Below are 230,686 nucleotides of genomic sequence, written 5' to 3'. Positions count from 1 at the left end.
GTCGCGCCGGCGGAGTCGTCGTCGGAGCCACAGGCCGCCAGGCCGACGGTAAGGGCCAGTGCCGCCGTGGCGGTGACCACGGAAACGCGCAGAGTTCTGGCGGGAAGGAGCATCGTCAGCAACCTTTCGGCTCGGTCGGCGAGCGCGCTCGCCTGGTATGGGTTAGGGCAGGCTAACATGGTCGTTCGGACGTTGATCGCCGCCCAGATGTGATCACCACGAAATCATGTCGGAAGGCGAGAATGGGCCGCGACCGGTAGCGTTGATAGACCGGGACTGGGAGGAGCAGCACATGAGCCCCATCGAGAATTCGGATTCGGCGGCCTGGAGAGAGCTCGAGGCAGTGCGCGCCGAGGCGGCTGCACTCCGAAGGCAACTCGCCGATTCGCCGGATCGCACACGGGAATTGGACGCTCGCATCGATTCGCTGACCATTCGCAACACCAAGCTGATGGACACTCTCAAGGAGGCGCGCCAGCAGCTTGTCGCCCTGCGCGAGGAGGTCGATCGGCTGGGTCAGCCACCGAGCGGATACGGCGTTCTGATCAGTGTGTACGACGATCAGACGGTCGATGTGTTCACTTCGGGGCGCAAGATGCGGTTGACGTGTTCACCGAACATCGAAACCTCGACGCTCGAGTACGGTCAGACCGTCCGCCTCAACGAGGCGCTCACGGTCGTCGAGGCCGGGGTCTACGACGCGGTCGGCGAGATCGGTACCCTGCGGGAGATCCTCGACGACGGTCGTCGCGCCTTGGTAGTCGGCCATGCCGACGAGGAGCGTGTGGTGTGGCTGGCGGGTCCGCTGGCCAAGGTCGCCGAGGTCGATGACCTGGACGACCCCGATTCCCCCATTCGCAAACTACGGCCGGGCGATTCGCTTCTGGTGGACACCAAGGCCGGGTTCGCGTTCGAGCGCATCCCCAAGGCCGAGGTCGAGGACCTCGTGCTGGAGGAGGTGCCCGACGTCGGCTATAGCGATATCGGTGGTCTCGGCCGGCAGATCGAGCAGATCCGCGACGCGGTGGAGCTTCCGTTCCTGCACAAGGATCTCTTCCGCGAGTACGCGCTGCGTCCGCCGAAGGGCGTGCTTCTCTACGGTCCACCCGGGTGTGGTAAGACGCTCATCGCCAAGGCGGTGGCCAACTCACTGGCCAAGAAGATCGCCGAGGCGCGCGGTGAGGATGCCAAGGAAGCGAAGTCTTACTTCCTCAACATCAAGGGTCCCGAGCTGTTGAACAAGTTCGTGGGCGAGACCGAGCGCCACATCCGGATCATCTTCCAGCGGGCCCGTGAGAAGGCGTCCGAGGGCACTCCGGTGATCGTGTTCTTCGACGAGATGGACTCGATCTTCCGCACCCGCGGTTCGGGCGTCTCGTCGGATGTGGAGACCACGGTGGTGCCCCAGCTGCTGTCGGAGATCGACGGTGTCGAGGGCTTGGAGAACGTCATCGTCATCGGTGCCTCCAACCGCGAGGACATGATCGACCCGGCCATCCTGCGGCCAGGCCGCCTCGACGTGAAGATCAAGATCGAGCGTCCGGATGCGGAATCGGCCCAGGACATCTTCTCGAAGTACCTCACCGAGTACCTACCGCTGCACGAAGACGACTTGGCCGAGTTCGGCGGTGACAAGGGGCTGTGCATCCGCGCGATGATCGAACGGGTCGTCGATCGGATGTACGCCGAGAGCGAGGACAATCGCTTCCTGGAGGTCACCTACGCCAACGGTGACAAGGAGGTCTTGTACTTCAAGGACTTCAACTCCGGCGCCATGATCCAGAACATCGTGGACCGCTCCAAGAAGTACGCCATCAAGGCGGTGCTCGACACCGGCAACCCGGGTCTGCGCATCCAGCATCTCTACGATTCGATCGTGGACGAGTTCTCCGAGAACGAGGACCTGCCCAACACCACGAATCCGGATGACTGGGCACGCATCTCGGGTAAGAAGGGCGAGCGGATCGTCTACATCCGCACGCTGGTTACCGGTAAGAACGCCAGTGCCAGCCGCGCCATCGATACCGAGTCGAACACCGGCCAGTACCTGTAAGGTTCCGCCGACCCGGAGGGCCGTGTCTCCACAGGAGACGCGGTCCTCCGGTATTCGGGGGGACCGTGCGGGTCGCCGTCCGTGCGGCCCAGGCGGAGGGAGCGGTCGAGGCCGGGTGGGCAACTGTTGCGGCACTACGGCGAAGGCCGCCCCTGGCCTCCGGGCTGGGTTCGGGGGTCGGCGGTGGTGTGCCGAGCCGGCCGTGCGGTAACGGCTTGCGGCCAGCGCCGTTCGACGGTGGCTTGCGGTGCCATGAGCTAGAAAGCCCAGGGGTGCCCGCGCGTGCTAAAATTTGGCCGTGCGGCCAGAAAAACATCCGACCGGCCAAAGAAAATCGTTCATCGAGGAGGCGCGGAGGCGGCAGATCATCGCCTCGGCGGTGGAGGTGATCTCCGAGGTCGGGTACGGGAACGCGTCATTGGCGCGGATCGCTGAGCATGCGGGGATCTCGAAAGGCGTGATCTCCTACCACTTCGAGGGCAAGGACGACCTGATGACGCAGCTGGTGATCCAGCTGTACGTCTCGGCCGCGGAGTGCATCGCGCCCAGGGTCGCCGCGGCGGTCGGCCCACGCGATCGCCTGGTCGCCTACCTCGAGTCGAACCTGGCCTTCATCGACGCGAACACGAAGTATGTGGCTGCGCTCGTCGACGTGGTGACGAATCTTCGTGACACGGAAGGCCATCCGAGGTTCGCCTCCGCCGACGGCGAGCGCGACATCATCGTTCCCCTCGTCGACATCATGACCGAGGGGCAGCGCATCGGGGAGTTCGGGGAGTTCGATCCGCTGCTGATGGCGAAGTCGATTCGCGACGCCATCGACGGTGCGGCCGCGCGGGCGGTCCGGGAACCAGATTTCGGGATGGACGCGTACTCGGCGCACATCGGCAGGTTGTTCGATCTTGCGACACGAAAGGCGGGGAACAATGACTGAGGTGCGCGACACCGAGACACGGGAGACCGATGCCCGGGAATCCTTGCCGCCCTTCGCCCTCGCCGGTGTGGGCGCGGTGGCGGCGCTCGCGGCGCTCGCACTGCTGGTCTCGATCGGCCGGTATGGATTCTTCGGTGACGAGCTGTATTTCGTCTCCGCCGGGCGCAGGCTTGCGGTCAGTTACGCCGACCAGGGGCCGCTGGTGCCGGCGATCGCTCGTCTGATGGATCTGCTTGCCCCTGGTTCGCTGGTGGCGCAACGGATTCCGGCAGTGCTCATCACCGTGGCCGCAGTGGTGATCACCGCCCAGATCGCCAGGGAGTTCGGTGGAACCAGGGCAGCGCAGGTACTCGCCGCGGCAGCGTACGCCACCTCACCGTTCCTGCTGGTCCAGGGCGATCAGCTGGCCACCAATACGATCGACACGGCACTGTGGGTAGTGGTGAGCTGGTTGGTGATCCGCTGGGTCCGCACGCGCCACGACGGCCTGCTGCTGGGAGCCGCGGTGGTCACCGCGCTGGACATGCAAGTTAAATGGCTGATTCCGTTCTTCTGGATCGCACTCGCGCTCGGTGTGGCGATGTACGGGCCGCGGGAGCTGCTGCGCCGCCCCGCCTTGTGGTGGGGTGCGGCGCTCGTCGTCGTGACAGCGCTGCCCAGTCTGATGTGGCAGGCCACACACGGGTGGCCGCAGCTGGGCCTCGGGGGGTGTGGTCGCCGAGGAACAAGCCACGATCGGCGGCCGCTATACCTGGTTGCCCCTTGCACTCGCCTCGGCCGGGCTGCTCGGCGGGCTGTTGCTGGTCTACGGAGTGTGGACCCTGTGGCGGGCCGACTGCTGGCGGCCCTATCGGTTTCTCGGCCTGCTGCCGCTGGTGCTGGCCGTGGTCTTCGTCGCGACCAACGGACGCCCGTACTACGCGGCGGGCTGCTACGGCGCGTTGATCGCAGTGGGTGCGGTGCGCTGGACGAGCGGCTGGGGCCGCTCGCGCACGATCGTCACCGTCCCGCTGGTCGCGATGTCGGCCGCACTGCTGGTGTACTCGCTGCCCTTGCGCGCGGAGACTGAAATCGAGCCGGTCGACACCCAGGCCAAGGCGGGATTGGAGATCGCGGTCTACGGACGGTTCGGTTGGTCGGAGCTCGCGGCGCAGACGTCGGCGGCCTACCAGGCGCTGCCGAAGCCGGAACGGGCGTCGGCCGTGGTGATCGCCGATTCCTATTGGCAGGCAGCCGCTCTGGATGTGTACCGCGCCGAATACGGTTTGCCCGCCGTCTACAGCCCGAACCGTGGCTTCGGCTACTTCGGCGCCCCGCCGGACACAGCGAGCACGGTCCTGTGGGTCGGCGGCGCCGAGCCGGACGTGCGCGAGTCCTGCGCCGAGGTGACGCCGGTCGGGCGCGTCGATGCCCGGCTCGGGTTCCCTGGCGTCACCCGCCACGTCACCCTATGGCGCTGTGCTCAACCGCGCACGCCGTGGTCTCGCGTATGGCCGGACATGCTGCGCTTGAACTGACCGGACGCCGCCTCACCACCAGCCCAGGATCGGCGACAGCTGCCTGCCCAGTTCCGGTGCCAGCGACCGCGAGTAGCTGGCGGTGAGGTGGTGTTCGTCGTGGTAGATCAGGATGTTGCCCTCGGTGACGGCGCACACGTCCGGCTCACACACCGCGTCGCTCAGGTCCAAAGGGAACACGTTGGCGAACGAGGCGGCGAACTCCAGCGCCGGATTGACCTCGTCCAGCGCGTCCGTGCGCGGCATGCCGCAGCTGATCCGGTCGCCGTTCTGGGCGAGGCAATCGATCGCCCGATAGCGGACGCCGTCGCGGCGCAGCCACGGGGTATCGCGGATGGCCAACACATTGAGCCCCCGCTCGGCCAGGTGCGACCACACGTCCAGATAGTCGGCGGGCGTCTCGTCGCCGAGCTTGTCGCGGGGGCGGGTCGCGGTGGTGAACACCCACTCCGGGCGGTCGACGCCGAGGCGGTCGATCACCTCGGCGGACCAGTCGCGGCAGTCCGGAATAGCTTCGCCCTTGTACATCGGCTCCGCCGCCACGGTCAGCGGGCAGCCCATCTTCAGATAGACATCGACGCGGAAGTTGTGTTCGCGCGCCAGTAAGTCGAGGGCGGGAACCCAGTGTTCGGCATGCGAGCTGCCGACCACTGCCACGGTGTGCTGCGCATCCGCGTTCCCATAAGCGCAGGTGATGACGTCGCGGGTGTCCCAGTCCGCGATACAGCCGTCCTGCGACGGATACGCGTGATCGGCGGGCGCTTCGTACACGGTCGGACGCAGCCGTGCCCGGGGCGTGCTTGCGCCGCCGACCAGCGCCGCCGCCCCCGGATAGTGCACCGGGTCGAGGAAAGCCACCGGCTGCGGCGGGTTCGCCCGCGTCACCACCTGCTCGCCCACCGATATCGCGAGCACGGCGATGCCGAGCACCGCGACCACTTGGCCGGTGCGGCGACGGCGGGCGGGCGTCTCCTGGGCGGACCACGAGGACCGCCGGATCCGCAGCGGCTCCTCGATGAACCTGTTGGTCAGGTAGGCCAGCACCAGCGACCCCGCGAGCACGCCGAGCCCGCGGACGAGTCCGGCCGTGGCGGACCTGGTCTCCGCGAGGACGAAGATGAGGATCGGCCAGTGCCACAGGTACAGCGCGTAGGCCAGTTCGCCCAAGCGCACCGCCGCGGGTGTGCCGAGCAGCCGGTTGGGCAGCGGATGCGCGGCGGCAGGCAGATTGCTCCCCGCCACGATCAGTGCGAGGGCGGCGCCCACCGGCACCAGCGCCGCAGGCCCGGGGAACTCGTCCGCGCCATCGATCAGCCAGCCACACGCCACCACCGCGGCCACGCCCAGCACAGCCAGCGTCACCCGCACGAGACGCGGCGCGGACAGCCATGGCACCACGACCGCGAGCAGTGCGCCGGCCAGCAGCTCCCAGGCGCGCGCGAAGCTGTCGTAGTAGTTCCAGCCCTGATGCACGGAGGTGCCGTGCGCGGCGTAGCGGAACGAGGCCATCGCGATCGCCGCGAGGAGGATCGCCAGGCCTGGCCGCAGCGCGGCAGGGCCCGCGAGGCGCCTGCACAGTCGCACCGCGAGCGCCACACCGAGCAGGGTCACCAGGTAGAACTGCCCCTGCACCGCCATCGACCAGAGATGTTGCAGCGGGCTCACCGAAGGGTCGGCGGCCAGGTAGTCCGACCAGGACAGTGCCAGATACCAGTTCTCGTAGTACAGCAGCGACGCCAGCGTCTGTGCGGCGATCTCGGTCCACTGCGTGAAGGGGCGCAGCAGCACCGTCGCCGTGAACACCGCGGTCAGCACCGTCACCAGGGCCGGAAGTAGCCTGCGGGCGAGCCTGTGGGCGGTGTGACCGATGCGAATCGCGCCGGTGGACTCTGCGCCGCGCAGCAGCGAGCCGGTGAAGAAGAAGCCGGAGAGGACGAGGAAGATGTCCACCCCTCCCGAGACACGGCCGAACCAGATATGGAACGCCACGACCAGTGCGATCGCCGCGCCGCGCAGCCCGTCCAGATCGTGCCGATAACTGTCCACGGCGCCGCGCGGTGGCGCTGCGGCAGCGGCAACCGTGCCCGGCCGCCGCAACCGGTTCACCACTCGGGCGACCGTCACCGAACTCGCATGGCGTCGCCGAATCGACAGTCGAAGGTGACGGCGAAGCGACGGGCTGATGTACGGGACACGTCATTCTCTTACCACGGGCGACAAACTTCGGTCCAACCTGCGCAGCCGGAGTGTCGTGCGGAAATGCCTAGGCGATACGGACAATTCGGGCACCCGTCTGCGGGGGTGTACCGCTGGGTGGCTAGGCTGGAGTCGTGAACGTTGAGGTGACACCCCTGCCCGGTATCGGTGTACGCAAGGACTTTCCGCTGACCAACAGCCGGCGCCGGATAGGGGTGATCGATCATCGCGACGGCACCATGGATCTGATCCTGAGCAAGGCCGACCACCCCGACGAGACCGAGCAGATACCGCTGTCGGGCAAGGAGGCGGCCGTGCTGGCCAACCTGCTCGGCGCACCGCAGCTGGTCGAGCAACTGCGCGAAGAACACCGCCAATTCGCCGGGCTGACCACCCGTCAGCTCTCCGTCCCCGACCGGTCCCGCTACGACGGGCGGATGCTGGGGGAGACCCAGATACGAACACGGACAAAGGCGTCCATCGTCGCGGTGGTGCGCGGCGGGCAGCCGATCCCTTCGCCCGGCCCGGATTTCACGTTCACCGCCGGTGACGTGCTCGTCGTTGTCGGCACCGCGGAGGGCCTCGAGGCCGCCGCCAAGATCCTGCTGGACGGCTGAGCGGGGTGGTAGCTCAGGAGACCGCGCTCGCGCTGATCCAGCTGGGCGCGGTATTTTTCGGCCTCGGTCTGCTCGGCCGAATCGCTGCGCGCATCGGCATGTCACCGATCCCGCTGTATCTGGTCGGCGGACTGGTGTTCGGCTCAGGCGGCCTGGTCGAGCTGCGGCAGGTGGACGACTTCATCCACCTGGCCAGCGAAATCGGCGTCGTCCTTCTGCTGTTGCTGCTCGGCCTGGAATACAGCGCGCCGGAACTGGTCACCGGGCTGCGCCGATCGTGGGCCGCGGGCGTCGTCGACATCGTGCTCAATGCCACCCCCGGCGTGCTGGTCGCCTTCGCGCTCGGCTGGGGCCTCACCGGTGCCATCGCCATGGCCGGAGTCACCTATATCTCGTCCTCGGGCATCGTCGCGAAGGTGCTCAACGACCTGGGCAGGCTCGGCAACCGTGAAACACCGGTGGTCCTGTCCATCCTGGTGTTCGAAGACCTGGTGATGGCCGGCTATCTGCCGGTGCTCACGGCCGTGCTGGCCGGCGTCGGCTTCCTCGCCGGACTGAAGACGCTGGCCATCGCGCTGGTCGCGGTCACGGTCGTGCTTATTGTCGCGCTGCGCTACGGCCGCTATGTCTCCGCGATCGTGGACAGCGAGGACCGGGAGATCTTCCTGCTGAAGTTGCTCGGCTCCGCGCTGCTGGTCGCCGGGGTCGCCTCCGCGGTGCAGGTGTCCGCGGCGGTGGGTGCCTTCCTGCTCGGCATCGCCATCTCGGACTCGACCGCGCACAACGCCACCAAGATCCTGGAGCCGTTGCGTGACCTGTTCGCCGCGCTGTTCTTCGTTCTGTTCGGGCTGAGCACCGATCCGGCCAGCATCCCGCCGGTGCTCGGCTGGGCCTGCCTGCTCGCCGTCGTCACGACGGTGAGCAAGGTCGCGACCGGATGGTGGGCGGCCAAGCGGGCCGGTGCGGGCCACTACGGCCGGGCGCGAGCGGGTACCGCCCTGGTCGCTCACGGCGAGTTCTCGATCGTCATCGCGGGACTGGCGGTCGCCGCGGGCGCGGTCCCCGCCGAGTTCGCCGCACTGGCCACCACCTACGTGCTGCTGATGGCGGTCCTCGGCCCGGTGGCCAGCCGTGTCGTCGAGCCGGTCCTCGCGCTGGTGCCGCGGCGCAGGGCAGGGGTGTCCTGACACACGCCGGGCTGTCGGCAACGAGCGGTGGCGGCGCCGAATCGGCGCCGCCACCGGATGCGGTGTGGACTCAATTGCCTACGGCGGCAACGGAATCGAGCACGACGTCTACGGCGGGCGCGCCGTCGGACGAGCCGTCCTTGACGCCTGCGGCGGCGATGGACGCGAGCACGTCCAAGCCCGCGGTGACCCGACCGAACGGGGTGTAGTTCGGCGGCAGCTGGGTGTCCTGGTAGACGAGGAAGAACTGGCTGCCGTTGGTGTTCGGTCCCGCGTTCGCCATCGCGACCGTTCCCGCCGGATAGGTGGCGCCGGACAGGTTCTCGTCGGGGAAGCTGTAGCCGGGGCCGCCGGTGCCGGTCGCGGTTGGATCCCCGCACTGGAGGACGTAGATGCCCTCGGTGGTGATCCGGTGGCACTTCGTGTGGTCGTAGTACTGCTCATTGGCGAGGAACACGAACGAATTGACCGTGTGCGGCGCGTGGGCAGCATCCAGCGCAATCGTCACCGTGCCGCAGGTGGTTGCCAATGTCGCCGTGTATCCGGCGTTGGCGTCGATCGTCACGGCGGGCTCGACGGTCCACTGTTTGCCGTTCGGCTGACCGACGGCCGGCGCATTGCAGGCGGCAGGCGCCTTCTCCCGTGCGGTTCCCGGATTTGCTGAGACACCGCCCGCAACCGACACCGCCAGCGCTGCGCCGACGGCAAGGACACCGAGAATTCGCAGCGTCCGCCACGGTACGCCCACTCGTCCTCCGCGCCGACCACCGCCGAGTTGCCGCGCCTGCACTTCGCTGCTCACGCTGGAAATCTCCTTCATTCGGGTTGCGCACCGGACGATGCGACGCGAATCATTCCATCTCGCTTCGCCTGGCGTGGGAGTACGGCCCGATTTCCCTGCCGCGCGGTACGGTACGGACGCGTTTTCAGGCCCGGCGCACGCGGCGGTAGGTCGGGGTGGCCGTGGTGGCGGCCGCGAGTTCGGTCGCGAGCCAGTCGACATCGGCGTCGGTGACGGCGGCAATGGTGAGGCGCAGGTGGTCGATGCTCGGACGATCGCCGACCACGAAGGGACCACCGGGGGCCGCTTTGATGCCCGCGGCGGCGAGGGAGATCATGGCCGCGTTCTCGTCGGCGACGGGAAGCCAGAGGTTGATGCCATCGCCGCGGGCAACGGTGACGCCGTGGCGGGCCAGGGCGCGGCGCAGTGCGCTGGAGCGTCTGCGGTATTCGGCGCGCGCGGTGGCGACGGCCTTGCCCGCGGAGTTGTCGTCGAGCATGTTCACCAGCACGCGTTGCAGCAGCCGACTGGTCCAGCCCGGGCCGAGCATGCGGCGCGCGACGACCGGGTCGAGCAATTCGGCCGGCCCGCCCGCGACGGCCAGACGCAGGTCCGCTCCGTGTGACTTGGAGTACGAGCGGATGTGCACGGTGCGGCCCGGTAGCCGGGTGCCGAGCGAACGCGATGCGGCGGAGGCGATTCCGGCGGAGTGGTCATCCTCGATGACCATTGTGCGGGAGCCGTCCAGGACATCGGACAGTTCGCGTACCCGGTGTGCCGTGAACGAGGCGCCGGTCGGGTTCTGCGCCCGCGGTTGCAAGATCACCGCGACCGCAGCATATTTCGTGACCGCACGCGCGAGATCGGCTGGGAGTGGACCGGATTCGTCGAGGCGCAGCGGGACCGGGCGAGCGCCCATCACCGCGAGCAGGTCGAGAAACGGCGGAAAACACGGATCCTCGACGGCGACGGCATCGCCGAGACGGACGTGCACAGCGAGCAGGCGGTCGACCGCGTCGAGCGCTCCGTCGAGCACGGCGAGGCGCTCGGCGCGAAACGGCCAGTCCGCGCGAACCTTCGCGGCGAGGTCGGGGAGCACCGCCTCACCGAGGTAGTCGGCGGCGAGGTCGCCCGCCTGGTCCCTGCTCAGCGCGCGCAGCGCGGCTCCGAGGTCGGGCAACAGCTCGGGGTCGGGGGTGCCGCGGGCGAGGTCGACGCGAAAAGCGCTGTCGGATGGGGGATGCAGTCGTTGGGACCGGCCGACCGGAGTGGCGCTGATCTGTTCGCCGACGAACGTGCCCGCACGTCCGCGCGCGACGATCGCCCCGGTGGCGGCGAGCGCCCGCCAGGCCTGGTTGACCGTGACGGGCGAGACCCGCAACTCCCGCGCCACCTCCCGGACGGTAGGTAGTCGTGAGCCGGGCGAGAGCGTGCCCGAGCGAATCAGTCGGCCGACCGCGGCGGCGATCCCCGCCGGGGTGCGATCGTCGAGATCCGCAATGAACCGCCCGGTCGACTCGTCGGAAGGTGCGCCGTCGGCGGGTGCGCGATCGGCGATCGCGGGCTCGATACTCACAGCGCCATTCTGTGTCGGGCGCCGGGTGGGGACTACGACCGACTCCAAGGTTTACGGCTACGAAACTGTTTCCACAATGTTGTAACACAACCGAATTAGTTCTCGGTGAAGTATAACAAAGCATGGGAATCGTTCGAGCGGCGCTCGTCCAGACGAACTGGACCGGCGACAAAGAGTCCATGATCGAAGCGCACGAGGACTACGCACGTCGGGCCGCCGAGCAGGGCGCGACGGTGGTCTGCTTCCAGGAGCTGTTCTACGGCCCGTATTTCTGCCAATTGCAGGACGCGAAGTTCTACGACTACGCCGAATCCGTGCCGGGGCCGACGACGGAGCGATTCGCCGCGCTGGCACGGGAGTTGGGCCTGGTGATGGTCCTACCGGTGTACGAGCAGGAGCAGCCCGGTCTGCTGTACAACACGGCGGCGGTGATCGACGCCGACGGCAGCTACCTCGGTAAGTACCGCAAGCACCACATCCCGCACGTCAACGGATTCTGGGAGAAGTTCTATTTCCGGCCGGGCAACCTGGGCTGGCCGGTGTTCGACACGGCGGTCGGCAAGGTCGGCGTCTACATCTGCTACGACCGGCACTTCCCGGAGGGGTGGCGCGCGCTGGGCCTGGCCGGCGCCGAGATCGTGTTCAACCCCTCCGCCACCTCGCGCGGCCTGTCCGGCTACCTGTGGAAGCTGGAACAGCCCGCGTCCGCGGTCGCCAACGAGTACTTCATCGGCGCCATCAACCGCGTCGGTGTCGAGGAGTACGGCGACGACGACTTCTACGGCACCAGCTACTTCGTCGACCCGGAGGGAAAGTTCGTCGGCGACGTCGCCTCCGACACCCACCCCGAGTTGGTGATCCGAGATCTGAACATGGACCTGATCAAGGTGGTGCGCGATCGCTGGGCCTTCTACCGCGACCGCCGCCCCGACGCCTATGGGCCGCTGGTGGCCCCCTGAGACAGGTGAGACCGACATGACGCGCACCTTCATCCACGGCGGCACGGTGGTCTCGTCCACCGGATCGCAACCGCTCGACGTACTGGTCGACGGCGAGACCATCGTCGCCGTCCTGCAACCCGGCGCCACCGCGCTCGGCGCGGACCTCACGGAATCGGCCGAGGTCGTGATCGACGCGACCGGCAAGTACGTGATCCCCGGTGGCGTGGACGGCCACACCCACATGCAGATGCCCTTCGGTGGCACCGAGGCATCCGACACCTTCGAAACCGGCACCCGCGCCGCCGCCTGGGGCGGCACCACCACAATCATCGATTTCGTCGTCCAGAAACCGGGCGAGCGGCTGCAGGACACGCTCGGCGCCTGGCACCGGAAGGCGGCGGGACAGTGCGCGGTCGACTACGGCTTCCATCAGATCATCGGTGAGGTCAACGACGAATCCTTGAAGGGGATGAGCGAATTGGTGGCCGAAGGGGTCACCAGCTTCAAACTCTTCATGGCCTACCCCGGTGTCTTCTACTCCACCGACGGCCAGATCCTGCGGGCCATGCAGTCCGCCGGTGACCTCGGGGCGCTGCTCATGATGCACGCCGAGAACGGGATCGCTATCGACGTACTTGTCGAACAGGCGATCGCGCGCGGGGACACCGCTCCGTACTTCCACGGCACGACCAGGCCGTGGCAGATGGAGGAGGAAGCCACCCATCGTGCGATCATGCTGGCCCACCTGACCGGTGCGCCACTGTACGTCGTGCACGTCTCGGCCGAGCAGGCGCTCGCGCAGATCGCCGCCGCGCGCGGCAACGGCCAGAACGTGTTCGGCGAGACCTGCCCGCAGTATCTGTATCTCTCGCTCGAACAGCAGTTGGGCGCACCGGGTTTCGAGGGGGCCAAATGGGTGTGCTCGACGCCGCTGCGGTCCAGGGCCGAAGGACATCAGGACGAGCTGTGGCGCTACCTGCGCACCGGCGACGTCGCCACCGTCAGCACCGACCACTGCCCGTTCTGTATGAAAGACCAGAAGGAGATGGGCCTAGGCGATTTCAGCAAGATCCCGAACGGGATCGGTGGCGTCGAGCACCGGATGGACCTGATGTTCCAGGGCGTCAAGGCCGGACGGATCGCACTGGAACGCTGGGTCGATGTCTGCTGCACCACACCGGCTCGGATGTTCGGCATGTACCCGCGCAAGGGCGTGATCAGCCCGGGCGCGGACGCCGACATCGTGCTCTACGACCCCAACGGTCACACCAGCATCGGGCTCGGCAAGACCCATCACATGAACATGGACTACTCGGCCTATGAGGGCTTCGAGATCGACGGTCATGTCGACACGGTGCTGTCCCGCGGCCGGGTGATCGTCGACGACGGCACGTACCTCGGTAGCGCGGGGCACGGCCGGTTCGTCAAACGTGAACTGTCGCAGAATCTATTCTGATCCTCGAAACGGAGAGTGCCGCATGGACATCGGCGTGGTGCTGCAATGCACACCCCCTCCCTCGCGGGTGGTCGAACTGGCCAGACTGGCGGAGACGCACGGGTTCTCGCACGTCTGGACCTTCGATTCGCATCTGCTCTGGCAAGAGCCCTATGTCATCCACAGCCAGATCCTCGCCGCCACCCGCAAGGTCGTCGTCGGTCCGATGGTGACCAACCCGGCCACCCGGGACTGGACGGTGACGGCGTCGACCTTCGCCACGCTGAACGACATGTTCGGCAACCGCACCGTGTGCGGGATCGGTCGCGGTGACTCGGCTGTGCGGACCCTGGGCGGCAAGCCGACCACCCTGGCCACGCTGCGGGAATCGGTCGAGGTGATCCGGGAACTCGGCAACGGCCGCAGCGCGCGGGTCGGCGACACCGTCGTCCGGTTCCCCTGGGCGGCCGCCTCGCGGCTGGAGGTGTGGGTGGCCGGGTACGGTCCCCGCGCCCTCGATCTGACCGGGGAGGTGGCCGACGGGTTCATCCTCCAACTGGCCGACCCGGACATCACGGCGTGGACCATCGCCCGGGTGCGGGCGGCGGCCGAACGGGTGGGCCGCGACCCGGCGTCGATCCGGATCTGCGTCGCCGCGCCCGCGTACATCACCGACGGATCGGATTCGGCGCTGGCGCACGCACGGGAGCAGTGCCGATGGTTCGGCGGAATGGTCGGCAACCACGTCGCCGACCTCGTCGCGAAATACGGGTCGGGCAGCGACATTCCGGCCGCGCTCACCGAATACATCGCGGGCAGGCAGGGGTACGACTACAACCAGCACGGGCGCGCGGGCAATACGCACGCGGAGTTCGTGCCCGATGCCATTGTGGACCGCTTCTGCCTGCTCGGCACGCCCGACGACCAGCTGGCCCGGCTGCGCGAGCTGGAGAAGCTCGGCGTCCACCAGTTCGCGGTATACCTCCAGCACGACGCCAAGACCGCGACGCTGGAGGCGTACGGCGAATCGGTGCTGCCGCGCCTGGCGCATCCGGTGAACGCTACCGAGGGGGTTGGATGAGCAGGTGGCCGGCCGCGGCGTCCGTCGGCCGAGCGTGGCGTGCGCTATGAGCGCGGTGGGAATCGGCACGTGGTGCGCCGTCGCGGCGGCTGCGGCGTGGCAGCTTGTGTGCGCTGTGAGCGCCCGGCGACACCGACCGTGTGAGGTACTGGTGGAGGCCCGATGAGAGCGGCCTCGACAGCGGCGCCGGCCGGCTACGACATCTGCTGGCTGGCCTTGCTTTTGGCCGATCTGCCGGTGCAGTTGCTGGGCCGGGTCGGTTCCGACCGGGTGTACTGCTTCCGGCAGCGGCGGGCACGCACCGGCCGCCCGCCGCCCCACGGGCCTCTGTTCAACCTTGCCGACCCGGCCACCTACCAGCGCCCTCGGTCACCACCAGCACCGTCACCGCCCGCACCGAGGCATGGTCGCGGCTGCATCCCCGGCTCACCCATTCCGGTCGCTGAGCCACCCACTGCGGTCCGTTGCCGATCATCGAGGGCAGCCTGATCCTGCTGAGCGTGGATCGGCTGCCCGGTTACCGTAACCCGAAACCTTTGTGGCTGTGGGCATCTCGGCCTGCGGGTTTCGCCACCTCCGCCGGAAAACCCCCTTCCGGCCAGCGCGCCGAAACAGTCCAGACCCGGCCCCGGCTGACCGAAAGGCTCCAAGAACCGGCACATCGCACCACACCCCGATGTCGGCAAAACCCGTGTGGCCCCGGCACAGCCGGGGCCACACGGTTAAATCTCAAGTCAGACTTCAGTGCCTGAAAGTGACGACGTAGACGGAGACGCCCGACTGCGGTCCGTCATCGCAGTTCGGTACCGCGCCGCTACCGACGACGGTCACGGTGTCGTTCGCGAAGCGCGTGCTGTCGGCGGACACCTGTCCGGTGGCTGCGAACGCTTTGTTTGCGATGTCCGTGTGTCCGTTGGTCTTGGTGGTGGTACGTGTCCCGTCGGTCCAGTGAGTTGTGACCGTGTCCTCGCATTGCGAACCGGCGGCCGTGCTCGCAATCTCCGATGTTCCCGAGGCCAGAGGCTTCCCCTCACTGTCAGTGCACGAAACTGTGTCCTGCCCCGTGAAGATCCCCGTTTCCGCAATAATGGGAAGTGCGGCCATCTGCGCGACACAAATAGCCTCGATATCGTCGCTTGGCAAGGGGGTGGCGGAGGCGGGGGTGAGGGTCCCTGCACAGCCGAGGAACGCAATTGCCACGCAGACGCTGGCGCGAGCACCGATGCCGGACATGTTCATACGGCGCCTGCTCTCATTATCGAAGATCCTGGAGATCACAGATCGTTCCTTTCCGTTATTCGGGACTGCCCCGAGTTCGGTTGACTCGCTGAGCTGCCCCGGATTTGGCTACCCTGTGGTGTTTGAGGCCGCGAGTGCGGGCTGGCTGGTGAAAAGCGTCCCTCGTCGCCTAGAGCAAGTAGGACACAAAGGGTGCACGCTCTGGAGTGGCCATGACATCCCAGAGCCGCACATGGCGAGGGTCTCGGGCGTGAAGGCGTCCACCCCGATGGACGCCGGAAGCCGAGGTCCCACCAAGCACGATCGCGCCCAGGGTCGACACGTCCATCTCGAGGTCGTGCTCTGCTGTCGTACGTCGGCACACACCCACTCCGCTGTCGACTTCCAGACGGTAGGTCCCCGCTGTATAGCCCCTGGCGTCGTGCACCCGAATCGTGAGTACGCCGTCGGCCGACCACTGACGGGCCTCCAGCGTCCTGGGTACGTCGAGCAGGCGCAGCCAAAGCCCGTCCCGGCGGAGACTCCGAATCCACCGTGCGTCAGTGACCCACCAGCGCAGCGGATCGTCCATCGGCAGCCGCCGCACGTGGATCTCGCCGATCATGTCGATCGAGAACAGATACCGCCACAGCGCACCTGCGGTTTCGCTGTCGGCCGCCAGAAAGTCGATAACCTTCAGCACACCATTGGGTGCCTGCTCCGGTGTCCAACCCGGGGTGATCCGGTACGAGACGAAGCCGCGGTTTTCGATCGCGGCACAATGCCGTGGTCCGCCGCCGGGACCGCTGAGCGACAGTGTCGTCTCCAATGCGGGCGAGGACGGCTCGGTGGAAAGCCGATCCCAGAAGGCCGCGGGGGGAATGACTTCGCCAGGGGTCGCTGCGGCCTGCAGTGCGTACACCCGCTGGGCAGTTTTCCCGGCCTCTTTCCCGATGACTCGCCGCGGCCGGATGCCTGCTCCGGGCACATCGTCGCGCAAACCCGCCCGGCGCACATCGATCTCAGCATATTCGTACCAGACAGCAGGGCCGTGCCCGAATCGCTGGTAGATGGGCCACTCCGAGGGCGAATCCGCGCACAAAGCCTTCTCCTCCTCCGCGGCCCGTCGGTACAGCCGATCCAGCATGATCGTCATCAGCCCCCGTCGAGTAAGTGTCGGGTGGCAGAAACCACCGGTGCACAAGGCCGCCGGCACCGCGGCGCCACCTGGCAGAACCAGGTCGCAGTCCAGCGAAGTGTTCGTCGCGCCGTACCCGTGGTTGTCCTGGATCGCGATGGCTCGCTCGGGCGGATAGACCTGGCGGTGGAAGTCCACAATGGCCGGATCCGGGTCGGTCGGGGTAGCGAGCGTGGTCAACCAGCAGCCCAGCCATTCGGGATAACGATCCTCGGGAATTCCTTCTACGAGACTGAATCCATCAGGCAGGGTGTGGCTCACGGGCAGGCGTCCTCTACAGGTGTACGGACTGGATCACACGAAGACTGTACGGGCAGGTGTACTGGCGAAGTGGTGGATACCCGCAGAACCCCACCGTCGCAAAAGGTCATGCAGTACGCGCCCGTGATCATCAGCCGGTTTCCGGCCTCGAGGTCCACCGGGAGGTGATATGAAGTCGCGGCTCGCATCTCGTCCAAAGGATCGCAGGTTGGTCCGCAAAGGATTACGGGACGGTGCGGGGCGGCCGGGTCGTGGTCCAGGCATCGATGGGTGTGTGGGGACTGTTGGCGCCGTTGGCCGGTAAGAACGGCTGGACCTTGGCGGAAGCGGCTGGCGATATGACGCCGGACGGGACGCAGCGGCTGTTGAACAAGGCTGCGTGGGATGTCGACGGGGTTGTCGGTGCCCGACGAGGTTGCCTTCGCCACCAAAGCAACGTTGGCCAAGCAAATGCTGGCACGGGCGCTGGATGCCGGAGTGCCCGCGCGGTGGGTTACCGCGGAGGAAGCCTACGGCGGTGACTACAAGTTCCGGACCTGGCTGGAAGAGCGGCGGATCGGCTATGTGGTCGCGGTCCCACGCAGCCAAACCATCCCGGTCACCGCGGGCTGCACCCGCGCTGATCACCTTGTTGCACAAGCACCTTCGCAAGCATGGAAACGGCTCAGCTGCGGTGCCGGCGCCAAAGGGCCGCGGATGTTCGACTGGGCGGTGGCTCGCTGCCGACCTACTCGTGGACAACTGGCGAGCTCGAAATCGCCTACTACCGGTGCTGCGCACCCACCGGGACCAGCGATGACGAACTGATCCGGGTCGCTGGCGCCCGCTGGCCGATCGAGGACTGCTTCCAGACCGCCAAAACCGAAGTCGGCCTCGACCATTACCAGGTCCGCCGCTATTGGGACGGTCCGGTGCGCCGGAGTCAACTCGACCGGCGAGGATCCCTCGGCGCCCCGATTCTGTTGCAGTATCACTGAACCGGGATGGCGTGAGAGCCGTCCTCGAGTGTTGCCCATGGCATGCTCGCCACCGCCGCGGGTGCCCTGCTCGCCGTCCCTCACGTTCCACCGCCGCGTACTGCACAGAGACGTGGAATGGACAGCGTGGTGTCCCGCGGCCGAGCTGATCACGCACCGTTGCTGTCCTCGGCTGGATCGAGTATGCGGAGCCGGGAATGTGCCAGTGCTTCGGCCACTGCGGCGCCGGATAGACGGTGAGGTCCAGCGGCTCGTGTCTGCATGCGAAGGCTCGGCCCGTCGCCGTCACCGAAGAATTCGCATACGTGGACGTGCGCGGTGTACACGGAGCCTACGGCGGTTAGGAACGTCTCGTACTCCGCGGGAAACGACCGCAGGACACCCAACGGCAGGGTCTGGAACGCCTGGACCAGGGCGTGGTGGTCGCGGGTTTGCAGGCCGCTGAATCCGGCGGCAACGCGCGGCGGGCTCATCGAGCCGCGAACCGAATGGTAGTCGCAGGCATGGAAATCTGCGGCAAACCGCATGCCGGCGGATGCACTGAGCGCCAGCAGCGTGGCGAGCTGCAGCGCCTCGCGGATGCCGGGCTCGTCTTCGCCTACCACGGCGCTGCTCAGTAGGTTCAACGCCGTGACAAGCGACTGTAGCTGGACGAAGAAGTGCTGATGCCCCAATCGCCAACGCGTCGCAGGACGGTAGCCTCCGCCGCTGACCAAGTATCCGAAATCGGTGCGTGGCCGACCGTGATCGGCATTGCTGCGCATGCCCGCGTACCGGCAGATCGCTGCGTATCCATCGAGCAATTCCCTCACCTGATCGAGAGAAAGGGTAGTCCCCATCTCGGTCAGGTCCGTCAAGATGCGGGCATGGCTCAGGGCAGCGCCGGCGAGCAGCGCGACCTCCGGCTTGGTCGAGACGCGAATGACTGCGAAGAAGGAATCGTGTCCGGTGAAGTCTTCACCGGTCGGCTCTGCGATGTTCGTCGGGTTGTCGGCGAGATCGCCGCAATAGCGAGCAAGGCAGCGTTTCGCCGCGATTGCGAAAGTGCGTGCGTCGTCGTGCATCCTGCCAGGCGCCAAGGACGAATCCATCACCGTCCTGGCGGCGGACTCCAACTCTGAACGCTTCCGTGGCAGGAGCTGCGGGAGTGGAAGGACGAGCAGCTCATCCGGGTCCCTCTCGTTACTGACAGTCCCGTGTGCCATACCCAGCGCCCCTCCATGATCCCGAAGGTCATCCGCAATCGGTGCGATTGTGCGTATCGAATACTCACGGCTTGTGCGGCTGACGGCTGGCCTCGATTACGCATACCGGCCCGTGGGGTCTGATCTGATCAAGCCGGAATCCCGCGGCGCTCAGTAGGTTCTGCCAATCCTGAGCGGTGCGACCGCGTCCGCCCGACATAGCCATCATTGTGAGGTCCAAGAGCCCGACGAGCTGCGGTTCGGAGCTCTCGCCGACGACCATGTCGACAATGACCAAGCGGGTATCAGGAGCTGCGGCCTCGTGGATGCGGGCGAGGGCGTGGGATGCTTGCTCGTCGTTCCATCCCTGCAGCACGCCACAGGCCAGGTAGCAATCCGCATCGGGAGGGACGGCCACAAAGGCGTCGCCAGCTGCGGTGTCGATGCGTTCGCCGACACCCAGTTCCCGCAACACACCAGGCGCGGCAGCTACGACATGAGGCAGGTCGAAGACCGTGCCTCGAAGATGGAGGTGACGGGTCGCGAGGCCTCCGAGCACAGTGCCGTCGGCCCCGCCGATATCCACAACTCTTCGTACTCCGTCGAAGCGCAGCGACGCCAATGCGTCTCGACGCATGACACGCATCAGGTCCGCCATCGCAGCGCTGAAAATGGAGGTCCGTGCGGGGTCGTCACCGAGCCAAGCGTAGAACGGGCGCCCATGCGCGTGTTCGGCCGCCGGCACACCGTCATGCAGGGTGCCCTCCAACTCGGCGAACGCGAGGTAGTGGGTCTGCATCCACATGAGCGCGACGTTGCGGACCGACCCGGGGCTCTCGCTCACTAACGTCGGGCCCAAAAGGCCGAGACCGACGATATCCTCGTCCGCGTCATAGATGAACACCGACTCTGCGGCGAGCGACCGGACCACGCGCCGCAGCATGTCTTCGCGCACACCTGCGAACTCAGCCAGACGAGCTATCGGCACAGGTCCGGCGACGAGCTGGTCCGCAATCGCAGTACGTGCCACGACATACAGTGCCTGCGAAATCTGGAAACCGCCCAGGAGCCGCAGCATGTCAAGAGCTGGCGTAGAGGCCATGAGGGACAATTCTATCCGGAACGCAGCGCAGCTTTTTCATGTTCGTCAACAGTTCTCGGCTGGCTGCGCGGGTCGCGACGAAGTTCTGATCACATTCGCCCAGTCGACTTTTCAGCTCGGCGAGGCGGCGCCCCTTCCAGCATGCCGATCCGGCGTTGGAGTTGGTCGATGTCGGTGCGTGCGTGGTGTCCTGAGTCGTGTCAGCGCGGCGGCTGCCGCACCGGTCCGGCACTCGACCGCCGCCTGGGTACTTCAACCACGTGATGAAGACCCTGAATCGCTTGTGGGCGTGCGCCAATCACGTACCATCCGGCAACAACAGAGAAGGAACAGGCCACAAGCTCGGTGTCCGCCTTAGTCGTCGACTCCGACCGGCCCCGCCCATATCTCGCTGTCGGCAGGCTCTGGTTCGGTGGGGTCGGCGAGGATGATGGCGGTGGTGTAGCCGCCCTGCGATCGGGCCGCCTGCAGCCGTTTGCGCGACCCTGACCCGGCCGTAGACCAGCCCTCCACCCGCCAACTCAGAGTCAACGCCGCCAACCGCGCCAAACACCGCCGCTACGCCGCCAACATCATCGACGCCATCACCAGCCCCGCTCGACGACGATCAAACGCGTTCCGCGGTAACGGATCCGGTCGAGAACCCAGCACATCGCACACCACGGCGGGCGCGGAGGAACTCCCGGATCTCGGTGCGGCGGTCCATCGGTCCACCGTACGACGGAACCCGCTGTTCAGCGTCCCGGAAAGGGTACTGGCAGACCCCGGAACAACCGGGCCTCTTTGGAGGGAACGAGCATTGGCCAGCGCGTGGTCAATTGCGTAACGGGCTGAACACAGTGATCACGGCACTCGCAGGTCGGCCCGCCGGGGCACTCGCCGTGAGCCGCTGCCCGACACTCCAGGCCCGGGATCGCCTGGAAAACTGGAAACCACAGAACGGAGTTTTCTGATGAAGTACGTCTCTTTGCGTGGACTGGATGTCTCCCGGATCGGGCTGGGTGCCATGTCGATGTCCGGCTACTACAACGTCGGGGAGGGTAGCGTCGCCGAGTCGATCCGCACTATCCACCGGGCGTTGGATTTGGGTGTCACGTTCATCGACACCGCCGAGGTCTACGGCCCGTTCATCAACGAGGAACTGGTCGGCCGGGCCATCAACGGCCGTCGTGACCAGGTCGTGCTCGCGATCAAATTTCGGCCTCGTTTCGCCTCTGGAATCCGCGCTTCACCGGCGAGAACTTCCAGCGCAACCTGCGCATCGTCGACGAAGTCCAGGCTGTCGCCACCGAGGCAGGTGCCACCCCAGCGCAGATCGCCCTGGCCTGGCTCCTCGCCCAAGGCGACGACATCGCCCCCATCACCGGCACCAAGCGGGTCGCCCGCGTCGAGGAGAACACCGCCGCCGACGCCATCGAGCTCAGCGCCGAACAGCTCGAACGGCTCAACAACCTCACCCCGCCGCCGGCGAGCGCCACGAGGAAAAGGTCATGGCAACTATCGACCGCTGACCGCCCGCACAGGCAACGATGCTGCGCCGGATTCGCCAGATTGCCGCCGTAGGCACCCGCCTGCGTCAGATCGTGCAGACTGCCGCGTCGGACACCACGGCCAGGACCGACGTCCTCGGTCAGATCGACGCGATCGACCGGGTGCGCGGACCTGACCGCTATCCAGGCCCGCGCAGACGGTGCCGGTGTGCCCGCGAGTTAAGCTGCCGTTGCACGGCGGCTCGGGCACACCGGCCCGCATGGACCGACGAGCAACTGCTCCCGGCACCTCGCCGACACCCGCCAGCTGGCCGACATGGCCGCCATCACCGTCGCACGCGAGCACCTGCTCGCCACCGACAGTGTCACCGTTGAACCGGACCCACTTGCGGCACAAAGACCGGCACGGTCACCGCCAATCACGACGGCCGCGGGGCGTATTTCGATCTCCCCCGATAGCGGGAATCATCGGTTCCGGACGTCTGGGCTGCGCACGTTCGTCGGCATCTGCTTGTGTTGAGTTCTCGTGTGCCCGAGGCCGTTCAGGGGGACTGTCCGTTCACAGATCGCCTGGCCTCTGCTCGAGGCCAGCTGCGCCTGCTACGGTTCTTCCTCAGCATGCCGGGCTTTCCTCATGACCCAGAATCACTCAATTGCCGAAAGATCTTTGATACCGCAGGATACTCGCGGCCCAGAGTGTTGTTTCCGTATTCGGCTCGGGGCAGACGATTCTCCAACGGCGTACGGTCAACTGGATCCCGCAAGCGTTTCCAGAGGATTTCGTATCGCTTGCGTGTTGTCGGCACCGTTGCGATAGCGCAGCAGCCGCTCGTCGGAGCTGCCGCCCCGGATTTCATGATGCCGGAGAAGTGCCCGCATCAAGGTGTGGGAGACCGGTTGCCATCGTTGGCTACCTCCTTTCTCCCGCAACCGGATCAAGCACTGACCCGGGTCGAGATCCAGACGCCGCAATGCCAACGCACCGCAGATCCGGCAGGCCTTCTCGGTGTGGAGGCGCAGCAGCAGAGTGTCGAGCTCCGGATCGTTTCCGGTGCGTCCGGCTACTTGGTTGATTTCGGCCAGAACCAAGCTCGAGATGGCCCGGCGGCTCGATGGCCGACTTCGGGGTCTGGTCAGCTTTCGGGCCGGACTGCGACCGTCCGGAATATGCCCGTCGTTCTCGGCCTTGCGATACAGGCACCGCAACGCGGCGATTGTGTTCTGTGCGGCCACTCGGCCTCCGCGATCGTTGCTGCGGATCAGGCGGAGATTTCTCGAGGTCCCGATCAATTGTTCGCGATCAGTGGTGGTGGGCTCGTCGATCGGCCGGTCGGGCCAGCCAGGGACCTCGAGAATTCTTGTCCAGCAGCTCTTGTATGCCTTCCGTGTCCCTCCCTCGGGTATTGCGGCGAGAAGTTGCGGAAATACGTGGCGAAGGTCGGTCGAGGTGTGCGAGAGGACGAGCCCGCTCGCAGCAGGTCCTCGGGAGTCACGCCGAGTTTGCTCAGTAGGAGGGCCGCAGCCTCGCAGTTCCGTCGGTAGTCGAAGGTAGCCCTTCCGCGTCACCGCGGCGGAGCCGTTCGCGCGGAGGGACAGGACGGCTATTCCGCCGCGGATACGCCAGCCGAGGCGGTCACCCGGCTCCCAGCCCCATGAGCGACCAGCTCACGGTCCATGATCTGTCCATGCGTATCGACCGGACGCAACGAGTACCTGGCCGCGTCCGGGCGATGGCGACGCATGGAGGCGAGCGGCAGCTCGACCATGTCTCGTGCCGTGGCTCCGGGATGCGTGACGGCCTGGCCGAGGCCTTCGGACCTGTGTGGAATCACAGGCGGGACAGTTCTCGTCATAGACCCGCGCCTCCGGCCGCGCAGGAGTCGCAATCGGGCTATGGTGCCAATGTGCTGTTCTATCCAGCTTCGAAGGGGGAATTCGCCCCATGATCGGGTCAGATCACGTCTTCTATCCGTGGAGCGCCCAGGCCGAGCTGAACCCGGTGCCGATCACCGGGGCGTCCGGCTCGTACTTCTGGGACGCCGCAGGCAAACGCTACCTCGACTTCTCCTCCCAGCTCGTCAACGTCAACATCGGCCATCAGCATCCCGACCTCGTCGCCGCGATCGTGGCGCAGGCACAGCGACTCACCACCATCTCGCCGACTGTCGGGAACGAGGCGCGCAGCGAGCTGGCACGCCTGATCGTCGAACGGGCGCCCGGCGAGCTGAACCGGATCCTGTTCACCACCGGCGGCGCGGAAGCCGTCGAGCATGCGGTGCGCCTCGCCCGCAGCTACACCGGGCGCACGAAAATGCTTGCCGCGTATCGCTCTTACCACGGCGGCACCGGCATCGCGATCGGCCTGACCGGTGAACCCCGCCGTTGGGGCGCGGAGCCGACCAACGTCGACGTGGTGCGGTTCTTCGGACCGTATCCGTATCGTTCGCCGTGGGACACCGCCACTCCCGAGGAGGAGACCGCCGCCGCGCTGGCCCATCTGCGGCAGGTGATCGAACTGGAAGGTCCGCAACACATCGCGGGTCTGATCTTGGAGACGGTGGTCGGCACCAACGGCGTGCTCGTACCGCCGCCTGGGTATCTCGCGGGGGTGCGTGCCCTGTGCGACGAATTCGGCATCGTCTACATCGCCGACGAGGTGATGGTCGGGTTTGGCCGGGTGGGCGAGTGGTTCGCGGTGCAGGCGTTCGGGGTCGCGCCGGATCTGATCACGTTCGCCAAGGGCGTGAACTCCGGTTACGTCCCGCTCGGCGGCGTGCTCATGGCGGAACGGATCGCCCAGCGGTATGACCACACGGTGTATCCGGGTGGTCTCACTTACGCCGGACATCCGCTGGCCTGCGCGGCGGGGGTCGCCTCGATCGAGGTGTTCGAGCGAGACGGCATCCTGGACCACGTGCGCTCGGTAGGCGCCGACGTGCTCGGAAAAGGTTTGCGGGAGCTGACCACCCGGCATCCGAGCGTCGGCGAGGTGCGCGGGCTCGGCTTCTTCTGGGCGCTGGAACTGGTGCGCGACCCGCACACCCGGCAGCCGTTGGTCCCGTTCGCCGCCGCGGGCGCGGCCGCCGAACCGATGGCCGCAGTCACCGCGGCGGCCAAGGAACGCGGGCTGTGGCCGTTCAACGCGGGCAACCGTTTCCAGATCGCACCGCCGCTCACCACGACGGCGGACGAACTGCGGTCCGGCCTGGAGATCGTCGACGAGGTGCTCGACGTGGCCGACGGCTACGTCCAGGCGGGCTGATCCGGTTTCAGTGCGGCGTCAGCTCGACCACGACGCCGCCCTGCTGCCAGGTCTGGTAGATGTCGGCTTTCGAGGGCGAACCGTCGGCGGTGCGGCCGATACCGTTGAACTTCGCGTTCTGCCGGTTGTCCCGCGCGATGATCTCGTAGAGCCGCAGCACGTCGACCTCGGCGGTGTGGACCACCGGGTCGAACGTGCGTGGTCTCCCGCCGAACGATGCCTGCACCGGTGCGCCTGCGAGCAAGTTCTTGACCCAGGGGTGCTGGGCCGTGCCGATGAGCAGTGCCTCCCCGTGCCTCGTGTAGGCCAGTGGCACGTCATAGACGGTGCCAGACTTGCGCCCGACAATGTGCAGGATCATCAACCTTTTGCCGACAACGCCGGAGATCCCCGGGACACGGAGCAGCGTCCGCACGACCCCGTTCACCACCCGCTGATACGACGGAATGGGTTCGGGGCCGGACGTGGTCGGTGTGCCGTAAGGGTTTTCGGACCAAGGTTTCTCGGTCATGACTGCGCCTCGCTGACGCGAGGCTCCGTCATGACCGAGCGATGCTCGGCCGTGCTTGTTGTTCGCTCGCTGCGCTCGCTCATGACTCCAGTATCGAACGGCGCGGCCGGGTACGCGGGGCGGTGGCCGAGACTCGCCAGCGCGGTGGCCGATGGTTTCCGCGGCGACCGACTGCCGTCGCGCTGGTGGGCGCTGTGGCCCTCGGTACCCTGCGTGCATGACCTCCCGGCAGACACAGATCTGGCACAACCCGCAATGCACCAAGAGCCGCAACGCGACCGCGTTCCTCGACGAGGCGGGCATCGAGTACTCGGTGCGCAGATACCTCGACGAGCCGCCGACCGCCGCCGAACTGCGTGACGTGCTGCGGCGGCTCGGTGCCGAACCGTGGGACATCACCCGCATCGGCGAGCGGATCGCCAAGGACCTGGGAATGGCGAGCTGGGGGCGCACCGCCGCCGACCGGGACCGGTGGATCGAGGCGCTGGCCGAACACCCGAAGCTGATCCAGCGCCCCATCGTGCTGACCGCGGACGACGGCGCCGTCGTCGCGCGGGACGACGCCGCGCTCGAGGCGATCTCTCGGCCCTGATCCGGCCGACCCTTCCTTCGAAATCAGGCGGTAGGGTCGGCGGACATGAAGGTACAACTGCGCCACAACCCCGCCTCGACCATCGCGCGGTGCTTCCTGTCGGGTGGCGAGCCGATGCGCGTCGAGAGCGGTGCCATGGTCGCCCATTCGGCGGGAGTCACATTGCAGGCCAAGGCCGAAGGCGGCATCCTAGCCGGATTGAAGCGGTCGGTGCTGGCCGGCGAGTCCTTCTTCGTCTCGACGTTCACCGCGCCGTCGCAGGGCGGCTGGGTGGATGTGGCGCCCGCGCTGCCCGGCGATATGCTGAATCTTCAGATCAGTCCGGATCGCCCGTTCTTCATCAGCCGCGGCGGCTGGATCGCCAACTCGCACGGCGTGCAGGTGGAGAGCAAGTGGGGCGGTTTCGCGAACCTGTTCGGTGGCGAGGGCGGGTTCGGTCTGCGCGCGCACGGCGAAGGGGAGATCGTCGTCGGTGTGTTCGGCGCGATCGATGTCATCGATCTGCAACCAGGCGAGCCGATCACCATCGACACCGGTCACGTGGTGGCCTATGACCTGGCGATGAATTTCACTATTCGCCGGGCGGTTTCGGGCCGGTCGATCCAGTCGCTGAAGTCGGGTGAGGGATTCGTGTTCGACTTCACCGGTCCCGGCCGGGTACTGCTGCAAACCCGCAACCCCGGCGCCTTTGCCGCGTGGGCGGGTTCGGTGACCTCGTCCAGCTGATCATCTCGGCGGCCCACCGGAGTCCTTCGGCCGGTGGGCCGTTCCGGTCAGGATGTCCGGTATCAGCAACCGGGTGTCCGGGACGAACGGCCAGTCCGGGTCGGCGAGGTGCGCGCGCAGTTCGGCATCGGTCCACCACCAGCCGTCGGCGATCTCCTCGGGCTGGTGCCGGATCGGTCCCGCGTAGCGCAATTCGTACGCGAACAGGTGGCAACGCATGGGTCTGCCCTGCCAGTCGCCATCCCAGGAGACGCGCGCCAGCGACCGCGGGGCCGCCTCGTGTGGGCCGAGCAGGATGCCCAATTCCTCGGCGAGTTCGCGGATGGCGGTGTCGCGCGGGGCTTCGCCCGGCTCGACCACGCCGCCCGCGAGGCAGTCGTGCATGCCCGCGAAGACCATCTTGGTGTCGGTGCGCCGGTGCACGTAGACCCGATTGCCGTCGCGCGACCGCAACAGCACGCCTGCGCTGGCGTGCCACAGTCCGTCGCGGTAGACCGTGGCCCGTGCCGCGGCGCCGACCGGTTCGCCCGTCGGGTCGTAGACCGCGATCAGCTCGGAGCCGGGTGCGTCGGCGTCCGGTGACTGACGGCAGGGCGGAATCGGCACGGGTCGAGGGTAACGTGAACCGCACGCCGCCCCGAGCGAGGATCGCCCCGAGGGTGCTTCCGTGCGCATCGGCGAATTTCAACCGGTATGTACCAATCCGACCGCGGGCCTTCTCCAGTTCTGGTCACAAACATTCGGCTACCCGCCGAGATCCCGATCGGTCGTACCGATCAGGGCGGAGGGTGGTAGGCCGAAGGTGCGCCTGCAGGTGCGGGTCAGGTGCGCGGTGTCGGAGAAACCCGCGGCATGCGCGGCCGTGGCGAGATCGTCGCCGGCCATTACCCGGGTCGTCGCGATGTGCAGACGCAGCCAGAGGATATAGCGGCGCAACGGGATGCCGACCTGGTCGATGAACAGTTGCGTCAGTCGCGTCGCCGAAACACCCAGCTGGCGTGCGACATCCGAGCCACGCACCGAGCCCTCCCGGACCAGCGCGGGCAGCAGGTGCAGAGCCGCGGTCACAACGGCGTTCCGCTCGACCGTGCCGGTCTCGCCGCCTTCGCGCAGCAGATCGTCGACGACGGTGGTGACATGCTCGGTCAAATCGCCGTGAGCAGGATCGATCCCGGCCATGTCGGCCCAGCCGTGCAGGTGCGCTCTGCGGTCGGCGGCGGCACCGGCGACGGTCTCCGGGTCGAGGTAGACGGCAGTGCCGTGTGCGGCGCCGACATCGATCCGATGCGGCGCGTCGGTCGGAACGATAACGTGGGTGCCGTGCAGGCGGGCGCCGCTTCCGTCCACCACCACTATCGGGCTAGAGGCCGCGACGATCTGCACCGCGTGATGGGCGTGCAACTCCGTCGAGCCGATCGCCCCCTCGAAGGCCAGGATCCCGGGCCGTAGTAGCGCGGTACCCGCACGTGGCGCGGCGGCCCGGGCGTCCGCCGACGTCGAGAAGTCGTTGATGACCAGAGCCTTCATCGGATGCTCCCGGCTGACGCACTCTCGCTGGATCCTCCGACGAGACTAGCCTTTTCGACGCCGCGGCAGTCGCACTTTGCCGATCGCCGCCGCTGATACCCGGGACGAGGTCACCGCGGCCAGGATCCGCCAGGTCCATGCCGATGCGGCGGAACCATGCGGCACCTCGACTCTCATCGGGTTACCGCATCGACTCCATGAATCCAGGACTCTGCTCGGGTCAGCTGTCGGTGACGTCGATGTCGCGCCAAAAGGCGACGTAGTTCTTTATCTGGGCCGCCTCGGGTTTCGGGTCGGGGTAGTACCAGGCGGCGTCCGGGTTGGATTCGCCGTCGACCACCACGGTGTAGTAGCTCGCGGTGCCCTTCCAGGGGCAGACCGTGTTGGTGTCGGAGGACTGGAAGAACTCGGAGTGCACCGAGTCCGGTGGGAAGTAGTGGTTGCCTTCGACGACGAGGGTGTCGTCGCTGGTCGCGAGGACGCGGCCGTGCCAGGTTGCCGTTGCCATACCCCGATTCTGCCCCAGCAGCGGGAATGGTGGGCGGGGCCTGGCGGCGGATCGGGGTTCCAGAGCCGAGCGCCACGCATAGTGCTCGCAGTGATCGCCCGGTATCCGCCGGGTGCTCGTCCGTTCAGAGCCGCCGCCTCCGGGTGCTGCCCACGCAGGAGGTTGTCGACCGCGCCGGCGCCCACACGCCGCCCTGTGGGACGTCTGGTCGCCAGGCACTGCGAGGCGCCGCTATGACACCGGAATCGCCGGAGCGCGAGGCCGCCATGTACCGCGAGGCCGCCATGTACGTAGCCCGACGGCCCCGACGGGTCCGGCGAGGATTCGGCCGGAGCGCTACAGCTTGCGCGCAGAGAGACGTTGCTGAGCGCGCGACCAGGCATCCGGCCTGATCATGGATCTCGGCCCGCGATCAAGCGGGCGGTTCCGGGGCGGATCGTGCTGGTTCGAGCCGGAATCCGGGGCGATGGACTTCGACGGCCAGTGCGACCAGTTCGGTCATGTGGCCGCCGTCCGTGCCTGCGCGACGCATCGCCTCCGCGACCGGGAAAGTCCGAACCTCGAGGATTTGTTCGGCGTCGTCGGGGTTGGTCGGTGCGGAGTCGAGCACCACATCGGCGGCGCACCAGAGCCACGCCTTGTGCGGGTGCGGCTGCCACTCGCGGTACGGTGCCGGGCGATTGCTGGTGGCGTGGTGGGCGCCGAGCCATCGAATCGGGCCGACCGGTCGTGCGCCCGCCTCCTCCCGCAACTCCCTGCCGACGCATTCGTCGACGGACTCGCCGCGCTCCCTGGTGCCACCGGGAACCAGCCAGATGTCGCGATCGTCGCGGCAGAGCACGATCTCGTCGCCGACGAAGCAGACCACATGGACGTTGGTGACCAGTCCGTCGGGCGGGAGCTCGGTGGAGAATCGGGCGTCCAGACCGCCCCATACCCAATGTGTCGGCATGTGCAGCAGAGGGTAGCGGTCGGCGAGTGTCACGAAACGACGGTAGCGGCCCCCCGGGGCTCTCTTCGATGCGACCAATCGGGTGGGTACGGGGGGCGTTGTCGGTTCCGGCACGCGGTGCCGCACCTGGGTATCCGCGCGGAGATCGGCGATCGATTCGGTCATCGGGATTTCATCTCGGATACCGTCGCGTTCAGGCGGCGGAGGAAGAGGTGTCGTCGTTGGGGCATGTCGGTGCTCCTGGATAGAGTGCGTGTGTGGATGAGGTGGTGCGGTACACGTACCGGCTTCGGCCGGGTGCCACCGCCGAAGCGGCGCTTCTGGCCGAGTGGGGGCGGTGTCGGTGGTTGTGGAATGAGGCCGTCCACCAACAGAAATCGGGTGCCAAGCCGACGCTCGCGAAGCTGGGGAAACTGCTCACCGACGCCCGCACGAAACTCCCATGGCTGCGCGAGGGCTCCCAGGTCGTCCAACAACAGGCGCTTCGCGGATACGCGCAATCCTCGGATCACTCGTTCAAGGTGAAGGGACGCCGCAAACCGAGGATCAAGGCCCGGAAGAACACGTTGCCGTCGCTGGAATACACCACTCGGGGATTCGGCATCAAGGACCGACGCCTCGTGCTGCCGAAGGGCGTCACGATTCCGGTGGTCTGGTCGCGTGAGCTTCCGTCCGAGCCGACTTCGGTTCGGGTGTACCGGGATTGCCTGGGCCATTGGTACGCGTCGTTCGTTGTGCGCCGGGCGGTCGAAGCCATGCCCCGCGCTGAGGGTGGTGTCGGGATCGATTGGGGTGTCGCCACGACCGCGACCGCGAGTGATCCGGCGTTCGACCTGCCGTATCTGGGGCATCGGAAGCGGTGTGCCGCCGAGTTGGCGAAGGCGCAACGGAAGATGGCGCGCCGCTACCGCAAGAGTAGGCCGCAGTCCAGGGGTTATGTGGACGCGAAGCGGCAGGCCGCGAGGCTGGCGAAGAAGGCGATGCGTCAAACCCGGCACGATTCGCGGGTGTGGGCGAAGCGGGTTGTGCAGGCTCATGACTTGATCGCGGTCGAGGACTTCACACCAGTGTTCTTGGCGAGGTCGACGATGGCCCGTAAGTCGGCCGATGCCGCTATCGGTGCGGCGAAACGAGAGTTGATCGAACGGGCTCGGCGGGCCGGCCGGAGGGTGGTGTTGGTTCGGCCCGCGTACACGACGATGACGTGTTCGGGTTGTTTCGCGAGAGCCAAGCAGCGACTCGAACTCGGTGAACGAAGGTTCCGGTGCGGGGAATGCGGTCATACCGACACCCGCGACCGTAACGCTGCCCGAGTGATTCTGGCTACGGCAGAACGGGGCCATAACAGTGTCGAGGACATCAGACAAGCGGATCGACCTCCTTCCGGGGATGTCGGTGCGGTTGCAGTCTGAGCTGGAAATCTCCCTACCTTCAGGCAGGAGAACCGTTAAGTACCGACTATCGCGTCGACCTGCGCGAGAGGGGTCCTCCGGAAGTACCACCTGCGGTATGACATTTGGACTCCGCCGGTCGCGACGGGTGCGGCCGGGTGCGTCGCCTAGGCTCGACACCATGCAGCGCATCATCGGAATCGAGGTCGAGTACGGCATCGCGACCCCTACCGAGCCGTCGGCCAACCCGATCCTCACCTCCACGCAGGCGGTTCTCGCGTACGCCGCGGCCGAGGGCGTGCCGCGTGCGAAGCGCACCCGCTGGGACTACGAGGTGGAGTCGCCGCTGCGTGACGCGCGCGGATTCGACCTGAGCCGGATGAATGGGCCCGCGCCCGTGATCGATGCCGATGAGGTCGGCGCGGCCAACATGATTCTCACCAATGGCGCCCGGCTCTACGTCGACCACGCTCACCCCGAATACTCCGCGCCGGAGGTCACCGACCCCTTGGACGCGGTGATCTGGGATAAGGCAGGCGAGCGGGTGATGGAGGCCGCCGCACGGCACGCCTCGAGCGTGCCAGGGGCCCCGCGACTGCAGCTGTACAAGAACAACGTCGACGGCAAGGGCGCCTCTTACGGCACCCACGAGAACTATCTGATGAGCCGCGACACCCCGTTCAACCAGATCATCGTGGGGCTCACCCCGTTCTTCGTGTCCCGCCAGGTGATTTGCGGCTCCGGCCGGGTCGGCATCGGCCAGTCCGGAGACCATGCGGGCTTCCAGCTGTCCCAGCGCTCCGACTACATCGAGGTCGAGGTCGGCCTGGAGACCACGCTCAAGCGCGGCATCATCAACACTCGGGATGAACCGCACGCCGACGCGGACAAGTACCGCAGGCTGCACGTCATCATCGGTGATGCCAACCTGGCCGAGATGTCGACCTACCTCAAGGTCGGCACCACCGCCTTGGTCCTCGACCTGATCGAGGCGGGGGAGGACTTGTCCGACCTGCAGCTTGCCCGCCCGGTCACCGCGGTGCACGCGATCAGCCACGACCCGACCCTGCGGGCCATCGTCGCGCTCGCCGACGGCCGCGAGCTCACCGGTCTCGCGCTGCAGCGCGTCTACCTGGACCGGGTGGTCAAGTTCGTGGATCGCACGGGCAACGACGACAAGCGCGTCCAGGACATCATCGAGAACTGGGCGATGGTCCTCGACCTGCTCGAGCGCGACCCGATGGAGTGCGCGAGCTTGCTCGACTGGCCCGCCAAGCTACGTCTGCTCGAGGGTATGCGCAGCCGGGAGGGCCTCGGCTGGGCGGCGCCCAAGCTGCACCTGATGGACCTGCAGTATTCCGACGTGCGCCTGGACAAGGGCCTCTACAACCGCCTGGTCGCGCGCGGCTCGATGAAGCGGTTGATCAACGAGCAGCAGGTCTTGGACGCCATGACCAACCCGCCCACCGACACCCGCGCATATTTCCGCGGCGAATGCCTGCGCCGTTTCGGCGCCGATATCGCCGCGGCGAGCTGGGACTCGGTGATCTTCGATCTGGGCGGCGACTCACTGGTCCGCATCCCCACGCTCGAGCCGCGTCGCGGCACCAAAGCGCACGTCGGAAAGCTGCTCGACGGTGTCGACACCGCTGCCGACCTGGTAGAACAGCTCACCACATAGGGTTTCGTTCTACCGCCCGCCGCGTCGCAGGCGCGGCCATAAACACAGGGCGTCGCAAATTAGACACAGTGTCGGTGTCGCTGGGTAGTGTTGAAGGACGAGCACGGACATTGCTCATGATCGGAGCCGTGCTCAGATGGGCTCCGGTCATGATGAGGACAGAGGAGGTCGGCTGCGATGGCACAAGAGCAGACCAAGCGCGCCGGGGGCGGCGACGAGGACGAGGGCCCGGATGGTGTCGACGCCGCGGGTCAGGAGCGCCGCGAAAAGCTGGCGGAGGATACCGACGACCTGCTCGACGAGATTGATGACGTACTCGAGGAGAACGCCGAAGACTTCGTTCGTGCGTACGTCCAGAAAGGCGGCCAGTGACCGTAGGTGACCCCTCGCGTCTCCACTTGGGGTACGCCCTCTCTTCCTTCTCCGAACACTTGCGCGCGCATGCTCCGGATCTGTTGCCTTCCAGCAGGTTCGGGCCAGGTGCCGCCGGAATTTCCGGCGGCACTTCCGCGAAGGACATCGCTCCGCACGGCACGACCATCGTCGCAGTCAGCTACCGCGGCGGTGTGCTGATTGCCGGTGACCGGCGCGCCACGCAGGGGAACCTGTTGGCCAGCCGGGACATCGAGAAGGTCTTCATCACCGACAGCTACTCCGCGGCCGGCATCGCCGGTACCGCGGGGATGGCCGTGGAGCTGGTGCGGATCTTCGCGGTGGAGCTGGAGCACTACGAGAAACTCGAGGGCGTGTCGCTGACCTTCGACGGCAAGGCGAACAAGCTGTCGAAGATGGTGCGAGAGAACTTGCCCGCGGCCCTGCAGGGTCTCGCGGTGGTGCCGATGTTGGTCGGCTACGAACTCGACGCCGCCGATCCGGACAAGGCGGGCCGCATCGTGTCATTCGATGTGGTGGGTGGACGCAGTGAGGAGAGGTTCGGCTACGCCGCGGTTGGTTCCGGCTCGGTGTTCGCGAAGTCCGCGCTGAAGAAGTTGTACGCCAAGGGAATCGACCAGGACCGTGCGCTGCGCATCGCCGTCGAGTCGCTGTTCGACGCGGCTGACGACGATACCGCGACGGGCGGTCCGGACCTGCTGCGTGGCATCTTCCCGACGGCGATTGTTGTCGATGACGAGGGCGCGGTCGAGGTGACCGAGTCACGGCTGGCGGAGATCACCCGCGGGATCATCTCCGACCGTGAGGCCGCCGAAGAAGGGAGCGCCTGAGTATGACACTGCCGTACTACGCGTCGGCCGAGCAGATCATGCGCGACAAGACCGAGCTCGCGCGAAAGGGAATCGGTCGAGGTCGCAGTGTCGTGGTGCTGGCCTACGACAAGGGCGTGCTGTTCGTCGCGGAGAATCCGTCCGCGACGCTGCACAAGGTGAGTGAGCTCTATGACCGGGTCGGGTTCGCCGCGGTCGGCAAGTACAACGAGTTCGAGAACCTGCGCAGGGGCGGCATCCTGCAGGCCGACATCCGCGGTTACCAGTACGACCGCCGCGATGTCACCGGCCGCGCCCTGGCCAACGCCTACGCGCAGACCCTGGGCTCGATCTTCACCGACCAGCTCAAGCCTTACGAGGTGGAGATCTGCGTGGCCGAGGTCGGCTATCCGGAACAGGCAGCGCGGTCGGTGCTGTACCGGATCACCTTCGACGGGTCGATCGTGGACGAGCGCGAGTTCGTGGTGATGGGCGGAACGACCGAGCCGATCGTCACCGCACTGAAGGCCTCCTACAAGCCGGGTCTCGACCTGGCCTCCGCGGTCGGTGTCGCGGTGCGCGCGCTGCAGGCGGGCGTGCCGGAGGGCACCGAGAAGGAGAAGCGGGTGCTGGGCGTGAGCTCACTCGAGGTGGCCACGCTGGAGCAGGCGCGGCCGCGCCGGGCGTTCCGGCGGGTCACCGATACCGCGCTCGAGCGGTTGCTGAGCCCGGCGAAGGCGGCAGGTGAGCCGGAGTCGAAGGACGAGGAATCCCCGGCGGAGGACGCTCCGAAGGCGGAGTGAACCGCCCGGCGGCCGAGTTCCACGGTCCGTGAACGACGCGTCGACGGCGCCTTGTTCGCGGGCCGTGCCGTCGTGTCCTGGTCCGTATCCGGGGTGTGCATCCTTCGGTGGAAGTACCGGTTCAACCGTACGAATTCCGACAAAGCGGGCCAAATCGTTGCGAAGACGTATGCATCCGGGTTGTTCGCTGAACCACGCAAGTCCATGACATGGCTGTAATGTCGATAGTGTGCAGCGACGAATCATGGGGATCGAGACCGAGTTCGGTGTGACATGCACCTTCCACGGTCACCGTCGGCTGTCCCCCGACGAGGTGGCCCGGTATCTGTTCCGCCGGGTGGTGTCCTGGGGCCGTAGCTCGAACGTGTTCCTCCGCAACGGTGCTCGGCTCTACCTCGATGTCGGGTCGCACCCGGAGTACGCGACCGCGGAATGCGACAGCCTGGCACAGTTGGTGACCCACGACCGAGCAGGCGAGCGGGTCCTCGAAGAGTTGCTGATCGACGCCGAGCAGCGTCTGGCCGAAGAAGGTATCGGCGGCGACATCTACTTGTTCAAGAACAACACCGACTCGGCAGGCAACTCCTACGGCTGCCACGAGAACTTCCTCGTGGTCCGCGCAGGCGAGTTCTCCCGGATCTCGGACGTGCTGCTGCCGTTCCTGGTCACCCGCCAGCTGATCTGTGGGGCGGGCAAGGTGCTGCAGACGCCGAAGGCCGCCACCTTCTGCCTCTCGCAGCGCGCCGAGCACATCTGGGAGGGCGTCTCCTCGGCGACCACCCGCTCGCGCCCGATCATCAACACGCGTGACGAGCCACACGCGGACGCGGAGAAATACCGCCGCCTGCACGTGATCGTTGGCGACTCCAATATGTCCGAGACCACCACCATGCTCAAGGTCGGCACGGCCGCGCTGGTGCTGGAGATGATCGAGGCGGGCGTCTCGTTCCGCGATTTCGCCCTGGACAACCCGATCCGAGCGATCCGCGAGGTCAGCCACGACCTGACCGGCCGCCGCCCGGTGCGCTTGGCCGGCGGCAGGCAGGCCAGCGCCCTGGACATTCAGCGCGAGTACTACGCCCGCGCGGTGGAGCACCTGCGCAACCGCGACCGCGATCCCCAGATCGATCAGGTGGTCGACCTGTGGGGGCGCACCCTGGACGCGGTGGAGGCACAGGACTTCGCCAAGGTCGACACCGAGATCGACTGGGTGATCAAGCGCAAGCTGTTCCAGCGCTATCAGGACCGTTACGGCATGGAGCTGTCCGATCCGAAGATCGCTCAGTTGGATCTGGCCTACCACGACATCAAGCGCGGACGCGGCGTCTTCGACCTGCTGCAGCGCAAGGGCCTGGCCAAGCGGGTCACCGAGGACGAGGCCGTGGACACCGCAGTGGACACCCCGCCGCAGACCACCAGGGCCAAACTGCGCGGTGACTTCATCACCGCCGCTCAGGAGGCGGGTCGCGACTTCACGGTCGACTGGGTGCATCTGAAGCTGAACGACCAGGCGCAGCGCACTGTGCTGTGCAAGGACCCGTTCCGCTCGGTCGACGAGCGCGTGGACCGCCTCATCGCGTCGATGTGAGAGCTGTGTTGGATTTGCCGCGCCTCCGGGCCGCGAACGGTGCTCGTCAGACTCGCACTCGACGTGGTTGAGAGTGCGGTTACGGTCAGTTCGGGTTTGTGTTCAGGACCATGCAGTCGTTGCCGTGATCTTGGTCTATATCGGCGTCGTGGCTATCGCGAGGGCGCCGAGTCGGCGTTGCGCGACGTCTTGACCAGTGTCTACGTTCGGGCCGTTGTCGGCATCTGGCGAGCGACCCTTGCAGCATTCATCCACCGCGATATCGCCGGAGTTCGTGCGGCGGAGGGCGGGGCTGGGCTGTGCCGACAGGCGGCGAGTTCATGATCGGGTCGGGTGTCCCGCGTCGGAAGCTACTTCTCTGACAGGTACTGCTCGACCTTCTCGACTTTCGCGGTCATAGCATCGGTGACGCCCGGCCGGATGTCGGCCTTCAGCACCAGGCTGCACCGCGGCGCGACCGCGAGGATCGCGTCGGTTGCCTGCTTCACCACACCCATCACCTCGTCCCATTCGCCCTCGACCGTGGTGAACATGGCGTCGGTGCGATTGGGCAGTCCACTGGCGCGCACCACGCGGACCGCTTCGGCGACGGCTCGCCCGACGTCTACGCCGGTGCCGAGCGGAGTTACGGAGAAGGCGATGATCATGTCTTGATGATGCCCGCCTGCACGCTGTGACCGACCGAATTGCGCGCCGCCGCGCGGTGCCGATTACCCTCTATCGGGTGGCGATATCCAAGGTCGAGCGGCTGATGAATCTGGTCATCGCGCTGCTGTCGACCCGGCAGTTCCTGACCGCGGAGCGGATTCGGGACAGTGTCGCGGGATACGAGGACTCCGTCAGCGACGAGGCGTTCAGCCGGATGTTCGAGCGGGACAAGAACGAACTGCGTGATCTGGGCATCCCGCTCGAGGTCGGACCGGTGAGCCGGTACTCGACGATCGAGGGCTACCGGATCAACCGGGACGCCTACGAACTACCCGATATCGACCTGACCGACGAGGAGGCCGCCGCCGTCGCGGTGGCCGTGCAGATGTGGGAATCGCCCGAGCTCGCCGCGGCGGCGGAGGGTGCGCTGCTCAAATTGCGCGCGGCCGGTATCCATGTGGAGACCGACGCCGCGGTGGCTTCGGTGCCAGCTGTCCCGGCTCGCACCCGCGGCTCGGAACCGGTGCTCGGCAAGCTTCTCGCCGCGATCGACGCGGGCCAGGCCGTTCGATTCGAGCACCGTGGCGCGATCAACGCCCCCTACTTGATGCGCGACGTCGAGCCGTGGGGTGTGGTCACCCACCACGGCCGTTGGTATCTCGTCGGGCATGACCGGGATCGAGCTGCGGTGCGCAGCTTCCGGCTGTCCCGGATCGGCGACGACGTGACCGCCGCTGGCCCGCGCAATGCGGTCCGTAAGCCGGATGGTGTCGATCTGCGCGCGATCGTCGACCAGGTCACCAGCACGGCACCGGTTAGTGGCTCGGCCACGGTGTGGGTCGCCGACGGGCGCGGACAGGAGATCCGCAGGCTCGGACAGGTCACCGGCGAGCGCAGCCTCGGGGGTCGCACCGGCGCCGTCGTGCAGCTGCCGGTCCGCTCCCGCGACTGGCTGGCCCGGCTCATCACCGGTCTCGGGCCGGACGCGGTGGTACTCGCGCCCGAGGCGCTCAGGACCGATGTCATCGCCCGGCTGCGTTCGGTGTTCGACCACACGGAGGTCCGGGCATGAGCGAGCGCAGCGAGCGAACAATCGGCACGGCCGAGCATCGCTCGGTCATGACGGAGCCGAGCGCCAGCGAGGTGGAGTCATGAGCGAGCGCAGCGAGCGAACAATGGGCACGGCCGAGTATCGCTCGGTCATGACGGAGCCGAGCGTTGGCGAGGTGGAGTCGATGAGCGAGCGCGGACTCGGCGCGATGTGCGAGGTGGCGTAGTGAGTTCAAGGCTCTCGGTGCGCCTTTCGCGGCTGCTCAATATGATCCCGTACTTCATCGCGCACCCCGGCATCAGCGCAGCAGAGGCCGCCGCCGATCTGGGTGTGACCACCAAACAGCTGATGAGCGATTTGAACCAGCTGTGGATGTGCGGGCTGCCCGGGTACGGCCCCGGTGATCTGATCGACCTGTCGTTCTCCGAGGAGAGCATCGAGGTCACCTTCTCCGCGGGCATCGACCGGCCGTTGCGGCTGACCTCCACCGAGGCCACCGCGCTGCTGGTCGCGCTGCGCTCGATCGTGGACATGCCCGGCATGGTCGACCCGACCGCCGCGCACGCGGCCATAGCCAAGATCGAATCGGCCATCGCAGGCGGATCCGCGGACGCTGCCGAGGCCGAGACCGACGAGTCTCGTACGCCGCCGCGGGAGGCGCCCGCCGTGGCCACCGTGCGGTCGGCGCTGGCGCGCGGGCGCGCGCTGCGCCTGGTCTACTACTCCGCCAGCCGCGATGTGGTGTCCGAACGAGCCGTCGACCCCATTCGCATCGTCCTCGTGGACAACAACAGCTATCTGCAGGCCTGGTGCAGACAAGCCGAGGGAGTGCGGCTGTTCCGTTTCGACCGGATCGAGGACGCGACGGCGCTGGACGAGTCGGCGCGGCCGCCCAAACATGCCACCGAGGCGGCAGCCGGGCTCGACCTGTTCCAGGACGATCCGGCGGTTCCTTTGGCGCGCTTGCGAATTCACGCCCATTACGCTTGGGTACTCGATCAGTACCCGATGCACCGGCTCGCGGTGCACCCCGATGGCAGTCTGGAGGCGACCATGCGGTTCGCCACGCTGGACTGGATGGCGCGCCTGCTGCTCGGCTTCGGCGCGGGCGTCACCGTCCTCGGTCCGCCGGAACTGGTCGCCGCGGTGCGGGAGCGCTCGAACGCAGCCTTGGCCGCCTACGAGGAAGCCGGACACCTGGAGGCCCGATGACGGGACAACCGACAGCGCCGTGTCGAGCCGACGGGGTGGCACAATGCCCGCGGAGGCTCGATGAGGAGCAAGTCGTCCAGCGTTTCGTGGCTCACCGCGTGCGGGTGTCCCGTCGGATGCGAGGGGCTGAATCGGTGTGAAGAGTCGCGTGCTCGTGATTGGTGCGGGCAGTATCGGCACGTTCGTCGGCGGCAAGCTGGGAGTGGCCGGGGCGCAGGTCACGCTGGTCGGCCGCAGGCGGATACTCGACGAGATCACTGCGTCAGGGCTACGGCTCACCGATCTCGACGGTGCCGACGACGCCCTGGCCGCGGACCGGTTCCATGTCGCCACCGAACCGGAGGACCCAGGATCGGCGGATCTGGTGCTGGTCACGGTGAAATCGGCGGCGACCGCGGGCGCGGTGCGCGGGCTCCGCGACGAGATCCGGCCGGGCACCGTGGTACTGAGCCTGCAGAACGGCATCGGCAACGATTCGGTGATCCGGGAGCTTCTGCCGCACTGTGTGGTCCTGGCTGGCATGGTGATGTTCAACGTCGTGCACCATCCCGACGGCCATTTCCACCGCGGCACCGAGGGTGGGCTCGCGGTGCAGGACGACCCGGCGCTCGCGTCGTTCCTCGGCGTCTTCGAGCAGGCGGGACTCGGGTTGCGCCGCTACCGGGACCTGCGCCCGGTGCAGTGGGCGAAGCTGCTGCTCAACCTCAACAACGCGATCAACGCGCTGTCCGGGCGCCCGCTTCGTGAGGAACTCGCCGACCGCGACTACCGTCGCTGCCTCGCGCTGACGCAGCGCGAAGCGCTCACGGCAATGAGCAGGGCGCGAATTCGCCCTGCCCGGTTGACCCCGTTGCCACCGCGGGTGATGGCAGCGCTGCTGACCGTCCCCGACCGCCTGTTCCAGCACGTCGCCGGGCAGGTGCTCACCATTGATCCGACGGCGCGCTCGTCCATGGCGGACGATCTGGCACTCGGCCGTAAAACCGAGATCTCCTGGCTGTGCGGTGAAATCGTCGGGTTGGGTGCGATGGTCGGGGTACCGACGCCGGTCAACCAACGGTTGATCGAACTGATCGTCGCCGCCGAACAGGGCGATCGGCGCGGCTGGACCGGTGGTGAACTGCTCACCCAACTGCGCGCCGCCGCGGCGAGCGGCACGGTCGAACCCCAGGCAAACGGGCAGTGACTGCGGCGTTCGCGCACGTCACGGTCCGGTAGCATCGAAACATCACAGTCTTGGGAGGTAAATCATGGGCAGTCTGAGCATCTGGCACTGGCTGATCATTGCGGTGGTTTTCGTGATGTTCTTCGGCGCGAAGCGGATGCCCGACGCGGCCCGCAGCCTGGGCCGATCATTGCGCATCTTCAAGAGCGAGGTCAGCCAGATGCAGAGCGAGAGCAATACGTCGAATGCCACCGCGTCGACGCAGCAGCCCGCGCAGCAGCTGCCGCCCGCGCAGCCGGTGCCGCCGTCGATCACCGAGCCCCGTACCGAGCAGAAGTCGGTCTGAGCGGAAACGCTCGCGCCGGGGTGAGGAAGAACTCACTCCGGGCATAGCGCTGTTGCCGAGCTGAGCCAGGCACGTCAAACCAGGGGCGATCACCAACCATGCGAATCCCGTTCGATCCGCGCCGCAGCAAGCGCAAGACCAATCCCGACGGCACCATGTCGTTGATCGAGCATCTGCAGGAACTGCGCTACCGCCTGCTGGTCTCGATCGCCGCGGTGCTGGTCACCACGGTGCTCGGATTCCTCTGGTACGCGCATTCGGTCCTCGGCATCGAGAGCCTCGGCGAGATTCTGCGCGGGCCGTACTGTTCGCTGCCCGCGTCGGCGCGCGCGTCGCTGAGCCCGGATGGCGCGTGCCGTCTGCTGGCCACCGCGCCGTTCGAACAGTTCACCTTGCGTTTGAAGGTCGGTATGACCGCCGGTGTCGTGCTCGCCGCGCCGATCTGGCTGTATCAGTTGTGGGCGTTCATTACGCCGGGGCTGTACGCCAAGGAGCGCAAGTACGCGATCGGTTTCGTGTCTTCGGGCACGGTTTTGTTCACCGCCGGTGCGGTGCTGGCCTACGTCGTCATCGCGCACGCGTTGAGCTTCCTGCTCACCATCGGCGACAATGTGCAGATCACGGCGCTGAGCGGTTCGCAGTACTTCGGCTTCATCATCAACCTGCTCATCATCTTCGGCGTCAGCTTCGAAACCCCGTTGCTGATCATCGGACTGAACCTGATCGGGGTGCTGACCTACCAGCGGCTCAAGGCTTGGCGGCGCGGCATCACGTTCGGCTTGTTCGTCTTCGCCGCTATCGTCACCCCGCAAGACCCGTTCTCCATGCTGGCGCTCGCGCTGGCACTGACGGTCCTGTTCGAGGTCGCCATCCAGTTCTCCCGGATCAACGACCTCCGCCGCGCCCGCAAGGAGCGCGAGGGTTGGGGCGCGCTGTCCGACGAGGAAGCCTCCGAGCTGGGCGGGCCCGAACCGATCGATCCCGCGGAGGCGATCACGACGCCGCGGGAGAAATCCGCGCGACCCGTGTCGGACTACTCCGATACCCTCTGACGGTGACATATCACCGGTCGCAGACGGGCGAGTTGGCCGTATTCTCGGCCGAGCTGAAGTTCGAGCTGGATCCGTTTCAGCGGGATGCCTGCGCGGCGCTCGAGGACGGCCACAGCGTGCTGGTCTGCGCCCCGACGGGTGCGGGCAAGACCGTCGTCGGCGAATTCGCGGTACATCTGGCGCTGGCGGCGGGTGGAAAGTGCTTCTACACGACGCCGATCAAAGCGCTGTCCAACCAGAAGTTCGCCGACTTCACCGAACGGTACGGCCGTGACAGCGTCGGCCTGCTGACCGGTGACCAGTCGATCAACCCGGACGCACCGGTGGTCGTGATGACCACCGAGGTGCTGCGCAACATGCTGTACGCGTCCTCCGACGCTCTGCGTGGGCTGTCCTACGTGGTGATGGACGAGGTGCACTATCTCGCCGACCGGTTCCGCGGGGCGGTGTGGGAGGAGGTCATCCTGCACCTGCCGCCGGACGTCCGGCTGGTCAGCCTGTCGGCCACGGTCAGCAACGCCGAGGAATTCGGTGCCTGGATGGAGACCGTGCGCGGCGACACCACCGTGGTGGTCGACGAGACCAGGCCGGTGCCGCTGTGGCAGCACGTCATGGTGGGGCGGAGGATGTTCGACCTGTTCGACACGAAGTCCACCGATCAGAAGGTGCTCGTAGACGAAGACCTGGTGCGATTCATCCGGCACCGTGAGGCCGCCGACCGGATGAACGGCTGGGGCGGTCCGCGCAACGGCCGCGGCGCACCGCGCCGCGATTTCCGTCCGCTGCCGCGACCCGAGGTGCTCGCCAAACTGGACGACGAGGGTCTGCTGCCCGCGATCACGTTCATCTTCAGCCGCGCGGGGTGCGACGGGGCGCTGGCGCAGTGCCTGCGGTCGCGGCTGGACCTGAGCCGCGAGGACGAGCGCGACGAGGTCGACGCGATCATCGAGAAGCACACCGGCGACCTGCCCAAGACCGATCTGGAGGTGCTCGGCTACTGGGAGTGGCGCGAGGCACTGCACCGGGGGCTGGCCGCGCACCATGCGGGCATGTTGCCTGCGTTCCGGCATACCGTCGAGGAACTGTTCGTCAACGGGCTCGTGCGAGCCGTATTCGCCACGGAGACACTGGCGCTCGGCATCAATATGCCCGCGCGCACCGTCGTGCTGGAGCGCCTGGTGAAGTTCAACGGCGAGTCGCACGCGGAGCTCACGCCGGGCGAGTACACCCAGCTGACCGGGCGTGCGGGAAGGCGCGGTATCGACGTCGAAGGCCATGCGGTGGTGCTGTGGCAGCCGGAGGTGGATACCAGTGCGGTCGCGGGCCTGGCGTCCACGCGCACGTATCCACTGCGCAGCTCGTTCCGGCCGGGGTACAACATGTCGATCAACCTCATCGACCGGATGGGCGCCGACGAGTCGCGTGCCCTGCTGGAGCGGTCGTTCGCCCAGTTCCAGGCGGACCGCTCGGTGGTCGGGCTGGTGCGCGGCATCGAGCGCAACGAGGTCGCGCTGCGGAAGCTGCGCGACCAGCTCGGTGGCACCGAGGGCGGGTTCCTGGACTACCTTGCGCTGCGCGAACGGATCAAGCAGCGGGAACGGCAGCTGGCACAGCAGGGCCGGGCCGACCGGCGGGGTGCGGCGGTGGATGCGCTGGTAGCACTGCGCCGCGGCGACGTGGTGGCGATTCCGTCCGGGCGGCGCGCCGGGCTCGCGGTGATCCTGGAGCCGGACATGACGCCAGGGGATCCGCGTCCGTTGGTGCTCACCGAGGACAAGTGGGCGGGCCGGGTGTCGGTCGCCGACTTCCCGGTGCCGGCCGAAGCGCTCGGACACATGCGGTTGCCGCGGCGGGTGGATCACCGCACCGCGCGCATCCGAAGCGATCTGGCGTCGGCGCTGCGCAGCACCGGAATCTCGGCGCCTGGTAGGCCGCGGCGCGGCAAGCGTTCCGCGGCGGCAGACGACCGCGAACTGGCCACATTGCGACGCAGCCTGCGTTCGCATCCGGCGCACACGCGACCCGACCGCGAGCAGATGGCCCGGATCGGCGAGCGCTACAGCCGGCTGCTGCGCGAAACCGAATCGATGCGCCAGAAGGTTGCCGCGACCACCAACTCGTTGGCGCGCACCTTCGATCGAATCCTCGGGCTTTTGGAGGAACGGGCTTTCGTGCACGAGAGCGAGGTAACCGCCGACGGGCGCCGACTGGCCCGCATCTACGCCGAGAGCGACCTGCTGGTCGCCGAATGTCTGCGGCGGGGACTGTGGCGCGGCCTCGGCCCCGCCGAGTTGGCCGGCGTGGTCTCGATCCTGGTGTACGAATCCCGTCAGGAGGGCGGATATCTCGCCGCGAGCGGCCCCACGGAGCCGATCCGGCGGGCGGTCGGCGCGACCATCGGCGTGTGGACCGAGCTGCGTTCCGACGAGGCCAGGCACAAGCTGCCGCCGACCAGGGAACCGGATCTCGGCTTCGTCACCGGCGTCTACAAGTGGGCGCGCGGGGACGGGTTGGCCGACTCGTTGCTCGCCAGCGGTGATCAGGGCGCGCCGCTGTCGGCGGGCGATTTCGTACGCTGGTGCAGGCAGGTGATCGATCTGCTCGATCAGATCCACAGCACCGCCGACGATTCCGAGATCGCTGCCACGGCGGCGAAGGCGGTGCGGGCGATCCGGCGGGGTGTCGTGGCGGTGGACGCTGCCTGAGCGGTGTGGGTGACGGGCCAGGAGGAGGCAGCCTGCGTAACCACGGGACCGCGAACGCCGCCAATCTCAACACAGCTGATTCGATTGTGATTTGATTTCTTTCGCGTACCGACCGTGGCGGAAGAGTCGTGTCATGCGACGAGGCCCACGCGGGGGGCTACCGTGAGTACAACGATGCGAGTGGAGGCAAGCAGATGAGCGGCCCTTTCGGACCGAGCGACCCCGGGGAGGGACGCAACGATCCCACCCAGCAGTGGGGCGGACAGCAGGCACCCGGCGGGGCAGGTCCCACTCAGCAGTGGGGCGGTCAACCGCAGACCCCGGCCTCGGCCCAGCCGACCCAGCACTGGGGTGAGCAACAGCAGCCGCAGCAGTGGGGCCAGCAGCAACCGCAGCAGCCGCAGTGGGGCCAGCAGCAGCCGCAGCAGCCGCAGTGGGGGCAGCAGCCCGCGCAGCAGGGCCAGCCGCAGCAGGGCCAGCCGCAGTGGGGCCAGGCCCAACCTCAGGACTGGGGCCAGCAAGGCCAGCAGCCGCAGTGGGGTCAGCAGCAGCCGCAGTGGGGCGCGCAGCAGCCGCAGCCGCAGGGTGGTAAGGGCAAGGGCCTGATCATCGGCCTTTCCGTGCTCGGTGTCGTGGTGATCGGCGCGATCATCGCCCTCGTGCTGGTGCTGACAGCCAAGGACAAACTGGACCAGGCCGCGGTGCAGGACGGCGTGAAGAAGGTGCTGTCGGACTCCTACGGCATCCAGGACGTCAGCGACGTCTCCTGCCCGTCCGGCGAGGAGGTCAAGGTCGATGCCACCTTCCAGTGCGATCTGAAGGTCAGCGGCGAGGCCAAGAAGGTGACCATCAAGATCACCAAGGAGGACGGTACCTACGAGGTCGGTCGCCCGAACTAGTTCCCGGCCCGCTTGCATCCCGGTGCGGCCCATCCGAGGGTGGGCCGCACCGGTCCGAGTCCGGCGTAGAAATTGCGGTCCCATCGCGAAAATGTGCGCGATGGGATTTTCTGCATGTGGGTCAGGTGTCGCGTGCTGCGCCCATGGCCGTGATCAGGCGGGTGATCGGGCTCTCGGCGTTGTAGGTGGTGGCGAGTTCTCGCAGCCGGACCGGATCGGCGGGCTCGGTGGGGAGGATGTCGGCACGGGAGAGTTCCACGTCGGCGCCACACACCACACGCACGACGGGCGCCGCGGCTTTCAGGTACTCCTCCGCGGTACGGAGTTTGGCGCGCACGCCGTTGGAGAGGTCGGCGTCCGGATCGTCGACGGCCGCGCGCAGGGCGTCGAGCGAACCGAAGCGTGAGATCAGCGTTGACGCGGATTTCTCGCCGATGCCCGCGACACCGGGCAAGCCGTCGGAGGCGTCACCGCGGAGCGTGGCCATGTCGGCGTACGCCGGGCCCGCATTCTGCTGCGGCACACCGTATTTCGCGGAGACCTCGGCGGGGCCGAACAATTCCGCTTTGGCCAGGCCGCGCCCGGCGTACAGCACCCGCACCGGCGGTGCTGGTTCGTCCCGCACGAGCTGGAGCAGGTCGCGGTCGCCGCTGACGACGATCACCGCGTCGGTGCGCTCCCGGGTGGTGAGGGTGCCGAGCACGTCGTCGGCCTCCAGCCCAGCCGCGCCGCCGGTCGCGATGCCGGCCGCGTCGAGCACCTCCAGGATCATCGCCACCTGCGGTGTCAGCGTGTCCGGAACCACCTCGGCGCCGGGAGCGGCATCCGGCGAGGTATCCAGCCGGTGCGCCTTGTACGACGGCACCAGATCCACCCGATACGTGGGTCGCCAGTCCAGATCCAGGCACACCACCAGCCTGCTCGGTGCGTGCTTGGTGATCAGCGATGCCACCATGTCGGTGAAACCGCGCAGCGCGTTCACCGACCGACCGTCCGGTGCGGTGATCTTGTCCGGGATAGCGTGAAAGGCGCGGAACCACAGACTGGCTCCATCCAGCAGCAACAGGGGCGCACCAGCGGCAGAGGTCACGGGCTGAGGCTACTCGCTGAGCCCGGCACGCCCCGGTAGAGCGGGCAGACCCGCTGTCGGGCTTGCCCGTGTCGGCGCCCGTGCCCACTCTCCGGTACCGGGCAGGTAACGTCGGTTGTATGAGCTCGCATACGGATTCCAGGTTCGCGGCGGACGTCTATGGTGCTCGACTCGAGCGTGCGGTGGAGCTGATGCGGGCCGCCCATCTGGACGCCTTGTTGATCACTCCCGGGCCGGATCTGCGCTACCTGATCGGGTCGGCGGCCGAGTCCTTCGAGCGGCTCACCTGCCTGGTGATCCCGGCCGATGGCGCGGCCCCGTCGGTGGTGATCCCGAAGCTGGAGCTCGCGTCGCTGGAGAATTCGGCGGCGGGCGAACTGGGTCTGCAGGTGCTCGACTGGGTCGACGGCACCGACCCGTACGGTGTGGTGAAGTCCGCGCTGCACGTCGGCTCCCGGGTGGGCGTCGCCGATGCCATGCCCGCGCTGCACCTGCTGCCACTCGCGGAGTCGTTCACCGGCCTACCGGTATCCGCCACTCCGGTGTTGCGCGAACTGCGCATGATCAAAGACGCCGCCGAGGTGGACGCGCTGCGCCGCGCGGGCGCCGCGATCGACAGGGTCCACGCGCGGATGGGTGAGTTCCTGCAAGTGGGTCGCACCGAGGCCGCGGTCGGCGCCGACATCGAGGCCGCGATCACGGCGGAGGGGCACACCGCGGCGGCGTTCGTCATCGTCGGCAGCGGTCCACACGGCGCCGACCCGCACCACGGGGTGTCCGAGCGGCGTATCGAGGCCGGGGACGTGGTGGTGATCGATATCGGCGGCCCGGTCGACCCGGGCTACTACTCGGACTCGAGCCGCACCTATGTGCTGGGCGATCCGAACCCGAAGGTTGCTGCGCGGTTCGCCGAACTCGAGCGCGCCCAAGCGGCCGCGGTGGCCGCGGTCCGCCCTGGCGTCACCGCGGCCGCGGTGGATGCCGCCGCACGAAACCCGTTGACAGAGGCTGGTTTCGGCTCCGCCTTCGTCCACCGCACCGGCCACGGCATCGGCCTGTCGGTGCACGAGGAGCCCTACATCGTGGAAGGCAACGACCTCGTCCTCCGGCCGGGCATGGCCTTCAGCGTCGAGCCGGGCATCTACTTCCGCGGCGAGTGGGGTGCTCGTATCGAGGACATCGTCGTCGTCACCGCCGACGGCAGCGAATCCATGAACAATCGACCCCATGGCCTCACGATGCTGTGACGACCGGTGAAACGGGACTATCGCGGAGTATCGAGAGAACTCAGCGGTGCCCGCTCAGCGGTGAGGTGACGTCGCTCGGTGCGATGCCGTTTCTCGGTGACCGACCCGCCTGACCCGAGGATATCGGCGTCGGCCGGTGTTGTGGGGTGCCGGTGCTGCGGCGGCCCGTGGTGCTGGCTGCGGCGAGGTGGTCGTTGTGACCGATGCCCCGGTGGTTGCGACACCACCCCGCACGGTCGATGCACCCTAGGCGGGGGCGCCGTTTTCCGCGGCTTTGCCGTCGGCGGCCGGTGTGACGAGGGTGCTGCTGGAAAGGACGCGCCGGACCTGGATCGCGATCACCACGCGGGTCGGGTTCTCCCGGGGGACGCGGTAGCGGCCTGCGTAGCGCTCCACCGCCTCGGCGACGTCGTCCGGGGCGTCGAGTACGGTCGCCGGGCCCTCCAGGGTGATCCATCGGATTCCGTCGACCTGGCTGACCGCCGCGTACCCGGAGCGGCGCACATTGCGCACCTTCACCGATCCGTCGTTGGTGATCACCCGCGCGATTCCCGCCTCCTCGTCCCAAGTGAACCCCACAGCCACCACATGCGGTGTCCCATCCGCCCGCAATGTCGTCAACGTGGCAAGGTGTCGTTCCGCCACGAACTCCACAGCACCAGGGGACAACTCGGCAATACTCGTCGGCATCCCCCGACCGTAACCCACCCTCCATCAGCCCCGACGAGTGGTACCTCCGGTGGAACCACTCGTCGAGCTGACAGACTGGGCGGATGGGAACGCGAGGGTTGGCCGATGGCGCGGTGCTGCTGCTCGGTGGGCGTAGTGAGATCGGGGTCGAGGTGGCTCGGCGGCTGGCGCCGGGGCGGGTGGTGGTTCTCGCGGCCCGGCGCAGCGGTGAATTGGGTACGCAGAGCGCGAAGATCGCGGCCGCGGGTGCGACCGCCGTGCACACGGTGGAGTTCGACGCCGACGACACTGCAAGTCATCCGGCGATGCTGGCGAAGATCGCCGCCGAGCACGGGCCGATCGGCATCGCGGTGCTCGCGTTCGGTGTGCTCGGCGATCAGGGGCGCGCCGAGCAGGACCCCGCCCACGCGATGGCGATCCTGCACACCGACTTCGTCGCGCAGGCCGGCGTGCTCACCAGCCTGGCGAATCTGCTGCGTGCCCAGGGAGCTGGGCAGATCGTGGTGTTCAGCTCGGTCGCGGGCATCCGCGTCCGCCGCGCCAACTATGTGTACGGATCGGCCAAGGCCGGCCTCGACGGTTTCGCCGGTGGTCTCGCCGACGCGCTGCACGGCAGCGGCGTTCATCTGTTGCTGGTCCGTCCCGGCTTCGTCATCGGCCGGATGACCGATGGCATGTCTCCCGCCCCGTTCTCCAGCACCCCTGACCAGGTCGCCGCCGCCGTGGTCAAGGGGCTGCGCACAAGAGCAGGTCGCGTCTGGGTGCCCCGGATCCTGCGGCCGGTGTTCTTCGCGATGCGCCTTCTTCCTCAACCGATCTGGCGCCGGATGCCACGGTGACCAGCTCGTCTGTGGTGTGGACCGGACCGCCGATCGCGGTCGTCGGGATCGGTGCCGACGGTTGGGACGGTCTCGGCCGCGTCGCGCGGGAAGCTGTCGCAGACGCCGAGGTCCTGTTCGGTTCGGCCCGTCAGCTCGCACTCGTGCCCGGCATGGTGGCGGGCGAGCGGGTGGCTTGGCCTTCGCCGTTGGTCCCCGCACTGCCCGGGTTGCTCGAACAGCATGCCCGGACGCGGCTGTGTGTCTTGGCCAGCGGCGATCCGATGTTCTACGGCATCGGCGTCACGCTGGCCCTGCTGCTCGGACCGCGGGCGCTGCGGGTGTTTCCGCAGCCGTCGTCCGCGTCGCTGGCCTGCGCACGACTCGGGTGGTCGTCGGCCGAAACCCCGGTGGTGAGCGTGGTGGGTCGTGCGCTGGAGACGGTGTTGCCCGAACTGGCCGACCGCAGGCGTCTGTTGGTGCTCAGCGCCGACGAGCACACACCGGCGCGCCTGGCGGAGTTGCTGGTCCGCTACGGTTTCGGTGCGTCGGAGCTGACCGTCCTCGAGCAACTGGGCGGACCGGCCGAACGCATCGGCATCGGTGTCGCGAAGCAGTGGGAGCGACCGCCCGGTGACCCGCTGAACATCGTCGCGGTCTCCTGCGCGGAGGACTCGGCGCACCCGCGCGCCACGCGGCTGCCGGGCCTGCCGGACGAGCTGTTCGGCGGTGACGGGCAGCTCACCAAGCGCGAGGTCCGCGCATTGACGCTGGCGGCGCTGGCCCCCGCCCCTGGCGAACTGCTGTGGGACGTCGGGGGTGGCTCGGGCAGCATCGCGATCGAATGGTGCCGCACGCATCCGGCCAATCGCGCCGTCGCCTTCGAGCGGCTGGAACACCGACGGCGGCAGATCACCGATAATTCCGCCGCCCTCGGGGTCCCGCACATCGTGGTGCGCGGCGAGCTGTGCGCGGAGGTCGGTCACGCCGAAATCGCCGCTCCCGACGCAATTTTCCTCGGTGGCGGGCTCACTCAGGATGGCCTCTTCGAGACATGCTGGGCGCGGCTGCGACACGGCGGCAGGCTTGTCGCGAACGCGGTGACCGCGGAATCGGAATCGCTGCTGCTCGGCTTGGCGGCCGCACAAGGCGGTGAGCTGCGGAAGTTCCAGATCTACCGCGCTGAACCACTGGGATCCTTCACAGCATGGCGGCCACAGCTTCCGGTGGCGCAGTGGTCGGTGGTGAAGAGGGAAAATATCGTCCCGGAATTCCCTGCCGATGGCTGAACGTGTTCTCGGCCGTGGGGGTAGGGTCGGGGCCGAGTTCCGATCATGATCGGAAATCCAGTTCCTGACGGGGAGATAGATGAAATACAAGAAATTTGCCGCCACCGCACTGCTGGCTGTTGCCGCCACCGGCGTCACCGCCGGTACCGCTTACGCCGCGCCGGTGCCCGCGCCACCTGCGGCGCAGGACCAGGCGACCACTTCGCCGACGGTCACGGGTGCGGATCAGGGTGTCGGCTATGCGCTGCAGCTCGCCGACGCGGGTAAGTCCGTAGTCACCAGCGTGACCAATGGCGTGTTCAGCCTCGACACCGACAAGCAGTCGGTCAGCCTGAAGAATGCCGCGGGCGAGACCGTCACCACGGTTCCGCTGGTCGCGACGGCCAAGGGGCAGCAGGTCCAGATCGCCGCGAACATCGCCGACGAGGGCAGGCAGCTGACGCTGACACCGCAGGTCGCGCCGACCGCGAACGCGCCGGTCGCCGCCGAGTTCATCGGTGCGCAGGAGTGGTTCTTCGCCGAGCTGCAGCGCGCCTCCCTCGGTGCTGCGGTCGGTGGCCTGATCGGCGCCGCCATCGGCATCCTCTTCTTCGGTGTCGGCATCCTGCCCGGCGCCGTGCTCGGCGCGATCATCGGTCTCGCCGTCGCGGGTGGGCCGGAGTTGCTGAACGCGGGCATCGCCTACTTCAGCGGCCAGCCCTGAGAATTCTGATTCTGGGCGGCACCCGGGAAGCCAGGGAGCTGGCCCATATCGCTACCGGCGAGCGAGGTTTCGAGATCGTCTCCTCGCTCGCCGGTCGTGTGCGTGCACCCCTGCTGCCGGAGGGCGCGGTCCGGATCGGCGGCTTCGGCGGCGCCGAGGGACTGCGCGACTGGGTCGCGGCCAACGGTATCGAGGCCGTCATCGATGCCACGCATCCGTTCGCGGTTGCCATCAGTGCCAATGCGGCTGTGGCCCTGCATGATTCGGGCGTTCCGCTGGTGCATCTACGGCGGCCGAGCTGGTCGGCGCAGGCGGGGGACCGATGGGTTCGCGTGCCGGATCTCGCCGCCGCAGCGCGCGTCGTCTCCACACTCGGCGAACGCGTCTTTCTGACCATCGGCCGCCAAGGCGTCAACGCCTTCGCGGAACCGGCCGGCCAGTGGTTCCTGATCCGTGCCATAGATCCGCCCGAGGGCCCGTTGCCGCCCAACTGTGAAATGCTGCTCGCTCGAGGGCCTTTCGCGGTTGCGGATGAATCGCGGCTGCTCGCGGAATATCGGATCGACGTGCTCGTCACCAAGGACAGCGGCGGTGACCAGACCGACGCCAAACTGACCGCCGCACGCGCGGCGGGTATTCCGGTTGTCGTGATCGAACGCCCGCCTCTGCCCGAAGGCGCCGTGACGGTGGAAACCGTTGCGCAGGTATGGGATTGGCTACGCGTGGCCCGGGGCGGCATCCGGTCTCGCTGAACACGGGGCGCGAGGTGAACCGATCAACCGCCGAGAAGCTCCGGCAGATGGTCGAACCATTCCAGCACCGCCCTCTCGTAGCGGATGCCGAAATCCAATGTGGCGCGGGCGAAGGCCGACTTCCCCTCGGGACTCTCGGCAAGATACTCGGTCAGCCGCCCCAGATGGATCTCCCGGTTGGCTGCGACGATGCCATCCAGCCGATCGCGATCGAGGTGTTCGCCGAACGAGAGTGTGAGCAGCAGCGGCACTCGAATGGTCTCGCCGCCGGGGTCGCGGCCGATCCATGCCAGGAACGCCTCTCGTCCCGCGTCGGTGATGCGATAGGGCGTCCGTTCGCGAGCGCCGGTCTCGCCCTTCTCGACCAGCCCCGCCGCGTCCATCGCGGCGAGTTCGCGATAGACCTGGCTCTGCGTGATCGTCCAGAAGTCGCCGATGCGGTCTTGCGCCTCGGCCACCAGATCCCATCCCGACATGGGACCTTCGTGCAGAAATCCGAGCAACGACGCTGCCGTGGAGTTCAACGGCTTGCGTGTGGTCGCGGTGTTCGTCAACGACTGCTCCCTTTCGCTCTAATATTCCATAGTGGAATATTACCCGAATGGAACGACTAGGTGCCGCCGGCCGGCCGGTCGAGATCTTACGCGCCGTCGACAGCCGCGTCGCCTGTGTAACCGTAGCGCCGGGAGGTGTAGACGCGGGTGCCCTGGTCGGTCTCCACCGCGGCGGTGGTGGACGCACCGATGATCAGCAGCGTGCGCATGTCCACCTCCGCGGGGTCGAGGTCACCGAGGGTCACCACGCGGACCGACTCGGTGGGTCCGCCCACATCACGGCCGAGCACCACGGGTGTGTCGGGCTTGCGGTGCTCCAGCAGCAGGTCCCGCATCGCGCCCACCTGCCAGGTGCGTTGCGACGATGCGGGATTGTATACCGCGATCGCCATGTCGGCGGCCGCGACGGCGGAAAGGCGTTGTGCGACAACCTCCCAGGGCTTGAGCCGGTCGGAGAGCGAGATCATCGCGTAGTCGTGTCCCAGCGGTGCACCCACCCGGCTGGCGACGGCGTTGGCCGCGGTGAGTCCGGGAAGCACGCGCACCGGAACCCTGCGCCACCGAGGGTCCGCGGATTCCTCCAGCACGGCCGCCGCCATCGCGAACACCCCTGGATCGCCCGAAGAGACGACCACGACCCGCGCGCCGCGCTCGGCCAGGTCCAGGGCCATGGTGGCGCGCTCGGACTCCACTCGATTGTCGCTGGCATGCCTGCGCTGGCCCGGACGCTCCGGCACCCGGTTCAGATAGGTGGTGTAGCCGACCAAATCGGTGGCCTCGTCCAGGGCTGCGCGCACTTCGTCTGTGGTCCACTCCGGTGCGCCGGGACCCAAACCGACCACGACCACTTCGCCGATGGCGTCGGCCGAGTCCGTCTGCGGAAACGAGATCCGCTGAGCCACAGCAAAATTTGCCTCGGCGCGAGGGAGCGGTGTGGTCGGCTCCGGGCCGGGGACGAGAGCGATGGCGAAGTAGGGGACCTCGGTGTCGTCGACCGCGTCGGCGTGCAGGACGCGCTGGTCTGCCGTGCTCGCGCGCTCGACGTAGTACGCGCCGGTGAGGCGTCCGGAATCCGAAAGAGCCTGGCGTACACCAGGATAGGTGCGTCCCAGCTTCATGATCGCGGCGGCGTCGGTGTCGCGCAGCCGCCGGGTGAGCTCGTCGGTGGGCATGGTGCCTGGCAGGACGGTGAGCACCTGCTCACCCTCGACCAGCGGTGTTCCCAACGCGGCCGACGCTGCGCTTACCGACGTGATGCCGGGGATGATCTCGGCCTCGAAGCGGTCGGCGAGGCGCCGGTGCATGTGCATGTACGAGCTGTAGAACAGCGGGTCGCCCGCGGCGAGCAGCGCGACCGAGCGGCCCGCCGCCAAGTGTCCGGCGAGCCGCTCGGCGGCCTGCTCGTAGAACTCGTCGATCGCGCCCTGGTAGCCGCCGGGATGGTCGGTCGTCTCGGTGGTCACCGGATAGATGAGGTGCTCCTCCAGCTGGCCGGGCCGTAGGTACGGCGCGGCGATGCGGCGGGAGATGCTGCGGCCGTGGCGAGCGCTGTGGAACGCGATGACATCGGCCGCGCCGATCACTCTGGCCGCCTTGACCGTAACCAGTTCGGGGTCGCCGGGGCCGAGTCCGACACCCCACAGTTTGCCGGGGCTGTGAGTGCTCATTCCTGTTCGCTCGCAATCGCATTGAGTGCGGACGCGGTGATGGCGCTGCCGCCTCGCCTGCCCCGAACCGTGAGGTACTCGACGACGCCGACATCGATCAGCGCGTCCTTGGACTCGACGGCGCCGACGAACCCGACCGGGATGCCGAGTACGGCGGCGGGTCGGGGCGCTCCCGCTTCGAGCAGGTCGAGCAGATGGAACAGGGCGGTCGGGGCGTTGCCGATGGCGACGACCGCGCCGTCGAGACGGTCGCGCCACAGCTCGAGCGCGGCGGCGGAGCGGGTAGTGCCCAACGTCGCGGCCAGTTCCGGTACGCGGGCATCGCCGAGGGTGCAGATCACTTCGTTCTCGGCGGGTAGTCGCTTGCGGGTCACCCCGGAGGCCACCATGGTCGCGTCACACAGAATCGGCGCGCCCGCGCGCAGCGCCGCCCGTGCGGACACGACGACGCCGGGGGAGAACGCGATGTCCGCCGCCAGATCCACCTGGCCGCAGCCGTGGATCATCCGCACGACCACCTGTGCCACGTCCGGGGGAAACCCGCTCAGATCGGCTTCGGCGCGGATCGTCGCGAACGAGCGCCGGTAGATCTCGGCTCCGTCGGTCAGGTAGCTGGCACGTACTTCGGGCATGCGGTCCACCCTAGGAGGTGGCGTGCGGGCCTGGGCGGCTCGGGGCGCGTCGTGTGCCGCGGCGGGTCCGATCAGGTCCTCGGACGCTCGAGTATCCGTGACATGACGATCGAACTGCGTGTGCGCCCCACGCGCGCGTTCTCACGAATCCGCTCGACGGTGACTTCGATCTCGGCCATGTCGGTGGCCATCACATGCACCAGGGCGTCGGCCTCGCCCGCGATCGTCCACACGCCCACCACCTGCGGGATCGGTTCCAGGCTGCGTTTCAGCTCGACCGGGGAGATGTTGTCGCGGTAATAGACCTCGACGTATGCCTCGGTCTTCCAGCCGAGCGCGGCGGGATTGACCAGGGCGGTGAATCCGGTGATCTGTTTGCTCGCGACCAACCGGTCGACCCGGCGCTTCACCGCGGGCGCGGACAGCCCGACCGAGCTGCCGATCTCCTGGAACGAGGCGCGTGCGTGCTCGAGGAGATGTTCGAGAATCCGGCGATCGAGGTTGTCCACGCACACCTCTCCGTTCTTGCGCAATGATTGACCGTGTCATAGGGAATCTACGCAACGAATCGTTGTTCCCGGCGCAATAGTAGGCGGATTACTGTCGTTGAAGCCGAAAGTTCGCGCCGACCTCGGGAGCCCACGTTGACATCTGTAGCCATCCTCCAGGCCGAGTCCGCCGCACGTCGTCCGTCGCCGCGGCGATTCGTGATGTGCCGCCCCGATCACTTCGACGTCACCTACTCGATCAATCCCTGGATGAACCCCGACGAGCCCGTCGATCGCTGCCTGGCGATCGAGCAGTGGGAGACACTGCGCGCCACCTATGAGGAGTACGGACACAAGGTCGATGTGGTGCCCGGCCTCCCCGGCCTGCCCGACATGGTGTTCGCCGCCAACGGTGGGTTGATCGTGGGGGAACGCGCGATGTCGGCCCGCTTCACCCACCCGGAACGTGCTGCGGAGGGCCCGGCTTATCACCGGCGATTCGCGGAGCTCGGACTCGCCGGTGTGGTCGGCGCCGAGGAACTGAACGAGGGCGAGGGTGATTTCCTCCTGGTCGGCGACCGGTTGTTGGCGGGCATGGGGTTCCGATGCTCACTCGCGGCGCATGAGGAGGTGTCCCGCCACTTCGCTTTGCCCGTGGTGTCCCTGGAACTGGTAGATCCGCGCTTCTATCACCTGGACACAGTCCTGCTGCCGCTGGACTCCCGCACCGTCGCCTACTATCCGCCGGCCTTCAGCAGAGCGGCCCGCGCCATCCTCGCCGACCTCTACCCCGACGCGATCCTGGCCACCGACGCCGACGCGGCGGTACTCGGGTTGAACGGCGTCTGCGACGGTTTCAACGTCTTCCTCAGCAGCAGCGCCACCGAACTGAGCGAAGCTCTCCGTGCCCGCGGCTACAACCCGGTCGGTATCGAGATGTCCGAACTACTGAAGGCGGGTGGCAGCGTCAAATGCTGCACGCTCGAAATCCACTGAGGAGGCCGGGACGCGCGAGTAGTCGGCCACCGGCTCGGCGGTGGACAAAGCGGTCGTGCCGTCGAGCCCCCTCGATCGGGTGTTGGACGCCTCGGTGACCTACAGCGCGGCGCATCCGGTTCGGGCCGGTCGCCGAGCGGCTTAGGGTGCGCGCCGCACGGTGGCAGCCTCTCTCTATTCGACGCGATAGCCCCCGTCGGTCGCGACGACATCGGTGACCGTTCCGCGGGGGCGGCCGCAGCGGCGGTCGCAGCCGGACCAGTGCTGACGTCCGGCCACCGAGACGTCCGCCGGTGCCAGGAGCGGAACATCCGGGACACCTTGTCGCGGAGCGGGTTTCGGTTCTATATGCCCGGTTTCCCATTCGGCTCGGTCGGTTGGCGGAAGCACACGGCCTGCCGTGATCGCCTCCGCCGCATCGGCACGGACATCGGTGTGCGACTTCGCGCAACCTGGCCGTCCCGCGCAAGCGCTGACCAGTAGCCACGGGGAATCGGCGTCGAAGATCAGGCCCATCGGCGCGAGCACGCGCACCACCTGTTCTGCGGCCCATTCCTCCATGTCGGTGACGACCAGGCCGCGCCACGGCGTGACGAAGACCGTTCGTTCGATAGCGGCGAGGAATTCGGCGGTGCGGGCGGGTAGGGAGCCGAGGTGCACACCTGCGCCGAGAGCGACCAAGCCGTCGTCCTGCTCCAGCCAGCCGATCGGAATGTCCCGTCCCGCAGCGAATTCGAGTCGATCGGGGCCGGGTGCGAGACCGAGGAGATCGGCCAGGCGTTCAGCGCCGTGCTCGAGGTCGCGCAACCGCCACCGCCCGGGGTCGTCTCCGCGCAGCTCGAGGAAGCCGTGCGCCGCGGCGAGCATGACGTCGACCGCGTCGGCGGCGGTGATCCGGACGCCGCTGTCGCCTCCGGCCAGCAGTAGCGCGAAGTCGTCCGTGGCGACGGCGTGCACACCGATGTCGGCGCCGAGTCCACTGACATCGCCGCGACCGTCGTCGAGGCTGAACAGCATCCTGCCCGGCAGGTCGGCCAGACGCGGAGCGGCGAGCAGCCCGGCATCGAGTTCGGGAACCAGCGTGTGCACGTCTGTCAGCCCGCCGATCCGACCGGACAGCGGCGAGGCGACGATATTGCGCACCCGCTCATGGGTGCGGCTCGGCAGCAGACCCGCACCGGCCAGCCGTTCCGTCAATGCCTCGGCGTCGTGTACCCGGCGCAGTTGGACGTTGCCGCGCGCGGTGAGCTCGATGTTCCCGTCCCCGAGGTCGCGCGCGGCCTCGGCGAGCACCTGCCACTGCATGGGCCCCAACCGCCCGCCGGGCACTCGAATCCGCGCCAGCGGCCCGTCAGCCGCCTCGTGCAGCCGCAGCACGCCGGGACAGGAATCAGCAACATGTCGCGCCATAGCTTCCTCAGCCTACGTACACCGCGAGGCGCAAGGCTGTGCCAGGCCCGGCGTATCCGCTGGTTTACCATGAGCGGAACTGCGCCGCTCCCGAGCGGGGCGGCACACGGGCAAGCCGGACGCAAGAGGCGGGTAGCATCTGCTTGCTCGGCGGACGACGAGGAAACCGGTGGAAGTCCGGTGCGGTCGCGCCACTGTAGAAAGCCAGACCCTCTCCGGCGAGCAGCGAACCCCCGATGGGCGCGTCACCCGAGGAAGGCTGCCACCCGTGATTTTGTTGCTGTCCACATCCGACACCGATCTGCTGAGCGCCCGCGCCAGCGGCGCCGACTACCGGTGGGGCAACCCTGCTCGCCTGCTGGTCGACGATCTGCCCGGCCTGCTCGACGGCGCCGATCTGGTGATCGTGCGCATCCTCGGCGGCAAGCGGGCGTGGGAGGACGGACTGGCTGCGGTGCGAGCGAGCGGCGTTCCGATGGTGGCGCTCGGCGGTGAGATCGCTCCGGACGCCGAGCTGATGGAGTGCTCGACCGTGCCGGGCGGCGTCGCGGCCGACGCACACAACTACCTCGCCGCAGGCGGCCCTGGGAACCTGCGTCAGCTGCACAACTTCCTGTCCGACACCGTGCTGCTCACCGGGCACGGCTTCGAGCCGCCGGTCCAGCTGCCCAGCTGGGGTGAACTGGACCGTGTCGCGGCGCCGGTCGAGGGGCCCACGGTCGCGGTGATCTATTACCGCGCACAGCATCTCGCGGGCAACACCGCCTACATCGACGCCATCTGCACCGCGCTCGAACACGCGGGAACGCGCCCGCTCCCGCTGTACTGCGCGTCGCTGCGTACTGCCGAACCGGAACTCCTCGCCACCCTGCGGCAGGCCGACGCCCTGGTGGTCACTGTGCTGGCCGCGGGAGGAAGCAAACCCGCCACCGCTTCCGCCGGGGGCGAGGACGAAGCGTGGGACGTCGGCGCGCTCGCCGATCTGGATGTACCCATCCTGCAGGGACTCTGTCTGACCAGCGGCCGCGCCCAGTGGGAGGCGAACGACGACGGCCTGTCGCCACTGGACGTCGCCACACAGGTCGCCGTGCCGGAGTTCGACGGCCGGATCATCACGGTCCCGTTCTCGTTCAAGGAGTTCGACGCCGACGGCCTGTCCACCTACGTTCCCGACCCCGAACGTGCGGCTCGCGTCGCGGGTATCGCGACGCGCTACGCCCGCCTGCGCCACATTCCCGCCGCGCGCAAGCGCGTCGCCGTCATGCTGTCGGCCTACCCGACCAAGCATGCCCGCATCGGCAACGCCGTCGGCTTGGACACCCCGGCCAGCGCGATCCGGCTGCTCACCGAAATGCGATCCGCCGGTTACGATCTCGGCGATCCCGGCGAGATCCCAGGCCTGGACGAACGCGACGGTGACACCCTCATCCACGCCCTCATCGCGGCGGGCGGACAGGATCCGGACTGGCTGACCTCCGAACAGCTGGAGGGCAATCCGATCCGCATCGGCGCGGCGACCTATGCCGCCTGGTTCGACACGCTGCCCGAGGATCTGCGCGAAGCCGTCGTCGAGGCGTGGGGCCCGCCGCCGGGCGCGCTCTACGTCGACCGCTCGTCCGATCCGAATGGTGAGATCGTCATCGCGGCATTGCGTTTCGGCAATGTCGTGCTGATGGTGCAGCCTCCGCGCGGCTTCGGCGAGAATCCGGTCGCCATCTACCACGACCCCGACCTGCCGCCGAGCCATCACTACCTGGCCGCCTACCGCTGGCTCAGCGCGCCTGAGGGTTTCGCCGCCGACGCGATGGTGCATCTCGGCAAACACGGCAATCTGGAGTGGCTGCCCGGCAAAACGCTCGGCATGTCCGCCTCCTGCGGCACCGACGCCGCGCTCGGCGACCTGCCGCTGATCTACCCGTTCCTGGTGAACGACCCCGGCGAGGGTACCCAGGCCAAGCGACGCGCGCACGCCACGCTGGTCGACCACCTGATCCCGCCGATGGCCCGCGCCGAAAGCTACGGCGACATCGCGCGTCTGGAACAGCTGCTCGACGAGCACGCCAACATCTCCGCCCTCGACCCGGCCAAGCTTCCGGCCATCCGCCAGCAGATCTGGACGTTGATGCGCGCCGCCGAGATGGACCACGATCTGGGCCTCACCGAGCGCCCGGATGAGGAATCCTTCGACGACATGCTGCTGCACGTCGACGGCTGGCTGTGCGAGATCAAGGACGTGCAGATTCGCGACGGTTTGCACGTGCTCGGCCAGGCGCCTGCGGGGGAAGCCGAACTCGACCTGGTGCTGGCAATGCTGCGTGCGCGTCAACTCTGGGGCGGCGAGCGTTCGGTGCCCGGCCTCCGTGAAGCGCTCGGTCTCGACGAGTCCGGAACCGAGGCGCGCGAGCGCGTCGACGCCGTTGAAGGCCGGGCCCGAGAACTGGTTTCGGCATTGCAGGCCGCGAACTGGTCGCCGGACGCGGTCGACGACATTACCGACAATGCCGAGGTCCGCCGGGTGCTGCGGTTCGCGGCCACCGAGGTGGTGCCGCGGCTGCGCCAGACCGGCGCGGAGATCGAGCGGGTGCTGCACGCGCTCGACGGCGGGTTCATCCCGGCGGGCCCGAGCGGTTCTCCGCTGCGCGGCCTGATCAACGTGCTGCCGACCGGACGCAATTTCTACTCGGTCGACCCGAAGGCTGTGCCGTCGCGCCTGGCCTGGGAAACCGGTCAGGCCATGGCGGAATCGCTGCTGGACCGGTACAGAGCCGACCACGGCGAGTACCCGCGGTCGGTGGGTTTGTCGGTGTGGGGCACCTCGGCCATGCGCACCTCCGGCGACGATGTCGCCGAAGTCCTTGCGCTGCTGGGTGTCCGACCGGTCTGGGACGAGGCGAGCCGCCGGGTCACCACACTCGAAGTGATCCCGCTCGCGGAACTGGGCCGCCCCCGGGTCGATGTCACCGTGCGCATCAGCGGCTTCTTCCGCGACGCCTTCCCACATGTGCTCGCCATGCTGGACGACGCGGTCCGCCTGGTCGCCGACCTGGATGAGCCCGCCGAATCGAACTATGTGCGTGCGCACACCGAGGCCGACCTCGCCGAGCACGGCGACCGGCGACGCGCGACCACCCGTATCTTCGGCTCCAAGCCCGGCACCTACGGTGCGGGCCTGCTCCAGCTGATCGATTCGAAGAGCTGGCGCACCGACGACGATCTCGCACAGGTGTACACCACCTGGGGCGGCTACGCCTACGGCCGTGATCTCGACGGCGCGCCTGCTGCCGAAGACATGCGCGGCGCGTATCGGCGCATCGCGGTGGCCGCCAAGAACACCGACACCCGCGAGCACGACATCGCCGACTCCGACGACTATTTCCAATTCCACGGCGGTATGGTCGCCACCGTGCGGGCGCTGACCGGCAGGAACCCCGAGGCCTACATCGGTGACAGCACCCGCCCCGACGCGGTGCGCACGCGGACGCTGTCGGAGGAGACCTCGCGAGTGTTCCGTGCCCGCGTGGTGAACCCGCGCTGGCTGGAGGCCATGCGCAGGCACGGCTACAAGGGCGCCTTCGAGATGGCGGCGACCGTCGACTACCTGTTCGGCTATGACGCCACCACCAATGTCGTCGCCGACTGGATGTACGAGAAGCTCTCGGAGAGTTATGTTTTCGACGACGTGAACCGCAAGTTCATGGAGCGGTCCAACCCGTGGGCGCTGCACGGTATTGCGGAGCGGCTGCTGGAGGCGGCCGAGCGCAATCTCTGGGAGCACCCCGAACCGGCCACCCTCGATCGGCTGCGTCAGGTCTATCTGGAGACCGAAGGGGAATTGGAATAGTCCGAAAAATCAACCCCCAGTTCTGGGGATATCTAAATATACGATCTTGCAAGGCAATTCGATTATCCACAGCTCTCGACATAGTCATGTCGAAGGCGCATGATTAGTGATGTTTCGTGGCTAATTCGGGGAGACGTCACACTCGTATCGGCTGGATGATTGGGAAAGTCTCATGAGGATCAGGAAATTGGTAGCGACCACGCTGCTGACCATTGCCGCCACCGGAGTCGCCGCGGCCACCGCCCACGGTCAGGTCGGGGTGTCCGAGCAGGTGATCAGCGGCGTCGACCATGGTGTCGCGTATACGGCGGCCGTCGCCCCCGATCGGTCGAGCGCGACGGTCACGCTGGCCTCCGGCACGTTCGGCTCGACGCCGGACGCGGAGGTGGCCGTCCTCGCGCCGGACGGCGCGGTGGTCGCGACGGTGCCGACCACCCTGCAGACCGTGGCCGGTCAGCAGGTCCGGGTGGTGCCGGAAGTCGACGCGGCCGCGACCACGTTGACGTTGACGCCGGTCGGAGCTGCCGTGCCGGAACCGGGTGCGCCACAGTTCATCGGTGACGCGGGCACGACGGTGGCAGGTGTGTTGATCGGCTGCGCCGTCGGCGCGCTGATCGGTCTCCTCTTCTTCATCGTCGGGTTCCTGCCCGGCTGTGTGATCGGTGGCATCATCGGCGGTATCGCGGGCGCGAACCAGTAGTAGCGCGCTGAGCGAAAGATATCGATGACGAATCGGCCGTGGTCGGTGCGCAATTTCCGGGCACGGCCGGTTCTCTGTGCGGCCGAATTGTGCCGTGTGATTTGTCATCCGAGCCGGGCCGCGCGCCGGAATCGCGCCGCGGTGGCCATCAGGTGTTCGGCGGGCGTGGGCGCGTCCAAGACCGCGGAACCATTGCTTCCGCGGCCAGCCAGCCGCATCGGATCGCTCGCAGGTGCTACCGGGTTTGTGTCATGCACGGCTCGACTGTGAAGTCGAGCCCGAAGTTGTTCAACGTCACCGGCAGCGGAGCGCTCGGGTCCGGCTGCGGTGTGGACCGCAGCCGGAAATCGGCCGCGGTCAGCAAGTGCGCGAGCAGGGTGCTCGTGACGAACAGGACGAGGTTGCGGCCGGGGCAGTCGGCCGGGCCCGCGCTGAACGGCACCAGTTGCGGGTACTGTTCCGCGCGGCCGTCGAGCCAGATGTCCGGAACGAACTCGTCGGCGAAGGGAAGCAGGTCGGGATCCCGATGGAAGGCCGGGACCGCGATCATCAGCGCGGCACCCGCCGTGATGGTGAAGCGCTCGTCGCCGTCGCGCCACTGCGTGTCGGCGGTGATGTCGCGCAGGATCGTCGGCGTGGTCGGCCACAGCCGCACCGACTCGAGCACACAGGCCCGCAGGTAGTTTCGCAGGTCCAGGCGATTAGGATCGGCGGCGTCGGCCAATGCGCGGGCGTGCTGCCGCGGATGGGTGGTCAGCACCGCAAGCGCTCGGCTCAGCGCCATACCCGCGGCATCGAACGCGAACAGCCAATGCGGAATCTGCCCGACGGGGTCTGTGGCGCCCCCCGCGGGGATAGCGGCCAGTGCCCCGGCCAGACTGTCGGGTTGGGCGGACTCGACGTAGCGGTACAGGCGATTGGTGAACAGGTCGCGCTGCCTGCGATGCGCAGGCGCCAGAAACGACCAGTTGCCCGCCGAGCGCAGTCGCCAGAGTTCGTCGGTCAGTGTGCTGTCGTCGCGGCCCCGGTCGCCGAGTACCAGCCGTCGCACCAGGCGCCACCAGTGCACCGTGAACTCCGACGCGTCCAGGTGCCCGTGGTGCAGCGCGGACACGACGATCTCACGCGCCTCGTCCGCGACGACCGCGGCGAAGGGCCCCGCGAGTCGATGCAGCGGCTCGGACGCGTCCAGCGCGGCCTCGTTCAGCGCTCGGCGCTGTGCACGAATCGGGCCGTCGGACAATAGGACACCGTGCGGCTGGAATTGACGCAGCGCGGCCCGCTTCTCCCGATTGGCCGGGTGAAACGGTGTCGGCGATTCGGCGAGCACCCGGCCGACGTCAACTGGGTCGAGTACCACGACGATCCGTCGTCCTGGCACAACGAGTTCTACCGGACCGGAACCGAACTCGCGACGCAGCAGCCGCATGCGCTCGATGGCCCGGGAATCGGCCCTGGTGCGCTCGAGCAATCCCATCACCGGCCGTCGTCGTGCGATCACTCCGGACGCGACCGAGGCGAATCCGAGATCCGCCAATGCCGCCGCCGCGGACACCCCCACCAGTCGGTGTTCGCGGGTCTTCGCCATACGGCCTCCTCCCGGTGTATCGACGTCGACACGGTGCCGACGACTGAGCAAATACCCGGCAATGTGCGCCTGAAACCGCCAGGGTGCGTACACACCGGCTGTCTTCCGTATCTCCGCAGGTCGGAGTCCGGAATGCCGCAGAAAATGTGAGGTGGACGGTGTCCGTAGATCGGGCACGCGCTCCGTCGGTCGACCATCCCCGGCGGGACCGTGCCCGGGCCACCGGCAAGGACGAGTTGCGTATGCTGGCCCGACCGCCTCGATCAGTGTTCTGCAGTTCTGCCGTACTACGGCCGAGAGCATTCGAAGGAGGGGAAGGAGACGGTATTCGATGGCCGACGAGCAGAGCGAGCTGGACACCACGGCAGCCTGGTTCCACCGAGAACCTTCGCTGTTGCTCGTCGAGGACGACGCGGGGGACGCCCTGATCGTCGAGGAACTGGTCGCGGACGCGACGCCAGGCCTGCGGCTGGAGTGGGTCCGTTCGCTGCGCGAGGCGGGGGAGTATCTCGCTGAACAGTTGCCCGACTGCGTACTGCTGGACCTGCGTCTCCCCGATGCCCAGGGACTGGAAGCGCTGGCGCGGGTGCGCGAGTACACCGACGAGGTCGCCGTCGTCGTCCTCACGGGACTTGCCGAGGAGAGCACCGGGCTCGCGGCAGTCGCCGCGGGCGCGCAGGACTACCTGGTCAAAGGTCGAGTCGAGCCGGAACTGTTCGCGCGCGCGGTGCGGTATGCCATCCAGCGCAAACAAGCCGAGCGCGCGACCGCGGCACTGCGGGCGGGGCAGATGCGGGCGCGGGAGAACGCCCGCCTGGAGCGCGGCCTGCTGCCGACGCCGCTGCTGCGTGGGGAACGCCACGCCGACGTCGTCACGCGGTATCGGCCACGCCGGGCACAGGCGTTGCTCGGCGGTGATTTCCACGACGTGGTGCAGCAGGCCGACGGCACCGTGCACGCTGTGATCGGTGATGTGTCCGGGCACGGCCCTGACGAGGCGGCCACCGGTGTGGCTTTGCGATTGGCTTGGCGCACGCTGGTTCTCAGCGGGATCACCGGGCCACGGCAGCTTCGGCTGCTGGAGCAGCTTTTGCTCGCCGAACGCACCGGCGGCCAGACTTTCGCGACGGTCACCAGTCTGGTGCTACTGCCACGGCAGCGAAGCGTCCGGGTGATCCGGGCCGGCCATCCGGGCATGCTGCTGTGCACCGAAGCCGACGTGCGGTGGGTGGAGGTGCCAGGCGGCCCCGCCCTGGGATTCCTACCGGAACAGGCGGATTGGCCGGTCCAGGACCTGTCGTTGCCGACCGGGGCCGGACTGGTGTTGTTCACCGACGGCCTGTTCGAAGGACGCACCGGCCACGAAGGGGAGCGGCTCGGCGAGGACGGCCTTCTACGGCTGGCCCGCACGCTGACCACCCGGGAGCCGGAAGACTTCGTCGACCAGCTCATCGGCGGCGTCGAAGCGTCGGCCAAGGAGGCGGGCGGACTGGACGATGATGTGGCTGTCATGTACCTGCGGTGGAGCCGAGATCAGGAAGAGCGATGACGACAGCAACACCGAACACCGGTCCGGCCGGACGTCTGACCGCGCGCGCCTGGTTGCAGGTGGTGCTGGCGCTGATGATCCTCGTGGTGATCGTCGGCGCGCTCGCTGGTGCGCGCGTGATCGCCGCGACCAACCGGGTCACCGACCGGCTGGTGAACGAGACACAGCCCGCTGCCGCCGAGGCTTACCGGCTGGAGAGCGCGCTAGTCAACCAGGAGACCGGGCTGCGCGGGTACGCCATCGCGGGCGATCCGCGGTTTCTCGCGCCCTACACCGAGGGCAAGCAGGAGGAAGCCAGGTCGGCCGCGCGTATTCGTGAGCTGCTGGCGGACCGTCCCGGTCTGCTCGCCGACCTGGACGGCGTGGAACGCTCCGCACAGCAGTGGCGCGACGGCTACGCCGAACCGCTGGTGGCCGCGGCGACGCCGGCCGGTTCCCGCGCGATCGACGCGGTGCGCGGCAAGGAAGTCTTCGACGAGCTGCGCAGCCGATCGGACAGCCAGAACCGCGATCTCGCCGCGGCCATCGACGGGGATCGCCGCGAGCTCGACCGGATGCGCACCACGCGCAATGTCGTGCTCACCGGCATGGTGGTGGTCTTCCTGCTGGCGGGCGTCGCGTTGACGATCCTGTTGCGTCGCCTCGTCGTCAGGCCACTCGCCTATCTGCAGTCCGCGTCGCTGCGCGTCGGACAGGGCGACTTCGACCATCGCATCAGCGTGCGCGGGCCCGCCGACCTCGCCACCGTCGCGGCAGCGGTCGAGAGCATGCGCCGCCGGATCGTGGACGAACTGGCGTCTGCCCGCGCACAGGAGGCGATGCTCGCCGAGCAGGCCGCGGACCTGGACGCGCAGACGACCGAACTGCGGCGTTCCAATGCCGAGCTGGAGCAGTTTGCCTACGTCGCCTCCCACGACCTGCAGGAGCCGTTGCGCAAGGTGGCCTCGTTCTGTCAGCTGCTGGAGAAGCGGTACGGCGATCGGCTCGACGAGCGCGGCAAGCAGTACATCGACTTCGCCGTAGACGGCGCGAAGCGGATGCAGGTGCTGATCAACGACCTGCTCACCTTCTCCCGCGTCGGACGGGTCACCGACCATGACGAGCCAACCCGCCTCGACCAGACCCTGGACAAGGCCCTGATCAACCTCGCCTCGACCGCCGAGGACACCGGGGCCCGCATCGAGCGCCCCGACGAACTACCCGAGATCACCGGCGACCCGACACTGCTGACGATGCTGTGGCAGAACTTGATCGGCAACGCGATCAAGTTCCGCAGCCCCGATGAGCCTCCGGTGCTGTGCATTACGTGCGAACCACAGGACCCCGCGGGCTGGCTGCTGTCGGTATCGGACAACGGGATCGGGATCGCCCCCGAGTTCGCGGAGAAGGTGTTCGTGATCTTCCAGCGACTGCACAATCGTGACGAATACAGCGGTACCGGAATCGGATTGGCGCTGTGCAAGAAGATCGTCGAATATCACGGTGGGCGGATCTGGATCGATCCCGGCTACACCGAAGGCACGCGATTCTGGTTCACGCTGAACACACCGGCCGACGACGATATCCGCGCGGACGAAGGAGCTTCGTCGACCACGTCGGCGTGATGCGGGAACCGATCGAGGAGTCTTCGCTCAGTTTCGCGACTGTGGCTCGTCGGCCGCCAGTGCCGCGTCCACCGTGTCGAACATGGTGAGCAGCCGATCCAGCGCGGTCACCTCGATCGGCCGTCGCGCCGCGACGCTGGGCACCACCCGCAGCCCACCGGAACCGGTCGCCTCCGACGCGGCGAGCAGGACGCTCAGACCGGCCGAGCCGAGGAATCCGACGTTCGACATATCCACGACGACGGTGGGTGGCGCGTCGCGCAGGACTTTCTCGAGCGCCGACTGCAGGTGCGGGGCGGATGCCATATCGATCTCGCCGTGCACGGTGACGATCACGATGTCGTCCACCGATTGCACCTGGACCTCCAGCGCCCGGGGCGTTCCCTCAGCGCTCACAGTCCACCCCCGTACACGTGGCGCGCTTTCCGGCCACCTGACCGGAAACCGACGACACGCGGGCGGGATGGTCGGTTTTGCTGCCGCCTGTCACGCCGCAATGCGCCACTTCTGCCTCCGCTGCGTTTCGAAACTCTGGCGCACTGTGCACGGCGCAGAGAGTAGGTGTTCTGCGGTCAACTTACCCCATCGTGTCCGGGGCAAGCACACACCGCGATGTCACACTCGCCGAACAGCCCGGGTGATCGCTCGCGGCGAAAGCGCCGTCAGGGTAGCGAAATCGGTCGCTCGCGCCCTCGATTCGTGCTGCGAGCACAGGCACCGCATTCCGAGGCGCCGAGCCGGAGGCGGACCGAGTCGTCGTCGAGACGAGCCGCCTGTGATGGAGGACATCCATGCCGAGCAACAGCGCCTCGGGATCGGGATAGACGTCGGTCCATCCGCCGAACGGATCGGCCCGGCCCCGGCCGGGGCATGGTGACGTTGTCGGGCGGATCAGCGCTTCGTCGAACTGTTCCGGTACCTCGACGCCTGGAGTCCTGCAGTGGTCGAATCGCATCGGGCCGACGCCGCGATGCGGATGAAACCCTTGCCTACCAAGTAGTTCCGTCTGTCGCGCCAACGCGATCGCGAATGCGCACAAGAGCGTCGAGTGGCCCTTCTTCCGGTCGGACGTGCCCCGGCGATCTTCGGTGGCGTGCGGTCCGCGAACCGAGACGATCTGCCTGATCGGTCGTTGCTCGCGCCGCAGGCGGCATCGACCGAACGTTGATGTGTGGAATGTGGCGATAAGCCAATCCGCCGGGTGGCCCGTTGCGAAATCCAATCATGCAGGTTGATCCGGAGTTCTCGCCGATCCGTCTGTGCGCAGGTGCGGGCGAGTCGGCGCGGGGGGTGCGCCCGGTCCGTTCGGAGGGCCGATGTGGTCGCGGCCCGTCGAGTGATCGACCTGGTGGGCGCGTTCGGAGCGGGGGACGAGAACGCGTCGGACGACTTCTGTCGTGCGGTCGCCCACCGGATTTTCCGGCGGCCATACGAACGACCGAACCTGCGGCGAGGTCGCCGACCATCCCTCCACCTACTGTCGAAAGCCGTGTCCGGGACCGGCTGGCACGGCTCCCGATCCCTTGCACTGGAAGTGATCAGCAATGACCGAAACCGGGCAGCCCCAAGCGGACCTGCTCGACCTGGCCTACCCCTACGCGCTGGACGCGGTGGCCGAGATCGAACGCCGCAGCATCGAAAACCGTGTGGCGACGGCCGATTCCGTCACCGCAATAGCGTTCGCCGCCACCGTGCACCGGGTCAGGGAGACACTGACGGCGCTGAGCGTGCCCGCGGCGGTGAATCCGCCGCCGACGCTGGAGTCGAAGGTCCTGCAGGCGCTCGACCAATCGACCGGCCGCGCACGACCCGAACAGCGCGGCAAGGCGGTGGTCGGCCGAGTGCCCCGGCTGGCCCGGCTCGCTGTCGCCGCCGCCGTGGTTGCCGTGGTCGGGGCGGGTGCCGTCGTGATCGCCGAGCGGACCATCGGCGACCATGCCGTGCGGTTTACCGCCGAACAAATACTGGTGCAACCGGATTCGAGATCCCATGTCGCGCAGCTGCCCGGCGGCGGGACGCTCACGGTGAGCACCTCGGCGCGGCTCGGGGCTGTCGCGGTGAGGTTCGAGGCGGTACCCGCACCCCCGTCGGGGCAGGCCTACCAGCTCTGGCTGGTCACCTCCGGCGTTCCGCGCTCGGCAGCAGTGCTGACCACCGTGCCGCAGGCGGGGGTGCTCACCCGATTCGATCCGGCGGACATCCTCGCCCTCACGATCGAGCCCGCGAGTGGTTCCGCGCACCCGACATCTCCGCCGCTCGCTGCGGTCGCTCTCGGCTGACGGGACCAGCGCCACCAGTGCGCCGGGCGGCGGCTACCGGCACCCCTCGAGGGTCGCGCCCGCCACCGCACGGACGACGTCACCCACGTCGTGGCGGGCGCGGAACGCCGCGAGCTGACGGTGCGCACCGTTGCCGCGGGCCAGGACGGCGGCGAGCGCCTCGTCCACGAACGGGCGGTCGCCCGCTTCCTCCAGGGCGGGAGCGGCGTGGTCGATCAGCCTGCCGAGCAGGGCGCGGATGGGCTCCACGTGGCCGTCGTGCGGGTCGACCCCGTCCCCGGCGAGTCCTGAGCGCGCGGCTTTCCAGTACGCCGCCCGCAGTACCTCGGCCGAGACCGCGGGCGCGATCCGACCGGCTGCCAAGGACTTCCGCGCCATCACCACTATCGCGCGCACCAGCGCGGCCAGCAGAGCGGTCTCCTCGACGGTGGCGGGGATATCGCTCACCCGCACTTCGACGGTCGGGAACGAGATCGACGGGCGGACGTCCCAGTAGACCATCTTTCGGTCCAGGATGCTTCCGCTGCTGAGCATCATCTGGACCATGGTGTCGTAGTCGCGCGCGGACGTGAAGTACGGCGGTGGTCCCGCGCTCGGCCATCGTCGCCACAGGATGCTGCGCCAACTGGCGTAGCCGGTATCGACGCCGCGGTAGATCGCCGAGTTGGCCGTGAGCGCCAGCAGCAGCGGCAGCCACGGCCGCAGATAGTTGCCGACCTGCACCGCCGTCTCACGATCCGGGATACCGACGTGGATGTGGCACCCCGACAACCCCTGCTCGTGTGCGAGCATGCCGAAGTTGTCGGCGATGCGCTGATAGCGTGGCGTGTCGGTGACCGGGACCTCGTTCGGCGCTGTCGGCGGGATGCCCGCCGCGAGCAGGCGCGCGTCGTTCTGCTCCGCACAGGCGGCGATGCTGCGCCGCAGCTCGCGCAGCTCCCGGTGGAGCGCGGCGATGTCGGTATGTACCGCGGTGTTGGCCTCCAGTTGGCAGCGGGTCAGCTCGAGTTGCAGGTCGATGCCGATGTCCTTGGCCGTCCGAGCCACTTCGACGTTCTTTGCCACCGGCGCTCCGGTGCCCGGATCCGCCAACAGGAACTCCTCTTCCACACCGACGGTCGCGCACCCAGCGTCCATGCTCGCGGGATACCCAAGGTTTCCGTCGCTAGTCGGGCTGTTGCGGCGCGAGATCGCCGCTCGGATGCTTGCCCGACCCACCCGCGGGGTCCGCCGTGTTGAGTCGGGTTTGAACGGCGTCGTGTGGGCAACTGCGGCCGTATGGGGGCCATACCGATGGGAGGGCATCGCATGTTTCGAATCGCCGTCCGTATCGCCGCGACAGTGGGCTCGGCAGGGGTGCTCGCCGCGACTGGGGCGGGACTCGCCGCTGCGGCGCCGACCCTGTCGGCGGACACCCGAGAAGAGGGGACCATCGAGGTGGGAAGCCAACCGGACGGGGAGAACTGGATGTGTGCGCTGGTCGGCTCCGCCGCGGCGTCGGGTCCGCGCGTCGACATCGCCCGGGTTACCGAGAGCCGCGGTGGGTTCGCGGCGGGGAGCACCGTCATCGCCGCCTGCCTGGGGCCGCAGTCACCGTTTGTGGCGGTGACCAGCGGGGTCACGTCGCTCGACGACGAAGACTAGCGCCGCTGCTCGGGAGTCGCGGCAGCCTCCCACGGACGGTGCTGGGGAAATGCCGCCGCACGGACCCCGACGATAGGTTCGTCGCATGCGGATCGTCATCCTCGGTTCGGGCATCTCGGGTCTTTCCACCGCGGCGGAACTGCTGCGTGACAAGCACGACGTCACGATTGTCAGCGCCGAGCCGATCACCGCGACAACCTCTTTTCTGGCCGCCGCCGTCTGGTTTCCGACCGCAGCGGGCCCGGTCGAGCGCGTTCGAGCGTGGAGCGAAACGACATTTGAGCACTTGGCGGCCTTGGCCGCGACCGGCACGCCAGGCGTGCGGATGTGCGAGTCCACAGCGCTCTACCGCGGCGAGCCCGCGATCCCCGCGTGGTCGCGGTCGGTCCGTTCGTTCCGTGCCGCCGACCAGGCTGAATTGCCGCGGGGCTACTCCTTCGGCTTCCGGTTCGCCGTTCCGCTGGTGGAGATGCCGACCTACCTGCCGTATCTGTGCGACCAGGTGGACGAGGCCGGGGCGCGGTGGGTGGTGCGCTCCATTCACCGGCTCGACGACCTCGACGACCTGTGCCCGGACGTGGTGATCAACTGCGCGGGACTGCGCGCCGCCGAACTCGTCGACGACCCCGAGGTGTATCCGATCCGCGGCCAGATCGTGCGCGTCGCGAACCCGGGACTGTCGATGTCGCTGCGCGACGAGGCCCACCCGCTCGGTCGCGCCTACGTCCACCCGCGCGCGAACGATTGCGTTCTCGGCGGCTCGCTCGACCTCGGAGAGTGGGACACCACTCCGAATGTCGGACTGACTCAATCGATTCTGGCGCGCTGCCGCGATCTGGCTCCGGCCCTGGCCGGCAGTCAGGTTCTGGAAACCCTCGTCGGTCTGCGCCCCGGCCGCAGCGAAGTCCGGCTCGAACTCGACACCTCCGCGCTGCCCGGCGTCCCCGTGATCCACAATTACGGCCACGGCGGTTCCGGCATCACCATCGGCTACGGTTGCGCCCGCGAGAGCGCCGCTCTCGTCGCCGATCTGTGAACGGCGGTCCCGCGGCCAGTTCGCGTAGCTGCGCGACATCACCGACGTCAGCGCTGCGAGGAATTCGCTGATCGCGCTCGATGTAAGCGCTCCAGGCCTACAAATCTCCTGCGCGGAGGAGCGCATCGACGGAGTCTGGTGTCCATCGGAGGTCCGCGCCGGGGCGGGTCGCGAGGTAGGCCGCGGTGGTCGCGGTGCTCCAGTGATGTGCGGCGGACAGGCCGGTGGCGAGGTGCCGGAGGTAGGCGGGGGCGGGCGGGTTGCCGGGCAGGTCGCGGTAGCGCCAAGGGGCGGTGAAGGTCAGGACAGGGTGGCTTTCGTGCGTTCCGGCGCGGACCAAGGTTTCGTACCGGCCGGGACCGAGTGTCATTGTGCCACTTTCGATCACCTTGATCAGGTCCAGGTCGGCACCGGGGGCGCGATACATCTCCTGGGCCACGATGTCGGAGAACTGGGCGGCGGTGACGAGGTGGGCGTGTACAGCGATCTCGCTCCGGCCGGCCGGGTCGTAGAAGGCTCGGCCACCGGTCCAGGTCAGCGATTCGGTGGCGAAGTACATCAGGCCGGGGAGCAGTAGGGGCGCCGAGCGGATCGGATCGGCGCGGTGTCGGCAGCCGGGCAGGGCCAGCGCTCCGCCTTCGGGCCTGCCGCCGCGCAGATAGGTGCGCAACCGCGTCAGGCTCATGTTCGAGCCGTAGGCGGCATACCAGACCAGGTCCGTCCAGGAGCGTGCGTCAGATCGCGCGGGCAGTGCTACCCGTCGTGTGGCCACCGAATCGGCGGCCACATACTCGGTACGCCGCGCCGTCATCTCACCATTGTCGGCCGAACCCGGCCCGCACGGCCACCGCCGAAGCGACCGGGGACTCCGTGCTCAGGCGTCGAGATCGGCGGCGACCAGTTCGGCGACCTTGTCCAGGACGGCCTGGTCGTCGCTGGTGACCACGACCGCGGTGCCCTGCGTGGCGCCCAGGGTCATGATCATGAGCGCCGAACCCGCGTCGACGGGCTCGCCGCCGTCGACGGACAGCGTCACAGGAACGCCCGCTGCCTGAACGGCTTCGGCGATGATGTTGGCGGGGCGGGCGTGCAGACCGATGGACGAGCCGACTGCGATGGTCGCGTGTGCCATGGTGGAACTCCTTGTGGGACGGGGTTTATACAGCGGTGACGGTTACAGGGGAGACGGCAGGGCGAGCCCGGACGAGTTCTTTGGCCACTGTGACGCAGAGTGCTCCGACGACCGCTCCGGCGGCCAGCGCGACGAGGAACCAGAGCAGGTGGCCCACGGCGAAGAAGACGAAGATACCGCCGTGTGGTGCGCTCAGCGTAGTTCCGGTGGTCATGATCAGCGCTCCGGTCACGGCGCCGCCCGCCATCATCGACGGGATGACGCGCAGCGGGTCGGCGGCGGCGAAGGGGATCGCGCCTTCGGAGATGAAGGACGCGCCGAGCAGCCACGCGGCCTTGCCGTTTTCGCGTTCGGCGGTGGTGAACAGGCCGGGCCTGATCGTGGTGGCCAGCGCCATGGCCAGCGGCGGCACCATGCCCGCGGCCATGACCGCGGCCATGATGCGCAGGGAGGCGGTGTCGGTGACGCTGAGACCGGCGACGGCGAACGAGTAGGCGGCCTTGTTGACCGGTCCGCCGAGGTCGAAGCACATCATCAGCCCGAGGATGATGCCGAGGAAGACTGCCGACGTGCCGGACAGACCATTGAGCCAGTTGGTGAGTCCGCTGGTGACGGCGGCGAGTGGTTTGCCGAGCACGATGAACATCACCGCGCCGACGACCAGCGACGCGAACAGCGGGATCACCACGACCGGCATCAGCCCCCTGGCCCACCGCGGGACAGCGAGTTTCGCGATCCACAGGGCCGCGAATCCGGCAATCACTCCGCCGGCCAGGCCGCCGAGGAACCCGGCGCCGACGAAGACCGCGACCGCTCCGGCGGTGAAACCCGGTGCGAGGCCGGGCCGGTCCGCGATGGCGAAAGCGATGTAGCCCGCCAGCGCGGGGACCAGGAAGCCGAAGGCGAGCGAGCCGAGCTGGAACATGACCGCGCCGAGGTAGGTGGCCAGGCCGCCGTCGGGCAGCGCGCCGAGCGAGTTGTCCAGGACGATGGACTTGGCCTTCTCGGAGATCTCATAGCCGCCGAGTAGGAAGCCGAGTGCGATGAGCAGGCCGCCCGCCGCGACGAACGGGATCATGTAGCTGACGCCGGTCAGCAGGATCTGCCGCAACCGAGTGCCCCACCCGATGGCGCCGGAAGCCGGTGCGGTGGAGGGTTTTTTGCCGACTTCCGGTGCGGCGACGGTCGCTGCGGCCGGATCGTCCGCGGCGTGGAGCGCATCGGCGATCATGCCATCGGGTTCGTTGATCGCTCGTTTGACCCCGGATTCCACGACCGGCTTGCCCGCGAATCGGTCGCGCCCGCGCACTCCGACGTCGGTGGCGAAGATGACCGCGGAGGCGGCCGCGATGGTCGCGTGGCCGAGCGGAGTACTGCCGCTCGAACCCTGCGTTTCCACGTGCACTGTCACTCCGGCGCGCTTACCCGCGGCGATCAGGGAGTCGGCGGCCATATAGGTGTGCGCGATACCGGTCGGGCAGGCGGTGACCGCGACGATCGCCCGTTCGGCGCCTTGCTCCTCGTCCTCGGCCGCCGCGGTCGTGCTCGAAGGGGCGGCGGTGGGTGTGCGCTGCCCGCCCGTCGCCGGCCTCGGCGCGTCGAGCACGCCCTCGACCAGGGTCACGATGTCGGCGGGCGTGGCCGCGGCGCGCAGGTCGCCGACGAACTCCGGTTTGACGAGTGCCCGAGCCAGACTCGACAGCAACTTCATGTGCTCGGCGCCGGCCGCCTCCGGCGCCGCGATCAGGAAGACCAGGTCGGCAGGGCCGTCCGGGGCGCCGAAATCGACCGACGGAGCGAGCCGGGCGAACGCGAGCGACGCCGTGATGACGGTCCCGGCGCGGCAGTGCGGAATCGCGATACCGCCGGGAAGGCCGGTCGCCGATTGGGATTCGCGGGCCAGCGCGGCGTCGCGCAGTGCCGTGGAGTCGGCCGCACGGCCGGTGCCGGCCAGGCGTTCGGCAAGTGCGGCGATCACCGCTTCTTTGCTGGTGCCGAGATCGGCGTCGAGGGTGATCAGGTCCTTGGTGATGATCGAGTCGGCCACCGTGGCCTCCTTCTAGCTGTAGTGCAGAGAATCCAGCGCCGTCACGGAAACGGCGTCGAGGTCGATGTCGTGCGGGCCGGGTAGGCCGGTGCCGGGCAGCGCGGCAGCGGCACTCCCGTACGCGACGGCGTGCCGCAACCGCTCGGCCGGTCCGGCGCCGTCGATGTCGGCGAGCAGATAACCGGCCAGCGACGAGTCGCCCGCACCGACGGCGCTGCGCGGTGTGACGGGCGGCGCCGCCGCATACCAGGCCCCCTCGGCGGTCACCAGTACCGCTCCGGCCTTGCCGAGCGTCGCGAGTACCGCACCGACGCCGCGGTCGGTCAGGGTCGAGGCCGCGCGGGCGGCGGCAATCGGATCCTCCAGCTCGGCGGGGTCGCCGCCGGTGATCTGGGCCAGCTCGTCGGTGTTCGGTTTCAGTAATCTCGGTGCGGCCGAGCCGAATTCGGTGGCGAGCGCCTGCAGCGGGCCATCGGAGGCGTCGATCGCCACCGGGATCCCCCGCAACCGGCGGAGCAACTCGACGTACCAGTCGGCGGGCACCCCCGGGGGTAGCGAGCCCGACAACACCACCCAGGACGCGGCGCTCGCGAGACTGTCGAGCGCCTCGGCAAGCGCCGCCGTGCATGCGGTGGTCAGTGCGGTCCCGGGTTCATTGATCTTCGTGGTGGTTCCGTCGACTTCCGCGACCGTGAGATTGGTACGCGCGGAGCCGGATGTCGCTACGGCGCGGTACCCGATGCCCGCGTCGGTGAGTTCCCGCAGCAGGGGATCTCCTTCGTTGCCGGGCAACACGGCAACGGTGGCACGCCCGGCCGCGGCAACCACCCGCGATACGTTGACGCCTTTGCCGCCGGGATGCGAGCTCACCGCGGCGGCGCGGTGGACCGCGCCGCGGTGCAGTGGTCCGGTCAGGGTGACGGTGCGGTCGATGCTGGGATTGGCGGTCAGCGTGAGGATCATGCGGTGACCACCTCGATGCCGTACTCGGTGAGTTCGTTGCGCACCGATGGCACCAGGTCGGTGTCGGTGACCAGGGCGTCGATGTCCTCGACGGCGGCGAATCGCACGAGATCCTCCCGGCCCACCTTGCTCGAGTCGGCGACGACGACTACGCGGTGCGCACTGGCGACCATGACCCGTTTGACCGCGGCCTCGTCGATATCCGGCGTGGACAGGCCGTGCCCGGCGGTCAGCGCGTTGGTCCCGATGAACGCGACGTCGACGCGCAGCTCGCCGAGCATGCGCTGGGTTTCCGGTCCGACGGCAGCCTGGGTGACGCCGCGGACGCGCCCTCCGAGCAGATGCAACCGCACCGCGGCGTGCCCGCTGAGCCGGGCTGCGATCGGGACCGAATTGGTCACCGCGACGAGCTCTCGATCCGTCGGCAGTAGCGCGGCGACGCGCGCGGTGGTGGTGCCCGCGTCGAACAGGACGCTGCCGCCGGTCGGCGGAAGGAATTCCAATGCCGCCTTGGCGATACGGTCCTTCTCCGCGGCGTGGCTGTGTTCGCGTTCGCCCGTGCCGAGTTCGATCGCGGTCAGTGCGGCGGCGGGCACCGCGCCGCCGTGCACCCGTCGAATCAGCCCCATCCGATCGAGCGCCGCGAGATCGCGCCGCACGGTTTCGGTGGTGACGCCATACTGCTCGGACAGATCGGTGACCGAAACCCGCCCCCGTTGCCCGACCAGCGTGGCGATGGCCTGCTGCCGTTCCTCGGCGTACATCCGATCCTCCCGGGCTCGATGTTGATTTATGTTGTTTTATATCTGAATATGTTGCTTTGTCAAGATGCTTGAGTATTCTGAATCACATCGGAAGCAGGGCGAGTATGAAACCGGACTCGCTCGGCAATGGCGTGGAGGAGACGACGGATGACCAGGTCGTTGCAGTTAAAGGCAGGATCCGTGGTGCTGCGCGGTACTCCGGCCGTGTCGGGAGTCGCGCTCGCGCCCGCGGCCCGTCCGATTCCGAGGCTGCGCGTCGAGGTGTCGACGGATCCCGTTCCAGAGCCCGATCGGGCATCGGAGCTGGCCGTGTTCCACGCGGCGGCGACCACCGTTGCCGCTCGATTGCGGGAACGCGCGGCGCGCGCCGACGGCGCCGCGGCGGAGGTGCTCGCGGCTGACGCCGCGATGGCTACCGACCGTGGCTGGCTCGGCGCCGCCGAGAAGCTGATCGCCGCGGGTACATCCGCTCAGGCGGCGGCGGTCGCGGCCACCGACCAGTTCGCGGAGGTGTTCACGAAACTCGGTGGGCTGATGGCCGAGCGCGTCACGGACTTGCGTGACGTCTGCGACCGGGTGGTCGCGGAGCTGGCCGGCGTGCCGGAGCCCGGAATCCCGGTACCGGCGCAGCCGGCGATCCTGCTCGCGGACGACCTGGCTCCGGCCGACGCGGCCGGACTCGATCCGGCGCTCATCATCGGTTTGGCGACGTCACTGGGCGGGCCCACCAGCCATACGGCGATCATCGCGCGGCAGCTCGGCATTCCCTGTGTCGTCGCGGTGGCCGGGCTGGACGGGGTCGAGGCAGGGGCAGGGGTGCTGTTGGATGGTTCGTCCGGGGAAGTCGTCGTCGATCCGGATCCCCGCCTCGCGGCACAGGCGATCGAGGAGTTCCGTGTCCGCGCCGCCCGTGACGCGGCTTGGGCTGGACCGGGTGCCACCATGGACGGTCACCGGGTGGAGGTGCTGGTGAACGTCCAAGACGGCGCCGGGGCGCGGGCGGCGCGCCGGACACCGGCCGAGGGCGTGGGCCTGTTTCGCACCGAATTGTGTTTCTTGGACCGGGAAACCGAACCGAGCGTGTCCGAGCAGGAGCAGATCTACCGCGCTGTCCTCGACGCGTATTCCGGAGCGAAAGTGGTGATCCGGACCCTCGACGCCGGATCGGACAAACCGCTGCGGTTCGCCGACCATCCCGACGAGGCGAATCCCGCGCTCGGTGTGCGCGGGATCCGCATCGCCGCCCGGGACAGTGGCATCCTCGACCGGCAACTGGACGCCATCGCGCGAGCCGCTGCCGGTCGCCGGCCTGTTCCGTGGGTGATGGCGCCGATGATTTCGACCGCGGACGAAGCGGAGTCTTTCGCCGCGAAAGTGCGGCAGCGCGGGCTGGTTCCCGGTGCGATGATCGAAGTGCCCGCCGCCGCGCTGACCGCGGAGGCGATTCTCCGGCACGTCGACTTCCTGTCCGTCGGCACCAACGACCTCGCGCAGTACACGATGGCGGCCGACCGCATGTCGCCTGCGCTTGCCGCCCTTACCGATCCCTGGCAGCCTGCGGTGCTGTCTCTTGTCGCGCGCACCGCGGCCGCGGGGCGAACCCTCGGCAAGCCGGTCGGGGTGTGCGGTGAAGCCGCGGCCGACCCGGCTTTGGCGTGTGTCCTGGTCGGCCTCGGCGTCGGATCCCTGTCCGCGGCAGCGAGTGCGATCGCCGCGGTAGGTGCGGGATTGTCGGAGGTCACCCGCGAGACCTGCGAGCGTGCCTCGGCCGCGGCGCTGGCTGCCGCCGATCCCGCCGCGGCCCGCGCGGCCGCCCGATCGATTCTGGGGTGGGCACTCTGAATCCTCGGGCCGCCGGGGCCGGACTGAGTGCCTGCTACCTCCGCGGCGACACCAGCACCGGCTCATGCAGGTCGAAATATGTGACCTCACGCATGAGCTGGTTCTCCTCCTCGAACAGCGACCTCAGATCGTCGGGTGCCTCCATCTTCTCGTGTGTGCGAGTTTCGGCTTCGGAAGTGAAATTCACCGTCTCGACGAACTCAGCCGCCGCACAGCTAATCGTTCGCTGCCGGACAGCTGTTCGCAAGTGCTGCTGCGGTGGGCGGCCGGTGGGTCGACGCAGTGCGTTTTCGCGTTCAGTCTGCGGGTATTGCCGACTCGCATCATCGGTGAAATGCCCTGACGATCTGCTCGACTAAGCGCGGCACACTCGACGGTTCCGGCGCGCGGGTTGAAGATGTCGCGTACTTTGCGCCTCGAACCCATGAGCCGCAAGACGCCGACCACACCGTGATCCGGTTACAGCCACAAAGGATGGTGAAAGCTGACATGACCGGATCCGGAATTCGCGATGTCAATCGCGAGTCGCACGACGTCGACGACCGACACCAAGTCGGATTCGGCCCGGCGGTTCAACGACAGCCCCCGCCAGTGGAACTTCCGGGAACGACGAAGCGCCCTGGGCGGCCCGACACCCGCGGTCGGCGTGGGAACGGCGGGACAGCGGTGACGTATCGCGTAGCCGTCGAAGATGGGTTTGCGGGTGTGGTGCGGATTGCGCACCTACTCAATGCGCCGCGTTACCGGGTCACGGCGTTGAACGTGCGGCGAATCGGTGCGTCGAACACCTGGATTGTCGACTATGACATCTGCGGTACCGACCATGAGCAACAGACTCTGAGCAAGCGGGTGGACCGGCTGCCGGGGGTGTCGAAGATCGAACTGCTGCCGACCCGCCGCTAGGTCCCAGGATCGAGTCCCTTCCCCCGGACCCTGCTCTGCGCCGAGCGCAGCAGCTGGTCACGCCGGCCGTCTGGTGACCGCCGTGAGCTGGTCATCCAGGTTGCCGAGTGCATCGAATACGTCCATACGCGTAGCTCTGAGCCGTTCCGTAGTCGGATGTCTTCGCCTGCTCGCGCCTACCGTTCTTCCTATGACGTGGAACGACATGAGTCAGAGCAAATATGTCCTGCTGACTACCTTCAGGAAGGATGGAACGCCGGTTGGCACGCCCGTCTGGGTGGCGCCCGACGGCGACCGGATTGTCGTCTGGACCGATCCGAAGACCTGGAAGGTGAAGCGCATCCGCCGCAACCCGGAGGTCGCGCTACAGGTGTGCGACGGACGCGGCCGCCCGAAGGCGGACGAGGTGCTGGCGGGGAGCGCGCGGATCCTCGACGCCGACGACACCGAGCGCGTACGCGGCGTGGTTGCCCGCAAGTACGGCGTCATAGGCAGGCTGGCGATTCGCGGGCACAAGCTGCTGCGCGGCGCGGACGCCTCCGTCGGCATCGCGATCGATCAGAAGGTTGTCGGCGACTGACGCTCAGGCCGATTCGGCCAGCCCCGCCGAGCGCCAGACATCGGCGAGATCGTCGAGGGGGAGCGCGAGCGCCTGGCTGAGCGCCACGACGGTGCCGAAGGCGGGGGAGGGAAGTCTGCCGGTCTCGATCTTGCGCAGCGTCTCCGGCGAAATCCCGGCCGCCCGTGCGATTTCGGTGAGATCACGATCGGCGCGGGCAGTGCGCAGGGCGCACCCGAGGCGACGACCTGCGTCGATCTGCGCTGGGGTCAACGGGAGACGGACCATGCGATCAGGGTATGGGCGGCATTTGAGTACCGCAAGGCGGTATTAAAATACCCGTGCCGCTAAGGTGGTATTAAAATACCAGCACTGGAGGGTCGATGGTCGAGTTGAAGAGTCCCGCGGAGATCGCGCGGATGCGAGTGGCGGGGAGCTTCGTCGCCGACGTGCTCACGGAATTGCGTGAGCGGGCGCGGGTCGGGGTGAACCTGCTCGAGCTGGAGGCTCACGTGCGCGAGCGAATCAGCGAACGCGGCGCGCAATCCTGCTATTGGGACTACGCGCCATCGTTCGGGCGCGGGCCGTTCCGCAACACCGTCTGCCTCTCGGTCAACGACGCTGTGCTGCATGGGCTTCCGTTCGACTACCTGTTGCGGGACGGTGATGTGCTGAGTATGGATCTCGCGGCCGGGATCGATGGCTGGGTCGCGGACTCGGCGACCTCGGTCGTCGTCGGGTCCGCGGCGGCCGAGGATATGCGGCTGGTCCGCGCGACCGAGGAAGCCCTGGCCGCCGCTATCGCGGTCGCGGTGCCGGGCAACCGCGTCGGCGACATCTCCGCCGCCATCTCCGCCGTCGCGCGAGATCACGGCTATCCGGTCAACACCGAATTCGGCGGACACGGCCTCGGTCGCACCATGCATGAAGACCCGCATGTGCCGAACGACGGCCGCCCTGGCCGCGGCTACCGGCTGCGGCCGGGGCTCACCATTGCGATCGAGCCCTGGTTCGCGCGCACGACCGACCGCATCATCACCGATCCCGACGGCTGGACCATTCGCTCGGCGGACGGCTCGCGCACCGCGCATTCCGAGCACACTGTGGCCATCACCCCGGACGGCCCGGAGGTGCTGACTCGCGCGGCGTGACGCCGTCGGCCTGCGGGGGCACTATTCGGACAGCCAGGCGGTGAGGTCGTCGGATGCGCGAAGCTCGTCGGCGACCGCGATTCGTTCCTGGTCGGACAGCGCCATCGCGCGCAGCTCGGCACGGAACTGCTCGGCGCGGTCGGGCTCGTCGGTCGCGACGGAAAGTTCGGCGAGCGCGGCCAGCGCCCTGGCTCGATCCAGTCGGGACGCCTCGACGCGGAACCGGCCGAGCCCGACCTCGAGCACGCGGAACGCGGCCTTGTCGTCGGTCTTGAAATCGCGCAGAATGCGGGCGTTGTCCAGTACCTTGGCCAGTCCCGCGAGCTTCTTCGAGCCGCCGTATTCCACCTCTTCGGGCTCGTCGTGTTGGATGTAGATCACCGCGTTGCCCGCCGGATCGACCACGGTGAATCGGCTCTGGCCCGGCCGGAAACGGGTGATCCGCGGGTAGCCTTTCGCGGGAACCTTGCCGTAGCGGGCGCGCAGCGCCGCGGTGAACGTCTGGTGTCTGCTCGCCACGTCATCGACCATCACCAGGCAGCCGACGTGCTCGCTGGGCAGGGCGGTGTCCTTCGGCGCGGGCACGAAGTGCAGGGCGCAACCGTGGTCTTGCACCGCGCCGTAGACGTACGGACGGGTCTGCTCGTGGGTCACGGTGTAGCCGAGTGTCTTGTAGAAATCCAGCGTGCCGGCCAGGTCGCAGGTCCACAGTTGTGGTACCGCTGTGTCGGCCATAGAACCCTCCCATTTTCCTGCGGTAATCAATTTTGACTAGTTGGAGGGTAGGGTCGCTCTCGCCGGGAAGTCAAACTTGACTACTATGGCGTTTCGACCGGGAAGGAGGATTGCCATGTCGGCTGTGCGCCTGTTGGTGCTGGGGGTGATGCGCCTGCGTCAGCCCACCTACGGCTACGCCGTGCGCAGAGAGCTGCTGTCCTGGCGCGCCGAGACCTGGACGAACGTCAAACCCGGATCCATCTACCATGCGCTCAAACAACTCACCCAGGAAGGAAAACTGAGCGCGTTCGGCACCGAGGGAAGCAACCAAGGGCCGGGGCGCACGCTGTTCGAGTTGACCGAGGCGGGCGAGGCCGAGTTCCGCAAGCTCATGGACGAGGCGCTGGTGAGCATCGACATGGAGGAACTGGGCGCGGGGATCGCTTTCATGGACGCGCTGCCCCGCGCGCACGTCATCGAGAAGTTGCGCGAACAGCGCCGCCGCAGCGAGGAGGTGCGGGCCGATCTACTCGACATGATTCCGACCTTTCCGGGGCGCTACGAGGCACCGCACGCAACGGATCTGCTGGAGCTGTGGAGCGGTGTGTTCGGGAACCTGTCGGGATGGACCGAGGGGGTGCTGGCACGGCTGGAGACGGGGGAGTATCGGATGTCCGAGTAAAGGCGCGGTCGGCGGATAGGCTGCCTCCATGACGAATTCGCTGGCGGCTGTCGCCGAAGCCGACTATGTGCTGCTGACCACCTTCCGCAAGGACGGCAGCCCGGTCGGCAGCGCGGTGTGGGCGGTCGCCGAGAACGGCAAGCTGTACATCTGGACGGTGACCGACAGCTGGAAGGTCAAGCGGCTACGCCGCAATCCTGCGGTCACCCTGCAGCCGTGCACCGCGTCCGGCAAGCCGCACGGCGAGGTCGTCGAGGGCACCGGCCGCATTCTCGACGCCGACGGCACCGAGCGGGTGCGCAAACTGCTGCGGCGCAAGTACTGGCTCACCGGGCCTCTGGTCATTTTCGTCAGCAACCTGCGTCGCGGGAAATCCGGCACTATCGGCATCGAGATCACCCCGGCTGCTTGATCAGTTCGGAGCAGTGAAGCCCACGGCGGCAACGGGTTCCGTTTCGAAAGGTGAGCGCCGCTCCGGCGGACGAACTGAAACCCACCACCTTCCGTGATGACTGCGCCGCTCAGGTCGCCTGGCTGACCGACGACATGTGGAAGTCGGGAATCCGCAAGGGCGGCATGGCGGTTCTGGTGAACCAGTCCTTCCATTCGCGCGGCAGTGTGATCTCGGTGGCGCCCGCCTCGGTCGCCCGTCGCAGCAGATCCAGCGGGCTCTCGTTGAACCGGAAGTTGTTCACCGCGGCGGTGACCTCGCCGTTCTCCACCAAGTACACACCGTCGCGGGTCAGGCCGGTGAGCAGCAGCGTCGCGGGATCGACCTCGCGGATGTACCACAGGGTGGTCAGCAGCAGGCCGCGCTCGGTGCGGGCGATCATGTCATCGAGGGTGACGTCGGCCCCGCCGGTCAACAGTAGGTTCTCACCGGGAACCGTGGTGGGGGCGTCGAATTCGGCGGCGGTGGCACGCGGGTAGACCAGCGATTCGATCACACCCTCGCGCAGCCAGTCAACCCGCTCGGCGGGCAGCCCGTTGTCGAATACCGACATCGACTCCGACGAGGCGGGCGCCGCGACGAACGGGCGGTACTCCAGTCCGGTGGCATACGGGTCGGAGTAGAGCGTGAGTGGAAGGTCGGTGAGGCGCTCGCCGATTCGGGTGCCGCCCGCCCGAGCGAACGCCGTATGGCCCTCGTGCGCGCCGCGGCCCTCCATCGTCCAGGCCAGATAGATCATGAGGTCGGCGACGGTGGACGGCGGCATCAGGGTTTCGTAGCGGCCCGCGGGCAGCTCGACCTTGCGCCCGGCCCAGTCCAGGCGCCGGGACAGCTCGGCGAGCAGGCCGGACACATCGACGTCGGTGAAGTCGGCGGTCCCGACCCCGACCCAGCCGCTGGCCAGATCCGCGCCCGCGCCGCGCTTTCCGTTGACCTCCACCGAACCGGTGGGTTGCACGAAGCGGCGGCGGATGCCGGTCGAGGTGCCCAGCCAGGTGGTGTGCACCTGGTGGTGGGCGAAACCGTAGAGGCGGTCGGCGCCGTCGAAGCCGGTGGCCAGATCGCGGGCGAGGTCGGTGAACACTTCGATGCCGGTGCTGCCCGGTGCGGCTGCCCAGTCGTCGTCGGGTGCGGCATCCGGTTCCAGCAAGGGCATGGCGTCCCTGGCGGGCTCGGCGGTGCGCGCGGCGTCCTCGCCGGCGCGCACCACCGCCTCGATGTCGTCGGGATCCACGCTGGAGGAGCCGATGATGCCGACCCGAGCGAGCGTGGGTCCGTCGCGGAATACCGAGATCGTCGCCCATGTCCGCGCCACCGACGACCCGTTGGTGGTCATCGAATTCCCGGCCCAGCGCAGCGAAGCCTCGTGCTCGTCGCGGACGATCACGATCGCCTCGTCGGCGCGCGACAGCCCGAGCGCCCGCTCGACGACCGCGCCTGCGGGGATCAGATTATCGGTCACTGTCCCGCCTCCGTCCGGGTGTTCAGAATGGTGATGCCGCGCACCAGAATCGACGGGCAACCGTGGCTCACAGCCGCGACCTGGCCCGGCTGTGCCTTGCCGCAGTTGAACGCCCCGCCGAGCTGCCAGGTCGATGGTCCGCCGACCGCCTCCATCGCGCCCCAGAAGTCGGTGGTTGTGGCCTGGTAGGCGACGTCGCGCAGCTGACCGTCCAGCCTGCCGTTACGGATGCGGAAGAATCGCTGTCCGGTGAATTGGAAGTTGTAGCGCTGCATGTCGATCGACCACGACTTGTCGCCGACGATGTAGATGCCGTCGTCGACCCGGGAGATCAGCTCCCCCGTGCTGGTGTCGCCGTCCGGGTCGGGCTGCAGCGAGACGTTCGCCATTCGCTGGATCGGCACGTGATGGGCCGAGTCCGCGTACGAGCAGCCGTTGGAGCGCTCCAGGCCCAGGCGCGGGGCGAACACCCGGTCGAGCTGATAGCCGACCAGGATGCCGTCGCGCACCAGATCCCAGCGCTGCCCGGCGACACCCTCGTCGTCATAACCTACGCTGGCAAGGCCGTGCGCTTCGGTGCGGTCGCCGGTGACATGCATGATCGGGGTGCCGTAGCGCAGCGTTCCGAGCTGGTCGGGCGTCGCGAACGAGGTGCCCGCGTAGGCGGATTCGTAGCCGATGGCCCGGTCGTACTCGGTGGCATGGCCGATGGATTCGTGAATGGTCAGCCACAGATTGGTCGGATCGATGACGAGATCGGTCGGCCCGGGCCGCACGCTGGGTGCCTTCACCTTCTCGGCCAGCCACTCCGGAATGTGGGCGAGTTCGCCGTCCCAGTCCCAGGTTCCGTCCGCACCGGTGACGTACTCCCAGCCGCGGCCCACCGGCGCGGCCAGCGTACGCATCGTCTCGAACACCCCGGCCGCCGTGTCCACCGTGATGGCCTCGAGGCTCGGATGCAGCCGCACCCGCTGCTGGGTGATCGCGGATCCCGCGGTGTCGGCGTAGAAGGTTTGCTCCTTGACCTGCAACACGCTCGCGGTGACGTGATCGACCCCGTCGGCATGCGACAGACGTTCCGAATAGTCCTGCAGTAGTGCGACTTTCTCGCCGGTCGGCACGGTGAACGGGTCGAGGTCGTAGGCGGATACCCAGTGCACGTCGTCGTAACGCGGCTCGGTGGCGAGTTCGACGCGTTCGCGGTTGAGCGCGCGCATCGTGGTCGCGACGGTGACCGCGGTGCGGGCCACCTCGGCGGCGGTGTCCGGGGTGAGCACGGCGTGAGAGGCGAAACCCCAGGTTCCGTCGACGATCACGCGCACGGCGAACCCGAGCTCGGTACCGTCGGTGACGGCCTCGACGCGACCGTCGCGCAATCGGATCGACTGCGTGACCAACCGGTGCACACGCAGGTCGGCGTGCTCGGCGCCGGCCGCTGTCGCCGCAGTGAGGGCGGCGTCGGCGAGCGCGGCCAGTGGCAGGCCGAGGAACTCGGCGTCCACATCTCTGGAAGTCGCGATGCTCACCCGCACCAACCTAGTCGTTGCCGCTCCGAGCGCGGGTGTCTGTGCCGCGATTGCGCGCCGTGCGATCTTGCGTCGTCTGTCGAGGCGCATGGATCAGCCAGTGGCGCACTGTGAACGGCACGCGCGACACCGTGCCTACCGCGTGTTGCTCGCCGGATGCCGTACTGTGCCCGAGTGCCGCCATCCGCCCTCCGTGACCGCAAACGCGACCGTACCCGCAGAGCTCTCCTCGAGGCCGCAGCCGAGCTGTTCGAGACGAGAGGCTACGAGGAGACCACGGTGGCGGACATCGCCGCCGCGGCGGACGTCGGCACGCGCACGTTCTTCAACTACTTCGCCAGCAAGGAAGAGCTGCTCTTCCCGGAGTCCGATGAGCGGGTGCGCGACGCGGTCGCGGCGATCGCGGGCAGGCGGCCGGGGGAACGTCCGGTGGAGGTGTTGCTGCGCGCGTTGCGCGCCGCGGGCGACAACCCCGGCGAGCATCTGATCGACGACCTCAGTCCCCGGATCGCGGCGCTGCGTGCCGAGGTGTCGCGGACCGTGCCCGCGGTGAGCGGCCGGGCCGCGTACGCCCAGCTGATCGCGCAGCGCGAGATCGCCAGGCAGTTGCACGTCGCGTTCGCTGCCGAACTCGACGAGATCGGTGCCGCGGCGCTGGTCGGCGCGGTTGTCGGCGCGGTGTCTGGTGCGCTCACGGTGCTGTTCCAGCAGCCGGTGGCCGGGGCGGAGGACGGTGAGCGTCTGCACCGGAGCATCTACGAGACGACCTCGCGGGTGCTGCAACCGTGGCTCGCCTCCCCACGCATCGAACCCGTCGGCTGATCAGCCGAACTGCTGCCACCCCAATCGGATCGCCATCCCCACCACCACCACGAGCAATACGATGCGCACGAACTCGGCGCCCTTGCGCAGCGCCATATGCGAGCCGACGACGGCGCCGAGCACGTTGCCCACCGCCATCGCCGCGCCGAGCACCCAGAGGACGTGGCCGGTCACACCGAAGAAGATCAGTGCGCCGATGTTCGAGCCGCAGTTGATCACCTTCGCCATGGCGGCGGCCCGCACAAACTCGGTGCCGAGCAGCGTGGCGAACGTAATGATCAGAAACGTTCCCGTGCCGGGGCCGAGCAGTCCGTCATAGAAGCCGATCAACCCGGCCGCCAGCGCCACCGTGAGGACGACCTTTCGGCGCGTCGGCGGGTGCGTGGCCAATGTGATGCCGATCGACGGACGCAGCGTGACGAACACGGCGACACCGACGAGCACCACCATCACGATCGGAATGAACAGATCCCGGTCGATCAGCGAGACCGCGGCGGCGCCGATCCCGGCCGCCGCCGCGGCGATCACCGCGGCGGGAAGCAGGACCCGCCAGCGCATCGGCACCGTGCGCGCGAAGGTCGCCACCGAGGCGCTCGTTCCCGCGACCGCGGCGAGCTTGTTGGTGCCGAGCGCGGTCTGCGGGGCGATGCCCGGCGCGACCAGGAACAGCGTCGGCAGGATGATCAACCCGCCGCCGCCCACCACCGCGTCCACCCATCCCGCGGCCGTCGCCGCCGTCAACAGAACCGCCCAGTCACCGATCTCCACCGAGCCAGACAACCAGACCGCCGGTCCGTGTGCTCCGCCGGCGTCGGCCGGCCGGCAGACGATGCCCCGGGAGTCACGGCGCTGCGCGCTCTCGCCGCACCCGATAGGCCGCGACAACGAGTCCCGCGGTCGAGGTTCGGGCGGCCCCGCGCCAAGCGCACCTAGGCTGAGCTCGTGCGTCGGTTCAGTCTGTGGCTTCGCGGCCAACCCGTCATCGCCGATTCGGTGCTGGCGGCGATGCTCCTGCTGCTCGAAATCCTCGGTGTCGGCAACGCGCACAACAAGATCGCCTATCTCGCCATCGGCGTGCTGCTTCCGTTGCCGGTGGTGTTGCGCCGGGTGTACCCGAGGGCCATGGCGGTCTGCACGCTCGTGCTGTCGATGACCGCGTCGCTGGTCGGCTTCCTTTCCGCCGACCATGCCGACCACATCGCGCTGTTGTCGCAGGGCATCATGCTCTACACGCTGGTCGCCTACGTCGGGCGGCGCGAGGGGCTGTGGTACGGGCTCGGACTGGTGGTGGACGTCACGCTGTCGATCGCGGCGATGGACAAACCCGCCGGGTCCGACATCATCTTCACGGTCATGTTCTTCGCGCTGTGCTGGACGCTCGCGGAATTCATCGGCGCGCGGCACGCCTATGACACCGAGGTCGCCGCCCGGCTGGCGGTCGCCGACTACGACAAGGACCGCCGCGCACACGACGCCGTCTCGGCTGAACGGACCCGTATTGCCCGCGAACTGCACGACGTGGTCGCGCACGCGGTGAGTGTGATCATCGTTCAGGCCGACGGCGCGAAGTACGCGCTGCGCCGCGATCCGGACGCCGCGGAACAGGCGCTGACCACCATCGCGAGCACCGGCCGCGAGGCGCTGCGTGAGTTGCGCAGGACGGTGGCGCTGCTGCGTACCGAGCACGCGCCCGACCAGCTGCCCCAGCACGGCACCGCGGGCATCGCCAGGGTCGTGGAGATGATGCGCGGCACCGGCCTCGCCGTGGAGCTCGAGCTGACCGGCGAACTCGACGACATCGCGCCCGAAGTGAGCCTCGGCGTGCATCGCATCGTGCAGGAATCGCTGACCAACACGCTGCGGCACGCCGGCCCGCACCCGAAGGCGTGGGTTCGCGTCCGCCGCACCGACTCCGACGTTCTGATCGACGTCACCGACACCGGCGGCCTGCCGCTGCACGAACCGGCCAACCGGATCGAGGGCAGCGGGCTCGGGCTGGTCGGGATGCGCGAACGCGTCGCCGTGCTCGGCGGCAGCCTGGACGCGGGCCGCCATTCCGACGGCGCCTGGCGGGTGCGCGCGAGTATCCCGCTGCAGCCCGGCCCGATGGAATGATTCTCGGTCGTGTCATCGGGGATGCGGTGGGCGTGTAGACCGTTGCCTCCCATACGGATCCGGCCGCGGCAACGATCGGGTTCGGGCACGTGGGCCGGTTCGAAGCGCCGCAGGTCGAGGGGCGCGCGGAAGCGGTCACGTTAGATTGGGTTTGTGCCGATCACCGTTCTCGTTGTCGATGACCAGGAACTGATGCGTATGGGGCTGAAAATGGTGCTCGGCGCGCACCCGGACATCGAGGTGATCGGCGAGGCGGCCAACGGTGCCGCTGCCGTCACCAAGGCGGCGGAACTGCGGCCGGATGTCGTGCTGATGGACGTGCGGATGCCCGTCGTCGACGGGGTCGCCGCCACCATGCGCATCGTGGAGGCCGGGCACGGCAGCCGGGTGCTCGTGATGACGACCTTCGACCTGGATGAGCACGCGCTCGGTGCGCTGCGCGCGGGGGCGAGCGGATTCCTCCTGAAAGACACGCCGCCGGAGGACCTCGTCTCGGCTATCCGCAGCGTCGCCGCCGGTGACGCGGTGGTCTCGCCGAAGGTCACCAAGCGTCTGCTGGGACGGCTCATCGCCGAGGACCCGGCGCGGATGCGTGACCCTGGCGTACTCGAGGTGCTCACCGCCCGCGAGCGTGAGGTGCTCGAACAGATCGCGGCGGGGCGCTCCAACGCCGAGATCGCCGAGCAGCTGTATCTGTCGGAGGCCACGGTCAAGACGCATGTGGGCCGTGTGCTCACCAAACTCGGTCTGCGCGACCGGGTTCAGGCGGTCGTCCTGGCTTATGAGACCGGGTTGGTGCGTCCCGGCGGCTGACGTGCGACCGGATCTCAGCGTCCTATCAGGCTGATCCGGGAGAAAAACGCGGACGCCGGGCGTTGACAGGGGTAGATCGTCCGAAAGGATCGCCATGGCCGCCCTGTTGTTCGTGCTGTATGTCATCGTCGAGATCGCCGCGCTGGTCGAGGTCGGTCAGTTGCTCGGTGTCGTACCGACCATCCTGTTGCTGATCGCCGGGTCCGCCGCGGGCATGCTGCTGGTCGGCTCGCAGGGGCGGCGCGTGTTCGAGCAGTTCCGGCGGGCCGGTCGCGGCGAGATCGCGCCGGGCACCGCCGTCGCCGATGGCGCGCTTGTCGCGGTGGGCGGGTTCCTGATGTTCGTGCCCGGTTTGGTCACCTCGCTGTTCGGCCTGCTCCTGCTGTTGCCTCCGACGCGTTTCCTGGTGCGTCCGCTGGTCACGGCGTTCGCCGCGCGCCGCTTCGGCAGGCTCGCCGCCGCCGCGCCCTACCGCGGTGTCGTCATCGACGGCGACGAGGTGATCGACGGCGCTGTGGTGCACCAGTGGTACGACGACGGGCAGGGCAACGCCCGGCGCGCGCTCACTCAGCCCTGAGCGTGTGAAGTCCGCGACGACCGGTTCCGCGTTGCCGCCCGAAGGGCTATCGTGTCGCGATGGCCACCGAGCAACTCACCGTCACGGTGAGCGAGGAGCTGGCCGCCGCGGTACGACAAGCGGCGGCCGCTGCGGGACAGTCGATTTCCGGTTTCACGGCCGCAGCGTTGCGGCTGGAACTGATCGCCGTGGATGCGGGCTGCGCGTCCGCGGTGTCGGGCGGAGCAGGCGGCGCGCCGCCGAAGTACGCGGAGGTGATGGCGGTGCTGGCCCAGCCGGAAGATCTGTCGCCGCCGCTGCACTGAACGGCTGACCGAAACCTCGGAGTCGGGCATACGGCAGACTGGTGCCTCGTGAGTACCCAGTTGCTGATCGGCGGTCGTTTCTACAGTGCGAGCTCACCCGACGCGACCGCGATGGCGGTGACCGACGGGACCGTGGTGTGGCTGGGCGCCGAACAACCGGGACACGCGCTGCATCCGGGCGCGGAGATCATCGACCTCGACGGTGCCTTCGTCGCGCCCGCGTTCGTCGATCCGCACGTGCACGTCACCGCGTTGGGCTTGAAGCTGACCGGCCTCGACCTGGCGGATGCCCGTTCGCTGGCGCACTGCCTGCGGCTGCTGCGCGAGTTCGCCACCGCCCGGCCGGAGGGCGTCGTCCTGGGGGACGGCTGGGACGAGACCACCTGGCCGGAGGGGCGGCCCCCCACGGCCGAGGAGATCGACCAGGCGGCCGGTGCCGGTCGGCACGTCTACCTCTCGCGCGTGGACGCGCACTCCGCCGTGGCGTCCTCGGCGCTGCTGGCCACCTTGCCTGAGCTGACCTCGACCGACGGGTTCACCCGCGGCGAGCCCTTGCGCGCCGCGGCCCACCATCTGGTGCGCTCCGCCGCGCTCGCGAGTCTGTCGGGGGCGCAACGGGATCGGGCGCGCGCGGCCGCGCTTGACCACGCGGCGGCGCGCGGCATCGTCGCGGTGCACGAGTGCGCGGGCCCGGAGATCACGGGGCGGAACGACGTTCGCGAACTGCTCGAGTTCGACCACGGCGTCGAGGTCCGGGCATACTGGGGCGAGGCGGTGCGTAGCGCCGAGCAGGCGCGCGCCCTTGTCGAGGATCTCGGCGTGCACGCGCTGGGCGGCGATCTCTTCGTAGACGGCTCCTTCGGCTCGCACACTGCGTGGCTGCGGCAACCGTACGCCGACCAGTCCGGTTCCGGCCGAAGCTATCTCGATGCCGGGGCCATCGCAGACCACGTCCGCGCTTGCACCGCGGCGGGCATCCAGGCGGGCTTCCATGCGATAGGCGACGCCGCCATGGACGCGATCGTCACCGGTTTCGGCCGGGTGGCCGCCGAACTCGGCGGCCCCGCCGTCGCCGCCCTCGGGCACCGGGTCGAACATGCCGAGCTGATCGACGCCGAGCACATCGCGAAACTCGCTGCCTGGGGTGTGATCGCCAGCGTGCAACCGGGGTTCGACGCGGTATGGGGCGGCCGCGACGGCATGTACGCCGCGCGCCTGGGCGCCGACCGCGCCGCGACGCTGAACCCCTTCGCCGCCATGGCTTCCGCCGGTGTCGCCTTGGCGATCGGCTCCGATGCCCCGGTCACCGCGCTCGATCCGTGGTCGGCGGTGCGCGCCGCGGCCACCCACCGCACCTCGGGGCACAGCCTGTCCCCGCGTGCCGCCTTCGCCGCGGCTACGCGCGGTGCCTGGCGTGCGGGCGGAGTCCGGGACGGTGTGGCGGGCACCCTCGTTCCCGGCGCTCCCGCGTCCTACGCAGTCTGGGACGCCGCCGATCTGGTCGTCGCCACAGCCGCGGACTCGGCCCAGCGCTGGTCCACCGATCCGCGATCGCGCGTCCCGGGATTGCCTCCACTGGATTCGGATTCACCGCTGCCGACCTGCCTGCGCACCGTGCACCGAGGAGCGACGATCTATGCCGCGTGAACGGTCGGGCGCGGGGCCGCGCGAGCGAGCGGCAGGGGCATGGCGGTCGGTGTCCACCGCGGTGCGCCGGTATCCGGTGCTGTCGCGGTCGGCTGTGGCGATTCTCGCTGGGCTGCTGCTGTTCGGGAGTTTCCCGCCTCGGCCGTGGTGGTTCCTCGCACCTCTTGGCATCGCGGTGCTCACCCTTACCGTGCGCGGGAACGGACGTCTGCGCGCGGGCTTCGGTTACGGGTTCCTCGCCGGTCTGGGCTTTTTCGTTCCGCTACTGCCATGGACAGGAATCTATGTCGGGCCGCTGCCGTGGCTGGCGCTGTCCACCGTCTGCGCGGTGTACCTGGGCGTATTCGGCCTGGTAGCCCGGCTCGTCGGCGCACTGCCGGGCTGGCCGCTGTGGGTTGCGTTGGCCTGGACGACGGCGGAGTGGATCAGGTCCAGCTTTCCCTTCGGTGGATTTCCCTGGGGCCGTGCGGCATTCGGCCAAGCTGACGGATGGTTCCTGTCGCTGGCCGTGGTCGGCGGCGCGCCGCTGGTGGGATTCGCGGTGGCGCTCACCGGAACCGGGGCCGCCGCGGTGGCGCGACAGCTGTGGTCGAGCCGGACGTCCGGTGCTGCGCGCCGAACGAACGACTCCGTCGACGCCGCGACGGAGGTGCCGGGCTCGGTCGCACCGGCTTCGGCCACACGGCTCGGTGTGGCCACCGCGGCGATTACTTTGATCATCATGCCCGCTGCCGGACTGCTGCTTCGGTCTGCGCTGCCCGGCCCGGAGAAGGGTGAACGGACGATCACGGTCGCCGCGATCCAGGGCAGTGTGCCGCGTCTCGGGCTGGACTTCAACGAGCAGCGGCGCGCTGTGCTGGACAACCATGTCCGGCGCACCGAGGAGCTGGCCAGGGATGTCGCGGCGGGCCGTACTCCGAAGCCCGACGTGGTCATCTGGCCGGAGAACTCCTCGGACATCGATCCGCTCCGCAACTCTGATGCCGCGGCCCTGATCACTTCGGCGTCCGAGCAGATCGGAGCACCGATCCTGGTCGGGGCGGTGCTGGTGAACTCCGACCGGACCACGACTAATTCCGTGATCGTGTGGAACGGCGCGGCGGGCCCGGGCGAGCGGCACGACAAGAAGATCATCCAGCCTTTCGGCGAGTACCTCCCGATGCGCGGCTTCTTCCGGCTGTTCTCGGAGTACGCCGACCGGGCGGGATACTTCGTGCCGGGCGACGGTGACGGCGTGGTGCATGCGGCCGGCGTCGACATCGGCGTCGCCACCTGCTACGAGGTGGCCTTCGACCGCTCGTTCGAGGACGCGATGCGCGCGGGCGCCCAACTGCTCACCGTGCCGACGAACAACGCGACCTTCGGTGACAGTGAGATGACCTACCAGCAGCTGGCCATGTCGCGCATCCGTGCCGTCGAGCACGGCAGGGCGCTGGTCGTGGCCGCCACCTCGGGGGTCAGCGCGATTATCGCCGCCGACGGCAGCGTGCGGCAGGAAACCCCGTTGTTCGTGCCGGCCGCCTTGGTCGCGGAACTCCCGCTGCGTACCAGCAACACGCTGGCGACACGGATTGGGCCCGCACCGGAGCGAGTGTTCGCTATTCTTACCGCTGCCGCCGTGCTGGTTGCTGTCATTCGGCGGAGATCTGCGCGCGACGCTGATCCGACCGACGAGATCGGCACTGGCCTGCCGGCTGCCCGACCCACACAGCGATAACCGAACATCAGGTATGTTCTAGCCCCTGCCCGCCCGAAAATGGGTGCGGCATGGCGTTGCGCACCGTTCGCCAGGGGGCTGAACGGGCCGGATGATCTGACGAAAGACTACGGTCAGACCCGGTTTTTCTTCCGTTCGATACGGTGAAATCACAAAGGTTGCAGAAATGTAACCAACCAAAGTGGCCTTCTGCCAAGGGCGTTGGATGTGAAACAAATCCAAAACGCTGGCAATCCAGCCGATGAGAGGCTCCGAATCATAGGGCGTGGATACGTCCCTGCGGTGGCGCGGGTGCGCTTGCTGTAGTGGTGCTCGGGGATTGCGTCAATAGCGGCAGAACGGAGTGATTGATGAGTTCATTGGCCACTGATCGCGTCGACCAATGTTCATCTGGCGAATTTTCGGCACAACCATTTGCTCTGTCACCCGCACAGACGGCCCTCTGGTACGCGCAGCGCATCCGTCCCGACGTACCGCTGACCATCGCCCAGTACGTCGAAATCCAGGGTGATCTCGACGCCGGGCGTCTGCTGTACGCGATCGAGCGGTTCGGCGCCGAGACCCAGGTGGGCCAGGTTCGGTTGGTAGAGATCGACGGCATTCCGTATCAGCTGGTCGATCCGGTGCACCGGCCGGGATGGGGCCGCATCGACCTCCGCTCGGAGGCCGACCCGCACGCGGCGGCGCTGCGCTGGATGAACGAGCACGCGAGTTCGCCGATCGATCTGGACCGCGACCCGCTCACCACGAACATAGTGCTGCGGATCGGCGATGCCGACTACATCTGGTATGCCCGCGGCCACCACATCGTCATCGACGGCTACGGCGCGATGAACGCGCTGACCCGAACGGCCGAGATCTACAGCGCCCTGGAGAACCAGACCGAACCGGTCGCCTCGCGCGCGACTCCGCTGGCGGAGATCTACGCCGATGAGGTGCGCTACCGCGACTCCAGCCGATCCCGCAGCGATCGCGAGTACTGGCTCGCACAGCTGGAGGGTGTCGGCGAGCCGATGAGCCTGGGCGGCGTCACGGTCACGGCGGCCACCCACGACGCGGGCCGCCGGATGGCGACCGCCGTGCTCGACGACAAGTGCCAGGCCGCGGTGGACGAGGCGACCAGCGTATACGGTACGTCCGATTCGGCGCTGTTCGTGGCGGCGCTCGGCGCCTACGTCCGGTCGGTGACGGGAAACCCGGACGTGGTCCTGAGCCTGCCGGTCTCGGCGCGCACCACGGTGTCGCTGCGCCGCTCGGCGGGAGTGGTGTCCAACGTCGTGCCGATCCGGCTGAAATTCTACGACGAGACCACGATCGGCGACCTGGTGAAGGCGGTCGAGCTGCAGATCACCGGCGCACTGCGCCATCAGCGCTACCGGCACGACGACATCCGCCGCGACTGTGGCTACTCCCGGGACGCGCGCGGATTCTTCGGGCCGATGGTCAACATCATGCTGTTCCATGACGAGTTGCGGTTCGGCAGCCTGGTCGGCTCGCTCAATGTGCTGTCCACCGGCCCGGTCGAGGATTTGTCGATCAACCTCTACAACGGGGCGGGCGGCCGGATCCACGTCGACTTCGAGGCCAACCCGCAGCTGTACGGCGAGAACGAGGTCAGCGTGCACCACGCGCGCTACCTCGACTTCCTGGGCCGCTTCTTGGACGTCGATCCGGAAACGCCCGCGGAATCGCTGGTCGCGATCACCGACGCCGAGCGCGAACGCGTGCTTCGCGAGTGGAACGCCACCGCGGCACCGAAGCAGGAAGGCACGCTCGCGAGTCTGTTCGCCGAGCGCGCCGCCGCCGATCCTGACGCAGTCGCCCTCGAGTTCGGCGACGAGGTACTCACCTATGCCGAGTTCGACGAGCGCGCCAACCGCCTGGCCCGACTGCTCATCGCGCGTGGCGCCGGACCGGAGACGACGGTGGGCCTGTGCCTGCGCCGCAGCCTCGACCTCGTCGTCGGCATGTACGCGATCGTCAAAGCGGGTGCGGCCTACCTGCCACTGGACCCCGAGCACCCCGCCGATCGGATCGGGCGGATCGTGCGCCACGCCGAGCCGCTGTGCGTGCTCACCGCGGACCGTGACGAGCTCGAGCTGCCGGCGGTCGCCACCCAGCTGGCCATCGACGCGCTGGACCTGTCCGGATTCGACGGCGCGCCGGTCACCGACGCCGACCGCATCAGCGCGCTGCGTCCCGACCACCTCGCGTACGTCATCTTCACCTCCGGCTCGACCGGCAAACCCAAGGGCGTCGGCGTGGCGCACGCCGCGATCGTCAACCGTTTGCGCTGGATGCAGCACGAGTACCCGATCGACCGGGCCGATGCGGTGCTGCAGAAGACGCCGTCCACCTTCGACGTCTCGGTGTGGGAGTTCTTCTGGCCGTTGCAGATCGGCGCGCGGCTGGTGGTCGCCGCGCCGGACGGGCACCGCGATCCGGCGTATCTCGCCCGGATAATCGCCGAAAAACACATCACAACAGCTCATTTCGTGCCGTCCATGCTCTCGGTATTCGTCACCGACACCGACGTCCGCGACTGCACCGGCCTGCGCAGGGTGTTCTGCAGCGGCGAGGCGCTGCCTGCCGCGACCGTCCGGGACTTCCACGCGGTGCTCGGCGGAACGGAGCTGCACAACCTGTACGGCCCGACCGAGGCCGCCGTCGACGTCACCTCCTGGCCGTGCCCGGACGACCCGAGCAGTGTCCCGATCGGCTCGCCGGTGTGGAACACCCAGACTTACGTGCTCGATTCGCGGCTGCGGCCGGTCCCGCCCGGCGCTGTCGGCGAGCTGTGTCTCGCGGGCGTCCAGCTGGCCCGTGGCTATCTGGGCCAGCCGCGGCTGACCGCGGACCGATTCGTGGCCAACCCGTTCACGCCGGGCACCCGGATGTACCGCACCGGCGACCTGGCGCGCTGGCAGCTCGGCCGCTCCGGCGCCGAGCCCGGCGTGCTGGAGTATCTGGGCCGCAGCGACTTCCAGGTCAAGATCCGCGGTCTGCGCATCGAGCTCGGCGAAGTCGAGGCCGCGCTCCTCGACGATGAGCGAGTCGCGCGCGCGGTCTGCGTCGCGCACACCGGGCGCACCGGCGACGAGTTGGTCGCCTACGTGGTCGCGGCGAAGCACAGCGCGGGCGAGACGCGCCTGGACACGGCCGCGCTGCTCACCACCCTGCGCCGCAGGCTGCCCGGGTACATGATCCCGTCCGCGCTGATGGAGCTCGACGAGCTACCACTGAGCGCCAACGGCAAGATCGATCGCAAGGCGCTGCCGTCGCCGGTCGGCGGCTCGCGTCCGCTCCGCCCGATCGTCGAGCCGCGCACCGAGGTGGAGCGGGTCCTCGTGGGAATCTTCGCGGAGGTCCTCGACGCCGACGAAGTCGGCGTCGAGGACAGCTTCTTCGACTTCGGCGGCAACTCGCTGGTCGCCGCACGTGCGGTGGCCAGGATCAACACCGCTCTGGGTACCGGGCTGACCATCCGCGACCTGTTCGAGGCTTCGACGATCGCAGCCCTCACTCACCGTTTCGCCATGCAGACCCCCGATGCGTCCTCGCCGCGGTTGGTGCCCACCGAGCGGCCGGAACGGATTCCGCTGTCGCAGGCCCAGCAGCGGCTGTGGATCCTCAATCGGTTCGCCGAGCACGCCGCCGCGTACAATATGCCGCTGGCCGTTCGGGTCGACGGTCCGCTGGACGTGCCGGCACTGCGCGCCGGCCTGTTCGACGTGATCGAACGGCACGAGAGCCTGCGCACCACCTTCCCGGAGTCGCCGGAGGGGCCGTACCAGCTGATCCACCCGGCCGGCGAGATTCCGCTGACCCTCGACCCGATCGATGCCACCGGCGCCGACGTGGCCGCGCTGGCCACCGACTACGCCGGACACGGTTTCGACCTGCGCAGCCAGGCCCCGATCCGGGTCGCGCTGTACAGCACCGGGCCGCAAGAGCACGTGATCCTCGTCGTGCTGCACCACATCTGCAGTGACGGCTGGTCCATCGCGCCGCTGGCCAGAGACCTGATGACGGCGGTGGCCGCCCGCGCGAACGGCACGGCGCCGCGGTGGACGCCGCTGCCGGTGCAGTATGCCGACTTCGCGCTCTGGCAGCGTGAGCTGCTCGGCGAGGAGTCCGATCCGGCCAGTGCGCTCAGCCGGCAGCTGACCTACTGGCGTTCGGCACTGTCCGGACTGCCCGACCAGCTCGACCTTCCGCTCGACCGCCCGCGTCCGCTGCGCAGGTCCACCGTCGGCGGCCGGGTCGAGTTCACCATCGCCCCCGAGATCCGCCGTGCCGCAAGTGAACTCGCGGCCACGCGCGGCGTGAGCATGTTCATGGTGCTGCACGCGGCGCTGGTCACTTTGCTGTCTCGACTGTGCTCAGGCACCGACATCGCGATCGGAACCCCGATCGCGGGCAGGTCCGACCCGGCGCTGGACGATCTGGTCGGCATGTTCGTCAACACGCTCGTGTTGCGCACCGAGGTCGACCCGGCCGCCGGCTTCGACCGAATGCTCGACATGGTTCGCGAGACCGATCTCAACGCGTTCGCCAATGCCGACGTGCCGTTCGAGCGCCTGGTCGAGGTGGTCAACCCCGAGCGCGCCGCGGCACGCCACCCGCTGTTCCAGGTGATGCTGTCCTACGATCGCGCGCCGGATCTGCGCATCGACCTGCCCGGTGTGCGTGCCGAAGTGCTGCCGATCTCCTCGGACATCGCCAAGTTCGACCTGCAGCTGGTCGTGCACGATGATGCCACCGATGGACCGCTGTCGGCTGAATTCGGCTATGCCACCGACATTTTCGACCAGCGCACGGTGGAGTCGTTCGCACGCAGATTCGTCGCGGTGCTGAACGGCGGTGTAGCCGCGCCGGACATGCCGGTCGGTGACCTTGCCATCCTGGACCGCAGGGAAACCGCGAATCTGGTGCCGATCGTGGGCGGGCCCGCCGAGGCGCCGATCACTTTGGCCAAGCTGCTCACCGACACGGCCGTCCGGCTGCCGGACGCGGTGGCGGTGCGCTACCGCGGCACCGACACCACCTACCGTGAGCTCGACGAGCGGTCGAACGAGTTGGCGCGCGCCCTCATCGAGCACGGCGCAGGCCCGGAGATGGTCGTCGCGATCGCGTTGCCGCGCGGACTCGACGCCATCACCGCGGTGTGGGCGGTCGCGAAAACCGGTGCGGCCTATGTGCCCATCGATCCGGGCTACCCCGGTGAGCGGATCGAACATATGATCGATGATTCCGGTGCAATGCTCGGCCTCACCGACGCCGACTGCCTGGCCGCCATGCCCGCCTGGCCCGCGCCGCAGGGCAAGCACCGCAAGACCTGCGTCGACTGGCTGGTACTCGGCTCCGACGAACTGGCCGACGAACTCACAAACTACTCGACGGGTGCGATCACCGACGCCGAGCGGCACTACCCGATGCGGGTGAGTCACCCGGCCTACTACATCTACACCTCGGGCTCGACCGGTACGCCGAAGGCGGTCGTCGTCACACACGCGGGCCTTGCCTCGCTGGCAAGCGAGCAGAACCACCTGTTCGGCGTCTCGGATTCGGCGCGGACGCTGCACTTCTCCTCACCCAGCTTCGACGCGTCGGTGCTGGAGATGCTGCTCGGCTTCGCGGCGGGCGCCACGATGGTGATCGCACCGGCGGGGATGTACGGCGGTACCGAGCTGGCTACGCTGCTGCGCGAGGAGCGGGTGACCCATGCCTTCGTCACGCCCGCCGCCCTGGCCACTGTGCCGAACGCGGGGCTCGACGAGCTCCAGTCGGTCATCGTCGGTGGTGACGCCTGCTCCGAGAAGTTGGTCGAGACCTGGACCGACGGGCACCGCATGCACAACATGTACGGACCGTCCGAGGCCACCGTCGCGGCGACCGCGACCGGCCCGATGGCGTCGGGCCGTCCGGTGCCGCTCGGCATGCCGGTGCGCGGCATGCGGCTGTTCGTGCTGGACAACCGTCTGCATCCGGTGCCGCCGGGCACGCAGGGCGAGCTGTACCTGTCCGGTTCCGGCCTGGCCCGCGGCTACCACGGCCGTTCAGGCCTGACCGCGCAACGGTTCCTGGCCAACCCGCACGGCAGACGCGGCGAGCGCATGTACCGCACCGGTGACCTGGTCGTGGTCGAGCCGACAGGGCAGTTGCGCTTCCTCGGCCGCGCCGACGACCAGATCAAGATCCGTGGGTTCCGTATCGAGCTGCGCGAGATCGACCACGTGTTGCGCGGGCACCCCGGCGTCACGTTCGCGATGACCGTGGTTCACACCGACGAGCACGGCCAGCCGCGGCTCGCGTCATATGTCACGGCCGACCGGACGGTGGAGTCCACGGCGATCGTGGAGACCGCGCGCCGGCGGCTGCCCGGCTACATGGTGCCGGCATCGGTCACTGTGCTGGACGAGGTCCCGGTCACGCCATCGGGCAAGCTGGACCGAAAGGCGTTGCCGGAGCCGGTGTTCGCGACTGTCGGGGAGTCCCGCGCGCCGAGGACCGAGGTGGAGTTGCGCGTCGCCGGTGCGTTCGGCGGTATCCTCGGCCGCCCGGTCACCGGTGCGGAGGACAGCTTCTTCGACCTGGGCGGCAACTCGCTGCTGGCCACCCGGCTCGCTGCCGCGCTGTACGCGGAATTCGGAGTCGAGCTGCCGGTGCGATCGATCTTCGAGACCCCGACCATCGCCGGGGTCGCCGAGCAGCTGGTGCGGGCGCCCCGGACGCAGCGGCCGGCGCTGGCTGTGCAGACGCCGCGGCCGGGACGTATTCCATTGTCTCTGCCACAACAGCGGCTGTGGTTCCTCAACCGATATGCGCCCGAATCGAGTGCATACAACATCGCTTTCGTGATCCGCATCGCCGGCGATCTGGACGTGTCCGCGTTGCGGGCCGCGCTCGCCGACCTGGTCGAGCGGCACGAAGTTCTGCGCACCGTGTTCCCGGAGGACGTCGACGGCGCACAGCAGGTGGTGCTGCCGGTCGAGGAGGCGATGCCGGACGTCGTTCCGGCCGACATCGACGACTGCGAGGCGAAGGCCGCTCTGCAGGCGTTGGCGCATACCGGTTTCGACCTCACGAGGCAGACGCCGCTGCGTATGTCGTTGCTACGCACCTCGTCCGAGCGCTACCTGCTCGGCATCGTGGTGCACCACATCGCCGCGGACGGGTGGTCGCTCGGGCCGCTGACCCGGGACCTGGCCGCAGCGTATGTGGCACGGCACGAGGGGAATCCGCCGTCGTGGCCGCCCCTTCCGGTGCAGTACGCGGACTTCGGGCTGTGGCAGCGCTCCTGCCTGGGCGAGGAAAGCGATCCGGACAGCGTCGCGGGCGCCCAGCTGGAGTACTGGCGGACCGCGCTGGCGGAGCTGCCCGAGGAGCTGCCGCTGCCCTACGACCGCCCGCGGCCCTCCGAACCGACACAGCAGGCCGGAACTGTCCGCTTCATGGTGCCAGAACCGGTGCAGCGCGCCCTTGCCGCGCTGGCCAGGGAACAGGGCGTCAGCATGTTCATGGTGCTGCGCTCGGCGCTCGCGGTGCTGCTGCGCAGTGTCACCGGCGGTCGCGACATCGTGATCGGCACACCGGTCGCGGGTCGGACCGACACCAAGCTCGACGAGCTGGTCGGCATGTTCGTGAACACGTTGGTGCTGCGCTCCGACGTGGACCCGGACCGGACGTTCGCCGCTCTGCTGCGCGCCGACCGGGACACCGAGTTGGCCGCGATGGCGCACTCCGACGTGCCATTCGAACGGATCGTGGAGGAGCTCGGCGGCGACGCCCGATCGTCGGGCCGCCCCCCGCTGTTCCAAGTGGCGCTGAGTGTGCAGGACGTCCCGGTGCCGACGCTGGAGCTGCCCGGACTCGCGCTGCGCGCGGAGGCCGTGGATATCGCGCTGGCGAAGTTCGACCTCGAGCTGCGCGTCGCGAATACCGGCTTCGATGCGGGCACCGGCGAACCGGGCAATGCCTTCGAATTCGTCTACGCCGTAGAGCTCTTCGACGCGATGACGATCGAGACACTGGCCGACCGGTTCCTGCGCGTGCTCGCCGCCGTCACCACCGATCCGCGAATCCTGGTGCGCGACATCGACGCGCGCACCGAGCACGAGCGTCGCATGTTCACCCCGGCGGTGGGTGGCCAGGCCGGCCCGCCGGCTACGCTGGCCGCCTACTTCACCGCAACCGCGCAGCGGTATCCGCAGCACACCGCCCTGTGCTCGGGCGCGACGTCGCTCGCCTACGCCGAGGTCGATCGGCTCTCGAACCGGGTGGCGCGCGCCCTGATCGCGCGCGGGCTCGGTCCGGGGAAGCGGGTGGCGCTGGGGTTCACCCGCTCGAACGACTCGGTCGTCACGATGATCGGCGCGGCCAAGTCGGGCGCCGCGTTCGTGCCGGTCGACCCGAAGTACCCGGTCGAGCGCATCCAGCACATGCTCACCGACTCGGGCTGCTCGGTCGGCATCACGGTCACGGCCAACGCCGAGCGTTTGCGTGCGGCCTCGACGGAGGGCCGGGACACCGAATGGCTGCTGCTGGACGACCCTGATTTCGCCGCCGAACTGGACGGGCATGAGGACGTGCCGATCGACGACCTCGAGCGGCCGCGCAGCGTCCAACCGGCCGACCTGGCCTACCTCATCTACACCTCGGGGTCGACCGGCACGCCGAAGGGCGTCGCGGTGACCCACTGCGGTCTGTCGAACCTCGCCGACGAGATCAGGGACCGACTGGGGGTCGACGAGCATTCCCGGACGCTGCACTTCGCCACGCCGAGCTTCGACGCGGCGATGTTGGATCTGCTGATCGCGTTGGGCGCCGGTGCGGCGATGGTGATCTGCCCGCCGGACTTCTACGGCGGCGATGAGCTGGCCGCGCTGATGGAACGCGAGAGGGTCAGCCACGGCTTCATGACCACGGCCGCGTTGGCGACCATCGACCACGAACGCTGGTCGCTCCCGCATCTACGTGCGCTCATGGTCGGCGGCGAGGCACTCTCCCCGGGGCTGGTGGCGCGCTGGGCGCCGGGCCGGACGATGCTCAACGTCTACGGACCGACCGAGACCACGGTCGTCATCACGATGTCGGGGCCGATGCGGGTCGGTGAGCCGATCACCATCGGCAGCTTGGTGCGTGGCACCAGGGCGCTGGTGCTGGACGAGCGGTTGCGCCCGGTACCGGTCGGCGTGCCCGGCGAGCTGTACCTCGGCGGCCAGGCAGTGGCGCGCGGCTACTTCGACCGGTTCGGGCTCACCGCGGCACGTTTCGTGGCCGACCCCTACGGTCCGGCAGGTACCAGGATCTACCGAACCGGTGACGTGGTGCGCTGGAACGCGGCGGGCGACATCGTCTATCTCGGCCGCGTGGACAACCAGGTGAAGATGCGCGGCTTCCGCATCGAGCTCGGCGAAATCACCGCCGTGCTCGGCGAACACCCGGACGTGCGGTTCGCGCACACCGAGTTCCGTCGCATCGCGGGCGCGGACCGGATCGTCGCCTACATCCAGGCCGCCGACCAGCTGACCGGAGTGGACATCGAGGCGGTGCGCGCCGTGGTTGCCCGCCGCCTGCCCGCGCACATGGTGCCCGCGAGCATCACGGTGCTGGACTCCATCCCGCTCACCCCGGTCGGCAAGCTGGACACGAAGGCGCTGCCGGAACCGCGGTTCACGTCCGATGCCGAAGGCCGCGAGCCGAGGACCGATTCCGAGCGCCTGGTTGCCGAGGTGATGGGCGAGCTGGTCGGTGCGGCCCGCCTGCGCGCCGAGGACAGCTTCTTCGACATCGGCGGAAACTCGCTGCTGGCAACCCAGCTCGTCGCCCGGCTCGCCGCGGCGACGAGCGTCCGACTCGAGGTGCGCACGGTGTTCGCGACGCCGACGGTTGCCGCGCTCGCCGCGTTGCTGGACGCGGGCGCCACCAGCGCCGAGGATCGCCCTGTGCTGGTGCGTCGGGCCCGTCCGGAGCGGATTCCGCTGTCGGCCGCGCAGCGGCGGCTGTGGTTCCTGAACCGGTTCAGTGTCGGCGCGACGGATCAGTCGGCGGGCGCGTACAACATCCCGGTCGTGCTGAGGATTAAGGGCGAGCTCGACGTCGACGCGCTGGTCTCCGCGCTGCACACGGTGCAGGCCAGACACGAGACACTGCGGACGGTGTTCCCCGAGACCGACGGTTCGCCCGCCCAGGTCGTCCTCGGCCCGGCCGAGGCCGCGATCACCCTGTTCGTCGCGACGATGACGCCCGCCCAGGTCGACGACGCGGTCCGGAGTTTCGCCGCACCGGGATTCGACTTGGCCACCACCGTCCCGATCCGCGCCGCGCTGATCTCGGTGTCGCCCGACCGCGGCAGCGGGGTGCCAGATCCGGCCGACGTACCCGATGAGCACGTCCTAGTGTTGGTGGTACACCACATCGCTATGGACGGCTGGTCGCTCGAGCCGCTGGCCGCCGATGTGGCCGTCGCCTACCGCGCGGCCCGCGTCGGCTCGGCCCCCGGCTGGGCCGAGCCCGAGATCCAGTACGCCGACTACACACTGTGGCAGCAGGACCTGCTCGGCGCCGAGGACGACCCGGACTCGGCGGTGAGCGGCCAGCTCGACTACTGGCGGCGCACCCTGGACGGTGTCCCCGAGCTGCTGACCGTGCCCGCCGACCGGCCGCGCCCGCCCACGCCGTCCTACCAGGGTGGCACCGTGGACTGCGCGATCGACGCGGTGACCCACCGGGAACTGGAGACGGTCGCTACCAGCAACAACGTCAGCATGTTTATGGTGCTGCACGCCGCACTGGCGGTGTTGCTGCACCGACTCACCGGGACCGACGACATCGCCGTCGGCACCGCGATCGCGGGCCGTGGCCACCCGGCGCTGGACCGTATGGTCGGCATGTTCGTCAACACGCTCGTCCTGCGCACCCGGATCGACCCGGCTACCCGGTTCGCCGACCTGCTGCACACCGTGCGCGACACCGATCTGGACGCGTTCGCCAACTCGGACGTGCCGTTCGAGCGCCTTGTCGAGGTCTTCAACCCGACCCGGTCCCAGGCGCACCACCCGATGTTCCAGGTGATGCTCTCGGTGCGCAACGAACCGGTGGGCGCGCTCGACCTGCCCGGGTTGCGGATCGAGGCGGCCGATGTGGAGATCGGCATCGCCAAGTTCGACCTCCAGTTCACGCTGACCGAATCGCGGACACCGGAACGGGATCCGGCGGGCATCCGCCTCGCGGTGAACTACGCGGCGGATTTGTTCGACGAGCCGACCGCCGAGCTGCTCGGCAAGCGGCTGTCCAGGCTACTGGCCGCGGTCGCCACGAACCCGACCACCGCGGTCGGTGACCTGGAACTGCTCGATCCCGCCGAATGGTCGGGGCTGGCCCCGGTGCGGGGTGCGGAACCGGATCGTCCGGTCACCTTCCCCCAGGTGTTCGAGCGGGCGGTGAATGCCGACCGCACCTCCGTCGCGCTGGTCTCCGACGGCACGCAGGTGACCTACGACGCGCTGGACCGGTGGACGAATCGGCTGGCCAGGGTGCTCATCGAGCGTGGCGTCGGTCCGGAAACGCTGGTGGCGCTGGGTATTCCGCGATCGATCGAGGCGGTGGCTACGGTGCTCGGGGTGGCCAAGGCCGGTGCCGCGTTCGTGCCGGTGGACCCGCTGTACCCCGCACAGCGCATCGCACACATGCTGTCGGATTCCGGTGCGGCGTTGGGCATCACACTGGACGAGTACCGAGAAGAGCTGCCCGACGGTGCAGAGTGGATCGTCCTGGACGATCCAGCGTTCCGCAGGCTCGTGCTCGACTCGTCGGACGCGCCGATCGCCGAGTCGGACCGGATCGCGCCGCTGCGCATCCACAACCCGGCGTATGTGATCTACACCTCCGGTTCGACCGGCACGCCGAAGGGCGTCGTGGTCACCCACGGCGGTTTGTCCAACTTCGCGGCCGAGACCGCGCACCGGTTCGATATCCGGCCCGGGTGCCGTGTGCTGCACTTCGCGACGCCGAGTTTCGACGGGGCGATGCTCGATCTGCTGCTGGCACTCGGCGGCGCGGCGACCCTGGTGATCGCGCCCGTCGGCGTGGTCGGCGGCGATGAGCTCCGCCGGGTGTTCCTGGAGGAGCGGATCACGCACGCGTTCATCACCACCTCGGCCCTCGGGACGGTCGATCCGACCGGGGTCACCGAGTTGCGGCACGTGCTGGTCGGCGGCGAGGCGCTGCCGCCGGACCTGGTGACCAGGTGGGCGCCGAACCGCAATCTGTACAACGTATACGGCCCCACCGAGACCACCATCGTGACGGTGATCTCGCAGCCGATGGCGCCGGGCGGGCCGATCACCATCGGCGGCCCCATCCGCGGTGTCAACGCGACCATCCTCGACGCGCGCCTGCATCCCGCTCCGGTCGGCGTGACCGGCGAGCTCCACCTGGCCGGCGGCGCGCTTGCCCGCGGCTACCTGAACCGGCCGGGGCTGACCGCGCAGCGGTTCGTGGCGAATCCGTTCGGGAAGCCGGGGGATCGGATGTACCGTACCGGCGACCTGGTGCGGTGGTGGTCCGGATCACGGAACGACGGGCAGTCCGCGGGCCGCTGGGCGGACTCGGCGCGGGAGATCGAGTACGTCGGCCGCACCGACCACCAGGTCAAGATTCGCGGCTTCCGCATCGAGCTCGGCGAGGTCGACGTCGCGCTCGCGCGCCATGGTGGGGTGGCGTTCTCCACCACCATCGGACACCGCACCCCGGCGGGGACGACGGCGCTGGTGTCGTATGTGAAGGCGCGGGACGGTGTCACCCTCACCGTGTCGGAGCTGACCGGTCACCTCGCCGGACTGGTGCCGAACTACATGGTCCCCCAGTCGATCATGTTGCTCGACGAGGTGCCGCTGACTCCGGTGGGCAAGCTGGACCGCAAGGCACTGCCGGAGCCGGTGTTCACCGCCGCCGAGGGCTACCGCGCGCCCTCCACCCCGACCGAGGCGGTGCTGTGCGCGGCCTTCGCCGCAGTGCTGGGCGCGGATTCGGTGGGTGTGGACGACGGGTTCTTCGAGCTCGGCGGCAACTCGCTGCTTGCCACGAAAGTCGTTGCGCATGTGCGGGAATCAGGCATTGATCTGCCGGTGCAGCTGATGTTCGGCAAGGCGACCCCTGCGGCTGTCGCGGCCCAGCTGGATGGCGGGGGCGCCTCCTCAGGCGCGGCGATAGCCGCCGCGCTGGAGCCGGTGCTGCCGATCCGGCCGAGCACGGCGGCAAGCCAGGCGCCGTTGTTCTGTATCCACCCGGCGATCGGTCTGGCCTGGTGCTACTCGGGGCTGCTCGCGCACCTCGCGCCGGACCGCCCGTTGTACGGGCTGCAGGCCCCGCACGTCGCGGGGGAGGACGACTACGACTCGATCGCCGAGGCGGCGGGCCACTACGTGGCCGATATCAAGGCGATCCAGCCGCAAGGGCCGTACCATCTGCTGGGCTGGTCGCTCGGCGGCTTGATCGCGCATGAGGTCGCGGTGCAGCTGCAGGAGGCGGGTGACGAGGTCGCGCTCCTGTCGATGATGGACAGCTACCAGCTCTCCGACGAATGGCTCGAGCATGCGATCCCGAGCGTCGCCGAGATCATCGGCGAGTTCGGCAGCGACGAGCTCGGCGGCGCGGAGATCGATCCTACGTTGACCCTGCGCGACGCGGCCGAGTTGCTGCGCTCGCGGCCCGGACCGTTCGCGGCGCTCACCATCGAGCATCTCGAGCGGCTCTACGCCGGGTACGCCAACGGCGCCGTGCTCGCGCACGGCTTCCGGCCGCGCCTCTTCGACGGCGATCTGCTGTTTTTCACCGCAGGCGACGACGAGATCAACCAGTCCGACCCGGACCGGCGCGCAGGCTCCTGGCAACCGTTCGTCACCGGTGACATCCACGATCACGAGTTGCGCTGCAGGCACTCTGCGATGACGACGCCGGATGGGCTGGCGGTCATCGGGCCGGTGCTGCGGGCGTGGCTGGAAACGAAGGAGACGCACAGGTGAGCTTGGCAGTGGAGTTGAGGGGTCTGGTCAAGAACTACGGCCGGGTCCGCGTACTGGACGAGATCGACCTGCGGATCCCCACCGGAACGGTGATGGGCCTGCTCGGCCCGAACGGAGCGGGCAAGACGACGACGGTCCGAATCGTGACAACGCTGTTGAAGCCGTGCGCCGGATCGGTGCGGGTGGCAGGCATCGATGTGCTGCGCGATCCCGCGGCGGCGCGGCGGCGGATCGGCCTGTCCGGCCAGTACGCCGCCGTCGACGCCAACCTGTCCGGATACGAGAACCTGCGTATGGTGGCCCGGTTGTACGGGATGTCGTCCCGTCAGGCGGCGGCCAGGGCGGCCGAACTGCTCGGCGTGCTCGGGCTGGACCATGCCGCGCACCGCAGGGCGGGCACCTACTCCGGTGGTATGGCGCGGCGGCTCGACCTCGCGGGTGCGCTGGTCGCCCGGCCCGCCGTGGTGGTGCTGGATGAGCCGACGACCGGTCTGGACCCGCGCGGCCGGCTCGACATGTGGCGCGTCATCGGCGATCTGGTCGACGACGGCACCACGGTGCTGCTCACCACCCAGTATTTGGAAGAGGCCGATTTGCTCGCCGACCGGATCACGGTCATCGACCACGGGCGGGTCATCGCCCGCGGCTCGGCCGACGAGCTGAAGACCTCCATCGGCGGTGATCGGCTCACCGTCGTGCTGGCCGCGGGCCAGGACGCCGAGTCCGCGCTCGCGGTGCTGGCGCAGGTCGGCGTCGGCGAGCCGATGCATGAGGCGGGCGCCGACGAGGTATCAGTGGTCGTCGGCGACGGCTCACGCAGCATGGTCGAAGCGCTACGCAGGCTCGACGACGCAGGTGTCTGCGTGGTCGACGCGAGCGTGCATCGGCCCAGTCTCGACGATGTATTCCTTTCCCTCACCGGCAAAACGGGCAGCGGGCCTGTCTTGGAGCCGGAAACCGACGACGTCCAAGAGGAGATCATGTCGTGAGTACGGCAGTGGTCGGGGAAGAAACCCCGCAGGTGGGGGCGGAGTCGAAAACGGCTGCGGCGCCACCGGACTCGGGCCCACGACTGCGGATGTTCCGCGACAGCGCGATCGTCGCCCATCGCAACCTGCTGACCATCCTGCGCGTTCCCACCTTGCTGGTGACCGCGACGATCCAGCCCCTGATGTTCGTGTTCCTGTTCGCCTACATCTTCGGCGCGTCGCTGGGCGGCAGCCAGTACCGTGAGTTCCTGCTGGCCGGCATCTTTACACAGACGGTGGCGTTCAACGCGGCGTTCACCACGGTCGGCCTGGCAGGGGATCTGCAGAAGGGCATCATCGACCGGATGCGGGCGCTGCCGATGTCGCGGCTGGCCGTGCTGATGGGTCGCACGCTGTCGGATCTGGTGGTCAACATCCTCAGCCTGGCCGTGATGGTCGGGTGCGGGTACGTCGTCGGCTGGCGGATCAACGGCGGTGTCGCCGCCGCCGTGCTGGCGTTCGCGGTGATCCTGCTGTTCGCGTTCGCGATGTCGTGGGTCGGCGCGCTCACCGGCCTGGTGTCGCCGACCGTCGAGGTGGCGCAGAGCGCCGGACTGATCTGGCTGTTCCCGCTGACGTTCATCTCGTCGGCCTTCATCTCGGCCGAGACGCTGCCGGGCCCGCTGCGCACGATCGCCGAATGGAATCCGATCACCGCGGTCTCGGCCGCGGGCCGCAAGCTGTTCGACAATGGTGCTCCACCCACCTTCGTCCCGCCGACCGGCTGGGCGGCCGAGCACTGCATCGAATACGCGGTGGCCTGCTCGGTGGCAATCCTCGCGCTGGTCGTGCCGCTGGCGCTGCTGCGCTACCGCAAGGTCGCCAGTCGCTGACCTCGGCATGAGGACAACGAAAAGCGAACGGCCGCCGCATCGAAAGACGCGGCGGCCGTTCGGTGTCGGCGGACCAAGTCAGGCGCGGCGGCGGGTCTTGAGCAGTTCGAGGCGTTCCTTGAGCAGTTCCTCGAGCTCGTCCTTGCTGCGGCGCTCCAGCAACATGTCCCAGTGGGTGCGGGGCGGCTTGACCTTCTTGGTCTCCTGGCTGGTGCCTTCGAGCAGGATGCCCTCCTGACCGTTGCGGCACAACCATGTCGGCGGGATCTCGGCATCGTCGGCGAACGGGACGTCGAACTCTTCACCGTTGTCGGTCCGGTACCGGGCAATCCGCCGCGGAGCCAGGTCGTGGTCGCGATCGGTCTCGTAGCTCACCGCTCCGAGCCGACTGCCCCGGAGTACGCGATCTGCCATGGTGTGCCTCTCCCTGTGTACTCGAGTCTTTGTGCGCTGCGACCTTGTCAGGACGAGTGCAACGCGCTCGCTGGACCTTATGTCTAACGATCGGGCCTGCGCCGATAGTTCCCGACGCGGCCGCGGTCAACCGTTCCATTGTAGTGGTACCGGCGTGCTGGGCCCGCCACGCCCGGTACGCGGCGGTTCCCGGGGGTCACTGAGCCGATCACGGGCCGTGAGCCACTAATGTTCTGCGTCATGTCGCGCCGCTTGTCCTGCCTGTGGTGTGGGCGGGAGATCGTGGAGTCGGAGGCCGGCCGTCGTCGCCGGTACTGCCGCCAGTCCTGTCGCCAACGTGCCTACGAACACCGCAGCAGCTTGAAGGGAACCGGGATTCCCCACGATTCCGTGGTGCTCAGCGCCCAGGAGGCCGCCGGTCTGGCCGACCGCTGGTTCGCCGCTCGCTGCGCCGCCGAGGACGTCGCCACCGCCATTGCCGAGGGCGCGACGCCGGACGAGCTGGCGATGCTCGGCAAGACGCTGGTCGAACTCACCCGCGACGCGGAGCGCCTGCGCTGAGCGTGCCCGGCGTGGGATGGTGCTCGGCTTCGGTGTCGCGGTGGCACAGGTACACCGCACCGAGCAACACCGCGACGGTTGCGACGAGTCCACCGAACGCCGCCCATGTGGCGCCGTCGGGATGGACCAGCGGTTGCGCGCGCATCGCCTGCCAGAACACGATGGCGAGTAGACCGGTGTAACCCAGGGCCAACACGCCGACAACCGCCGCGCCGGCTCGCTCGGCGCCGAGCCAGCGGTACCGCGGTGCCAGCCAGGCGAGCCCGACGGCCGCCAGCAGCATCACCTGGATGGCGTGCAGCCCCACGAAGTGCGGAACGCGCAGATCGCCGCCGACAGTGCTCCAGTGTGTGATCGGCATGCCTGCGGCGTCGCGCGGTGCGAGGTCGGAGGAGTCGGGCACGACCGTGTGGCCCGCGGCCAGCTTCACGACCCGGCCGTCGCTGTCCCGGACGAGCTGCTTGCCGGTGAAGCCCATCAGGTAGCCCAGCCCCATGCCGCCGACGGCCAGCAACAGTCCGGTGTGGATGGCCCGTGCCGTGGGCCGGTCCAGCAGTCGCTGCCAGGACAGGATCAGCACGATGCCCAGGTTGGCTGCGAACAGGCCGGGCACGCCGGAGGCGAACACCAGCTGACCGATCGAATTCACCGGGTCGTCCTCGGTGTTGAAGTGGCTGAAGGTGCCGCGCGCGGCCTGTAGGACGATGAAGCCGACGTCGACGAACCCGGTCACGGCGAAGATCGTGCCGAGCCACCATGTTGCGCGATTTCCCTTGTGCGGCAACGACAGTAGCCAGGCAAGGGTGAGGCTGTAGAGGAAGAACGCCAGGCCGAACTTCATCGGCTTGAGCCAGACCGACTCGCCGAGCAGCGTGCGGTCGTCGACCATCATCGCGGCGATCGAGAACAGCACCAACGCGGCCATCGCGGTCACGGTCCCCATCAGCGGGCGGTGCAGCTGCGTCGCCTTTCCCAGGAGCGCGGCGGTCGCGCGCTGCCGCGGCGCCGACGGCCGGTTCTGCAGCGCGGCGGCGAAATGTGTTGTGGGCATAGACCGAAACTAGGAATCGGCGCCCGGAGAAGGCGTCCCGCCGCAGCACTATTCGTGTCTAGTACTCGGGTATCGGTGCGAGCGGCGGTAGCTACCCTCGTGCCGCATCGTCACCGATCCGAGTGGCGCCCATGGTCGTACCGCGACACCGCCGGCCTCGGACACCGGTCAGGCCGCGAACGCGCCGTTGCGTTCGCGGCCCGACGATGGCGACGTATCCGTCGCCGGTCTGCCGAGGGCATTCGCGGGCCCCTCATCGCCCCGCGAATGCGCTCGGGTCAAGCCGGGTAGCGCAGGATGTCGACGCCGCGGTCGGCGAGCCAGGACATCGGGTCGATCGGTTGGCTGCCGGGCAGATGGACCTCGTAGTGCAGATGCGGGCCAGTGGAGTAGCCGCGGTTGCCGACGGTCGCGATGGTGTCGCCCGCCCGGACCTGCTGGCCGACGGACGCGAGGATGTCGTTGACGTGACCGTAAACGCCCACGGTGCCGTCGTCCTGCTGCACTCGCACCCACAGGCCGAAGCCGGAGGCGGGCCCCGCCTCGATGACGACGCCGTCGGTGACCGAGGCGATGGGTGCGCCGAGCGGGTCACCGAAGTCCAGGCCGGCGTGCATCGCGCCCCAGCGCGTGCCGAAGTTCGAGGTGAGAATGCCGCCGACGGGCCGGACGGTCTTCGGGCGGGCGGCTTCCTGCGCGATGCGGTGCTGCTCCGCGAGCACCGGGTCCAGCACCGTCGGCGGCATCTGCGCTTCGCGCTGGGTCAGCGCGGTGGACCGGAACTGGCCCGCGGCGGTGTCGAGCTCTCCCACGGAGAGTTCGCCCGCGACGAGGCGAGCGGACGGGTCGGCGTTCTTGTGCTCTTCGGCCGCGGCGAGGATGCCGATCGAGGCGCTGACGACTGCGGACACAGCAACCACACGGGTGACGGCACGGTAGCGGCGGAGCCGGGGCGCGCCGCGACGGAAAGGTAACGGAACGGTCACGGACATGGGAACGAACGTACGGGAGCCTCATGCGGGTGCCGCAATCCTGTGGCAACCGTCACGGGCGGAGAAGGGCCCGGTTCGTGCATGACGAGAAGGTAACGATGGAGCTCGACTCCCACGGCGAACTGGGGAAACCCCGTAACTGGCCGAGTTGACCGACGGAACGCTGGCTGATCAGACTATATGAGTGGCGACTAATGGAGTTCGCGCCATTTCGGCGCTGGCGGACCCGACCCGTCGCGCGATTTTCGAAGCGCTGCCGCATGCCCCGCGTTCGGTCGGCGACCTCGCGGAGGTGGTCGGCGTGAGCGGTTCCGCGGTCTCGCAGCATCTGCGCGTGTTGCGCGCGGCCCGGCTGGTCATGATGCGGCCCGATGGCAACCGCAGGCTGTACTCCCTGGATCCGCGCGGACTCGCCGACGCCCGCGACTATTTCGAACAGTTCTGGCCGAGCGCGATCGCCGCGTATTCCGCGGCGCTGCAGACTGCAGAGGATCAGACAGCCTGACCGTCCTCGGTCCTCGCCGCGAGCCGGGCACGATACCTCTGTCGCACCGACGTCCGCCGGCCCGCGAACGAGCCGTCATCCCGGGGCATCGGAGAGGCGGCGCGGTCACCCCACGCGACGATATGCCGCCCTGCGGCCGTCGCCGCCCGTGCTCGATATGTTCCGTTGGTTCAGCTGCTTGTCGACCGCTGTGATCACCTCGGTCACGCCGATCCGCAGCAGGCCCGGGTCGGGGGTATCGGCGTCCGGGTCGCCGACCTGGCCCGCCCACAGCACGGCGTGCCTGCCCAGCAGATGCGGGGGTGGCCCGCCCCAGCGCGGCGGGGTCGGGCCGAACAGCAGGACCGTGCGGGTGCCGAACGCGGTGGCCAGGTGCGCGACGCCGGTGTCGCCGCAGATCACCAGCGCGGCCTCGGCGATGGTGGCGGCTAGCTCGATGAGGTTCTGCTCGCCTGCGAGTACCCGGCTGACGGGCAGTCCGGCGCGCGCGGCGATGCTCAGCGCCAGCTCGCGTTCGTACTCGTCTCCGGTGAGCACGACTTCGCGACCGAGCACCAGTAGGTGCCGGACGACCGCGGCGAACCGGTCCGGCGGCCAGCGGCGGGCCGGGGCCCCTGCGCCGACGTGCACAACAACACAGTCGCGGCGGCTGGTTGTCGATACCGGCGGGAGTAGCCCGAGGTTGCGGCGGTCGGCGACGATGCCGTCGGATTCGAGCAGATGACACCAGCGGTCCACGTCGTGCATGTCGGTCTGCCACTCGGGGCCGGGAAGCTCGGGGAAGGCCGAGTTGTGGTAGGTGAGCACGCGTTTCGGCTGCGTTTTGGCCAGCGCGACAATGCTCTCGGCGCTCGGGCCGTGCAGGTTGACGGCGAGTTCGGGTGCGGGCTCGTGCCAGCGCAGACTGCCGAGCTCGGCGGTGGGCACCAGGGTGTCCACCGACGCGATCAAGTCCACGACGGGCTTGAGCCGCTGCGGGGCGGCCAAGAGGATGCGGTCGTGCGGCTTGGCGCGGCGCAGGGCGCGTAAGGCTGGGACCGCGGTGAGTAGATCACCGAGCCCGCGTGCCTGTAGCACGAGCAGAACCGCCACCCTCTTCTCCTAGCCACCCGAGCCTCATCAACCCGACCCACCCGCTTTCACACCAGAGGCGCACACGACGAGAGTCACTGAGGGATGACTACCCGACCAGTCGGGCGGTAAACGTGGACGCGAAGGCATTATCCGATCATCTCCGCGTCGATCATCTCCGCCGCGGCATCACCGACCGCGATGCTCGACCGCGTTTGCCGTGCAGCAGTCGCGACACAGCACCCACATTCTTGATAGCAAATTTCCAGTAAACTCGGGTGATGCGGCATAGCATCAGGTTATGACGACGAACAGCGTGCTAGAGGGTCCTCTGCAGTCCCTTGTCCGCAGTGCGTGGCAATCCATTCTGGTCAGCGGCATCCTGGCGGTGATCCTTGGCATCCTGATTCTGGCGTGGCCGGGGCCGACGCTGGTGGCCGCGGGCATTCTCTTCGGTATCTACCTGGTGGTTTTCGGCTTTCTGCAGCTGGTGGCGGCCTTCGGTGCCCCGGCCGGTGCCGGGCTCAGGGTGCTGGCGTTCATCAGCGGTGTCCTGTCGATCGTGATCGGCGTGTTCTGTTTCCGCGACGAGTTGACCTCGATCCTGCTGCTCGGTCTGTGGATCGGGATCGGCTGGCTGTTCCGCGGTGTGGCGCTGCTGATGGCCGCGATCTCCGAGCCCGGGTTGCCGGGCCGGTGGTGGGAGGCGTTCTTGGGCGTGCTGACCGCGATCGCCGGTGTCGTGCTGATCATCTGGCCGGTGCGCTCGGTGGCAACGCTGACCCTGGTCGCGGGGGTATGGCTGATCGTGCTCGGCATCGTGGAGGTCATCGTCGCGTTCGGAGTGCGTAAGGACGCCAAAGCGATCCACGCCGCCTGACAGAAGGGATGTGGGGGAGCGCCTACGCCGGGGTCCGACAGGCCGTTTGGCTGACTTCGGAATTGTCCACGGGACTGTCGGCCCAGGGCGGAAGGCGCACGAGTTCACATGCTGGGTGTGGCGTTGTGACTTTTCGTGGGCCCCTGCAATTCGCGGCTGCGGGTGCGGACCTCCGCACGCAGCGCCTCCAGCACCGCTCGGACGGCATTGCTGCGCAGCGCTTCCTCCCGTGCCACTGTCCAGTAGGAGATGCGCTCGTTGAATTCGGTCGGCAGCAGCCGGCGTAACTGCGGGCGCCGGTCGGCCAGATAGACCGGAAGAATGCCGACACCGGTCGCCGCGACGGTAGCTTCGACATGGGCGAAGACACTGGTCGAACGCATGCTGGTCATCGGATGCGGCAGCAATTTCGCGGCCAGATCCAGTTCGTCGATCTGCAGCGCGGATTCGATGTAGTAGACGAGGCGATGCTCGGCCAGGTCGGCGAGGCTGCCCGGATTGCCGTGGCGCGCGAGGTATTCGTCGCTCGCGTAGAGACCGAGGTAGTAGTCGGTGAGATGGCGGGCGATCGCACGGTGGACATTCGGCCGCCCGACGACGATCTCGAGGTCGACGCCGGACCTGTTCTGCTGGACGCGTCGCGTCGCGCTGATCAGTTCGATCGACAGCCGGGGATAGGCCTCCTGCAGCCGCGCCAGGGCGGGCACCGCGAAATGTGCGGCGAACCCGTCCGAAGCGGCGATACGCACCAGTCCGCCGACCCCCTCGCGGCGCGCCTGCAGCGGGGTCGCCAGTTGCTGCAGCGACTTCTCGATTTCCTCGGCCACCACCAGTGCGCCGCGTCCGAGTTCGGTCAACTCCCAGCCTCCGGATCCGCGCACCAGCACCCGCCCGCCGATGATCTTCTCGAGTGCGGCGATGCGCCGCGACGCGGTCGTCGAGTTCACCCCGAGCGCATCGGCCGCGGCCGAGAATTTGCCGAGCCGGGCCACCGCCAGCAGTACCAGCAGATCGTCGGGACTGGGTTGGCCGGTGATCGGGGCGCTGCGTGTGATGGGCATGCGCAACCTCACCACAATGCCTGCAAATTTGCAGCACATTGCTGCAAAACTGGGCGCTGAACTGCATTGATCTTCACTGAACTGGTCCATAGCGTGGCTCACATCACGTCAGAATTCCCCTTCGAATCAGGATGGAGCACCGCGATGGCGACAGTCGCGTGGATCGGTCTCGGGCATATGGGCACCCCGATGACGGCGAATCTCATCAAGAACGGGCACACAGTCCACGGCTATGACTTGAACCCCGAAGCGCTCGACCTGGCCGCGGCACATGGCGTCATACCCGTCGCGTCGATCGCCGAGGCCGTGCGTGGGGCGGATGCGGTGTTCACCATGCTGCCCAAGGGCGAACACGTCCTCGCCGTGTATCAGGGCGCGGACGGCGTTTTCGCTCATGCCGAGACCTCGACCCTACTGGTGGACAGCTCGACCATCGATATGGATTCGGCCGCGCTACTGCACTCCTCCGCCCGCGAGCGTGGCTTCCGGTTCGTGGACGCGCCGGTGTCCGGGGGTACCAGCGGGGCCGCGCTGGGCACTCTGACTTTTATGATCGGTGGTGAGCCGGACGCCGTGGACACGGCCGCCGGAATCATCGAAGCGATGAGCGGCAATATCATTCGCACCGGCCGCGCCACCTCCGGTCAGGCCGCGAAGATCTGCAACAACATGATGCTGCTGATCAACCTCGCGGCCTGCTCCGAGGGTGCGGTGCTCGCCGGTCGCCTCGGTCTGGATCCGAAGGTGTTCTGGAAGGTGGCGTCGGTCTCCTCCGCTGATTCGTGGGCGCTGCGCACCTGGTATCCGGTTCCCGGGATCGTCGAAACCTCCGCTGCCAATAATGGATTCGCGCCCACCTTCACCGCAGACCTGGCCAACAAGGACATCGGCCTCGCGCTGCGGGCCGGGGAGTCGACCAACACCCCGCTGCCCACCGCGACCATCGTCGCGGCCCAACTCCAGGAGCTCATCGACACCGGACTAGGCGGCCGTGACTGCTCGCTGATCATCAAGCACATCGACCCGGCCGTCGGCTGAATCGAATCCGAAAGGCACCGAGCATGACTCGAATTCCGCACTACATCAACGGCAAACGCGTCGATTCCAGCGTTCGCACCGGTCCGGTCTTCGACCCGGCCACCGGAGCGGTCACGGCCGAGGTGGGATTGGCGTCGGCCGCCGAGGTCGCCGACGTCGTCCAGGTCGCCAGGGGCGCCCGATCATCCTGGCGGGCAACCAGTCTCGCTCGTCGATCGGATGTCTTCTTCCGGCTCCGGCACCTGCTGACGGAGCGGCGGGAGGAGTTGGCCCGCATCATCACTGCCGAACACGGCAAGGTGCTCGACGATGCCGCGGGGGAGATCGCGCGCGGCATGGAAAACGTCGAGTTCGTCGCAGGGTTGATACATCTGCTGAAAGGTGAGCATTCCGAGCAGGTTTCGCGCGGAATCGATGTTCATCAGGTCAAGCAGCCCGTCGGTGTGGTCGCGTGTATCACGCCGTTCAATTTTCCGGCTATGGTGCCGCTGTGGATGGTCTCCTCGGCGATCGCCTGTGGCAATACCGTCATCCTCAAGCCGAGCGAGAAGGACCCGTCCGCGGCGGTCTTCATTGCCGAATTATTCAGTGCGGCCGGTCTGCCCGACGGTGTACTCAATGTGGTTCACGGCGACAAGGAAGCTGTCGACGCGCTGATCGACGACAAAGAAGTCGCCGCAGTGAGCTTCGTCGGCTCGACCCCGATCGCGGAAGCGATCTACCAGCGTGCGAGCAGCAACGGCAAGCGGGTGCAGGCTCTCGGCGGAGCGAAGAACCACATGGTGGTCATGCCCGACGCCGACCTCGATGCCGCAGCCGATGCCGCCGTCTCCGCGGCCTATGGATCCGCCGGTGAGCGCTGCATGGCGGTGTCGGTGCTGGTGGCGGTCGGCGATATCGCCGACAGCTTGATCAGCAAGGTCACCGAGCGGCTCGGTGCACTCCGCATCGGGGCGGGCACCGACCCGAACTCCGAGATGGGTCCGCTGATCAGTAAAGAGGCCAGGGACCGGGTTACGTCCTATGTCGCCGGTGCGGCCGCCGAAGGCGCGAGCGTCGTCGTGGACGGACGCGAGCAGGTATTCGACTCCGACGGCTTCTTCATCGGGGTGAGCCTGATCGACGACGTCCGGCCCGGCATGAAGGTATACGACGACGAGATCTTCGGTCCCGTCCTTTCGGTGGTACGGGTCGGCACCTATGAGGATGCCGTCGAGCTCACCAATGCCAACCCCTACGGCAATGGTGTCGCGATCTTTACTCGAGATGGCAAGTCCGCCCGCGAGTTCGAATTCGACATCGAGGTCGGTATGGTCGGCGTCAACGTGCCCATTCCGGTGCCGGTCGGCGCCTACTCGTTCGGCGGCTGGAAGAAGTCGCTGTTCGGCGACTCGCACATCTACGGTCCCGAGAGCATCCACTTCTACACGCGCAGCAAGGTCGTCACGACCCGCTGGCCGGACGCCTCGGAAAGCCAGATCGACCTGGGGTTCCCGAGCAATGCGTGAACCAGCGGCGTGCCGGCCCGCTGAGTGAGGCTGACTGAGCCGGATTGCGGCAGGGGAATAGAACCGGCCGAGAACAAGATCGATGTGCGCCGAACCGATCAGCCGTCTTGCGATTGCTCTTCTTCTGTGTCACCACCGACGCCACATTCTGACATTTTCATCATTTTTGCTTGACGGATTGTTCGATCGTAACTGATGATTTAATCAGTATAGATCGTGGAGGTAGTGGCTGTGACAAGCATCGACAAGGGCGTCGTGGCCGGACGGATGGTCCGGGTCGGCGCGCGTGAGATCTTCTTCAGTGCGACCGGATCCGGTCCAGCGGTGGTGTTGCTGCACGGTGGTGGGCCGGGCGCGTCCGGCCTGTCGAACTATTCGCGCAACCTCGACGCGCTGGCGCAGCATTTCCGCGTGATCGCGCCGGACCTGCCCGGCTACGGGCGGTCGACGAAACACATCGATCAGTCCGATCCGTTCGGTGATCTCGCGCGGGCGGTCGGTGGCTTGTTGGACGAACTCGGCGTCGCCTCGGCACATCTGGTCGGCAATTCCTACGGTGGTGCGGCGGCGCTGCGGCTGGCGATGGATCGGCCGGAGAAGGTGGATCGCATGATCCTGATGGGGCCGGGCGGGATCGGCACCACCCGCGCGTTGCCGACGAAAGGCCTGCGGGAGCTGCTGGCCTACTACGGTGACAGCGGCCCGAGCCGGGACAAAATCGCGCGGTTCATCCGCGGTTCATCAGGGACTATCTGGTGTTCGACGCGAGTGCGATCACCGACGAGATCATCGACGAACGCTACCGCGCCAGCCTCGACCCCGACGTGGTGGCGAATCCGCCGCTGCGTCGTCCGTCCGGGCCGCTCGCCCTGCGCACGGTGTGGCGGATGGACTTCACCCGCGACTCGCGCCTGCGCAAGGTCACCCATCCCACGCTGGTGATCTGGGGGGCCGAGGACAAGGTGAATCGGCCGGAGGGGGGCCGCATGCTCGCGGACGCGATGCCGAACTGCGACCTGTACTCGGTGGCCAACACCGGCCACTGGGTGCAGTGGGAGCGTGCGGACTTGTTCAACTCGCTGGCCACCACGTTTCTGGCGACGAGGTCATGAACGGCTTTCTGCGGCCCAACACCGGCGAATCGGTCTTCGGCGCGGTCCACCTGGGCTATGTCGTGGCGCAGTCGGCGCGGCTGACCGACTGGCGACGGTTCGGGGCCGAGGCCATCGGGCTGCATGTGGACGAGCTCGGGGCCGACGGCCTGCGTTTCCGATTGGACGACCGTGCTTGCCGATTCCTCATCCAGCGCGGCTCCGCCGAGGACGTCATGGCCCTGGGTTGGCATGTAGACGACCATGACACCTTCGACCGCGTCGTCGCCCGGATCGTCGACCGTGGCGTCCCGCTCATCGAAGGTGCTCGGGAAGAGGCCGCCCTGCGTGGCGTGGAGCGGTTGTGGCGGTTTCCTGGGCCGAAGGGTATCGCGCAGGAAATCTTCACCGTTCCGGTGACCACGCCCGAGCCGCTACGAATGCTCAGCTCGGGGTGGGTAACCGGCGAGGCGGGTATGGGGCATGTCGCGATCCTGTCCCGCGAGCCGGAGGCGATGCGCGGTTATTACCACACTGTGTTCGATTCGCGTCTGACGGACTATATCGATGAGAATGTCTCCGGGTTGACGATGAAGATCCGGTTCCTGCGGGTCAACGAGCGCCATCACTCGAGCGCCATCGCCAACCTCCGCGGGATCAAGATCGATCCGATCCGAACCCGGGTACAGCACATCAACATCCAGTCCGCGACGTTGGACGACATGCTCGCCTCTTTCGGGCGGGTTACCGACCTCGGTTTCCGTATGGCGTGGTCGGTCGGACAGCACACCAATGACCGTGAACTGTCCTACTACTGCGTGACCCCGTCCGGGTTCGAGCTCGAGGTCGGCTGGAACCCGGTGGTCATCGGCCCCGAGCTCGAATCCACTTGGGAGCCGAGTACCTACCAGGACATCAGCATCTGGGGTCACACCACCGTGGGGGAGACCGTGCTGGACAAGTTCGCCCAATTCCGCCAGGCGGTTCGTGCCGCGGCGGCGCCGGAGATCACTGTTCCTCAGCTCGCGGGGGGACTATCGCGATGAACGATGCGGACTACGACGTGGTGGTCGTCGGCCTCGGCCCCACCGGGCTCACCCTCGCGAATCTGCTGGGGCGGCGTGGGGTGAGCGTGCTGGTGCTGGAACGCGAACCGAAGTAGTGACGGTGACCGAGACGAAGGACTGTCCATCACCGGATCCGGTGATGGACAGTCGGTCACAACTGCGGCTGCGGGGGCACCGGTCCGGAGGTCAGCTTCTGCGCGGACCGCTTGTTCATGCCGAACATGCGCAGCACGTGGAAGGTCATCTCGTCCGACAGAGCGTCGGCGTCGGCGTCCGGACGGGCATCCAGCAGCTGCAGCAGCCCCAGCAGGGCCCCGCCTGCGGCCATCATCGCCATGTCCGGGTCCATCGGCTCGAACCGGCCGGCTTCCTGGGCGGCCATGATGTCGCGGCGGGCGCGCGGGGCCAAGCCCTCATCGCGCAGCATGACCGACATGCCGGAGTTGAGCACCACCCGCACGATCTCCGGAACCTGCCGCTGCAGGCGGCCGGTCATGCGGAAGCTGACCGCGAACACCTCGGCCGGGTCGTCGTACAGCGCCACGATGGCATCGCGCATCTCGCTGTAGACCTGCAGCGCCGAGCGCACCGCCGCGTCGAACAACTGCTCCTTGGACTCGAAGTGGTTGTAGAAGGAACCGAAACCGACATCCGCCGCGTCGGTGATCTCCTGGATGCTCACCGCGGAACGCCCCTCCGCCAAGAACCCACGCGCCGCCGCCAGCAGCGCGTTGCGGGTGCGCTCGCGGCGCCGGTCGATGCGGTTGCGCGTGACGGGTTCGGCGGTCATCGGTCCCTCTTCCATTCGAAATCGTTACGAAAATCGTATCTGAGGAAACTATCAGATACAGCGCTCTGTGGGCCGATGTGGTCTTCGCAACAGTCGGCTTCGTCTTGTCTCGCACTGTCGACTCAGTCCGCCGCACCCCGCTGAGATCGGCCAGTCCTTCGGCCTCTCCACACCGTTTCCCGGATTTTGAAAGTGAGACTTTGTGAACGCCTTCCCTTCGCAGCCTTCCCCGACGATGAGTCGACGTCGAATTCTGGGCAGTGCCGCCGCCGGAACTCTCGGCCTCTCGGCTTCGGCAACGTCGGCGCCGATCGCCGAGGCCACTCCCGCGCGAACTCGGCAGCCAGCGCCCTCCGGTACGTACCGGATCGACCTGCACGCGCATTTCTTGCCTCCGGACTACCGGGCCGCGCTGCTGGACCACGGCCATTTCACCATCGGCGGGTACCCGACACCCGACTGGTCGCCGGAGCAGGCACTGGCATTCATGGACTATTACGGCGGCTCACGGTCGGAGTGGCAGGATTACTCCCATATCTACCGTTGCCGACCAAAACTCCGGACTGCGGTCCTGCCGGCGATGTCGGCCGGTTCGGACGAGAGTGCCGCGGAGTTCGCTGACCGTATCCGGGTCATCATGCAGATCGAGCCCGACAACCAAACACGCAACCGCCGAATAGTTCTCGGATAACCGTTGTGAGAGGAGCTTGTCCAATGGCAGCGAAAACCAGGCGGGTGAGTACCTGTCCGGTGCTGCTGGCCGGGTTCACTGGCGCCATGATCATCCACAGCATGGTGGATGCGGCGCTCGGATTCACTCCGACCGAGTACGGCCCCTGGTATGTGCATTATCCCCCCAGTCCGATTTCGCGACTGCGCACACTGTTGAGGAAATGGGGCATCGTCGCAGTCACCGCCCCTATCGTCTCCGCGATAATCCTCGTCGTCGCAACAATTCTGGGCATGCCCATCTCGGTATCGGTTCTCGATGAGATGCCGACAACATGCAGTGCCCGGCGTTCGCGGCGAGCGGCAGGTTGTGGTTGGGCATGCTGCCGGTGAGCATCTGTCCGCCGCGCCCTTGTCGGTGGATTGGGTGAATCAGGCTGTTGGGCGGTGTATTTCAGCTGCCGCGCGCAGCCTCTCGGGTGGCGGCGCCAACATCTCGTTCGCACCGGCGGCGGCGTAGACGAACCCGTCGGGCCGCAGAGCGAGAACTGTTGCGCCGTGCTGGCGCATCCAGGTGATCAGGGTGTTGTCGATATCGACGGCGGCTCCGGTGGATATCGACATTCCCGCAGGTCGGAGCTCCATCGTGGCTACGCCGGCGGCGGCCCACTCCGGCCAGGGGCGAGCTGCTCCGACCTGGATCAACAGCCACCTCGACCCGGTCACATCGTCGAGTCGCCCACGGTCGCCGACCTCATCCAGCACCCAGGGCTGCGGCGGCAAATGCCCCACCGCCGCATGCTTCGACGGAGAAAGGAACCCCTTCGCATAGTGGGCGGGGGGAAACCATTTGGCGCTGCGTAGGTAGTCGCCGACGAAAGGAAGCCGCAAGGCTATGCGGAAGGAGGCATTTCGTGCGGCGGTCACCGGCCGACGCCGCTCGGTGATGACGCGACCGAAGAAAACGGCTGCTTCGGTCACCTTGCGGACGTGCGGTTGACGCTCTACCTCGTAGCTGTCGAGGACGCTCTCGGGTAGCGAACCGGTGACCACTGCGGCGATCTTCCAACACAGGTTCGCCACGTCGCGAACCCCGGCGGCCATGCCTTGCCCGATCCACGGCGGCATGACGTGCGCGGCGTCTCCGGCCAGAAAGATGCGGCCTACGCGCCACCGGTCGGCGAACCGGACGTGATGGCTGTAGACGACGGCCCGCAGAATTTCGACTTCATCGGCGGTGATGCCCTGGGCGTTGAGCAGTCGCCACACGGCGGTGTCGGTGACGAGTTCCTTTTCGTCTTCACCGGGCAGGACGGGGAACTCCCAGCGGTGATGACCGAGTGGGGTGGGGCAGTCCACGGCAGGCCGTTCGGGGTTGCAATGAAAGCGCAGTCGATCGTGGGTGGGCCATTCGTTGATGACCTCGGTGTCGATGACGACCCAGCGGTCCTCATAGGTCCGGCCCTCGAAACCGATCCCGAGCAGGCCTCGGGTCGGGCTAGAGCCGCCGTCGGCGGCGATCACATACGACGCGCGAACGCGCTTGAAGGCGTCCACACCCAGGTCGGCGATGAGCAATTCGACACCGTTATCGTCCTGACGAGTGCGCAGGCATTCATGTTGTAGAAGGACTTCCACGTTCGGACACCGGTCGACTCCATCACGGAGCACCTGCTCGAGTGCGGGTTGGTATATGAACAACTGCGTGGGGTGACCGTTGCCGCGCGGCGCGGGAAGGAAATTCAGGAACGATCGGCCCGTGTGGTCGACGAACTCGAGCGGTTTTTCCGTCAGCATGTCCTGTTTGAGGCGCTCCGCCACACCGAGCCGCTGCCAGATGCGGATGACTTCCTCGTCGGTCGCGATCGCTCGGGCCCGGCTGTAGATGGACGCGTCTCGTTCGATAACGACGACCTCGACGCCCAGTTGGCCGAGGAAATTCGCGGCAGTCACGCCGGCCGGGCCGTAGCCGACGATCGCGACATCGTAGGAGTGCTGGACGGTCACGTCGAGACCTCTCGTCATTGGGGGTTGTCGACCCGGATGGCAAACCTTGGGGGTTGTTCCCGGAGCGGCCACCACAGTATGATTATTTCATCAGAACGTCAATGAATCATCAAGAGTGTGGAGAGAGTCAATGGCCGACCGGATGAAACTCCGGCGCCGCCGGGTCAACGGCGAGGAGTCGCGTCACAAGATCGCCGTTGTCGCCGTTGAGGTCGTTGGCGAGCGTGGCGGTATGGTCGGCCGGCAGGAGAACATGATCGTCGACATCGCGCTCGACATCGGTGCTCGTCGCGAGGCTCGCGAGGCTCGCGAGGCTACGGTGTGACCGATGGACCGTATCGACGTGCATCAACACCTGATCCCGCCGGATTATCGCGAAGCCTTGCGAACGCATGGCATCACCGCGGCTGGTGGGCGCGACCTGCCCGAGTGGAGTGCGGATGCGGCGCGGCGGTTCATGGCGGAGGCAGGTATCGCCTCGGCCGTTCTGTCGGTCTCGACTCCCGGCACGACTTTCCTGACAGAATCTGGCGAAGCAGCGGCGCTTGCCCGTTCGGTCAACGACTACGCGGCTGAGCTGGCCGGTAATGATTCCGGCCGGTTCGGATTCTTCGCCACCGTCCCGCTGCCCGACGTGACCGCGTCCGCCGTCGAGGCCGAACGAGCCCTCGACGTACTCCATGCCGACGGTGTTGTCCTGCTCGGCAACTCCCGCGGCACCTACCTGGGGGAAGAAGGTCAGGACGAGCTGTTCGGTGTCCTCGATGAGCGGTCGGCCGTCGCACTCGTCCATCCCGCTGAGCTGCCTTCGCCGGCCGTGCCCGGCGTTCCACCCTTCGCCGCCGACTTCCTCCTCGACACGACCAGGGCGGCATATCTGCTGGTTCGAAATGGTATTCGTCGTCGATACCCGAAGATCCGCTTCATTCTCAGCCACGCCGGTGGATTCGTACCTTATGCCTCGCACCGCATGGCCTTGAGCATCTTCACCCAAACGGGTCGCAGCCCGGTCGACATCCTCGACGACTTCGCCGGGTTCTACTTCGACACCGCGCTGTCTTCGAGTGCGGCGTCGTTGCCGACGCTGCTCGCGTTCGCCGAACCGGGCCACGTCCTCTACGGCAGCGACTGGCCGTTCGCCCCTGAACCGGCGGTCCACTATTTCAACGCCGGACTCGACAGCTACCGGGACGTCGACGCGAACACCCGCCGTGGTATCGAGCGGTCGAATGCGACGGCGTTGTTTTCCAGGTTCGGGGTCGCATCGTCGTCGCCCGAGTCGTCACCGCTGACCCGGGCGAGGCGGCGAGTTCGACAGCAGGTGTTCCAGGCAATCGCGCGGGCTGTCGCGGACCGTTGATCGAGGTCGTCAGGCCTCGAACAGCGACTGCCCGAGGTAACCTCCCGGCGCCGACACCCCGGGCGGGAGGACGAACACCGCGGACCCGATCGGTGTCGTCCACACGTTGAGCGCGTCGAACTCCGCGAGGCGGCGCTGGATCGGGAGGAACTGGGCGTCCACGTCGCGTTGATAGGCGGCGAAGAGCAGACCCGAGTTCGAGGTCCGGCCGGGTGCCGGTGCGTCGTCGTAGTTGTAGCCCCGTCGCAGAAACCGTTCGCCGTCGTGTGCGTGATGGGCACGTGCGATGTGCGAGGACTGCGGGATGATCGGGATGCCGGTCGCGTCGGCCGCCGCGAAATCCGGCTCGTCGAACTCATCCGCCCCCGTCAGGGGCGCACCGTTGGCGAGGGTGCGTCCAATGGTGAGTTCCCGTCCCTCTCGGTCGATTTCGTCCCAGGTGTCCAGAGCCATCGCGATCCGCCGCAGCACACACGAGGTGCCGCCCGCCAACCACGACTGGACACTGCCGTCGTCCCACACCAGGCGGGCGAAATCCGGGGTATCGGGCGTGAGATTCACGGTGCCGTCGACCTGACCCATCAGATTGCGCGGCGTCGTTCCCGGGGCGGCGTCGCGGAACCCGCGCTGCATCCATCGCACGGTGACCAGCGAGGACACACTCCGGCACAGCACACGTACCGCGTGCGACACCGAGGTCGCCTCGTCGGCGCAGACCTGCAGCAGCAGGTCGCCGCCGGTCCAGGCCGGTTCGAGCCGATCGATGTCGAATGGCGGCAACGCGCGCAACCAGGACGGCCTGCGGTGCTCGAGGCCCGCAACTGTGAACGCGGCGGGTCCGAGGCCCAGTGTGACCGTCAGCCGAGCCGGGCGCCGCGTGAGCTCGGGTTCGGTATCCGCGAGCGCGGGGCGACCCTGGGTGAGCCTGGCGGCGTCGTCGGTCCAGATCTTCAGCACGCCGACGAGGTCGTCGCGGTCCGTGCCCGACCTCAGATCGAACGCGACGAAGGCCGCGTGCGACTGCGGGGCGGTGGCGACGCCCGCCTGGTGCGGTCCGTAGAACGGCACCGTCGCCTGTGACGTTCCGGATTCGTGCCGTCCGGTCAGCGTGACCGCGCCCAGCCCGATGCCCGCAGCGCCCGCAGCGGCGGTACCGCCGCCGAGCAGACGTCGCCGGTTGATCCGTGCAGGTCGAGGTCCGGTCTGCTCAGCCACTGTGCGCGGGGGTCTGCGCTCCGGTGCCGTGCTCGCCGCTCGCGTGGTCGGGCACGTAGTTCTCCTGGTTGCCGGAGAAGTCGCGCACCTGGGCGGTGAACGTCGTGGTCGAGCCGTCATCGAAGGTGAGTGTGACCGGCGTTTCGGATCCCGTGCGCAGCGGTCCGTTCAAACCCATGAACATGATGTGGTCGCCGCCTGGCCGCAGCCGGGTCGTGCCGTGTGCGGGGATCACGAAGCCGCCCGGCTTGGGGCGCATTGCTTTCGTTCCGTTCGCGTCGGCGACCACCTCGTGCAACTCGATGCGGCTGGAGGCGGGGCTTGATGCCGACACCACCGTGCGCGGTGTGTCGCTGCCATTGCTCAGATCGCCGAACGCGGCCGACATTCCGCTGTCGGCCGCCTTGACCCACTGGTCGGTGATGGTCACCGCGTCCGCGGACTTCGAGGTATCCGGCTTGTCGTTCGACGAGCAGGCGACCAGGAGGAAGGGCACCGCTGCGGCGGCTGCCGCGCCGCGCAGGACGCGAGAGGTGCGCGAACCCGCGCGGGGCGATGGAAAAGTGGTGATACGCATGCAAGCTCCGATTATGTGAGGTTTGTTGGTTCGGTCGCGAGGGTGGTGTCCGGACAGTGGTCCGAGCGGTCCCGGCTCGTCGGACAGCCGGACGTTCCTTCGGACCGCTCGGCGTGCGCGGGCCTGATCGCGGTGGTACACCCCGAGGCGTCGTGACAGGATCGCCGATCTGCGGCGATGTTGTGAAGTCCAGCAAGGTCTTCCCGCGGCACGGTGGCAGGTCGATCTCCGCACTTGAACGACGCGGGCGCGGTCCGGGCGGGCATCGGCGATCCACAGTGGAGCGATCCGTGCGTGGCCCGGACTACGAAAAGTTCCGCGCGGCAGGGGCAGCCGGTGTTCGCGGATGACAGGAAGAAGGTCGGTGCCGGGTCGGTGGGCCCCGTAGGCCGAAGCCCGAACAGACCAGCAGGCGCCGCGGACCCGGGCGAGGGCGGCCGATCGCGGGCGAGCAGATCCGGAGGAACGCGGTGGGACCGTCGGACAGGATTCGCACCGTGCGCCGCAGGTCGGACGCCGCCCGCAGCGCCGCGTGTTCGGCGGTTCGGATGAGCAGTGCGCCGACCGGGACGGCCGTGAGGTGGGCACCGAGCAGCACCGTCGGCGTGCCCGCGTCGTGCTGATGTCCGGCGGACAGGGTCAGCGCGATGTGCGCGACGGTCTGCCCGATCGCCAGCATCGCCATGACCTCGCCGGGCCGGTGCCGGTTCGGTCGGGCAGCAACCAGCACCCCCACCGCGGTACATGCGGCGATCAGCAATGCGGTCGAGGACGCACCAGGGGAGAACGCTCCGCCGCCGAGGGCGTGCGCGGCGATGCTCATGGCACCGGACGCTGATCCGACGAACGCGCCGCGCAGCCGCGCCGCCACGTCGATCGGATTTCGCACCGGTCCATACTACTGGCTGTCGTAGTAGCCGTCCGCGCCGGATCGAATGTGCGACTGTGTTTCCCGGTTACGGTCGATCGAGCGCGCACTGCCCGAGCGCGGCGAACCGCATGGCCGATTCGGCACCGCTCTGAACGCGGCGGCATGCTGCTATCGCCCGGGACGGCTTCGGGCCAGACGGAACCCGAGGTCGTCGATGCGGAAGGTCGGGTGACTTTTACGACGGCACGAGGCGCGGCAGCTGCGGGGTAGGTCGAACGCACCGCCGCCGCGGAACACCCGGTACGGACCGTAGACCTCGGGATCGTAGACATCCCAGCACCATTCCCAGACATTGCCGATCATGTCGTAGAGCCCCCATGCGTTCGGCGCTTTGGTGGCCACGTCCTGCACGGCACCGCCAGAATTATCCCGGTACCAGGCGATTTCGTCGAGATCCCCGTACCGCACGTCGGAAGTGCCCGCGCGACAGGCGTATTCCCATTCGGCCTCGGAGGGGAGGCGGTAGCCGTCGGCTGCGTGGTCGCAGACCACGTCTCGCGCGTCGAGATCAGCACCGATCGTGTAGCAGCGGTTGAGCCCGGCGGCGTCGGAGAGGAGGTTGCAGAACCGGACGGCCTCGGTCCACGAGACATCGGTTACCGGTGTGCTGATGGCCGCGGCGTCAGTCGGCGCGGCGCCGCCTACCGCGGCGAAGAGTTCGTGGGTCACGGGGTAGGGCGCCAGGTCGAACGCGGCCACCTCGACCGGTCGATTCGTCTTCTTGCTTTCGTCGCGCAGCACGATCTCCCCGGCGGGGAGGCCGATCATGCGGACGGAGACCACCTGGGCCGGTGTCGGTTCAACGCTCATGTCGCGGCAAGCCTACCGAGCCCGCCGTGTGCGCCGCGGTGGCCGCCGTGGTCTGCTCGATGGTGGGCGATTCACACGGTGACGGCCGCGTGGACGAGGTTGTGGTCCGATACCCCGCCCATGTCGTCGACGGTCAGATCGGTGATGTGGGCGCCGCGGACGGCCACGTGATCGATGTGCTGAGACTTCGCACCGGACTCGCGTGGGCGGGTCGGGAGTCCGCCGGTGACGCCCTCGGCCACGACGAAACCGTCGCCGAGACCGGCGGCGACGGAAGCGCGGTCGGTGTTGAAGTCGCCGAGCAGGACGGTGGCGTGTGCCGTTGTGGCGCTTACCAGTTCGGTCAGCCGGGCGAATTGGGCGGCGCGTCGCCGGTCGCCGGTCACATGGGTGGCGATCACGACGAGCCCGGCGGCGTCGACGACGAGCGCGCCCTTGCCGGGGTCCTGCGCGAACGACTCCGCTTCGAGTTCCCTGCTCGGCTCGTCGGTGAGCACCACGAGGTATTCACCGCCGTCGAGCAGGGAACTCGGTACGCGGCGCGGAGTCGGAAGACGCTGATACCGCATGGCCTGAAAGGTCCGATCCGGCAATGCCAGTCGCAGGCTGGCCAACTGATCCCCGCTGACTTCCTGCAGCGCGATAACCTGCTCGGTCCGTTCTGTCACCCGCGCGGTGACCGCGGCGATCCGCGCGCCCTCGTCCGGCCATCGAGCTGCCACGTCCTCATACCAATTCTCGGCGTGGACACGATGCAGAACGTTCCAAGTGGCGACTGTGATCACCTTCGCGATGGTAGGACACTCATTTCCGCTGATCGCACTGAGCTGTACGGCCGTACGGTGAGGCCGCCATCTCTCGGATGCCTGCGTTCGACCTCGCGGACGCTGCTGTCGCCGAGACCGGCTCGGTTGCGGTGGCCGGACTCGACCTCAAGGAGATCCTTCCGGGGCGTCGGGCGTTTGTACGAGTCTGTCGGACATGGCTGTGGTGATGAACCCGGGGATCGTGGGGGCAAAGATTTTGAAGTAGGTGTCGATCCATTCGTGGCGAGATTTGAGGAATGGGAAGTCGGTGGGGGCCATGTGGCGTACGGCAAGGATAGGCAGAGGCGCGTCGAGTGCCGGGAATGCCGGGTTGTGCAGTCCGGGAGTGGTGCAACCCGGATAGAACTGGCCGAGCATCAGTCCTTTGTCGACGAACCGGGTTTTCTGGTCATGTTGAACAGTGTCGATATCGGCGTATTCGGTGAGGTCGGGAAAGACCGCGAGGACGGCCTTGAACAGAGAATCGGGTGGGTCACGGGGTGGCAGGGCGGGGAACAGGTCGTACACGTCGTCGACGATTGCGGTGATGCGCCGAGCGTCGATGTCGCGACCATCGAAGAATGCGGCCCACAGGTATCGGCCTGCGATGGCGTGGCTGGTGTAGGGGCAGACAGGGCCGCGTCGGCCGAGATCCGGGTGGGGTCGGCAGAGGTATTCGCGAGTCCACCGGCGTAGTTCGGCAGCATGGGGGTGCGCGGCGATACGAGTTGCCGGGTCGGGGTCGAATAGGTTGGCTGGCTCGACGCCCGAGCGTGTCCCGACGATTCGGTCGGTGTTCATGATCGGCTTGTCCTTGCTGAGGTGGGGGGCTCCGGTGCGGGGGTGAGGGTGTCGCGGAAGTGCTCGGTGAGAACGTGTCCGATGGCGCGGAGTGCGTCGGGGTCGGTCATCCGTTCGTGCCGGGTGGGAATGTGGTGTTCGGTGATGCGGCCGGTGACGTGGTCGTTCCATGCCAGAGCGGGAGAGGCGCCGTCGTCTGCGTGGCCGGTGGTGGCGCTGAAGTAGATCAGGTCACCGTCGAAGGATGCCGGCCGGTGGTTCCAGGTGAGGTCGACGAGCCGGGTGTAGTCGTCCTGCAGGATCACGAGATGTTCGGGGGTCACGGCGGTGAAGAGTCCGCCTTGCCGGTGCAGTAACTCGGCAACGGTCTCCATGGTGAGGTCGGCGGGGTCCTGCGGAACGGCGAGGCCGCCGAACTCGGCGAGCACGTCCGCGATGGTCGGCGTGGGAGCGCGGACGCTGCGGGCGGTGACGACGCGGGTGTCCATCATGGCCAGGGTGGCGACAGGGTCGCCTTCGCTGCGGAGTTGGACGGCGATCGCGTGGGCGATGGTGCCGCCGAGCGAGTAGCCGAGCAAATGGTAAGGGCCGTGCGGCTGGACGGACCGGATCTCCCGGACGTAGCGGGCGGCGAGTTGGTCGAGCGTGTCGAACCGTGCGGTGGGGTCGGTCAGCGCAGGGGATTGCAGCCCGTGGACGGGACGGTCGGGGTCGAGGTGCTGCACGAGTCCGCTGAAACCCCAAGCCAATCCGATGGCTGGATGGACGCAGAACAGTGGCGGGCCGGTTCCGGCAGCGCGCAGCGGGAGCATGACCGAGAGTGCGTCATCGGGGTCCTGCTCATCGAGGCCGCGGAGTCGGGTGTCGATGCGGCGGGCCAGCGACTGCGGTGTCGGGTCGGTGAAGATCCACGGAAGCGGCACGTCGACACCGGTCGACTCCGCCAGCCGCGCCACCAGTTGGGTGGCAGCCAGCGAGTTGCCGCCGAGAGTGAAGAAGCCGTCGTCGACACCGGCACGATCGATGTCGAGGGTCTGGGTGAAGGCGTCGCAGACGGTGGCCTCGAGTGGCGTGGACGGTGCCCGGAAGCGGGCGGGACGCCGGTCGGGTGGGGGTAGGGCTTTGTAGTCGAGTTTGCCGGTGGCGGTGCGAGGGATTCGGTCCAGCACCATGATCGAGGACGGGATCATGTGGGCGGGTAGTCGGGTTGCGAGGTGGGTGATCAGTGCGGTGGTGTCGGGTGTGGTGTCGGGGGTGGGTACGACGTAGCCGGTGAGTTGGTTGATTCCATTGGGTCGGGTGTGGACTGTGACGGCTGCGTGGGTGACGTCCGGGTAGCTGCGTAGCGTGGCTTCGATCTCGCCGGGTTCGACGCGGTTGCCCTGGATCTCGAGTTGTCGGTCACTGCGGCCTTTGTAGTGCAGTGTTCGGTCGGCGGTCCAGGCGACCAAGTCGCCGGTGCGATACATCCGTGTTCCGGCCGGCCCGTACGGGTCGGGGACGAATCGGGCTGCTGTCGTCACGGGTTGCTTGTGGTAGCCGCGGGCCAGGCCTGGTCCGGACAGATACAGTTCGCCCACTACTCCGGGTGGGACGGGGCGCAGTCTGCGGTCGAGTACGACGGCGGTGAATCCGCGGACCGGGCCCCCGATTGCCATCGGGCTGTCTGTGATCGTGGTCGAGGGAGTGTCCGCGCAGCTCGTGATCGTGGTTTCGGTAGCCCCGTAGCAGCTGATCACTGTGCGGCCCGGTGCCCACTGTGCTGCCAGGTCTGGTGGGCATGTCTCGCCGCCGAGGACCAGGGTGCCGAGGGTGTCGACGAGTCCGTCGGGGTGCATCGATGCGAGCACTGTCGGGGTCATCGCGGCATGGGTGACGCGTTCGGTGTTGATCACCCCGGCCAGTTCGGGGCCGCCGACTACTGGTGGAGGGGCGAGAACCAGGGTGGCTCCGGCGGCGGCGGCGCTGAGCCATTCGAGGATCGAGACGTCGAAGCTCGGTGCGGCAGCCGCCAGCATTCGGGAGGTCGGGGTGAGGCCGAACCGTTCCCGTATGTCGGCGGCCAGGTTCGCTATCCCGGTGTGGGTGACCACGACCCCTTTCGGGGTCCCGGTGGAGCCCGAGGTGTAGATCAGGTACGCCGGGTGCTGCGGTCGCAGCGTGGTTGTGCGTTCGGCGTCGGTGACCGCGGCAGGGGACGCCGACGCTGTCGCCGCGGCGAAGGAGGGGTCGTCGAGGACGAGCCATCTGGCGGTGTCCGGTAGCTGGTCTCGGTGGGCCCCCAGTGTCAGCCCGACGGCGGCACCGGAATCGGTCAGAATGCTGGTGATCCGGTCGTGCGGATGGGCGGGGTCGATTTGAACGAACGCGCCGCCGGTCTTGGCGACCGCCCATACGGCGATCATGGCCTCGATGGAGCGCGGCAACGCCACGGCCACGAACGATTCCGGTCCTATCCCGGCATTGATCAATACCCGCGCCCACCGGTTCGAGGTTTCCTCGAGTTCGCGGTAGGACAGTCGTGTGCCGCTGCATACCACCGCTTCGGTGTCCAGCGTCATCGCGGCCGTCAACACCTGCGGCAACACCGACATCGCCTCGCCGGGAGGACCGTGCACGGGTACCAGCGCTGCTCGCTCGACCGGCGATAGCAGCTGTAGTCGGTTGAGGGGCAGGTCGATGTCTTCGACGATGGTGTCGAGCACGCGCCGCACTCGGTCGGCAATGGCGTCGATCTGGTGCCGTGTGAACAGTTCGGGCAGGTATTTGAAAGTCAGGTGCAGTCGGGTGTCGTGCTGGATGACCAGGCCGAGCGGATAGTGCGCGGCGTCACGGCCGTGCACGTCGAGGACATGCATTCCTGCGATGTCGGTGTCTTCGGACAGCCCCGTCGAGTCGATCGGGTAGGACTCGAAGACCGTCACGGTGTCGAACATCGCGCCCGGACCGGCCATCTGTTGGATGCGGGCGAGTCCCAGGTGGTGATAGTCGAGCAGCGTGGCTTGCTCGGTGTGGATTCGCCGTAGCAGTTGGGCGAGGCTTTCGCGGTGGTCGAGCCGGACCCGCACAGGCACGGTGTTGACGAACAGCCCGATCATCGATTCGATGCCGGAGATCTGTGGGGGGCGCCCGGAGACGGTGGTGCCGAAAACTACGTCCTCGCGGGCGGTCACAGTGGCGAGCACGATCGCCCAGGCGGCTTGGATGAGGGTGTTGAGGGTGGTCTCTTGCTGGTGGGCCACCGTGACAAGGGCCGCGGTGCGGTGTTCGCTCAACCGCACCCGGACTTCGCGCGCGGCGGTGGTTTGCTGGCGGCCGCGGTCCGCGGGCGCCAGCAGAGTCGGCTCCGCTGTGCCCTCGAGTGTCCGTGCCCATGACGCCTCCGCCGCATCCTGGTCCTGGCTGTCCAGCCACGTCAGGTAGTCGCGGTAGGGACGCACCGGGGCTAGTGCCGTGGGGTCGCTGTCGCAGGCGTAGAGGGTCAGCAGTTCCCGGATCAGCAGTGGCGTGGACCAGCCGTCTATCAGGATGTGATGCATGCTCAACAGCAGTCGGTGCCGCTGGGGGGCGGTGCTGATCAGCGTCAGTCGCAGCAGCGGCGCCGCGGTCACGTCGAAGCGGGTGCGGCGGTCGGTGTCCATGAGCTGTTCGAGCGTGGCCGCGGTGTCGACGCACTCGGCCAGGTCGATCCGGGTGAACGGCACCTCGACGCGCTGGTGCACCACCTGGACCGCTGCGCTGGCGCCGTCGCGCACGAACGCGGTCCGCAGGTTCGGGTGCCGTCCGACGAGTGTCTGCGCGGCGCGGCGCAGCCGGTCCGCGTCGACGCGCCCGCCGAGTTCCATACAGAGTTGCACGATGTAGGCATCAAGGGTGCCGTCGGCGAGCTGGGCGTGGAATAGCAATCCCTTCTGCAGCGGCGTGAGCGGCCAGATGTCGTCGAGTGTCGGGTGTCGGGTCTCGAGCCGGTCGATCGTGTCCTGGTCGAGGTCGACGAGGCCGACGTCGGAGGGAGTCAGCCCGCCGATACCGGGCCGGGACGCGTGGGCGGCCAGAGCCGTCACGGCGTCGCGCCACAGTTCCGCGAGCTCGGTGACCTCGGCGGAGGTGAGCAGACCGGTCGGGTAATCCCAGGCGGCGGTAAGGGTAGGCCCGTCCGATGTGTCCATGGTGACCGCGTTGACGCCGAGCAGGGCTGCTACGGACGCGTCGGGGTTCTGCACACCGCCGCCGCTGGTGTCGCCGCCGGCGGGCATCCACCCGCTGTCGCGCAACGCTTCCGGAATGGTGTCGAACCGGCCGAGATAGTTGAAGCTCACCTGAGGAGCGGGCAACGCACCCAGAATGCGGGCGGTATCGGCGTCGAGGTACCGCAGCAACCCATAGCCGATCCCATTGCCGGGGACCTGTCGGAGTTGTTCCTTGACCGATTTGATGACCGCTCCGGCGGCAGCCCCGGCGGCGAACGCGTCGTCGATGTCGATGTCGGCCAGGTCGAGCCGGACCGGGTAGGTGGTGGTGAACCATCCGACGGTGCGGGTGAGGTCGGCACCGGGCAGCACCGTGTCGTGGCGGCCGTGGCTTTCGAGGGTGAGCAGCGTCTCATCAACGGTGTGGCCGTGGCGGCGCCGCCACCGAGTCAGCGCCAGGGCGAGCCCAGCGATGAGGGCGTCGTCCACGTTGCCGTGGAACGCCCGGGGCAGGGTGGTCAGTACGGCCTGGGTCACCGTGGTAGGCAGCGTCACCTCGACACTGGCGACGGTAGCCTGCACGTCCACGGCTGGGTCGACCGGGCGGGCACCGATCGGTGGATCGGCAGCGCTGAGCGTGGACCGCCACCAGTCGAGTTCGTCGAGGTTCCCCGCGGCGGTGTTCAGAGCATGCGCCCAGCGTCGCATCGAGGTACCGACACGCGCGAGCCGCGGCCGTTGGCCGGCACTCACCTGGGCCCATGCGGCAGCGAGGTCGGGAACAAGGATCCGCCACGACACGCCGTCGATTACCAAGTGATGCGCGACGACGAGCAACCTTCCCTGCTGTCCGGGCCAGTCGAACCAGACCAGTTGCAGCATGACTCCCGCGGCGGGGTCGAGGCGCTCGGCGGCCGCGTTCGCCTCGGCGTCGGCGATCGCGGCGAAGGCGTCGCTGTCCGGTGCCGCGTCCACCGGCACGCGCCGGATCAGTCCGGCGGCGGATCCCGCGGTCGGCTGTACCTGGAGTGCCCAGCCCGACCTGTGCGTGGGTTCCGGGTGTAGTCGGGCCCGCAGCATGTCGTGGTGATCGATCACCGCTTGGACGGTCGCACTGATCCCGGTCGTGTCGATGCCGGTCGGCAGAGTGAGCATGACCCACTGGCAGAAACGGTCGAAGCCGCCGCGCTCGAACATCCAACACATGATCGGGGTCACCGGTATCGGCCCAACGCCCCCGCCCGGCAGTTCCGTCGGCAAGGTGGTTGCCGCGGTGCTGTCGCGGACGGCGATCTGTGCCAGCCCGGCGACCGTTTTGCGGTCGAACACGTCGCGTGTGGAGAACACCACCCCCGCCGCCCTGGCCCGAGTCACCAGCTGGATCGACATGATGCTGTCACCGCCGAGCGCGAAGAACGAATCCTCCGCCCCCACCTGGTCGAGTCCAAGCACCTCCGCGAACAGTTTCGCCAGCACCGTCTCCATCTCGGTGGCCGGTGCCCGGGATTCGGTGCGCGCGGTGAAGTCCGGCTCGGGTAGCGCGCTGCGGTCGAGCTTGCCGTTTGCCGTCACCGGCAGCGCGTCGAGCACCACCACGGTCGCGGGCACCATGTGCGGGGCCAACCGCTCCCCGGCGAACGCGAGGACCGCGGCTGTGTCGAGGTCCGCACCGGACTCGGGCACCACGTACCCGATCAACCGGTTGCCGGTGGTCACACCCCGGTGCACGGTCGCCACCGCACGCGCCACACCTGCACAGGCCAGCAGGGTCGATTCGACCTCGCCGAGCTCGATACGGAAACCACGAATCTTCACCTGGAAATCCGTCCGGCCCACATAGTCGAGCGTTAATCCCCCCTCCGATAACCGCAGCCACCGCACCAGGTCCCCGGTCCGATACATCCGCTGCCCCGGCCCAGCGAACGGATCGGCGACGAACCGCGACGCCGTCAAACCCACCCGGTTGCGGTACCCACGGGCCAGACCCGGACCCGCAAGATACAACTCGCCCACGACTCCGACCGGCACCGGTCGCAGCCGCGCGTCGAGCACGACCTGCGCGACCCCGCGGAGCGGGCTACCGGTCACCACCGCCTCACCTGCCACCATCGGTGCACCGGCATCGGTCTGGATCGTGGCCTCGGCGGGGCCGTAGGTGTTGAACAATCTCCGGCCCGGCGCCCACCGCGACACCAATTCCGGTGGGGGCGCCTCGCCGCCGACCACGACGGTCCCGAGGTCCCTGAGCCCGGCCGGATCGACCGTCGCCAAGGCCGCGGGCGTCATCGCGGCATGAGACACCTTCTCCCGCAACAGGATCTGTGCCAGCTCGATCCCGCCGTAGACGGTCGGCGGCGCAATCACCAGCTGCCCACCCGTCGCGAACGCCCAGAGATATTCCAGGACCGCCGCATCGAAACTAGGAGACGCGACATGCAGCACCCGCGCGCCCGGCCCGATGCCGAACCGCGAACATTGTTCGGCCACCAGATTCGCCAACCCCTGATGCGAAACCATCACCCCCTTCGGCACACCCGTCGACCCGGACGTGTAGATCACGTACGCCACATGGTCGCCCCGCACCGGCAGTGTTCGCTCCGCATCGGTCACCGGCACCGCCGGCGACCCCGCAACCTCCGCTTCGACCGCCGACTCGTCGAGGAGCAACCACTGCACCGACCCTGGGAGCCGATCGCGCCACTCCGACAGTGTGATTCCCACCGCCACACCCGAATCGTCGAGCATGTGCGCGACGCGGCCGGCCGGGTACTTGGGGTCCACCGGCACGAACGCTGCCCCCGACTTCGCCACCGCCCATACCGCCAGCACCGACTCGACCGACCGCGGCAACCCCACCGCGACACCAGCTTCCGGCCCCACGCCCCGACCGATCAACACGCGTGCCAACCGATTCGACTCCGCATCCAGCTCGCCGTACGTCCACCGGCGGTCCCCGCACACCACCGCGACCGAACCAGGATCTTTCGCCACCGTCGCCGCCAACAACTCGGGCAACACCCGCCCCGGCACTGCCGGATCACCCGATACCGGCGTCAACTCCTGGTATTCCGCGGGCGAGAGCAGATCCAGTCGGGCCAGCGGTAGATCAGGGTCGGCGGCAACGGCGCTGAGCACGTGCAGGACCCGATACAGGGTCGCATCCATCGTGTCGTGGTCGAAGAGTTCGGGCAGGTACTTGATTGTGAGGTGCAGTCGCGTGTCGACATGCGCGACCACTCCCAGCGGGTAGTGCGCGGCGTCGGTGCCGGTCACGTCGACCACCCGCATGCCGGCGATATCGGTGTCCGCGGTCAGTCCACCACGATCGACCGGATAGGACTCGAACACCGTCATCGTGTCGAACACCGTCCCCGGCCCGGCCGCACGCTCGATGTCGGTCAGACCCACGTAGTGGCAATCGAGCAGCGCGGCCTGCTCTGCCTGGATCCGGTCGACGAGCTGCCCCAGACTCTCGGTCGTGTCGAGACGGACGCGCACCGGCAGCGTGTTGACGAACAGCCCGATCATCGATTCGATGCCCGCGATCTGCGGGGGCCGCCCGGAGACCATTGCCCCGAACGTGACGTCCTCCCTGGATGTCAACGTGCCCAGCACGATCGCCCATGCCATCTGGATCACGGTGTTGAGGGTGACTCCGCGTGCCCGTGCGAGGTCTGTCAGGGCCGCGGTCTGTTCCTCGGTCAGTTCGCCGAACACATCACGTGATTCGGTGTATCGGCGGCGGGGATCCGCCGGAGCCACCACGGTCGGCTCGTCGGCGCCGTCGAACGCGCGGGCCCAGGCCGCCAGCGACGCAGCCGGGTCCTGCCCGGCGATCCACGCCAAGAAGTCCCGATAGGGACGGACACGAGGCAGCATCGAGGCGTCGCCGTCGGTGGCATAGAGCACCAGCAACTCCTTCACCAGCAGCGGCGTCGACCAGCCGTCCAGCAGCAGATGATGATTGGTCAGCACCAGCCGGTAGTGCTCCGGCCCCATGGTGACCAGCATCCAGCGCAGCAGCGGGGCACGAGCCGGGTCGAACCGGGTCGTGCGGTCCGTGGCCATCAGTCGATCCCACTCGCCATTCCGTGCACCCGCATCCAGCCCGGACAGATCGAGCTCCGACCATGGCGCGTCGAGGTCTTCACAGACCACCTGAACCGGTCCGGCCTCGGTGACGAACGCGGCGCGCAGATTCGCATGGCGGTTGAGAAGCATCTGCCCGGCTCGGCGCAGCCGCTTCGGATCTACCTGTCCACGCAGCTCGAGGACCAGCTGAACCAGATAGGCATCCACCGACTCCTCGGCCACCAGCGCATGGAACAGCAACCCCTGCTGCAACGGAGTCAATGGCCAGACGTCGCTCAACGCCGGATACCTGTCCTCCAAGCGCTCGATCTCGGACTGCTCGAGGCTGACCAGATCCAGATCCGACGGCGTACGTCCCCCCGCCCCGGTACGGCGCGCATGGGTCGCCAACGCGGTCAATACCCGGCACCACGACTCCGCCACCGCGCGCACCTCGTCGGCGGTGAGCACCCCAGCGGGATACGACCAGATCGCCCGCAACCGCGGCAGGCCCCCGTCGTCGCGGGTGAGGGCATTGATGTCGAGCGCCGCCGACACCGGCATATCCGGATTCCGCGCACCGGCGAACTCGACACCAGAGAGGTCACCATCGTCGTCCACCGGCATCCATCCGACCGCCGGCATCCCTTCGGGAATCCCCGTGGAGACGCGACCGAGGTAGTTGAACCCGATCTGCGGCGTCGGAAGAGTCCCGAGTATCGGTCCGGTGTCCTCGTTGAGATACCGCAGCAAGCCGTAGCCGATCCCATGGTCCGGGACTGCGAGGAGTTGTTCCTTGACGGACTTGACCGCTACCCCGATAGCAGGCCCACCCGCGCACGCGTCGTCGAGATCGATGCCCGACAGATCAAGGCGTATCGGAGAACTCGTGGAGAACCAGCCGACTGTCCGGGTCAGATCCGAGCCCGGGACGGCGCCTTCCTCACGGCCGTGCCCTTCGAGACCGATCACCACGTCCGTGAGAGGGCCGCGGGAGGCCTCCGTCGCATGCTCGCGCTGCCACTTCGTCACCGCCACCGCCAGCGCGGCCAGCAGTCCATCGCCCACACTGCCGTGGAACACCTCGGGAACTGTCGTCAGCAGCGCCTCGGTCACCTCGGGGGACACTTCGACCTCGACCGTGCGGGTGGTGGCAGCCACGTCGATCGCGGGGTCGAGTGGCCGCGACCCGATTACCGGATCGCCCGCGATGGCCATCGCTTGCCACAAGTCGAGCTCGGCGGCCCGCTCCTGGCGTTGGGCAGCCTCGACCAGCCCGTGCGCCCACCTGCGCATCGATGTCCCGACCGGGGCCAGATCGGGTGGCTGGCCGGACTCGATCCGCGCCCAAGCGGACGCGAGGTCCGGAACCAGCACCCGCCAGGACACCCCGTCGATCGCCGTATGGTGCACCAGCATCAGCACCCTGCCCGGCTCCGCCGCGTCTTGCGGGTCGAACCAGACCGCCTGCACCACGATCCCGGCGCCCGGATCGAGACGGTCAGCGGCGGCATCCAACTCTGCCGCGGCTGACGCACGGAACTCGACGCTTCCCGGCTTCCCCGCCATCGCCACCCGGTGGATGACGTCGTCGGCTCGAATCGCCCCGACCGGCAGGACCTCCCACGTCCAGCTCCCATCGGCGGCCGGGCGCAGCCGCGCGCGCAGCATGTCGTGCCGATCGAGCACTGCCTGCACCGTGCCCGCCAGTGTCTGCTGGTCGATCCCCGCAGGTAGACCGAGCAGCACTGCCTGCGAGAAGCGGCCGACCCCCGACTCCGCCCGCTCGAGCAGCCATCGCATGATCGGGGTCAGCGGTATCGGCCCCACACCCCCGCCAGGCAGTTCCGGGAGAAGGGAGGTCGCCGCGGCGCTGTCGTCGTAGACGGCGATCTGGGTCAGCCCGGCAACCGTTTTGCGTTCGAACACCTCGCGCGCCGAGAACACCACCCCCGCCGCCCTGGCCCGAGTCACCAACTGGATCGACATGATGCTGTCGCCCCCGAGGGCGAAGAACGAGTCGTCGAGACCGACTGTGTCGATACCTAATACGTCGGCGAATGATGTGGCGATGGTGTGTTCGATCGGTGTCGTGGGTGCTCGGAAGGGTTTGTTGTCGGTGAATATCGGCTCTGGTAGTGCTTTGCGGTCGAGTTTGCCGACCGGTGTCAGTGGGATGCGGTCCAGCACCATGATCGAGGAGGGGACCATGTAGGACGGTAGCCGGTCGGTGAGGTGTTCGGTCAGGGTTGTGGTGTCGATCGAGCTGCCGGGTGCGGCAACGACATACGAGACCAGCGACTGGGCGCCGGAGTCGTTGTGGTGGCCGATGGTGGTGGCGAAACCGACGGTCTCGTGGGTGGCGAGGGTGGCATCGATCTCGCCGAGTTCGATGCGGAGGCCACGAATCTTGACCTGGAAGTCGGATCGGCCGAGATGTTGGATCGTTCCGTCGGTTGTCCATCGGACCATGTCCCCGGTGCGGTACATGCGTGCTCCTGGTATCCAGGGGCATGCTGTGAATCGCTCGGCGGTCGGGCCTGGCCGGTGGTGGTATCCGCGGGCGAGTAGGGGGCCCGCGATGTACAACTCACCTGCGACGCCGACTGGTACGGGTTGCAGCCGTTGATCCAGCACCCATTCCGAGACACCGCGAATCGGGCCACCGATCGTGACCAGCGCACCCGCCACCAACGGAGTGCTCTGGTTGGCCATGATCGTGGCCTCGGTCGGGCCATACTCGTTGAATATGTCGGGGCCGCCGCTCCAGCGCTCGACCAGCTCGGTGCTGTAGTCCTCGCCACCGATTACCAAATATCCCAAATCCGGTAGCGGCCAACGGGCATGGTCGATGGTGGACAACGCGGCAGGTGTGATGAAGACGTGGCTGACCTGCTCGCGGTCGAGCAATTCGCCGAGTTCGTCGCCGCCGTAGACGTCGCTGGGTGCGATGACCATGGTCGCGCCCGCGGACAGCGCCGACAGCAATTCCAGTACCGACACGTCGAAGCTCGGCGAAGCTGAATGCAAAGTACGAGAATCAGATTCGATGCGCATGGCAATCCGTTGCTCGGTGGCGCAGTTGCAGAGTCCGCGGTGGGTGACCGCGACGCCCTTGGGTAGCCCGGTCGAGCCGGAGGTGTAGATGACGTAGGCGATGTCGTCGATGCGCAGCGGGCGTACTCGGTCACGGTCGGTGACCGGGCGGTTGTCGGCTTCGTCGAGGTTGTCGAGTGTCAGCCAGTTGATGGTGTCGGGTAGCTGTGTGGGTAGGGAGGTGGTGGTCAGGCCGATGGCTGTTGTGGAGTCGGTCGTGATGTGGGTGATGCGTTCGGTGGGGTAGGTCGGGTCGATCGGCAGGAAAGCCGCTCCTGTTTTGGTGACTGCCCATACTGCGAGTACGGACTCGGGGGAGCGTGGTATGGCGATGGCGACGACGTCTTCCGGGCCGATGCCTCGTTGGATGAGCAGGCGCGCCAAGTGGTTTGAACGTTCGTCCAGTTCTCGGTAGCTCAGTTGTCGCGTGTCGAAGACGATCGCGGTGGCGTCGGGGTTCTGTGTGGCTGCTGTGGTCAGTAGGTCGGCCAGTGTGGTGGGCGGCACTGTTGTGGGTGGGCCTGCGCGTGTCAGTAGATCGGTTCGTTCGGCGGGCTCGAGTATCTCGATCGTCCCGACCGGAAGTGTTGGGTCGGCGGCTACCGACTCGAGTATCCGAATCCACCGGTGTGTGAGGGAGTCGATTGTCGTGGCGTCGAACAGGTCTGTGGCGTAGGTGACCGCTACCGTCATATCGCCGCTGTCGTGGTTGTCCGACAGCATGAGCTGTAGGTCGAAGCGGGACACTTCGTTGGGGAGATCGAGCACCGACACGTCGAGGCCGGGTAGTTCGAGTTTCACCGGTTCCAGGTTCTGGAATGCAAGCATCACCTGGAACAGTGGGTGGCGGGCCTGGGACCGCTGCGGGGCGAGTTGGTCCACCAGTTGTTCGAACGGGACGTCAGCGTGTCCGAAGGCGTCCAGGTCGATCTGTCTGATCCGGGTGAGCAGGTCGGTGAACGGTTCGTCGGGATCGATGTCGGTTCGCAGCACCAGAGTGTTGACGAACATGCCGATCGTGTCGTCGAGTGCGGCTGCGCCGCGCCCGGCGATCGGTGTGCCGATCGGGATGTCGGTGGTGCCGCTCAACCGGGCGAGCAGGACTGACAGGGTGCCGTGGATCACCATGAACAGTGACGAATTATGTTGCCGCGCGAACCCTTCCAGCGCCCGGATCAACTCAGCATCCACCATGTAATGGGTGGTGGCACCCCGATTCGACGCCACGGCAGGCCGCGGCCGGTCAACCGGCAAACGAAGTTCTTCGGCAACTCCGTCCAGAGTCTCGGTCCAATATCGGATCTGCCGGGCGCACAGCGATTCCGGATCGTCGGGCGAGCCGAGGGCAGCTTGTTGCCACAGTGCGTAGTCCGCGTACTGGACAGGTAGCGGCGTCCACGACGGGACTTCTCCGCAGATCCGTGTGGCGTACGCAGTCGTCACGTCGCGGGCCAGCGGAGTCATGGAGAAGCCGTCCGCGGCGATGTGGTGCACCACCAGGGCCAACACGTATTCAGGTTCCTCGCCGCCGGTAACGCGGAACAACCGAGCACGCACCGGAACCTCGGTGCTCACATCGAAGCCTGCGGTGACGAATTCGGTCAACATTGCGACCAACTGGCTCGGCGGAACCGGTACCGGGGTCAGGTCGTGGTCTATGTCGTCGGCGGGTTCGATCAGCTGGATCAGCGTCCCGTCATGATCCGGGTACCGCGTTCGTAAAGACTCGTGTCTGCGCAGCACGTCAACCATGGCCGATCGCACGGCGTCGACGTTCAACTCGCCACGTAGCCGGATGGCGATCGGAATATTGTATGCCCCGGAACTGGTGTCGTACTGGTTGAAGAACCACATCCGCTGCTGGGCTGGTGCCAACGGCACCAGATCGGGACGGGGCCCGGCGATCAGGGGTGGGCGTCGCCGCCCCGTACCGGCATGCCGCTCAATACGGGGCGCGATCTCCGCCACCGTGGGTGCCTCGAACAACAGCTGGACCGGAATCTCGGTATCCAGCGCTGCCCCGAGTCGCGCGGCAACCCGGATCGCGCCCAAGCTGTCGCCCCCGAGGGCGAAGAATGAATCGTCGAGACCGACCGTGTCGATACCTAATACATCGGCGAACGATGTGGCGATCATGTGTTCGATCGGTGTCTCGGGTGCCCGGAACGCCTTGTTGTCGGTGAATATCGGATCCGGTAGTGCTTTGCGGTCGAGTTTGCCGACCGGTGTCAACGGGATGCGGTCCAGCACCATGATCGAGGACGGGACCATGTAGGACGGTAACCGGTTGGTGAGGTGCTCGGTCAGGGTCGTGGTATCGATCGAGCGGTCAGGCGCGGCAACGACATACGAGACCAGGGACTCGGTCCCGGAACCGTTGCGGTGGCCGATGGTGGTGGCGAAACCGACAGTCTCGTGGGTGGCGAGTGTCGTATCGATCTCGCCGAGTTCGATACGAAGACCACGAATCTTCACCTGGAAGTCGGAACGGCCGAGATGCTGGACCGCTCCGTCGGCTGTCCACCGGACCACGTCACCGGTACGGTACATCCGCCCACCGGGCATCCAAGGGCACGCTACAAAACGCTCGGCCGTCAGGCCCGCCCGGTGATGGTATCCGCGGGCCAGTAGCGGACCTGCGATATACAACTCACCTGCCACGCCGACTGGTACGGGTTGCAGCCGCTGATCCAATACCCATTCCGAGACACCGCGAATCGGGCCACCGATCGTGACCAGCGCACCCGCCGCCAACGGAGTGCTCTGGTTGGCCATGATCGTGGCCTCGGTCGGGCCGTAAGCATTAAAGAACTCACGACCGTCGGCCATCCAGCGCCGCACCAGTTCCGGCGGGCAAACGTCACCGGCAGCAACGACGACCCGCAAGTTGTCGAGCCCGACCGGATCCACCGAAGTCAACGCCGCCGGCGTGATCACCGCATGGGTCACCCGCTCACGGCGCAGCAACTCGGCCAGCGCCGCGCCACCGTAGGTGCCGGGCACGACGATCACCATCGTGGCGCAGGCACCCACCGCAAGCAGCAACTCCCAGACCGAGGCATCGAAGCTCGGCGACGCGAAATGCAGGGCCCGCGAAACCGCAGTCACCGCATAGCGTTCCCGCTGTTCGGAACTGAGCGCGGCCAACCCGGCGTGCGTCACGGTCACGCCCTTCGGCACACCCGTTGAGCCGGAGGTATAGATCAGGTAAGCCGGGTGTTGCGGCCGCAGTGGGCGTACTCGGTCACGGTCGGTGACCGGGCGGTTGTCGGCTTCGTCGAGGTTGTCGAGTGTCAGCCAGTTGATGGTGTCGGGTAGCTGTGTGGGTAGGGAGGTGGTGGTCAGGCCGATGGCTGTTGTGGAGTCGGTCGTGATGTGGGTGATGCGTTCGGTGGGGTAGGTCGGGTCGATCGGCAGGAAAGCCGCTCCTGTTTTGGTGACTGCCCATACTGCGAGTACGGACTCGGGGGAGCGTGGTATGGCGATGGCGACGACGTCTTCCGGGCCGATGCCTCGTTGGATGAGCAGGCGCGCCAAGTGGTTTGAACGTTCGTCCAGTTCTCGGTAGCTCAGTTGTCGCGTGTCGAAGACGATCGCGGTGGCGTCGGGGTTCTGTGTGGCTGCTGTGGTCAGTAGGTCGGCCAGTGTGGTGGGCGGCACTGTTGTGGGTGGGCCTGCGCGTGTCAGTAGATCGGTTCGTTCGGCGGGCTCGAGTATCTCGATCGTCCCGACCGGAAGTGTTGGGTCGGCGGCTACCGACTCGAGTATCCGAATCCACCGGTGTGTGAGGGAGTCGATTGTCGTGGCGTCGAACAGGTCTGTGGCGTAGGTGACCGCTACCGTCATATCGCCGCTGTCGTGGTTGTCCGACAGCATGAGCTGTAGGTCGAAGCGGGACACTTCGTTGGGGAGATCGAGCACCGACACGTCGAGGCCGGGTAGTTCGAGTTTCACCGGTTCCAGGTTCTGGAATGCAAGCATCACCTGGAACAGTGGGTGGCGGGCCTGGGACCGCTGCGGGGCGAGTTGGTCCACCAGTTGTTCGAACGGGACGTCAGCGTGTCCGAAGGCGTCCAGGTCGATCTGTCTGATCCGGGTGAGCAGGTCGGTGAACGGTTCGTCGGGATCGATGTCGGTTCGCAGCACCAGAGTGTTGACGAACATGCCGATCGTGTCGTCGAGTGCGGCTGCGCCGCGCCCGGCGATCGGTGTGCCGATCGGGATGTCGGTGGTGCCGCTCAACCGGGCGAGCAGGACTGACAGGGTGCCGTGGATCACCATGAACAGTGACGAATTATGTTGCCGCGCGAACCCTTCCAGCGCCCGGATCAACTCAGCATCCACCATGTAATGGGTGGTGGCACCCCGATTCGACGCCACGGCAGGCCGCGGCCGGTCAACCGGCAAACGAAGTTCTTCGGGAAGGTCCGCGAGCGTGGCCTGCCAGAACGCCAGGTTCTCGCGGCGGCGCCGGATCCGGGCGCCGTCGCGGACGCTGTCGGGGTGGACCTGCCCGAGATCGGTGCCCGGTGCGGCGGCGAACGCGTCGAGGAATTCCACGAATCTGGTGTGGTGCGCAGACAGTTCGGGGCCGGTATAGAGAGTCGGATTGGCCATGAAGTGGAGGATCGTCCGTGGCGGGTCTCCGGTCTGATACAGGTCCACCAGCAAATCCTCGACCGGCCCGGAGCTGAGGATATGGAACTCTCCGGTCATCGACCCGAACCGGATCTCCTGGGAGAAGAACATGGCATTCACCATCGGGCCTGCGAAAAGCCGCTGACCGTTGCCGTTGCCTCCTGCGGCGGCGCGAATGTCGGTGAGGTCGCATCGCTGGTGTCGCAACGCGCCCACCAGATCGGACTGCACGCGCCGCGTCAGCGTGGCGACCGTGTCCCCGGTACCGAGCGCGACCGGGAGTGGCGCGAGATTGACGAACACTCCTCCGGACCGACGCAGTACGGCGGTGGTGCGACCAGACATCGGAATATTGACAAGGACGTCGTCCCGGCCGGTCATTCGCGCCAGATAGCATCCGAATGCGGCGATCACCACCGCGGCCGGGCTCGCGTCGAACGCTTTCGCGGAATCAGTGATCCGCCCTACCGTCACCGTCGACAGTTCGGCGATGGCGACCACGCTGTCCGCACGCGGGGGCGCGTACCCGGCGACCAGGCTGGATTCTTCCCCGAGATCGGTGAGCCTGTTCACCCAGTACGCCTTGTCGTTGGTGAACCGCTGCGACTCCCGATAGCTGCGGTCGGCCTCGTAAAGAGTGCGCAGGTCCGCTGCCCGGCTCGGCTCTGCTGTCCGCCCCTGCACCGCAGCCGTGTACAGCGCGGCTATCCGATTCACTATCGTCATCGCGGCGTAGCCGTCCAAGGCGACATGGTGAATCCTGCTGTACAACAGGAAATGCCGATCCCCGACCTGCACAATCGCCGATGCGACCAACCGGTCCCGGGTCATATTCAACGGTGCGGTGTACTCCCGATGCATCCACTGCAAGGCCGCCGCCATGGAATCGGGTTCGGCACGCATATCGATCACTGGCCCCGCCGATTCCAGCGACGGGTCGAACAACTGGTGCGGCTCACCGTCGAGCTCTACCAGCCGCAAGTACCCCGACTGGAACTCGAGACCTGCTTGAATCGTCGTCTTACGCAGCAGATCGACATCCAGATCCCCACGCAACTCGATGTACTGCGCCTCACATATCGGTACGTCCGGACGAAACTGCTGTGCCAGCCACAGCCCCCGCTGCCCGGCAGACAGCGGCACTGGCTGTGTTGCTGACACGTCCGGTGCGGCGTCCAACCCCCGATCGGGATGGAGCTGCGGTCGCGGAACGGTCATCACTTGCCTTTGCCTCCAGACCCGACCACGATCAGTGTAAGCCGACTGGTTCGTTTGTGTACACCCCGATCCACGATTCTCGCCGGGGAATTTTCTCATTCACGAAAGTGATATTCGACATCTAGAAGTGGATCGCTGAGGTGCATCGGGCAACCGAATAGCTACCCTGTTTTGATTCTGAAATCATCCGCCCGGACTCGAAACCTCGATGTCCTTGTTTCCGCGCCTGATACCCGCGATCGGCCGTCGGTCCGTCAGCTGCAAACGGCGAGGACGGTTGCTGCCACGACTTGCGCATTGACGGCGTAATGGGATGACTCGTCGTTGCGTCGTGAAGTGCACCTGAGTGGTCTGAAATGCTTGTCGAGAGCTTGCCCGCCTGTTGAGGCGGGTGGTGAGGCATCAGCTGTTCGGAAGGGCGACACGAGGTTCGAGTCCTAGTGGCTCAACTGTCCTGTTCGGACATAAGTGCAGGCCAAGCGCCTCTTACTTGACGTTGTGTATCATTGTCCGTATTCGATGATGGCGCGGTCGTTCTTCTGGGTGTTGTCCGCAGGTATTGGCTTCGGCTCGTGCGTGGTGTCGGAATCGCGTTTCCTTGCTTCTGTCGTCAGCGTTGTGTGCTGCGTATTATTATTGTCCTTCCGCAACCTTCGGATGTGTTCTGAAAAGGGCTTTCGATTTATCGAATGGGTTCGCATCCCTTTGGTTAAAGGAGTCGCCGTAGTAGCCGAGTCAATCGCTCGCGTCAAAGGTCAGTGTCAGCGCGATGGCGAACCGCCGGCCACCGCGAATTGTTGACCGCATCCCGATTCAAACAACTTGTGATTACCCCGATATCGACCACTCTCGACTGAAGTGCCGCAATATCGCCCGCATCGATCGGCGACATCGCACAGGCCCCGTCGGCATCGGCAGGCGCTCGCCAAGGGCATTGACGACTCGTCAGCGCGCCCCGTCATGCGCCCATCGACATTGTCACTTCCCGCTCCGGGCCGGACTCGTGCCCGCACTGGTCGTCGAATGGCTCGAGCTCTGCGCGGGACCCCACCGGCGGAGACCGGTCGGAGTCGCTGTGTCCGCAGGGGAGGCGCCGCGGGTACCGCGTCGGACGTCGCCACGACGGCCAAGGGCCGCGCCGAGGTGATTACCAGGAGCATGCGCCCGATGGGCGATTCGGTGACGCGGGATCACGAATCCGTTTACCCGAGTACCTGTTCGACGGTGATCCGCTCGGCGGGCTGAGGCAATGATCCGCTCGGCGATCACCACCCCTCCCGCTCCGGCCGCGGCGATCACGGCGGCGAAGGCGAGCCGGGCCGGCCGCGGCACCCGCCTGAGCGCCGACCGGACACCGCGCCGGTCAGGTCGCACACGGCTGGGCAACTCGTTGAGGGACCGGAGGATCTGCGCCTCCAGTGTCGGCGGCGGATTCACCGCATCGACCACGGTCAGCGCCGCCAGCGTCTCCCTGATCCCGCGCACGATGCTTGCGAACGCTGCGGCGGTGCGGGGATCCGCCTCGGCCAGATGGTTTTCGATACTGCGGCGTTCGATCTCGGCTACCGCGTCCATCGCGTAGGGGTAGGCCAGATCGAGCAGGTCCGCACGGGACTGCTCGGTCTCCATCATTGCCGGTCACTTCCTGTCGGACAGATCTGGAGCCGTTCGAAGCCGTCTCCGATACGGCTCTTCCAGTGGGTAGTGGGACGGCGAGGTGGTGCGCCACCGCCTGCTGCTGGACCTCGGCGAGCGTGCCCAGGCATTCCACCAGGATTGTTCGTCGGAGCGGTGGGTGACGCTTCGGCGACGATGTCGTGGTTCCGGCCGAGGGGTGTGGCCGTAGTCGGCGCCGCGGATTTCTCCGCGTGCACTTGGTCGGCCGCCCGTCGGTGGGTCGGCATCATCAGCCGGCCGATCGGGTTCGACAACATGCGGTCGCAGTTGCCGCGCCCACGTTTGCAGGGTACACCCGACCAGCGGCCGACCTCGACTCACTGTGCAACCGGCCGTCGTCGATCGGGCGAAGCGGGAAGGGTCCTCCAGTGCTGCCGGTCAGACGGTCGGCACCGGGGCCGTCAAGGTAAATATTGCCCGATATCGTTGCGGGGCAGCGGGTTCGGTCAGCTCTCGACGGGGATGTCGATGCCATGCTGCAATACGGGCACCATGCGATCGAGGATGCGGTGCAGCGCGGTGGTCGAGTGGTCGGTGCCGAGCATCCGGTGGTCGAGCCCGACGTCGACGGCGGCGAAACACGCGGCGGCGGCGAGCAGCTGTGCCCTGTACTCGCAGCCTCCCGGTCCCGCCCACCGGTGTCTCAATGCGACAGGTCAGCCGGTAGCTACAGTGTGTCTCGTCGGTAGACCGTGCCGATCCGTGAACGAGAGGCGGGCACCCGTGCTGATGCGACGCGCAGCAATCACCATGGCCGTGGCAGTGACGCTGCTCATGGTGGGTAACGCGCACGCAGAGCCGGGGGAGGGGGCGCCGGGCACGGTCGTGCGCAACGAGGCGCTGCCAGAACAGCCGTGGGTGGCGGGCACCGGAACAGCGCGTCGGGTGACCTACTGGACCCGCACCTCCGACAATCGATCGGTGCTGTCCACCGGCGCCGTCTTCACTCCCGCAGGAACTCCGCCGAGCGGTGGCTGGCCGGTGATGTCCTGGGAACACGGCACGGTCGGCACCGGCGACGAGTGCGCACCCTCCACCGTGGGACGCAGCAAGCGCGACCTGGACTACCTCGCCACCTGGATGAAGCAGGGGTATGCCGTCGTTGCTACCGACTACATCGGGCTCGGCACCCCGGAGCCGCATGCCTACCTGGACGGCCGGGCCGAGGCGCACGCGGCGATCGACATGGTGCGTGCCGCCCGCGCCGTGGACGAGTCGCTGTCGTCGAAGTGGGTTGCCATCGGTCAGTCGCAGGGCGGCGGCGCGGCGGTTTTCACCGCATCGCTGGCCACGAAATACGCGCCGGAACTCGACTACCGGGGCGCGGTCGCCACCGGTCCGGCGTCCAACGTCGTGGAGACGGTTGCACTGGTCGGCCCCGGCACGCCCGCGATCAAGTCCCTGCACCTCACCGTCTACCTCACCTATGTGATGAACGGCTTGAAGGCCGCCCGCCCCGACTTCGACCGGGACAGCTACCTCACCCCGCTCGGCAAGCAACTGACCACGGCCGCGGAGACGCAGTGTTTCGCATCGATGGCCGCCCGCGCCGAGGGTATCTCGGTCGACCAGCTGTTCTCCCGCCCGCTGTCCGACGGTGATTTCGTCAGCACTGCCCGCCCGGTGCTGGATGTTCCGGTCACCGGCTACGACCGCCCACTGTTCATCGGCCAGGGCACCAACGACCTGGACGTCCCTGCCCCGTTGACCGCGAAACTGGTCGCCGACCTGGAACTCAACAGCGTTCGGCCCGAGGTGCACGTCTACCCGGGTAAGGACCACAGCGGCACCATGGACGCGTCCCTGCCCGACAGTATCCCGTTCGTCGCGCGCCTGTTCGCCTGAGTGAAATCGCAGTCGGTCGATCACGCTCTCCCGCAGCCTGTCGGGCGACCGGGTCTCCTGGTGCGCGGGTGTCTGGCTCGATGCCTGCGCGTGCGGACCAGGAGTTGCTCAGCGGCGCCCGTCGGGCAATGTCGGGACGCCCCGAGAAAGAACCTGACGCTCAGGCGTGCACTGCTGCGGGCTCCGGAGTCTCCGATTCCGCTGTCGGCGTTGCAGACCGGCGGATCGGGATGGCGAGCGCGAGGAGTGTGGCGAGCACTGCGCCGCCGCCTATTGTCGAGGACTCGATTGTGTACAGCACATATGGATTGTGTTATGCACAGTGATTGCACTATGCAAATTAGCTGAATAATGGCTATGCAGTAGATGTGTGGTGGACGAGCCCATGGTCCGCGAGCGCGTATGGGCAGGAGCGTGGAGTGGACAAACCCATATCCTTCGTGGAGTTCGAGACCATGCTGCTCAGGCGGCACGCAGGCCTGCTGTGCGGGGGCTCCGCCGACGCTCGCCCGAATGCACACGGAATCTCCACAATCGACGACGGATCTCTCCACAGCGGGTGGCTAGGGTTCCGTTCATGGACCAGAGCGCACCGCCCGCATCGCGACGGATTCTCGTGGTAGACGATGAGGTGACGATCGCGGAATCCGTCGCGGCGCGCCTTCGGTCCGAGGGTTTCACCGTCGACGTGGCGCACGACGGTCCTTCCGCGGTCGCCGCCGTCGAGCGCATCGAGCCCGACCTGGTGGTGCTCGACGTCATGCTGCCAGGGTTCGACGGGCTCGAGGTGTGCCGCCGCGTCCAGGCGGGCCGCCCGGTTCCGGTGCTCATGCTCACCGCGCGCACCGACGAAACCGACCAGCTCGTCGGCCTCGGTGTCGGCGCGGACGACTATCTCACCAAACCGTTCTCGCTGCGGGTGCTCGCGGCCAGGGTGCATGCGCTGCTGCGCCGGGTGGATCGCGCCGCCGACCGCGACGGCACCACGATCCTCGTCGGTGATCTGCGCATCGATGTCGACCAGCGTCGCGTGTGGCGCGCCGACGTCGAGGCGAAACTGACGCCGCTCGAATTCGACCTCCTCGCCCGCCTCGCCCGTCGCCCGCGCGTCGTGCTCGCGCGCGAGCGGCTGCTCGAAGAAGTCTGGGACTGGGCGGACGCCGCAGGCAGCCGCGCGGTCGACAGTCACGTCAAAGCGTTGCGCCGCAAGCTCGGCGCCGACCTGATCCGGACCGTGCACGGTGTCGGTTACGCGCTGGAGACCCGGTGAATCCGGGTATAGCTGCTTCGGCGATCGTCGCTCGGCGGTGGGTCCGCCGAATGGGCGATCGGGTGGCCGAGGCGTTGCCACGGCCGCTGGATCCGGTGCAGTCGATCAAGCTGAAGTTGGCGATCCTCATGCTGTGCTCGGGTGGAGTCGCGTTCGGTTTCTTCCGGTTCAAGATCGGATGGCTGCCGCCGCGAACGACGATCACCGCGGTGGTGATCGCGCTGGTGACTTCGCAGTTCCTCGCGCACGGCATCACCAGGCCGCTGCGCGAAATGACGGCGGCGGCCAAGCGGATGGCACACGGCGACTACACCCGTCGGGTGCGGGCGAGCTCACGCGACGAGGTCGGGCAGCTGGCGGTGGCGTTCAACCAGATGGCCGCCGACTTGGCTGCGGCCGACCAGCAACGCCGCGACCTCATCGCGAATGTCTCACACGAACTGCGCACGCCCATCACGGCCTTGCGCGCGGTGCTGGAGAATCTGGTCGACGGCGTCTCCGTACCCGATCCGACGACGCTGCGCACAGCACTGGCCCAGACCGAGCGGCTGAGCCTGCTGGTCTCCGAACTGCTGGACCTGTCCAGCATCGAAGCGGGCGCCTTCGCGCTCGACCGCGAAGATTTTCCTATCGCGCCCCTGCTGGCCGAGGTCGTCGCCGAGGCCGAGGTCATGACAGCCGCGCTCGGACGCGGCGTGCGCTTCCACACCGACGTGCTACCCGGCGCCGCTCGCATGTACGCGGACCGTGCGCGTTTACATCAGGTGCTGCTCAACCTGCTCGACAACGCCGCGCGGCACGGCCCCGCGGGTGGCGAAGTCCGCGTCGCCGCACGGGCGTCCCCGGGCGAGGTCGTCATCGACGTGCAGGACGAAGGGCCCGGCATTCCGCCCGCCGAGCGCGCCACTGTCTTCGACCGTTTCACCCGCGGCGGCCGCACCGCGGACGGCGGCACCGGCCTGGGTCTTGCCATCTCCCGCTGGGTGGTCGACCTGCATGGCGGGACCATCGCCGTCGCCGACCCCGGCTCCCGCATTCGAGTGGTTCTGCCGAATCCCTGACCTACCGCACCAGACAACCCGGACCGCCACGAGGGTCCCGGGGCGATGCCGTACACCCCGAGGAGGGAACAATCATGACCGAAACGCCTGAACCCGAGCCGAGTACAGAAACATCGTCCTTACCAGAGGCTGGCATCCCCCGTGATTCGACGTCGGAATCCCTCGAATCGGCCGCCGAGTCGGAGCGAGAGACTGCCGTGCGACCTGCTTCGGTACCGGATGTGACTGCGCCGCTGAGAAAGGGTCCCGGGGGCGAAGCCTTTGGCAGCGCCGAACCGAAAGCCCGGGGGGACGCCGCGCCGATGTCCCGCACAGCCGCTCAGCCGACTCCGCTGATCCGAATGCCGCCACCGAAGTGGCGACGAGTCGCCTGTCCTCCTGGAGTGGTGCCCGCCGCGCTGGTCTCCGGGCTGGCTGCCGCGATTCTGGTCCCGGGGGACCGCCCGGGAATCGGCTGGGTCCTCGCAGGCGCCGTGGCCGCGATGGCGGTCTTCCTCGTCGACCGCAACGCCCGCAGGAGTGCCGTGGACTTGACCGTCGAGCCTGGAACCGCGGAAGGTACTGCGCGGGAACCGAAGACCGAACGGCAGGCCGTGCCCGGACTCATCCGGCGCCTGCGAGGTCCGTCCGGCCGTGCCCGCTGCGTCGGACATGGTGATCGCGTAGTACTACGACACGGCGGACCCGAGCCAGCAGTAGTCCAGCGCCGGGAGAACGCGGAAAGGGCCTGGTGGACAACGCTCGCGCTCGCCCTGCTAGCGGTCGGGGCGTTCCGGGCCGCGGGCTGGCTGTTCGCGCTGTGTGTCGTCGCGGCGTGTGTGGCCGGTTCGCTGGCCGTCGTCGGACGCCGGTCGGCGAACGGCGTCCTCTACGACACGATCGCGGTTCCGCTCGAGGCATTGGCCGCGGTCCCGTGGGTGTACGCGGGCATGAGCCGGGTGCACGCGAGTAAGGCGAAGCGGGAGTGGCGGTTCGGGCTGTCGCTGGTGGTGACCGTCGCGCTGCTTGCGGTATTCGTGCCGCTGCTCGGCAGTGCCGACGCGACGTTCGCGACCTTGCTCGCGACGGTGACGCCGGACCTCGACGCGCCATCGGTGGCACGGTGGATCGTCCTTTTCGCGGTGGTCACGCTCGGTGCGCTGGGGGCGATGTTCGTGCTCGCCGGGCCGCCGCTGCCCGCCGCCTCGGCAGGAAGCGGCCAGAGTTTGCGGCGCCCGGAGTGGGCGCTGCCGGTCGGCGCGCTGGCGGTCCTGTTCGCCGCGTTCGTGGTCGCACAGTTCGTCGCCCTCTTCGGCGGCGATGGATACGTCCGGCGCACCGCGGGCCTGACCTACGCCGAGTACGCCCGCAGCGGGTTCTGGCAACTGTCGGCGGTCACCGTCCTGACCCTGGCGGTGCTCATGCTCGTGCTGCGCTGGGCTGCCCAGGACACCGCCGTCGACCGGCTGTGGCTGCGCGGGCTGCTCACGGCGGTGAGCGTGCTCGCGCTGATCATCGTCGCCTCGGCCCTCGGCCGGATGTGGACCTACCAGCAGGCCTATGGCTTCACGGTCCTTCGCCTGGTGGTTGAGGTCTGCGAATTGTGGCTCGGCCTGGTCTACCTCCAGGTCCTGGTGGCAGTAGCGCGTTTGGAACGCTCGTGGCTGCCGCGTGCTGTGCTCGGCTCCGCCATGGTCACGGTGCTCGCCCTCGCGGTCCTCGACCCGGAACGGCTGATCGCCGACAAGAACATCGACCGCTGGCAACAGGGCAGGTCGTTCGACGCCGACTATCTCGGCACCCTCTCGCCGGACATCCTTCCCGCGACCGATCGCCTCCCCGAGCCGCTGCGCACCGACCTGCGTGCCCGGCTGCGTGCCGACCTCGAGGAGGACAGCTGGCAGAGTTGGAACCGCTCCCGCGCGAACGCGCGCTAGTCAGCGGACGATCGGCCACGCAATACGCTTGTATTATCGCTGATCGTGGGTTATAACTGGCCTGAGTGGGCATTGTTGTCGCTGGTGGGGATCGACCCTCGCGAGGTGGCGCAGGTGCTCATGGGTGCCCGCCGATGGCCTCGACGGGCGCGTGGCCGAAACGAGCTGGCGGTCCTGACGGTGTGGGGCCGCACCGACACCGGTCGGCCACTCATCGTCGCTGTCCGCCGCACCGAAGGCTGGCAGTGGGACATCCTTGGGGCGGTCGAGATGACCGCCGCCCAGGTGGCCGAACTCGAGCGCTGGGAGCACGCCGATGACTGACTACCCGACAAATCCGAATGACGTCCAGGACTTCCTATCCGTCCTCGAATACTCCGACGCGCCGGTGGCACCGGCCGACGTGCCGCCGCCGCTGCGTGCCGAGGACGCGGTCACCGTCACCACGTCCCTGCGCATTCCGCTCGATCTGCACCAGCGGGTCAAGAAGGCCGCCGAACAGCGCAACGTCACCATGTCCGCGCTCATCCGCGACTGGATCGAGCTGGAACTGGCCGCCCTGGAGAACGACCAGCCCATCTCCCGCGCCGACGCTTTGCGCGCCCTCGCCGCCCTGCACCCGCTGCCACAGTCGGCGTAGCGGACTCCGCGCGCCACCTGCGGAGCAGAATCCGATCGAGCCGGTGTGCGCACCGGTTCCGGCCGGGCGCGGAGCAATTCGAGCGTGACGATCGCTCCGGAGCTGCTGCGGAGCACATGTGCGGACCGGTCACCGGACAACTAGGCCACGAGCCGGGTCCGTAGAGCGATGGCGTCGCGTGGCGCCATCACCTTCGCGTCGTTGTCGAAATAGGCGTATGCATCGCAGGATTCGGCCCACCCGCGGATCTTCGCGGCCCACGTGTCCAGGTCGTCGTCGGTGTACCCGCTGACGTAGAGCTCGTCGTGCCCGTGCAACCGGATGTACACGAAGTCCGCGGTGACCTCCTCGAGCAGCGGATACTTGCCCGCCGAGTCGGCGACCACCAGCGCGACGCCGTGCCGCGTGAGCAATTCGGTGAACCTCGGCGTCGCGAAGCTGTCGTGCCGGATCTCCATCGCATACCGCATCGGGCGGTCGGCGTCGGTCGTCGTATGTGCGGGATCGACCCGGTAGTCGTGTCGCTGCGCGACCTCGACGGCTTGCGCGGTGGTGCGGGGGAGGTGGGCGAGGAACGCGTCGAGCACCTGCGCGTCGAATGAGAAGTTCGGTGGCAGCTGCCAGAGGATCGGGCCCAGCTTCGGCCCGAGCGCGAGCGGTCCGGACGCGAGGAAGTTCGCCAGCAGCGTGTCGCCGTCGCGGAGCCGCTTGATGTGGGTAATGAATCTGCTGCCCTTCACCGCGAACACGAAGTCGTCCGGGGTCTGCTCGGCCCACATCTGATAGCTCGACGGACGTTGTAGCGAATAGAAGGACCCGTTGATCTCGACGCTGTCGAGCCGCTCGGACAGGTAGGCCAGTTCACGCTTCTGCGCCAGCCCTGCGGGGTAGAACACCCCGCGCCAGGGCGGATACACCCATCCCGATGTGCCGACTCGAATCTGGCCCATCCCTCCATGGTGGCAAACGGCTACGTCGGCTTCCGTAGCGCTGCGACCCGTCCGACCAGCCATGCCACCAGCACCGCGGCGAGAAACGACAGCAGTGACGCACTCATCCACGGTTGCTCGGTGAAATGCAAGGTGTCCCGAACCCGTACCCAGAAGTCGGTCCACACACCCGCATCACCGGGGTTGACCAGCTGATATACCGAAAGGCCCAGCAGCCAGGCGAAGACCATTCCCCAGCGTGAGGGCGCGTCCTGCCCAGTGTTCCACTTGCCTTTCGCCCGCAGGAAGAAGTCGGCTACCAGCACACCGAGCAGTGGCACGAACACCGACCCGATCAGCCCGAGGAAGCCGAAGTAGTTGGCCATATTCAATCGCAGCGCGAGCAGCGTGATCAGGATGCCGAGACCGATCGAGAGGATACGGCGGTCGATTCGCGGCGCCAGGTTCTGGATCGAGACGGCGGTGGAGTAGACGTTGGCGAACGACTGATCGGTCTCGCGCACTACGAAGACGAAGAAGAACAGTGCGCCGAGGCTCGCCTGGAGGAACGGGGCGTAGGGGCCACCGTCGCCGGTCGCGAGCGCCAGCGCGAACAGCCCGAGGACGTAGGCGACGATCTGGGTGACCGCGTACGCCCCGCTGGCTGCCCCGAACGCCGAGCGGGCGCTGCGGGCATGGCGGGTGTAGTCGGCGGCGACCGGCACCCAGGAGATCGAGACGGCCAGCGCGGCGTCGGTCGCGATCCAGAAGAGATTCCAGTCCACCCCGAACGGGCCGCCTCCGCGCGGACCGGGATTGCTCCGCAGGTCGGGCAGGCTGGCCCGGAAGAACTGGACATAGAACCAGATCAGTGCGATGACGACGCCGACCGTCACGAACCGGCGCAGCAGCCGGACCGACCCGAGCGGCCAGATCGTCAGGATGGTCGTGAGCACGCCAGCGGCCACCACATAGAGCCAGTGCGGGCCGCCGTGGAACAGCTCGTCGGCCGCGTCGCCGATCACGATCAGCTCGAAGGTCCCCCAGCCGATCAGCTGCGCGATGTTGAGCACCGTCGGCAGGTAGCTGAGCTTCCCGCCGAACAGACCACGCAGCAGCATCATCGCGGGCTTGCCGGTCCGCGCACCGGGGACGGCTGCCGCACCGAGCATCAACCCGCCCACCACGGTTCCGATGATCGTTGCGAGAATGCCCGCCGCGATCGAGATCTGCGCGGTGCCCTGCGTATTCGGCGCGAGCACCGTGTACGCACCGGAGAACGCGAAGAGGCTGACGCCGAGGTTGGCCCAGAACGCGCTTTGGTCCCAGAACGACAGGACCTTCGGCGCGGGCTCGTCGAGCGTAAGCGGCGCTTCGCGCCCGGCTTTGTCCAAGGTCGATGACGACATGGCGGAAAGCTCCCTACGCCGGCATTACCCGGACAGGTTCATGCGGTCGGCGACGCAGGGTCCGCCCTCTCAGCCCGGCCGTGCCCGAGCTCCCGCGGTGGGGTGATTCCGGCGAATCGTACACCCGCACCCGTCCTGGCGACCGAGACAACAGCGAGGGCGCGACGTGATGGCACCTCGGTGACCCGGCTCGTCTTGCCTCGAACCGCTTCGACACCGGTCCGCCGTACCGCCCCGGCCAACTACCAGGGCATCTACGACGCGCACTGACTTCTCGGAAATCGATCGGGACCCCATGGGCCGAAACGGCTTGTGGCACTGTGTGATTCGCAGGAGTCGCCTTCGTCTCCCTGGGTGACTAACCCAGCAGGAACGAGCCCGCGAACCAGGCCAGAAGCACCAGCGCGGCGCCGAGCGCCGCGCCGGGAAACAGTGCTCGTCCCTGCTTGGCCGCCATGCCCGACATCACCGCGCCGACGACGAATCCCACGATTCCGCCGCCGATCATCACCCACGCGCCCGCGCTCGTGTCGACATGGCAGGCCGGTTTGGCGTCACACACACCGCCTGCCATCAGAAACCACGGCGCGATGATCGCCGACATCATGGCCAGCGACGCGGGCAGGAACCACAGCAACGCACTCACGATCAGGTCCGCATTGCTCGGTGGTTCGACCGGGCGGGCGTCACGGCTCTCACGCGTCGGATAGCCGGAACTCTCGCGCGTCGGATAGCCGGAAGGGGTTGCGCCTTGGGACACCTGGTTCAGGTAACCGTGCATCGTGTCTCGCTATCGCTTGTCGGTGGAGTCGGCCGGGCCGATGGTTGTTATACACCAGCCGCGCGCGCACCGAATTCGTTGTGTCCCCGTCGATACGAGCGCCGGACCCGCCCCGCCATCATTCCAGCCCGCCTGACCACTGGCCACCATTTCCCGCATGCGGCATCCCCTGGGCGCCAGGTGTACCTCATACAGCGAACCGGCGATATTACCGAGCATCGGGTCGGGCTCGACGCGAAACGAAACATTTTCGCGGACATCGAGAGTTCGAGTCACACCATAAACCTCGGCCGCGCAGGCGTTCTAGCTGATGCCTCCTCGGAAGTGCATGCATCACACAGGGAACCGCTGATCGACCTTCGGCTGAAAGGGATCCGGTCAAAAGGGGGATCGGCCCAGGTCACACGGGTCTACCGATGTCAGCGACCTACCTACCGGACCATCCTGTGTGTCGATCCGCCCGTTGGTCTGGGTGACGCGGTGCCACGGTGCGCCGAATGGACTGGACGACAGCGAGGTTTAGCCGCGCGGTGGTCCACGCCGCCGTTTCCTGGCTCGCATTCGTCGAAGTCGTTCTGATGTGGGAGTGTGCAGTGTCCCGAGAGTTTGTCCCCCCAGCGAACAGCCTTGGCGCACACCATGGTTCTCCGGTCGAGACCGGTGCCGAACGTGTGTCGCTGTATTCCGCCGAGTTCGCGGCCGATCCGCACCGCGCCTACCGGGACATGCGGGACCGCTACGGTTCGATGGTGCCGGTCGAGCTGGCGCCGGGGGTGCCCGCGACGCTGGTGATCGGCTATCACGCCGCGGTGCGAATCCTGCACGATCCGGCGCACTTCCCGGCCGACCCCCGCGTCTGGCAGGCGAACATCCCCGCCGACTGTCCAGTGCTGCCGGTCCTGGAGTGGCGTCCGAACGCCCTGCGCAGCGCAGGAAATGAGCACCTTCGCTACCGGCAGGCCAACACCGCGAGCATCAACGCAGTAGACCTGCACGCCCTGCACCGCACGGTTGAGCGGATCGCCGTCCCGCTGATCAACTCCTTCTGTGCGGCAGGTACGGCCGACCTGGTGACCCGATACGCCCTCCCGCTCGCCTTCGAGGCGATCAACGCGATGCTGGGTTGCCCGCCGGATATCGGGCAGCAGGTCGCCGCCGCGACCGCCGCGGTCTTCGACGGCATCGACGCCGAGGAGGGCAACCGGATGCTCAGCGAGGCGCTGCTGCGGCTGGTCGAACTCAAACGCGCCGAGCCGGGCGTCGACATCACGACGCGGCTGCTCCAGCACCCGGCGAACCTCGATGATGCGGAGCTGATCCACCAGCTCGTCGTTCTCTACGGCGGGATCGAACCGCTGCGGAATCTGATCATCAACAGTCTCGTGCTGATCCTCACCGACGACCGCTTCGGCGGTCACGTCCTCGGCGGCAGCCTGTCCACCCGCGACGCTCTCGACGAGGTGCTGTTCACCGACCCACCGATGGCGAACTTCAGCGTCAGCTACCCGCGCCAGCCGATCCTGATCGACAATGTCTGGCTGCCCGCGCACCAACCCGTCGTCATCAGCATGGCGGGCTGCAACAACGACCCGGCGATCAGCGCCGCCGACCACAGCGGCAACCGGTCGCATCTGGCGTGGGGCCTGGGGCCACACGCCTGCCCCGCAAGGAGCCCGGCCTACCTGATCGTCCAAGACGCGATCGACCAGCTGCTCGACGCGCTGCCCGAACTGCAGCCTGCCGTCGCGGTAGAAGAATTGTCCTGGCGGCCAGGGCCTTTCCATCGAGCCCTCGCCGCGCTGCCGGTCGTCTTCCCCCCGACTCCGCCTTGGGATTCGTGATATCCGGGGCGTTCGCCGCTCACGTCGGGGACCCCGCGAACTGGGCCATGTTCGCGGGTCGCGCGAAGGTGTCGGTGAACGCGTCGGCCAGCGTCGGGTCGTGCTGCGCGGCGAGCATCAGCTCCTGCATCGCGGGAGGGGGGTCGAGCACCGTCGCGGTCCACAGCGCAGCGGGGTGCGCGACGCCGGTGAGCCACGGCGCGGCGGCCCATTCCATCCAGGCCCGGTCGTAAGGGCCGCCGGGATTGTGCAGGATCGCCTCGCTGTAGCGGATCGCGCACTGGACGGCGTTGTTGGCGCCCTGCGCGCCGCCCGGGTCCATCCGGCAGACGACGTCGCCGCCGCCGAGCACGGGCGTGCCGGACGGCAGGGTGCCCACCGGCTTGCGCATGGCCGGTGTCACGGCGCCGACGAGGGTCGCCCCGGCATCGGTCGGTTCGGCGGCGCGATACCGGTCGGCGAGCTCGGCGGGCAGGAGGTGATCGAGCAGCTCTTTCGCCTGCCGGACGCGTTCGGTCGGCGTGCTGTGCGAATCGAACACGTCCAGCGCACCGCCGGACCGCGCCTCGAAGAGGACCATCTCGCACCGGCGTTCCTGTCCGGGGCGGCCGGTCAGTCCGGGGTACGAGATCACTTCGCCGTGTCCGGGCAGGGAGATGTAGGTGCCCAGGTTGTCCGGGTCCGGTTGGACGCCGTCGAGATACAACACCGCGAGGCGTCGCAGGGGTTCGGCGGGAACGGTCCACGTCGGGTCGGCCTCGAAACACGCGGCGAGTTCGCGCGAGGCGCGGGTGACGACGGTCAGGTCGTAGTCGGCGGCCCGGCGATCGAGTTCCGCCACCGACGGGTCGGCGATCCGCAGGTCTCCGCCCTCGGCTACGAACTCGCTGAGCCAGCGCGCGAATACGGTCCGCTGGTCCACGCTCTGTGCCGGTCGGGTGAGGTGCCCGGACCAGCCGACCACCACCGTGCGGTCGACGACCATGCTGAGGCGGATGCCCTCGATGTTCGGCGCGGTCGACTGCCAGAAACCGAGCCCCGCATCCGATTCGAGGTCCAGGGTGGGCGAGAACTTGACCTGCGTGCTGGTCACTGTGCCCGCGAGGACGGCGTCGGCGTCGCGGTCGGCCACCAGGGTGACCGACTTGCCGCCTCGCAGGAGCCGATGGGCGAGGGGCAATCCGCATTCGCCTGCTCCGAGTACCTGTATCTGTCCCACTGCGCGTCCTTTCGGTGGTGAAGATCGACTGCGGGTCGATAGTGAGATCGTTGGCGAATAGGTGGGTAAGCCACATCGGTAGGGACCGTCGGCATCGGCGCTCAGGTCCACAAACTCCGGCACGGCAACGGCGGCAGGTCGCCGCGAAGATCGTGGTCGATGGTGACGACCGCACCGATCCTGGTGGCGGCCGCGGCGAATTGCCGGGCAATGATGCTCGCGTCCCGATAGTCCAGCTCGATCGGTGGGTGTTCGAACCGCACGTGGATCCGGCACCAATCTCTACGCTGGTGTCGTCCATCGGCGGTGTCCCGGCGCTCCGGTGCAGACATCGTTTTCCTGTGCTCAGTTCGTCCGCGGCGCCGGTTCTGCGCCGCGGTGACTTATCAGGATCGCCGGATAGGTAGGTCGTGCGCATCGGTGGCCCGGCCGCGATCTGCCGCCGAATACCTATGCCTCTCGGCTTTCCGTCGCCGAGACCCGACTAGGCTGCCTTGGTGTGTCGGTAAGTCGTGCGCCGAGTCCGGGTTTCCCGCCGGCGGCCACCAGTGATTTCGTCGGTCGCGAACGCGAGCTGGAAAACGTCGGGGTGCTATTGCTCGGCGCCAACCGCCTGGTCACCTTGATCGGCGTGGGCGGGATCGGGAAAACTCGTCTGGCGACGGAAGTCGTGCACCGATTCCAGAAGGCGCGGCGGGTGCCGGTGCACTGGGTGCGCCTGGCCCGGCTGGCGAAGGGCGCCGACGCGTCGGCCGTCGAGGAGGAGCTCGCGCAGTCGCTGGTTGACGCCGACTTCTCCGGACGGTCAGCGTGGGATGCGGTGGTGAGTACGCTCGGTCGCACCGACGCTGTGGGCCGCGCCGTGCAGACGATCCTCGTGATGGACAACTGCGAACACGTCCTGGACGGGGCGGCCCGGGTGATCGCCGACCTGCTCGACGCGGTACCCGGACTCACCGTGCTGGCCACCAGCCGCGAGGCGATCGGCTGGGTCGACGAGCAACTCGTGCCCGTGCCCGCGCTGTCCCAGGAACAGGCGCTGACCCTGTTCCGTCGACGCGCGGATCTGACCGGGCACACCATCGCCGACCGCGACGTCGAGGATGCCGTCGCGATCTGCGGGCACGTGCACAACCACCCGCTCTACATCCGGCTGGCCGCCGCGCGACTGCTGCGCCAACCGCTCGCGATGATCCTGCGTGACCTCAGCGGGGAGGTGAGCGACCGGAGGCTGCGCTGGTCGCATGGTCCGCGCGTCGGCGCCGACGAACGGCATCAGGGCATTCGCGATGTGATCGCCTGGTCCTACGACCTGTGCCGGGACAAGGAGCGCCTGCTCTTCGAGCGGTTGGCGGTGTTCGCGGCCGGATACGACGTCGGCCACGAGGACGCGGGCGCGTCCGGGCTCGATGTGGGCGCCGAGCTCGAGGCGATCGAGGCGGTCTGCTCCGACGAGGACGATGACGGTCTTGCCCGCGCCGAGATCGAGGATCTGCTCGAGCGGCTGGCGGACCAATCGCTCGTGTCGGTCCACCTGACCGCGGACACGGCGCGCTACTCGCTGCTGGAGAGTTTTCGCGTGTTCGCCCAGCAGCGACTGCGCGAGCGCGGCGACGAATGGGCTCGCTTGACGCGCAGACACCGCAGTTACTACCGCGACAAGGTCGTCGCGGCACAGGTCGAATGGTTCGGCCCGGCCGAACAGGACATACTCGACTGGGCCGGGGCGGCCTGGGACAACCTGCTGTGCGCCATCGACGGCAGCCTCAGCACGCCGGGGGAGGCTGCCGTCGGTCTGGAGATCGCGGCCGGGCTTATCGCGCTGCGCGCCCCGTTCTTCAGGGGGTCGCTGCGCGAGCCCCGCCGCTTGGCCGAGCGCACCCTCGCCGCCACCCGCGGTCTCGACCCGCAGCCGGTTCAACTGCAACTCGCGGCGATGTCGATGATCGGGTGGATCAGTTTGTGCCAGGGCGCGCACGAGGATGCCGAACGCATGCTCGACGACTGCGTCGCGCTCTGCGTGCCGGATCCGGCGGCCCGCGCGGGCTGGCGCGAGCACCCCGAACGCGATTTGGGTCTGCCCGCTCCGGTGGAATTCGCCAGAGGCAGTGAGCTGCTGCTGGTGCGGTGCGATGTGCGCGCGATCGGTGTCTTGGCCCGTGCGCGTGCGAAATCCGTGGAGCGGGACGACCGCGGCGGCGCCGCGATGGGCGGGCTGTTCGAGGCGCTCGCCGCCGCGTTCCTGGGTACGGCGGCGCAGGCGCTCGACATCACCCGGTGGCACCTGGACGACGCGCAGCGGTCCGGCGCGCAGTGGGCCGAGTCGTGGGCCCAATTGGCCTGGGCGATCGCGCTGACCAAACATGGCGACCCGAAGCAAGCCTTGGCGGTGGGGCGTGCGACGCTGTCGAGCCAACTGGCGATGCGCGATCAGTGGGGTGGGGTGTGGGGGATCCACGTCCACGCGTGGATCCTGGCACGTTTGATCGCCGACGCAGGCGACGAGCGTTCCGGTGAGGTGACCGAGTGGGCGCTGGACATCGCGCGGCTCATCGGTGGTGTCGCCGCTTTGCGGCAGAGATTGGGCGTGGATATCGCGAACCTGGGACCGTTCGCCACCGAGACCGCCGCCGCAGCCGCGGTCGCCCGTGAGGTCCTCGGCGCGACGGACTTCGCGGCGGCCGAGCGCGAGGGTTCGCTGCTGCGGCCCGAACTCGGTGAGGTGGCCCAATTGGCCTTGGGCGCATTGTCGCTGGACCGCCTGCCGGTGGACCACCCCGTACGGCAGCAGCGCCCATCCCGATGGCAGGATCTGTCGACCGCCGAGCAGGATGTAGCGACTTTGGCGGCGGCGGGCTGGACCAACACCGCGATCGCCGCGCGACGGGGCAGCTCCTTCAAGACCGTGGACGCCCAGATGGCCGCGATCCTGCAGAAGCTGATGATCGGCTCGCGCGAGGACATCCTCGTCCTCGTGCCCGCCGACCAGCGGGCTCGGGTGGCAGAGGAAGCCACCCGCCGCCCGAAGCGCACACGGCGGTCGTGAGGCAGTCGAATCGGTGGGCCTGCTGTTCCCCGATGAATCTCCGCCTCCACCAGCGGGTAACCGACCCCGTGGTCGTGCGGGCACAGCGGGACAACCAGTCCCGGCCAGTGGTCGATAAGCTGGCCGAATGAGCACGCTTACGGCCGGATCAGTGGCGATTGCCGAGGACCTGGACACCGTGACCACGGTGGGCCACGAGGACGATCCGGCGGAGGCCGGACTCAGCCGCGGAGACCGCGAGACGCTGTGGGAGTCGGTGCGGGCGTGGTACCGGGTGGGCACGAGCCCGGCCATCCAGGTGTGTCTGCGGCGAAACGGCAAGATCGCGCTGAATCGGACCATCGGGCACGGTTGGGGCAACGCGCCGCACGATGGACCGACCGCGAAAAAAGTGCTCGCGACACCGGACACACCGTTCTGTGGCTTCTCGACGGCGAAGGGAGTGTCCGGCGCGCTCATGTTCATGCTCATCGAACAGGGCGCGTTCGGGCTGGATGACCCGGTGTGCGACTTCATCCCGGAATTCGCCGCGAACGGCAAGGCCGACATCACGATCGGCGACGTGCTCTCGCACTCCGCGGGGGTGCCCTTCGTCACGCCGCCGTACCGGGGGGTCGATCTAGTGCTCGACGAGGAGTTGGCCGTGCGCGGATTGGCCGATCTGGTCCCGAGTTGCAAGCCGGGCCGGTTCCGGGTCTACCACGCGCTGACCAGCGGTCTGATCGTGCGTCTTCTGGTGCAGCGGGCGACCGGAAAGCGGTTGCGGGAGCATCTGTCCGAACAGGTGCTGGAGCCGTTCGGGTTCCGGTGGACCACGTTCGGCGTGCCCCCCGAGGACCTCGACAAGGTCGTACCGAGCGTCAAGACCGGTCCCGCGCCCTCGCGGATGTCGACTTATGTGGCCAGCAAGGCGATCGGAGGACGGATGGACCGCGCATCCCGGTCGGCCACCCAGGCGTTCCTGACCGCCGAGCTGCCCTCTGGCAATTTGATCACCACCGCGTCCGAGCTGTCGCGCTTCTATGAAATCCTCACACGCGGCGGACCCGACGGCCGCAGGATCATCCGGCCGGAGACGTTGCGCGAGGCGGTGCGGCCCGCCCGCTGGCTGCCCGGCGTGGCCGGACGGGTCAGTCGCGCGGGTTTCGAGCTGGGCGGGCGGAGGTCGAAGTTCGGCCGCGACACCGCGGCGCACTTCGGCCGCAGCGGACTGACCACCCAGTACGGCTGGGCCGACCCGGCGCGGGGGTTGTCCGGTGCGATCCTCACCAGCGGCAAGGCCACGACCGACTCCAAGCGCCCATGGCAGCTGGTCGCGCAGATCTCCGACACTGTCGTCGCCGAGCGTCGGTGACCACCACATGAGCGTGACCTGCGCACGGACACCGTCGCTCGGACCTCACCAGGGCGCGTAGCGGGTGAGTCGGCCGCGCGCATGGTGATGCGCGCCCGACGGCAGTCGAAGCACACCCCGATGGCCGACCACCTCCAGCAGTGAGAAGACGTTAGCCATCCGAAAAATCTAGTCTGTTAACTCTGCTGTTGCCGAACAGTGGTGTTGTGCTAGCACGAGCAGAACAGACTGATCCGTCGGATCTGCGGCGGTGAAAGCGTTGGTGTTTGATGAGGGTTGACCACGAAGTGCCGGCGAGCGGGTACCGGCATGGAATGTTTCCAGACGAGCGTGGACGATACGGTGTGTTCGGAGGCAGATTCGTCCCTGAAGGTCTGATGGCCGCACTGCTGGATCTCGAACAGGACTATCAACTCGCGCAGGCGGATCCGAGCTTCGTGGCCGAGTACCACGAGTTGCTGCGCGACCGGGTCGGGCGGCCCACACTGTTGCATCAGGTGCGGCGGTTCGCCGAGTTGCTGAGAGTGCCGGGGGCGCGCGTCTATCTGAAACGTGAGGATATGACGCACACCGGCGCACACAAGATCAACAATGCGCTCGGACAGGCGCTGCTGGCCAAAAGGATGGGCAAGCGACGGATCGTCGCCGAGACCGGCGCAGGGCAGCACGGCGTCGCGGTGGCTACGGTGTGCGCGATGCTCGGCCTGACCTGCGTCGTCTACATGGGGACCGACGACATGCGCCGTCAGGCGTCCAACGTGGTGCGCATGAAACTGCTCGGCGCCGAGGTGCGCGCGGTGGACAGCGGTTCGCGGCGGCTCAAGGACGCGATCAGTGAGTCGGTGCGCGACTGGGTGGCGAACCTGGACACGACCCACTACCTGTTCGGCACCGCGGCAGGGCCCGCGCCGTACCCGAGGATCGTGCGCGATTTCCAGACGATGATCGGTGCGGAGACCCGCAACCAGATCGTCCGAGCCGAAGGCAGACTGCCCGACTACATCCTCGCCTGTGTGGGCGGCGGCAGCAACGCCATCGGGGTCTTCCATCCGTTCGCGGGTGATCCGGAGGTGCGATTGATCGGCGTCGAGGCGGCCGGACGAGGTGTCGAGACCGGCGATCACGCGGCGACCCTCTGCATGGGAAGCCCAGGTGAGATCGACGGCTCCTACAGCTATCTCCTGCAGGACGAGGACGGTCAGATCGCACGGACCCACAGCATCGCGGCGGGGTTGGACTATCCGGGCGTGGGTCCCGAACTCAGTCATCTGAAGGACAGCGGCCGGGTGACCTACCGCGCGGCCACCGACGCCGTCGCGCTGCGCGGAATGCAGGCGCTCAGCCACACCGAAGGCATCCTCGCCGCCCTCGAATCCGCTCACGCCGTCGGACATCTGCTGGAAATGGGTGACCGTGGTGAGATTCCCGCCGACTCGCTGATCGTGCTGTGCCTGTCCGGCCGCGGTGACAAGGATCTCGCCGTGTTGGCCGAGCGGCTCGGGGTGTCCTGAACGGTTGACGAGTCCGGTCCGGAAGAGTGCGCCGCGATTTCGGTTCCGCTGATTCGACGGGCCGCGACGCAGCGGGCTGCGCACCACGTATCACGCAGGCCATCTGCGGCCTCGGGAGCAGGACGCTATCGTCGATAGCGCCCCATGGCGCCGGGGGAGGGACCGCGCGCTGTACCTGCGCCGACGAGGATGAGTCCACTTGAAGTACGTGTCCCGCCTGATGCTGTTTCTGGCGATTCCCGCAGTGTTGTTCCTGCTTCCCTGGTGGACCTTGGTGGAAGCGCCCGCTCAGGGAGCCGGGCCGCTGTTCTGGATCGGTTCCGCGCTGTTCCTGCTCGGGTTCGTCTGCCTTCCTGCGGCGATGTTCCTCGGACACGGGCCCGCGCAGTCGGATGCCGCGTCCATCGTCGGCGACACGCTGCTGGGCGTGCTGTGGGTGGTGTTCACCTGGTCGGTGTTCGGGAACCTCGCGCGGATGGGGTTGGCTGTCGCGGGCGTCGACGATCCGGCTCGCTCCCGCGTCGTCGCGGTGGGCGTGCTCGCCGCCGCGACCGTCCTGGTGGTGTGGGGAGTGGTCGAGGCGCGTCGCGTGCCCCGGGTGCGCACGGTCGATGTCGTCATCCCGGGGCTCGGGCCTGCCCTGGACGGCCTGCGCATGGTGGTTGTCACCGACACCCACTTCGCCGCACTCGACCGGTTGCGCTGGTCGGAACGTGTGGTCGAAGTCGTGAACGCGCAGCGCCCCGATATCGCCTGCCACGCGGGTGATCTCGCGGATGGCTCGGTGGCGAAGCGGCACCCGCAGGTCGACCCGCTCGGCAAGGTCGAGGCCGAACTCGGCAGGTTCTACATCACTGGCAACCATGAGTATTTCGGCGACGCACAGGGCTGGATCGACCACATGGCGTCTCTCGGCTGGCAGCCGCTGCACAACCAGCACGAGACGGTGCGCCGCGGCGACGACCAGTTGGTGATCGCGGGCATCGACGACCCCACCGGCGTCGGCCTGACCGGTCATGGCCCCGACCTGCCCGCCGCACTCGCGGGTGCGGACCCGCACGCGCCGGTCGTCCTGCTCGCCCATCAACCCAAACAGATCACCGACGCCGCCGCGGCGGGCATAGCGCTGCAGATCTCCGGCCATACCCATGGCGGCCAGATCTGGCCTTTCCACTACCTGGTTCGCCTCGACCAGCCCGTCGTCGCGGGCCTGAGCCGCCACGGCGAACGTACCCAGCTGTACACCAGCCGCGGCACCGGCTTCTGGGGACCGCAACTGCGTGTCTTCGCCCCGAGTGAAATCACCGTTCTTGTCCTGCGTTCGGAGTCGGCGAGCAGCTGAGGGCGCGGTCGGACACGTGTCAGCGGGTACCGCGGGTGCTGTCGATCGGTCCGGTGGCATCGGCTGCGGATCCTGGCTCGCTCGAGTTGTCGGGCCGCCATGCCTCGGTGACCCCGGGCACCCCGTCTTGGACGACGTAGCTGGCGCGGGTGTGGATGGGTGCGCCGGGGCGGCGGATGTAGGGCACGACGCGGAAGTCGTTGCGCCACAGCTGATGGTCGAGCTCGACGCGTACGTACCCGCGCTGCGCGTTGAAGAACTCGAGATCCGGATTGGCGGCCAGCAGCAGACGCCCCTTGTCGTTGAGATCGGCTCCGTCGCCGTTGCTCGAGATCGACGTTCCCGTGAATTCCGCCGCCACGACGGGTGATTCGGGATCGACGTAGTCGCGGCGCAGGTGGGCGGCGTGGTTCTCGTGCCGGTCGCCGGTGATCACCACCAGGTTGCGGACCCCTCGGTCGGCGGCCGCTCCGAGCACGGTGTTGCGGTCGGCGACATAGCCGTCCCAGGAGTCGGTGGACACCCTGACGCCGGGGCCCGGGTCGCTGTCGTTCTGGCTCATGCCCACCTGGTTGCCGATGACCTGCCAGCGGGCTGGGGAGTGGGCGAGGCCGTCGATCAGCCAATCCCGTTGCCCTGCACCCAATATCGTGCGATCGGTGGCGAACCGGTCGGCGCAGTCGGGCCCGGCCGTCCCGCCACACGCCTGCTGAGTGCGATATTGCCGGGTATCGAGCATGGTGATCTCCGCGAGGTCGCCGAACCGGTAGCGGCGGTGCAAACGTACCGACGGCCCGGACGGCAGCTGCGCGATCCGCAGCGGCTGGTGTTCGTACATGGCTTGGAAGGCGGCGGCCCGGCGGCGGCGGAACAGGGCGCGAAAACGGGAGATATCGAACCCAGCGCCGGGCGCGTCACCCGCCCAGTTGTTGTCGACCTCGTGATCGTCCATGGTGACCAGCCACGGAAACGCGGCGTGCGCGGCGCGCAACGGTTGCTCGGCCTTGTAGAGCGCATAGCGCAGCCGGTAGCCGGGAAGATCGACGGCTTCGTCGCGAAAGTGTGGTCCCACCGTGATTCCCTCGCGGCCGTGTATCCAGGCGCGCTCGTAGATGTAGTCGCCCAGATGCACGACCAGGTCGAGGTCTTCCCTGGCCATGTGCTCGTAGGCGGTGTAATAGCCGGAGCTCCACGATTGGCACGAGGCGAACGCGAAACGTAGCCGGGCGAGGGGCTGTCCAGGCGGCGGAGCCGTGCGGGTCCGCCCGACCGGCGAGATCGCCGACCCGGCCCGAAACCGATAGAAGTACCAGTGATCCGGTGACAACCCCTGGACTTCCGGGTGCACACTGTGGCCGAGTGCGCGCGTCGCCACCGCGGTCCCCCGCGCCACCAGCTGCCGGAAATTCTCGTCCTGCGCGACCTCGTATTCGACGGTCACCGGATCCAACGACATGCCACCGAGCCCGTCCGGTGCCAACGGGTCCGGAGCCAGCCGCGTCCACAGCACCACACCGTCCGGCGTCGGATCGCCCGATGCCACCCCCAGCGCGAAAGGGTCCCCCGGCCACCGCGGCGCCGGGAACCGAGCGCTGCTCGCCGCCGCCGTCCCCACCAGCACCGCGGCCGATCCCGCGGCACCCACTCGTAACAACTGCCGACGACACAAAGCCATACATCAGCGTACGGGCTACGCCCGGTCGCGCGATGACAGACGAAACCGAACCCGGCTCAGAGCAAACCGCCGCGGCGGGCGTTGTCGAGGGCGTCGATCCGCGAGTTCGACCCAAGTTTGGCGTAGATGCCGCGCAAGTGAGTCTTCACGGTATTGACCGAAACGCCCAGTTCGGCGGCGATCTGCTGGGCCGTGCGGCCGGACGGGAGCCTCTTGAGCACGGTCATCTCGGTGTGTGTCAACGCCGGGTAGGTCGGCCGCCGCCGCGCGGCGGGATGGCGCCGGACGAGGTCGGCGAATCGCTCGTCTCGGCCGAACCGGCCGACATAGCGGTCCAGCAGTGGGATGGCGGTCGGCACGTCGAGGAACGGTCGCACGAGCCGCTGTGGCGCGGCGGCGCGCAACGCGTTGTCGAGCGCAGCGACGGCCTTCGACGGCGCACCGGAGTCATGCTGAGCCGTGGCGTACAACAGCCAGCCGGTGATCTCGCTGACCGGATGCAGGGCCGCCGCGCCGTCGAGCAGAGGTTCGAGGAGGGCACAGGTCGCCTTGGGCCGGTTGGCCGCGTAGGTCAGGGCGGCATCGGCGAGCTGGATATCGGGCAGGTTGCCGACGATGCCGCGAGAACGGTCGACCAACAGGTGTGCCGTTGCGGCCTCCTGCACGCGCAGCAGCGCCCACACCACAGGCGGAACCAGGCTGCCGGTCGTGTTCGGCAGCGTCTTCATCTCCAACACCAGCAGCAGATTCCGGCGCAGTGCGTCGACCGCCGCGCCTTGGTCGTCGGCCCGATCGATGGCGAGGAGATGGCCGATGACATTGCCGTGCCACCCGGCGACGGGACCGGTCGACCCGTCGTGATCGACACGGACCGCGAGTGCGGCGGCCACCTGCGCCGGATCGGGCTCGTCGCCGTGCAGGTAGGCGCCGTAGGCGGCGATGGTAGACGCCTGGACGGCATCGGTCGCTTCGAGCAGGCCGTGCTCGGCGGCGACGGCCAGCGCGCGGGCAGCGCGGTCGCGCATCGCGTCGACGCTGTCGACGGCGCTCGCCGCGAAAGCGAGCCGGGCGAGCGCGTGCAGCACCAGCCGGGGATGGCATATGTGTTCGGCCAGCGCGAGACTCGACTGCAGCAGCTCCTCGCCGCGCGCGATCTCGCCGCGGGCGATCAGCGCGGTGGCGAGTTGGATCGAGGTGTATGCGTCGAAATCCGGTTCGCCGATCGGCGCGACGGTGTGCGGGAGTTCGCCGACCACCGTGCCGCTGGTCACGGCGGCGTCGACCGCCGCGGCGAGCGCGAGTGCGTCCACCCGGTCCGTTGGCGCGAAGGACTTCTTGGTGGCCCGCCGTGCCGTTGCCGTGTCGAGACAGGGGATCGCGGCGGCGATGTTGCCGCGGACCAGCGCGTCGACGACCCGGACCAGCCACAGGAAAGGATCGTCGAGCAGTTCGGGTGCCGCACGGGCAACTGCGTCGAACAGTGCGTCACCCTCACCGTCGAGGACCATTGTCAGTGCGCACTCGGACAAGAATTCACCCAGGTGCCGCCGGTCGGGCCCGGCGAGCAGATGGGGGAGCGCGTCCCGCAGCAGGCCAGCGGATCGCAACCAGCGCGCCGACCGCACTTGCAGATCCGAGCGCAGTTCCGGCCCGAGCCGATCGGCCTGGGCAAGAAAATAAGCTCGCAGCATCGGGTGATAGGTGAACCACACCGCGTTGCCGCGCACGACGGAAACGATCGGGAAGCTGATCCGGTCGAGTTCGTAGAGGCAGTGCCCGGCGCCGCCGCCGACGAACTGGTCGGCGAGCTGCTCGGTGAACGAGACCGGGACGCTGGTGTAGGTGAGGAACTGGTGCAGCGTGGGCGACAGAGCGTCGACGAGTTCGCCGACCAGGAAGTCGGAGACCGCATGCGGTGGGCGCGCGAGGACGGTCAGCGCGGCCGCGTGGTCGTCCGGGTATGCCGCAAGGTGGATCGCGGCGATACGCACCAGTGCGGCCCATCCTCGGGTGAGGGCGACAAGCGTGTCCAGTTCCGCGTCGGTGAGTTCGCAGCCGTGGTCGCCGCACAGCGCGCGGACCTGATCGGGCGTGAAGGCCAGTTCGCTCGCGCCCCAGCGGGTCAGCCGCGAGGGCAGATCGAGGACATGCCAGCGGATCGGCGGAGCGAAACGGGCACACAGCACCGTCGTGAGACCGGGCGGCGCGTGGTGCAGGAAGTATTCGAGTCCGGCGAGTGCGAGCGGATCGCTGATCAGATGAGCGTCGTCGAGGACCAGCACCGTGGGCGAGGTCCGCGCGGTGAGGGCCTCGATCAGGTGAGCCGGGTCCGCCGTGACTGGACCGGGGCGGCGCGGCGGTGTGGTGATGCGGAGTCGCTTGCTCATAGCGGTCCACAGCGCGGCCGGGTCGCTGAGGTGTTCGGTGATGGTCAGCCACGCCACCTCGTGTTCGCACTCGGCGTGTGACGAACGCCGGGCGGCCCAATCTGTGAGAAGCACGGTCTTTCCGCTCCCCGCGGGTGCGCTGATGAGCAGCACACGACCATTGCATGTGTGTGCGACGGCGTCGATGTCAGCATAGATATCCGCCCGAGCAATCGGTGCGAACGGCAAGGACGGGATCTCCGACGCGATTCCGGCGCCAGCCGAGGATATGCTGCGTCGATCGGTGCCGTGCAGTGCAGTCACCGTGCCTCCCTCGGCCGTGTGCTGAAAGATCACTACCGCGCCTAGGTATCGAAATGTACCGCTCGCAGATCAGATCATTTGCGGTAGTTATCGAAATTTCACCCACACAGGGTGAGGTCGGATCGCCGATTTGCTGATCGGCGTCGTCGTGGTCGTTCTCGGTCACGCGGTCCGTGCTGGCTCCGGCGCGGGATGGTGCCGAGCGCAACGCCCGGCCTCGGTCGTCACCGCAGCGCAACCGACGCGTCGAGATGCCGGGTCGGTGCACCGTCGATCGGCCCGGATCGTGGAAGAGGAATTCCCGGCCGTACCGCCTCGCCACCATGTGGGCACGGGGCGCCGGTTCGGCGCCGAGTCATCCCGAACGGGTGAAGTGCCCGACCGCGCGCAGGGAGGAGATTCGAAAGACGTCCACTACTTCCCGAGAAAGGGGGCGATCGATGACGCACATGACCGAACCGCGCCAACATCCCGTGCGCCAGGGTTTCGCGGCGGGCACGTCCATCGCTGCCGCGATTCTGTTGCTGACCGTCGGTGTTTTGTCGATCTTCGAGGGCATCTCCGCCGTCGCAGCGGACGCCTTGCTCGTCGTTGGGCCGGATTATGCCTACAAGATGAACACCACCGGATGGGGCTGGATCCATATCGTGCTTGGCATCCTGCTCATCATCGCCGCGTTGGGGTTGATGACCGGCGCCACCTGGGCGCGGGTCGCGGCGATCTGCGTCGCGGCCTTGTCGATTCTCGGAAACTTCATGTGGCTGCCGTACTACCCGGCCTGGTCGATCCTGGTGATCGCGTTGAACGTCGTGGTGATCTGGGCCATTGCCACATGGAAGCCGGAGGCGATCTGACCGGCATCCGCTGACAACGTCGTGCACGGCGTCCCCCTTTCGCGCGGGTACCGGGCGGTGATCGCGGGCCCGGAGACCGCAGTGCGGCGCGGAGAACTGATTCCGTGCCGTCGGGCAGGCGTGGTCGAGTGAGTTGGCGGGGCTGGCAAACGATCTAAAGAGCATCGTCGACGATGAGCCGACGTGCCGCCCACGGTCCACATCTGGATGCGTTCCCGGCAAAAGCCTGCGCTGACCAGGGGTGATGTCCGCCATCGGATCTGAAAGGCCGCTGGCCTAGTCGAGTTCGGCGGTCGAGCAGCCACGCGCGAGCAAATCGATGGCGTCTGACACCCAGCCCAGTGGCGATCAGCACCGAATGTCTTGTGGCGCTTGCCGGAGTGCGGCAGGCGAGATCGGGTACGCGGAGGGTGGTCACCGCGGCCCGGTTGGCGTTTGGTGCGGGTGCAGGGTAGTGCGGAGATACCGCGGCGTGGCGATGGGAAGGGGTTTCTACTGTGGGTAACCACACCAAGCAGTCCGCCGTAATGGTGGTGATGATGCCCACGGATGTGGTGCGACCGGCCTCTGTGTTCGACGATTTCGCCGCCGTGGCAGGCACGTTGGTGTCGAAGGGCTTGTTCTTCGTGCTTGCTGCCGCGCTGATGCTGACGGGTGTGGTGAGTTTGGTGTTCGCACGCGACGTCGAGAACTGGCCACGGCTGCTCACCACCGCGACGACGATAGTCACGTTCGTCCTCGTCGCCCTGTTGCACAACACGCACAGTCGCGCCACCTATGCGATGCAGGTCAAACTCAACGCGCTCGCGGACGCGTTGTCGGTCGTGAAGGGCGAGCCGGGTACCGATTCCGCGCTGTGCTGTCGCGGTGAGGAGCGTTTCGACGAGCCGCAGTCGGTCGCGCGAACCATTCTCGCGACCACGCGGGCCACCACGGTCGAGGACTCCTGCTAGTTCTTTTCCGATGTCTGTAACAGTTCGCGGTCTCATGGCGAGAAACAGCTATCCTTGAACGACAAGTCAGCGCAAGCTTCTGTGACGGACACGATCTCGACTGTTGTTGTGCTGGTTGACCAGCGAGACGACTATGAACCTATTCCGCATGCGCGCGGATGCGCGCGACCCCAAGCGCTATCTCTGGGTCCTAGGATTGATTGCTCCGGCCTGCGCCCTGCTTCCCTCGCAGGCGGTGGCGCGAACAGGGCTGGAAGTGTTCTGGTGGATCGGGCCGTTCATCGTGCTGGTGCTGATCCCTATCCTGGACTGGGCGGTCGGGGAGGATGGCACCAATCCTCGCGATGAGGACTACGAGCTGTTGTCGAACGACCGTTACTACCGCTGGTGTACCTACCTGTTCCTGCCGATGCAGTTCGCCGGTCTGTTCATCGCCGGATACCTGTGGGCCGGTGGCGAGCTGAGCCTGTTGGACAAGCTCGGACTGGCCGTGACCCTGGGTTTCGTGTCCGGCATCGGCATCAACGCCGCCCACGAACTGGGGCATCGGTCCGAACACCTCGAACGGTGGCTGGCGAAGATTGCACTGGCGCAATCCGGGTACGGGCATTTCTTCGTCGAGCACAACCGTGGCCATCACGTGCGAGTCGCCACACCCGAAGATCCGGCCAGCGCCCGGTTCGGCGAGTCGCTGTGGGCATTCCTGCCGCGCAGCATGGCCGGCGGTTTTCGCTCGGCGATGGCCTTGGAACGTGAGCGTCTTGCCCGAAAGGGAAAACCCTGGTTCAGTAGCGGGAATCACATTTTGCATGCCTGGGCGATGAGCGCGGTGCTGTTCGGCACGCTCATCCTGATCTTCGGAGTCGGCATTGTCCCGTTTCTGGCGCTCCAGGCACTGATCGGTGCCGGGTTGCTGGAGACGGTGAACTACGTCGAGCATTACGGGCTGCTGCGCCCGCGCCGCCCGAATGGGCACTACGCACGGTGTTCGCCACGCGACAGCTGGAACAGCGACCGTCTGATCACGAATCTCTTTCTGTTCCACCTGCAGCGCCACAGTGACCATCACGCCAACCCAGGTCGCCGCTACCAAACCCTGCGCAGTTCCCAGCAGGCGCCGCAACTTCCGGCCGGCTACGCCACCATGGTCCTACTCGCCGCCGTGCCTCCGCTGTGGCGCGCGGTCATGGACCACCGCGTGCTGGCCCACTACGGAGGGGATATCACACTGGTGAACGCCAAACGGCGGACACGACGTCACCGCGTCACCGTGGGGTCCGCCGGGGCGGTCGCCACCTGGCGCCAACGCCCGGATCGGACAGGTGCCGGCAGTGCCGGGTCATGACGTCAGGCGAGAAGAAGCTGTGTGCGAGCCCGAGCGGCCCGAGAACGAGTGTGGCGACGACCTGCCGGAGTGGGGGTAGGCGCGGAAAGCGGAGCCCGAGGGTGCATTCCGGCTGGGCCTCGCCAATCCGCCGTACAGCACGGAGCCACCGTTGGTACTGATCGTTCCCGAGTCTGACCGGGGCATCGGTGTATATGGCGGTGCGAGAAGGACCCCCGGCGTTCCGGGCGGCGCAACAGATCTGTTATCTACTGGCTACGATTGTTTTTTCGACTGTACGCGCTCGGTAACCGTGAAGGGATTATCTCTATGGCACGCAAGGTCGTCGTGACACTGGTCGATGACTACGACGGCAAGTCTCAGGCCGAGGAAACGGTGTCATTCGCCGTGGATGGCGCGGCCTACGAGATGGACTTGTCGGGGGACAACGCCGGGCAGTTGCGCGTGTTCTTCGAACAGTGGATTCCGTACGCCCGCAAGGTCGGTCGCGCACGTCGGGGCCGGGGCGGTGGTGCCTTGCGGTCGGCGACCGATCGGGAGCAGGCCACGGTCATCCGGGAGTGGGCGCGCAAGAACGGCATGGATGTGTCGGCCCGCGGGCGGATCTCGGCCGACGTCGTCGAGGCCTACAAGAAGGCCAACGGGTAGCGGCGCTGGAAGCAGTAGCGCCGAAGCGATTCGCACATCGGCGGGCTGGGTAGCCTCGCTGTGCCGGTTCGGCGGCCACGAAACCGTCGTGCGGTGGGAAGCACATCGCACCGCGGTCGGCCGCCGCCCGGCCGCGACCCGCCGCCCGGGAATCTTCGCCGATCGCGATAGCGGTGCCGGACCGGGTAAGCGACCACCATTGCGGCGGCGGGGGAGCTCTCCGCCACCGCGACTGTGATCCTGGTCCGCCGCGCCAGTTCGGCCAGCTCGCGTGCGTGCTTGTCGGCGGATCGCTGAGACTTTCGGATCAGGTGCCGACCACGACACGAATCGTGCGCAGTCGCGAGTCGGCGGCGTCGGGTACGTTCATGCCCGCGTCCAGGCCGGTGCGTAGGTAGTCGACGACGGCCGCGTCCAGCACCTCGCCCGGGACGACCACGGGGATGCCCGGCGGGTACGGCGTGAGCTGCTCGGCGGCGATCCGGCCCGCGGCCTCCTCTGCGGGCACCGCTTCGACGGGCCCGAAGAACGCGTCGCGGGGCAGCATCGCGGTCTCCAATTCCAGGTCGGAGGGCGAGGGCAGTGTGATGCGCGGCGGCGCGGGATCGTGCAGTTGTCCGCGCCAGTTCCCGATCGCGTCGATCAGGGTGTCGATGGTGCTCTTGTCGTCGGCCATGGACAGCGTTGCGAGCACCCGGCGGTGATCGGTGAGGCCAATGTCGATACGGCGATGCTCGCGCAGCCAGTCCGCCGCTTGGTAGCCGCTGGCCCCGGTGCCGGACACATCCATCAGCACCTGCATGCGGTCCAGGTCATGGGATGCCTCGGCGCCGAGCAGCTCCTTCTCGAGCACCGTGATGCCGGGAATCTCGGCCAACTGTCGCCTGGCCTGGTCGGCGACGCGCAACGCCGACCCGAGCAGCTCGTGCCCGCGCTCGACCATCTGCCTGCGCCAGCCGTCCAGCGCAGCATAGATCAGCACGTTCGGGCTGGTCGTCATCAGCAGGTCGGCGCATTCGCTGAGCCTGGTCGGATCGACCAGGTCGCCTTGCAGATGAAAGACCGAGCCCTGTTCGAAGCCCGCGCCCATCTTATGCACGCTGACCACGCAGATATCGGCGCCCGCGTCCATCGCCCAAGTCGGCAGGTCCTCGTGAAACGGCAGATGGGCCCCCCAGGCTTCGTCGACGATCAGCGGTTTGCCGCGTTGGTGGCAGACCTCGGCGATACCGGCGATATCCGCGCAGGTGCCGTACGGACTCGGGCTCACGATCAACGCGCCCGCTGCGTCCGGATGCTGCTCCCATGCCCGGCGCACCTCTTGTGGGGAGGGCGGATGCGAGAAATGGCGGGCGGCGTCCCATCTCGGCGTGATCCAGCGCGGCAGCACGCCCGAGAAGATCAGCCCTGCCACGATCGACTTGTGGCTGTCGCGCGCGACGAGCAGGCCTCCGTCCTGTCCACCCGCGACTGCCATCATGGCCGCCTTGACCGACAGCGAACTTCCGCACGTGGAGAAGAACGCGGTTTCGGCGCGCACCGCGTCGGCCATGAGCGCTTCGGCCCGGGTGAGGTATCCGCCCCGCGACAGGCGGTCGTCCAGGCCTGCCGTGAGCAAAACATCGGACTCGAACGCGTCCCGCCCGATCACCTCGAGAACGCGCTCGTCGGTACCTCGACCTTGCCGGTGCCCCGGCGGTGTGAACCCGTACCTGCCGAGGCGGTGATAGTCGGCCAGCGCTTCCAGGAGCGGAGCTCTTGTGTGATTCACGACTACCGCCTACCCGGAATCGGCGGCGGCACACGCCTGCTCTTGGCCGGTGCGGCGGACTTTCCTGCGGGCGACGAGTTCGATGGTGACCGCGACGGCGCAGGATTGTGCCAGGAGCAGTCCGATCAGCACGAGGATCTGGGCCGCCGCGGCTTGGGCGGCCGAGCCGCTGGTGAGCAGGACACCGACGAACGCGCCGGGCAGGGTGACCAGGCCGACGGTGCGGTCTGGCCCATGTGGCCGGGGTCCCGTGAAGTACGGATTGCCCGCTTGTGACTGCCCACGCTATCCATTCCGGGTCGTGTTTTCGTCGCTGCGGGGCTGCCCGGGGGTGTTTACTGAGAGGAACGGCCGAGTCCGCCGATGGCCGTTCGAGGTACGTATGCCGGTATGGCGACTACGCGAGTTCCGTGACGATGATCTGGATCAGGCGATCCAGATCTGGGAGCAAAGCCGTGTGCCAACCGCGGACGAGCCGGTCTTCGCGCTGGCGGAGGTGATGGCGGCAGCGCGAGCGAGACAGTCGGCGGTGGTGGCCGAGGTCGGTGGCGAGATGGTCGGGATGGCGGTCGCCCAAATCCAGGGTGAGCGGGCCTGGGTCCTGTTGGTGGCGCTGGCGGCGCGGTGGCGGCGGCGCGGGATCGGCAGCGCACTGCTCGCCGAACTGGAGCGGCGGCTGCGGTCGAACGGCGTGCGGAGGATCTGCACCCTCGTCCCCGAGGGCGCCACCGGATCCGTGGCGTTCGAGAATTCCGGGTACCTGCGCAGGGCCGGCCTCGTCTACTACGAGCTGCTCGAGCCGTTGGCCCCCGCGAAGTCCACCCTGCTGACCGAACTGGGCGGGCGGCTGCTCCCACCGGGACTGTGGCAGTCGATGGCCGGGATGGATCGTGAGAAGGAGGTCATCGAACGCCGGATCGTGCTGCCGTTGGCGAATCCCGATGTGGCCGAGCGTTATCGGGTTCTACCACCCAAGAGCGTCATCCTGTTCGGGCCACCGGGGACCGGCAAGACCAGTTTCGCGAAAGCGGTCGCGTCGCGACTCGGCTGGCCGTTCGTCGAGTTGTTCCCGTCCCGGTTGGCCGCCGCGGCGACGGGAGGGCTCGCAGCTTCGCTGCGCGAGGTATTCGCCGACCTGGCCGAACTCGACGAGCTGCTGTTGTTCATCGATGAGGTGGAGGAGATCGCGGTCGCGCGTTCGGGTACGGCGACGAGCGCCGCGCACGGAGTCACCAACGAGCTGCTCAAGCTGATACCGGCGTTCCGGGAAAACTACAGCCGCCTGCTGATCTGCGCGACAAACTCGGTTCGCTCGTTGGACTCGGCATTCCTGCGGCCCGGTCGATTCGACTACGTGATTCCGGTCGGCTCGCCGGACGCACCCGCACGGAACGCGATCTGGCAACGGTATCTCGGTCCCGCCGCCGAAACCATCGACCTCGACCGCCTGATCGACGCCACGGCGCAATTCACTCCCGCCGACATCGAGTACGCGGCCCGCGCGGGCGCACAGTCCGCGTTCGAACGCGCAATGCGCGACGACACCAGCGAACCCGCGAATACCGAGGACTACTTGACCGCCGTCGCCCGCACCCGACCGACCTTGACGCCCGAGATCCTGACGGCGTTCGAGCAGGACCAGAGGGACTACACCCGACTGTGAGGGCGTGCGCGCCGAATGGGGGGTGTGACATGGTTGCACTAAACATACGACTGGTCGTATGTTTAGTGGCCGTGAGGCCGCGAACCTGGCCGCCGAACAAACTGGGCTCTCGTCACACACGGGGCATCGAGTGGAGGGGTGTGTACATGAACAGTCATCGAATGTTCGGGCGATCATCGCCGCGCAAGCTCGATTACCCGCGAGGTAATGGTCGAGGCCGCTCGTCGTTCGTAGGATCGGCGAAGTGAATACCCCAACGGTCGGTGACCTACTGCGACATTGGCGTCTGGAGCGCAGGCTGAGCCAGCTGGAGTTGGCCGGGCGCTCCGACACCTCGGCGCGGCATCTGAGCTTCATCGAGACCGGGCGCGCCACGCCGAGCCGAACCATGATCGTGCACCTGGCCGAGCACCTGGAGATCCCGTTGCGCGAACGCAACCGCGTGCTGCTCGCCGCGGGCTACGCTCCCGCCTACGCGGAACCCGCTCTGGACACGGCCGCCATGGACGCGGTCCGCGGCGCCATGCGCAAGATCCTGGCCGGGCACGAGCCCTTCCCGGCGCTGGCCATCGATCAGAGCTGGACGATGATCGACGCCAATGCCGGCGTGGGGCTGCTGCTCACCGGCATCGATCCGGCACTCGCGGCCCCGCCGGTGAACGCCCTGCGCCTGAGCCTGCATCCCGACGGGATGGCCGGCCGCATCACCAACCTCGCCGAATGGCGCGGCCACATTTTCGCCCGTTTGGCGCGGCAGGCCGAGGTCACCGGTTCCCCGGAGTTGGCCGACCTACTCGACGAACTGCGCTCCTATCCCGGTGGCGAGGTCGAGCTGACACTGCCCGAACCAGATCAGGCGGTCGTCCCGCTGCGGATCGAGCACGAAGGGGCGGAGCTGTCGTTCCTCAGTGTCACGACGGTGTTCGGCACTCCGATGAACGTCACGGTCGCCGAACTGGCCATCGAGTCGTTTTTCCCCGCCGACGAGGACACCATGAAGCGCCTCACCGCGAACGCCCGATGAAGCTCTCCGAGCGTCTCGCCGCCCGCCTCGGCCCGGTCCGCGGCGTCACCGACCTCGGCTCACGCCACGCGTGGACGCTGTCCCGCGCCGAATTGCTGGACGGCCGAACTGTTTTCGTCAAAGCCTCGGCAGCGCCGACGCCGGTCTTCGCAGCGGAGGCCGCAGGGCTGGCCTGGCTGGCGGATGCCGATTCCGGCACTGCCCGTCCGAACGCGACTACGGAGCGCGGAGCGATGCTGCCACAGGTACTTGCCGCCGACGATCGGAATACGCCACGCTGTCCGCCACCGACATCGAGGTGTATCCCGCGTCTTCGGCGGCCTTGGCCAGCGGCAGGTAGTACGACGGGTCGGTCATGGTCTCGGCGTAGGTGAAACACATGTCAGTCGCCTTCCCGGCGCGTCAGCGCGCCCGACGGGCCCAGGCGCGGTGCCCGCCGGAACGGGCCCTCGCCGAGGCGGGATCCAGTGCACCGGCCGCCGGAGTGCGGTGTCTACTGCCATGGATTGGTGAAACCTTCCGGGATCAGCGCGCCATGGTCTGGTGGGCATGCAGGCGGCAGCGTGGCGACACGCGCGCTACATCCTCGCCGGATCCAGCTGTGAATCGTCGGGGAACGGATTCGGGCTCAGGCGCGCCATGACAGTGTGCATTTCACGTTCGATGACCGAGGCGACATGATGCAGGCCGGCGAGACGAAGCTCGGCTATTCGCTCACGTATCGCATCGATACCGAATTCGACTGCTACATCCTCGAGTCCGAGGCGGTGACCGCGCCGTTCGGTACTTCCGTCAGCTGCCTGCCGTCTATTCGGGGGCGACAACAGCATCCCGCTTGCCTCCTCGGAATCTCCGCAATTTCTCTCTACTGGACCCGCTCCAGTCTAGGGATGATGTTCGTGCATCTGCAAGAACATCCGGGAGGAAAGCCCTGACGGGAAGCTCTTCCGGCTCAGCGAGATGATGTGCCTGTCAACCTCTGTCGGCTGGGTATCGCTTGTTCCGGTTTCGGCGACCACAGGTGTGTGCTCGTGTGTAGACTGCCGCGACGCCCGACGGAGCGACGGTGGTAACACGTCGGTCGAGCGGCACGTCAGTCGCAGACGGTGAGCCGGTCCAGCAGCTGTTCCACGTTGGCGTGGAGATCTGTTGCGGCGCTGGGGTTTCCGCCGAGCTTGCGGAGCAGCGCTTGCTGGAACATGCCGTCGAAGACTGCGTAGGCGATGCCGGAGGAAACCGTGGGAATCGCGTCGGCGAGTTCGGTGTAGCGGCTGACGACGCGCCAGATCATGTCTTCCCGACGCTGGTCGATCTCGAGCACGTCGTCGCGGAAGGACTCCTCGAACAGGCTCTGGTTGCGCAGGTCGTACCAGAGCCGGTGCAGGTGGGCGTCGGCATCGAGGGTGGCGGCCATGGCGGCGGCGAAGCCGTTGCGCAGTTCTTCGGAAGTCTGTGCGGCGGCGACGACTTCGTCGTAACGGGTCACGCAGATGACCTCGTATTGGCGGACCGCGTGGGTGATGAGGTCGTTCTTGTCGCTGAAGTAGTAGTGCAGCACGCCGTGGGAGAACTCGGAGTTCTGTGCGATCTCCCGCAGGCTGGTGCGGGCATAGCCGAGTTCGGCGAGGGTGTGCAGCGCCGTGGCGGCCAGCTGGGCCCGGCGCTCGCCGAACTTGTCGACCCGGCGGCGTGATATCCGCTCGCGGCTCGTCTCGACGATCTCGGTCACCGTGGACTTCTTCCCGTCTTCTCGCCCACTGTCTGCGGGCACGCATCAGTTTATCGCGAGGTCGGCGCGGTCGCGCCGCAAGATTTGGACAGTCGTCAAGAAAAGTCTTGACGACTGTCAAAATCTCGATAGGCTGTGATCCACGTCGCACTCTCCGGCCGGTCCGAGGGCGGAACCGGGTGATGGTGGCGGCAGCCGAATGAGCATTTCATCTCGAGGAGGAGATGTCGGATGAGTGGATACGACCTGGTCGGACGCAAGGCGTTGGTTACCGGTGGGGCGCGCGGGCTCGGGGCCGGGATGGCCGAGGCGCTGGCGCGTGCCGGTGCGGCCGTCGCTATCGGTGATGTCCGAGAAGACCTCGGGAAGGACACCGTCGAGTCGCTCCGCAGTTCCGGCGCGACCGCCGAGTTCGTTCCGCTGGACGTGACCGACGATGCCGCATGGGAGCAGGCCACGGCCACCGTCGTCGATGCGCTCGGCGGGCTGGACATCGTGGTGAACAACGCGGGGATCGAGATCACCCGCCTGATCGTCGATCTCGATCCCGGCGAGATTCGCCGCATGCTCGAGGTGAACGTGCTCGGCACCGCACTGGGCATCAAACATGCCTTCCGTGCGATGCGCCCCGGCGGTCCGGCGGGTCGGGGTGGGGCGATCGTCAATATCGCATCGGTCGCCGCGACCATCGCGTTTCCAGGCATTGCCGTGTATTCGGCGACGAAGTCCGGTGTCGATCGGCTCACGAGGGTCGCGGCCATGGAGTCGGGCAAGCTGGGCTACGGCGTCCGTGTCAATTGTGTCTATCCCGGGCTCGTTCCCACCGCGATGGGCAGTCAGCTCGCCAAGGACGTCGCGGACATCGGGCTGTTCGGCAGTCCGGAGGAGGCGGTCGGCGCGGTGGTGGGGCTGACTCCCCAGGGGCGGCTGGGCGAGGTTTCCGACATGGCCGACGCCGTGGTGTTCCTGGCTTCGGACGCCGCCCGCTTCATCACCGGAGTCGGCCTGCCGGTCGACGGCGGCATGGGTATGTGACCGCGGTCAGGCACACCGGCTATCACGAAAGGTTCGATTTCCATGAGCACTGACAAGCCCGTCATCGTCTACGGCGCCTCCGGCTACACCGGCCGGTTGGTGTGCGAATATCTGCGCGAGTTCAATGTTCCCTTCGTCGCGGCTGGACGCGACAAGGTGCGCATCCAGCAGGCAATGGACCAAATCCCCGGTATCGAGACGGCCGACTACGAGGTGGTCGAGGTCGGACACGAGCTCGCCTCGCTGACCGAGCTGTTCCGCGGGGCGCGCGTCGTCTGCAACACGGTGGGACCGTTCTCGCAGTATGGCCGGGAGGTCGTCGAGGCATGCCTCGACGCGGAGTGTCATTACCTGGACACCACCGGCGAACAGGACTGGCTGATCGACTGCGACGAGAACTACGGCCAGCGGATGGCAGACCGAGAACTATTACTGTCGCCGGGTCTCGCACATATGTATACGACAGGTGAGATCGCCGCCGATATCTGCCTGGAGACCCCCGGCCTGGATACCCTCGATATCCAGGTGTTCTGGAAAGGATTCCCGACCATCGCGTCGACGCGGACCATCCTGGTCAACGCGGCGCTGTCGAAGGCCTACTACCTGGAGCAGAACCAGTACGTGGAATGGCCCGCCGATGCCGGACTGTACGACGTGGTGGTGCCGGGGCAGCATCAGACCGAACTGGCGCTGCCGTGGGGCGGCACGTCGCATCCGGTGTGGTTCAAACGCGACCCGCGGGTGGCCAACGTCAAAGTGCTGGGCGGGGTCTTCAACCGGGCGCTGATGCAGGGTGTGCCACAGATCGTGGCGGGCGTCGTCGAACAGGTGAAAGATCTTCCGCAGGAACAGAAGTACAAGGTGCTCGCCGAGCAGGCGGCGGGCGTGATGAATGAGATGCCGCCGCGAGAGAACCCGCGGATCAATACCTCCCTGGACTCGGTGTACGCGTCGGGCCCCCTGGGGCGCGCGCACTGCGTCATCTACGGCAATTGCAACTACAAGCAAACCGGCCTGTTGCAGGCGTACGCGGCGTACACGCTGCTGCAAACCTCGCCGAAGCGTGCCGGCTTCGCTTCCGGTTGCCAGGCGTTCGGCCACCGTGAACTGCTGGGTGTGCTGCGCGGTTTCGGACTCGTCATGGAACCGGTTCTGACCGTGCACAGCTGACCCGGCCCGGCTGTCGGCGCACCTCCTATTCGGTGGGTCGCGCCGGCCGCTGGGTCGCGACTACGCTTCCTGACATTTTTTCGACGATACGAGGATCACCCGTGCGTTTGACCGACTACCTCGACAAGGGCACCACACTCGGCGCGGCTGCACCCTGCCTGACCATGAACGGCCAGACGCTGACCTACGGCGCGGTCCAGCGGCTTTCCTGGCAGGTCGCTCGCGCGCTGGAACGGTCCGGGGTGAATCCTGGCGAGAAGGTGGCGATACTGTCAGCCAACAACGCGGTTGCGTTCGGTTGCGTTTTCGGTATCGCACGGGCGGGTGCGGTGTGGTGCCCGATCAATCCTCGCAACGAGGCCCACGAAAACCGGGACCTGCTGGACCTTTTCGACTGCACGTGCCTGATCTTCCAGGATTCGTTCGCGCCGCTGGTCGCCACGATCGTCGGGGACCTGCCGAAACTGGTCACACTGATCAGTCTGGACGGCAGTGCGGTTCCCGATGCCGTCCCGTTCGAAGAATGGATCCGCGGTGTCGGGGACGAGCCGTGGCAGGTCGAGCCGATCGATGACATCGCCCTGCTGGTCGGTACCGGTGGAACAACCGGGCGTCCCAAAGGGGTGGTGCTGACCGGGCACAATATCGAGACGATGTCGGCGCTGACGCTGATGAGCTACCCCTTCGAGGGCCGCCCGCGCTACCTCGCGCTGGCGCCGCTGACCCATGCGGCCGGGGTGCTGTGTTTCCCTGTTCTCGCGCTGGGCGGCGAGATCATCGTCATGCCCGCGCCGGACCTGGCGGAGTTCCTGTTGCTGGTGCCACGGCACCGGATCACGCACACCTTCCTGCCGCCGACCCTGATCTACCTGCTGCTGGATCATCCTGCGCTCGCCACCACCGATCTGAGCTCCCTACAATGCCTGTGGTACGGCGCGGCACCGATGTCGGTGGCTCGTCTCGAAGAAGCCCTCGGACGGATCGGACCGGTGATGGCGCAGCTGTTCGGGCAGTCCGAAGCGCCGATGATGATCTCGACTCTGGCGCCACGGCAACACTTCCGTGCCGACGGGTCCCTCGCCCGCGAACGCCTGTCCTCGGTCGGACGGCCTACACCGCTGACCCGAGTCGCGATCATGCACGACGACGGCACCCTGCTGCCCGCCGGGCAGCGCGGCGAGATCGTCGTCCGTGGTCCGCTGGTCATGGCCGGGTACTACAAGAACCCCGAAGCCACCGCCGACGCGGGCAGATTCGGGTGGCACCACACCGGCGACATCGGCTACCTCGACGAGGACAACTATCTCTACATCGTCGACCGTGCCAAGGACATGATCATCACCGGAGGATTCAATGTCTACTCCGCCGAGGTCGAGCAGACGCTGCTGGCCCACCCCGCGGTCCAGGATTGCGCCGTGATCGGACTCCCGGACCCGAAATGGGGCGAACGGGTGACCGCGGTGATCCAGACCCGCGCCGGCCACACTGCCACCTCCGACGATCTCCGAGCCTTCGTCAAAGACCGCCTCGGCAGCGTGAAAACTCCCAAGCAGGTCGAGATCTGGCCCGACCTGCCTCGTTCCAAGATCGGCAAAGTCCTCAAGACCGAGGTCAAGGCTAGGCTCGGCTGACTGGGAACTGTGCGGACCGGGTCGGAAATCGAGCGCGACTCACCGTCCGTGACGTGGTCTCGCCGGGTCTCGTCGGCGCCATTGCTGTTTCGAAATGCCGGTCGGGATCCTCGGTCTCGCTCATCGGCAGCAATTCCGCGAGCTCGTCGTCCAGATATCGTGCCAGCTTCCACACGTCTGGCACGGTGTTCGGGCAGGCGAGGATGCCGAAGTCGAGATGGCCGTCGTAGGACATGACGGTGATGTTGAGCCCCCCGGTCAGATCGGTGAGGACCGAGACGGGATGGCTTGCCATAACTCGGTGTCCGGCCGCGTAAAGCGGGAACTGCGGACCGGGCACATTGGAGATGATGACATCGGCAAGGGGCATGGCGGGTGCGCCCAGTCGAAGCAGCGTGCGCGTGGTCAGCCCATGCAGGACCGGAGGGAGGACGGAGGTCATGTCGTGCAGCACGGTCGGCGAAGCGGCGCGGAACCGTTCCTTCACCTCCGACAGCGCGGTGTGCGTGAGCTTCAAACGGTGCTGTGCGTCCGGTTCGTCGATGGGCAACGGGCAGAGCATGATCGAGAAATGGTTGCCCGCGGTGCCGAATTGTTCGGCGGTACGTACCGATACGGGAACGGCTGCCAGCAGCGGCTTTTCGGGTTCGGCGGCGTGGTCGACGAGCCATCGGCGCAAGGCCCCGGCACACAGTGCCATGACCACGTCGTTGACCGTTCCACCGAAGCTGTTCTTCACCTTCTTGACGTCGTCCAGAGACAGCGAGACGAAAGCGAAGGCGCGTTCGGCGGTGTTCGGCGCTGTGAACGGCAGTTCGCGATGCGCGACGCGGATATCGGCTACCGCCTGCCGCAGCGCCGGTCCCAGCCGCAGTGGTGCCTTGACCCGATCGATCTGACGGGTGACCGTGTGCGTGAGGCTGCCGCTCAGCATCTGCGACATGGTCGGCTTCGGATCCAGCCGGATGCCGGCCATCGGCAGTGCACAGTGCGGGGCCTCGGCGACGACATCGAGGAGCGCCGCCATGATTTCGGCACCGGAAACACCATCGATGACCGCATGGTGAACTTTGGTGTACAGGGCTTGGCGGCCATCCTCCAGCCCCGAGATCAGGTGGCATTCCCATTGCGGACGCGTCCGATCCAACGGCGTCGCGTGCAGTCGGGCGACGAGATCGGCAAGCTGGGAGTCGGTGGCGCCGCCCGGCAGGTGCGCCGCCCGGACGTGGTACCCGAGGTCGATGGCGGAGCAGTCCTCCCAATACGGCAAGTCCAGGCCAAGAGGCACGGTGCGCAGCCGCCAGCGCAGCGGTGCGACCAAGTGCAGCCGGTCGGCGATCAATTGCCGCAGTTCCGCGATGGTCAAGGGTGCGTCGGCCTCGCCGGGCGGCGCGAGGATGGTGACGGAGCCGACGTGCAGCAGCATCGTCGGGGACTCCGCGTCGAGGAGTTGGGCGTCGAGCGCGCTCAACTGTCTGGGCTGCGATGATTCCGCCGATACCGGAATCATCGTCGGCGAGCTTTCGGCGTCGTCCGGTTCACCCGTGCTGCGATCGCCCGGGGTCGTCGTCCGGACGCTGATATAGCGTTTCCTGTGTTCAGTGCTGCTCGGGGACAACAGTCCGGCCAGCTGTTGCGACAGGGTTTTTCCGGTGTCGTAGATTCTGCCTGCCAGTTCGCCGATTTCCAGCTTGCCGACGGATCTGTCCGATCGAGTCATAGTTCTCCGCATGTGTCAGCCGCTGACTTGGACATCGTCGCTCGGTCCGGATCGGATCGGGGCCAACGCGGAAGTATCGAATTGCGCGTCAGGCACGACGAATTCGAGAAATCTGAGCACGAGCGACCGTGTTCGGACTTCCTCCAACAAGTTCGATGATGCCGCCATGCCGACGCGGCATGGACGCAACGACCCGGAGGTGCCGCACTGCCCACTCGGTAGCGATGTCGTTGACGCGACAGCCAGCTTACCGCCGAAGCTCTCCTGCGCCTCGCGAACGTGTGGCCTATGCGTTAAATCTGTGCAAACCGACCGTTGTTCGACCTGCATGCCGAGCCGTCGAAGATGCGGATACCGCGTCCATGCCCGTCACGGGAGGCCTTTCGCTGTTCCGGTCGAGTCGGTGGCGGTGGCGTGGAGCCAGTCTCCGAGCACGTCGGCGGTGCGGGCGGGTTGGTCTTCGGCGGTGTAGGTGTAGCTATCGGCGATGGTCATCAGTGGCGCACCGAGTCGGATGGCGAACCGGCGCGCGTGGTCGAGCGGGAAGACCGGGTCCTCGGCTGCCCACGCCAGCAGCACCGGTTTGCCGAAGCGTGTGGTGAGTTCCTCGGCCGCGGCACGGCTGAATCGCGCCGACACACTGCCGATCGCCTTGCGGCCGTCCACCCGGATGGCCGGATCGTTCAGCACCGGGCGGATGTAGCTGTTCATCGCTCGTGCGTCGATCGGATATTTGGCCAGCGAGCCGTAAGTGTTGCGCCATCGCCAGGTTCGGCGCACCCGCAGCACCTGATAGAGCGCCCGATAGCTGGCCGGATGCACCGCGGTGGCTTTGAGCAGCCCGAATCCGCCGGGTGTCGGCGGCCACGTGCAGTCGGGTGTCTCGCAGTCGGTGAGCACCAGCCGGGCCAGCCGATCGGGGTGTCGGGAGGCTGCGATCTGGCTGTAGGCGCCGCCGGAGTCGTTGCCGACCAGGGTGACCGCACGCAAGTCGAGCGCCTCGAGGAATTCCGCGATCATCCCGGCGATCCCGATCGGTGTCAGGTCCGCTTCGCGGCGCATCGGAATCAGGTGTGATCCCAGCGGCCAATCCGGTGTGAGGCAGCGGAATTCGTTGGTGAGCAACGGCACGAGCTTGCGCCAGATATTCGTGTTGACCAGGTACCCGTGCACGAATACCAGCACCGGCCCGGACCCGGCATCGTGGTATGCCACCGTGCCCGAGGACAAGTCGACTTCGCGGCGGTCCCCGAGGGACGGGTCACGCCAGGTCGTGTCGCTCATCGGCGCCTCCGCCGCATACGGCGTCGCACCGACAGCGGCGCGATTCCGGATCGCCACCACGCCGCCCAAGCATGTGGTCGCAACGCGACGGTGCGCGCCAGCGGCGCCGAGTCGAAGAACGACTCCCGCCGCAGCAGCCGTCCGTCGTTGTTCACTCGCAGCACGTCCACGGCCTGCCAGGTGAACGTCTCACCGCCCAGAGTGGCGCGAAAGCGGACATGAATGAAGATTGTCTCGTCGTGGCCGGCCCACTCCAGCACGTCCCCACGCAAGTCCGGCAGCAACTCCAGTAGCCGTTCGGCTTCGCCCCACCAGGATGCGGGGCCTCGGCCGTCGCGCAACATCGGTTGCACAAATTCGACATCCGGGTCGAGCAGGTCGTCCCACGCGTGCGGCCCCGGCTTGTCCCATCCGGCGCCGAACAGTGTCAGCACCCGTTCGTGCACCACAGGCCAGTCCGTCACCGGCTTCTCCTTCGTATTACAACGAACCCGGGTTCTTGCAATCATTACAAGAAGTGTCTGACTAAGCTAACGACCTGGGCGACTTCTTGCAATGACTACAAGACTGGAGCTTCGGTGGATCCACGAAAGCAGCGCACTATCGACGCATTGATGCACGCTGCCCAGGAAATCTTCAGCGAACAACCCGTGGATACCGTCACCGTGGAGGAGATCGCCGAACGCGCCGGCGTAGCCGTCGGCTCGATCTACAACCACTTCGGATCCAAGGCGGGCCTGCATGCGGCCGTCATCCAACGCGCACTCGACGTCGACCGGCGATATATGGACAACGCCTACACCGTGGACCGCGGACCGATCGAACAGCTCAACGCCGCGGCCGAGGAATACCTGCAGTTCTATCTGAACAACCCGGAATACTTCCGGATGCTCGCCTTCCCCAGCGCCCCCGGCCGATACGCCGCAGGCAAAGACCTCTCCGACCGACTCGCCCGATCGGTCGACGAGCAGAACAACCGCATGGTTCAAGCCCTGATCCGCGGCATCGACGAAGGGCATCTGCGCCCCGTCGACCCAGTCGACATGGCCACCATCCTTTGGTCGGCCTGGAACGGCATCATCAGCCTCGCCTGGCGGCCGGACCGTCTGCACCGCAACGAAACCGAACTACGCCAATTGTTGACAACCGCAACCGAGATCATCGCCAACGGTCTCCTTTTCAAGGACACCTAGCCGAGTGACGCTGGTCAATGGAGTTTGTTCACCGTTGGGAGAGCGCGATGCCGATGGGGATGTTTCGGGCTATCGGTCCGCATCATCTATCTCGGCTGATTCCGTGCCCCCGTCGTTCACCATGACCTGGGCACGCCGGTCATGCCGACGCGGCGACGATGTCCGACATATGCGGGCCGGCATCCGTGACGAACTGAAGGAGGCCGTGTTGGGCCGCCAGCGAGAGTGCGGGGGCCAGTAGGGTTTTCGCGTCGTCGATTCGACGCGCCTCCCACAGGCAGCAGGCATACAGCAATTGTGCTTGTACCAGGGCTCGTGGGCGCGGCTGGGTTTCGATCTCCCGCACCATGCGATCGGCTCGGGCGCACGCCTCTTCGATACTGGTGGGGGAGTGTTCGGCCAGCAGCAGCCGGATCGCGGAGTCCTGCTCGAGTTCCGCGATTCCGGCTCGGATCCGGTTGTTCTGCTTGCGATACAGCGGCAAATGTCGGAGGCGGGCACGAACATCGTCGGGGATCGGCAGACCGATGCGGATGTGTTCATCGACGATTCGTGCGGCCAGGCGGGGCAGTGCCGCATCCTCGGCGATCCTCGCGCCCTGGGCGAGGAGCTTCTGGGCGAGGGTGAGATCACCGCGGAGCGCCGCGAGCCGTGCCCCGGTGCCGTAGGTGGCCGATAGGAAATCCACCGGTCCGCCCTGCCGGCCAAGTCTGGCACTGGTGTTCAACAGCTGTTCGGCTTCGGCGAGGCGTCCCTGTTCGTAGCGCAGAGCCCCCAACAGCGCGCCCGCCAAGATCGAGGAATGGGTCGGAGCGCCCGAGCGTCGGGACATCGCGACGGCATCCTCGAAATGTTCCTCGGCCCTGGTGATGTCGAGTTGTTCGTAGGCAGCCAAACCTGCGACGCAGTAGTTGTGTGTCATGCCGAACGTGCGACCGCGATGGTAGGGAGCCGCCCGCCGGTGCCATCGATAGGCTGCCGCGAAGTCGAACCGGTTCAACGCATCGGTGGCGGCCATCGTGGCGCCGTTGTTTGCGACGAATGGCGAGGCTGCATCATCGATATGTTCGGCCACCAGCTTCGGCAGGCCGTCGAAGCGGTCGGTCACGTACTCCTCGACACAGGTCACCAAGGCCGCCTCAGCGCGTAGCGTGGCCGCATCCTCGGCTGGTACCGCACCGGAATCCAGCGCCGCGAGAACGTTCTTCAAGGCAGTCCGAGTCCGCTGTCGGCGCTGCAAGCCGATATTCGCCCATGCGACGCACAGCTGCAGTCGTGGCCGTGATTCGGTGAGGCTGCCAGGCAGTTTCGCCATCATCCCGAGGAAAGTGGCCATACGGGAACGCTCGATGAGGTCGAGGGCGCGGGCTTCGACCAGATCCACCGCACGCTGGGGATCACCGGCGGCCATGGCGTGATCGACTGCGTCGGTGATCATCTCGTGTTCGGCGAACCAGGCCGACGCTCGCTGATGGAGTTGTGCGAGCCGGTCGGGATCGGAGCGTACGAGCCGACGTTGGAGGTAGTCGGCGAACAAGTGGTGGTAGCGGAACCATTCGTCATCATCGTCCAGGCGGTACAGGAACAGGTTGCTGTCGGCGACCTGTTCGAGCATTTCCTGGCTGTCGGCCCGGTCGGAGAGGAGAGCGGCGAGGTCGGCGCGCACCTTGCCGGTGATCGAGGTCGACAGCAGGAAGTCGAGCAGTTGTGGTTCGAGTGCGTCGAGGACGTTCTCGGCGAGGTATTCACCGATGACGTGGTGCCGACCGGTGAGGCGATCGATGAACGCGGACGGATCGTTGCGACCGCGCAGCGACAGGGATGCCAATTGGAGTGCGGCGGGCCATCCTTCGGTCGACTCTTGCAATCGGGTCACATCCGTGGCGCTCAGTAGCAGCCCGTTGTCGATGAGGAAGGCAGTCGTTTCAGCAGCATCGAAACGTAGTGCGGTGACATCGATCTCGATGAGTTCGTCGCGCACCAGCATCCGGGTGAGCGGCAGCCCGGCCCTGGTGCGGCTGGCGACGACGACCCACAGGTGGTGGCAGCCGTGCTCGAGCAGGTACTCCAAAGCGGCACGGGTCGCGTCGCTGGTCACTCGATGCCAGTCGTCGATCACCAGCACCATTGCCTGGCCACTGTCGTGGATCTCGTCGATCAGCGCGCAGAGCACGTATCGCGTGGTGTCCGACGATCGTTCCTCGAGCAGTGCACCCAGTTCGCGGGCGAGTTCCGGCCGCACGCACCGGATCGCCTCCACCAAGTGGGCGAGGAACCAGGCGGCGTTGTCGTCGTCGGAGTCGGCGGTCAGCCAAGCCATCGGCGCGCCGTCGGATTCCAGTCGGCGCCCCCACTGGAGGGCCAGGGTGGTCTTGCCGAAACCCGCCGGGCCGTGGATCACCGTCAGTCGCCGTTGCTCGCCGTGGCGAAGGATGTCCAGGATGCGGGTGCGCTCGATCAGCGTCCGCGGCGTGCTCGGCGGCCGGAACTTTGTCGCGGCGATCGGCGGAACCGGTGGCGTCACCGAGCCGGGGGAACGGGCAGGCAACACCGATGGTGCGGCCCTCCGCTCCGTCTCGGCGGCGGGTGTGTCCGGCGGCACGGCCATGGTGTCGACCGCCTGCCCGCAGGTGCGCTGCACCTCCCGCAGCTGTTCACCGAACTCGACCGCGGTGGCGGGCCGATCCGCGGGCTTGGCCGCCATGGCGGCCTCCACGGCCTCGCGCACCACATGTGGGACGCCATATTCGTGCAGGTCTGGGACCGATCCCGTGGCGATGCGGGCGAGCTGGACCTCCAACTGTTCGCCGGTCCGCCGGGCGAACGCGGCGTGTCCGGTGAGCAGACTGAACAATGTCGCACCGAGGCCGTAGACGTCCGAGGCCGCGGTGGGTGACACGCCGCCGAGGACTTCAGGTGCCGTGAACGCGGGTGTGCCCTGGATGATCTGCAGGGACGAGGTCGTCGCCTCGCCGAATTGGGCGATACCGAAGTCCGCCAGTTGGGGTTCGCCGTAATCAGTGAGCAGGATGTTGCCCGGCTTCAGGTCACGGTGCACGATGCCGATCGCATGTGCGGCAGCAAGAGCCCCAGCCATCTTGACGCCCACCGAGAGCACCTCCGGCCAGCGCAGCGGGCCGGTCTTGTGGAGTACCTGTTCCAGCGAGCGGCGGGCGTGATAAGGCATCACGATGTAGGGGCGGCCGGTGGGGGTGACGTCGACCTGCAGGACCTGCAGGATGTGTGGATGGCCGGACAAGCGGCCGAGTGCACGTTGTTCGCGTACGAATTGCTCGCGCTCGTCGCCGCGGACCTCCGACGTCAGCACCTTGACGGCGACGTGGCGTTCCAGGGCGTACTCGTAACAGCGGTAGACCACGCCGAATCCGCCGCGGCCGATTTCCACGGCATTTCCGAGGCCGGCCGTCGCCAGTTCGGTAGCGATACCGGTGGGCAGGTCCCGTTGGGTCGCTAAATCGTCGAACTCCGCCATCGCACGCCCGCAGACATTGTCAGGTCGCCACCTTCGGCGTAAGCCGGAGTCGATAATTCGGTCCTGCAGGTTCGTTGTCGAGCTGTCGAACCATGCGATCACCTCCGCGGCAGGATCAGCATCCCGACCCGTCGACCAACGATAACTCTGGTATGGCCGCGGGGTAACCGGGAATGGCCAAGAGACTTGACGATTGCGCTGGTCCGTGCCGAGGTAACCGGTCGATGTGACAAGTCGTGGTGTGCACGGCCCGGTCAGCGACCGGTTGCGACCTGGCTCGAACGCCTCGGCGATGCTCACCCCCAGGACAGCACCGATTGCCCGCTGGTCGATCCGGCCATGGCGGCAGTTATCCCATGGAAGGGTAGTGCTCGGACCGGTCGCCTTGCCGGTGCTTGTCTTACTACTCGGTCGTGTGCGAGAGGGAGTCGATGATGACTGCCAAATCGTCGGTACTGGCCAGGGCGCTCGTGGTGCTGGAAGCGTTCGACAGCTCGCATCTGGTGCTCAAGTTGTCCGAACTGGCCGACCGCACCGGGCTGCCGCAAACCACGGTCTACCGGCATGTGGTCGATCTCGTGCGCTGGGGCGCGCTCGATCGGGCACCGGGCGGCGGATACCAGATCGGCCTGCGGATGGTCGCAATCGCGTCCTATTGCCCGCGGGGCAGGCCGCTGCGCGACGTCGCACTGCCGTTTATGGAAGATCTCTACGAGGCGACCCACCAGAACGTGCAGCTGGCGGTCCCTGATGGCACCGACGTGGTGTATGTCGAGTTCCTCGCGGCGCGGGAGGCCGTATTCGTGCGCACTCAGGTGGGGGCGCGATGGCCGATGCACGCGACCGGCGTGGGGCTGGCCATCCTCGCATACTCGCCCGCCGACGTCGTAGCCGAAGTCTTCGCCCGGCCACTTGCGGTATTCACGCCGAAGACGATCAGCACGCCCGACCAATTGCGTCGGGCGCTGGCCGAAGTGCGCCGCATCGGCGTCGCGATCAGTGAAGGCCAGGTCACGCTGGAGGGCTATTCGGTCGCCGCGCCCGTCTTCGGCCCAGGCGGCGAGGTCGTCGCGGCCGTCTCGATCGTCGTGCCGGTGAGCGATTCCCGCCGTGCCGCCTGGGCGCCGGCGGTACGCACCGCGGCCAATGGGATCAGCAGGCAGCTGGGCGGGCGGTGAATGCACTTCCGTCCAGCGGAAGTGTGTCTTGGCTCACGCATCCGGACGCCACACGATGTGGATCACAGCACACCGTTCGGTGCCGAGCTCAGGAGTTTCGCGATGAGTCCGACGACCCAGATTATCCGTAACCAGTGGTATGTGGCCGCGTATGGTCATGAGGTGGGCCGCGAGCTACTCGCCCGAACCATCTGCAACGAGCCGCTGGTGTTCTACCGCGCCGAGGACGGCAGTGCGGTGGCGCTGGCCGACCGCTGCATCCACCGACGCTACCCGCTGTCGAAGTCGCAGCTGGTCGACGGTGACCGAATTATCTGCGGCTACCACGGTTTCACCTACGACCGCACCGGAACCTGCATCGCGGTGCCCGCGCAACAGCGCATCCCGCGCAGCGCGCGGGTGGCCTCCTACCCTGTGGTGGAACAGGATTCGTTCATCTGGGTATGGATCGGCGACCGTGAGTCCGCTGATCCAGCGACGATTCCGCGCGCACCTTGGTTGACCCGGGACGGATGGACCACGGTCTGCGGCCTCGAGACCATCCAGGGCCGGCATGCCCTGCTGATGGACAACCTGATGGACCTGTCGCACGAAACCTATCTGCACGGGGGCTACATCGGCACGCCTGAAGTGGCCGACACGCCGATCACCACGGAGGTCGACGAGACAGCCGGGGTGGTGCGGGTGAGCAGGCATATCGATGACGCCGAAAGCCCACCGTTCTACGCCAGTTCGACCGGCGTATACGGCCGAATCACGCGCTGGCAGGACATCGAGTTCTCCCCGCCGTGCCTCTACCGGCTGCACAGCCGAGTCGCGCGACAGGGCCACTACCCGCCGGACGGCTATACCCCCGGCTACGATGCCGCGGCTGATCCAGACGCGTTCCATGTCGAGGTCGTCTACGCGCTGACCCCCGAGACAGCGCACTCGGTGCACGACTTCTGGGCCGTGGCACGCGACTTCGCGACAACCGACCAGTGGGTCACCGATTACCTCTACGCCAACAATCACATTGTCGTGATGCAGGACGTCGTCGCGCTGAACCTGGTGGAGGAGGTCATCGCCGAAGAGGAGAGAAACGGCGGCGCCTACCAGGAATTGTCGATCAACATCGACACCGGCGCTTTGGCGGCGCGGCGGCTCATCGCGAAACTCGCCCAAGCCGAGGCCAGCCGGACATGAATGCCTGCTACCGGGTGGAGTGGCACCCGGGAATCGACCAGTTGCTGGGCGTATGCCATTGCGGTGCAACGCATGTCGCCGACACTCCGATCGAGGTCTGGCAGTGGCTACTCGCCCACCCGGCAGGCCACACCAGCCACCTTCCCGTTCCGCAGCCCGTCACGCTGACGGGAGTCCGAGCATGAACACCGAACCGACTTGGTCGGTCACTGTCGCCGACATCCGCGGCATCGCCGACGACATTGTCGAACTCACTCTGGAGGGGGCCGACGGCCAGATCCCGAAATGGGAATCGGGCGCACACATCGACCTGATCCTCGGCCCGGACATGGTCCGCCAGTATTCACTCTGCGGCGATCCCGACGACCGCAACACTCTGACCGTCGCCGTCCTGCGCGAAGAGGTGGGACGAGGCGGCTCGGCCTATGTGCACGAACACCTTTCGGCAGGCGACACGCTGCGGATCCGCGGACCCCGCAACAACTTTCCGCTGCACGACGCCGAACGCTACCGATTCATCGCGGGAGGTATCGGCATCACGCCGCTACTGCCTATGATCCGCACCGTCGCCCGCCGGGGGGCTGCCTGGACTCTGCATTACGGCGGTCGATCCCGCAGCAGTATGGCCTACCTGCCCGAACTGTCGGCGCTCGGCGATCTTCGTGTACACGCCAAGGATGAGACCGGCCGGATGAACCTCGACACGGTCCTGGCACCCGATCCCGGCACTCTCGTGTATTGCTGCGGTCCCGAATCGCTACTCAGCACCGTAGAAGAACGGTGCGCCACCATGTGGCCGGCGGGCGCGCTGCACATCGAGCGATTCGCACCGAAGCCCATCGCCGATGCCCCGGCCGACGGCGAGTTCGAGGTCGAATGCGCGCAATCCGGTGTGACCGTCCGTGTTCCGGCAGGCATCTCGATCCTCGAAGCTGTCGAGCAGGCAGGAGTATCCGTGCTCTCCTCCTGCCGGGAGGGCACCTGCGGCACCTGTGAAGCCGTCGTCCTCGACGGTCTCCCTGACCATCGCGACAGCCTCTTGGACGCGAAGGATACCGATCTGATGATGATCTGCCGGTCCCGTGCCCGGACATCGAAGCTCGTCCTCGACCTGTAGACCCGACCACCAGGACGGCTCGCGCACGTCCCCCTCGAAAGGTTTCACAACCATGCCTATCGTCCACGTCTCCGGCACCGATGTGCACTACGCGAGCTCAGGCTCCGGTCCCGGATTGGTCCTCGTCCACGGCAGCAGTATGAGCGCCGAGTCGAACTTCGGACACCTGCTTGCCGCGTTCACCGACCGCCATACGGTTCTGACACCCGACTACGCTGGCAGCGGCAAGACCACCGAACCCGACGGCGGACCGACGTTGGAGCTGCTGGTCGACCAGATCGTCGCGGTCATCGAGCACGCGGACACCGGTCCGGTCGACCTCTTGGGCTTCTCGCTGGGTGCTGTTGTCGCGGCGTCGCTCGCCGCACGTCATCCCGATCTCGTGCGAAAACTGGTGCTGGTGGCGGGCTGGTCGACCAGCGATGACCCCCGAATGCAGCTGGTTCTGCAGACGTGGGCGGCCTCGCTGACCGCTGAAGCCGATCTCGCCTCGGGTGTCGGTCCGCTCTTGGCGTTCAGCCCGTCGTTTCTGAGCCGGCTCGGTCACGAGGGACTGGCTGGGCTGCGGTCGGTGCGACCGGAACCGGGGACACTCGGCCAGATCGCCATCAACCGGGATGTCGACATTCGTGACGAGTTACGCCGCATCACGGCGCCTACCCTCGTGGTCGGTTGCACCCAGGACCAGTTGGTTCCCGTTCAACACACCCGCGACCTGCACGCGGCGATCCAGCACAGCCGATACGCCGAGATCGACAGCGGCCATGTGGTGTTCTTCGAGAAGCCGACCGAGCTGACCTCGCTGGTGCGGGCGTTCCTGGATGCCGATGAGGCGGCCGACTAGGACTATAGCGGCTCGTCAGCCTCTAGTTTCGATGAAAATCTGCTCACCTGTCGCGCTGCCCGGAATCCGTGCAGGATCCGGGGATTGTCCACGTCCACGCGATTTCGCCGGGACCGGGTGTTGTGATGGCGAGGGCCGCAGCGTGGTTGGCGAGTTGCGCGGAAAGCAGGCTCGGGTCGCTACGGTCTGTCGCCGAGTATGTTGCGGCATCCGCTTTTTCACTGACCGCCACGACAAGATCGGTATCGAGCGTTGCCTGCAAGGCGATTTCAGTGGCCGTTGCGCGGCGGACGATCACGGTCATCAGGTGCCGTACCGCATCGTACACAGCGGCGGTGAGGGTTTCGTCGATCGTGTCGAGTGGTCCGGTGAAGCAAACCTCGGAGTGTGCCGCCAGCGTCTCGGCGGTCTCGCTGATCAGTTCCAGCAGCTGTGCCCGGAACCCGCCGTCCTCGGGTTGCGGGTCTAGTTCGTTGATGGTGTACCGGATCTGGTTGATCACAGTGTCGAGTTCGGCGACTGCATCGCCGAGGCGGTGGATAACGGCCGGTCGCCGGACCAGCGACTGTACCCCGCTCAGCTGCAGGCTGACCGAGAACAGCCGGTGAATCACGGTGCGATGCAATTCGATTGCTATGCGTTCACGCTCGCCCGCGATCCGCACAGTCCGCAGGCGGGCTTCGGCGAGCCGGAGATTCACCAGGTTTTCCGCGCGTGCGTGAAGTTCGGTGAGCGGGAACGGTTTCGGCAGGTAGTCGTTGGCGCCGGCCCGCAGCAGCGCCAGGCGCGACTTGTCGTCGGCACGGGCACTGACTATCAGCACCGGTGTGTTCGCCAGCACCGGGTCGGCCCGCACCTCGGCGAGCAACTGGTCTCCGCTCAACTGCGGCATCATGATGTCGGAGATGATCAGGTCCGGACGGCACGACCGCGCCAGCTCCAGCCCGGACCGGCCATCGAAGGCCGCGAGGACGCGGTAGGGTCCCGACAATGCGTGCCGGATCACAGCGTTGAGATCCGCATTGTCTTCGACAACCACTACCACCGGCCTGGACGGTGGAGCGACCGGGGACCGCTCCGGCACCGAGTCCGCCATGGACGTCAGTTCCGCAATCGCTTCGACCGGATCGCGGAGCTGTCGCTCCAACTCGGTGTCCACAGCCACCGCGCGGACCGGAGTGCCTGGAGGCGCGGTCCGAGGCAGGTCCACGATCACCATCGCCCCGCCCTCCGGCGCAGTGGTGACGGTGACTTCACCTCGGTGCAGCCGGACAAGATCGCGGACGATGCTCAAACCCAGGCCGGTGCCGCCGACCTTGCGGTTGGGCCCGCCATCGATTTGCTGGAACCGGTCGAATACCACCGACCGCTTCTCCACCGGTATACCGGGACCGCTGTCGGCGACCTCGATGATCAGTCGATCATCTCGACCCGCGCACACCGAACAGCGCACCGCGCCGCCCGACTCGGTGAATTTGAACGCGTTGGACAGCAGGTTCACCAGTATCCGCTGCAGGTGCTCGGGATCGAGGGCGGCAGTGATCGGCTGCCGGGCATCGACGGTGAATGCGACCCCGCGATCGACAGCCAGGGATTCGAAGTGGGCCGAACTGAGCCGAGCCAGCTCGGCAACGTCGACGCGCGCGTAATCGGGATGGACTCCGCCCGCCTCGAGCTTGGACGCGTCGAGCAGATTGCTGACTTGCCCGACCAGCATCTGCGCATTGCGGATGATCAACTCGAGGTCTGCGCGGTTCGAGCTGTCGTCGGGAGTGTCGTCCAGCAGTTTCTGCGCGGGCGCCAGGATCAACATCAGCGGAGTGCGCAGTTCATGGCTGACGTTGGCGAAGAATTGGCTTTTGAGTTCGTCGAGCTCCTTGGTGCGCGCATACAGATCGGCCAGTTCGGCGTTGGCCTCCTTGAGCTGGCGGCTGGCCTCGGCCACCTCGTGCGCGCGAACGAAGACCTCCTGTTCCATCTGCCGTGTCGTGGCGCGCAGTGCGGCGGTCTCCCGCTGCTGTGCCGCGCCGGAGGCCTGCAGTTGCATGAACTCGGTGACGTCCTCGGCACGATGGATGATGTAGCGCAGCTCGCCGGACGAGTCGATGATCGGGGAGTTGGACGGGCTCCAGAACTTCTCCTCGAACGTGCCGTCGGGGCGGCGGATGTCGTAGCGCTGCACCGGCATCGCATCGGTGACCCGATCGCGCAGCACCCGCTCCAGCGACACCCGCAGGTTCCGCACTCCTTCGGCACGCACGTCCTCGGGGTTGTCGGGAAAGATCTCGAAGATGCCACGCCCGAGAATCTGCGCGCGTTCGGTCATGGTCGCCCGCGCATACGCGTTGGTCACCGCCACGATGCGCAGGTCCGGATCGAGAACCAGATACAGCCCCGGCGCCGATTCGAACAACCGACGGAAATCGACGACGTCGCTCATTGGGGCCACCATCCCTTCTGCAACTCGAACGGATAGCGCTATTGTCTCTCGGTTTCGGTGGTGGCACGGCCTCGATTGCGTGCCACTGGACGGCCGTCGTGAGTATGCCGAGGCCGCGGACCGGCATCGGAGGACATCCCCGCGGACGCGGAGCGACCAGCAATGATCTTTCGGCGACGGCTCTCACAACCCGAGGAGGCAGCACATCGACCTCGAAGGAGATTGCCGGTGTTCGCCGGCTGGGACCGGAGCACCGCGACCGCGTCGAGCGGTCCGCACGTTACACGCCAGGCGACAGATCACCAGGTGCGCGCGCAGGACCGACCAGCCGACACCGACGGCCGCGATCCCGCGCCCGCAGGAAGCAACCGGACCTGCCCGAGTACGGCGGCTGGTGTCCGTGACACTGCGCCGACCAGGAGCCCGGTGTTCGCACCGACCGACATCACCGCCTCGAGTAGATCACCGGGCTTCGCCGGCAACCACCAGCATCCTCGGCGGGCACCACGGCTGTACGGGCCGAAGGTCTACACATGTGGTCACCGAAGTCATACGAGCAGCGGCACGCGATCGGTTCACATCACGGTTGCGTGAATCTCGGCGATTTTCTCGCCGAGGTTCCTTCCTGCGTCATCGGCCGCTCCCCACTCCCAGGGGGAGTGTGATCGCAAGTGCTCGACACCGGCTGAGAACAGCGGCAGATCGTCGGTCGAAGCCACTGCGGTGCACGACGTCCTGTGCGCGGCGATGACGACGTGACCGACAGAAGCAGACAACGGCACAGAAGTCTGAGCTCGGGCCGCGTGCTCGCTATCGCGGTCACTCTTCGGCGAAGTAGCGGTGCACCATCTGGGCAATGCAGACGGGTTTGTCGGAGCTTTCGCGTTCCATGGTGGCGTCGACGGTGACCTGGACGGCGCCGCCGCCGAGGTCTGTCACGTCGGCGAGGGTGGCGCTGAGCCGGACTTTGGATCCGGCGGGGACAGGCGCGGGGAAGCGGACCTTATTGAGGCCGTAGTTGATCGCCATGCCGCGGTGTTCGATCACGAGGATCTCCGACCAGAGCGGGATGAGCAGTGCCAGCGTCAGGTAGCCGTGGGCGATGGTGCCTTTGAATGGGCCGGTCTTCGCGCGTTCGACGTCGGTGTGGATCCACTGTTCGTCGTGGGTGGCTTCGGCGAACATGTCGATGTCGCTCTGGGGGATTTCGATCCAGTCGCTGCTGCCGAGGTCGGCGCCGACAAGGTCGAGCAGGTCGGCGGGCTTGCTGACGGTAGTGGTCATGACGGTCACTTTCTTTGCCGGTCAGGGCGCGGGTTGTAGATTCTGTCGGGCATCTTCGCGGAGCTCGAGCCGCTGGATCTTGCCACTTGCGTTGCGTGGCAGGCTTTCGCGGTAGACGAAATACCTAGGAATCTTGTATCGGGCGAGGTTTGCCTCGAGGTGCGCGCGGATCGTGTGTTCGTCAGCGGCGTGGCCGGGACGCGCCACGATGAATGCCAGCCCGACTTCGCCCCATTGCTCGTCGGTAACGGCGACGACGGCGCATTCGGTGATGCTGTCGAGTTGGGTGATGGCAGCTTCGACTTCAGCCGGGTAGATGTTCTCGCCGCCGGAAATGATGATGTCCTTGACGCGGTCGACGATGTAAGCCCAGCCGTCGTCGTCGATGCGCACGATGTCGCCGGTGCGAAACCAGCCGTCTATGAATGCCTCTCGGGTGGCTTCAGGCCGCTGCCAGTACCCGGCGAATACATGGGGGCCCCTGACGAGGAGCTCGCCTCGACCCGGGCCGTCGATGATTTCGCCCTCGCCGGTGAGCAAGGCGACGTCGGTGAAGAAGTGGGGCACCCCGACCGAGAGGGGATGCGCGTTTGCCCCGTGTCTCAGGGCCATGAACACGCCGGGGGCCGCCTCGGTCATGCCGTAGCCCTGCAGCACCTGGATTCCACGCGCGAGCCACGCTGTGGCGACGCGTTCCACGACCGGGGAGCCGCCGAACGCGACCACCCGAATGCTGGACAGATCGGCGTCGTCCCATTCGGGAAGTTCGCACAGCATCTGCAGCATGGTGGGCGCGAGTGGGAATGCCGTGGCCTTCTCCCGTTCGATGGTGGCGAGGAAGTCGCTCGGCTCGAACTTGGGGATGACCACTACGGTTCCACCGGCATACAAGGTGGGCAGCGTGATCTGGCCTAAACCGAGGACGTGGAACAGGGGAGCTGAGCAGAGGCTGACGTCGTCGCGGCTGAGGCTGAAGTGCGCGAACTGGGCCAGCGTGTTCCAGGTGATGTTGCCGTGGGTGAGCACGGCGCCTTTGGGTCGGCCGGTGGTTCCCGACGTGTAGAGGATCAGCGCGGGATCGTCGAGCCCGACCGGCGCAAGAGACGGTGTGCTTCCGATGTGCTCGCTGATCGCGCGCTCGTACGTGCCGCTGTCGCTGTTCGCCCGGAGTCGCAGCAGGTGCGGTCGCCTAGCGGTGTGCGAGACCGCGTCGGCCCCGACCACTTCGCTGGCTGGGGCGACGACCAACACGATGGGGGCGCTGTCGTCGAGCATGTAGGCGATCTCAGGTGCGGCGAGACGTGTGTTCAAGGCGACGAATATCGCACCGAGATGGGTAGTGGCGAAAAGAGTTTCGAAGGTTGCGATGTCATTGGGTCCGAGGTAGGCGACGCGGTCGCCTTTGTCGACCCCGAGATCGGCAAGAGCACAGGCGAGTGCGTCGGCGCGCTCGGCCAGACCCGCGTAGTCGAGGTGATGTTCGCCCTGGACGAGGGCGAGCGCGTGCGGTTCCATCCGGGCGCGGCGGCGTGGCCAGGACCCGATTCCTTGGTCGATCATGGCACTGTCAACCCCAATGCGGTGATGGCGTTTTCACGCAGGATCAGTGGCCGGATCTCATCCTTGATGTCGAGCTGGTCGAAATCCTTCATCCAGCGGTCCGGTGCGATCAGCGGAAAGTCGGAGCCGAACAACACTTTCCGCCTGAGTAGGCTGTTCGCGTACTTGATCAGTTGCGGCGGAAAGTATTTCGGTGACCAACCGGACAGGTCGATGTAGACCTTCGGTTTGTGCGTCGCCACGGCCAACGCTTCGTCCTGCCACGGAAACGACGGGTGGGCGATGATGATGGTGAGGTCAGGAAAGTCGACCGCCACATCATCCAGCAGCATCGGGTTGGAGTACTTGAGCCTGATGCCGCCGCCGCCGGGAAGACCGGATCCGATACCTGTCTGTCCAGAGTGGAAAAGGGCAGGGACACCGAGTTCGCTGATGGTTTCGTACAGCGGGTACACGGCACGGTCGTTGGGCCAGAACGCTTGTAGGCTCGGGTGGAATTTGAAGCCCCGTACGCCGTGCTCGGTGACCAATCGTCGCGCTTCCCGAACAGCGACTTTGCCTTTGGCCGGATCGATGCTCCCGAATGGGATGAGAACGTCGTCGTGCTCGGCGGCGGCAGCGGCGATGTCGTCGTTGCTGAGCCGGCGGTGGCCGAGCGCGGATTCGGCGTCGACGGTGAACACGACCGCGGCCATCCGGCGCTGCCGGTAGTAGTCGGCCATGTCGTCGAGGCTCGGCGGTCCGGACTCGGCGCCGAAGTACTTGTCGGCGCCGGCGCGCAGCTCGTCGGGAAGCGAGTAGTGACCGCAACCGTCGGTTTCCGCGTGGGTGTGCACGTCTATCGCGACGAGATTGTCCAAGTCGAGGCTCATACGGTGCCCTCCTCGTCCTTCGCGGGCCCGCTGTGGTTACGCAGGGTGCCGCCTCCGGGGCTGACGCTCATGCTGTGTCGTTTGTGGCATGAGCGGGGGCCCTGACCGCTCATGCCGGCTTCTTCTGGGTCGTCGGGATCTTGGGTAGTGGAATTCCGTAGGTCTCGAGCTGTTCGCCGATGGAGGAGTCGAACGCCTCGGCGATCGCCTCGGCGGTCCAACCCCCGTCGAGGAATGCGCTGCGGATCTCGCTCGGGTGCGACCAGAGTGAGAGGCGGTCGCCACCGATGCCGATGCACTGGCCGGTGATGCCGGCGGATTCGTCGGACGCGAGGAACACGATCAAGCCGGCAACGTCTTCGGGGCCGCCGAACGAAGCCGCCCGGCGAACGATGGACGGGATCGGTTCGCCCTGTTTCATACCTTCGACGTACGGGGCGAGAAACGGGATGGTTTCGGTCATCGCGGTAGCGGCGTTGGGGATGACGGCGTTGACGGTGACACCGGCCTTCGCGCATTCCATGGCCCAGGTGCGTGCCATGGCGGCGATGCCCGCTTTGGCGGCGGCGTAGTTGGTTTGACCGAAGTTGCCGCGCTGGCCGGCAGGCGAGCCGGCCAGCACGACGCGACCACCGTGTCCGGCCGCACGGAAATGTTTGACGGCTTCCCGCACGCAGGTGAACGTGCCACGGAGGTGCACGTGGATGACGGCGTCGAAGTCGTCGTCGGACATGTTCCACAGCACCTTGTCCCGGAGGATGCCTGCGTTGGTGACGATCACGTCGAGTCGCCCGAACGTGTCGACGGCGTGACCGACGAGCGTCTGCGCGGCTTCGGTGGTGCCAACGGCGACCGGAACAGCGAGAGCACGACCACCGGCTTCGGCGATCTCGGCGGCGGCCTTCTCGGCCCGATCCTCGGCGACGTCGTTGACCACGACGGCCGCGCCGACGTCGGCCAACGCCTTGGCGTAGGCCAGGCCGAGACCTTGCCCGCTGCCGGTGACGATCGCGACTTTGCCGGTGAGATCCATGGGGTTCCTTCCTGAAGGGTTCGACGAGGAGATCAGAAGATGAGGACGGGTTTGATCGTCTTGCCGGACGCCATGTCCTGTGCTGCTTGTCCGATGTCCTCGAAGGGATAGCGGGTGATGAGTCTGTCGACCGGCAACCTGCCGCTACGGACGAGCGCGACGAGCGCGGGTATCACGGTCTGGGTTTCGGCGTCGCCGAGGGTGAGACCGATCACTTTCCGGCCGGGGAGCATGGCGTTCACGTCGAGGGCGACTTCGGATCCGAACGGTGGCGCGCCGACGATGACGAGGGTGCCGCGCGGGGCCAGGACGTCGGCGCCCGTGCGCAGTACGCTCGGACTGCCGGTGGTTTCCACGACCCCGTCCGCACCGTCCGCACCGGTGATCTTCCCGACCGCGCCCGCAACGTCTGTGTCGTTGGCATCGATGACGTGGGTGGCGCCGAGCTCGCGGGCGAGCTCCAGGCGTTCGGCGACCTTGTCGACGGCGACGATCGTGGTCGCGGGCGACAACACGGCTGCCATCACCGCGGACAGCCCGACCGCGCCCGCGCCGAGGACCACGATGTTTGCGCCTGGTCGTGGTTGGAGCACGTTCCAGACGGCACCGACTCCCGTCTGGATGCCGCACCCGAGCGGGGCAACCGACTCCAGCGGCACGTCTGGGGCGACCTTGATCATGCTGCGTTCATCGACCAGCGCGTGCCTGCTGAACGAGGACTGGCCGAAGAAATGCGCGCCAACGGGTGTGCCGCCGTGTGTGACGGTGTGGCTGCCGTCGGGGCGGACTCCACCGATCAGGTTGAGCGGCAGCCAGGATGCGCAATAGGCGGGATGCCCATCCCGGCAGTTTCGGCACCGGCCGCACGACGTGAAAGACAGGATTACGTGGTCGCCGGGGACCACGGAAGTGACCGCGGACCCGACGCGTTCCACGATTCCGGCACCTTCGTGGCCGAGCACGCCGGGCAGCGGGAAGGGCAACCCACCGCTCGCGACGCCGAGGTCGGTGTGGCACAGTCCGGCCGCGACTATCCGCACGATCGCTTCGTCGGGTCGTGGTTCGTCGAGCTCGACATCGACGAGGGTGAAGGGCGCTCCGCCGCTCGCTACGACGGCAGCCGTGGTGGTGGTCATGACAGGATTCCTTGTGTGGGCTGGTCGGCTCAGTCGAGTGAGACGACGACGGACTTGACCTTGGTGTAGGAGGCGAGCGCTTCCGGCCCGTATTCGCGGCCGAATCCGGAGTCTTTGACACCGCCGAACGGGATCGCGGGATCGAGCATGGCCCAGTCGTTGACCCAGACGATCCCGGCCTGCAGCTTGTCGGCGACGCGATGCGCTCGGGCCAGGTTGGTGGTCTGCAGGCCGGACGCGAGGCCGTAGGGTGTGCGGTTGGCCATGTCGATCGCTTCGTCTTCGGTGTCGAACGGCTGGACGGTGAGGACGGGGCCGAAGATCTCTTCCTGCACGACGCGGGAGTCGTCGGCGAGGTCGGCGATGACGGTGGGCTTGTAGTAATAGCCACCGTTCAGATCGATTCGCTCGCCACCGCATACGACGCGGCCGCCTTCCTGGCGTGCGAGCTCGACGTACTCTTCGACCTTCTTCACATGCCGGTCGGCGGCCATCGGGCCGACCACTGTTTCCGGATCTCTCGGATCGCCGACCGGGACCCCGGGGACGGCGTCGGCGAGGATCCCGACGATCGTGTCGTAGAGCGGTCGCGCGACCAGCAGGCGCGGCCCGCCCATACAGAACTGGCCGGTGTTGAACACGAAGCCCTTGATGATCGCGCCGATCGCTTTCTCGACGTCGGCGTCGTCGAAGACAATGTGCGCGGCGTTGCCGCCCAGCTCCATCGTCACCGGCTTCAGCGCCTCTCCTGCGACGCTGGCGGCGTGCCGACCGATGGACGTCGAGCCGGTGAAGGCGATCTTGTCCACCCCGGGATGTTTCAGGAGGGCTTCCCCGATCACCGACCCGGAGCCGGTCACGACGTTGACAACTCCCGCGGGTACACCGGCCTGCTCGAACAGGCTTGCCATGAACAACGCGCTGAGGGGGGTGTCCTCCGCCGGCTTGTGTACGACGACATTTCCGGCCGCCAGGGCCGGAGCGATCTTGGAAGTAGACAGGATCAGCGGGAAGTTGAACGGGGTGATCGCCGCCACCACACCCAACGGCTCCCGGCGGGTATAGGCGAACGCATTGAGCGGGACCTTGCGTGTAGCGCCGTCGAGGGTCTGTGCCAGTGCCGCGCAGTACTCGTACTGTTCGGCGGTCGTCACCACATCGACCGGACGGCACAACGCGACCGGCTTGCCGACGTCGAGGCTCTCCAGTCGCACGATCTCGTCGGCGTTCTCGCGCACCAGGTCGGCGACACGCTGCAAAATACGGGCGCGTTCACGCCCGCTCAGCCGGCCCCACTCGTCGCTCACGAACGCGTCCTGGGCGGCGGCGACCGCGGCGTCGGCATCGGCGACCGCGGCGTCGGCGACGGTGCCGATCACCCGCCCGGTCGACGGATCGATGACGTCGGTGCGGCCACCCGAGGCCGAGTCTCGCCATTGCCCGCCGATGAATAGCTGACCGTGAATATCGTTGTCGAACATTGTCTTTCGATCCCGCTTCTACAGAATCCGACCGCGGTGGCGGCTGGGGTCCGACCAGGTATGAGGAAACTGTTCATATTGACAGGAAACCTGATGGTTCATGTGATGGAAGCCACTATGCACTATCAACAGGATTCCTGTCAATGGGCACGTCGTAACTCGCCTGAAAATCCCGCGACGACGTGACCGGTCCGGGTTCGGCTACCGGGCCCGGATGGGAACATGGGCGAAGCCGCGGGTCATGTTGTTGATCACTCGGGTGGGGATCGGGAGTGGGTCCCCGGTTTCGATAATATCGACAGGATTCCTGTTAATAGTCTATCCTCAACTCGTCGAACGTTCCGGTTCGATGCCCGCGACGGTGTGGGGTGGATCCGAGGGGTGTTCATGACGGTGTCGGCTACGGACCTGTCGGCCGGCCACTACGGCCTCGATCGTACTTCTCTGCTGTACGCGGTGAAACGGGTCGAACTCGCGGTTCGGGCGCATCTCGACGAGCTGCTGCGCCCGTTCGGGATCACCGCGCTGCAGTACACCGCCTTGACCGTGCTCGAACGTCACGAAGGGCTGCCCGCAGCACAGCTGGCGCGGGATTCGTTCGTCACCGCCCAATCGATGGCGGACATGGTTCGCACGCTGGAAAAGGGCGGCCTCATTCGGCGAGAACGAAACCCGCACAATCGGCGCGAGCTGCTGATCCACCTGACCGCTGCCGGACGGCAACTACTCGCCGGTGTCGCCGAACAGGTGGCCGAGCTCGAACAGCGAATGGTCAGCAGCCTCACGCCCGAGGAGGCAGAAGATTTCCGTCTGGCTCTGACCCGTGCGTGGCACGCATTGTCCTGACCGCCACAGCGGGGCACGATGTCACACGCGGGGGCGACCCGGTGCCAGGCTGCGTGAAATGCCTTGCGCGGCGACTTGAAGCGCGGCGGTAAGGCGTGGTCGGTCGCGTTTGAGGCTTGGCACGACGATGCCGAGTGCGGCGACGACCTCGGGATCTCCCGAGCTTCCGGCGCGGGTGATCGGCACAGCGACCGAGCAGGCGCCCAGGGTCATCTCTTCGACTGCCGTCGCGTACCCGTCCCGTCGGATCCGCGCGAGTTGCTCATTCAAGCGTGCCGGCTGGGTGATCGTGAACGGCGTGATCCGCGTCAGCGATGCGAGTACACGCGTCTGAACGTCGGCCGGAGCATGCGCGAGCAGTACTTTGCCCACGCCGGTCGAGTGCATCGGAAGTGTGGATCCCACCGTGCTGACCACCGGCACAGAGGCGTGACCGGACAACCGGTCGAGGTAGAGCACACGGTCGCCGTCGCGTTCGGCGAGATGTACCGTTGCGAGAGTTGCCGCGTAAATGTCGTGCAGGAACGGCGAAGCGATCTGGCCCAGCTCGGTCTGTACCGGCGCGAGCAGGCCGAGATTCCAGATTTTTCGGCCGATCACATACTCGCCGTTGCTGTTTCGCGTGAGCGCTCCGCCGTCGACCAGTTCCTTGACTTGCCGATAGGCAGTTGCCGTCGGCAGGTCGGCACGATCGGCGAGTTCGGTCAGGGTGAGGCTGCGATGGCGGTCGTCGAACGCGGACAGCAGCGCGAGCGCACGGGAGATCACACTCGCACCCGGTTGCCCGGTGTTCCCGGCCATCGTTTCCTCCATGGATTTCGCTGAGTGAAATCCTACGCTGGACCTGACCGCGACATCATCCATACGGTCCACCACATGAGTGTTCCTCCGGTCGGCTGTATCCGTCCCTGTCGTCCCAGCAGGACATCTCCGCCGCGGCGGCTCGGCGCAACTGCGGCGTCCCGGCCGCAGACCGCGGTTCCGACTCGCCGCACCGATTCTGGCTACCGACAACCAGATCTGATCATCGACCGAAGGAACCCTCGCCATGGCTCAGCGTAACGTCGTCCGGACTGCCGTCGGCATCGTCGGCGCCGGCCCAGCCGGCCTGATGCTGTCGCACCTGCTCGCCCTGTCCGGCATCGACTCGATCGCGGTCGACACCCGCACCCGTCCCGAGATCGAACACACCCATCGCGCCGGCATCCTCGAACGGGACAGCGTCCGATTGCTTGTAGACAGCGGTGTCTCCGACCGCGTTCTCACCGAGGGGCACGAACACAAAGGAATCGACCTGCGCTTCGGCGGAACCAGTTACCGTATCGACTTCCAAGCCCTTGTCGGCGCATCGACGTGGCTCTACCCCCAAACGGACGTTTTCATCGATCTGGCCGACGCGCGAAACCGCGACGAAGGCGACATTCGGTTCGGTGTGACCGATACCCGAGTCATCGACATCACGGGCTCCACTCCGGGTATCCGGTTCACCGACGAAGACGGTGGCAGGCGAGAGATCCGCTGCGATTACCTGGTGGGCGCGGACGGCTCTCGCGGTATCTGTCGCCACGAAGTACCGGAAGCCCAACGGCGGCAATACTTTCGGAAATACCCGTTCGCGTGGTTCGGAATACTCGCCCAAGCGCCACGCAGTGCGGATGAACTCGTCTACACACGTTCTGACCGCGGATTCGCCTTGATCAGTCAACGCACTGACACGGTGCAGCGGATGTATTTCCAGTGCGACGCAACCGAAGACATCGGGCAATGGTCGGATGACCGAATATGGAGCGAACTGCGGCATAGGCTCGCCGGTGAAGACGGGCTCCGCCTGGCCGAAGGCCCGATCATCGAGAAAACGGTGTTGCCCTTCCGCAGCTTCGTTCAGGAACCGATGCGGTACGGACGCATGCTGCTGGCCGGCGACGCCGCTCACACCGTCCCGCCGACCGGCGCCAAAGGCTTGAACCTTGCCCTCGCCGACGTACGCGTGCTCGCCGAGACACTGGAGTGCGCGATCTCGAAGAACGATGTCGACGCTCTGGACCGATACACCGCGCGTGCACTCGAACGAGTCTGGAAGGCGCAGCACTTCTCGTACTGGATGACCACCATGCTGCACCGACTCGACAACGCCGACGACTTCGACACTCGGCGTCAACTGGGCGAACTACGCTCCGTCGTCGGATCGGAAGCAGGTTCGCGCTACCTCGCCGAGGCTTACACCGGATGGCCGGGGTAGCGACGGTAGGGAGCGCCGGGCTTGTGGTGTCCGGTACTCGGCTCGGGCTCCGCCGGACCGAGATCTTCGGGTGCGGAGCCGATCGAGGCATGATGAACGCCGGGCGCCGGACGGATCGCGGTTGCCGCCGCAAGCCCGGGTCATGATCGCGGTGCGGAATTCCGCGGGCCGGGCATGCTCAGGATGAGCTCGGAACAGTGCGTCCCGGCTCAATGCCGAGTCGGCCAGTATGGGACAGAGCGTGGTTCGTGAGCGGGGGTGGCGGGCCGATCCTCGACGTCGGTGATGCCGATGTGCAGGAGCAGCAGCATGGTGACCATGCTGACACTGACCATGAGCGGGGTCAGCAACTGCGCTGTACCCGCGCCCGTGGGTGAGTGCGCGTGCCCAGGCGTCTGCGCGTGCATCGCGAACATGCCTGTGTAGTGCATCCCGCATACGGCGACACCCATTACCAGTGCTGCGCAGACGGTGACGAACACGCCCCGGACGTGCAGAGCGAACCACAGTGCCGCGGTCGCCGCCGCCACCGCGATCACCAATGACAGCGCCACCACTCGACCGTCGTAGCCGATGATCGCGTCCGACTTCATCGCGTACATGCCCGCATAGTGCATGGCAGCCACCCCGAGCCCGGTGATCGCGCCTCCGGCGGGTAGGGCGAGCGGGCGCCACATCGTATTGTTCGCGACGAAAAGGCCCAACCAGACCACCGCCATCGCGAGAACTGCGCTCACCAGGGTGATCGGAACGTTGTAGCGAATGGATGCGCCGTGGATGGAGAACCCGAGCATCGCGATGAAATGCATGACCCAGATGCCGGTACCACCGATGGCGACCGCGGCGGCGACGAGCCAGCCGCGGCTCCCTACTTCCGCCCTGGCGGCGCAGCGAAGCCCGAGTAGCGAACCGGTGACGGACATGATGTAGGCGATGGCAGGTGTTAGCCAGCCATAGCTGAAGTGGTCGATTTCTAGCATGCGAACTCCACGATCGAAGGTCTTCAGCGAGCGTTGAGCACGGAGGCTACAGAGATACCAGCAGGTAAGCAATTAAGAGCACAGTTATCCGCAAAATTCCCAGAACACGCCGGATCTCGACCACTCGGTGCGTCGGCCGCTGCTGGCGAGTAGCGGCGGGCGGATCGCACGACTCGATCGATCTGGAGACGGGAATCCGTCGGGACTGCCAGAAAACTCTCGGCTCACATGCTGAACAGACCAACCCGCGCTGAGTCACACCGCATTGCCCCCTGCGGGATGTGGTCTGGATCCCGTGATCTCGGGTCGGCGAGCACGAGACGCAGGCTCGAAGCCGTCGACCATGTCGTGGAAGTCCGGCATGCGCAGAGCCGGACTTGCTCGCCGAACTCCCGCAACCGAATTGCAAACGCCGGTAGAGGCCGGACGTCTCCGTGCGACCCGAGTGTCGACAGGAGCACACGCATCGAATCTCCTCCTGGCTGCCGGAAATTCAGACGCGGCCGGCCTGGATACCGCGCCGTACGGGGCCGTCTCGCCTAGCTCGGGTATGGGATTATCGACCACTGCCGGAGGCTTGTCGTTGTCGCAAGTGCGCCCCGCCGGTATCCGTCCGAGTGTGAAATGTAATCGGCTGGCTTCATTCACCCCGCTCCCGCTTGTTCGGATTGACCTTCCGCCGTGTCGCGCACCTACGGTTGGTCTGTTCGTGATCTCAAATGCCTTTATTCGTAAATCTCTGTGCGTGGTCCCGGTGGCGATGCGGCACGGCTGTGCCTTCGGCTGAACCGTCCAATTGACCTCGTATTGGCGTAGAAACCCTGTTTCCCAACATGATTGGGTAATGTGCAGCTGATCGGCGTGGCTCGTGACGCCCGGTGGTCGTCATCTGGATCGTGCGGAGATACCGCCGATGGTGCCGCCGGCGAGTCGCACGACTGATCCGTCGAAAATGAAAACCCCGAACGAATCCAGATTGAAACCGTATACCCCACCGTTCCGCAGAATTGTGCCAGTTCCGATCGCGCAGCCAGGAAATATCTCAAATATTTGTAGAAATTATCCTATGAATCATTCTCGACCAAGTAGGATGAACGTCTGTTTCGACACGGAACTGGCATTTGTGAATTGAATTCGCGTCCTTGGCTTAAATAGCAGGAATTCCTGATCCATGGGTATATTGTGCAATTGCCATGACATTGCCATGACATTGCCATGACATTGCCATGACATTGCCATGACATTGCCATGACATTGCCATGATTTGCTATGAGAGTGTCTGGAGGCGGTGGGATGTGCCTGCGGTCGCTGAACCGGCTGGCGCCGACGGGCGAGGCGGTAGTCATCTGTAGCCGGTTCCGCCCCGCAGCTGAGGGTGTTCTGCACGTCGGCACCGTGTCCGCTTCGGGTACTTTGCGCTGAATTCCCTGCGATAGCAGGAACTTTTGCGGAGCTCGCCGACGTCGGTGTGACAGGATCGAGCGCGGTCGTCGCGGCCTCTTCCACTGAACCGAAGATCGAAACGCCCGCCTTCGGCGCAGGTTTGAGGGTTTGGTGTGTCTAGACTGAGCGCGAATGCTGTTGGATAGCTGATCGTAGGTGGACCTGGACGCTGGGCTTGTGTGTCCAAAAGTCCTGCTTTTCAGATTGAAGATGTTGGAAAACATCGGCAAATGAGAGGTGGGTGGTCGCCGTGCAAGGCCGGTCAGCGCTCGGTTTCGATTCGGGGCGCAGACGGAGCGAGTCACACGCGGTACATGATCGGCGCGTTCGGAAGCAGGGGTCCGAGCCGCTTCGATGTAGACGAAATGCATATAACGGCAATGTCGGACACGGGCAGGGCGGCGCAGTTCCGCCGCGCCCAGTGCCTCCGAGTCTGAGTGAGGGGTCATAGATGAATCTGAAGTCAGCCGGAACCTCCGACCGCGATCTGGGTCTGATTCCGCTCTCGAGGGCGCAGTACGGCATGTGGTTCGCGGACAACATGCCCGGCGGACCGGCTGTCAACATCGCACATTACGTCGAGATCGAAGGCCCGGTAGACCTCGATGCATTCAGTCGGGCGGTGAACGAGGCCGGGCATGAGACCGAGTCTCTGGTGGTACGGGTGGTCGAGTCCGAAGGTCGCCCATATCAATTCGTCGACCGCAGCATCGTCTACGACGAGTCTGTGCTGGATGTCAGTGATGAGGACGATCCGTTCGCGGCGGCGATGGAATGGATGCGCCGCGATTACAACACCAAGGCTGTCGATCTCAGCCGTGACCGGCTCACCGCGATGCGGCTCATCCGGCTCGCCGAGAACCGGTATCTCTGGTACGGCCGTGCCCATCATCTCGTGATCGACGGTTACGGCGCGTTCAATGTCGTGTCCCGGATGGCCGAGCATTACAACGCGATCGTCGAGAACAGGCCGCCTGCGCCGTTGGTGGCGGCCGGGTTGCGCGACGTCATCGAAGTGGAGCACGCTTATCGCGCCAGCTCCCGGTTCGAAACCGACAAAGCACACTGGCTCGACAAGGTCGCCGATCTTCCGACGCCGGTGAGTTTGTCCGGCCGCACGGCGCGGTGGAGCAAAGTCGACCGCGTGGCGGGCCGACAGCTTCCGTCGCAGTTGTCCGAGTTGCTCGATGGCTTTGCCGACGAGCTGAAAGCGTCGTCCGCGCAGGTGGTGATCTCCGCGTTCGCCGCGTTCCTCGCCCGGATGACACGTGCGGACGATGTGGTGTTGTCGATGCCGGTGAGCGGGCGAGTGACGAAGCGCCTGCGCAATGCGGCCGCGATGTTGGCGAACATGGTGCCGATCCGATTCGCGGTGCATGCGACGACCACCGTGGAGGAGTTGGTCCGCGCGTCGGTCTCCGAACTCGTCTCGGCGATGCGGCACCAGCTCTACCGGTTCGAGGATCTGCGCCGCGAGTCGAACGCGCTGGACGCGGCGGCGAACTCGTTCGGCCCGATCGTCAACATCTTGTTCTTCGACTCCGAGATCCGCCTCGGGTCAGCCGTCGGCCGGTACCGCGCACTGACCTCGGGGGCGCTCGACGATCTGCAGCTGAACCTGTACCGCTCCGGTGCCGATGCGCCGCTGCTCATCGAACTGCACGGCAACGCGAACCTGTACGGCCAGGATGAACTGGAGTCGCACGCAGACCGGTTCCTCGAGTTCCTGCAGCGGATGATGGAGTCGCCCAGAGACACCCCCATCGTCGACATCCAGATCCTCGACCCTGCCGAGGAGCTGCGAATCGTCGGGGAACTCGCGGGCCACGAGGGCGAATCGCCCTCCGAGACACTGGTGGATCTGCTCACGCGACAGGCAGCGGCTACTCCGTCCGCGGTAGCCGTCACGTCGGGCGCGACCACCCTCACCTACCGCCAGCTGGACGAGCGGTCCAACCGGTTCGCGCGCAGGCTCATCGCCCTCGGCGCGGGGCCGGAATCACTGGTGGCCATCGCGATGCCACGGGATGCCGATCTGATCGTCGTCGTGCTGGCCGTGCTGAAGTCGGGCGCAGGGTATCTGCCGTTGGACGCGGCGCATCCGGCAGAGCGGCTCGAATACGTCCTGAACGATGCCGATCCGGTCGTTGTCGTGACGAACCAGAGCATGCGTGAGCACGTGCCGGGCGATCCACGCCGGGTGGTGCTGTTCGACGACGTACCCGCTGCCGACCGCGAGGATGCCTCGGGTCCGATCACCGATGCCGATCGGACCGGCCCGCTGGGTTCCGACAACCTCGCCTACGTCATCTACACGTCGGGATCGACCGGTCGACCGAAGGGCGTGTCGATAACCCATCGCGCTGTCGCCAGCTACCTGGTGAACGCGTGTGCCGAGATCGGAGTCCGATCCGACGACGTCTGGACGTTCTTCCATTCGATCGCGTTCGACTACTCGGTATGGGAAATATTCGGCGCGTTGGTCACTGGTGGCCGTGTCGTCGTCGTGGACAGCCTCACGACGCGTTCGCCGGACGACCTCGTGCGCCTCGTGGCACGCGAGAAGGTGACCCACTTCAACCAGACGCCCACGGCATTCAATCAATTCGCCGCCGCACAACAGCGGTACGTGCAGGCAGGCGAGCCCGACGGCGAACTCGTCCTTCGCCTGGTCTACATCTCGGGCGAAGCTCTCAACCCGGCGGCATTGGCGGACTGGTACGAGCGCAACCCGAACCTGCCCATGCTGGCCAACAGTTACGGGATCACCGAAACCACGGTCATCCTCACCTACCTCGGCCTGACACCGGACATCGCCGTGCCGGGTGCGCCGAGCACGATCGGCCCGCCGTTGCCGGGTGTGCGGATATATGTCCTCGACGAGCAGTTGCGCCCGGTTCCGCTGGGGGCCTGGGGCGAGATCTATGTCGCGGGAGACCAACTCGCCCGCGGCTATCTCAACCGACCTGCGTTGACCGCGGGGCGCTTCGTCGCCGACCCGTTCGGAAAGCCGGGCGAACGCCTCTATCGCAGCGGCGATGTCGCACGATGGAATCACAACGGCGAGCTGGAATACCGTGGCCGCGCCGACCAGCAGGTGCAGCTGCGCGGGTTCCGCATCGAATTGGGCGAGATCCGCACCGCGCTGTTGACCCACAGCGCTGTCTCGGCGGCGGTCGTCGTCGTGCATCTGCCCGGCACGGAGGCGGCACGGCTTGTCGGATACGTCGTGCCTGCCGGCGACATGGCCTGTGCCGCCGATTCCCTTCGCGCCCACGTCGGAACACTGCTGCCGGAATACATGGTGCCGGCGAGCATTGTCGTGTTGTCGGCGTTGCCGCTGACAGTCAACGGCAAAGTGGACCTCCGTGCGCTGCCGGAACCGGTGTTCGATTCGGCCGCGGCGTATGTAGCGCCCCGCACGGTCGTCGAGGAGTCGATCGCCGACGTCTTCGCCGAGGTTCTGGGTACGGAGCGGGTAGGTGTGCTGGACAGCTTCTTCGAACTGGGCGGCAATTCGCTCACCGCGACCAGTGCCGCCGTGCGCATCGCCGAGGTGACCCGATGCGACGTGTCGGTCCGCGATCTGTTCGGTAAACCGACCGTCGCCGAACTCGCCGCGCATATCGAAGGCGCGCACCGCCCCGGCCGGCCCGCGCTGCGGGCGGCACGGCGGGTCGAGCCTCTGCCGTTGTCGCCCGCGCAGAACAGGATGTGGTTGGTCAATCAGGCCGATCCGGCGTCCGCCGCGTACAATATCCCGCTGATTGTGCAGCTGACCGGACGTCTGAACACCGCGGCGCTGCGTGCGTCCCTGACGGACGTGATCGATCGGCACGAATCGCTGCGCACCTTCTATCCTGCCGTGGATGGGGAAGGGACACAGGTCATTCTGCCGGCCGAACAGGTCGTCGCCGAACTCGATCTGACCCCGAAGCCGACCGACAGCGACGACATCGCGAACCGGATTCGCGAGCTGGCGTCGATCGGAGCCGACGTGCGCGAGCGTCCGCCGATCCGGGTCGCGGTGCTTGCGACAGCCGATCGCCTGCGTCATGTACTGGTCGTTGTCCTGCACCATATCTGCTGCGATGGATCGTCTCTTCGACCACTCGCGGCCGATGTCGCGGCGGCCTATGCGGCGAGGTCAGAGGGAAAGACGCCAGACTGGCAACCGCTGACGGTACAGTACGCCGACTACAGCATCTGGCATCGCAGCCTGCTCGGCGACGAGAACGATCCGGACTCGCTGGCGTCACGCCAGTTGCGTTATTGGGCAGAGCAACTGGCGGGGATGCCGCCGGTGCTGGAACTTCCGGCCGACCGTCCGCGTCCTGCCCGCCAGTCCATGCGCGGCGACGTCGCGGACACCGTGATCACTGCCGAGACGTTCGCCGGGATCGAGCGATTGGCCCGCGCGACGCATGTGACGACTTTCATGGTGGTCCACGCCGCGCTGGCTGTTCTGCTTGCCCGCCTGTCGAGTTCGTCGGACATCACCATCGGGACGCCGGTCGCGGGGCGGGGCGAACGCGCGCTCGAGCCGCTCATCGGCATGTTCGTCAACACTGTCCCACTGCGCACCGAGGTGCGCTTCGACGAATCGTTCACCGCATTCCTGGCGCGGGTCAAAGATATCGATGCCGATGCCTTCGCCTCCAGCGATCTGCCGTATGAGCGCGTCGTCGAGGAACTCGATCCGAGGCGGTCCATGGCGTACGCGCCGCTGTGCCAGGTGTACCTCGCCTTCGAGAACATGGACCGCGCGAGCTTGGAGCTGCCCGAACTCACGGTCGAGATCCTGGATCCGGGGGCCGAACCGGCGAAGGTGGACATCATCGTCACCGTCGCCGAAAACGCCGCCGCCGGCGGCGATGTCGCACTGCGGATCAACTATGCGACGGATCTGTTCGACCGGGGGACGGTCGAGGAGCTTGCCGCCCGATTGAACCGGATCCTCGCGGTGTTCGTGGCGAACCCACAGGTACCGGTGGGCGGTGCCGATTTGTTGTCGGTGGGTGAGCGGCTGGGGTTGGTGCCTGCGTCTGGTGGTGCGGGGGAGGGGCCGCGGGTACTCCCGGAGTTGTTGTCGGTGGGGGATCCGGGGGCGGCGGCCGTGGTGTCGGGTGCGCAGGTGGTGTCGTACGGGGAGTTGGATGCTTGGTCGAATCGTGTTGCGCGGGTGCTGATCGAGCGGGGTGTCGGCCCAGGTGATCAGGTCGCGCTGGCAATGGCGCGGTCGGTGGAGTTCGTGGTCGGATTGTGGGCGGTAACCAAGGCGGGCGCCGCATTCGTGCCGGTCGATCCTCGGAATCCGGCCGAGCGGGTCGCGCATATGATCACCGACGCCGATGCACGGGTCGCGATCACGGTCGAAGCATCGCGGAACCTGCTTCCTGACCAGGTCCAGCAGTTGGTTCTCGACGACCTGGACACCGAGGGCTTTATCGCGGCGCGGTCCTCGGCGGTGGTGACGGATGCGGACCGGGTGCGGGCGTGCCATGTCTCGGACACGGCGTATGTGGTGTACACGTCGGGGTCCACCGGCACCCCCAAGGGTGTTGCGGTCACGCACGAGGGGTTGGCGAACTTCGCGGCCGAGCAGCGTGAGCGCTACCGGGTCGAGAGTTCTTCACGGGTGTTGCAGTTGGCGGCCCCTGGCTTCGACGCGGTGGTATTGGAGTTGCTGCTGGCCCATGCGAACGGTGCCGCGTTGGTCGTGTCGCCGCCGGAGGTGTTCGCCGGCGCGGAGTTGGCGGAGCTGATTCGCACACAGCGGGTGTCGCATGCGTTCGTGACGCCGAGTGTATTGGCGACGATGTCGCCTGCCGGATTGGATTCATTGCAGGTGCTGGTAGCCGGTGGGGAAGCGGTGTCGCCGGAGACCGTGGCGGTGTGGGGGCCGGAACGTCGATTGTTCAACGGATACGGGCCGACCGAAACCACGATCATGGTCGCGATCAGCGACCCGCTGCGCGTCGGGGACCCGGTCACCATCGGTGGTCCGATCCGCGGTATCGAGGCTGTCGTGTTGGATGCCCGGCTGCGACCGGTCCCGGTCGGGGTGGCGGGGGAGCTTTGCTTCTCCGGTACGCAACTGGCCCGCGGATACCTCAACCAACCCGCCGCCACCGCCGCCACGTTCGTCGCCAATCCTTATGGTCCTGCGGGTACCCGTATGTACCGCACCGGTGACCTGGCTCGCTGGACCCCCGATCACACCCTGGAATACCTCGGGCGCACCGACTTCCAAGTGAAAATCCGGGGTCAACGCATCGAGCTCGGCGAAATAGAAGCCGTCCTCGCCGGTCACCCCGATGTGTCGGCAGCGGTGGCGGTGGGCGTAGCGACGGACGGCGGATCGAGACTGGCCGCCTACGTGGTGCCCGTGAACGGCGCCATCGACAACGCGGAGCTGTTGAACTACGCCGCGCAACGCTTGCCGTCGCACATGGTCCCGGACACGGTGATCGTGCTCGACACGCTGCCGCTGTCGTCGGTGGGCAAGGTCGACCGTGCGGCGTTGCCGGAACCGGTGTTCGCCGTCACCACCACCGAGTTCGTCGCGCCGCGTGACGTGGCCGAGCAGGTCGTCGCTGATATCTACGCGGGGGTTCTGGGAATCGAGCGAGTCGGCATCCTCGACAGCTTCTTCGATCTCGGCGGCAACTCGCTGTCTGCTACTCGGGTCGCGGCGCGACTGAGCGCCGCCTTCGGCGTCGAAGTTCCTTTGCGCGCGGTATTCGAGGCGCCGACCATCGCGGTGTTGGCGGAGAATCTTCGGACCGCCGACGCGGTAGAACGGGAACCTCTTGTGCCGCAGGAGCGCCCGGACCGAATCCCGCTGTCGCCCGCGCAGGCGCGCATGTGGTTCCTCAATCAGTTCGACACCAGCTCGCCGGTGTACAACGTTCCGCTGGTCGTACGCATGTCGGGAAATCTCGAGGTGGCCGCCATGTACGCGGCAATCACCGATGTGCTCGACCGACATGAATCACTCCGGACCGTCTACCCGGACAGCGACACCGGACCGCACCAAATGATCGTCCCGGTGCAAGCCGCCTTGCCGCGGTTGGCCCCGGTCGCCGTCGCGGAGAGCGGCGTCGAGGCGCGCATCGCCGCCGAAGTGGCGGTCGGATTCGACGTCATCTCCGAGGTTCCGTGTCGGATTACGTTGCTGAGCAGCGCGCCCGACGAACACACCTTGATTCTCGTGGTTCATCACATCAGCATCGACGGGTCGTCGCTCGCACCGCTCGCCGCGGACCTGATGGCCGCGTACCAGGCCCGCGCTCGGCAGCGGGCACCGCAGTGGGCGCCGTTGCCGGTGCAATACGCGGATTACGCGTTGTGGCAGCGAAAGTTGCTGGGCGCGGAGGACGACCCGCACAGCCCGACCGTCGCCCAGACCGGATATTGGCTGGCGGCTCTCGCCGACCTGCCCGAAGTGCTCGATCTGCCCACCGACCGCCCGCGGCCGGTGAAGCAGTCGTTCCGCGGCGCGACCGTGTCGGCGGCACTGCCTGCCGATCTCCACCGTGACGTGGTCGCGCTGGCCCGGCGCCACGACGCGACAGTCTTCATGGTGACGCACGCGGCATTCGCGGTCCTGCTCGCGCGGCTGTCGGGAACCGGTGACATCGCGGTCGGCACGCCGATCGCGGGTCGCGGTGAGCCCGGGCTCGATGGCCTGATCGGCATGTTCGTCAACACGCTGGTCCTGAGGTCGCGGATCGAGCCAGGCGCCTGCTTCCTCAGTGTTCTGGATCAAGTCCGGGCCGCTGATCTGGCCGCGTTCGAGAACGCCGACATCCCGTTCGAGCGCCTCGTCGAGGTGCTGAATCCGCCGCGCACTACCGCACACGCACCGTTGACGCAGGTGGGATTCTCGTTCCAGAACATCGAGATCCCCACGGTCGAGTTCGACGGCCTGACGGTTTCGGCCCACATGGCCGACCCGAGCGTGGCCAAATACGACCTGCATCTGAATCTCGTCGATGCCACCGAGCCGGGCGGTGAACCAGGCGACATGGCAGTCGAATTCAGTTACGCGACAGACCTGTTCGACGAGTCCACGATCACGTCGATGTTCGACCGCTACCTGCTGCTGCTGCGCGCGGCCGTTGCTGATCCCGCACGCGCCATCGGTGACATGGACCTGCTGACCGCACGCGAGGCGCGCGAGCTTACGGCGCGATCGACAGGAGTGACGACCCAGACGTCGACCTCGACGATCGCGGACTTGTTCGCCGCGCAGGCAGCGGCGACGCCGGAGAACACGGCCGTGCTCGACGCGGAGAACGGAGACCGGCACAGTTACCGCGAGTTCGCGGCGCGGGTGAATTCGCTGGCCCGGGTGTTGATCGGACGTGGAGTCGGCCCGGAATCCGTTGTGGCGGTGGCGATGCGGCGCTCCGTCGATCTGTTGACGACGCTGTACGCGATCCATGCCGCGGGCGCGGCCTACCTGCCACTGGATCCGGACCATCCAGTCGATCGAGTGCGTGCCGTCCTCACTGCCGCACGGCCGACTGCGGTCGTCACTCGCCTGGTCGACATGGCAAACCTGCCCGACGACGTGCCGGTGTGGGTGCTCGAGGAGCTCGACGCGGGGCACGCGGATTCGTCGATGGTGACGGATGCCGATCGGAGTCGGCCGCTGAATCCGAATGACCTGGCCTACGTCATCTACACCTCCGGCTCGACAGGTGTGCCGAAGGGGGTGGCGATGCCGCACGCCGGCGTGGTGAATCAACTCCGGTGGATGCGCGATCACTACCGGCTCGCCGGCGACGACATCATGATGTTGCGGACACCGGTCACATTCGACCTTTCGGTCTGGGAACTGTTCTCCGCGTTGACATGTGGTGCATCGTTGGTTGTCGCGGGCTCCGACGCGCACAGCGATCCGAGCGCCGTCGCCCGGCTGATGGCCGAGTATCGAGTGACGACAGTCGATTTCGTGCCGTCGTTGCTTTCGGCATTCCTCGAGGTCGCCGACCGTCGAGAGTTCCCGAACCTTCGGCGTGTGATGTGCATCGGCGAGGCGCTCCCCGCCGACACGGTCCGCCGGTTCCGGGATCTCAGCGATGCGCGCATCGACAACCTCTATGGGCCGACCGAGGCCGCGGTGAGCGTGACCGCACACCGAATCGACGCGCTCGACGGCATCGCGGTACCGATCGGCGTCCCTGAGGCGAACGTGGTCGTCTATGTGTTGGATTCGCGGCTGCACCCTGTTCCCATCGGAGTGACCGGTGAGTTGTATCTGGGGGGTGTCCAGCTGGCCCGCGGATACCACGAACATCCCGGTCTGACGGCGGCGACGTTCGTCGCCGATCCCTTCGGCGGCGCGGCCGGTTCTCGCCTGTATCGCACGGGTGACCTGGTTCGCTGGGACGAGGACGGAAGCCTGCGATATGTCGGCCGCGCCGACTCGCAGGTGAAGGTTCGCGGCCTGCGGATCGAACTCGGCGACATCGAAGCCGCGTTGCTCGCACACGAGCAGGTGAGCGCGGCCGTCGCGCAGGTGCACACCGATCGCGGCGAGCAGCGCTTGATCGCCTACGTGGTGGCCGAAGAGGCGCTCGATGCCAAGCAGGTCCGTGGCTTTCTGCTGGAACGACTGCCTGCGTATATGGTGCCGTCACCGGTGGTCCGGATCGACTCGATCCCGCTCACGGCGAACGGCAAGGTCGACTACAGAGCTTTGCCCGTGCCGGATCCGAGCACCCACGAGTCGGAGTATCGAGCGCCGCAGGGGCTCGTCGAGCAGACCATCGCCGGGGTTTTCGGCGAGCTTTTCGGCCTGCCCGAGATCGGCGCGGACGATAACTTCTTCGACTTGGGCGGCAATTCGCTCATCGCGACTCGCGCTCTGAGCCGCGTCGGCGATATCGTCGACGTGTCCATACCGGTGCGAGTGATATTCGAGGCCCCCACCGTTGCCGATCTGGCCGAGCGAATCTCGCAGCTGCGTGCGGTGCCGAGTCTTCCCGCGCCGACTCGGAATCCGCGGCCGGATCACCTTCCGCTGTCGCAGGCACAGACCCGGATGTGGTTCCTCAACCAGTTCGATCCTGATTCGGCCGGATACGTTGTGCCGCTCGCGATTCGGCTCGACGGTGTCCTCGACATCGATGCGCTGGCAGCGGCCGTCGGTGATGTCATCGAGCGGCACGAGAGCTTGCGCACCGTATATCCGGCAGTTGACGGGACGCCCACGCAGGTCGTGCTGGACTCGGCCGACGTCGTCGCGACATGCGATCTCACGCCGCAGCCGATCGGTGAGCGCGAGCTGTCACGCCGGTTGGCCGAATTCACGAGCGTCGGATTCGATGTGTCGAAGGGCGTGCCACTGCGCATAGCGCTGTATCAGCTGTCGGACACGACCTGGACAGTGGCGTTGGCCGTGCATCACATCAGTTGCGATGGCTATTCGGTGGCGCCGCTGGCCGCCGATATCGTGGCGGCCTATCAGGCGCGGTCCAGCGGGAACCCGCCGGACTGGGCGCCGCTGCCGGTGCAATTCGCCGATTACGCTCTCTGGCAGCGTGCGGTGCTCGGCTCGGTGGAGGACCCGGATTCGCACGTGGCCCGCGACATCGCCTACTGGCGAACCCAGCTCGCGGGTATACCCGATCTGCTCGAGCTGCCGACCGATCGGCCGCGGCCGATCGAGCAGACCCAATGCGGCGCGGTACTGCACGTCACTATCCCAGGTGAGCTGCAGGGACGGGTGGAGTCGCTGGCGCGTCGAGCCGGCTCGACGACATTCATGGTGGTGCACACAGCGCTGGCACTGTTGCTGTCGAGGCTGTCCGGCAGCGACGACATCACCATCGGTGTGCCCCATGCGGGACGCGGCGACAGATCGCTCGACAACCTCGTCGGGATGTTCGTCAACACCTTGGTGATGCGCACCAGGATCACGCTCGATCAGACGTTCATGAGCTTGCTGAATGAGGTGCGGCGCACCGACATCGAGGCATTCGACCATGCCACCGTCCCGTTCGAGCAGTTGGTCGATGCGCTGAATCCCGCGCGGTCGACAGCGCACACGCCGCTGTTCCAGGTAATGCTCGCGTACCAGAACATGGCGCAGGCTCGCGTCGAACTTCCGGGTCTCACCGTTGAGAACGTGGACCCGGGTGACAGTGCCGCGATCTGCGACCTGCTGCTCATGATGACGGAGGGACACGGCACGCACAACGAGCCGACCGGCATGACGCTGCGCCTGACATATGCCACGGACCTGTTCGACGAGGACTCCGTGCGGCGTTTCGCCGATCAATTCGTTCGCGTCCTCGACGCCGCCGCGACCGATGCCGATTCGGCCGTCGGTGAGCTCGAGTTGCTCGATCCCGCAGAGCGGCATCAGGTGCTCGAGCGGTGGAACGACACCGCAGGCCCCGCCGCAGAAGGCCGGACCCTTGTCGACGCCTTCGACGAGCAGGTCGCGCGCACCCCGGACGGTCCAGCGATTCGCCTTCCGGACGGCAGCACGCTGACCTACCGGGACTTCGACTCCCGCGTCAATCGTCTGGCCCGGTGGCTCATCGCGCGCGGTGCGGGGCCGGACACCGTGGTGGCGGTGGCTATCCGGCGGTCGGCCGAGCTCATCACGACGCTGTACGCGGTAGTGAAGGCAGGCGCCGCCTTCCTTCCGATCGACCCGGATCATCCGAGCGTTCGGATCGCCCGCGTGCTGAGCGCGGCGCGGCCGCTGGTGGTACTCACGACATCCGCGGACGGCGACGAACTGCCAGGTGGATTCGAGTCCGTTCGGATCGATCGACTGGACGTGACGGCTTTGTCCGATGCCCCGATCGCGGATGCGGAACGGAGGACACCGCTTCGGCCCGACAACGTCGCCTACGTCCTGTTCACCTCAGGCTCCACCGGCGTCCCCAAGGGGGTCGCGCTGACCCATTCCGCGACCGTGAGTCAGTTGGCCTGGGCACAGCAGCAATGGCCGCACGGCGCGTCCGACGCGGTGCTGTACAAGACTCCGATCACGTTCGACATCGCCGTGTGGGAGTTGTTCTGGCCACTGCAGACCGGTGCGCACATCGTCGTCGCCGAACCCGACGGACACCGCGACCCGGCGTACATGGCAGGCGTCATCGCAAGTCATGAGGTCACCACGGTGCACTTCGTCCCGTCGATGCTCGATGTTCTCCTCGAATCCACCGGTGGTGCACAGCTGCCGTCGATCCGGCGGGTATTCGTCGCGGGTGAGGCACTGGCGCAGCGCACTGTCGATGCCGCGGCGCGCGTGTTCGGGAATGCGGATCTGGTCAACTGGTACGGCCCTGCGGAGGCGGAGGTCGTGACAGCTCAGCGGTGCCTGACGGGTATAGCAACCCCTGCGACCGTCCCGATCGGTGCACCGGTGTCCGGCATGAAGGTCTACGTGCTGGACTCGCGGCTGCGTCCGTCGCCGGTCGGTGTCGTCGGCGAACTGTACGTGTCGGGTGTCCAGCTGGCGCGCGGTTATCACGCGCGCGCGGACCTCACGTGCGGTGCCTTTGTCGCGCACCCGTTCGGTGCGCAGGGCGAACGGCTGTATCGCACCGGTGACCTGGTCCGGTGGACGAAAACCGGGGAGCTGGAGTTCGTAGGCCGCAGTGACTTCCAGGTCAAGGTGCGTGGTCAGCGAGTGGAACCGGGTGACGTCGAAGCGGCGCTGTACGCGGTTGCGCACGTCGCGCGTGCTGTGGCTGTCGTGACGGCGGAACGAATCGTCGGATATGTGACGCTTGTACCGGGCGCGATGACCGATGGCCGCGCGATTCGCGACCAGCTCACTCGCTCGCTGCCGTCGTACCTGGTTCCGGTCGGCGTGCAGGTGCTCGACTCGATGCCGCTCACCGCGAACGGCAAGCTCGATCGAGCCGCGTTGCCGCAGCCGGTGTTCGATGACGGCAAGGAATTCGTGTCGCCTCGCACCGATCGCGAAGTGGCACTCGCGAATGTGGTTGCCGAGATCACGGGCGCCGATCGGGTGAGCGTGACGGCGAACGTCTTCGAGATCGGTGTCAACTCGCTCTCCGCCGCGCAGATCGCGGCGCGGGCCGAGGCAGCTCTCGGTGTCGAGGTCGGCATCCGTGACATTTTCGACGAGCCGACAATTGCCGGATTGGCCGAACGGATCGCGATGCGAACCCGTTCTACGGTGAATCCGCTGGCGCCGCGTCCACGCCCCGCAGCTGTCCCGTTGGCGGCGGCTCAACGCCGGATGTGGTTCCTCAACCAGTTCGACACCGCCTCGGCGGCATACAACATCTGTTTCGCGGCCCGGTTGACCGGCCCGCTGGACGTCGATGCGTTGCGCGCGGCGTTCCTTGACGTTGTGACCCGGCACGAACCATTGCGGACGGTATATCCCACTGTCGACGGAGAACCGTGTCAGGTAGTGCAGGATGGTGCGGCGATAGCGGCGGACCTGGTATTGGCTCCAGAGCCGGTCGTCGATGAGACCGAGCTGGCCGACCGGATCCGGAATGCCGTCGGGGCAGGTTTCGATATCGCGAAATCAGCGCCTGTGCGGGCGCGGCTGTATCAGACCGGCGCCAACGACCATGTGCTGGTGCTCGTGGTGCACCACATCGCGGCGGACGGCTCGTCGATGGCGCCGCTCGCCCGCGATGTGTTCGCCGCGTACCGGGCGCGTGCGAATGGTCGAGCGCCGCAGTGGGAGCCGCTGGAAGTCCAGTATGCGGACTACTCGATGTGGCAGCAGGAGATGCTCGGTTCGGAAGACGATCCGACGTCGGTGACCGCGCGGCAGATCGCGTACTGGAGCGAGGTGCTCGGCGATTCCCCGGAACTGCTCGGCATGCCGACCGATCGGCCCCGGCCCGCCACGATGTCGATGGCCGGCGGCAGCGTTCGCTTCGGCATGCCGGCGCGGCTGCACGACGACATCGTGCGGCTGGCACACCGTTCGGGCGTCACTGTGTTCGTCGTGCTGCACGCGGCGTTGGCCATCCTGTTGGCTCGCACCGCGCACAGCGAGGACGTCTCGGTCGGAACTCCCGTCGCCGGTCGCGGCAGGCGGGAGCTGGACGATTTGGTCGGAATGTTCGTCAACACAGTGGTGTTGCGCACGCAGGTCCGCGACGACCGGTCGTTCGCGGAACTCTTGGCGGAGGTGCGCGGCGTCGATCTGGAGGCGCTCGCACACGCGGATGTGCCCTATGAACGGCTGGTCGACGTTCTCGGTCGTCCGCGATCGACGGCGTATTCGCCGCTGTTTCAGGTGATGTTCGGGTTGCAGAACACGCGCGCGGCGCGGTTCGAGCTGCCCGGTGTCGGTGTCGAACTCCTCGACCCCGGCATCGCGCAAGCCAAGACCGACCTCACCGTGTTGGTGACTGAACGCCTGGAGGGCGATCTGCCCGCCGGAATCGACGGCGAGATCATCTACGCCACAGATCTGTTCGTCGAATCGACGGCCGAATCGCTCGCGGAGCGGTTTATCCGCGTCCTCGAAGCGGTCACGTCCGATCCGACCCGGCCGGTAGGGGACATTGCGCTGCTGAGTGCCGAGGAGGCCGAACGCCTGCTTCCCGCACGCGGCGGCGACACCACGCGTCCGTGTCTGCTTCCCGATCTGCTGGCGTCGGCCGTAGCAGCAGACCCCTCCGCGGTTGCCCTGATCGGGGACACCGAGACCAT

At 67.3% G+C, this 230,686-nt stretch carries 173 protein-coding genes, 7 pseudogenes and 2 riboswitches (2 of these 182 cut by a window edge); of the genes and pseudogenes, 98 read left to right on the top strand and 82 right to left on the bottom strand.

Annotated elements, in window-relative coordinates; translation table 11 throughout:
* Positions 1–113, bottom strand: the 5' end (the start) of a protein-coding gene (locus tag OHB12_RS10085; RefSeq protein ID WP_327118358.1) for a hypothetical protein. 394 nt of this gene lie to the left of the window's left edge; the window shows 113 of its 507 coding nt (coding positions 1–113); the start codon lies at positions 111–113; its stop codon lies beyond the left edge, outside the window.
* 179 nt (positions 114–292) lie between these two features.
* On the opposite strand from OHB12_RS10085, the gene arc reads away from it, so the two are divergent.
* The 4 genes from arc to OHB12_RS10065 all read left to right on the top strand — a co-directional run bounded on the left by arc (position 293) and on the right by OHB12_RS10065 (position 4,504).
* Complete coding sequence (gene arc, locus OHB12_RS10080; RefSeq protein ID WP_327118356.1) at positions 293–2,053, top strand: proteasome ATPase; 1,761 nt, start codon at positions 293–295, stop codon at positions 2,051–2,053.
* Positions 2,054–2,351: 298 nt separating this feature from the next.
* A complete protein-coding gene (locus tag OHB12_RS10075; protein WP_327118354.1) occupies positions 2,352–2,987 on the top strand; it encodes a TetR/AcrR family transcriptional regulator in 636 nt (211 codons plus the stop codon).
* The gene (locus tag OHB12_RS10070; RefSeq protein ID WP_327118352.1) at positions 2,980–4,056 is read left to right on the top strand and encodes an ArnT family glycosyltransferase; all 1,077 of its coding nucleotides are present in this window, start codon (positions 2,980–2,982) and stop codon (positions 4,054–4,056) included. Before OHB12_RS10075 ends, OHB12_RS10070 begins: the two co-directional genes overlap by 8 nt.
* Complete coding sequence (locus OHB12_RS10065; RefSeq protein WP_327118350.1) at positions 4,007–4,504, top strand: hypothetical protein; 498 nt, start codon at positions 4,007–4,009, stop codon at positions 4,502–4,504. The genes OHB12_RS10070 and OHB12_RS10065 overlap by 50 nt, the downstream gene beginning before the upstream one ends.
* A gap of 12 nt (positions 4,505–4,516) precedes the next feature.
* On the opposite strand, the gene OHB12_RS10060 is transcribed toward OHB12_RS10065, so the two are convergent.
* Positions 4,517–6,628: an acyltransferase family protein gene (locus OHB12_RS10060; protein ID WP_327118348.1), complete on the bottom strand. Its 2,112-nt coding sequence runs from the start codon at positions 6,626–6,628 to the stop codon at positions 4,517–4,519.
* Between the two features lie 206 nt (positions 6,629–6,834).
* Between OHB12_RS10060 and OHB12_RS10055 the strand changes: the two genes are divergently transcribed.
* Together OHB12_RS10055 and OHB12_RS10050 are read left to right on the top strand one after the other, a co-directional pair.
* A complete protein-coding gene (locus tag OHB12_RS10055; protein WP_327118346.1) occupies positions 6,835–7,317 on the top strand; it encodes a cation:proton antiporter regulatory subunit in 483 nt (160 codons plus the stop codon).
* Positions 7,318–7,322: 5 nt separating this feature from the next.
* Positions 7,323–8,504, top strand: a complete 1,182-nt coding sequence (locus tag OHB12_RS10050; RefSeq protein ID WP_327118344.1) for a cation:proton antiporter — start codon at positions 7,323–7,325, stop codon at positions 8,502–8,504.
* Positions 8,505–8,574: 70 nt separating this feature from the next.
* Here the strand turns inward: OHB12_RS10050 and OHB12_RS10045 are convergent, their stop codons facing one another.
* On the bottom strand, positions 8,575–9,306 hold the full coding sequence (locus OHB12_RS10045) for a peptidylprolyl isomerase (RefSeq protein WP_327118342.1): 732 nt from the start codon (positions 9,304–9,306) through the stop codon (positions 8,575–8,577).
* Between the two features lie 124 nt (positions 9,307–9,430).
* The gene (locus tag OHB12_RS10040; RefSeq protein ID WP_327118340.1) at positions 9,431–10,861 is read right to left on the bottom strand and encodes an aminotransferase-like domain-containing protein; all 1,431 of its coding nucleotides are present in this window, start codon (positions 10,859–10,861) and stop codon (positions 9,431–9,433) included.
* A gap of 122 nt (positions 10,862–10,983) precedes the next feature.
* On the opposite strand from OHB12_RS10040, the gene OHB12_RS10035 reads away from it, so the two are divergent.
* The 3 genes from OHB12_RS10035 to OHB12_RS10025 are packed head-to-tail and all read left to right on the top strand — an operon-like array spanning position 10,984 to position 14,318.
* Complete coding sequence (locus OHB12_RS10035) at positions 10,984–11,820, top strand: nitrilase-related carbon-nitrogen hydrolase (RefSeq protein ID WP_327118338.1); 837 nt, start codon at positions 10,984–10,986, stop codon at positions 11,818–11,820.
* 16 nt (positions 11,821–11,836) lie between these two features.
* Positions 11,837–13,258, top strand: coding sequence for a dihydropyrimidinase (gene hydA / locus OHB12_RS10030; RefSeq protein ID WP_327118336.1), 1,422 nt, complete (start codon positions 11,837–11,839; stop codon positions 13,256–13,258).
* Between the two features lie 22 nt (positions 13,259–13,280).
* Entirely contained in the window at positions 13,281–14,318 is a 1,038-nt protein-coding gene (locus tag OHB12_RS10025) for a TIGR03842 family LLM class F420-dependent oxidoreductase (RefSeq protein ID WP_327118334.1), read from the top strand.
* Positions 14,319–14,649: 331 nt separating this feature from the next.
* Here the strand turns inward: OHB12_RS10025 and OHB12_RS10020 are convergent, their stop codons facing one another.
* The 3 genes from OHB12_RS10020 to OHB12_RS10010 all read right to left on the bottom strand — a co-directional run bounded on the left by OHB12_RS10020 (position 14,650) and on the right by OHB12_RS10010 (position 16,995).
* Entirely contained in the window at positions 14,650–14,793 is a 144-nt protein-coding gene (locus OHB12_RS10020; protein ID WP_327118332.1) for a hypothetical protein, read from the bottom strand.
* 266 nt (positions 14,794–15,059) lie between these two features.
* The gene (locus tag OHB12_RS10015) at positions 15,060–15,596 is read right to left on the bottom strand and encodes a hypothetical protein (RefSeq protein ID WP_327118330.1); all 537 of its coding nucleotides are present in this window, start codon (positions 15,594–15,596) and stop codon (positions 15,060–15,062) included.
* A gap of 130 nt (positions 15,597–15,726) precedes the next feature.
* Positions 15,727–16,995, bottom strand: coding sequence for a GNAT family N-acetyltransferase (locus OHB12_RS10010; RefSeq protein WP_327118328.1), 1,269 nt, complete (start codon positions 16,993–16,995; stop codon positions 15,727–15,729).
* Positions 16,996–17,249: 254 nt separating this feature from the next.
* Here OHB12_RS10010 and OHB12_RS10005 point away from each other — a divergent pair.
* Positions 17,250–17,894: pseudogene (locus OHB12_RS10005) on the top strand (IS701 family transposase); the annotation flags it as partial.
* A 227-nt stretch (positions 17,895–18,121) separates the two neighbouring features.
* On the opposite strand, the gene OHB12_RS10000 reads toward OHB12_RS10005, so the two are convergent.
* From OHB12_RS10000 to OHB12_RS09990, 3 genes are all read right to left on the bottom strand, one after another.
* Positions 18,122–19,177, bottom strand: a complete 1,056-nt coding sequence (locus OHB12_RS10000; protein ID WP_327118324.1) for a hypothetical protein — start codon at positions 19,175–19,177, stop codon at positions 18,122–18,124.
* A gap of 64 nt (positions 19,178–19,241) precedes the next feature.
* Positions 19,242–20,258, bottom strand: a complete 1,017-nt coding sequence (locus tag OHB12_RS09995) for a methyltransferase (protein WP_327118322.1) — start codon at positions 20,256–20,258, stop codon at positions 19,242–19,244.
* A gap of 354 nt (positions 20,259–20,612) precedes the next feature.
* Positions 20,613–20,807: a hypothetical protein gene (locus tag OHB12_RS09990; protein WP_327118320.1), complete on the bottom strand. Its 195-nt coding sequence runs from the start codon at positions 20,805–20,807 to the stop codon at positions 20,613–20,615.
* A gap of 403 nt (positions 20,808–21,210) precedes the next feature.
* Between OHB12_RS09990 and OHB12_RS09985 the strand changes: the two are divergent.
* A pseudogene (locus OHB12_RS09985) lies at positions 21,211–21,769 on the top strand (aldo/keto reductase).
* Between the two features lie 726 nt (positions 21,770–22,495).
* Here OHB12_RS09985 and OHB12_RS09980 read toward each other — a convergent pair.
* Positions 22,496–22,981 (bottom strand): hypothetical protein, encoded by a 486-nt coding sequence (locus OHB12_RS09980; protein WP_327118318.1) that lies wholly within the window; start codon positions 22,979–22,981, stop codon positions 22,496–22,498.
* A gap of 368 nt (positions 22,982–23,349) precedes the next feature.
* Positions 23,350–23,601, bottom strand: a complete 252-nt coding sequence (locus OHB12_RS09975; protein ID WP_327118316.1) for a hypothetical protein — start codon at positions 23,599–23,601, stop codon at positions 23,350–23,352.
* Between the two features lie 89 nt (positions 23,602–23,690).
* Between OHB12_RS09975 and OHB12_RS09970 the strand changes: the two genes are divergently transcribed.
* The gene (locus OHB12_RS09970; RefSeq protein WP_327118314.1) at positions 23,691–25,010 is read left to right on the top strand and encodes an aspartate aminotransferase family protein; all 1,320 of its coding nucleotides are present in this window, start codon (positions 23,691–23,693) and stop codon (positions 25,008–25,010) included.
* Between the two features lie 7 nt (positions 25,011–25,017).
* Here the strand turns inward: OHB12_RS09970 and OHB12_RS09965 are convergent, their stop codons facing one another.
* Positions 25,018–25,521 carry a nitroreductase/quinone reductase family protein gene (locus tag OHB12_RS09965; RefSeq protein WP_327118312.1) on the bottom strand — a complete coding sequence of 168 codons (504 nt, stop codon included), beginning with the start codon at positions 25,519–25,521 and terminating at the stop codon, positions 25,018–25,020.
* A gap of 217 nt (positions 25,522–25,738) precedes the next feature.
* Between OHB12_RS09965 and OHB12_RS09960 the strand changes: the two genes are divergently transcribed.
* On the top strand, positions 25,739–26,113 hold the full coding sequence (locus OHB12_RS09960) for an arsenate reductase family protein (RefSeq protein WP_327118310.1): 375 nt from the start codon (positions 25,739–25,741) through the stop codon (positions 26,111–26,113).
* Positions 26,114–26,158: 45 nt separating this feature from the next.
* The gene (locus OHB12_RS09955; RefSeq protein WP_327118308.1) at positions 26,159–26,839 is read left to right on the top strand and encodes a TIGR00266 family protein; all 681 of its coding nucleotides are present in this window, start codon (positions 26,159–26,161) and stop codon (positions 26,837–26,839) included.
* On the opposite strand, the gene OHB12_RS09950 is transcribed toward OHB12_RS09955, so the two are convergent.
* The 4 genes from OHB12_RS09950 to OHB12_RS09935 form a co-directional block, all read right to left on the bottom strand.
* Positions 26,840–27,445: an NUDIX hydrolase gene (locus OHB12_RS09950; RefSeq protein WP_327118306.1), complete on the bottom strand. Its 606-nt coding sequence runs from the start codon at positions 27,443–27,445 to the stop codon at positions 26,840–26,842.
* Between the two features lie 138 nt (positions 27,446–27,583).
* Positions 27,584–28,366, bottom strand: a complete 783-nt coding sequence (locus OHB12_RS09945; protein ID WP_327118304.1) for a helix-turn-helix transcriptional regulator — start codon at positions 28,364–28,366, stop codon at positions 27,584–27,586.
* Positions 28,367–28,586: 220 nt separating this feature from the next.
* Positions 28,587–28,874, bottom strand: a complete 288-nt coding sequence (locus OHB12_RS09940) for a DUF427 domain-containing protein (RefSeq protein ID WP_327118302.1) — start codon at positions 28,872–28,874, stop codon at positions 28,587–28,589.
* Positions 28,875–29,286: 412 nt separating this feature from the next.
* Positions 29,287–29,991 carry an NUDIX domain-containing protein gene (locus tag OHB12_RS09935; protein ID WP_327118300.1) on the bottom strand — a complete coding sequence of 235 codons (705 nt, stop codon included), beginning with the start codon at positions 29,989–29,991 and terminating at the stop codon, positions 29,287–29,289.
* A 92-nt stretch (positions 29,992–30,083) separates the two neighbouring features.
* Between OHB12_RS09935 and OHB12_RS09930 the strand changes: the two genes are divergently transcribed.
* The 6 genes from OHB12_RS09930 (at position 30,084) to pafA (ending at position 36,491) form a co-directional block, all read left to right on the top strand.
* Positions 30,084–31,238 carry an RNA-guided endonuclease InsQ/TnpB family protein gene (locus OHB12_RS09930; protein ID WP_327118298.1) on the top strand — a complete coding sequence of 385 codons (1,155 nt, stop codon included), beginning with the start codon at positions 30,084–30,086 and terminating at the stop codon, positions 31,236–31,238.
* Between the two features lie 160 nt (positions 31,239–31,398).
* Positions 31,399–32,898, top strand: a complete 1,500-nt coding sequence (gene dop / locus OHB12_RS09925; RefSeq protein WP_327118296.1) for a depupylase/deamidase Dop — start codon at positions 31,399–31,401, stop codon at positions 32,896–32,898.
* 177 nt (positions 32,899–33,075) lie between these two features.
* Entirely contained in the window at positions 33,076–33,270 is a 195-nt protein-coding gene (locus tag OHB12_RS09920; RefSeq protein ID WP_040790983.1) for a ubiquitin-like protein Pup, read from the top strand.
* Positions 33,267–34,121, top strand: a complete 855-nt coding sequence (prcB, locus tag OHB12_RS09915; RefSeq protein WP_327118291.1) for a proteasome subunit beta — start codon at positions 33,267–33,269, stop codon at positions 34,119–34,121. Before OHB12_RS09920 ends, prcB begins: the two co-directional genes overlap by 4 nt.
* Before the next feature lie 2 nt (positions 34,122–34,123).
* Positions 34,124–34,903: a proteasome subunit alpha gene (prcA, locus tag OHB12_RS09910; protein ID WP_327118289.1), complete on the top strand. Its 780-nt coding sequence runs from the start codon at positions 34,124–34,126 to the stop codon at positions 34,901–34,903.
* 229 nt (positions 34,904–35,132) lie between these two features.
* Positions 35,133–36,491 (top strand): Pup--protein ligase, encoded by a 1,359-nt coding sequence (pafA, locus tag OHB12_RS09905; RefSeq protein WP_327118287.1) that lies wholly within the window; start codon positions 35,133–35,135, stop codon positions 36,489–36,491.
* A 350-nt stretch (positions 36,492–36,841) separates the two neighbouring features.
* Here the strand turns inward: pafA and OHB12_RS09900 are convergent, their stop codons facing one another.
* Positions 36,842–37,138 carry an MTH1187 family thiamine-binding protein gene (locus OHB12_RS09900; protein WP_327118285.1) on the bottom strand — a complete coding sequence of 99 codons (297 nt, stop codon included), beginning with the start codon at positions 37,136–37,138 and terminating at the stop codon, positions 36,842–36,844.
* Positions 37,139–37,215: 77 nt separating this feature from the next.
* Between OHB12_RS09900 and OHB12_RS09895 the strand changes: the two genes are divergently transcribed.
* The 8 genes from OHB12_RS09895 to OHB12_RS09860 all read left to right on the top strand — a co-directional run bounded on the left by OHB12_RS09895 (position 37,216) and on the right by OHB12_RS09860 (position 45,569).
* Entirely contained in the window at positions 37,216–38,211 is a 996-nt protein-coding gene (locus tag OHB12_RS09895) for a helix-turn-helix transcriptional regulator (RefSeq protein ID WP_327120980.1), read from the top strand.
* Between the two features lie 79 nt (positions 38,212–38,290).
* On the top strand, positions 38,291–38,416 hold the full coding sequence (locus OHB12_RS09890) for a hypothetical protein (RefSeq protein WP_327118283.1): 126 nt from the start codon (positions 38,291–38,293) through the stop codon (positions 38,414–38,416).
* Positions 38,416–39,402 carry a helix-turn-helix transcriptional regulator gene (locus OHB12_RS09885; protein WP_327118281.1) on the top strand — a complete coding sequence of 329 codons (987 nt, stop codon included), beginning with the start codon at positions 38,416–38,418 and terminating at the stop codon, positions 39,400–39,402. The genes OHB12_RS09890 and OHB12_RS09885 overlap by 1 nt, the downstream gene beginning before the upstream one ends.
* Positions 39,403–39,538: 136 nt before the next feature.
* The gene (locus OHB12_RS09880; protein ID WP_327118279.1) at positions 39,539–40,588 is read left to right on the top strand and encodes a 2-dehydropantoate 2-reductase; all 1,050 of its coding nucleotides are present in this window, start codon (positions 39,539–39,541) and stop codon (positions 40,586–40,588) included.
* Positions 40,589–40,652: 64 nt separating this feature from the next.
* Positions 40,653–40,913 carry a Sec-independent protein translocase subunit TatA gene (gene tatA / locus OHB12_RS09875; RefSeq protein WP_327118277.1) on the top strand — a complete coding sequence of 87 codons (261 nt, stop codon included), beginning with the start codon at positions 40,653–40,655 and terminating at the stop codon, positions 40,911–40,913.
* Between the two features lie 98 nt (positions 40,914–41,011).
* The gene (tatC, locus tag OHB12_RS09870) at positions 41,012–41,965 is read left to right on the top strand and encodes a twin-arginine translocase subunit TatC (protein WP_327118275.1); all 954 of its coding nucleotides are present in this window, start codon (positions 41,012–41,014) and stop codon (positions 41,963–41,965) included.
* 2 nt (positions 41,966–41,967) lie between these two features.
* Positions 41,968–44,670: a DEAD/DEAH box helicase gene (locus tag OHB12_RS09865; RefSeq protein ID WP_327118273.1), complete on the top strand. Its 2,703-nt coding sequence runs from the start codon at positions 41,968–41,970 to the stop codon at positions 44,668–44,670.
* A gap of 194 nt (positions 44,671–44,864) precedes the next feature.
* On the top strand, positions 44,865–45,569 hold the full coding sequence (locus OHB12_RS09860; protein WP_327118271.1) for a DUF4333 domain-containing protein: 705 nt from the start codon (positions 44,865–44,867) through the stop codon (positions 45,567–45,569).
* 121 nt (positions 45,570–45,690) lie between these two features.
* Here OHB12_RS09860 and OHB12_RS09855 read toward each other — a convergent pair whose 3' ends face one another.
* Entirely contained in the window at positions 45,691–46,659 is a 969-nt protein-coding gene (locus OHB12_RS09855; RefSeq protein WP_327118269.1) for a 5'-3' exonuclease, read from the bottom strand.
* 119 nt (positions 46,660–46,778) lie between these two features.
* Between OHB12_RS09855 and OHB12_RS09850 the strand changes: the two genes are divergently transcribed.
* Positions 46,779–47,906, top strand: a complete 1,128-nt coding sequence (locus tag OHB12_RS09850; RefSeq protein WP_327118267.1) for a M24 family metallopeptidase — start codon at positions 46,779–46,781, stop codon at positions 47,904–47,906.
* A 246-nt stretch (positions 47,907–48,152) separates the two neighbouring features.
* On the opposite strand, the gene OHB12_RS09845 is transcribed toward OHB12_RS09850, so the two are convergent.
* Positions 48,153–48,596 carry a PPOX class F420-dependent oxidoreductase gene (locus OHB12_RS09845; RefSeq protein WP_327118265.1) on the bottom strand — a complete coding sequence of 148 codons (444 nt, stop codon included), beginning with the start codon at positions 48,594–48,596 and terminating at the stop codon, positions 48,153–48,155.
* Between the two features lie 83 nt (positions 48,597–48,679).
* Here OHB12_RS09845 and OHB12_RS09840 point away from each other — a divergent pair, with 83 nt between their 5' ends.
* From OHB12_RS09840 to OHB12_RS09825, 4 genes are all read left to right on the top strand, one after another.
* The gene (locus OHB12_RS09840) at positions 48,680–49,435 is read left to right on the top strand and encodes an SDR family NAD(P)-dependent oxidoreductase (protein ID WP_327118263.1); all 756 of its coding nucleotides are present in this window, start codon (positions 48,680–48,682) and stop codon (positions 49,433–49,435) included.
* Positions 49,432–50,703 carry a precorrin-6y C5,15-methyltransferase (decarboxylating) subunit CbiE gene (gene cbiE, locus OHB12_RS09835; protein ID WP_327118260.1) on the top strand — a complete coding sequence of 424 codons (1,272 nt, stop codon included), beginning with the start codon at positions 49,432–49,434 and terminating at the stop codon, positions 50,701–50,703. Before OHB12_RS09840 ends, cbiE begins: the two co-directional genes overlap by 4 nt.
* Positions 50,704–50,782: 79 nt before the next feature.
* Positions 50,783–51,406 (top strand): DUF6861 domain-containing protein, encoded by a 624-nt coding sequence (locus OHB12_RS09830; RefSeq protein ID WP_327118258.1) that lies wholly within the window; start codon positions 50,783–50,785, stop codon positions 51,404–51,406.
* A gap of 2 nt (positions 51,407–51,408) precedes the next feature.
* The gene (locus OHB12_RS09825) at positions 51,409–52,158 is read left to right on the top strand and encodes a cobalt-precorrin-6A reductase (RefSeq protein WP_442800081.1); all 750 of its coding nucleotides are present in this window, start codon (positions 51,409–51,411) and stop codon (positions 52,156–52,158) included.
* A gap of 23 nt (positions 52,159–52,181) precedes the next feature.
* Here OHB12_RS09825 and OHB12_RS09820 read toward each other — a convergent pair whose 3' ends face one another.
* From OHB12_RS09820 to OHB12_RS09805, 4 genes are all read right to left on the bottom strand, one after another.
* Positions 52,182–52,712 carry a PadR family transcriptional regulator gene (locus OHB12_RS09820; protein ID WP_327118256.1) on the bottom strand — a complete coding sequence of 177 codons (531 nt, stop codon included), beginning with the start codon at positions 52,710–52,712 and terminating at the stop codon, positions 52,182–52,184.
* 86 nt (positions 52,713–52,798) lie between these two features.
* On the bottom strand, positions 52,799–54,379 hold the full coding sequence (locus tag OHB12_RS09815) for a precorrin-2 C(20)-methyltransferase (protein WP_327118254.1): 1,581 nt from the start codon (positions 54,377–54,379) through the stop codon (positions 52,799–52,801).
* Positions 54,376–55,011, bottom strand: coding sequence for a precorrin-8X methylmutase (locus OHB12_RS09810; protein WP_327118252.1), 636 nt, complete (start codon positions 55,009–55,011; stop codon positions 54,376–54,378). Before OHB12_RS09810 ends, OHB12_RS09815 begins: the two co-directional genes overlap by 4 nt.
* 71 nt (positions 55,012–55,082) lie before the next feature.
* A complete protein-coding gene (locus OHB12_RS09805; RefSeq protein WP_327120977.1) occupies positions 55,083–55,520 on the bottom strand; it encodes an Lrp/AsnC family transcriptional regulator in 438 nt (145 codons plus the stop codon).
* 135 nt (positions 55,521–55,655) lie between these two features.
* On the opposite strand from OHB12_RS09805, the gene ddaH reads away from it, so the two are divergent.
* Positions 55,656–56,495 (top strand): dimethylargininase, encoded by an 840-nt coding sequence (gene ddaH / locus OHB12_RS09800; protein ID WP_327118250.1) that lies wholly within the window; start codon positions 55,656–55,658, stop codon positions 56,493–56,495.
* Positions 56,496–56,669: 174 nt separating this feature from the next.
* Here the strand turns inward: ddaH and cobG are convergent, their stop codons facing one another.
* Complete coding sequence (gene cobG, locus OHB12_RS09795) at positions 56,670–57,905, bottom strand: precorrin-3B synthase (RefSeq protein ID WP_327118247.1); 1,236 nt, start codon at positions 57,903–57,905, stop codon at positions 56,670–56,672.
* Positions 57,906–58,021: 116 nt separating this feature from the next.
* Positions 58,022–58,186, top strand: a riboswitch (cobalamin riboswitch).
* Between cobG and cobN the strand changes: the two genes are divergently transcribed.
* Together cobN and OHB12_RS09785 are read left to right on the top strand one after the other, a co-directional pair.
* Positions 58,174–61,746, top strand: coding sequence for a cobaltochelatase subunit CobN (gene cobN, locus OHB12_RS09790; RefSeq protein ID WP_327118245.1), 3,573 nt, complete (start codon positions 58,174–58,176; stop codon positions 61,744–61,746). Its footprint overlaps the riboswitch before it by 13 nt.
* A gap of 172 nt (positions 61,747–61,918) precedes the next feature.
* Positions 61,919–62,446 carry a hypothetical protein gene (locus OHB12_RS09785; protein WP_327118243.1) on the top strand — a complete coding sequence of 176 codons (528 nt, stop codon included), beginning with the start codon at positions 61,919–61,921 and terminating at the stop codon, positions 62,444–62,446.
* A 235-nt stretch (positions 62,447–62,681) separates the two neighbouring features.
* Here OHB12_RS09785 and OHB12_RS09780 read toward each other — a convergent pair whose 3' ends face one another.
* Positions 62,682–64,034 (bottom strand): cytochrome P450, encoded by a 1,353-nt coding sequence (locus OHB12_RS09780; RefSeq protein ID WP_327118241.1) that lies wholly within the window; start codon positions 64,032–64,034, stop codon positions 62,682–62,684.
* Positions 64,035–64,365: 331 nt separating this feature from the next.
* Here OHB12_RS09780 and OHB12_RS09775 point away from each other — a divergent pair, with 331 nt between their 5' ends.
* Complete coding sequence (locus tag OHB12_RS09775) at positions 64,366–65,583, top strand: PP2C family protein-serine/threonine phosphatase (RefSeq protein ID WP_327118239.1); 1,218 nt, start codon at positions 64,366–64,368, stop codon at positions 65,581–65,583.
* Positions 65,580–67,187 (top strand): sensor histidine kinase, encoded by a 1,608-nt coding sequence (locus OHB12_RS09770; protein ID WP_327118237.1) that lies wholly within the window; start codon positions 65,580–65,582, stop codon positions 67,185–67,187. Before OHB12_RS09775 ends, OHB12_RS09770 begins: the two co-directional genes overlap by 4 nt.
* 27 nt (positions 67,188–67,214) lie before the next feature.
* Here the strand turns inward: OHB12_RS09770 and OHB12_RS09765 are convergent, their stop codons facing one another.
* Positions 67,215–67,583, bottom strand: coding sequence for an STAS domain-containing protein (locus OHB12_RS09765; protein WP_327118235.1), 369 nt, complete (start codon positions 67,581–67,583; stop codon positions 67,215–67,217).
* A gap of 1,148 nt (positions 67,584–68,731) precedes the next feature.
* On the opposite strand from OHB12_RS09765, the gene OHB12_RS09760 reads away from it, so the two are divergent.
* A complete protein-coding gene (locus tag OHB12_RS09760; protein WP_327118233.1) occupies positions 68,732–69,466 on the top strand; it encodes an anti-sigma factor in 735 nt (244 codons plus the stop codon).
* 33 nt (positions 69,467–69,499) lie between these two features.
* Here OHB12_RS09760 and OHB12_RS09755 read toward each other — a convergent pair whose 3' ends face one another.
* A complete protein-coding gene (locus OHB12_RS09755; protein WP_327118231.1) occupies positions 69,500–70,603 on the bottom strand; it encodes a carboxylate-amine ligase in 1,104 nt (367 codons plus the stop codon).
* Positions 70,604–70,774: 171 nt separating this feature from the next.
* On the opposite strand from OHB12_RS09755, the gene OHB12_RS09750 reads away from it, so the two are divergent.
* Both OHB12_RS09750 and OHB12_RS09745 read left to right on the top strand, forming a co-directional pair.
* Complete coding sequence (locus OHB12_RS09750; protein WP_327118229.1) at positions 70,775–71,110, top strand: hypothetical protein; 336 nt, start codon at positions 70,775–70,777, stop codon at positions 71,108–71,110.
* Positions 71,111–71,195: 85 nt separating this feature from the next.
* Complete coding sequence (locus OHB12_RS09745; RefSeq protein ID WP_327118227.1) at positions 71,196–72,146, top strand: FAD-dependent oxidoreductase; 951 nt, start codon at positions 71,196–71,198, stop codon at positions 72,144–72,146.
* A 97-nt stretch (positions 72,147–72,243) separates the two neighbouring features.
* On the opposite strand, the gene OHB12_RS09740 is transcribed toward OHB12_RS09745, so the two are convergent.
* From OHB12_RS09740 to OHB12_RS09720, 5 genes are all read right to left on the bottom strand, one after another.
* Positions 72,244–72,957, bottom strand: a complete 714-nt coding sequence (locus tag OHB12_RS09740; protein ID WP_327118225.1) for a histone deacetylase — start codon at positions 72,955–72,957, stop codon at positions 72,244–72,246.
* 63 nt (positions 72,958–73,020) lie between these two features.
* Positions 73,021–73,278, bottom strand: a complete 258-nt coding sequence (locus tag OHB12_RS09735; protein WP_327118223.1) for an HPr family phosphocarrier protein — start codon at positions 73,276–73,278, stop codon at positions 73,021–73,023.
* A gap of 25 nt (positions 73,279–73,303) precedes the next feature.
* Positions 73,304–75,325, bottom strand: a complete 2,022-nt coding sequence (locus OHB12_RS09730; protein WP_327118221.1) for a PTS fructose transporter subunit IIABC — start codon at positions 75,323–75,325, stop codon at positions 73,304–73,306.
* A gap of 12 nt (positions 75,326–75,337) precedes the next feature.
* Positions 75,338–76,288 (bottom strand): 1-phosphofructokinase family hexose kinase, encoded by a 951-nt coding sequence (locus tag OHB12_RS09725; RefSeq protein WP_327118219.1) that lies wholly within the window; start codon positions 76,286–76,288, stop codon positions 75,338–75,340.
* Positions 76,285–77,052 carry a DeoR/GlpR family DNA-binding transcription regulator gene (locus OHB12_RS09720; protein WP_327118217.1) on the bottom strand — a complete coding sequence of 256 codons (768 nt, stop codon included), beginning with the start codon at positions 77,050–77,052 and terminating at the stop codon, positions 76,285–76,287. Before OHB12_RS09720 ends, OHB12_RS09725 begins: the two co-directional genes overlap by 4 nt.
* 147 nt (positions 77,053–77,199) lie before the next feature.
* Between OHB12_RS09720 and OHB12_RS09715 the strand changes: the two genes are divergently transcribed.
* Positions 77,200–78,894 (top strand): putative PEP-binding protein, encoded by a 1,695-nt coding sequence (locus tag OHB12_RS09715; protein WP_327118215.1) that lies wholly within the window; start codon positions 77,200–77,202, stop codon positions 78,892–78,894.
* A gap of 34 nt (positions 78,895–78,928) precedes the next feature.
* Here OHB12_RS09715 and OHB12_RS09710 read toward each other — a convergent pair whose 3' ends face one another.
* On the bottom strand, positions 78,929–79,081 hold the full coding sequence (locus OHB12_RS09710; protein ID WP_327118213.1) for a hypothetical protein: 153 nt from the start codon (positions 79,079–79,081) through the stop codon (positions 78,929–78,931).
* Positions 79,082–79,560: 479 nt separating this feature from the next.
* On the opposite strand from OHB12_RS09710, the gene OHB12_RS09705 reads away from it, so the two are divergent.
* Both OHB12_RS09705 and OHB12_RS09700 read left to right on the top strand, forming a co-directional pair.
* Positions 79,561–79,797: a hypothetical protein gene (locus OHB12_RS09705; RefSeq protein ID WP_327118211.1), complete on the top strand. Its 237-nt coding sequence runs from the start codon at positions 79,561–79,563 to the stop codon at positions 79,795–79,797.
* A gap of 205 nt (positions 79,798–80,002) precedes the next feature.
* Positions 80,003–80,377, top strand: coding sequence for a PPOX class F420-dependent oxidoreductase (locus tag OHB12_RS09700; RefSeq protein ID WP_327118209.1), 375 nt, complete (start codon positions 80,003–80,005; stop codon positions 80,375–80,377).
* Between the two features lie 3 nt (positions 80,378–80,380).
* On the opposite strand, the gene OHB12_RS09695 is transcribed toward OHB12_RS09700, so the two are convergent.
* A complete protein-coding gene (locus OHB12_RS09695) occupies positions 80,381–80,644 on the bottom strand; it encodes a helix-turn-helix transcriptional regulator (protein WP_327118207.1) in 264 nt (87 codons plus the stop codon).
* A 95-nt stretch (positions 80,645–80,739) separates the two neighbouring features.
* On the opposite strand from OHB12_RS09695, the gene map reads away from it, so the two are divergent.
* Complete coding sequence (gene map / locus OHB12_RS09690; protein ID WP_327118205.1) at positions 80,740–81,507, top strand: type I methionyl aminopeptidase; 768 nt, start codon at positions 80,740–80,742, stop codon at positions 81,505–81,507.
* A 21-nt stretch (positions 81,508–81,528) separates the two neighbouring features.
* On the opposite strand, the gene OHB12_RS09685 is transcribed toward map, so the two are convergent.
* The gene (locus tag OHB12_RS09685; protein WP_327118203.1) at positions 81,529–82,242 is read right to left on the bottom strand and encodes a glyoxalase; all 714 of its coding nucleotides are present in this window, start codon (positions 82,240–82,242) and stop codon (positions 81,529–81,531) included.
* Between the two features lie 115 nt (positions 82,243–82,357).
* On the opposite strand from OHB12_RS09685, the gene OHB12_RS09680 reads away from it, so the two are divergent.
* Positions 82,358–82,906, top strand: coding sequence for a PadR family transcriptional regulator (locus OHB12_RS09680; RefSeq protein ID WP_327118201.1), 549 nt, complete (start codon positions 82,358–82,360; stop codon positions 82,904–82,906).
* Positions 82,907–82,934: 28 nt separating this feature from the next.
* Positions 82,935–83,318 carry a PPOX class F420-dependent oxidoreductase gene (locus OHB12_RS09675; RefSeq protein ID WP_327118199.1) on the top strand — a complete coding sequence of 128 codons (384 nt, stop codon included), beginning with the start codon at positions 82,935–82,937 and terminating at the stop codon, positions 83,316–83,318.
* Positions 83,319–83,427: 109 nt separating this feature from the next.
* On the opposite strand, the gene OHB12_RS09670 is transcribed toward OHB12_RS09675, so the two are convergent.
* Entirely contained in the window at positions 83,428–84,807 is a 1,380-nt protein-coding gene (locus OHB12_RS09670; RefSeq protein ID WP_327120974.1) for a metallopeptidase TldD-related protein, read from the bottom strand.
* A gap of 8 nt (positions 84,808–84,815) precedes the next feature.
* Positions 84,816–86,345: a TldD/PmbA family protein gene (locus OHB12_RS09665; protein WP_442800001.1), complete on the bottom strand. Its 1,530-nt coding sequence runs from the start codon at positions 86,343–86,345 to the stop codon at positions 84,816–84,818.
* Positions 86,346–86,519: 174 nt separating this feature from the next.
* Between OHB12_RS09665 and OHB12_RS09660 the strand changes: the two genes are divergently transcribed.
* The gene (locus tag OHB12_RS09660; RefSeq protein WP_327118197.1) at positions 86,520–87,167 is read left to right on the top strand and encodes a TetR/AcrR family transcriptional regulator; all 648 of its coding nucleotides are present in this window, start codon (positions 86,520–86,522) and stop codon (positions 87,165–87,167) included.
* Here OHB12_RS09660 and OHB12_RS09655 read toward each other — a convergent pair whose 3' ends face one another.
* Entirely contained in the window at positions 87,168–87,935 is a 768-nt protein-coding gene (locus tag OHB12_RS09655; RefSeq protein ID WP_327120970.1) for a TSUP family transporter, read from the bottom strand.
* A gap of 174 nt (positions 87,936–88,109) precedes the next feature.
* On the opposite strand from OHB12_RS09655, the gene OHB12_RS09650 reads away from it, so the two are divergent.
* The 9 genes from OHB12_RS09650 (at position 88,110) to OHB12_RS09610 (ending at position 110,229) form a co-directional block, all read left to right on the top strand.
* Positions 88,110–89,282 (top strand): sensor histidine kinase, encoded by a 1,173-nt coding sequence (locus OHB12_RS09650; protein WP_327118195.1) that lies wholly within the window; start codon positions 88,110–88,112, stop codon positions 89,280–89,282.
* A 153-nt stretch (positions 89,283–89,435) separates the two neighbouring features.
* The gene (locus OHB12_RS09645; RefSeq protein WP_327118193.1) at positions 89,436–90,095 is read left to right on the top strand and encodes a response regulator transcription factor; all 660 of its coding nucleotides are present in this window, start codon (positions 89,436–89,438) and stop codon (positions 90,093–90,095) included.
* A 94-nt stretch (positions 90,096–90,189) separates the two neighbouring features.
* Entirely contained in the window at positions 90,190–90,672 is a 483-nt protein-coding gene (locus OHB12_RS09640) for an FxsA family protein (RefSeq protein WP_327118190.1), read from the top strand.
* Positions 90,673–90,731: 59 nt separating this feature from the next.
* Entirely contained in the window at positions 90,732–90,977 is a 246-nt protein-coding gene (locus OHB12_RS09635; protein ID WP_327118188.1) for a hypothetical protein, read from the top strand.
* 48 nt (positions 90,978–91,025) lie between these two features.
* Complete coding sequence (locus OHB12_RS09630; RefSeq protein WP_327118186.1) at positions 91,026–92,624, top strand: amidohydrolase; 1,599 nt, start codon at positions 91,026–91,028, stop codon at positions 92,622–92,624.
* Positions 92,614–94,341 carry an apolipoprotein N-acyltransferase gene (gene lnt / locus OHB12_RS09625; protein ID WP_327118184.1) on the top strand — a complete coding sequence of 576 codons (1,728 nt, stop codon included), beginning with the start codon at positions 92,614–92,616 and terminating at the stop codon, positions 94,339–94,341. Before OHB12_RS09630 ends, lnt begins: the two co-directional genes overlap by 11 nt.
* Positions 94,342–94,691: 350 nt before the next feature.
* On the top strand, positions 94,692–108,368 hold the full coding sequence (locus tag OHB12_RS09620; protein WP_327118182.1) for a non-ribosomal peptide synthetase: 13,677 nt from the start codon (positions 94,692–94,694) through the stop codon (positions 108,366–108,368).
* Positions 108,365–109,357, top strand: coding sequence for an ATP-binding cassette domain-containing protein (locus OHB12_RS09615; protein ID WP_327118180.1), 993 nt, complete (start codon positions 108,365–108,367; stop codon positions 109,355–109,357). The genes OHB12_RS09620 and OHB12_RS09615 overlap by 4 nt, the downstream gene beginning before the upstream one ends.
* Before the next feature lie 89 nt (positions 109,358–109,446).
* Positions 109,447–110,229 (top strand): ABC transporter permease, encoded by a 783-nt coding sequence (locus OHB12_RS09610; RefSeq protein WP_327120968.1) that lies wholly within the window; start codon positions 109,447–109,449, stop codon positions 110,227–110,229.
* Positions 110,230–110,307: 78 nt separating this feature from the next.
* On the opposite strand, the gene OHB12_RS09605 is transcribed toward OHB12_RS09610, so the two are convergent.
* Complete coding sequence (locus OHB12_RS09605; RefSeq protein WP_327118178.1) at positions 110,308–110,643, bottom strand: RNA polymerase-binding protein RbpA; 336 nt, start codon at positions 110,641–110,643, stop codon at positions 110,308–110,310.
* 240 nt (positions 110,644–110,883) lie between these two features.
* Here OHB12_RS09605 and OHB12_RS09600 point away from each other — a divergent pair, with 240 nt between their 5' ends.
* Complete coding sequence (locus OHB12_RS09600; RefSeq protein ID WP_327118176.1) at positions 110,884–111,204, top strand: hypothetical protein; 321 nt, start codon at positions 110,884–110,886, stop codon at positions 111,202–111,204.
* Here OHB12_RS09600 and OHB12_RS09595 read toward each other — a convergent pair.
* Both OHB12_RS09595 and OHB12_RS09590 read right to left on the bottom strand, forming a co-directional pair.
* Positions 111,176–112,255, bottom strand: a complete 1,080-nt coding sequence (locus tag OHB12_RS09595) for a hypothetical protein (RefSeq protein ID WP_327118174.1) — start codon at positions 112,253–112,255, stop codon at positions 111,176–111,178. The two genes, OHB12_RS09600 and OHB12_RS09595, sit on opposite strands and share 29 nt — an antisense overlap.
* A 278-nt stretch (positions 112,256–112,533) precedes the next feature.
* On the bottom strand, positions 112,534–113,247 hold the full coding sequence (locus OHB12_RS09590; RefSeq protein WP_327118172.1) for a M23 family metallopeptidase: 714 nt from the start codon (positions 113,245–113,247) through the stop codon (positions 112,534–112,536).
* A gap of 184 nt (positions 113,248–113,431) precedes the next feature.
* On the opposite strand from OHB12_RS09590, the gene OHB12_RS09585 reads away from it, so the two are divergent.
* The gene (locus tag OHB12_RS09585; protein WP_327118170.1) at positions 113,432–113,752 is read left to right on the top strand and encodes an ArsR/SmtB family transcription factor; all 321 of its coding nucleotides are present in this window, start codon (positions 113,432–113,434) and stop codon (positions 113,750–113,752) included.
* 105 nt (positions 113,753–113,857) lie between these two features.
* Here OHB12_RS09585 and OHB12_RS09580 read toward each other — a convergent pair whose 3' ends face one another.
* The gene (locus tag OHB12_RS09580; RefSeq protein WP_327118168.1) at positions 113,858–114,844 is read right to left on the bottom strand and encodes a glycosyltransferase family 9 protein; all 987 of its coding nucleotides are present in this window, start codon (positions 114,842–114,844) and stop codon (positions 113,858–113,860) included.
* 280 nt (positions 114,845–115,124) lie between these two features.
* Between OHB12_RS09580 and OHB12_RS09575 the strand changes: the two genes are divergently transcribed.
* Positions 115,125–115,703, top strand: coding sequence for an HdeD family acid-resistance protein (locus OHB12_RS09575; RefSeq protein ID WP_327118166.1), 579 nt, complete (start codon positions 115,125–115,127; stop codon positions 115,701–115,703).
* Positions 115,704–115,807: 104 nt separating this feature from the next.
* Here OHB12_RS09575 and OHB12_RS09570 read toward each other — a convergent pair whose 3' ends face one another.
* Positions 115,808–116,764, bottom strand: a complete 957-nt coding sequence (locus OHB12_RS09570) for a LysR family transcriptional regulator (protein WP_327118164.1) — start codon at positions 116,762–116,764, stop codon at positions 115,808–115,810.
* Positions 116,765–116,908: 144 nt separating this feature from the next.
* Between OHB12_RS09570 and mmsB the strand changes: the two genes are divergently transcribed.
* From mmsB to OHB12_RS09545, 6 genes are all read left to right on the top strand, one after another.
* Entirely contained in the window at positions 116,909–117,802 is an 894-nt protein-coding gene (mmsB, locus tag OHB12_RS09565; RefSeq protein WP_327118162.1) for a 3-hydroxyisobutyrate dehydrogenase, read from the top strand.
* A 23-nt stretch (positions 117,803–117,825) separates the two neighbouring features.
* Positions 117,826–119,310: a CoA-acylating methylmalonate-semialdehyde dehydrogenase gene (locus tag OHB12_RS09560; RefSeq protein WP_327118160.1), complete on the top strand. Its 1,485-nt coding sequence runs from the start codon at positions 117,826–117,828 to the stop codon at positions 119,308–119,310.
* A 267-nt stretch (positions 119,311–119,577) separates the two neighbouring features.
* Positions 119,578–120,252 carry an alpha/beta fold hydrolase gene (locus tag OHB12_RS09555; RefSeq protein WP_442800080.1) on the top strand — a complete coding sequence of 225 codons (675 nt, stop codon included), beginning with the start codon at positions 119,578–119,580 and terminating at the stop codon, positions 120,250–120,252.
* On the top strand, positions 120,198–120,422 hold the full coding sequence (locus tag OHB12_RS36230; protein ID WP_442800000.1) for an alpha/beta fold hydrolase: 225 nt from the start codon (positions 120,198–120,200) through the stop codon (positions 120,420–120,422). The genes OHB12_RS09555 and OHB12_RS36230 overlap by 55 nt, the downstream gene beginning before the upstream one ends.
* A complete protein-coding gene (locus tag OHB12_RS09550) occupies positions 120,419–121,447 on the top strand; it encodes a VOC family protein (RefSeq protein WP_327118158.1) in 1,029 nt (342 codons plus the stop codon). Before OHB12_RS36230 ends, OHB12_RS09550 begins: the two co-directional genes overlap by 4 nt.
* On the top strand, positions 121,444–121,563 hold the full coding sequence (locus OHB12_RS09545) for an FAD-dependent monooxygenase (protein ID WP_327118156.1): 120 nt from the start codon (positions 121,444–121,446) through the stop codon (positions 121,561–121,563). The genes OHB12_RS09550 and OHB12_RS09545 overlap by 4 nt, the downstream gene beginning before the upstream one ends.
* Positions 121,564–121,619: 56 nt before the next feature.
* Here the strand turns inward: OHB12_RS09545 and OHB12_RS09540 are convergent, their stop codons facing one another.
* The gene (locus OHB12_RS09540; RefSeq protein ID WP_327118154.1) at positions 121,620–122,258 is read right to left on the bottom strand and encodes a TetR/AcrR family transcriptional regulator; all 639 of its coding nucleotides are present in this window, start codon (positions 122,256–122,258) and stop codon (positions 121,620–121,622) included.
* 235 nt (positions 122,259–122,493) lie between these two features.
* Between OHB12_RS09540 and OHB12_RS09535 the strand changes: the two genes are divergently transcribed.
* On the top strand, positions 122,494–122,949 hold the full coding sequence (locus OHB12_RS09535) for a hypothetical protein (RefSeq protein ID WP_327118152.1): 456 nt from the start codon (positions 122,494–122,496) through the stop codon (positions 122,947–122,949).
* 410 nt (positions 122,950–123,359) lie between these two features.
* Here OHB12_RS09535 and OHB12_RS09530 read toward each other — a convergent pair whose 3' ends face one another.
* Entirely contained in the window at positions 123,360–124,934 is a 1,575-nt protein-coding gene (locus OHB12_RS09530; protein ID WP_327118150.1) for a bifunctional 3-(3-hydroxy-phenyl)propionate/3-hydroxycinnamic acid hydroxylase, read from the bottom strand.
* Between the two features lie 130 nt (positions 124,935–125,064).
* Between OHB12_RS09530 and OHB12_RS09525 the strand changes: the two genes are divergently transcribed.
* Positions 125,065–125,259, top strand: coding sequence for a hypothetical protein (locus OHB12_RS09525; RefSeq protein ID WP_327118148.1), 195 nt, complete (start codon positions 125,065–125,067; stop codon positions 125,257–125,259).
* A 3-nt stretch (positions 125,260–125,262) separates the two neighbouring features.
* A complete protein-coding gene (locus OHB12_RS09520; protein ID WP_327118146.1) occupies positions 125,263–126,294 on the top strand; it encodes an amidohydrolase family protein in 1,032 nt (343 codons plus the stop codon).
* 9 nt (positions 126,295–126,303) lie between these two features.
* Here the strand turns inward: OHB12_RS09520 and OHB12_RS09515 are convergent, their stop codons facing one another.
* From OHB12_RS09515 to OHB12_RS09475, 11 genes and pseudogenes are all read right to left on the bottom strand, one after another.
* The gene (locus tag OHB12_RS09515) at positions 126,304–127,509 is read right to left on the bottom strand and encodes a Dyp-type peroxidase (protein ID WP_327118145.1); all 1,206 of its coding nucleotides are present in this window, start codon (positions 127,507–127,509) and stop codon (positions 126,304–126,306) included.
* Entirely contained in the window at positions 127,502–128,086 is a 585-nt protein-coding gene (locus tag OHB12_RS09510; RefSeq protein ID WP_327118144.1) for a copper chaperone PCu(A)C, read from the bottom strand. The genes OHB12_RS09515 and OHB12_RS09510 overlap by 8 nt, the downstream gene beginning before the upstream one ends.
* Positions 128,087–128,390: 304 nt before the next feature.
* Positions 128,391–128,975: a hypothetical protein gene (locus OHB12_RS09505; protein ID WP_327118142.1), complete on the bottom strand. Its 585-nt coding sequence runs from the start codon at positions 128,973–128,975 to the stop codon at positions 128,391–128,393.
* A gap of 150 nt (positions 128,976–129,125) precedes the next feature.
* A complete protein-coding gene (locus OHB12_RS09500) occupies positions 129,126–129,827 on the bottom strand; it encodes a formylglycine-generating enzyme family protein (protein ID WP_327118140.1) in 702 nt (233 codons plus the stop codon).
* A 71-nt stretch (positions 129,828–129,898) separates the two neighbouring features.
* The gene (locus tag OHB12_RS09495; protein ID WP_327118138.1) at positions 129,899–130,612 is read right to left on the bottom strand and encodes an endonuclease/exonuclease/phosphatase family protein; all 714 of its coding nucleotides are present in this window, start codon (positions 130,610–130,612) and stop codon (positions 129,899–129,901) included.
* 147 nt (positions 130,613–130,759) lie between these two features.
* A complete protein-coding gene (locus OHB12_RS09490; RefSeq protein ID WP_327118136.1) occupies positions 130,760–131,434 on the bottom strand; it encodes a DUF6875 domain-containing protein in 675 nt (224 codons plus the stop codon).
* A pseudogene (locus tag OHB12_RS36225) lies at positions 131,431–135,360 on the bottom strand (amino acid adenylation domain-containing protein); the annotation flags it as partial. The gene OHB12_RS09490 and the pseudogene OHB12_RS36225, both read right to left, overlap by 4 nt.
* Before the next feature lie 48 nt (positions 135,361–135,408).
* A pseudogene (locus OHB12_RS36220) lies at positions 135,409–138,609 on the bottom strand (amino acid adenylation domain-containing protein); the annotation flags it as partial.
* Between the two features lie 78 nt (positions 138,610–138,687).
* A pseudogene (locus OHB12_RS36215) lies at positions 138,688–148,647 on the bottom strand (amino acid adenylation domain-containing protein); the annotation flags it as partial.
* Between the two features lie 978 nt (positions 148,648–149,625).
* The gene (locus OHB12_RS09480) at positions 149,626–150,279 is read right to left on the bottom strand and encodes an RskA family anti-sigma factor (RefSeq protein ID WP_327118131.1); all 654 of its coding nucleotides are present in this window, start codon (positions 150,277–150,279) and stop codon (positions 149,626–149,628) included.
* Positions 150,280–150,770: 491 nt separating this feature from the next.
* Positions 150,771–150,971, bottom strand: a complete 201-nt coding sequence (locus OHB12_RS09475; protein ID WP_327118129.1) for a hypothetical protein — start codon at positions 150,969–150,971, stop codon at positions 150,771–150,773.
* Between the two features lie 82 nt (positions 150,972–151,053).
* Between OHB12_RS09475 and OHB12_RS09470 the strand changes: the two genes are divergently transcribed.
* The 6 genes from OHB12_RS09470 to OHB12_RS09445 all read left to right on the top strand — a co-directional run bounded on the left by OHB12_RS09470 (position 151,054) and on the right by OHB12_RS09445 (position 157,056).
* Positions 151,054–152,169, top strand: coding sequence for a lipase family protein (locus tag OHB12_RS09470; protein ID WP_327120966.1), 1,116 nt, complete (start codon positions 151,054–151,056; stop codon positions 152,167–152,169).
* 577 nt (positions 152,170–152,746) lie between these two features.
* Positions 152,747–153,439: a response regulator transcription factor gene (locus tag OHB12_RS09465; protein ID WP_327118127.1), complete on the top strand. Its 693-nt coding sequence runs from the start codon at positions 152,747–152,749 to the stop codon at positions 153,437–153,439.
* A 50-nt stretch (positions 153,440–153,489) separates the two neighbouring features.
* Positions 153,490–154,500: a HAMP domain-containing sensor histidine kinase gene (locus tag OHB12_RS09460; protein ID WP_327118125.1), complete on the top strand. Its 1,011-nt coding sequence runs from the start codon at positions 153,490–153,492 to the stop codon at positions 154,498–154,500.
* Positions 154,501–154,802: 302 nt separating this feature from the next.
* Positions 154,803–156,416 carry a DUF4153 domain-containing protein gene (locus tag OHB12_RS09455; RefSeq protein WP_327118124.1) on the top strand — a complete coding sequence of 538 codons (1,614 nt, stop codon included), beginning with the start codon at positions 154,803–154,805 and terminating at the stop codon, positions 156,414–156,416.
* A 45-nt stretch (positions 156,417–156,461) separates the two neighbouring features.
* Positions 156,462–156,740: a hypothetical protein gene (locus tag OHB12_RS09450; RefSeq protein WP_327118123.1), complete on the top strand. Its 279-nt coding sequence runs from the start codon at positions 156,462–156,464 to the stop codon at positions 156,738–156,740.
* The gene (locus tag OHB12_RS09445) at positions 156,733–157,056 is read left to right on the top strand and encodes a CopG family transcriptional regulator (protein WP_327118121.1); all 324 of its coding nucleotides are present in this window, start codon (positions 156,733–156,735) and stop codon (positions 157,054–157,056) included. The genes OHB12_RS09450 and OHB12_RS09445 overlap by 8 nt, the downstream gene beginning before the upstream one ends.
* 140 nt (positions 157,057–157,196) lie before the next feature.
* On the opposite strand, the gene OHB12_RS09440 is transcribed toward OHB12_RS09445, so the two are convergent.
* From OHB12_RS09440 to OHB12_RS09430, 3 genes are all read right to left on the bottom strand, one after another.
* A complete protein-coding gene (locus tag OHB12_RS09440) occupies positions 157,197–158,006 on the bottom strand; it encodes a DUF72 domain-containing protein (protein WP_327118119.1) in 810 nt (269 codons plus the stop codon).
* A 20-nt stretch (positions 158,007–158,026) separates the two neighbouring features.
* Positions 158,027–159,394, bottom strand: coding sequence for a purine-cytosine permease family protein (locus OHB12_RS09435; RefSeq protein ID WP_327118117.1), 1,368 nt, complete (start codon positions 159,392–159,394; stop codon positions 158,027–158,029).
* Positions 159,388–159,500, bottom strand: a riboswitch (TPP riboswitch). It overlaps the preceding gene by 7 nt.
* Before the next feature lie 252 nt (positions 159,501–159,752).
* The gene (locus tag OHB12_RS09430; protein WP_327118115.1) at positions 159,753–160,175 is read right to left on the bottom strand and encodes a hypothetical protein; all 423 of its coding nucleotides are present in this window, start codon (positions 160,173–160,175) and stop codon (positions 159,753–159,755) included.
* A gap of 593 nt (positions 160,176–160,768) precedes the next feature.
* Here OHB12_RS09430 and OHB12_RS09425 point away from each other — a divergent pair.
* Positions 160,769–162,016, top strand: coding sequence for a cytochrome P450 (locus OHB12_RS09425; RefSeq protein WP_327118113.1), 1,248 nt, complete (start codon positions 160,769–160,771; stop codon positions 162,014–162,016).
* Between the two features lie 19 nt (positions 162,017–162,035).
* On the opposite strand, the gene OHB12_RS09420 is transcribed toward OHB12_RS09425, so the two are convergent.
* Positions 162,036–163,235: a styrene monooxygenase/indole monooxygenase family protein gene (locus tag OHB12_RS09420; protein WP_327118111.1), complete on the bottom strand. Its 1,200-nt coding sequence runs from the start codon at positions 163,233–163,235 to the stop codon at positions 162,036–162,038.
* Between the two features lie 101 nt (positions 163,236–163,336).
* On the bottom strand, positions 163,337–163,567 hold the full coding sequence (locus OHB12_RS09415; RefSeq protein ID WP_327118109.1) for a hypothetical protein: 231 nt from the start codon (positions 163,565–163,567) through the stop codon (positions 163,337–163,339).
* Between the two features lie 167 nt (positions 163,568–163,734).
* On the opposite strand from OHB12_RS09415, the gene OHB12_RS09410 reads away from it, so the two are divergent.
* The 4 genes from OHB12_RS09410 to OHB12_RS09395 all read left to right on the top strand — a co-directional run bounded on the left by OHB12_RS09410 (position 163,735) and on the right by OHB12_RS09395 (position 170,488).
* Complete coding sequence (locus tag OHB12_RS09410; RefSeq protein WP_327118107.1) at positions 163,735–166,281, top strand: helix-turn-helix transcriptional regulator; 2,547 nt, start codon at positions 163,735–163,737, stop codon at positions 166,279–166,281.
* Between the two features lie 127 nt (positions 166,282–166,408).
* Positions 166,409–167,635, top strand: coding sequence for a serine hydrolase (locus OHB12_RS09405; RefSeq protein WP_327118105.1), 1,227 nt, complete (start codon positions 166,409–166,411; stop codon positions 167,633–167,635).
* Positions 167,636–167,979: 344 nt separating this feature from the next.
* On the top strand, positions 167,980–169,146 hold the full coding sequence (gene trpB / locus OHB12_RS09400; RefSeq protein WP_442799999.1) for a tryptophan synthase subunit beta: 1,167 nt from the start codon (positions 167,980–167,982) through the stop codon (positions 169,144–169,146).
* A 199-nt stretch (positions 169,147–169,345) separates the two neighbouring features.
* Complete coding sequence (locus tag OHB12_RS09395; protein ID WP_442799998.1) at positions 169,346–170,488, top strand: metallophosphoesterase; 1,143 nt, start codon at positions 169,346–169,348, stop codon at positions 170,486–170,488.
* A gap of 19 nt (positions 170,489–170,507) precedes the next feature.
* On the opposite strand, the gene OHB12_RS09390 is transcribed toward OHB12_RS09395, so the two are convergent.
* Together OHB12_RS09390 and OHB12_RS09385 are read right to left on the bottom strand one after the other, a co-directional pair.
* Positions 170,508–172,163, bottom strand: a complete 1,656-nt coding sequence (locus OHB12_RS09390; protein ID WP_327118101.1) for an alkaline phosphatase D family protein — start codon at positions 172,161–172,163, stop codon at positions 170,508–170,510.
* A 56-nt stretch (positions 172,164–172,219) separates the two neighbouring features.
* Complete coding sequence (locus OHB12_RS09385) at positions 172,220–174,664, bottom strand: helix-turn-helix transcriptional regulator (RefSeq protein WP_327118100.1); 2,445 nt, start codon at positions 174,662–174,664, stop codon at positions 172,220–172,222.
* Between the two features lie 629 nt (positions 174,665–175,293).
* Between OHB12_RS09385 and OHB12_RS09380 the strand changes: the two genes are divergently transcribed.
* The 4 genes from OHB12_RS09380 to OHB12_RS09365 all read left to right on the top strand — a co-directional run bounded on the left by OHB12_RS09380 (position 175,294) and on the right by OHB12_RS09365 (position 178,653).
* Positions 175,294–175,707: a DUF7144 family membrane protein gene (locus OHB12_RS09380; protein WP_442799997.1), complete on the top strand. Its 414-nt coding sequence runs from the start codon at positions 175,294–175,296 to the stop codon at positions 175,705–175,707.
* Positions 175,708–176,204: 497 nt separating this feature from the next.
* Entirely contained in the window at positions 176,205–176,660 is a 456-nt protein-coding gene (locus OHB12_RS09375) for a low affinity iron permease family protein (RefSeq protein ID WP_327118099.1), read from the top strand.
* A gap of 133 nt (positions 176,661–176,793) precedes the next feature.
* Entirely contained in the window at positions 176,794–178,005 is a 1,212-nt protein-coding gene (locus OHB12_RS09370) for an alkane 1-monooxygenase (protein ID WP_327118097.1), read from the top strand.
* 309 nt (positions 178,006–178,314) lie between these two features.
* On the top strand, positions 178,315–178,653 hold the full coding sequence (locus tag OHB12_RS09365) for a histone-like nucleoid-structuring protein Lsr2 (protein ID WP_327118095.1): 339 nt from the start codon (positions 178,315–178,317) through the stop codon (positions 178,651–178,653).
* Positions 178,654–178,960: 307 nt separating this feature from the next.
* Here the strand turns inward: OHB12_RS09365 and OHB12_RS09360 are convergent, their stop codons facing one another.
* On the bottom strand, positions 178,961–180,424 hold the full coding sequence (locus tag OHB12_RS09360; protein WP_327118093.1) for an aminotransferase class I/II-fold pyridoxal phosphate-dependent enzyme: 1,464 nt from the start codon (positions 180,422–180,424) through the stop codon (positions 178,961–178,963).
* A gap of 9 nt (positions 180,425–180,433) precedes the next feature.
* Positions 180,434–180,649, bottom strand: a pseudogene (locus OHB12_RS09355) (ABC transporter permease); the annotation flags it as partial.
* 157 nt (positions 180,650–180,806) lie between these two features.
* On the opposite strand from OHB12_RS09355, the gene OHB12_RS09350 reads away from it, so the two are divergent.
* Entirely contained in the window at positions 180,807–182,087 is a 1,281-nt protein-coding gene (locus tag OHB12_RS09350; RefSeq protein WP_327118091.1) for an ATP-binding protein, read from the top strand.
* 244 nt (positions 182,088–182,331) lie between these two features.
* A complete protein-coding gene (locus OHB12_RS09345; RefSeq protein WP_327118089.1) occupies positions 182,332–183,111 on the top strand; it encodes a helix-turn-helix domain-containing protein in 780 nt (259 codons plus the stop codon).
* A gap of 267 nt (positions 183,112–183,378) precedes the next feature.
* On the opposite strand, the pseudogene OHB12_RS09340 reads toward OHB12_RS09345, so the two are convergent.
* Positions 183,379–183,492, bottom strand: a pseudogene (locus tag OHB12_RS09340) (LLM class F420-dependent oxidoreductase); the annotation flags it as partial.
* Positions 183,493–183,758: 266 nt separating this feature from the next.
* Between OHB12_RS09340 and OHB12_RS09335 the strand changes: the two are divergent.
* A complete protein-coding gene (locus OHB12_RS09335) occupies positions 183,759–184,046 on the top strand; it encodes a hypothetical protein (protein ID WP_327118087.1) in 288 nt (95 codons plus the stop codon).
* 158 nt (positions 184,047–184,204) lie between these two features.
* Here OHB12_RS09335 and OHB12_RS09330 read toward each other — a convergent pair whose 3' ends face one another.
* A complete protein-coding gene (locus OHB12_RS09330) occupies positions 184,205–184,840 on the bottom strand; it encodes a TetR/AcrR family transcriptional regulator (protein WP_327118085.1) in 636 nt (211 codons plus the stop codon).
* Positions 184,841–185,071: 231 nt separating this feature from the next.
* On the opposite strand from OHB12_RS09330, the gene OHB12_RS09325 reads away from it, so the two are divergent.
* The 3 genes from OHB12_RS09325 to OHB12_RS09315 all read left to right on the top strand — a co-directional run bounded on the left by OHB12_RS09325 (position 185,072) and on the right by OHB12_RS09315 (position 188,676).
* Positions 185,072–185,875: an SDR family NAD(P)-dependent oxidoreductase gene (locus OHB12_RS09325; protein ID WP_327118083.1), complete on the top strand. Its 804-nt coding sequence runs from the start codon at positions 185,072–185,074 to the stop codon at positions 185,873–185,875.
* A 42-nt stretch (positions 185,876–185,917) separates the two neighbouring features.
* Positions 185,918–187,045 (top strand): DUF5938 domain-containing protein, encoded by a 1,128-nt coding sequence (locus tag OHB12_RS09320; protein ID WP_327118082.1) that lies wholly within the window; start codon positions 185,918–185,920, stop codon positions 187,043–187,045.
* A 101-nt stretch (positions 187,046–187,146) separates the two neighbouring features.
* Positions 187,147–188,676, top strand: coding sequence for an AMP-binding protein (locus tag OHB12_RS09315; protein ID WP_327118081.1), 1,530 nt, complete (start codon positions 187,147–187,149; stop codon positions 188,674–188,676).
* On the opposite strand, the gene OHB12_RS09310 is transcribed toward OHB12_RS09315, so the two are convergent.
* The 3 genes from OHB12_RS09310 to OHB12_RS09300 all read right to left on the bottom strand — a co-directional run bounded on the left by OHB12_RS09310 (position 188,663) and on the right by OHB12_RS09300 (position 192,144).
* On the bottom strand, positions 188,663–190,396 hold the full coding sequence (locus OHB12_RS09310) for a WS/DGAT/MGAT family O-acyltransferase (RefSeq protein ID WP_327118079.1): 1,734 nt from the start codon (positions 190,394–190,396) through the stop codon (positions 188,663–188,665). The genes OHB12_RS09315 and OHB12_RS09310 overlap by 14 nt on opposite strands.
* Before the next feature lie 369 nt (positions 190,397–190,765).
* Positions 190,766–191,680, bottom strand: a complete 915-nt coding sequence (locus OHB12_RS09305) for an alpha/beta fold hydrolase (RefSeq protein ID WP_327118077.1) — start codon at positions 191,678–191,680, stop codon at positions 190,766–190,768.
* Positions 191,677–192,144 carry a nuclear transport factor 2 family protein gene (locus OHB12_RS09300; protein ID WP_327118075.1) on the bottom strand — a complete coding sequence of 156 codons (468 nt, stop codon included), beginning with the start codon at positions 192,142–192,144 and terminating at the stop codon, positions 191,677–191,679. The genes OHB12_RS09305 and OHB12_RS09300 overlap by 4 nt, the downstream gene beginning before the upstream one ends.
* A 114-nt stretch (positions 192,145–192,258) precedes the next feature.
* Here OHB12_RS09300 and OHB12_RS09295 point away from each other — a divergent pair, with 114 nt between their 5' ends.
* Entirely contained in the window at positions 192,259–192,873 is a 615-nt protein-coding gene (locus tag OHB12_RS09295; RefSeq protein ID WP_327118073.1) for a TetR/AcrR family transcriptional regulator, read from the top strand.
* Positions 192,874–193,012: 139 nt separating this feature from the next.
* On the opposite strand, the gene OHB12_RS09290 is transcribed toward OHB12_RS09295, so the two are convergent.
* Complete coding sequence (locus tag OHB12_RS09290) at positions 193,013–196,366, bottom strand: protein kinase domain-containing protein (protein WP_327118071.1); 3,354 nt, start codon at positions 196,364–196,366, stop codon at positions 193,013–193,015.
* Between the two features lie 431 nt (positions 196,367–196,797).
* Between OHB12_RS09290 and OHB12_RS09285 the strand changes: the two genes are divergently transcribed.
* The 4 genes from OHB12_RS09285 (at position 196,798) to OHB12_RS09270 (ending at position 200,690) form a co-directional block, all read left to right on the top strand.
* Positions 196,798–197,544 carry an IclR family transcriptional regulator gene (locus tag OHB12_RS09285; protein ID WP_327118069.1) on the top strand — a complete coding sequence of 249 codons (747 nt, stop codon included), beginning with the start codon at positions 196,798–196,800 and terminating at the stop codon, positions 197,542–197,544.
* Between the two features lie 102 nt (positions 197,545–197,646).
* On the top strand, positions 197,647–198,729 hold the full coding sequence (locus OHB12_RS09280) for an aromatic ring-hydroxylating dioxygenase subunit alpha (RefSeq protein ID WP_327118067.1): 1,083 nt from the start codon (positions 197,647–197,649) through the stop codon (positions 198,727–198,729).
* A gap of 181 nt (positions 198,730–198,910) precedes the next feature.
* On the top strand, positions 198,911–199,846 hold the full coding sequence (locus OHB12_RS09275; RefSeq protein ID WP_327118065.1) for a PDR/VanB family oxidoreductase: 936 nt from the start codon (positions 198,911–198,913) through the stop codon (positions 199,844–199,846).
* Between the two features lie 52 nt (positions 199,847–199,898).
* Positions 199,899–200,690, top strand: a complete 792-nt coding sequence (locus tag OHB12_RS09270; protein WP_327118063.1) for an alpha/beta fold hydrolase — start codon at positions 199,899–199,901, stop codon at positions 200,688–200,690.
* 43 nt (positions 200,691–200,733) lie between these two features.
* Here the strand turns inward: OHB12_RS09270 and OHB12_RS09265 are convergent, their stop codons facing one another.
* The 8 genes from OHB12_RS09265 to OHB12_RS09230 all read right to left on the bottom strand — a co-directional run bounded on the left by OHB12_RS09265 (position 200,734) and on the right by OHB12_RS09230 (position 210,496).
* Complete coding sequence (locus OHB12_RS09265) at positions 200,734–203,130, bottom strand: ATP-binding protein (protein WP_327118061.1); 2,397 nt, start codon at positions 203,128–203,130, stop codon at positions 200,734–200,736.
* Between the two features lie 299 nt (positions 203,131–203,429).
* A complete protein-coding gene (locus OHB12_RS09260) occupies positions 203,430–203,612 on the bottom strand; it encodes a hypothetical protein (RefSeq protein ID WP_327118059.1) in 183 nt (60 codons plus the stop codon).
* Between the two features lie 337 nt (positions 203,613–203,949).
* Positions 203,950–204,414, bottom strand: coding sequence for a MaoC family dehydratase (locus OHB12_RS09255; RefSeq protein WP_327118057.1), 465 nt, complete (start codon positions 204,412–204,414; stop codon positions 203,950–203,952).
* A gap of 21 nt (positions 204,415–204,435) precedes the next feature.
* Positions 204,436–205,974: an acyl-CoA synthetase gene (locus tag OHB12_RS09250; protein ID WP_327118055.1), complete on the bottom strand. Its 1,539-nt coding sequence runs from the start codon at positions 205,972–205,974 to the stop codon at positions 204,436–204,438.
* Positions 205,971–206,846: an amidohydrolase family protein gene (locus tag OHB12_RS09245; protein WP_327118053.1), complete on the bottom strand. Its 876-nt coding sequence runs from the start codon at positions 206,844–206,846 to the stop codon at positions 205,971–205,973. The genes OHB12_RS09250 and OHB12_RS09245 overlap by 4 nt, the downstream gene beginning before the upstream one ends.
* A 109-nt stretch (positions 206,847–206,955) precedes the next feature.
* Complete coding sequence (locus tag OHB12_RS09240; protein ID WP_327118051.1) at positions 206,956–207,879, bottom strand: SDR family NAD(P)-dependent oxidoreductase; 924 nt, start codon at positions 207,877–207,879, stop codon at positions 206,956–206,958.
* A gap of 32 nt (positions 207,880–207,911) precedes the next feature.
* Complete coding sequence (locus tag OHB12_RS09235; RefSeq protein ID WP_327118049.1) at positions 207,912–209,015, bottom strand: NAD(P)-dependent alcohol dehydrogenase; 1,104 nt, start codon at positions 209,013–209,015, stop codon at positions 207,912–207,914.
* 29 nt (positions 209,016–209,044) lie between these two features.
* Entirely contained in the window at positions 209,045–210,496 is a 1,452-nt protein-coding gene (locus tag OHB12_RS09230; protein ID WP_327118048.1) for an aldehyde dehydrogenase family protein, read from the bottom strand.
* 387 nt (positions 210,497–210,883) lie between these two features.
* Here OHB12_RS09230 and OHB12_RS09225 point away from each other — a divergent pair, with 387 nt between their 5' ends.
* Positions 210,884–211,342, top strand: coding sequence for a MarR family winged helix-turn-helix transcriptional regulator (locus tag OHB12_RS09225; protein WP_327118047.1), 459 nt, complete (start codon positions 210,884–210,886; stop codon positions 211,340–211,342).
* A gap of 21 nt (positions 211,343–211,363) precedes the next feature.
* Here OHB12_RS09225 and OHB12_RS09220 read toward each other — a convergent pair whose 3' ends face one another.
* Positions 211,364–212,143 (bottom strand): IclR family transcriptional regulator, encoded by a 780-nt coding sequence (locus tag OHB12_RS09220; RefSeq protein ID WP_327118045.1) that lies wholly within the window; start codon positions 212,141–212,143, stop codon positions 211,364–211,366.
* A gap of 247 nt (positions 212,144–212,390) precedes the next feature.
* On the opposite strand from OHB12_RS09220, the gene OHB12_RS09215 reads away from it, so the two are divergent.
* Positions 212,391–213,581: a 4-hydroxybenzoate 3-monooxygenase gene (locus OHB12_RS09215; RefSeq protein ID WP_327118043.1), complete on the top strand. Its 1,191-nt coding sequence runs from the start codon at positions 212,391–212,393 to the stop codon at positions 213,579–213,581.
* A gap of 209 nt (positions 213,582–213,790) precedes the next feature.
* On the opposite strand, the gene OHB12_RS09210 is transcribed toward OHB12_RS09215, so the two are convergent.
* Positions 213,791–214,561 (bottom strand): MHYT domain-containing protein, encoded by a 771-nt coding sequence (locus OHB12_RS09210; RefSeq protein ID WP_327118041.1) that lies wholly within the window; start codon positions 214,559–214,561, stop codon positions 213,791–213,793.
* A 1,894-nt stretch (positions 214,562–216,455) separates the two neighbouring features.
* Here OHB12_RS09210 and OHB12_RS09205 point away from each other — a divergent pair.
* Positions 216,456–230,686, top strand: the 5' portion of a protein-coding gene (locus tag OHB12_RS09205) for a non-ribosomal peptide synthetase (RefSeq protein ID WP_327118039.1). The gene runs 10,246 nt beyond the window's last position; 14,231 of the gene's 24,477 nt are visible here — the first part of the coding sequence; it begins with the start codon at positions 216,456–216,458; its stop codon lies off the right edge, out of view.

Source organism: Nocardia sp. NBC_01730 (genome assembly GCF_035920445.1).
Classification (GTDB): Bacteria; Actinomycetota; Actinomycetes; order Mycobacteriales; family Mycobacteriaceae; genus Nocardia.
This window is presented reverse-complemented; position numbering and strand designations above follow the sequence as displayed.

What these genes read in the sequence shown, in the direction of transcription:
- OHB12_RS09715 (WP_327118215.1), top strand. Translation starts at nt 77,200, where the DNA reads ATGACCAGGTCGTTGCAGTTAAAGGCAGGATCCGTGGTGCTGCGCGGT.
- hydA (WP_327118336.1), top strand. Translation starts at nt 11,837, where the DNA reads ATGACGCGCACCTTCATCCACGGCGGCACGGTGGTCTCGTCCACCGGA.
- arc (WP_327118356.1), top strand. Translation starts at nt 293, where the DNA reads ATGAGCCCCATCGAGAATTCGGATTCGGCGGCCTGGAGAGAGCTCGAG.
- OHB12_RS09460 (WP_327118125.1), top strand. Translation starts at nt 153,490, where the DNA reads ATGGGCGATCGGGTGGCCGAGGCGTTGCCACGGCCGCTGGATCCGGTG.
- OHB12_RS09435 (WP_327118117.1), bottom strand. Translation starts at nt 159,394, where the DNA reads ATGTCGTCATCGACCTTGGACAAAGCCGGGCGCGAAGCGCCGCTTACG.
- mmsB (WP_327118162.1), top strand. Translation starts at nt 116,909, where the DNA reads ATGGCGACAGTCGCGTGGATCGGTCTCGGGCATATGGGCACCCCGATG.
- OHB12_RS09620 (WP_327118182.1), top strand. Translation starts at nt 94,692, where the DNA reads ATGAGTTCATTGGCCACTGATCGCGTCGACCAATGTTCATCTGGCGAA.
- OHB12_RS09935 (WP_327118300.1), bottom strand. Translation starts at nt 29,991, where the DNA reads ATGACCGAATCGATCGCCGATCTCCGCGCGGATACCCAGGTGCGGCAC.
- OHB12_RS09610 (WP_327120968.1), top strand. Translation starts at nt 109,447, where the DNA reads ATGTTCCGCGACAGCGCGATCGTCGCCCATCGCAACCTGCTGACCATC.
- OHB12_RS09955 (WP_327118308.1), top strand. Translation starts at nt 26,159, where the DNA reads ATGAAGGTACAACTGCGCCACAACCCCGCCTCGACCATCGCGCGGTGC.
- OHB12_RS09685 (WP_327118203.1), bottom strand. Translation starts at nt 82,242, where the DNA reads ATGGCCGACACAGCGGTACCACAACTGTGGACCTGCGACCTGGCCGGC.
- OHB12_RS09810 (WP_327118252.1), bottom strand. Translation starts at nt 55,011, where the DNA reads ATGCCCGAAGTACGTGCCAGCTACCTGACCGACGGAGCCGAGATCTAC.
- OHB12_RS09390 (WP_327118101.1), bottom strand. Translation starts at nt 172,163, where the DNA reads ATGGCTTTGTGTCGTCGGCAGTTGTTACGAGTGGGTGCCGCGGGATCG.
- OHB12_RS09255 (WP_327118057.1), bottom strand. Translation starts at nt 204,414, where the DNA reads ATGACCACTACCGTCAGCAAGCCCGCCGACCTGCTCGACCTTGTCGGC.
- OHB12_RS09940 (WP_327118302.1), bottom strand. Translation starts at nt 28,874, where the DNA reads ATGGCAACGGCAACCTGGCACGGCCGCGTCCTCGCGACCAGCGACGAC.
- OHB12_RS36230 (WP_442800000.1), top strand. Translation starts at nt 120,198, where the DNA reads ATGGACTTCACCCGCGACTCGCGCCTGCGCAAGGTCACCCATCCCACG.
- OHB12_RS09605 (WP_327118178.1), bottom strand. Translation starts at nt 110,643, where the DNA reads ATGGCAGATCGCGTACTCCGGGGCAGTCGGCTCGGAGCGGTGAGCTAC.
- OHB12_RS09890 (WP_327118283.1), top strand. Translation starts at nt 38,291, where the DNA reads ATGAGCGAGCGCAGCGAGCGAACAATGGGCACGGCCGAGTATCGCTCG.
- OHB12_RS09995 (WP_327118322.1), bottom strand. Translation starts at nt 20,258, where the DNA reads ATGGCCTCTACGCCAGCTCTTGACATGCTGCGGCTCCTGGGCGGTTTC.
- OHB12_RS09960 (WP_327118310.1), top strand. Translation starts at nt 25,739, where the DNA reads ATGACCTCCCGGCAGACACAGATCTGGCACAACCCGCAATGCACCAAG.
- OHB12_RS09290 (WP_327118071.1), bottom strand. Translation starts at nt 196,366, where the DNA reads ATGGCGGAGTTCGACGATTTAGCGACCCAACGGGACCTGCCCACCGGT.
- OHB12_RS10000 (WP_327118324.1), bottom strand. Translation starts at nt 19,177, where the DNA reads ATGGCACACGGGACTGTCAGTAACGAGAGGGACCCGGATGAGCTGCTC.
- OHB12_RS09560 (WP_327118160.1), top strand. Translation starts at nt 117,826, where the DNA reads ATGACTCGAATTCCGCACTACATCAACGGCAAACGCGTCGATTCCAGC.
- cobG (WP_327118247.1), bottom strand. Translation starts at nt 57,905, where the DNA reads ATGGCGCGACATGTTGCTGATTCCTGTCCCGGCGTGCTGCGGCTGCAC.
- OHB12_RS09785 (WP_327118243.1), top strand. Translation starts at nt 61,919, where the DNA reads ATGAGGATCAGGAAATTGGTAGCGACCACGCTGCTGACCATTGCCGCC.
- OHB12_RS09210 (WP_327118041.1), bottom strand. Translation starts at nt 214,561, where the DNA reads ATGCTAGAAATCGACCACTTCAGCTATGGCTGGCTAACACCTGCCATC.
- OHB12_RS09250 (WP_327118055.1), bottom strand. Translation starts at nt 205,974, where the DNA reads ATGATCGACCAAGGAATCGGGTCCTGGCCACGCCGCCGCGCCCGGATG.
- OHB12_RS09590 (WP_327118172.1), bottom strand. Translation starts at nt 113,247, where the DNA reads ATGTCCGTGACCGTTCCGTTACCTTTCCGTCGCGGCGCGCCCCGGCTC.
- OHB12_RS10065 (WP_327118350.1), top strand. Translation starts at nt 4,007, where the DNA reads ATGTCGGCCGCACTGCTGGTGTACTCGCTGCCCTTGCGCGCGGAGACT.
- OHB12_RS09365 (WP_327118095.1), top strand. Translation starts at nt 178,315, where the DNA reads ATGGCACGCAAGGTCGTCGTGACACTGGTCGATGACTACGACGGCAAG.
- OHB12_RS09970 (WP_327118314.1), top strand. Translation starts at nt 23,691, where the DNA reads ATGATCGGGTCAGATCACGTCTTCTATCCGTGGAGCGCCCAGGCCGAG.
- OHB12_RS09700 (WP_327118209.1), top strand. Translation starts at nt 80,003, where the DNA reads ATGAGTCAGAGCAAATATGTCCTGCTGACTACCTTCAGGAAGGATGGA.
- OHB12_RS09775 (WP_327118239.1), top strand. Translation starts at nt 64,366, where the DNA reads ATGGCCGACGAGCAGAGCGAGCTGGACACCACGGCAGCCTGGTTCCAC.
- OHB12_RS09480 (WP_327118131.1), bottom strand. Translation starts at nt 150,279, where the DNA reads ATGATGGAGACCGAGCAGTCCCGTGCGGACCTGCTCGATCTGGCCTAC.
- OHB12_RS09490 (WP_327118136.1), bottom strand. Translation starts at nt 131,434, where the DNA reads ATGAACACCGACCGAATCGTCGGGACACGCTCGGGCGTCGAGCCAGCC.
- OHB12_RS09680 (WP_327118201.1), top strand. Translation starts at nt 82,358, where the DNA reads ATGTCGGCTGTGCGCCTGTTGGTGCTGGGGGTGATGCGCCTGCGTCAG.
- OHB12_RS09945 (WP_327118304.1), bottom strand. Translation starts at nt 28,366, where the DNA reads ATGAAGGCTCTGGTCATCAACGACTTCTCGACGTCGGCGGACGCCCGG.
- OHB12_RS09285 (WP_327118069.1), top strand. Translation starts at nt 196,798, where the DNA reads ATGATGACTGCCAAATCGTCGGTACTGGCCAGGGCGCTCGTGGTGCTG.
- OHB12_RS09465 (WP_327118127.1), top strand. Translation starts at nt 152,747, where the DNA reads ATGGACCAGAGCGCACCGCCCGCATCGCGACGGATTCTCGTGGTAGAC.
- OHB12_RS09815 (WP_327118254.1), bottom strand. Translation starts at nt 54,379, where the DNA reads ATGAGCACTCACAGCCCCGGCAAACTGTGGGGTGTCGGACTCGGCCCC.
- OHB12_RS09235 (WP_327118049.1), bottom strand. Translation starts at nt 209,015, where the DNA reads ATGACCACCACCACGGCTGCCGTCGTAGCGAGCGGCGGAGCGCCCTTC.
- OHB12_RS09500 (WP_327118140.1), bottom strand. Translation starts at nt 129,827, where the DNA reads ATGAGCGTTGAACCGACACCGGCCCAGGTGGTCTCCGTCCGCATGATC.
- OHB12_RS09595 (WP_327118174.1), bottom strand. Translation starts at nt 112,255, where the DNA reads ATGCCCACAACACATTTCGCCGCCGCGCTGCAGAACCGGCCGTCGGCG.
- OHB12_RS09840 (WP_327118263.1), top strand. Translation starts at nt 48,680, where the DNA reads ATGGGAACGCGAGGGTTGGCCGATGGCGCGGTGCTGCTGCTCGGTGGG.
- OHB12_RS09445 (WP_327118121.1), top strand. Translation starts at nt 156,733, where the DNA reads ATGACTGACTACCCGACAAATCCGAATGACGTCCAGGACTTCCTATCC.
- OHB12_RS09920 (WP_040790983.1), top strand. Translation starts at nt 33,076, where the DNA reads ATGGCACAAGAGCAGACCAAGCGCGCCGGGGGCGGCGACGAGGACGAG.
- OHB12_RS09770 (WP_327118237.1), top strand. Translation starts at nt 65,580, where the DNA reads ATGACGACAGCAACACCGAACACCGGTCCGGCCGGACGTCTGACCGCG.
- OHB12_RS09900 (WP_327118285.1), bottom strand. Translation starts at nt 37,138, where the DNA reads ATGATCATCGCCTTCTCCGTAACTCCGCTCGGCACCGGCGTAGACGTC.
- OHB12_RS09430 (WP_327118115.1), bottom strand. Translation starts at nt 160,175, where the DNA reads ATGCACGGTTACCTGAACCAGGTGTCCCAAGGCGCAACCCCTTCCGGC.
- OHB12_RS10025 (WP_327118334.1), top strand. Translation starts at nt 13,281, where the DNA reads ATGGACATCGGCGTGGTGCTGCAATGCACACCCCCTCCCTCGCGGGTG.
- OHB12_RS09575 (WP_327118166.1), top strand. Translation starts at nt 115,125, where the DNA reads ATGACGACGAACAGCGTGCTAGAGGGTCCTCTGCAGTCCCTTGTCCGC.
- OHB12_RS09635 (WP_327118188.1), top strand. Translation starts at nt 90,732, where the DNA reads ATGGCCACCGAGCAACTCACCGTCACGGTGAGCGAGGAGCTGGCCGCC.
- OHB12_RS09440 (WP_327118119.1), bottom strand. Translation starts at nt 158,006, where the DNA reads ATGGGCCAGATTCGAGTCGGCACATCGGGATGGGTGTATCCGCCCTGG.
- OHB12_RS09245 (WP_327118053.1), bottom strand. Translation starts at nt 206,846, where the DNA reads ATGAGCCTCGACTTGGACAATCTCGTCGCGATAGACGTGCACACCCAC.
- OHB12_RS09405 (WP_327118105.1), top strand. Translation starts at nt 166,409, where the DNA reads ATGAGCACGCTTACGGCCGGATCAGTGGCGATTGCCGAGGACCTGGAC.
- map (WP_327118205.1), top strand. Translation starts at nt 80,740, where the DNA reads ATGGTCGAGTTGAAGAGTCCCGCGGAGATCGCGCGGATGCGAGTGGCG.
- OHB12_RS09520 (WP_327118146.1), top strand. Translation starts at nt 125,263, where the DNA reads ATGGACCGTATCGACGTGCATCAACACCTGATCCCGCCGGATTATCGC.
- OHB12_RS09510 (WP_327118144.1), bottom strand. Translation starts at nt 128,086, where the DNA reads ATGCGTATCACCACTTTTCCATCGCCCCGCGCGGGTTCGCGCACCTCT.
- OHB12_RS09735 (WP_327118223.1), bottom strand. Translation starts at nt 73,278, where the DNA reads ATGGCACACGCGACCATCGCAGTCGGCTCGTCCATCGGTCTGCACGCC.
- OHB12_RS09415 (WP_327118109.1), bottom strand. Translation starts at nt 163,567, where the DNA reads ATGTCTGCACCGGAGCGCCGGGACACCGCCGATGGACGACACCAGCGT.
- OHB12_RS09745 (WP_327118227.1), top strand. Translation starts at nt 71,196, where the DNA reads ATGCGGATCGTCATCCTCGGTTCGGGCATCTCGGGTCTTTCCACCGCG.
- OHB12_RS09540 (WP_327118154.1), bottom strand. Translation starts at nt 122,258, where the DNA reads ATGACCGCCGAACCCGTCACGCGCAACCGCATCGACCGGCGCCGCGAG.
- OHB12_RS09380 (WP_442799997.1), top strand. Translation starts at nt 175,294, where the DNA reads ATGACGCACATGACCGAACCGCGCCAACATCCCGTGCGCCAGGGTTTC.
- OHB12_RS09525 (WP_327118148.1), top strand. Translation starts at nt 125,065, where the DNA reads ATGGCCGACCGGATGAAACTCCGGCGCCGCCGGGTCAACGGCGAGGAG.
- OHB12_RS09860 (WP_327118271.1), top strand. Translation starts at nt 44,865, where the DNA reads ATGAGCGGCCCTTTCGGACCGAGCGACCCCGGGGAGGGACGCAACGAT.
- OHB12_RS09270 (WP_327118063.1), top strand. Translation starts at nt 199,899, where the DNA reads ATGCCTATCGTCCACGTCTCCGGCACCGATGTGCACTACGCGAGCTCA.
- OHB12_RS09535 (WP_327118152.1), top strand. Translation starts at nt 122,494, where the DNA reads ATGAGTCGACGTCGAATTCTGGGCAGTGCCGCCGCCGGAACTCTCGGC.
- OHB12_RS09240 (WP_327118051.1), bottom strand. Translation starts at nt 207,879, where the DNA reads ATGGATCTCACCGGCAAAGTCGCGATCGTCACCGGCAGCGGGCAAGGT.
- OHB12_RS10035 (WP_327118338.1), top strand. Translation starts at nt 10,984, where the DNA reads ATGGGAATCGTTCGAGCGGCGCTCGTCCAGACGAACTGGACCGGCGAC.
- OHB12_RS09350 (WP_327118091.1), top strand. Translation starts at nt 180,807, where the DNA reads ATGCCGGTATGGCGACTACGCGAGTTCCGTGACGATGATCTGGATCAG.
- OHB12_RS09305 (WP_327118077.1), bottom strand. Translation starts at nt 191,680, where the DNA reads ATGAGCGACACGACCTGGCGTGACCCGTCCCTCGGGGACCGCCGCGAA.
- OHB12_RS09965 (WP_327118312.1), bottom strand. Translation starts at nt 25,521, where the DNA reads ATGACCGAGAAACCTTGGTCCGAAAACCCTTACGGCACACCGACCACG.
- OHB12_RS09215 (WP_327118043.1), top strand. Translation starts at nt 212,391, where the DNA reads ATGGCTCAGCGTAACGTCGTCCGGACTGCCGTCGGCATCGTCGGCGCC.
- OHB12_RS09695 (WP_327118207.1), bottom strand. Translation starts at nt 80,644, where the DNA reads ATGGTCCGTCTCCCGTTGACCCCAGCGCAGATCGACGCAGGTCGTCGC.
- OHB12_RS09545 (WP_327118156.1), top strand. Translation starts at nt 121,444, where the DNA reads ATGAACGATGCGGACTACGACGTGGTGGTCGTCGGCCTCGGCCCCACC.
- OHB12_RS09280 (WP_327118067.1), top strand. Translation starts at nt 197,647, where the DNA reads ATGAGTCCGACGACCCAGATTATCCGTAACCAGTGGTATGTGGCCGCG.
- OHB12_RS09720 (WP_327118217.1), bottom strand. Translation starts at nt 77,052, where the DNA reads ATGTACGCCGAGGAACGGCAGCAGGCCATCGCCACGCTGGTCGGGCAA.
- prcA (WP_327118289.1), top strand. Translation starts at nt 34,124, where the DNA reads ATGACACTGCCGTACTACGCGTCGGCCGAGCAGATCATGCGCGACAAG.
- OHB12_RS09725 (WP_327118219.1), bottom strand. Translation starts at nt 76,288, where the DNA reads ATGATCCTCACGCTGACCGCCAATCCCAGCATCGACCGCACCGTCACC.
- OHB12_RS09230 (WP_327118048.1), bottom strand. Translation starts at nt 210,496, where the DNA reads ATGTTCGACAACGATATTCACGGTCAGCTATTCATCGGCGGGCAATGG.
- OHB12_RS10020 (WP_327118332.1), bottom strand. Translation starts at nt 14,793, where the DNA reads ATGATCGGCAACGGACCGCAGTGGGTGGCTCAGCGACCGGAATGGGTG.
- OHB12_RS09555 (WP_442800080.1), top strand. Translation starts at nt 119,578, where the DNA reads ATGGTCCGGGTCGGCGCGCGTGAGATCTTCTTCAGTGCGACCGGATCC.
- tatA (WP_327118277.1), top strand. Translation starts at nt 40,653, where the DNA reads ATGGGCAGTCTGAGCATCTGGCACTGGCTGATCATTGCGGTGGTTTTC.
- OHB12_RS09600 (WP_327118176.1), top strand. Translation starts at nt 110,884, where the DNA reads ATGTCGCGCCGCTTGTCCTGCCTGTGGTGTGGGCGGGAGATCGTGGAG.
- OHB12_RS09220 (WP_327118045.1), bottom strand. Translation starts at nt 212,143, where the DNA reads ATGGCCGGGAACACCGGGCAACCGGGTGCGAGTGTGATCTCCCGTGCG.
- OHB12_RS09470 (WP_327120966.1), top strand. Translation starts at nt 151,054, where the DNA reads ATGCGACGCGCAGCAATCACCATGGCCGTGGCAGTGACGCTGCTCATG.
- OHB12_RS09830 (WP_327118258.1), top strand. Translation starts at nt 50,783, where the DNA reads ATGAAATACAAGAAATTTGCCGCCACCGCACTGCTGGCTGTTGCCGCC.
- OHB12_RS09570 (WP_327118164.1), bottom strand. Translation starts at nt 116,764, where the DNA reads ATGCCCATCACACGCAGCGCCCCGATCACCGGCCAACCCAGTCCCGAC.
- OHB12_RS09845 (WP_327118265.1), bottom strand. Translation starts at nt 48,596, where the DNA reads ATGCCGACGAGTATTGCCGAGTTGTCCCCTGGTGCTGTGGAGTTCGTG.
- tatC (WP_327118275.1), top strand. Translation starts at nt 41,012, where the DNA reads ATGCGAATCCCGTTCGATCCGCGCCGCAGCAAGCGCAAGACCAATCCC.
- OHB12_RS09750 (WP_327118229.1), top strand. Translation starts at nt 70,775, where the DNA reads ATGTTTCGAATCGCCGTCCGTATCGCCGCGACAGTGGGCTCGGCAGGG.
- OHB12_RS09320 (WP_327118082.1), top strand. Translation starts at nt 185,918, where the DNA reads ATGAGCACTGACAAGCCCGTCATCGTCTACGGCGCCTCCGGCTACACC.
- OHB12_RS10070 (WP_327118352.1), top strand. Translation starts at nt 2,980, where the DNA reads ATGACTGAGGTGCGCGACACCGAGACACGGGAGACCGATGCCCGGGAA.
- OHB12_RS09740 (WP_327118225.1), bottom strand. Translation starts at nt 72,957, where the DNA reads ATGACGGCGCGGCGTACCGAGTATGTGGCCGCCGATTCGGTGGCCACA.
- OHB12_RS09850 (WP_327118267.1), top strand. Translation starts at nt 46,779, where the DNA reads ATGAGCTCGCATACGGATTCCAGGTTCGCGGCGGACGTCTATGGTGCT.
- OHB12_RS09370 (WP_327118097.1), top strand. Translation starts at nt 176,794, where the DNA reads ATGAACCTATTCCGCATGCGCGCGGATGCGCGCGACCCCAAGCGCTAT.
- OHB12_RS09755 (WP_327118231.1), bottom strand. Translation starts at nt 70,603, where the DNA reads ATGGACGCTGGGTGCGCGACCGTCGGTGTGGAAGAGGAGTTCCTGTTG.
- OHB12_RS09975 (WP_327118316.1), bottom strand. Translation starts at nt 23,601, where the DNA reads ATGACGAGAACTGTCCCGCCTGTGATTCCACACAGGTCCGAAGGCCTC.
- lnt (WP_327118184.1), top strand. Translation starts at nt 92,614, where the DNA reads ATGCCGCGTGAACGGTCGGGCGCGGGGCCGCGCGAGCGAGCGGCAGGG.
- OHB12_RS09780 (WP_327118241.1), bottom strand. Translation starts at nt 64,034, where the DNA reads ATGGCGAAGACCCGCGAACACCGACTGGTGGGGGTGTCCGCGGCGGCG.
- OHB12_RS09455 (WP_327118124.1), top strand. Translation starts at nt 154,803, where the DNA reads ATGTCCCGCACAGCCGCTCAGCCGACTCCGCTGATCCGAATGCCGCCA.
- dop (WP_327118296.1), top strand. Translation starts at nt 31,399, where the DNA reads ATGCAGCGCATCATCGGAATCGAGGTCGAGTACGGCATCGCGACCCCT.
- OHB12_RS09640 (WP_327118190.1), top strand. Translation starts at nt 90,190, where the DNA reads ATGGCCGCCCTGTTGTTCGTGCTGTATGTCATCGTCGAGATCGCCGCG.
- OHB12_RS09675 (WP_327118199.1), top strand. Translation starts at nt 82,935, where the DNA reads ATGACGAATTCGCTGGCGGCTGTCGCCGAAGCCGACTATGTGCTGCTG.
- OHB12_RS09550 (WP_327118158.1), top strand. Translation starts at nt 120,419, where the DNA reads ATGAACGGCTTTCTGCGGCCCAACACCGGCGAATCGGTCTTCGGCGCG.
- OHB12_RS09760 (WP_327118233.1), top strand. Translation starts at nt 68,732, where the DNA reads ATGACCGAAACCGGGCAGCCCCAAGCGGACCTGCTCGACCTGGCCTAC.
- OHB12_RS09325 (WP_327118083.1), top strand. Translation starts at nt 185,072, where the DNA reads ATGAGTGGATACGACCTGGTCGGACGCAAGGCGTTGGTTACCGGTGGG.
- OHB12_RS09310 (WP_327118079.1), bottom strand. Translation starts at nt 190,396, where the DNA reads ATGACTCGATCGGACAGATCCGTCGGCAAGCTGGAAATCGGCGAACTG.
- OHB12_RS09225 (WP_327118047.1), top strand. Translation starts at nt 210,884, where the DNA reads ATGACGGTGTCGGCTACGGACCTGTCGGCCGGCCACTACGGCCTCGAT.
- OHB12_RS09265 (WP_327118061.1), bottom strand. Translation starts at nt 203,130, where the DNA reads ATGAGCGACGTCGTCGATTTCCGTCGGTTGTTCGAATCGGCGCCGGGG.
- OHB12_RS09275 (WP_327118065.1), top strand. Translation starts at nt 198,911, where the DNA reads ATGAACACCGAACCGACTTGGTCGGTCACTGTCGCCGACATCCGCGGC.